The 224,280-nt window shown below is 71.1% G+C and carries 231 protein-coding genes and 2 riboswitches (2 of these 233 cut by a window edge); of the genes, 114 read left to right on the top strand and 117 right to left on the bottom strand.

Going from position 1 to position 224,280, the window contains the following annotated elements:
- Positions 1-237: the 3' portion of a benzoate-CoA ligase family protein gene (locus M8542_RS16365; RefSeq protein WP_257921009.1), read on the top strand. 1,308 nt of this gene lie to the left of the window's left edge; only the last 237 of its 1,545 coding nucleotides appear in the window; its start codon lies off the left edge, out of view; it ends in the stop codon at positions 235-237.
- Entirely contained in the window at positions 234-1,088 is an 855-nt protein-coding gene (locus M8542_RS16360) for an amidohydrolase family protein (protein WP_257921008.1), read from the top strand. Before M8542_RS16365 ends, M8542_RS16360 begins: the two co-directional genes overlap by 4 nt.
- Here M8542_RS16360 and M8542_RS16355 read toward each other — a convergent pair.
- Both M8542_RS16355 and M8542_RS16350 read right to left on the bottom strand, forming a co-directional pair.
- Positions 1,080-1,460: a VOC family protein gene (locus M8542_RS16355; protein ID WP_257921007.1), complete on the bottom strand. Its 381-nt coding sequence runs from the start codon at positions 1,458-1,460 to the stop codon at positions 1,080-1,082. The two genes, M8542_RS16360 and M8542_RS16355, sit on opposite strands and share 9 nt — an antisense overlap.
- Before the next feature lie 46 nt (positions 1,461-1,506).
- A complete protein-coding gene (locus tag M8542_RS16350) occupies positions 1,507-1,959 on the bottom strand; it encodes a MarR family winged helix-turn-helix transcriptional regulator (RefSeq protein WP_257921006.1) in 453 nt (150 codons plus the stop codon).
- 83 nt (positions 1,960-2,042) lie between these two features.
- Between M8542_RS16350 and M8542_RS16345 the strand changes: the two genes are divergently transcribed.
- From M8542_RS16345 to M8542_RS16330, 4 genes are read left to right on the top strand one after another with little or no spacing between them, the layout of a single operon-like run.
- Positions 2,043-3,008: a ring-cleaving dioxygenase gene (locus M8542_RS16345; RefSeq protein WP_257921005.1), complete on the top strand. Its 966-nt coding sequence runs from the start codon at positions 2,043-2,045 to the stop codon at positions 3,006-3,008.
- On the top strand, positions 3,005-3,607 hold the full coding sequence (locus M8542_RS16340) for an alpha/beta hydrolase (RefSeq protein WP_257921004.1): 603 nt from the start codon (positions 3,005-3,007) through the stop codon (positions 3,605-3,607). Before M8542_RS16345 ends, M8542_RS16340 begins: the two co-directional genes overlap by 4 nt.
- A 42-nt stretch (positions 3,608-3,649) precedes the next feature.
- Complete coding sequence (locus tag M8542_RS16335; RefSeq protein ID WP_257921003.1) at positions 3,650-4,789, top strand: dipeptidase; 1,140 nt, start codon at positions 3,650-3,652, stop codon at positions 4,787-4,789.
- A gap of 47 nt (positions 4,790-4,836) precedes the next feature.
- Positions 4,837-5,295 (top strand): LapA family protein, encoded by a 459-nt coding sequence (locus tag M8542_RS16330; RefSeq protein ID WP_257921002.1) that lies wholly within the window; start codon positions 4,837-4,839, stop codon positions 5,293-5,295.
- Between the two features lie 96 nt (positions 5,296-5,391).
- On the opposite strand, the gene M8542_RS16325 is transcribed toward M8542_RS16330, so the two are convergent.
- Entirely contained in the window at positions 5,392-6,213 is an 822-nt protein-coding gene (locus tag M8542_RS16325; protein WP_257921001.1) for a maleylpyruvate isomerase family mycothiol-dependent enzyme, read from the bottom strand.
- Positions 6,214-6,295: 82 nt separating this feature from the next.
- On the opposite strand from M8542_RS16325, the gene M8542_RS16320 reads away from it, so the two are divergent.
- Together M8542_RS16320 and M8542_RS16315 are read left to right on the top strand one after the other, a co-directional pair.
- Entirely contained in the window at positions 6,296-7,087 is a 792-nt protein-coding gene (locus M8542_RS16320; RefSeq protein WP_257921000.1) for an Abi-alpha family protein, read from the top strand.
- A 4-nt stretch (positions 7,088-7,091) separates the two neighbouring features.
- Complete coding sequence (locus M8542_RS16315) at positions 7,092-8,327, top strand: DUF445 domain-containing protein (RefSeq protein ID WP_257920999.1); 1,236 nt, start codon at positions 7,092-7,094, stop codon at positions 8,325-8,327.
- Here M8542_RS16315 and M8542_RS16310 read toward each other — a convergent pair.
- The gene (locus M8542_RS16310; RefSeq protein ID WP_257920998.1) at positions 8,324-8,683 is read right to left on the bottom strand and encodes a winged helix-turn-helix transcriptional regulator; all 360 of its coding nucleotides are present in this window, start codon (positions 8,681-8,683) and stop codon (positions 8,324-8,326) included. The genes M8542_RS16315 and M8542_RS16310 overlap by 4 nt on opposite strands.
- Before the next feature lie 115 nt (positions 8,684-8,798).
- Here M8542_RS16310 and M8542_RS16305 point away from each other — a divergent pair, with 115 nt between their 5' ends.
- The 7 genes from M8542_RS16305 (at position 8,799) to M8542_RS16275 (ending at position 19,626) form a co-directional block, all read left to right on the top strand.
- The gene (locus M8542_RS16305; protein ID WP_257920997.1) at positions 8,799-9,785 is read left to right on the top strand and encodes a zinc-dependent alcohol dehydrogenase family protein; all 987 of its coding nucleotides are present in this window, start codon (positions 8,799-8,801) and stop codon (positions 9,783-9,785) included.
- 109 nt (positions 9,786-9,894) lie between these two features.
- A complete protein-coding gene (locus M8542_RS16300; protein ID WP_257920996.1) occupies positions 9,895-13,038 on the top strand; it encodes a patatin-like protein in 3,144 nt (1,047 codons plus the stop codon).
- Between the two features lie 299 nt (positions 13,039-13,337).
- Positions 13,338-13,847, top strand: coding sequence for a diaminobutyrate acetyltransferase (ectA, locus tag M8542_RS16295; protein ID WP_257920995.1), 510 nt, complete (start codon positions 13,338-13,340; stop codon positions 13,845-13,847).
- Between the two features lie 15 nt (positions 13,848-13,862).
- Positions 13,863-15,116 (top strand): diaminobutyrate--2-oxoglutarate transaminase, encoded by a 1,254-nt coding sequence (gene ectB / locus M8542_RS16290; protein ID WP_257920994.1) that lies wholly within the window; start codon positions 13,863-13,865, stop codon positions 15,114-15,116.
- Positions 15,117-15,127: 11 nt separating this feature from the next.
- A complete protein-coding gene (locus M8542_RS16285) occupies positions 15,128-15,514 on the top strand; it encodes an ectoine synthase (protein ID WP_257920993.1) in 387 nt (128 codons plus the stop codon).
- 32 nt (positions 15,515-15,546) lie between these two features.
- Positions 15,547-16,449 (top strand): ectoine hydroxylase, encoded by a 903-nt coding sequence (gene thpD, locus M8542_RS16280; protein ID WP_257920992.1) that lies wholly within the window; start codon positions 15,547-15,549, stop codon positions 16,447-16,449.
- A gap of 411 nt (positions 16,450-16,860) precedes the next feature.
- A complete protein-coding gene (locus M8542_RS16275) occupies positions 16,861-19,626 on the top strand; it encodes an AfsR/SARP family transcriptional regulator (protein WP_257921067.1) in 2,766 nt (921 codons plus the stop codon).
- Between the two features lie 291 nt (positions 19,627-19,917).
- Here M8542_RS16275 and M8542_RS16270 read toward each other — a convergent pair whose 3' ends face one another.
- The 6 genes from M8542_RS16270 to M8542_RS16245 all read right to left on the bottom strand — a co-directional run bounded on the left by M8542_RS16270 (position 19,918) and on the right by M8542_RS16245 (position 24,393).
- The gene (locus tag M8542_RS16270; RefSeq protein ID WP_257920991.1) at positions 19,918-20,586 is read right to left on the bottom strand and encodes a DUF4190 domain-containing protein; all 669 of its coding nucleotides are present in this window, start codon (positions 20,584-20,586) and stop codon (positions 19,918-19,920) included.
- A gap of 250 nt (positions 20,587-20,836) precedes the next feature.
- Positions 20,837-21,721, bottom strand: coding sequence for a hypothetical protein (locus M8542_RS16265; protein ID WP_257920990.1), 885 nt, complete (start codon positions 21,719-21,721; stop codon positions 20,837-20,839).
- Positions 21,718-22,194, bottom strand: a complete 477-nt coding sequence (locus tag M8542_RS16260; RefSeq protein ID WP_257920989.1) for a DUF6932 family protein — start codon at positions 22,192-22,194, stop codon at positions 21,718-21,720. The genes M8542_RS16265 and M8542_RS16260 overlap by 4 nt, the downstream gene beginning before the upstream one ends.
- A 56-nt stretch (positions 22,195-22,250) precedes the next feature.
- On the bottom strand, positions 22,251-22,640 hold the full coding sequence (locus tag M8542_RS16255; RefSeq protein WP_257920988.1) for a hypothetical protein: 390 nt from the start codon (positions 22,638-22,640) through the stop codon (positions 22,251-22,253).
- Between the two features lie 17 nt (positions 22,641-22,657).
- Entirely contained in the window at positions 22,658-23,392 is a 735-nt protein-coding gene (locus tag M8542_RS16250; RefSeq protein WP_257920987.1) for an OmpA family protein, read from the bottom strand.
- Between the two features lie 179 nt (positions 23,393-23,571).
- Positions 23,572-24,393 (bottom strand): SGNH/GDSL hydrolase family protein, encoded by an 822-nt coding sequence (locus M8542_RS16245; RefSeq protein WP_257920986.1) that lies wholly within the window; start codon positions 24,391-24,393, stop codon positions 23,572-23,574.
- A gap of 269 nt (positions 24,394-24,662) precedes the next feature.
- Here M8542_RS16245 and M8542_RS16240 point away from each other — a divergent pair, with 269 nt between their 5' ends.
- Positions 24,663-25,325: a DUF3159 domain-containing protein gene (locus tag M8542_RS16240; RefSeq protein ID WP_257920985.1), complete on the top strand. Its 663-nt coding sequence runs from the start codon at positions 24,663-24,665 to the stop codon at positions 25,323-25,325.
- Between the two features lie 54 nt (positions 25,326-25,379).
- Here the strand turns inward: M8542_RS16240 and M8542_RS16235 are convergent, their stop codons facing one another.
- On the bottom strand, positions 25,380-26,378 hold the full coding sequence (locus M8542_RS16235) for an N-acetylglucosamine kinase (RefSeq protein ID WP_257920984.1): 999 nt from the start codon (positions 26,376-26,378) through the stop codon (positions 25,380-25,382).
- Positions 26,375-27,421 (bottom strand): SIS domain-containing protein, encoded by a 1,047-nt coding sequence (locus tag M8542_RS16230; RefSeq protein ID WP_257920983.1) that lies wholly within the window; start codon positions 27,419-27,421, stop codon positions 26,375-26,377. Before M8542_RS16230 ends, M8542_RS16235 begins: the two co-directional genes overlap by 4 nt.
- A 148-nt stretch (positions 27,422-27,569) precedes the next feature.
- Here M8542_RS16230 and M8542_RS16225 point away from each other — a divergent pair, with 148 nt between their 5' ends.
- Positions 27,570-28,325 (top strand): GntR family transcriptional regulator, encoded by a 756-nt coding sequence (locus M8542_RS16225; protein WP_257920982.1) that lies wholly within the window; start codon positions 27,570-27,572, stop codon positions 28,323-28,325.
- Positions 28,326-28,367: 42 nt separating this feature from the next.
- Positions 28,368-29,894, top strand: coding sequence for an MFS transporter (locus tag M8542_RS16220; protein ID WP_257920981.1), 1,527 nt, complete (start codon positions 28,368-28,370; stop codon positions 29,892-29,894).
- Between the two features lie 96 nt (positions 29,895-29,990).
- On the opposite strand, the gene M8542_RS16215 is transcribed toward M8542_RS16220, so the two are convergent.
- Positions 29,991-30,941, bottom strand: a complete 951-nt coding sequence (locus tag M8542_RS16215; protein ID WP_257920980.1) for a threonine ammonia-lyase — start codon at positions 30,939-30,941, stop codon at positions 29,991-29,993.
- A gap of 147 nt (positions 30,942-31,088) precedes the next feature.
- Here M8542_RS16215 and M8542_RS16210 point away from each other — a divergent pair, with 147 nt between their 5' ends.
- Positions 31,089-31,823: a hypothetical protein gene (locus M8542_RS16210; protein ID WP_257920979.1), complete on the top strand. Its 735-nt coding sequence runs from the start codon at positions 31,089-31,091 to the stop codon at positions 31,821-31,823.
- Positions 31,824-31,988: 165 nt separating this feature from the next.
- Here M8542_RS16210 and thiE read toward each other — a convergent pair whose 3' ends face one another.
- A complete protein-coding gene (gene thiE, locus M8542_RS16205; RefSeq protein WP_257920978.1) occupies positions 31,989-32,648 on the bottom strand; it encodes a thiamine phosphate synthase in 660 nt (219 codons plus the stop codon).
- 31 nt (positions 32,649-32,679) lie between these two features.
- Positions 32,680-32,785: riboswitch (TPP riboswitch) on the top strand.
- Between thiE and thiO the strand changes: the two genes are divergently transcribed.
- The 4 genes from thiO (at position 32,780) to M8542_RS16185 (ending at position 35,342) form a co-directional block, all read left to right on the top strand.
- Positions 32,780-33,856 (top strand): glycine oxidase ThiO, encoded by a 1,077-nt coding sequence (gene thiO, locus M8542_RS16200; protein WP_257920977.1) that lies wholly within the window; start codon positions 32,780-32,782, stop codon positions 33,854-33,856. It overlaps the preceding riboswitch by 6 nt.
- Entirely contained in the window at positions 33,856-34,056 is a 201-nt protein-coding gene (gene thiS / locus M8542_RS16195; RefSeq protein WP_257920976.1) for a sulfur carrier protein ThiS, read from the top strand. The genes thiO and thiS overlap by 1 nt, the downstream gene beginning before the upstream one ends.
- Position 34,057: 1 nt before the next feature.
- Complete coding sequence (locus tag M8542_RS16190; RefSeq protein WP_257920975.1) at positions 34,058-34,816, top strand: thiazole synthase; 759 nt, start codon at positions 34,058-34,060, stop codon at positions 34,814-34,816.
- A 97-nt stretch (positions 34,817-34,913) separates the two neighbouring features.
- Entirely contained in the window at positions 34,914-35,342 is a 429-nt protein-coding gene (locus tag M8542_RS16185) for a MarR family winged helix-turn-helix transcriptional regulator (protein ID WP_257920974.1), read from the top strand.
- Here M8542_RS16185 and M8542_RS16180 read toward each other — a convergent pair.
- From M8542_RS16180 to thiD (M8542_RS16170), 3 genes are read right to left on the bottom strand one after another with little or no spacing between them, the layout of a single operon-like run.
- Positions 35,339-35,884: a hypothetical protein gene (locus tag M8542_RS16180; RefSeq protein WP_257920973.1), complete on the bottom strand. Its 546-nt coding sequence runs from the start codon at positions 35,882-35,884 to the stop codon at positions 35,339-35,341. The genes M8542_RS16185 and M8542_RS16180 overlap by 4 nt on opposite strands.
- A gap of 9 nt (positions 35,885-35,893) precedes the next feature.
- Positions 35,894-36,697, bottom strand: coding sequence for an ion transporter (locus M8542_RS16175; protein WP_257920972.1), 804 nt, complete (start codon positions 36,695-36,697; stop codon positions 35,894-35,896).
- 59 nt (positions 36,698-36,756) lie between these two features.
- Complete coding sequence (gene thiD, locus M8542_RS16170) at positions 36,757-37,584, bottom strand: bifunctional hydroxymethylpyrimidine kinase/phosphomethylpyrimidine kinase (protein WP_257920971.1); 828 nt, start codon at positions 37,582-37,584, stop codon at positions 36,757-36,759.
- Positions 37,585-37,689: 105 nt separating this feature from the next.
- On the opposite strand from thiD (M8542_RS16170), the gene M8542_RS16165 reads away from it, so the two are divergent.
- A complete protein-coding gene (locus tag M8542_RS16165) occupies positions 37,690-38,700 on the top strand; it encodes a phosphatidylinositol-specific phospholipase C domain-containing protein (RefSeq protein WP_257920970.1) in 1,011 nt (336 codons plus the stop codon).
- On the opposite strand, the gene M8542_RS16160 is transcribed toward M8542_RS16165, so the two are convergent.
- A complete protein-coding gene (locus M8542_RS16160; RefSeq protein WP_257920969.1) occupies positions 38,697-39,620 on the bottom strand; it encodes an NADP-dependent oxidoreductase in 924 nt (307 codons plus the stop codon). The genes M8542_RS16165 and M8542_RS16160 overlap by 4 nt on opposite strands.
- 91 nt (positions 39,621-39,711) lie before the next feature.
- Here M8542_RS16160 and M8542_RS16155 point away from each other — a divergent pair, with 91 nt between their 5' ends.
- Both M8542_RS16155 and M8542_RS16150 read left to right on the top strand, forming a co-directional pair.
- Entirely contained in the window at positions 39,712-40,107 is a 396-nt protein-coding gene (locus M8542_RS16155) for a winged helix-turn-helix transcriptional regulator (protein ID WP_257920968.1), read from the top strand.
- Positions 40,108-40,179: 72 nt separating this feature from the next.
- Entirely contained in the window at positions 40,180-42,966 is a 2,787-nt protein-coding gene (locus M8542_RS16150) for an ABC transporter substrate-binding protein (protein WP_257920967.1), read from the top strand.
- Here M8542_RS16150 and M8542_RS16145 read toward each other — a convergent pair.
- The 4 genes from M8542_RS16145 to M8542_RS16130 form a co-directional block, all read right to left on the bottom strand.
- Positions 42,963-43,478: a hypothetical protein gene (locus M8542_RS16145; protein WP_257920966.1), complete on the bottom strand. Its 516-nt coding sequence runs from the start codon at positions 43,476-43,478 to the stop codon at positions 42,963-42,965. The two genes, M8542_RS16150 and M8542_RS16145, sit on opposite strands and share 4 nt — an antisense overlap.
- Before the next feature lie 19 nt (positions 43,479-43,497).
- Positions 43,498-44,295: a bifunctional hydroxymethylpyrimidine kinase/phosphomethylpyrimidine kinase gene (gene thiD / locus M8542_RS16140; RefSeq protein WP_257920965.1), complete on the bottom strand. Its 798-nt coding sequence runs from the start codon at positions 44,293-44,295 to the stop codon at positions 43,498-43,500.
- Positions 44,292-45,926, bottom strand: coding sequence for a phosphomethylpyrimidine synthase ThiC (thiC, locus tag M8542_RS16135; protein WP_276586518.1), 1,635 nt, complete (start codon positions 45,924-45,926; stop codon positions 44,292-44,294). The genes thiD (M8542_RS16140) and thiC overlap by 4 nt, the downstream gene beginning before the upstream one ends.
- A riboswitch (TPP riboswitch) is annotated at positions 45,920-46,041 on the bottom strand. Its footprint overlaps the gene before it by 7 nt.
- A 38-nt stretch (positions 46,042-46,079) precedes the next feature.
- Positions 46,080-46,991, bottom strand: coding sequence for a S1C family serine protease (locus M8542_RS16130; RefSeq protein ID WP_257920964.1), 912 nt, complete (start codon positions 46,989-46,991; stop codon positions 46,080-46,082).
- 202 nt (positions 46,992-47,193) lie between these two features.
- Here M8542_RS16130 and M8542_RS16125 point away from each other — a divergent pair, with 202 nt between their 5' ends.
- The gene (locus M8542_RS16125) at positions 47,194-49,359 is read left to right on the top strand and encodes a glycoside hydrolase family 15 protein (RefSeq protein WP_257920963.1); all 2,166 of its coding nucleotides are present in this window, start codon (positions 47,194-47,196) and stop codon (positions 49,357-49,359) included.
- Positions 49,360-49,429: 70 nt separating this feature from the next.
- On the opposite strand, the gene M8542_RS16120 is transcribed toward M8542_RS16125, so the two are convergent.
- Positions 49,430-50,008 carry a peptide deformylase gene (locus tag M8542_RS16120; RefSeq protein WP_257920962.1) on the bottom strand — a complete coding sequence of 193 codons (579 nt, stop codon included), beginning with the start codon at positions 50,006-50,008 and terminating at the stop codon, positions 49,430-49,432.
- Positions 50,009-50,163: 155 nt separating this feature from the next.
- On the opposite strand from M8542_RS16120, the gene M8542_RS16115 reads away from it, so the two are divergent.
- Entirely contained in the window at positions 50,164-50,472 is a 309-nt protein-coding gene (locus M8542_RS16115; protein WP_257920961.1) for a DUF3263 domain-containing protein, read from the top strand.
- A complete protein-coding gene (locus M8542_RS16110) occupies positions 50,469-51,092 on the top strand; it encodes a LytR C-terminal domain-containing protein (protein WP_257920960.1) in 624 nt (207 codons plus the stop codon). The genes M8542_RS16115 and M8542_RS16110 overlap by 4 nt, the downstream gene beginning before the upstream one ends.
- Before the next feature lie 24 nt (positions 51,093-51,116).
- Here the strand turns inward: M8542_RS16110 and M8542_RS16105 are convergent, their stop codons facing one another.
- From M8542_RS16105 to M8542_RS16095, 3 genes are all read right to left on the bottom strand, one after another.
- Entirely contained in the window at positions 51,117-53,384 is a 2,268-nt protein-coding gene (locus M8542_RS16105; protein WP_257920959.1) for an AAA family ATPase, read from the bottom strand.
- A gap of 88 nt (positions 53,385-53,472) precedes the next feature.
- Positions 53,473-54,420, bottom strand: coding sequence for a CDP-diacylglycerol--serine O-phosphatidyltransferase (pssA, locus tag M8542_RS16100; RefSeq protein WP_257920958.1), 948 nt, complete (start codon positions 54,418-54,420; stop codon positions 53,473-53,475).
- 4 nt (positions 54,421-54,424) lie between these two features.
- Positions 54,425-55,150, bottom strand: a complete 726-nt coding sequence (locus M8542_RS16095; RefSeq protein WP_257920957.1) for a phosphatidylserine decarboxylase — start codon at positions 55,148-55,150, stop codon at positions 54,425-54,427.
- A gap of 246 nt (positions 55,151-55,396) precedes the next feature.
- Here M8542_RS16095 and M8542_RS16090 point away from each other — a divergent pair, with 246 nt between their 5' ends.
- Positions 55,397-55,609 (top strand): hypothetical protein, encoded by a 213-nt coding sequence (locus M8542_RS16090; RefSeq protein WP_257920956.1) that lies wholly within the window; start codon positions 55,397-55,399, stop codon positions 55,607-55,609.
- A 39-nt stretch (positions 55,610-55,648) separates the two neighbouring features.
- Here the strand turns inward: M8542_RS16090 and M8542_RS16085 are convergent, their stop codons facing one another.
- Positions 55,649-55,933, bottom strand: coding sequence for a GlsB/YeaQ/YmgE family stress response membrane protein (locus tag M8542_RS16085; RefSeq protein WP_257920955.1), 285 nt, complete (start codon positions 55,931-55,933; stop codon positions 55,649-55,651).
- 72 nt (positions 55,934-56,005) lie between these two features.
- Here M8542_RS16085 and M8542_RS16080 point away from each other — a divergent pair, with 72 nt between their 5' ends.
- The gene (locus M8542_RS16080) at positions 56,006-56,569 is read left to right on the top strand and encodes a winged helix-turn-helix domain-containing protein (RefSeq protein ID WP_257920954.1); all 564 of its coding nucleotides are present in this window, start codon (positions 56,006-56,008) and stop codon (positions 56,567-56,569) included.
- Positions 56,566-57,819, top strand: coding sequence for an MFS transporter (locus M8542_RS16075; protein ID WP_257920953.1), 1,254 nt, complete (start codon positions 56,566-56,568; stop codon positions 57,817-57,819). The genes M8542_RS16080 and M8542_RS16075 overlap by 4 nt, the downstream gene beginning before the upstream one ends.
- Here the strand turns inward: M8542_RS16075 and moeA are convergent.
- Positions 57,773-58,966: a molybdopterin molybdotransferase MoeA gene (gene moeA / locus M8542_RS16070; RefSeq protein WP_257920952.1), complete on the bottom strand. Its 1,194-nt coding sequence runs from the start codon at positions 58,964-58,966 to the stop codon at positions 57,773-57,775. The two genes, M8542_RS16075 and moeA, sit on opposite strands and share 47 nt — an antisense overlap.
- Before the next feature lie 73 nt (positions 58,967-59,039).
- Here moeA and M8542_RS16065 point away from each other — a divergent pair, with 73 nt between their 5' ends.
- The 5 genes from M8542_RS16065 to groL all read left to right on the top strand — a co-directional run bounded on the left by M8542_RS16065 (position 59,040) and on the right by groL (position 64,057).
- Positions 59,040-59,717 carry a TIGR00266 family protein gene (locus tag M8542_RS16065; protein ID WP_257920951.1) on the top strand — a complete coding sequence of 226 codons (678 nt, stop codon included), beginning with the start codon at positions 59,040-59,042 and terminating at the stop codon, positions 59,715-59,717.
- Positions 59,717-60,340 (top strand): AIM24 family protein, encoded by a 624-nt coding sequence (locus M8542_RS16060; protein ID WP_257920950.1) that lies wholly within the window; start codon positions 59,717-59,719, stop codon positions 60,338-60,340. The genes M8542_RS16065 and M8542_RS16060 overlap by 1 nt, the downstream gene beginning before the upstream one ends.
- 112 nt (positions 60,341-60,452) lie before the next feature.
- Positions 60,453-60,656: a cold-shock protein gene (locus tag M8542_RS16055; protein WP_257920949.1), complete on the top strand. Its 204-nt coding sequence runs from the start codon at positions 60,453-60,455 to the stop codon at positions 60,654-60,656.
- A gap of 58 nt (positions 60,657-60,714) precedes the next feature.
- Positions 60,715-62,196 (top strand): serine/threonine-protein kinase, encoded by a 1,482-nt coding sequence (locus M8542_RS16050; protein ID WP_257920948.1) that lies wholly within the window; start codon positions 60,715-60,717, stop codon positions 62,194-62,196.
- Positions 62,197-62,428: 232 nt separating this feature from the next.
- The gene (gene groL / locus M8542_RS16045; RefSeq protein WP_003085442.1) at positions 62,429-64,057 is read left to right on the top strand and encodes a chaperonin GroEL; all 1,629 of its coding nucleotides are present in this window, start codon (positions 62,429-62,431) and stop codon (positions 64,055-64,057) included.
- 51 nt (positions 64,058-64,108) lie between these two features.
- Here the strand turns inward: groL and M8542_RS16040 are convergent, their stop codons facing one another.
- Both M8542_RS16040 and M8542_RS16035 read right to left on the bottom strand, forming a co-directional pair.
- Positions 64,109-64,543 (bottom strand): hypothetical protein, encoded by a 435-nt coding sequence (locus M8542_RS16040; RefSeq protein WP_257920947.1) that lies wholly within the window; start codon positions 64,541-64,543, stop codon positions 64,109-64,111.
- A 119-nt stretch (positions 64,544-64,662) separates the two neighbouring features.
- The gene (locus M8542_RS16035) at positions 64,663-64,881 is read right to left on the bottom strand and encodes a PspC domain-containing protein (RefSeq protein WP_257920946.1); all 219 of its coding nucleotides are present in this window, start codon (positions 64,879-64,881) and stop codon (positions 64,663-64,665) included.
- A 287-nt stretch (positions 64,882-65,168) separates the two neighbouring features.
- Here M8542_RS16035 and M8542_RS16030 point away from each other — a divergent pair, with 287 nt between their 5' ends.
- Positions 65,169-65,939 carry a nucleotidyltransferase domain-containing protein gene (locus tag M8542_RS16030; RefSeq protein ID WP_257920945.1) on the top strand — a complete coding sequence of 257 codons (771 nt, stop codon included), beginning with the start codon at positions 65,169-65,171 and terminating at the stop codon, positions 65,937-65,939.
- Positions 65,940-65,979: 40 nt separating this feature from the next.
- Here M8542_RS16030 and M8542_RS16025 read toward each other — a convergent pair whose 3' ends face one another.
- Entirely contained in the window at positions 65,980-66,909 is a 930-nt protein-coding gene (locus tag M8542_RS16025) for an o-succinylbenzoate synthase (RefSeq protein WP_257920944.1), read from the bottom strand.
- Positions 66,910-66,983: 74 nt separating this feature from the next.
- Here M8542_RS16025 and M8542_RS16020 point away from each other — a divergent pair, with 74 nt between their 5' ends.
- A complete protein-coding gene (locus tag M8542_RS16020) occupies positions 66,984-69,770 on the top strand; it encodes an AfsR/SARP family transcriptional regulator (RefSeq protein WP_257920943.1) in 2,787 nt (928 codons plus the stop codon).
- Between the two features lie 182 nt (positions 69,771-69,952).
- On the opposite strand, the gene M8542_RS16015 is transcribed toward M8542_RS16020, so the two are convergent.
- Positions 69,953-70,798, bottom strand: coding sequence for a DUF72 domain-containing protein (locus M8542_RS16015; RefSeq protein WP_257920942.1), 846 nt, complete (start codon positions 70,796-70,798; stop codon positions 69,953-69,955).
- A 149-nt stretch (positions 70,799-70,947) separates the two neighbouring features.
- The gene (locus M8542_RS16010) at positions 70,948-71,709 is read right to left on the bottom strand and encodes a DUF4253 domain-containing protein (RefSeq protein ID WP_257920941.1); all 762 of its coding nucleotides are present in this window, start codon (positions 71,707-71,709) and stop codon (positions 70,948-70,950) included.
- Positions 71,710-71,864: 155 nt separating this feature from the next.
- Between M8542_RS16010 and M8542_RS16005 the strand changes: the two genes are divergently transcribed.
- Complete coding sequence (locus M8542_RS16005; protein WP_257920940.1) at positions 71,865-72,479, top strand: hypothetical protein; 615 nt, start codon at positions 71,865-71,867, stop codon at positions 72,477-72,479.
- Here M8542_RS16005 and M8542_RS16000 read toward each other — a convergent pair.
- Positions 72,476-74,122, bottom strand: coding sequence for a DNA repair helicase XPB (locus M8542_RS16000; RefSeq protein WP_257920939.1), 1,647 nt, complete (start codon positions 74,120-74,122; stop codon positions 72,476-72,478). The genes M8542_RS16005 and M8542_RS16000 overlap by 4 nt on opposite strands.
- A gap of 62 nt (positions 74,123-74,184) precedes the next feature.
- On the opposite strand from M8542_RS16000, the gene M8542_RS15995 reads away from it, so the two are divergent.
- Positions 74,185-74,799, top strand: coding sequence for an LppU/SCO3897 family protein (locus tag M8542_RS15995; RefSeq protein WP_257920938.1), 615 nt, complete (start codon positions 74,185-74,187; stop codon positions 74,797-74,799).
- Here M8542_RS15995 and M8542_RS15990 read toward each other — a convergent pair.
- On the bottom strand, positions 74,796-76,175 hold the full coding sequence (locus tag M8542_RS15990) for an FAD-dependent monooxygenase (protein WP_257920937.1): 1,380 nt from the start codon (positions 76,173-76,175) through the stop codon (positions 74,796-74,798). The genes M8542_RS15995 and M8542_RS15990 overlap by 4 nt on opposite strands.
- A 184-nt stretch (positions 76,176-76,359) precedes the next feature.
- Positions 76,360-77,325 (bottom strand): ABC transporter substrate-binding protein, encoded by a 966-nt coding sequence (locus M8542_RS15985; protein WP_257920936.1) that lies wholly within the window; start codon positions 77,323-77,325, stop codon positions 76,360-76,362.
- Positions 77,326-77,512: 187 nt separating this feature from the next.
- Between M8542_RS15985 and M8542_RS15980 the strand changes: the two genes are divergently transcribed.
- From M8542_RS15980 to M8542_RS15940, 8 genes are all read left to right on the top strand, one after another.
- Positions 77,513-80,236, top strand: coding sequence for a sensor histidine kinase (locus M8542_RS15980; RefSeq protein WP_257920935.1), 2,724 nt, complete (start codon positions 77,513-77,515; stop codon positions 80,234-80,236).
- Between the two features lie 12 nt (positions 80,237-80,248).
- A complete protein-coding gene (locus M8542_RS15975; protein ID WP_257920934.1) occupies positions 80,249-80,926 on the top strand; it encodes a copper homeostasis protein CutC in 678 nt (225 codons plus the stop codon).
- Positions 80,927-81,176: 250 nt separating this feature from the next.
- Positions 81,177-82,565: a tetratricopeptide repeat protein gene (locus tag M8542_RS15965; protein WP_504970527.1), complete on the top strand. Its 1,389-nt coding sequence runs from the start codon at positions 81,177-81,179 to the stop codon at positions 82,563-82,565.
- Positions 82,566-82,732: 167 nt separating this feature from the next.
- Positions 82,733-84,382, top strand: a complete 1,650-nt coding sequence (locus tag M8542_RS15960) for a S53 family peptidase (RefSeq protein WP_257920931.1) — start codon at positions 82,733-82,735, stop codon at positions 84,380-84,382.
- Between the two features lie 83 nt (positions 84,383-84,465).
- A complete protein-coding gene (locus M8542_RS15955) occupies positions 84,466-85,305 on the top strand; it encodes a helix-turn-helix domain-containing protein (protein ID WP_257920930.1) in 840 nt (279 codons plus the stop codon).
- Entirely contained in the window at positions 85,302-85,463 is a 162-nt protein-coding gene (locus M8542_RS15950) for a DUF397 domain-containing protein (protein ID WP_257920929.1), read from the top strand. The genes M8542_RS15955 and M8542_RS15950 overlap by 4 nt, the downstream gene beginning before the upstream one ends.
- A 9-nt stretch (positions 85,464-85,472) precedes the next feature.
- Positions 85,473-87,059: a benzoylformate decarboxylase gene (gene mdlC / locus M8542_RS15945; RefSeq protein WP_257920928.1), complete on the top strand. Its 1,587-nt coding sequence runs from the start codon at positions 85,473-85,475 to the stop codon at positions 87,057-87,059.
- Between the two features lies 1 nt (position 87,060).
- Positions 87,061-87,528 carry a hypothetical protein gene (locus M8542_RS15940; protein WP_257920927.1) on the top strand — a complete coding sequence of 156 codons (468 nt, stop codon included), beginning with the start codon at positions 87,061-87,063 and terminating at the stop codon, positions 87,526-87,528.
- Here M8542_RS15940 and M8542_RS15935 read toward each other — a convergent pair.
- From M8542_RS15935 to M8542_RS15915, 5 genes are read right to left on the bottom strand one after another with little or no spacing between them, the layout of a single operon-like run.
- A complete protein-coding gene (locus tag M8542_RS15935; RefSeq protein ID WP_257920926.1) occupies positions 87,525-88,469 on the bottom strand; it encodes an ABC transporter substrate-binding protein in 945 nt (314 codons plus the stop codon). The genes M8542_RS15940 and M8542_RS15935 overlap by 4 nt on opposite strands.
- An 18-nt stretch (positions 88,470-88,487) precedes the next feature.
- Complete coding sequence (locus M8542_RS15930; RefSeq protein ID WP_257920925.1) at positions 88,488-89,348, bottom strand: ABC transporter ATP-binding protein; 861 nt, start codon at positions 89,346-89,348, stop codon at positions 88,488-88,490.
- Between the two features lie 19 nt (positions 89,349-89,367).
- Positions 89,368-90,201, bottom strand: a complete 834-nt coding sequence (locus M8542_RS15925) for an ABC transporter permease (protein WP_257920924.1) — start codon at positions 90,199-90,201, stop codon at positions 89,368-89,370.
- Positions 90,198-90,968 (bottom strand): ABC transporter permease, encoded by a 771-nt coding sequence (locus M8542_RS15920; protein ID WP_257920923.1) that lies wholly within the window; start codon positions 90,966-90,968, stop codon positions 90,198-90,200. Before M8542_RS15920 ends, M8542_RS15925 begins: the two co-directional genes overlap by 4 nt.
- 1 nt (position 90,969) lies before the next feature.
- Positions 90,970-91,977: an ABC transporter substrate-binding protein gene (locus M8542_RS15915; RefSeq protein ID WP_257921065.1), complete on the bottom strand. Its 1,008-nt coding sequence runs from the start codon at positions 91,975-91,977 to the stop codon at positions 90,970-90,972.
- A gap of 739 nt (positions 91,978-92,716) precedes the next feature.
- Here M8542_RS15915 and M8542_RS15910 point away from each other — a divergent pair.
- From M8542_RS15910 to M8542_RS50635, 6 genes are all read left to right on the top strand, one after another.
- A complete protein-coding gene (locus M8542_RS15910) occupies positions 92,717-95,896 on the top strand; it encodes a nitrate- and nitrite sensing domain-containing protein (RefSeq protein ID WP_257920922.1) in 3,180 nt (1,059 codons plus the stop codon).
- Between the two features lie 20 nt (positions 95,897-95,916).
- Positions 95,917-96,378, top strand: coding sequence for a roadblock/LC7 domain-containing protein (locus M8542_RS15905; RefSeq protein WP_257921064.1), 462 nt, complete (start codon positions 95,917-95,919; stop codon positions 96,376-96,378).
- 25 nt (positions 96,379-96,403) lie between these two features.
- Positions 96,404-97,186 (top strand): DUF742 domain-containing protein, encoded by a 783-nt coding sequence (locus M8542_RS15900; RefSeq protein WP_257920921.1) that lies wholly within the window; start codon positions 96,404-96,406, stop codon positions 97,184-97,186.
- Positions 97,167-97,775 (top strand): GTP-binding protein, encoded by a 609-nt coding sequence (locus tag M8542_RS15895; RefSeq protein WP_086861435.1) that lies wholly within the window; start codon positions 97,167-97,169, stop codon positions 97,773-97,775. The genes M8542_RS15900 and M8542_RS15895 overlap by 20 nt, the downstream gene beginning before the upstream one ends.
- A 394-nt stretch (positions 97,776-98,169) precedes the next feature.
- Positions 98,170-98,586 carry a roadblock/LC7 domain-containing protein gene (locus tag M8542_RS15890; RefSeq protein ID WP_257920920.1) on the top strand — a complete coding sequence of 139 codons (417 nt, stop codon included), beginning with the start codon at positions 98,170-98,172 and terminating at the stop codon, positions 98,584-98,586.
- Between the two features lie 6 nt (positions 98,587-98,592).
- Positions 98,593-99,480, top strand: a complete 888-nt coding sequence (locus tag M8542_RS50635; protein WP_372508533.1) for a DUF742 domain-containing protein — start codon at positions 98,593-98,595, stop codon at positions 99,478-99,480.
- Here the strand turns inward: M8542_RS50635 and M8542_RS15880 are convergent.
- A complete protein-coding gene (locus tag M8542_RS15880; RefSeq protein ID WP_257920919.1) occupies positions 99,477-101,714 on the bottom strand; it encodes a helicase-associated domain-containing protein in 2,238 nt (745 codons plus the stop codon). The genes M8542_RS50635 and M8542_RS15880 overlap by 4 nt on opposite strands.
- A 90-nt stretch (positions 101,715-101,804) precedes the next feature.
- Between M8542_RS15880 and M8542_RS15875 the strand changes: the two genes are divergently transcribed.
- From M8542_RS15875 to M8542_RS15850, 6 genes are all read left to right on the top strand, one after another.
- Positions 101,805-101,990: a hypothetical protein gene (locus tag M8542_RS15875; RefSeq protein ID WP_257920918.1), complete on the top strand. Its 186-nt coding sequence runs from the start codon at positions 101,805-101,807 to the stop codon at positions 101,988-101,990.
- Between the two features lie 99 nt (positions 101,991-102,089).
- On the top strand, positions 102,090-103,478 hold the full coding sequence (locus M8542_RS15870; protein WP_257920917.1) for an NAD-dependent malic enzyme: 1,389 nt from the start codon (positions 102,090-102,092) through the stop codon (positions 103,476-103,478).
- 97 nt (positions 103,479-103,575) lie between these two features.
- Positions 103,576-105,078: an alpha/beta hydrolase gene (locus M8542_RS15865; protein WP_257920916.1), complete on the top strand. Its 1,503-nt coding sequence runs from the start codon at positions 103,576-103,578 to the stop codon at positions 105,076-105,078.
- A 54-nt stretch (positions 105,079-105,132) separates the two neighbouring features.
- On the top strand, positions 105,133-105,726 hold the full coding sequence (locus M8542_RS15860) for a hypothetical protein (protein ID WP_257920915.1): 594 nt from the start codon (positions 105,133-105,135) through the stop codon (positions 105,724-105,726).
- A 9-nt stretch (positions 105,727-105,735) separates the two neighbouring features.
- Positions 105,736-106,206, top strand: coding sequence for a cyclic pyranopterin monophosphate synthase MoaC (gene moaC / locus M8542_RS15855; protein ID WP_155540659.1), 471 nt, complete (start codon positions 105,736-105,738; stop codon positions 106,204-106,206).
- Entirely contained in the window at positions 106,203-107,123 is a 921-nt protein-coding gene (locus tag M8542_RS15850; RefSeq protein WP_257920914.1) for a molybdenum cofactor biosynthesis protein MoaE, read from the top strand. Before moaC ends, M8542_RS15850 begins: the two co-directional genes overlap by 4 nt.
- Here M8542_RS15850 and M8542_RS15845 read toward each other — a convergent pair.
- Positions 107,110-107,547: a nitroreductase/quinone reductase family protein gene (locus M8542_RS15845; protein WP_257920913.1), complete on the bottom strand. Its 438-nt coding sequence runs from the start codon at positions 107,545-107,547 to the stop codon at positions 107,110-107,112. The genes M8542_RS15850 and M8542_RS15845 overlap by 14 nt on opposite strands.
- 59 nt (positions 107,548-107,606) lie before the next feature.
- On the opposite strand from M8542_RS15845, the gene M8542_RS15840 reads away from it, so the two are divergent.
- Positions 107,607-108,062, top strand: a complete 456-nt coding sequence (locus M8542_RS15840; RefSeq protein WP_257920912.1) for a MarR family winged helix-turn-helix transcriptional regulator — start codon at positions 107,607-107,609, stop codon at positions 108,060-108,062.
- A 111-nt stretch (positions 108,063-108,173) separates the two neighbouring features.
- Here the strand turns inward: M8542_RS15840 and M8542_RS15835 are convergent, their stop codons facing one another.
- From M8542_RS15835 to moaA, 3 genes are all read right to left on the bottom strand, one after another.
- Positions 108,174-108,800 (bottom strand): LysM peptidoglycan-binding domain-containing protein, encoded by a 627-nt coding sequence (locus M8542_RS15835; RefSeq protein ID WP_257920911.1) that lies wholly within the window; start codon positions 108,798-108,800, stop codon positions 108,174-108,176.
- 974 nt (positions 108,801-109,774) lie between these two features.
- Positions 109,775-110,035 carry a MoaD/ThiS family protein gene (locus tag M8542_RS15830; protein WP_257920910.1) on the bottom strand — a complete coding sequence of 87 codons (261 nt, stop codon included), beginning with the start codon at positions 110,033-110,035 and terminating at the stop codon, positions 109,775-109,777.
- Between the two features lies 1 nt (position 110,036).
- Positions 110,037-111,044: a GTP 3',8-cyclase MoaA gene (gene moaA, locus M8542_RS15825; protein ID WP_257920909.1), complete on the bottom strand. Its 1,008-nt coding sequence runs from the start codon at positions 111,042-111,044 to the stop codon at positions 110,037-110,039.
- A 160-nt stretch (positions 111,045-111,204) separates the two neighbouring features.
- Here moaA and M8542_RS15820 point away from each other — a divergent pair, with 160 nt between their 5' ends.
- The 5 genes from M8542_RS15820 to M8542_RS15800 are packed head-to-tail and all read left to right on the top strand — an operon-like array spanning position 111,205 to position 114,818.
- The gene (locus tag M8542_RS15820) at positions 111,205-111,684 is read left to right on the top strand and encodes a MarR family winged helix-turn-helix transcriptional regulator (protein WP_257920908.1); all 480 of its coding nucleotides are present in this window, start codon (positions 111,205-111,207) and stop codon (positions 111,682-111,684) included.
- A 33-nt stretch (positions 111,685-111,717) separates the two neighbouring features.
- Positions 111,718-112,122 (top strand): TOBE domain-containing protein, encoded by a 405-nt coding sequence (locus M8542_RS15815; RefSeq protein WP_257920907.1) that lies wholly within the window; start codon positions 111,718-111,720, stop codon positions 112,120-112,122.
- Positions 112,119-112,928: a molybdate ABC transporter substrate-binding protein gene (modA, locus tag M8542_RS15810; RefSeq protein ID WP_257920906.1), complete on the top strand. Its 810-nt coding sequence runs from the start codon at positions 112,119-112,121 to the stop codon at positions 112,926-112,928. Before M8542_RS15815 ends, modA begins: the two co-directional genes overlap by 4 nt.
- A 49-nt stretch (positions 112,929-112,977) precedes the next feature.
- Entirely contained in the window at positions 112,978-113,754 is a 777-nt protein-coding gene (locus M8542_RS15805; RefSeq protein WP_257920905.1) for an ABC transporter permease, read from the top strand.
- On the top strand, positions 113,751-114,818 hold the full coding sequence (locus M8542_RS15800; RefSeq protein WP_257920904.1) for a sulfate/molybdate ABC transporter ATP-binding protein: 1,068 nt from the start codon (positions 113,751-113,753) through the stop codon (positions 114,816-114,818). The genes M8542_RS15805 and M8542_RS15800 overlap by 4 nt, the downstream gene beginning before the upstream one ends.
- Positions 114,819-114,896: 78 nt before the next feature.
- On the opposite strand, the gene M8542_RS15795 is transcribed toward M8542_RS15800, so the two are convergent.
- Entirely contained in the window at positions 114,897-116,666 is a 1,770-nt protein-coding gene (locus M8542_RS15795; RefSeq protein ID WP_257920903.1) for a multicopper oxidase family protein, read from the bottom strand.
- Between the two features lie 192 nt (positions 116,667-116,858).
- Between M8542_RS15795 and M8542_RS15790 the strand changes: the two genes are divergently transcribed.
- The 3 genes from M8542_RS15790 to M8542_RS15780 are packed head-to-tail and all read left to right on the top strand — an operon-like array spanning position 116,859 to position 118,997.
- On the top strand, positions 116,859-117,653 hold the full coding sequence (locus M8542_RS15790) for an HAD-IIA family hydrolase (protein ID WP_257920902.1): 795 nt from the start codon (positions 116,859-116,861) through the stop codon (positions 117,651-117,653).
- Between the two features lie 37 nt (positions 117,654-117,690).
- The gene (locus M8542_RS15785) at positions 117,691-118,491 is read left to right on the top strand and encodes a metallophosphoesterase family protein (RefSeq protein ID WP_257920901.1); all 801 of its coding nucleotides are present in this window, start codon (positions 117,691-117,693) and stop codon (positions 118,489-118,491) included.
- Positions 118,488-118,997, top strand: coding sequence for a DUF4304 domain-containing protein (locus M8542_RS15780; protein WP_257920900.1), 510 nt, complete (start codon positions 118,488-118,490; stop codon positions 118,995-118,997). The genes M8542_RS15785 and M8542_RS15780 overlap by 4 nt, the downstream gene beginning before the upstream one ends.
- Here the strand turns inward: M8542_RS15780 and M8542_RS15775 are convergent.
- The 12 genes from M8542_RS15775 to M8542_RS15720 form a co-directional block, all read right to left on the bottom strand.
- Positions 118,994-119,368 (bottom strand): YccF domain-containing protein, encoded by a 375-nt coding sequence (locus M8542_RS15775; RefSeq protein WP_257920899.1) that lies wholly within the window; start codon positions 119,366-119,368, stop codon positions 118,994-118,996. The two genes, M8542_RS15780 and M8542_RS15775, sit on opposite strands and share 4 nt — an antisense overlap.
- On the bottom strand, positions 119,368-120,117 hold the full coding sequence (locus tag M8542_RS15770) for a PhzF family phenazine biosynthesis protein (RefSeq protein ID WP_257920898.1): 750 nt from the start codon (positions 120,115-120,117) through the stop codon (positions 119,368-119,370). Before M8542_RS15770 ends, M8542_RS15775 begins: the two co-directional genes overlap by 1 nt.
- 66 nt (positions 120,118-120,183) lie before the next feature.
- Positions 120,184-121,596, bottom strand: coding sequence for a hypothetical protein (locus M8542_RS15765; RefSeq protein WP_257920897.1), 1,413 nt, complete (start codon positions 121,594-121,596; stop codon positions 120,184-120,186).
- Positions 121,597-121,610: 14 nt separating this feature from the next.
- Entirely contained in the window at positions 121,611-122,162 is a 552-nt protein-coding gene (locus M8542_RS15760; protein ID WP_257920896.1) for a DUF3558 family protein, read from the bottom strand.
- Positions 122,162-122,572 carry a hypothetical protein gene (locus M8542_RS15755; protein WP_257920895.1) on the bottom strand — a complete coding sequence of 137 codons (411 nt, stop codon included), beginning with the start codon at positions 122,570-122,572 and terminating at the stop codon, positions 122,162-122,164. Before M8542_RS15755 ends, M8542_RS15760 begins: the two co-directional genes overlap by 1 nt.
- A 156-nt stretch (positions 122,573-122,728) precedes the next feature.
- Complete coding sequence (locus M8542_RS15750) at positions 122,729-123,421, bottom strand: ESX secretion-associated protein EspG (protein ID WP_257920894.1); 693 nt, start codon at positions 123,419-123,421, stop codon at positions 122,729-122,731.
- A gap of 33 nt (positions 123,422-123,454) precedes the next feature.
- The gene (locus M8542_RS15745; protein ID WP_257920893.1) at positions 123,455-124,648 is read right to left on the bottom strand and encodes a hypothetical protein; all 1,194 of its coding nucleotides are present in this window, start codon (positions 124,646-124,648) and stop codon (positions 123,455-123,457) included.
- Complete coding sequence (locus tag M8542_RS15740; protein ID WP_257920892.1) at positions 124,645-125,082, bottom strand: hypothetical protein; 438 nt, start codon at positions 125,080-125,082, stop codon at positions 124,645-124,647. Before M8542_RS15740 ends, M8542_RS15745 begins: the two co-directional genes overlap by 4 nt.
- The gene (locus M8542_RS15735) at positions 125,079-125,654 is read right to left on the bottom strand and encodes a 4Fe-4S single cluster domain-containing protein (protein ID WP_257920891.1); all 576 of its coding nucleotides are present in this window, start codon (positions 125,652-125,654) and stop codon (positions 125,079-125,081) included. The genes M8542_RS15740 and M8542_RS15735 overlap by 4 nt, the downstream gene beginning before the upstream one ends.
- Positions 125,642-125,857, bottom strand: coding sequence for a DUF2997 domain-containing protein (locus M8542_RS15730; RefSeq protein ID WP_257920890.1), 216 nt, complete (start codon positions 125,855-125,857; stop codon positions 125,642-125,644). The genes M8542_RS15735 and M8542_RS15730 overlap by 13 nt, the downstream gene beginning before the upstream one ends.
- Positions 125,854-127,470: a Ycf46 family AAA ATPase gene (locus M8542_RS15725; protein WP_257920889.1), complete on the bottom strand. Its 1,617-nt coding sequence runs from the start codon at positions 127,468-127,470 to the stop codon at positions 125,854-125,856. Before M8542_RS15725 ends, M8542_RS15730 begins: the two co-directional genes overlap by 4 nt.
- A 30-nt stretch (positions 127,471-127,500) precedes the next feature.
- Positions 127,501-128,400 (bottom strand): SMP-30/gluconolactonase/LRE family protein, encoded by a 900-nt coding sequence (locus tag M8542_RS15720; RefSeq protein WP_257920888.1) that lies wholly within the window; start codon positions 128,398-128,400, stop codon positions 127,501-127,503.
- Between the two features lie 103 nt (positions 128,401-128,503).
- Between M8542_RS15720 and M8542_RS15715 the strand changes: the two genes are divergently transcribed.
- Entirely contained in the window at positions 128,504-130,162 is a 1,659-nt protein-coding gene (locus M8542_RS15715) for an AMP-binding protein (RefSeq protein ID WP_257920887.1), read from the top strand.
- Between the two features lie 369 nt (positions 130,163-130,531).
- Positions 130,532-131,014, top strand: a complete 483-nt coding sequence (locus tag M8542_RS15710) for a hypothetical protein (protein ID WP_257920886.1) — start codon at positions 130,532-130,534, stop codon at positions 131,012-131,014.
- Positions 131,015-131,067: 53 nt separating this feature from the next.
- On the opposite strand, the gene M8542_RS15705 is transcribed toward M8542_RS15710, so the two are convergent.
- Positions 131,068-132,036 (bottom strand): R2-like ligand-binding oxidase, encoded by a 969-nt coding sequence (locus M8542_RS15705; protein ID WP_257920885.1) that lies wholly within the window; start codon positions 132,034-132,036, stop codon positions 131,068-131,070.
- 23 nt (positions 132,037-132,059) lie between these two features.
- Positions 132,060-132,644 (bottom strand): TetR/AcrR family transcriptional regulator, encoded by a 585-nt coding sequence (locus M8542_RS15700; RefSeq protein ID WP_257920884.1) that lies wholly within the window; start codon positions 132,642-132,644, stop codon positions 132,060-132,062.
- 145 nt (positions 132,645-132,789) lie between these two features.
- Here M8542_RS15700 and M8542_RS15695 point away from each other — a divergent pair, with 145 nt between their 5' ends.
- The gene (locus M8542_RS15695) at positions 132,790-133,416 is read left to right on the top strand and encodes an HAD family hydrolase (protein ID WP_257920883.1); all 627 of its coding nucleotides are present in this window, start codon (positions 132,790-132,792) and stop codon (positions 133,414-133,416) included.
- Here M8542_RS15695 and M8542_RS15690 read toward each other — a convergent pair.
- Positions 133,413-133,655: a hypothetical protein gene (locus M8542_RS15690; RefSeq protein WP_257920882.1), complete on the bottom strand. Its 243-nt coding sequence runs from the start codon at positions 133,653-133,655 to the stop codon at positions 133,413-133,415. The genes M8542_RS15695 and M8542_RS15690 overlap by 4 nt on opposite strands.
- Before the next feature lie 133 nt (positions 133,656-133,788).
- Here M8542_RS15690 and M8542_RS15685 point away from each other — a divergent pair, with 133 nt between their 5' ends.
- On the top strand, positions 133,789-134,175 hold the full coding sequence (locus M8542_RS15685; protein ID WP_013230216.1) for a cold-shock protein: 387 nt from the start codon (positions 133,789-133,791) through the stop codon (positions 134,173-134,175).
- On the opposite strand, the gene M8542_RS15680 is transcribed toward M8542_RS15685, so the two are convergent.
- The 3 genes from M8542_RS15680 to M8542_RS15670 are packed head-to-tail and all read right to left on the bottom strand — an operon-like array spanning position 134,172 to position 137,392.
- On the bottom strand, positions 134,172-134,648 hold the full coding sequence (locus M8542_RS15680) for a DUF2771 family protein (protein WP_257920881.1): 477 nt from the start codon (positions 134,646-134,648) through the stop codon (positions 134,172-134,174). The two genes, M8542_RS15685 and M8542_RS15680, sit on opposite strands and share 4 nt — an antisense overlap.
- Before the next feature lie 9 nt (positions 134,649-134,657).
- Positions 134,658-136,583, bottom strand: a complete 1,926-nt coding sequence (locus tag M8542_RS15675; protein ID WP_257920880.1) for an MFS transporter — start codon at positions 136,581-136,583, stop codon at positions 134,658-134,660.
- A 38-nt stretch (positions 136,584-136,621) separates the two neighbouring features.
- A complete protein-coding gene (locus tag M8542_RS15670; RefSeq protein ID WP_257920879.1) occupies positions 136,622-137,392 on the bottom strand; it encodes a glutaminyl-peptide cyclotransferase in 771 nt (256 codons plus the stop codon).
- A gap of 51 nt (positions 137,393-137,443) precedes the next feature.
- Here M8542_RS15670 and M8542_RS15665 point away from each other — a divergent pair, with 51 nt between their 5' ends.
- Positions 137,444-139,438, top strand: coding sequence for a DUF3027 domain-containing protein (locus M8542_RS15665; protein ID WP_257920878.1), 1,995 nt, complete (start codon positions 137,444-137,446; stop codon positions 139,436-139,438).
- Positions 139,419-142,238, top strand: coding sequence for a sacsin N-terminal ATP-binding-like domain-containing protein (locus M8542_RS15660; RefSeq protein ID WP_257920877.1), 2,820 nt, complete (start codon positions 139,419-139,421; stop codon positions 142,236-142,238). The genes M8542_RS15665 and M8542_RS15660 overlap by 20 nt, the downstream gene beginning before the upstream one ends.
- Here the strand turns inward: M8542_RS15660 and M8542_RS15655 are convergent.
- Positions 142,235-142,462, bottom strand: coding sequence for a DUF2530 domain-containing protein (locus tag M8542_RS15655; RefSeq protein ID WP_257921062.1), 228 nt, complete (start codon positions 142,460-142,462; stop codon positions 142,235-142,237). The two genes, M8542_RS15660 and M8542_RS15655, sit on opposite strands and share 4 nt — an antisense overlap.
- Positions 142,463-142,544: 82 nt before the next feature.
- Between M8542_RS15655 and M8542_RS15650 the strand changes: the two genes are divergently transcribed.
- Positions 142,545-144,017: an NCS2 family permease gene (locus M8542_RS15650; protein ID WP_257920876.1), complete on the top strand. Its 1,473-nt coding sequence runs from the start codon at positions 142,545-142,547 to the stop codon at positions 144,015-144,017.
- On the opposite strand, the gene M8542_RS15645 is transcribed toward M8542_RS15650, so the two are convergent.
- A complete protein-coding gene (locus M8542_RS15645) occupies positions 144,007-144,549 on the bottom strand; it encodes a hypothetical protein (RefSeq protein ID WP_257920875.1) in 543 nt (180 codons plus the stop codon). The two genes, M8542_RS15650 and M8542_RS15645, sit on opposite strands and share 11 nt — an antisense overlap.
- A 98-nt stretch (positions 144,550-144,647) precedes the next feature.
- On the opposite strand from M8542_RS15645, the gene M8542_RS15640 reads away from it, so the two are divergent.
- Positions 144,648-145,079, top strand: coding sequence for a MarR family winged helix-turn-helix transcriptional regulator (locus M8542_RS15640; protein ID WP_257920874.1), 432 nt, complete (start codon positions 144,648-144,650; stop codon positions 145,077-145,079).
- Positions 145,080-145,201: 122 nt separating this feature from the next.
- The gene (locus M8542_RS15635) at positions 145,202-146,458 is read left to right on the top strand and encodes an MFS transporter (protein WP_257920873.1); all 1,257 of its coding nucleotides are present in this window, start codon (positions 145,202-145,204) and stop codon (positions 146,456-146,458) included.
- On the opposite strand, the gene M8542_RS15630 is transcribed toward M8542_RS15635, so the two are convergent.
- The 6 genes from M8542_RS15630 to M8542_RS15605 all read right to left on the bottom strand — a co-directional run bounded on the left by M8542_RS15630 (position 146,455) and on the right by M8542_RS15605 (position 152,328).
- Positions 146,455-147,477, bottom strand: a complete 1,023-nt coding sequence (locus M8542_RS15630; protein WP_257920872.1) for a flagellar basal body-associated FliL family protein — start codon at positions 147,475-147,477, stop codon at positions 146,455-146,457. The two genes, M8542_RS15635 and M8542_RS15630, sit on opposite strands and share 4 nt — an antisense overlap.
- 277 nt (positions 147,478-147,754) lie before the next feature.
- Entirely contained in the window at positions 147,755-148,558 is an 804-nt protein-coding gene (locus M8542_RS15625; protein WP_257920871.1) for an arylamine N-acetyltransferase family protein, read from the bottom strand.
- Positions 148,559-148,661: 103 nt separating this feature from the next.
- The gene (locus M8542_RS15620; protein WP_003088226.1) at positions 148,662-149,285 is read right to left on the bottom strand and encodes a superoxide dismutase; all 624 of its coding nucleotides are present in this window, start codon (positions 149,283-149,285) and stop codon (positions 148,662-148,664) included.
- A gap of 197 nt (positions 149,286-149,482) precedes the next feature.
- The gene (locus M8542_RS15615) at positions 149,483-150,142 is read right to left on the bottom strand and encodes a biliverdin-producing heme oxygenase (RefSeq protein ID WP_257920870.1); all 660 of its coding nucleotides are present in this window, start codon (positions 150,140-150,142) and stop codon (positions 149,483-149,485) included.
- A 73-nt stretch (positions 150,143-150,215) separates the two neighbouring features.
- A complete protein-coding gene (locus tag M8542_RS15610; RefSeq protein ID WP_257920869.1) occupies positions 150,216-150,812 on the bottom strand; it encodes a TetR/AcrR family transcriptional regulator in 597 nt (198 codons plus the stop codon).
- Between the two features lie 16 nt (positions 150,813-150,828).
- Positions 150,829-152,328 (bottom strand): glutamate-cysteine ligase family protein, encoded by a 1,500-nt coding sequence (locus tag M8542_RS15605; RefSeq protein ID WP_257920868.1) that lies wholly within the window; start codon positions 152,326-152,328, stop codon positions 150,829-150,831.
- A 211-nt stretch (positions 152,329-152,539) separates the two neighbouring features.
- Between M8542_RS15605 and M8542_RS15600 the strand changes: the two genes are divergently transcribed.
- From M8542_RS15600 to M8542_RS15590, 3 genes are read left to right on the top strand one after another with little or no spacing between them, the layout of a single operon-like run.
- Positions 152,540-153,346: a TrmH family RNA methyltransferase gene (locus tag M8542_RS15600; RefSeq protein WP_257920867.1), complete on the top strand. Its 807-nt coding sequence runs from the start codon at positions 152,540-152,542 to the stop codon at positions 153,344-153,346.
- Between the two features lie 11 nt (positions 153,347-153,357).
- Positions 153,358-153,969, top strand: a complete 612-nt coding sequence (locus M8542_RS15595) for a DUF2537 domain-containing protein (RefSeq protein ID WP_257920866.1) — start codon at positions 153,358-153,360, stop codon at positions 153,967-153,969.
- A gap of 16 nt (positions 153,970-153,985) precedes the next feature.
- Positions 153,986-154,339: an MmcQ/YjbR family DNA-binding protein gene (locus M8542_RS15590; protein ID WP_257920865.1), complete on the top strand. Its 354-nt coding sequence runs from the start codon at positions 153,986-153,988 to the stop codon at positions 154,337-154,339.
- A gap of 91 nt (positions 154,340-154,430) precedes the next feature.
- Here M8542_RS15590 and sepH read toward each other — a convergent pair whose 3' ends face one another.
- The 3 genes from sepH to M8542_RS15575 form a co-directional block, all read right to left on the bottom strand.
- Positions 154,431-155,276: a septation protein SepH gene (gene sepH, locus M8542_RS15585; protein WP_257920864.1), complete on the bottom strand. Its 846-nt coding sequence runs from the start codon at positions 155,274-155,276 to the stop codon at positions 154,431-154,433.
- 189 nt (positions 155,277-155,465) lie between these two features.
- The gene (locus M8542_RS15580) at positions 155,466-156,608 is read right to left on the bottom strand and encodes a sensor histidine kinase (RefSeq protein WP_257920863.1); all 1,143 of its coding nucleotides are present in this window, start codon (positions 156,606-156,608) and stop codon (positions 155,466-155,468) included.
- Positions 156,605-157,267 carry a response regulator transcription factor gene (locus M8542_RS15575; RefSeq protein WP_257920862.1) on the bottom strand — a complete coding sequence of 221 codons (663 nt, stop codon included), beginning with the start codon at positions 157,265-157,267 and terminating at the stop codon, positions 156,605-156,607. Before M8542_RS15575 ends, M8542_RS15580 begins: the two co-directional genes overlap by 4 nt.
- Positions 157,268-157,377: 110 nt before the next feature.
- Here M8542_RS15575 and M8542_RS15570 point away from each other — a divergent pair, with 110 nt between their 5' ends.
- From M8542_RS15570 to M8542_RS15550, 5 genes are all read left to right on the top strand, one after another.
- Complete coding sequence (locus tag M8542_RS15570; protein ID WP_257920861.1) at positions 157,378-157,923, top strand: hypothetical protein; 546 nt, start codon at positions 157,378-157,380, stop codon at positions 157,921-157,923.
- A gap of 11 nt (positions 157,924-157,934) precedes the next feature.
- Complete coding sequence (locus M8542_RS15565; protein WP_257920860.1) at positions 157,935-159,029, top strand: peptidoglycan-binding protein; 1,095 nt, start codon at positions 157,935-157,937, stop codon at positions 159,027-159,029.
- A complete protein-coding gene (locus tag M8542_RS15560; RefSeq protein WP_257920859.1) occupies positions 159,026-159,712 on the top strand; it encodes an ABC transporter ATP-binding protein in 687 nt (228 codons plus the stop codon). Before M8542_RS15565 ends, M8542_RS15560 begins: the two co-directional genes overlap by 4 nt.
- Positions 159,709-160,914 (top strand): ABC transporter permease, encoded by a 1,206-nt coding sequence (locus M8542_RS15555; protein WP_257920858.1) that lies wholly within the window; start codon positions 159,709-159,711, stop codon positions 160,912-160,914. Before M8542_RS15560 ends, M8542_RS15555 begins: the two co-directional genes overlap by 4 nt.
- 176 nt (positions 160,915-161,090) lie before the next feature.
- The gene (locus tag M8542_RS15550) at positions 161,091-162,317 is read left to right on the top strand and encodes a glycosyltransferase 87 family protein (protein ID WP_257920857.1); all 1,227 of its coding nucleotides are present in this window, start codon (positions 161,091-161,093) and stop codon (positions 162,315-162,317) included.
- On the opposite strand, the gene serC is transcribed toward M8542_RS15550, so the two are convergent.
- A complete protein-coding gene (gene serC, locus M8542_RS15545; RefSeq protein ID WP_257920856.1) occupies positions 162,310-163,434 on the bottom strand; it encodes a phosphoserine transaminase in 1,125 nt (374 codons plus the stop codon). The two genes, M8542_RS15550 and serC, sit on opposite strands and share 8 nt — an antisense overlap.
- 130 nt (positions 163,435-163,564) lie before the next feature.
- Here serC and M8542_RS15540 point away from each other — a divergent pair, with 130 nt between their 5' ends.
- Both M8542_RS15540 and M8542_RS15535 read left to right on the top strand, forming a co-directional pair.
- Positions 163,565-164,440, top strand: coding sequence for a hypothetical protein (locus M8542_RS15540; RefSeq protein WP_257920855.1), 876 nt, complete (start codon positions 163,565-163,567; stop codon positions 164,438-164,440).
- A gap of 11 nt (positions 164,441-164,451) precedes the next feature.
- Positions 164,452-164,769, top strand: a complete 318-nt coding sequence (locus M8542_RS15535) for a hypothetical protein (protein ID WP_257920854.1) — start codon at positions 164,452-164,454, stop codon at positions 164,767-164,769.
- 48 nt (positions 164,770-164,817) lie between these two features.
- Here the strand turns inward: M8542_RS15535 and M8542_RS15530 are convergent, their stop codons facing one another.
- The 5 genes from M8542_RS15530 to M8542_RS15510 form a co-directional block, all read right to left on the bottom strand.
- Entirely contained in the window at positions 164,818-166,158 is a 1,341-nt protein-coding gene (locus M8542_RS15530; protein WP_257920853.1) for a serine hydrolase domain-containing protein, read from the bottom strand.
- Positions 166,159-166,390: 232 nt separating this feature from the next.
- On the bottom strand, positions 166,391-167,011 hold the full coding sequence (locus M8542_RS15525) for a response regulator (RefSeq protein ID WP_257920852.1): 621 nt from the start codon (positions 167,009-167,011) through the stop codon (positions 166,391-166,393).
- Positions 167,008-168,165, bottom strand: a complete 1,158-nt coding sequence (locus M8542_RS15520) for a sensor histidine kinase (RefSeq protein ID WP_257921061.1) — start codon at positions 168,163-168,165, stop codon at positions 167,008-167,010. The genes M8542_RS15525 and M8542_RS15520 overlap by 4 nt, the downstream gene beginning before the upstream one ends.
- On the bottom strand, positions 168,162-168,971 hold the full coding sequence (locus M8542_RS15515; RefSeq protein WP_257920851.1) for an ABC transporter permease: 810 nt from the start codon (positions 168,969-168,971) through the stop codon (positions 168,162-168,164). Before M8542_RS15515 ends, M8542_RS15520 begins: the two co-directional genes overlap by 4 nt.
- A complete protein-coding gene (locus tag M8542_RS15510) occupies positions 168,968-169,807 on the bottom strand; it encodes an ABC transporter ATP-binding protein (RefSeq protein ID WP_257920850.1) in 840 nt (279 codons plus the stop codon). The genes M8542_RS15515 and M8542_RS15510 overlap by 4 nt, the downstream gene beginning before the upstream one ends.
- 230 nt (positions 169,808-170,037) lie before the next feature.
- On the opposite strand from M8542_RS15510, the gene M8542_RS15505 reads away from it, so the two are divergent.
- Together M8542_RS15505 and M8542_RS15500 are read left to right on the top strand one after the other, a co-directional pair.
- Positions 170,038-171,732, top strand: a complete 1,695-nt coding sequence (locus tag M8542_RS15505) for an SDR family oxidoreductase (RefSeq protein WP_257921060.1) — start codon at positions 170,038-170,040, stop codon at positions 171,730-171,732.
- A gap of 14 nt (positions 171,733-171,746) precedes the next feature.
- The gene (locus M8542_RS15500) at positions 171,747-172,334 is read left to right on the top strand and encodes a TetR/AcrR family transcriptional regulator (protein WP_257921059.1); all 588 of its coding nucleotides are present in this window, start codon (positions 171,747-171,749) and stop codon (positions 172,332-172,334) included.
- A gap of 22 nt (positions 172,335-172,356) precedes the next feature.
- On the opposite strand, the gene M8542_RS15495 is transcribed toward M8542_RS15500, so the two are convergent.
- Positions 172,357-173,505, bottom strand: coding sequence for a citrate synthase 2 (locus M8542_RS15495; protein ID WP_257920849.1), 1,149 nt, complete (start codon positions 173,503-173,505; stop codon positions 172,357-172,359).
- Positions 173,506-173,793: 288 nt separating this feature from the next.
- On the opposite strand from M8542_RS15495, the gene M8542_RS15490 reads away from it, so the two are divergent.
- From M8542_RS15490 to M8542_RS15460, 7 genes are all read left to right on the top strand, one after another.
- The gene (locus M8542_RS15490; RefSeq protein WP_257920848.1) at positions 173,794-174,096 is read left to right on the top strand and encodes an urease subunit gamma; all 303 of its coding nucleotides are present in this window, start codon (positions 173,794-173,796) and stop codon (positions 174,094-174,096) included.
- Between the two features lie 12 nt (positions 174,097-174,108).
- Positions 174,109-174,414, top strand: a complete 306-nt coding sequence (locus M8542_RS15485) for an urease subunit beta (protein ID WP_257920847.1) — start codon at positions 174,109-174,111, stop codon at positions 174,412-174,414.
- A gap of 1 nt (position 174,415) precedes the next feature.
- Entirely contained in the window at positions 174,416-176,131 is a 1,716-nt protein-coding gene (locus M8542_RS15480; RefSeq protein WP_257920846.1) for an urease subunit alpha, read from the top strand.
- Positions 176,131-176,802: an urease accessory protein UreF gene (locus M8542_RS15475; RefSeq protein WP_257920845.1), complete on the top strand. Its 672-nt coding sequence runs from the start codon at positions 176,131-176,133 to the stop codon at positions 176,800-176,802. Before M8542_RS15480 ends, M8542_RS15475 begins: the two co-directional genes overlap by 1 nt.
- Complete coding sequence (ureG, locus tag M8542_RS15470; RefSeq protein WP_257920844.1) at positions 176,792-177,475, top strand: urease accessory protein UreG; 684 nt, start codon at positions 176,792-176,794, stop codon at positions 177,473-177,475. The genes M8542_RS15475 and ureG overlap by 11 nt, the downstream gene beginning before the upstream one ends.
- The gene (locus M8542_RS15465) at positions 177,472-178,176 is read left to right on the top strand and encodes an urease accessory protein UreD (protein WP_257920843.1); all 705 of its coding nucleotides are present in this window, start codon (positions 177,472-177,474) and stop codon (positions 178,174-178,176) included. The genes ureG and M8542_RS15465 overlap by 4 nt, the downstream gene beginning before the upstream one ends.
- 139 nt (positions 178,177-178,315) lie before the next feature.
- On the top strand, positions 178,316-179,026 hold the full coding sequence (locus M8542_RS15460; protein ID WP_257920842.1) for a TetR/AcrR family transcriptional regulator: 711 nt from the start codon (positions 178,316-178,318) through the stop codon (positions 179,024-179,026).
- 46 nt (positions 179,027-179,072) lie between these two features.
- Here M8542_RS15460 and M8542_RS15455 read toward each other — a convergent pair whose 3' ends face one another.
- Positions 179,073-180,734, bottom strand: coding sequence for a purine-cytosine permease family protein (locus tag M8542_RS15455; protein ID WP_257920841.1), 1,662 nt, complete (start codon positions 180,732-180,734; stop codon positions 179,073-179,075).
- Positions 180,735-180,951: 217 nt separating this feature from the next.
- Here M8542_RS15455 and pdxH point away from each other — a divergent pair, with 217 nt between their 5' ends.
- Entirely contained in the window at positions 180,952-181,629 is a 678-nt protein-coding gene (gene pdxH, locus M8542_RS15450; RefSeq protein WP_257920840.1) for a pyridoxamine 5'-phosphate oxidase, read from the top strand.
- 9 nt (positions 181,630-181,638) lie between these two features.
- On the opposite strand, the gene M8542_RS15445 is transcribed toward pdxH, so the two are convergent.
- Together M8542_RS15445 and M8542_RS15440 are read right to left on the bottom strand one after the other, a co-directional pair.
- Positions 181,639-181,941, bottom strand: a complete 303-nt coding sequence (locus tag M8542_RS15445) for a DUF1963 domain-containing protein (protein ID WP_257920839.1) — start codon at positions 181,939-181,941, stop codon at positions 181,639-181,641.
- A gap of 38 nt (positions 181,942-181,979) precedes the next feature.
- Positions 181,980-182,498 (bottom strand): DUF1963 domain-containing protein, encoded by a 519-nt coding sequence (locus M8542_RS15440; RefSeq protein ID WP_257920838.1) that lies wholly within the window; start codon positions 182,496-182,498, stop codon positions 181,980-181,982.
- Between the two features lie 127 nt (positions 182,499-182,625).
- Here M8542_RS15440 and M8542_RS15435 point away from each other — a divergent pair, with 127 nt between their 5' ends.
- Together M8542_RS15435 and M8542_RS15430 are read left to right on the top strand one after the other, a co-directional pair.
- Positions 182,626-183,891 (top strand): MFS transporter, encoded by a 1,266-nt coding sequence (locus M8542_RS15435; RefSeq protein WP_276586557.1) that lies wholly within the window; start codon positions 182,626-182,628, stop codon positions 183,889-183,891.
- A gap of 24 nt (positions 183,892-183,915) precedes the next feature.
- The gene (locus M8542_RS15430) at positions 183,916-184,470 is read left to right on the top strand and encodes a DUF3558 family protein (RefSeq protein ID WP_257920836.1); all 555 of its coding nucleotides are present in this window, start codon (positions 183,916-183,918) and stop codon (positions 184,468-184,470) included.
- Here M8542_RS15430 and M8542_RS15425 read toward each other — a convergent pair.
- Genes M8542_RS15425 through M8542_RS15410 form a run of 4 tightly spaced genes read right to left on the bottom strand, consistent with a single transcriptional unit; the run spans position 184,467 to position 187,076 of the window.
- Complete coding sequence (locus tag M8542_RS15425; protein ID WP_257920835.1) at positions 184,467-184,859, bottom strand: DUF5958 family protein; 393 nt, start codon at positions 184,857-184,859, stop codon at positions 184,467-184,469. The two genes, M8542_RS15430 and M8542_RS15425, sit on opposite strands and share 4 nt — an antisense overlap.
- Positions 184,856-185,680 (bottom strand): MBL fold metallo-hydrolase, encoded by an 825-nt coding sequence (locus tag M8542_RS15420; RefSeq protein ID WP_257920834.1) that lies wholly within the window; start codon positions 185,678-185,680, stop codon positions 184,856-184,858. The genes M8542_RS15425 and M8542_RS15420 overlap by 4 nt, the downstream gene beginning before the upstream one ends.
- Positions 185,677-186,498: an MBL fold metallo-hydrolase gene (locus tag M8542_RS15415; RefSeq protein WP_257920833.1), complete on the bottom strand. Its 822-nt coding sequence runs from the start codon at positions 186,496-186,498 to the stop codon at positions 185,677-185,679. Before M8542_RS15415 ends, M8542_RS15420 begins: the two co-directional genes overlap by 4 nt.
- Entirely contained in the window at positions 186,498-187,076 is a 579-nt protein-coding gene (locus tag M8542_RS15410; RefSeq protein WP_257920832.1) for a TetR/AcrR family transcriptional regulator, read from the bottom strand. The genes M8542_RS15415 and M8542_RS15410 overlap by 1 nt, the downstream gene beginning before the upstream one ends.
- Positions 187,077-187,143: 67 nt before the next feature.
- On the opposite strand from M8542_RS15410, the gene M8542_RS15405 reads away from it, so the two are divergent.
- The 3 genes from M8542_RS15405 to M8542_RS15395 are packed head-to-tail and all read left to right on the top strand — an operon-like array spanning position 187,144 to position 189,742.
- Positions 187,144-188,049 carry an aldose 1-epimerase family protein gene (locus M8542_RS15405; RefSeq protein WP_257920831.1) on the top strand — a complete coding sequence of 302 codons (906 nt, stop codon included), beginning with the start codon at positions 187,144-187,146 and terminating at the stop codon, positions 188,047-188,049.
- Entirely contained in the window at positions 188,016-188,504 is a 489-nt protein-coding gene (locus tag M8542_RS15400; RefSeq protein WP_257920830.1) for a GNAT family N-acetyltransferase, read from the top strand. The genes M8542_RS15405 and M8542_RS15400 overlap by 34 nt, the downstream gene beginning before the upstream one ends.
- A gap of 20 nt (positions 188,505-188,524) precedes the next feature.
- The gene (locus tag M8542_RS15395; RefSeq protein WP_257920829.1) at positions 188,525-189,742 is read left to right on the top strand and encodes an amidohydrolase; all 1,218 of its coding nucleotides are present in this window, start codon (positions 188,525-188,527) and stop codon (positions 189,740-189,742) included.
- A gap of 52 nt (positions 189,743-189,794) precedes the next feature.
- On the opposite strand, the gene M8542_RS15390 is transcribed toward M8542_RS15395, so the two are convergent.
- The 3 genes from M8542_RS15390 to M8542_RS15380 all read right to left on the bottom strand — a co-directional run bounded on the left by M8542_RS15390 (position 189,795) and on the right by M8542_RS15380 (position 191,989).
- Positions 189,795-190,400 carry a Uma2 family endonuclease gene (locus M8542_RS15390; protein ID WP_257920828.1) on the bottom strand — a complete coding sequence of 202 codons (606 nt, stop codon included), beginning with the start codon at positions 190,398-190,400 and terminating at the stop codon, positions 189,795-189,797.
- Positions 190,401-190,515: 115 nt separating this feature from the next.
- Positions 190,516-190,803 (bottom strand): PDDEXK family nuclease, encoded by a 288-nt coding sequence (locus M8542_RS15385; RefSeq protein ID WP_257920827.1) that lies wholly within the window; start codon positions 190,801-190,803, stop codon positions 190,516-190,518.
- 49 nt (positions 190,804-190,852) lie between these two features.
- A complete protein-coding gene (locus M8542_RS15380) occupies positions 190,853-191,989 on the bottom strand; it encodes an acyl-CoA dehydrogenase family protein (RefSeq protein ID WP_257920826.1) in 1,137 nt (378 codons plus the stop codon).
- Positions 191,990-192,089: 100 nt separating this feature from the next.
- Between M8542_RS15380 and M8542_RS15375 the strand changes: the two genes are divergently transcribed.
- The 4 genes from M8542_RS15375 to M8542_RS15360 all read left to right on the top strand — a co-directional run bounded on the left by M8542_RS15375 (position 192,090) and on the right by M8542_RS15360 (position 196,578).
- Entirely contained in the window at positions 192,090-192,671 is a 582-nt protein-coding gene (locus M8542_RS15375) for a TetR/AcrR family transcriptional regulator (RefSeq protein WP_257920825.1), read from the top strand.
- 41 nt (positions 192,672-192,712) lie between these two features.
- A complete protein-coding gene (locus M8542_RS15370) occupies positions 192,713-193,654 on the top strand; it encodes a carbohydrate kinase family protein (protein WP_257920824.1) in 942 nt (313 codons plus the stop codon).
- 197 nt (positions 193,655-193,851) lie between these two features.
- Complete coding sequence (locus M8542_RS15365) at positions 193,852-195,168, top strand: citrate synthase (protein ID WP_257920823.1); 1,317 nt, start codon at positions 193,852-193,854, stop codon at positions 195,166-195,168.
- A gap of 63 nt (positions 195,169-195,231) precedes the next feature.
- Entirely contained in the window at positions 195,232-196,578 is a 1,347-nt protein-coding gene (locus M8542_RS15360; RefSeq protein WP_257920822.1) for a cryptochrome/photolyase family protein, read from the top strand.
- On the opposite strand, the gene M8542_RS15355 is transcribed toward M8542_RS15360, so the two are convergent.
- The 6 genes from M8542_RS15355 to M8542_RS15330 all read right to left on the bottom strand — a co-directional run bounded on the left by M8542_RS15355 (position 196,579) and on the right by M8542_RS15330 (position 201,660).
- Positions 196,579-197,769 carry an ABC transporter permease gene (locus M8542_RS15355; protein WP_257920821.1) on the bottom strand — a complete coding sequence of 397 codons (1,191 nt, stop codon included), beginning with the start codon at positions 197,767-197,769 and terminating at the stop codon, positions 196,579-196,581.
- Entirely contained in the window at positions 197,766-198,680 is a 915-nt protein-coding gene (locus M8542_RS15350; protein ID WP_257920820.1) for an ABC transporter ATP-binding protein, read from the bottom strand. Before M8542_RS15350 ends, M8542_RS15355 begins: the two co-directional genes overlap by 4 nt.
- Positions 198,673-199,206, bottom strand: a complete 534-nt coding sequence (locus M8542_RS15345; RefSeq protein WP_257920819.1) for a hypothetical protein — start codon at positions 199,204-199,206, stop codon at positions 198,673-198,675. Before M8542_RS15345 ends, M8542_RS15350 begins: the two co-directional genes overlap by 8 nt.
- Positions 199,203-199,472 carry a helix-turn-helix transcriptional regulator gene (locus M8542_RS15340; RefSeq protein WP_257920818.1) on the bottom strand — a complete coding sequence of 90 codons (270 nt, stop codon included), beginning with the start codon at positions 199,470-199,472 and terminating at the stop codon, positions 199,203-199,205. Before M8542_RS15340 ends, M8542_RS15345 begins: the two co-directional genes overlap by 4 nt.
- An 89-nt stretch (positions 199,473-199,561) precedes the next feature.
- Complete coding sequence (locus M8542_RS15335) at positions 199,562-201,100, bottom strand: glycerol-3-phosphate dehydrogenase/oxidase (protein ID WP_257920817.1); 1,539 nt, start codon at positions 201,098-201,100, stop codon at positions 199,562-199,564.
- On the bottom strand, positions 201,097-201,660 hold the full coding sequence (locus M8542_RS15330) for a TetR/AcrR family transcriptional regulator (protein WP_257921058.1): 564 nt from the start codon (positions 201,658-201,660) through the stop codon (positions 201,097-201,099). The genes M8542_RS15335 and M8542_RS15330 overlap by 4 nt, the downstream gene beginning before the upstream one ends.
- 97 nt (positions 201,661-201,757) lie before the next feature.
- Here M8542_RS15330 and M8542_RS15325 point away from each other — a divergent pair, with 97 nt between their 5' ends.
- Positions 201,758-203,377 (top strand): FAD-binding oxidoreductase, encoded by a 1,620-nt coding sequence (locus M8542_RS15325; RefSeq protein ID WP_372508531.1) that lies wholly within the window; start codon positions 201,758-201,760, stop codon positions 203,375-203,377.
- Here M8542_RS15325 and M8542_RS15320 read toward each other — a convergent pair.
- From M8542_RS15320 to M8542_RS15305, 4 genes are all read right to left on the bottom strand, one after another.
- Positions 203,374-203,910, bottom strand: a complete 537-nt coding sequence (locus M8542_RS15320) for a gamma-glutamylcyclotransferase family protein (RefSeq protein ID WP_257921056.1) — start codon at positions 203,908-203,910, stop codon at positions 203,374-203,376. The two genes, M8542_RS15325 and M8542_RS15320, sit on opposite strands and share 4 nt — an antisense overlap.
- Positions 203,911-204,002: 92 nt before the next feature.
- On the bottom strand, positions 204,003-205,100 hold the full coding sequence (locus tag M8542_RS15315; protein ID WP_257920816.1) for an S-(hydroxymethyl)mycothiol dehydrogenase: 1,098 nt from the start codon (positions 205,098-205,100) through the stop codon (positions 204,003-204,005).
- Positions 205,101-205,212: 112 nt separating this feature from the next.
- Positions 205,213-205,683 (bottom strand): HAD domain-containing protein, encoded by a 471-nt coding sequence (locus tag M8542_RS15310; RefSeq protein ID WP_257920815.1) that lies wholly within the window; start codon positions 205,681-205,683, stop codon positions 205,213-205,215.
- A 59-nt stretch (positions 205,684-205,742) separates the two neighbouring features.
- The gene (locus M8542_RS15305; RefSeq protein WP_257920814.1) at positions 205,743-206,594 is read right to left on the bottom strand and encodes a sigma-70 family RNA polymerase sigma factor; all 852 of its coding nucleotides are present in this window, start codon (positions 206,592-206,594) and stop codon (positions 205,743-205,745) included.
- 78 nt (positions 206,595-206,672) lie between these two features.
- On the opposite strand from M8542_RS15305, the gene M8542_RS15300 reads away from it, so the two are divergent.
- Positions 206,673-207,122 (top strand): carboxymuconolactone decarboxylase family protein, encoded by a 450-nt coding sequence (locus M8542_RS15300; protein WP_257920813.1) that lies wholly within the window; start codon positions 206,673-206,675, stop codon positions 207,120-207,122.
- A 3-nt stretch (positions 207,123-207,125) separates the two neighbouring features.
- Here M8542_RS15300 and M8542_RS15295 read toward each other — a convergent pair whose 3' ends face one another.
- The 4 genes from M8542_RS15295 to M8542_RS15280 form a co-directional block, all read right to left on the bottom strand.
- The gene (locus tag M8542_RS15295; protein ID WP_257920812.1) at positions 207,126-208,388 is read right to left on the bottom strand and encodes a C39 family peptidase; all 1,263 of its coding nucleotides are present in this window, start codon (positions 208,386-208,388) and stop codon (positions 207,126-207,128) included.
- Positions 208,389-208,459: 71 nt separating this feature from the next.
- Positions 208,460-208,861 carry a PaaI family thioesterase gene (locus M8542_RS15290; RefSeq protein ID WP_257920811.1) on the bottom strand — a complete coding sequence of 134 codons (402 nt, stop codon included), beginning with the start codon at positions 208,859-208,861 and terminating at the stop codon, positions 208,460-208,462.
- A 97-nt stretch (positions 208,862-208,958) separates the two neighbouring features.
- Positions 208,959-210,680, bottom strand: coding sequence for a TIGR03767 family metallophosphoesterase (locus M8542_RS15285; RefSeq protein ID WP_257920810.1), 1,722 nt, complete (start codon positions 210,678-210,680; stop codon positions 208,959-208,961).
- Positions 210,681-210,807: 127 nt separating this feature from the next.
- On the bottom strand, positions 210,808-211,392 hold the full coding sequence (locus tag M8542_RS15280) for a TetR/AcrR family transcriptional regulator C-terminal domain-containing protein (protein ID WP_257920809.1): 585 nt from the start codon (positions 211,390-211,392) through the stop codon (positions 210,808-210,810).
- A 55-nt stretch (positions 211,393-211,447) separates the two neighbouring features.
- On the opposite strand from M8542_RS15280, the gene M8542_RS15275 reads away from it, so the two are divergent.
- Positions 211,448-211,879, top strand: coding sequence for a hypothetical protein (locus M8542_RS15275; protein WP_257920808.1), 432 nt, complete (start codon positions 211,448-211,450; stop codon positions 211,877-211,879).
- Here M8542_RS15275 and M8542_RS15270 read toward each other — a convergent pair.
- The 5 genes from M8542_RS15270 to M8542_RS15250 form a co-directional block, all read right to left on the bottom strand.
- Positions 211,821-212,246 (bottom strand): DUF4190 domain-containing protein, encoded by a 426-nt coding sequence (locus M8542_RS15270; RefSeq protein WP_257920807.1) that lies wholly within the window; start codon positions 212,244-212,246, stop codon positions 211,821-211,823. The genes M8542_RS15275 and M8542_RS15270 overlap by 59 nt on opposite strands.
- Positions 212,247-212,304: 58 nt before the next feature.
- Positions 212,305-213,120, bottom strand: coding sequence for a carbohydrate ABC transporter permease (locus tag M8542_RS15265; RefSeq protein WP_257920806.1), 816 nt, complete (start codon positions 213,118-213,120; stop codon positions 212,305-212,307).
- Positions 213,117-214,013 (bottom strand): carbohydrate ABC transporter permease, encoded by an 897-nt coding sequence (locus tag M8542_RS15260; protein ID WP_257920805.1) that lies wholly within the window; start codon positions 214,011-214,013, stop codon positions 213,117-213,119. Before M8542_RS15260 ends, M8542_RS15265 begins: the two co-directional genes overlap by 4 nt.
- On the bottom strand, positions 214,010-215,299 hold the full coding sequence (locus tag M8542_RS15255) for an ABC transporter substrate-binding protein (protein WP_257920804.1): 1,290 nt from the start codon (positions 215,297-215,299) through the stop codon (positions 214,010-214,012). Before M8542_RS15255 ends, M8542_RS15260 begins: the two co-directional genes overlap by 4 nt.
- A 100-nt stretch (positions 215,300-215,399) precedes the next feature.
- Positions 215,400-217,028 (bottom strand): long-chain fatty acid--CoA ligase, encoded by a 1,629-nt coding sequence (locus M8542_RS15250; RefSeq protein ID WP_257920803.1) that lies wholly within the window; start codon positions 217,026-217,028, stop codon positions 215,400-215,402.
- Between the two features lie 444 nt (positions 217,029-217,472).
- Between M8542_RS15250 and mihF the strand changes: the two genes are divergently transcribed.
- Both mihF and M8542_RS15240 read left to right on the top strand, forming a co-directional pair.
- Positions 217,473-217,784: an integration host factor, actinobacterial type gene (mihF, locus tag M8542_RS15245; RefSeq protein WP_051767699.1), complete on the top strand. Its 312-nt coding sequence runs from the start codon at positions 217,473-217,475 to the stop codon at positions 217,782-217,784.
- A gap of 82 nt (positions 217,785-217,866) precedes the next feature.
- A complete protein-coding gene (locus M8542_RS15240) occupies positions 217,867-219,018 on the top strand; it encodes an isochorismate synthase (RefSeq protein WP_257920802.1) in 1,152 nt (383 codons plus the stop codon).
- Positions 219,019-219,122: 104 nt separating this feature from the next.
- Here M8542_RS15240 and M8542_RS15235 read toward each other — a convergent pair whose 3' ends face one another.
- On the bottom strand, positions 219,123-219,809 hold the full coding sequence (locus M8542_RS15235; protein WP_276586510.1) for a 4'-phosphopantetheinyl transferase family protein: 687 nt from the start codon (positions 219,807-219,809) through the stop codon (positions 219,123-219,125).
- 128 nt (positions 219,810-219,937) lie between these two features.
- Here M8542_RS15235 and M8542_RS15230 point away from each other — a divergent pair, with 128 nt between their 5' ends.
- Positions 219,938-221,107, top strand: a complete 1,170-nt coding sequence (locus M8542_RS15230; RefSeq protein ID WP_086680388.1) for an acyl-CoA dehydrogenase family protein — start codon at positions 219,938-219,940, stop codon at positions 221,105-221,107.
- Positions 221,108-221,189: 82 nt separating this feature from the next.
- Here the strand turns inward: M8542_RS15230 and M8542_RS15225 are convergent, their stop codons facing one another.
- The 4 genes in view from M8542_RS15225 to M8542_RS15210 are tightly spaced (at most 58 nt apart) and all read right to left on the bottom strand, a layout consistent with a single transcriptional unit that may run on beyond the window.
- Positions 221,190-221,510: a hypothetical protein gene (locus M8542_RS15225; RefSeq protein ID WP_257920800.1), complete on the bottom strand. Its 321-nt coding sequence runs from the start codon at positions 221,508-221,510 to the stop codon at positions 221,190-221,192.
- Between the two features lie 58 nt (positions 221,511-221,568).
- Positions 221,569-222,210, bottom strand: coding sequence for a TetR/AcrR family transcriptional regulator (locus M8542_RS15220; RefSeq protein WP_276586509.1), 642 nt, complete (start codon positions 222,208-222,210; stop codon positions 221,569-221,571).
- Positions 222,201-223,751: an ATP-dependent acyl-CoA ligase gene (locus tag M8542_RS15215; RefSeq protein WP_257920799.1), complete on the bottom strand. Its 1,551-nt coding sequence runs from the start codon at positions 223,749-223,751 to the stop codon at positions 222,201-222,203. The genes M8542_RS15220 and M8542_RS15215 overlap by 10 nt, the downstream gene beginning before the upstream one ends.
- Positions 223,748-224,280, bottom strand: partial view of an enoyl-CoA hydratase/isomerase family protein gene (locus M8542_RS15210; RefSeq protein WP_257920798.1) — the 3' portion only. It continues 205 nt past the right edge of the window; 533 of the gene's 738 nt are visible here — the last part of the coding sequence; its start codon lies off the right edge, out of view; it ends in the stop codon at positions 223,748-223,750. Before M8542_RS15210 ends, M8542_RS15215 begins: the two co-directional genes overlap by 4 nt.

Below are 224,280 nucleotides of genomic sequence, written 5' to 3'. Positions count from 1 at the left end.
GCCGCGCCGGACGCCGACGGCCTCGACAAGCCCGTGGCGTGCGTGGTGGCCGCGCCCGGGGTTACCGTGGACGCGGACGAGCTGATCGAGTTCTGCCGCGAAGGTCTCGCGGCGTTCAAGCGTCCGCGGGGAGTGGTCGAGCTGGCCGAGCTGCCGAAGACGGCGACGGGCAAGATCCGCCGGAACGTGATCCGCGAGCAGGTCCGGGACGTCCTGCGGGTGGTGCCCAGCACGTGATCGACGGGCACTTCGTGGTGGACGCGCACGTCCACACCCCGCGGCTGTCAACGCTCAAACCCGCCTGGACGCAGTGGGCGCACGACTTCGCGGGCTCGTACCCGTGGCGTTCGGTGTACTCCCCTTCGGGGGAGGTGATCCCGGCGGCGATGGACGAGCTGATGGCGTCCGAGGGCGTCGACCGGGTGCTGCTGTTCTGCGAATACAGCCCGCGGGCGACCGGCATCCAGTCCATTGAGGACAACCTGCCGCTCGCGGAGCACAACCCCACGCGGTTCCGGCTGGTGGCGAACGTCAACCCGTACCTGCACCACCCGCCGGCGGCCGAGGTCGCACGGCAGCTGGACCTCGGCGCGGTGGCGCTGAAGATCCACCCCGTGCACGGTGCGTTTTCGCCGGCGGACAAGGAGCTGTACCCGGTCTACGCGTTGTGCGCCGAGCGTGGTGTGCCGGTGATCCTCCATTCGGGAACGTCGAGTTTCCCGGGCTCCCGCACGAGTTTCGGGAACCCCGAGCTGATGTCCGATGTGGTCGAGGACTTCCCGTCGCTGCAGTTCGTGTTCGCGCACGGCGGTCGCGGGTGGTGGTACGACGTCGCGGCGTTTCTGGCGCTGGCGCGCGAGAACGTCTGGCTGGACCTCGCCGGGCTGCCGCCGAAGAAGCTGCCGGAGTACTACCGGCGGTTCGACCTGGCTCGGCTGGCCGGGAAGTTCGTCTTCGGGACGGACTGGCCCGGCGTGCCGAGCGTGGCGAAGAACGTGCGGACGTTGCTTGGGCTGGGCTTGCCGGAGGACGTCCTGACCGGTGTGTTGTCGGGGAACGCGATCAAGCTGATGCCGAGCCTAGCCTAGGACCTGGTGCAGGCAGAGCACGTTGCCCTCGGAGTCGTTGAACCACGCCGCCCGCTCGGCGCCCAGCTCCGCGATGTGGGCGACCGTCTTCAGGCCTTCCATCTCGAAGTCCTGGAAGCGGACTCCGCGGTCCTCCAGGGCTTTGACCTCGGTGGAAAGGTCGGTGACTTCGAAGCTCAACGCCGTGTTTTCGCTCTGCGCGCCGGCCGGCATCAGCCTGAGGCCGATGGTGCCCGCACCGGCCGCGAAGTACAGCGTTCCGTCCTCGCCCTTCCCTGTTTGCTTCAGGCCCAGGGAGTCCGCGTAGAAGTGGCCGGCGCGTTCGCTGTCGGTCACCGGGAGCATCGTCGTGATGGTCGCGTCGGTCAGCATGCCTACATGGTGCGCTGGTTTGCGCAAGGCTGTGACCTCGACTTTTTCAACGATCGCCGTTGAACGCGCGGAGTGTCCGCATCGCTTCCGCGAGTGCCGGCGCGTCGTCGCCCAAGGGTGTCAGCACGATCCGGCGCAGGATGTCCGCGGCGGCGGCGCGCGCCTTGTTCGCGACTTCGAGTCCGTGGTCGGTGAGCGAGGCGAACGTGACGCGCCGGTCGTCCGGGCTCGGCACGCGGCAGATCAGGTCCGCTGCCACGAGGCGGTCGGCCACCTTCGTGAAGCCGCCGCTGGAGAGCGCGGCCTCGGTGGCCAGCCGGGTCATCGGCATCCGGTGGTCGGGCGAGCGGACGAGCCGCACGAGGATGTCGAAGGACGCGGGCGCGAGCCCGAACCGGTCGGCGATCTCGCCCATCAGCTTGTCCTGGGTGGCCAGGTAACCCTCGATGACCAGGCCCCACCAGGTGACGATCTCGTCGTCGTCGGTCTTCGGCTCCACGGGGGCAGCCTACCGGAAAGTCTGCTGGGAATATATCTTGCACGCAAGAGGTTCTGCGGTTACCTTGCGAAGAGGAGGCAACCATGTCGATCAGGACGTCCGGGCTGCACCACGTCACCGCCATCGGCGGGGACCCGCAGCGCAATGCCGACTTCTACCTGCGCACCCTGGGCCTGCGGCTGGTGAAGACCACCGTGAACTTCGACGACCCGGGCACCTACCACCTCTACTACGGCGACAGCGCCGGCAAGCCCGGCTCGCTGATGACCTTCTTCCCCTGGCCCGACGCGCCGAGCGGGCGCCGCGGCACCGGGCAGGCCACCACCACCTCGTTCTCCGTTCCCGAGGCCTCGATCGGCTGGTGGAAGCAGCACCTCGCCGCGCAGCAGATCGAGACCGGCGAGGTCCGCAACGCCGACGACGAGGACACGCTCACCTTCCGCGACCCCGACGGCCTGCAACTCGCGCTCGTCGCGCACCCGCAGGGGGACCCGCGTGACCCGTGGGACACCGAGCTCGTCCCGGCCGAGCACGCGATCCGGGGCCTGCACTCGGTGACGCTGTCGGTGTCCAAAGAGGACGCAACGGCCGGCATGCTCACCGACGGCCTCGGTCTCAGCTTCGCCAACCAGGACAGCAACCGCCTGCGCTTCGCCGCCGGTGAAGGCGGTCCGGGCGCGCTCGTCGACGTCCTCGTGACGCCGGACGCGCCGCGCGGGCTGGTCGCCGCCGGCACCGTGCACCACGTCGCCTGGCGGGCGCCCGACGAGGCCACCCAGAAGACCTGGCGCGAGGAGCTCGTCGACCAGGGGGTGCACGTCACTTCGATCCTGGACCGGCAGTACTTCCGCTCGATCTACTTCCGCGAACCGGGCGGCACGCTGCTCGAAGTCGCGACCGACGAGCCCGGGTTCGCCATCGACGAGCCGCTGCTGGAGCTCGGCCGCGCGCTCAAGCTGCCGCCGTGGCTGGAGCCGCGCCGCGACGAGATCGAGCACATGCTGCCCAAGCTGAACCTCCCCGCCGAGAACAACCCGGAGCTGTCATGACCCTGGCGCACAAGTACGTCGAGGGCTCGCCGGACGCGCCGGTGCTGCTCCTGCTGCACGGCACCGGCGGCAGCCCCGACGACCTGCTCGGCCTGGCGCGCGAGCTGAGCCCGGACGCCGCCGTGCTCGCCCCGGCCGGCCCGGTTTCGGAGCACGGCGCCGCGCGCTGGTTCCGGCGGCTCGCCGAGGGCGTCTTCGACCACGAGGACGTCGTGAAGCGCGCGAACGAGCTCGCGGACTTCGTCGTCGAAGCCCGCGAGAAGTACGGGCTGGGCGACCGGCGGCTCGTCGCCATCGGCTTCTCGAACGGCGCCAACATCGCCGCCGCCGTGGTGCTGCTGCGGCCGGAAGTCGTCCGCGAAGCCGCGCTCTTCGCGTCGATGTCGCCGGTCCCGCAGCCGCCTGACCACGACCTGAGTGCGACCCGGGTCTTCCTCGCCAACGGCGAACGCGACCCGATGGCGCCGCTGGCGTCGACCGAGGAGCTGATCGGGCTGCTGCGCGAGCGCGGTGCCGACGTCGTCACTCAGCGCCACCCCGGCGGGCACCAGATCACCGAGGACGGCGTGCGCGCCGCGGCCAGGTGGATCACGATCTAGCGTTTGTACGGAGCGTATACCGGCTCACCCTACGATCGGGCGATGACTAACGAGGCACTACAGCGTGCTACCAAACTGCTGGACGCCGCCATCCTCGCCGACGGGCACAACGACCTGCCGTGGGAGCTGCGGCAGCACGGCGGCCCCAACCCGGTCGAGGCCGCCGCTTCGCTCGACCTGACCGTCCGGCAGCCGGCCCTGCACACCGACTTCCCGAAGCTCGCCGACGGGAAGCTCGGGATGCAGTTCTGGTCGGTGTACGTGCCCTGTGAGTTCGAGGGCCACAGTGCCGTCACCGCCGTCCTGGAGCAGATCGAGGTCGTCTACCAGCTGGCCGAGCGCTACCCCGACCGGCTGCGGCTGGTCGACACCGCCGACGAGGCCGAAGCCGCGTTCGCCGACGGCCGGATCGCGTCGCTGCTCGGCGCCGAGGGCGGCCACAGCATCGCCGAGTCGCTCGGCGTGCTGCGGATCCTGCGCCGCCTCGGCGTCCGGTACATGACGCTGACGCACAACTTCAACACCACCTGGGCCGACTCCGGCACCGACGAGCCGGCGCACAACGGGCTCACCGAGTTCGGTCGCGACGTCGTGCGCGAGATGAACAAGATCGGGATGATGGTCGACCTCTCGCACGTCGCGCCCTCGACGATGCGGGCGGCGATCGAGGTCAGCTCGGTGCCGGTGATCTTCAGCCACTCCTCCTGCCTCGCGGTGAACGACCACCCGCGCAACATCCCCGACGACGTCCTGGCGATGTTGCCCGGCAACGGCGGGGTCGCCATGACGACCTTCGTGCCGGCGTTCATCTCCCCGAAGGTCAGCACGTGGGACCAGGAGCTGAAGGCCGCGATGGCGGCGGCCGGCAAGGAGTTCCGGAACCTGGCCCAGCGCGGCGAGTTCGTCAAGGAGTGGGACGGCCCGGTCAAGCCGAAGGCCACCGTCGAGGACGTCGTCGCGCACGTCGAGCACGCCCGCGAGGTCGCCGGCATCGACCACATCGGCCTCGGCGGCGACTACGACGGCGTCGGCACGCTGCCGGAGGGGCTGGAGGACACCTCCAAGTACCCGGTGTTGTTCGCCGCGCTGCTCGAGCGCGGGTGGAGTGAGGAAGACTGCGCGAAACTCGCGGGGAAGAACACGCTCCGCGTCCTGCGCGAGGTCGACGGCTTCGCCCGTTAGGGGGTTTGACACAGCGCTCCCCGCGCGCCGGACGGACACTGGACCACATGACGCACGCGCGCGGGGGCGCGGCCGACCGCCCCACCGGCCCCACCAGCCACGACCTGCCCGGGAGCGACGGTCCCGGCCGTCACCAGCTGGCCGAGAACGACGTGCCCGAGGGCGCGCTCGAACCCGCCGAGCAGCGGGCGGGCGACGTCCGGCCCGGCGCCGAGGAGGTCACGCCGGTGCGCCCGGCGCCGTCCCGGACCGCGCCCGCGAAGATCAAGCGGACGCGGATCAGCGGGACCTGGGTCGCGGTGATCGCCGGGCTGGTCGTGCTGGTCCTGTTGCTGATCTTCATCCTGCAGAACCTGGACTCGGTGACCGTGCACTTCTTCGGCGGCGAAGGCAGCCTGCCGCTGGCCATCGCGATGCTGTTCTCGGCCATCGGCGGCGCGGCGCTGGTCGCGCTGATCGGCGGCGCCCGCATCCTCCAGCTGCGCAAGCAAGCCCGCCGCCGCTGAAGCGGCACTTTCATAGGGAAAGTGCCGCCCCCGGGGTGGGAGCTTTCATAGGGAAAGTGCCGCCCCCGGGTGGAGCTTTCGTAGGGAAAGTGCCGGTCAGACGATGATCGAGGTCATGCCCAGGATGACCTCGCAAACGTTTGCGTCGCCGGTTGTGCGCACGCGGCCGACGTCCGCGGTGTTGCGGGTGCAGAGCCGCCAGAACGTGTCCAGGTCCGTCGTCACCGTGGCCAGCGGGGTGCGTGACGGCGGGGCGCCGCGGTCCAGCGTCCAGCCGTCGCGCTCGCGGCGGGCGTGCCACTTGCCCGCCCCGGTGACCGTGTAGCCGACCTGCTTGCCGACCCGGGCGTCGACGTCGCGCAGGGTGTGCGGCAGCGCGCGGACGAACGTGTCGGCGATCGGCTCGGCGTACTCCGCCTCCAGCGGCGTGTGCTCCAGGGCCTCGCGGATCTGCACGTGGTGGACCCAGAACTCCGAATAGTCGCGGGCCGCGTCGAGCCAGCGCGGCGCCGGCTCGGCGCCCGCCCAGCTCACCGGCTCGCCGAGGGCGTCGAGGTCCAGCTGCGCCCAGTACTCGGTGGTCTGGCCCATGAACTCGTACAGCATCGTCATCAGGACGTCGGTCGACAGCCGCCGGCACGCGACGACCCATTCGTCGTTGAGCCGGTCGATGAAGCGGGGGAACGACTCACCCGGGCGGGGGGCATCGGCGGTGTGCCCGTCGCGGCCGCGGGACAGCCGGCCGACCTTGTCTCCCAGCAGGTGGGCGGCGACGTCCTTGACCGTCCAGCCCGCGCACATGGTCGGCCGCTGCCAGTCTTCGTCGGTCAGCGCGCCGAGCAGCGTCATCAGCGCCTGCTCTTCTTTCGAGAAGTACGGGAGGACGTCGATCGGCGGACCCCAGCGCGTCGAACTCATGCTGCACATCATGCCGGTGCTCACACCACCATTCGGCCTACCCACAGGTAGCATCGGCCCGTACGCAGAGGGGAGTGGGCGCGTGAACGCAGAGCGACCGAACGGCCGGGGCACCGGCGACGAGGTGGCCGACCTGGCGCGGCGCGCCGGTCAGCTGGCGGGCTGGGCCGCGCGCACGAGCTTCGCGCTCGGCCGCAGGCTCCCCGGCGTCGAGACCGCCGAACGCACGGTGCGGCAGGTCGAGCACCAGCTGCTGGCCGAGCTGCGGCGGCGGCTCGACGAGGTCGACGACCCGTACCACGCGGCGCTCACCGCGGCCTCGGCGATGAACCGCCCGGCGGTGCCGGGGAAGGTGGAAGCCACCGTCACGCTCGTGCCGGCGCGCGACAACCACGCCGAGCCGCTGCGGGCCGCGATGGCCGAGCTGCTCAACCACTCCATCGGCTTCGGCCGCGAGCGCGCCCGCGAGTACTTCTACGCGATCATCCTGCGCCAGCTGACGCCGGACGAGGCGCGGATCCTGTCGGCGCTGTCGGACGGCTCGCCGTTCCCCGCGGTCGACGTCGTCGAGCGGACCGGGCTCGGCGGCACGGGCCGGGTGGCGCTGCGCAACGCGTCGACGGTCGGCAAGGCGGCCGGGGTGTCGCTGCCCGACCAGGTGCCCGGGTACGTCACGCGGCTGATCGGGCTCGGCCTGATCGACCTCGACGAAGAGGTGCCGTCGCTGGAGACGCAGTACGAGATCCTGCTGACCGACGAGACCGTGCGCGACGCCGAGAAGCACGTCAAACGCGCGAAGTTCGTCCGGCGGACGATCCACATCTCGCGCCTGGGGGCGCAGTTCTGGCAGGCCTGCGACCCGAGCTTCGCCTAGCCGGATGGGGGCCTTCCTCAGCGGCATCCTCGCCGACTTCGCCCAGCACTGGCCCCTCTACGTCTCGATCCCGATCGTCGCCGCGCTGATCGGCTACGGCACCAAGCTCGTCGCGATCCGGATGATGTTCCAGCCGGTCGAGTTCATCGGCGTCAAGCCGTTCCTCGGCTGGCAGGGCATCGTGCCCAAGCGCGCGGCCCGGATGGCGAGCATCGCCTGCGACACGATGACCGAACAGCTGATCAAGCCGGCCGAGGTGGTCGCCCGCCTCGACGCCGACCGCATCGCGAAGGAGATCGAGAAACCGCTGCTCGCGGGCGTCGAGGACATCGTGCGCGAGGTGGCCGGGCACTACCAGCCGGGGCTGTGGGAGTCGCTGCCGGTGCGCGTGCAGCGGCTGGTCATCGAGCGCGTCCAGCACGAGTCGCCGCGCATGGTCGCGGCGGTGCTCGACCTGATCAAGTCCGATGTGGACAGTGTGTTCGACCTGAAGGGCATGGTGGTCACCAGCCTGGTCAAGGACAAGCGCCTGCTGAACCGGATCTTCCAGGAGGCGGGCGCGAAGGAGTTCAAGTTCATCGCGCGCTCGGGCCTGGTGTTCGGCGGCGCGATCGGCGTGATCCAGATGGTGGCCTGGATCCTGTTCAAGTTCCCGCCGATCATGCCGGTCTTCGGCCTGTTCACCGGCTGGTTCACCGACTGGCTGGCGCTGCGGATGATCTTCTACCCGATCGAGCCGCGCAAGTACTTCGGCGTCACCTGGCAGGGGCTGTTCCTGAAGCGGCGCGCGGAGGTCGCGGAGGCGTACGGGTCGCTGATCGCCAAGGAGATCATCACGCCGCACAACGTGATCGAGGCGATCCTCAACGGGCCGCTGTCCGACCGGGTGCTCGCGCTGATCCAGCGTCAGCTGGATCGTGAACTGGGCAACGTGGCGCGGCCGGTGCTGGTGTTCGCGGTGGGCAGCCGGCGCTACCAGGACATGAAGCTGGCGATCGCGTCCCAGATCATGTCCCGGCTCCCGGAGACGATGCGCTACATCGAGGACTACGCGACGGACGCGATGGACATCCGCAACGTGCTGGTGTCCAAGATGAAGGAGCTGTCACCGCACGAGTTCGAGCGCCTGCTGCGGCCGGCTTTCGAGCAGGACGAGTGGATCCTGATCGCCACCGGGGCGGTGCTGGGGTTCGCGGTCGGTGAGGCGCAGGTGCTGGTTCTGGAGCACCTGGCGGCTTAGCCGACGTCGAACGCCTGCCGTGCCGCGCTCACCTTCGCCCGGTGCTTCGCCGCCCAAGCCGACAACGCGTGGAGCGGCTCGTCCAGTTCGGCCGCGTGCGGGGTCATCGTGTACTCGACCCGCGGCGGGACCTCCGGGTAGACCTTCCGCGTCACCAAGCTGTTGCGCTCCAGGCCGCGCAAGGTCAGCGAGAGCATCCGCCGGGACACCCCCGCCAGCGCCCGCTCCAGTTCGCTGAACCGGCGGGGGCCGTCGCCCAGCTGGATCAGGACCCGGATCGCCCACTTGTCGCCCACGAGGTCCAGGACCTCGCGCAGGGAGCACATCTCGGCCGGGAGAACTTCGCCGTCGTCCATCGCTGTGACCTCGTTCGTAACAGGCGTGTGCCGCCGTACCAGGAAAGTGCCGTCTTCCAGCGGGAACGCCAGTGGGTCACGATCGATTCCGGCCACCACCGGAAAGGAACCACGAATGACGAAGACCGTGCGGTTCGCCGCCGAAGGCGGACCGGAAGTGCTGGAGCTCGTCGACGTCGAACTCGGCGAGCCGGGCCCGGGCGAGCTGCGGCTGCGGGTCGAGGCGATCGGGCTCAACCGGGCGGAGGCGATGTTCCGCGCCGGCGCCTACTTCGAACGCCCCGGCGAGTTCCCCGCGAAGCTCGGCTACTCGGCCGCCGGGATCGTCGAGGCCGTCGGCGAAGGGGTCTCGGACTTCGCGGTCGGCGACGCCGTCAACACCGTCGCGGGCTTCTCGATGCGGAACTACGGCGTCTACGGCGAAGCGGCGATCGTGCCCGCGTCCGCCGTGCTCCGCCGCCCGGACGGCCTCGACGCCCTCGAAACCGTCGCGTTGTGGGGCCCGTTCCTGACCGCGTACGGCGCGATCGTCGACGAAGGACACGTCCGCCCGGGCGACTTCGTGCTGATCACCGCGGCGTCGAGCAGCGTCGGCCTGGCGACGATCGACGTCGTCAACCACATCGGCGCCGTCCCCATCGCCGCCACGCGCACCGCGGCGAAGAAGGAGCGGCTCCTCGACGCGGGCGCGGCACACGTGATCGTGACCGACGAGGAGGACATCGCGCTGCGGACCAAGGAAATCACCGGGAACCACGGCGCGGACTTCGTCTTCGACGCGGTGGCCGGGGAGGGCGTGCGCAAGCTGGCCGAAGCCACCGCGAAGGGCGGCGCGCTCGTCGTCTACGGCGCGCTCGACACGAAGGAGACGCCGTTCCCGCTGTGGTTCGTCCCGACCATGCGGCTGTTCAACGCGTTCGACCTGACGCTCGATCCGGACCGGCTGGCCCGGGCCGGGCACTTCGTCCGCGCCGGGGTGCGCGCGGGCACGTTCCGGCCTCGCGTGGACCGGAAGTTCGACCTCGCCGAGATCGTCGAGTCGCACCGGTACCTCGAAGCGAACGGCCAGTTCGGCAAGGTGGTGGTCACCGTGGGCGGGTGACCGTTCGGCCGAGCAAGTCCACCCGAACGGCCGTACACCTGGACGTATCCCCGCGCTCACCTTGCGCCTCTACTGTGCGACAGCGACCACGACCGGGCGGGGGAAGCCCATGGCTGAGCCGACGGACCCACCGGACGTCCTGCCCCGGCAGGAGATCCGGCTCGCGATGACCATGGTCGGCGGCGCCAGCCTCGCCGTCTGGATGGGTGGCGTCGCGAGTGAGACGTCCCAGCTGCTGCGCGAGGCCCGGGGCAGCGCGCCCGCCGGCCACTACCGGAAGCTCACCGGGCTGCTCCGGGCCGACGTCTCCGTCGACGTCCTGACCGGGACGAGCGCCGGGGGCATCAACGCCGCCTGCCTCGGGCTCGCCGAAGCTTTCGGTTCCACCCCCGAATGCCTGCGCGACACCTGGATCTCGACCGGCTCGCTGGACAACCTGACCCGCGACCCCGCCGAGCCCGACCCGCGATCGTTGCTCGACGGCGACCGGGTCCTGCTCGACGGTGTCCGCGGCGCGCTCGAACAGATCGTGCGGGGTGGGCAGCAGCCCGGCGCGGCCGACCTCACCGTGCTCCTCACCGGGACCATGATCGACGGGGAGAGCACCCGCTACGAAGACGCGCTGGGCAACCTCGTCCGCGACACCGAACACCGCATGCTCTTCCGCTTCCACGGTGACCACTGGCGCACGGCGAGCGTGGTCGGGCCGCTCGCCCTCGCCGCCCGCTCCACCGCCTCCTACCCGGGTGCGTTCGAGCTGTCCCGGGTGCCCGTCGGCGCGGAGCAGGCGGACGAGCAGCACCCGGACATGGGCCCGTACACCGCCCTCACCCGCTCGCACTGGGTCACCGACGGCGGGGTGCTGCTCAACAAGCCGCTCCGCCCGGCCCTGCAGGAGATCTTCGCCCGGCCGGCCGCCGCCGACGTCCGGCGGCTGCTGCTCTACGTCGTGCCCACCGGGGAACGGGAAGCCGAGGCACAACCCTGTGATCCCCAGAACTTCCCGTTGCTGACCAACACCATGGGCAAGGTCGTCACCGCGGTGATGAGCCAGTCCATCAGCTCCGAGCTGGAGGAGCTGTCCCGGCACAACGCCGGTGTCACGCGGACCAGGGACACCCGGGTCATCCTGGCCGGGCTCGGGCTGCGCGGCGGCGCGGAGTCGCTGATCGACCAGCGGCTGTCCGCGGCCTACCTCGAACGGCGGACGGCCGCGGACGCGGCCGAGCTCGTCGAGCTGGCCGCCCGGCGGTACGCGCAGTCCCGTGTGGACAGTCCGGAACTGCAGTGGTTCACCGGGTTGTCGCGGTCCCTGCACGAGTCGGTCGGGGCCGGACTGGCGCAGGGAGTGCCGAACGAGCCGCCGGCCACCCGGATGTCTTCGGCGGCGCTCGTCCCGTACCGCACCTCGGCCCTCGCCGACGCTGTCGCCACCGGTCTGCAGCTGATCAACACGGCCTTCCGCCTCGGCCCCGAAGCGGCCGACGCGGCGGTCCTCAACCAGGCCAGGGCCGAGCTGCACCGCGCGCGGGTGGCTTCCGCGCGCGAGGAGAAGCTGGACCAGTGGGTCATGGCCCACCCGGAACCGCAGCCGGCCGAGACCCTCGCGGCATGGGTCCGGGAGCTCGCCCAGGAATGGGCAGTGCTCGGCAAGACGGCGGGTCTCGCCGACGCCTGGTCCGCGGTCGTCGCGGCGCTGCGCACCACGGCACCCGCGTTGCGGCGCCTGGTCGCGGAGCAACCGGACGGGAGCGACAGCGTGCGCACGCTGCTGGACTGGCTCGCGCTCGACAGCGACCCCGACGACGACGTCGTGCGAGCGCGGCTGCTCGCGCTGCACGTCGCCGGCCGCGGGCTGCTGGCGGAGGCGCCGGCCGTCGACCAGCGGGCGGATCTCGTGCAGGTGAGCGCCGATTCGCGGTCGTTGCTCGACATGGCGCGCCGGCGCTCGTGGGACAAGCTGACCGGCATGCAGGCGGGCTACTTCGGCGCGTTCTACAAGGCGTCCTGGCGCGCCAACGACTGGATGTGGGGCCGGATCGACGGCGCCGGCTGGCTCATGCAGGTGCTCCTCGACCCGGTCCGGCTGGGCAACCTCCGGGACCTCGCCGGGCACGATGCGTTCCGCGACGAGGTCCGGGCCACGTTCCTGGCGATCGGCTGGTGCCCACCGCGGGCGGCCGACAACCTCGACCAGGCGGACGTCGACGTGCTGACCCGCCAGCTCGACCAGGAGCTGGGGTTCCTGGGCCTCGACGCCCGGCTGGAGCCGATCAAGGAGGAAGCCGACGTCCTGCCGCCCGCGAGCATGCCGGTGACCGCGCTCGTGCTCGCCCGGGCGCGGCAGCTGGAGATCGCGCGGGCCGAGCTGCCGGTCGTGCGCCGCCACGCGGACGACGACGTCGTCAAGGAGAAGGGCAGTGACAGGAAGTCGAAGGTCTTCCGCGGGCTGGCCAAGCCCGACCCGGCGACCGGCGCGCCGGAGCTGCCCCTCGACGGCGACGACCAGACGCAGCAGACGTTCCAGGCGTGCCGCGTCTCGGCCGAACGGATTTCCGACGAGCGCGGGTCGCCCCTGCTGGTCAAGACCATGATCAAGCTGGCGGCGGCCGGGGTCAACGCGGCGGCCGCGACGGTGCCGCCGTCGACGCCGAAGGCCGCGAAGTCGATGGTCACCGCCGTGCGGGCCACGGCCCGCAGCACCTGGCGGATCACCAAGGGCTCGATGGCGCTCAAGACACCGGGCACCATCGTCGCCGCGGCGCTGGCCCTGATCGCGGGCCTGCTGATGGGCGGCAACGGCAGCGTGGTCGTCGGCCTCATCGGCCTGCCGGTGCTGGCCGGCGGGGTGGTCTTCGTCGTCGTCAACGTGCTGCTGATGTCGAAGAAGTCGCCGCTGGTCTTCGCCTACCTGCTCGCCTTGCTGGCGGTCCTCGGCCTGCTGCTGGCGCCGTTCCTGCCGGTGCTTGCGAAGCCGTTCTTCGGCTGGCTGGGCTCGGTGGTCGCCGGCTGGGGCCGCGGTGACGCGCCGGTGTGGTGGGTTGTCGTCGTGGTCGTGCTGCTGCTGCCGTGGGTCGTGCCACCGCTGGGCGCGCTGTGGCGGCGGGTGCGCCGTGGTGACCGGCGGGCGAACAGCCGGCCGGCGGTGCCTTCGCGCGGGAAGCCGGTCACCTTGGCGACCTCAGCCAGCGTCCCCGGGCCGGACGCGGCGGTCGAGAAACCGGCCGCCGAAGCCGCACCCGAGCGCGGCTGACCGGACGGCTCGCCTCTCAGCGCGCCACCGACCGCCGAGCTGTCCGGTCACCGGCGCCGCTCGTGCGGATGCGTGCGGAATACGGCCCGTCGCCTTGCGGTCCCGCGCGTTTGGAGTCATCGTGCGGAGAGGTCGCGGGCCACGGGCGCGCGGCCCAGGCGCGCGTATGCCCAGCGACCGTCCACTTCAAACATGTTTGTGGGACTCCTCACCGGGTACTCCGCGTCGCCGCAGGTCATTGCGGGGGTCGTGAGCTGCGTCGCTGGCGGGGCGAAAATTCTCTGTTACGTTTCCTGAGTATGTCCGTAACGCACTTGATCGAATCCCCGACCAAGGCGGACGGCGCGGAGCTGTGGCGAATCGCGCGTGATTCCGCCAAGCTCGATCTCAACTCGCCGTACGCATACATGCTGTGGTGCCGCGATTTCGCCGAGTCTTCGGTCGTCGCGCGTGAAGACGGCAAGGCGGTCGGATTCGTCACCGGCTACCGCAGGTCGGCCGAACCCGACGTCGGGTTCGTCTGGCAGGTCGCGGTCGACGCGTCCCAGCGCGGGAAGGGCCTGGCCGGGGCCCTGCTCGACGCGCTCTACACGCGTCTGGTCGCCGACGGCGTGCGTTACCTCGAGACCACCATCACCCCGGACAACGAGGCGTCCATCCGGCTGTTCACGTCGTTCGCGAAGCGCTGGAACGCCTCGGTGGAAACCACGGTGCTGTTCGCCGGGGAAAATTTCCCCGAAGCCGGGCACCTGCCTGAAGAGCTTTACCGCATCGGTCCGCTCACGGCACGCAAAGATCCGGGCGAGTAGGAGAAAAGAAACGTCATGAGCATCTTCGAAGAGCTCGAATCAGAGGTCCGCAGCTACAGCCGCGGGTGGCCGGTCGTGTTCGACCGCGCCCAGGGCAGCTGGCTGTACGACGAGAGCGGAAAGCCCTATCTGGACTTCTTCGCCGGCGCCGGCGCGCTGAACTACGGGCACAACAACCCGCAGCTGAAGCAGGCGCTGATCGACTACATCCAGCGCGACGGCGTCACCCACGCCCTGGACATGTTCACCGTGGCCAAGCGCGACTTCCTGCAGTCCTTCCGCGACAAGATCCTCGACCCGCGCGGCCTGAACTACAAGGTCGTCTTCCCGGGTCCGGGTGGCGCGAACGCCGTCGAGGCCGCGCTGAAGCTGGCGCGCAAGGTGACCGGCAAGGAGTCGGTCATCAACTTCACCAACGCGTTCCACGGCATGACGCTGGGCGCGTTGTCGGTCACCGGGAACTCGATGAAGCGCGGCGGCGCCGGCGTCCCGCTGGTGCACGCCACCCCGATGCCGTACGACAAGTACTTCGACGGCGCGATGCCGGACTTCCTCTACTTCGAGAAGCTCCTCGAAGACTCCGGCAGCGGGCTCAACGAGCCGGCCGCGGTGATCGTCGAAGGCGTGCAGGGCGAGGGCGGCATCAACGCCGCCCGCCTCGAGTGGCTGAAGGGCCTCGACGACCTCTGCAAGCGCCACAACATCCTGCTGATCCTCGACGACGTCCAGATGGGCTGCGGCCGCACCGGGCCGTTCTTCAGCTTCGAGGACGCCGGGATCAAGCCGGACATCGTCTGCCTGTCGAAGTCCATCGGCGGCTACGGCATCCCGATGGCGCTCACGCTGATCAAGCCGGAGCTCGACGTCTGGGAGCCCGGCGAGCACAACGGCACCTTCCGCGGCATCAGCCCCGCGTTCGTCACCGCCAAGGAAGCGATCGACGTCTACTGGAGCGACGACGAGCTCGAGAAGTCGACCAAGGCGAAGGGCGAGCGCATCGCCGCGGCGTTCTCGGGCATCGTCGAGGCCTACCCGGAGGCGAACCTGTTCGCCAAGGGCCGTGGCCTCGCCCGCGGCATCGAGTTCGAGTCCGGCGACCTGGCCGGCCGGGTCTGCGCGGAAGCGTTCGCGCGTGGCCTGCTGATGGAAACCTCGGGCCCCGACGGCGAAGTCATGAAGCTGCTGCCGCCGCTGACCCTCACCGACGACGAGCTGACGCAGGGCCTGTCGATCATCGACGAGTCCGTCAAGGCCGTCCTGAAGAAGTAAAGGAGTACGACGTGCTCGTCCGCACCCTCGACGAGGTCACCGACACCGACGCCGACATCAAGACCCCGAACTGGCGCAGCAAGCGCATCATCCTGGCCAAGGAGGGCGTCGGCTTCTCGGTGCACGAGACCACGCTGTATGCGGGAACAGTCAACGACTTCTGGTACGCGAACCACATCGAGGCCGTGTTCATCACCTCCGGTGAGGGCGAGATCGAAGACCTCGCGACCGGCAAGGTGTACGAGCTCAAGCCCGGCACGCTCTACCTGCTCAACGACCACGACAAGCACCAGGTCCGGCCGCGGACCGAGATCAAGTGCGTGTGCGTGTTCAACCCGCCGGTGACCGGCCGCGAGGTGCACGACGAGAACGGCGTGTACCCGCTGGTCACCGAATAAGAGAACCGGAGAGAGGAAACAGGAGGAAGCCCGTGACGCTCACGGACACCCGGGTCGACGACGGTTACCCGACCCGGATCACCGGTACGCCGGAGCACCTGCCGCGCGTGCACCCCACCGTGTGGGGTACCGAAGCCGACGGCCCGATCGACGCCGCCACGCTGGCGAACCACGAGACCAAGGGTTACACCGTGGTCGAGGACACGCTCTCCGTCGGGGAGGTGCAGACGTACTGGCAGGAGCTGGTGCGGCTGTCCACCGACAAGGAGCTGGCCCGCGACGAGCGCGTCATCACCGAGGCGAAGACCGGTGAGGTCCGGTCGATCTTCGACGTCCACGAGCTCTCGGACCTGATCGCCGAGCTGGTGCGCGACCCGCGCGTGCTGGACCGGGCCCGCCAGATGCTCGGCTCCGAGGTGTACATCCACCAGAGCCGCGTCAACTACATGCCCGGTTTCAAGGGCAGTGGGTTCTACTGGCACTCGGACTTCGAAACCTGGCACGCGGAGGACGGCATGCCGGCACCGCGTGCGGTCAGCTGTTCCATCGCGCTGACCGACAACTACCCCTTCAACGGCGGGCTGATGATCATGCCGGGCTCGCACCGGACGTTCGTCCAGTGCGCCGGCGAGACACCCGACGAGAACTACAAGGCCTCGCTCAAGGACCAGCGGGTGGGCGTGCCGAACGAGGACGACATCACCAGGATGGCGGCCGAGCACGGCATCGACCAGTTCACCGGCCAGGCGGGTTCGGCCCTGTGGTTCGACTCGAACATCATGCACGGCTCCGGCAACAACATCACCCCGTACCCGCGCTCGAACATCTTCCTGGTGTTCAACAGCGTGGAGAACGCGTTGCAGGAGCCGTTCGCGGCGAGCGTGCCGCGACCGGCGTTCATCGCCGGCCGCGACTCGACACCGATCTCGCGTTAGGTAGCAGCCCGCGCGTGACCGACCCGGTGCGCTTTGTTACCGTGTCGCCACCGCGCGGGTGTGTGGCCCGCGCAACAGACGTCTTCGCGGACGATCGGCGGGTGCTTCGCTCGGGGTGAGCCCACCCGCCTGGTCGCCTGCGGTGACGGACGGGCGGACCGCGCCCCCTGGCGGCCCGGCTGTTTGCTCCAACACGACCCCGTACCACCGGATCGGGACCGGTGGTACGGGGTCGTGTCATGTCCGCTGGTGGATGTCGCACCGCTTCCCGCTGAGCGCTACGGAATCCGCAGAAGCGCCAAAACTCCTGGTGCCGGGCCTGCTCGACAGCCGGTGACCACGGTAGGTTGATTTTCCCGGCGAGGGAGACGCCGGGGAAGAACCGTGGACCCCGGGGAGGTGGGCGCGAGCATGGCCGAAACCCGGTTGCAGCTGCTCGGGCCCGTCCAGCTCTTCGACGGCGACGTCGCCATCCCGATCGGCGGGCCCGGCGTCCGTGGCCTGCTCGCCCTCCTCGCGCTCAAGCCCGGCAAGGTCGTCGGGCTCGACGAGATCATCGACGCCCTGTGGGGCCACGACCCGCCGGCGACCGCACGCACCATCGTCCACGGCAACGTGTCCCACCTGCGGCGCATCCTGCGTGAGATCGACGGCCCCAGCATCCTCACCACCCCGCCCGGCTACCGGCTGGCCGCCGAGCCCGACCGGATCGACGTCCACCGGGCGCGCACCCTGCTCGACCGCGCGTCGGCCGCCACCCCGGAGGCCGCCGCCGCGTTGCTCGCCGAGGCGCTCGCGCTGTGGCAGGGCCCGGCGCTGGGCGGGACGCCCGACTCGCTGGACGCCCCCGAGCTCGAAGACCTCCGCCTGGCCGTGCACGGCGCCCGCGTCGACGCCGACCTCGAGCTGGGCCGGCACGCCGAGCTGATCGTCGAGCTCAGCCCGATCGTGCGCGCCGACCCGCTGGCCGAGCGGACCGCGGGCCAGCTGATGCGGGCGCTCTACCACGCCGGGCGCCGTGGGGACGCGCTCGAGCTGTACCGGACCGTCTCCCGCGCCACGCTGGGCACCCTCGGCGTCGAGCCGGGCACCGAGCTGCGCTGGCTGCACGAGCGCGTCCTCAACGACGACCTCCCGGAGCCCTCTCGGGAAAGCCCGGGGGCGGAGCTTTCACGTGAAAGCTCCGTTCCGCGGCGGGAGCCGGTGTCGCAGCTGCCCGCGGCGGTGCCCAGCCTGGCCGGGCGCGCGGACGAGCTGGCCTGGCTCGACGGCCTCGTGACCCGCGCCGAGGCCGGCGAGACCACGATCGCGGTGGTCACCGGCACCGCCGGCGTCGGCAAGAGCACGCTGGTCGTCTGGTGGGCGCACCGGATCGCGACGCGGTTCCCGGACGGCGTCCTGTTCGCGTCGCTGCGCGGCTTCGACCCGCATCACCCGCCGCTGGAGCCGGCCGAGCTGCTCACGCAGTTCCTGCTCGGCCTCGGCGTCGACACCGCGAAGATCCCCGAGCTGCTCCACGAACGCGTCGCGCTCTACCGGTCGCTGATCGCCGGGCGCCGGATGCTCGTGCTGCTCGACGACGCCCGCACCGCCGAGCAGGTGCGCCCGCTGCTGCCGCCGAGCGCGCGGACCATGACCGTGGTGACGAGCCGGTCCCGCCTCGACGGGCTCGCGGTGTCCAACGCGGCCAAGCGGCGCGTCCTCGGCACGCTCGCGCCCGAGGACGCCGTCCGGCTCATCGAGGAGCTCGCCGGCCCGGCCGACCTGAACGCCGCGCTCGCGCGGCTCTGCGGCTACCTCCCGCTCGCCCTCCGGATCGCCGGCGCCCGGCTCTCGGCGAGCGCGCAGCGGACCGCGGAAGAGCTCGTCGACGAGCTGGGCAACGAGCGGACCAGGCTGGCCGGGCTGCAGGTCGACGGCGCCGACGACGGCGTGCGCGCGGCCTTCGACGTCTCCTTCCGCGGCCTGCCCGGCGAGATCGCCGAGACGTTCCTGCAGCTGGGCGCGGTGCCCGGGGTGGTGGTCGGGCCGCACCTGATGGCCGCGGTCGCGCAGATCCCGGTGACCGAGGCCCGGCGGCGGCTGCGCGCGCTGGCCGCGCACAACCTCATCGCCGAGACCGCGCGCGACGTCTTCGTCCCGCACGACCTCGTCTGGCTGTACCTGCGGGAGCTCGCGGAGCAGGAGCTCGGCGAGAAGGAGCGCGACGAGGCACTCGGCTGGACGGTCCGGTACTACCAGGCGGTCGCCGACCGCGCGCGGCGCCGCCTGGGCCGGGTCTCCGACCCGCTCGACTTCTCCGGCGTGCTCGCCGAGGAGGCGATGCCGCCGCTGGCGGGCTTCGCCGAGGCGCAGGACTGGTTCGCGGCGGAGTGGCCGAACCTCCTGGCGGTGGTGGACGCCGCGTACGCCGCGGGCCGCTACGACGACGTCTGGCCGCTGGCCCGGCTCGGGCACACCTACCGCGTCGCCTGCCCGCTGCCGGACGAGTGGCCGCGGCTGGCCGACCTCGGCGTCGCGGCCGCGGAAGCCGCCGGCGACGTCGCCGGGCAGTGCTGGCTGCGGCTCTCGCGGTGCGAGATCGCGCTGACCTTCGAGCTGCCCGGGGCCGGCCTCGCCGACGCCGAGCGGGCGCTGGAGCTGTCGGCCGGGTCCACCGACGCGCGCCTGGTCACCTCGGCCGACCTGCACCTCGGCCGCGCGCTGAGCCGGCTCGGCGAGCACGAGCGGGCCGTCGAGCGGCTGGCCAAGGCCGTCGCGGAAGCCCCGGACGACACGCTGCGCGGCCAGGCGCTCGGCAGCTGCGCGCAGGCGGAGAAGCGCGCCGGGCGGCTGTCCGACGCGATCGGGCACCAGCGCGCCGCGCTGCGGATCGACCGCGAGCTCGGCGACGACGACCAGGTCGTCGTGTCCCTCGACAAGCTGGCGGAGCTCAGCCGCCGCGCGGGCGACCTCGAAGCGGCCGAGCGGCACGTCTGGGAGGCGATCGACCTCGCGATCAGCCGCGAGTTCGTCGTCCGGGAGGGCGGCCTGCGGCTGACGCTGGGCCGGGTGCTGCGGGCGAAGGGCGATCTCGACGGCGCACGGGAGCAGCTGGCGTTGTCGGTGCGCATTTACGAACGGGTGCACCCGAAGCTCGTCGGTGAGGTCCGGACCGAGCTCGCCGAACTGCGGTGAACGTTTCGCGCGACAACTCTTCGCCGGTGATCGAGATTTGTGGCGAGAATGCCGGTTGCGAATGGGTCACGGCCCGGCGTCACCGGTCGATCCTTAGTGGATTCTTAGTGTCGCCGACCGGCGTCCGCGTAGGTTCGGCGGTGCCGGCTGAGCCCTAGGGGAGGGGCAGGCTGAGACGCCGGCGCCAGGCCCCGCGCGGGAAACCGCGGCGGGGCCGGGAGCCGCCAGGAGCGGCTCGTGGCGGCCCGGCCGGCCGAGATGGGGGTAGGCCGGCCGGTCGCCAGGCTCGGCTCAGTTCACGTTCGCCGTGCAGAGCGCGATCGTCGTGCCGCTGTTTTCCGCGACCTTCTTCCCGTCGACGAGAATCGCGCAGCTGATCAGGTTGTCCACGCCCGAATTGCGGGTGTCCGCGGTCAGCGTCAACAAGTACGAGCCATTGTTGTAGGACGCTTTGCCTTCCCACGCGTCGGTGCTGGCGGGCGCGTTTTCCGTCCGCTGGTCCGACAGGCTCCCGTAGCGCACGGTCGCGCCGCCCGCGGAGGTCACCTCGAACGACACGGCGTGCTTGTCGCCGGCCACCGATGGCATGTGCAGCCCGGCTTCGCCGGCGCCCAGGAAGGTCGAGTACAGCAGCATCCCGGCCGCCGAGAGCAGGGCCACGACCGAGACCGCGGTGGCCGTGATCGCCAGCCCGCGGCCGCCCACCGTGCCCTTCTTGACCTGGACCAGCCCGACGATCGCCAGGACCAGCCCGATCCCGGCCAGCGGCCAGGCGATGTACCCGTAGTCCGGGACGAACGTGACACCCAGCCCGGCCACGCCGAGCACCAGGCCGGCGATCGCGAGGAGGTTCCGGCCGGGTTTCGCGTTGGCTTGACGCCGCTCCGTAGCCGTCACCGGTGGTGCGGGCCTGCCGTGGCGCGCGGCGGTGGTCGGCGGGTACTGCGGGTCGGTCATCATGCGGACCCCTTCGGGTGGGAGTGCGACGACGTTAACCCATAAGAGTGCCCACGAGCGAAATTGTTACATTCTGGAAAAAGTCATTGTCCCACCATTTTGCGCGAGGTATCGGTATTTCCTGACATCACGCGCAGGGTGTGGCCATGTGATCAATGCGGAGAATATCGGGGGTCCCACTGTTTTCGCGGGCGGACGGCCCACGACGAGCGTCGGTTCCGGTGTTCAAGACCAAAGTCGCAAGCTGGACTTTTCAGTCGAAAAGGCTCACTTCGGGGGTGATTTCGAGGAGCTCGAACACCGGCCGGCCACGGCGGCCGTCGATCGTCGTCGTGCGCACGACGCGCAACCGGGCGGTCACCGGGCGGTCGAGGTTCTCCTTGATCTCGTCGAGCAGGTCCGGCGCCACCGCGCCCTGGATGGTCCCGCCCGACTCGCGGTCGAGGTAGAAGATCCGGCGGCGGGTGCGGACGCCGTCGAGCCGCCCGCGGACCGTCTCGTAGCCGACCGCCTCGCGGGACTCCCGGAGGCTGCCCTGGAGGATCCGGGCCTGCTCGGTGGTCATGCTGCGGGTGACCTGCTCGCCCGCGGTCGGGGTCAGCGCCATCCCGATGCCGGCGTTCTTCGCGACGGCGTTGACGATGTCGCTGACGGCGTTGCGGACCGTGTCGCGCTGCAGCAGCACGGCGTCGAGCGCGCCGTCGTCCGAGCCGTTCGCCGGCAGGAAGTCGCACAGCTCCTTGACCGCGCGCTCGGACAGCGTCTCGATGCCGTCGACGATCAGCGCGTCGTCGGTGACGTCGAGCTCGGGGAAGCCGAAGAAGATCGCGTTGCCCGCCTGGCCGCGCTGGATCAGCGGGGCCTTGTCGCGGTCGGCCTGCTGGACCTGGGTGACCTCGCCGGAAGGGTTCCGGATGATGTGCCCGATCTTGGCCGTCGCGTCCTGCAGCGCGCGGCTGATGTCCGAGAACGTGTACGCGTCGATGATCTGCTCGCCGATCACCGAGACGTGCAGCAGCGGCGAGCGGGACGTCCGCTCGAACTTGGCGTTCGCCGCCATGGCCGACGCGCGCGCGAGGTCGTCGAGCCACGTGCCGCCGGGGATCTCGTCGGCGATGCGCCGGAACTCGTTCCTCACCAGATCATCTCCGGGTAGCCCCTGCCGCCTTCGGCCCAGACCTCGGCCCAGACGTCTTCGTCGCCGGGACGGCACAGGAAGCCGTCGAGCATGCCCCCGACCGGCTGGACCTGGTCGAGGTACATCGCGGGCTGCCCGACGATCACGCCGCGCAGCGTCAGCAGGCCGTAGAGCGCCGAGCGGCCGGCGTCGTCGAGCCGCTTGAGCGCGCCCCACTCGTCCGGGACGAGGACGACGTCCAGGCCGCGGGGCGGGTGCGCGGTGCGCGTGATCAGCTCGCCGCCGATCCAGGCGCGGCCCGACGGCATGATCCGCCGGGCGACGCCGAGGTAGCTGTTGAGCGCGCTGAAGAGGATCTCGCGCTCGTTCTGGTGCGGGGCGTCGAAGACCAGGCGTTCGTAGACGTCGGCGAGGTCGCACGCGTGGCGGCCCGGGGGGAGGACCTGCTGCGGTGTCCAATGGGGGAGCGCCACGCCACCCCCTTCTCGGCTTCGCTCACAGTGCGTAGCCGAACTTACCAGGATGGGTGTCAGCCACCGCGCCCAGGCTGGTGCGGCCACTGCGGGGTGGCGTCCTCGGCTTCGGGCCACGCGGGTTCTTCCTCGGTGGGCCAGTCCTCGGCTTGCGGCCCGCGCTGCGGCGGCAGCGGCAGGTGTCCTTCGCGGTGCCCCTCGGGTTCGTGTTCGTCGTCGGGGAAGTGGCGTTCGACGGGGTGGTCCGGCTCGGGGTGGACCCAGGCGGCGGGGATGAACTGGGTCTGCTCGGCCGGCTCGGGCGCCGGCTCCGGTTCCGGTTCGTACACCGGGTGCGGTTCGGCCTTGGGGCGCTGGGTGGCGCGCAGGACGAGCCACGAGGTGAGCGCGCCGAGAGCGAAGGCGATGACCAGCCACAGCCAGATCTCCCCGAACAACCACAGCATCTGCTTCGCTCACCCCTTCAGACGACGGTGATTTCGACGCGCCGGTCCTCTTCGCCGCCGCCGGCGGGCCGGGTGTCGCCCAGGCCCCGGTAGGTCACGCGCTTGGTCGTCAGCCCGTTGGCCGTGAGGATCCGCGTGACGGCCCGGGCGCGGTCCCGGGACAGTTTCAGCGCACCGCCGGCACTGCCGGACCCGCGGGCGGCGTGCCCGGTGACGCGGTACCGGAAGGTGTCCGGCGACTTGGCGAGGGCGATCGCGACGGCCCGCGCGGCCTGCTCGCCATCGGGCGTGAGCCGGGCGGTGTCCGGCTCGAAGGCGATCGGCGTCTCGTCGAGGATCCGGTCGATCTCGGCCTGCACGCCGGCCTTGTCGGTGGGCGGCGGCGGCGCGGTGGCGGTGGTGGTGGGCGGCGGCGGGCTGGTGCTTTCGGGCGGCTTGGTCGTGGTGGTGCCGCTCGGCGGCGCCGGCGTGACATCGCCTTCGACCTGGGCGGCCCGGACACCGTCCACTTTTTGGACGACGTCGAGGGCTTTGAGGGCCTGATCGGGTGCGAAGCCGCTGAGGGTGGCGTCACGGCCGTCGAAGCGGACGGAGCCCTTGCCGATCCCGGCGGCGGCCAGCGCGGCCTGCGTGCGGGTGGTGAGGTCCTGCCGGATGTTCCCGGCCTGCGCCCAGGTCACGACCCCGGCGAGCAGGGCGGTGACCAGCACCGCGATCGGGATCACCAGGATCCAGCGACGCCCACCGGACATAAGGGGACTGTAAGCCGGGTGGAGCGGGTTGGCGAGCCGGGGAAGGGTGGTGGTCCACAAGTTGTCCCCAGGCGAGTCGACATGTGGACAACTGGCGGTGGGGTGATCGCTTGGGCACTGAACGTGCGAAGGCCACCACCCGATCGCGGATGGTGGCCTTCAAGGGGACCCGTGGAACCTCAGCTGGCCTGCTGCTGGGCGCTGTCCGGCACCTCGAGCACGTCCAGCGGCGCCAAGGGCACCAACGGCGACAGCTGCGGCCGCTTCGGGGACAACCCGTCACCCATCGACTCGCCGCGCAGCTGGCGGCGGATCCACGGCAGCAGGTGCACCTTCGTCCACGTCAGGTCCGACCGCCGGGAGTCGATCCACCTCGACGGTGCCGCCTCCGCCGGCCACGGCTCGCGCCAGTCTCCCTCGATGGGGATGCCGAGGACCTCCGCCGACTTCAGCGCGATCCTGCGGTGGGCCTCCGGGGAGAAGTGCAGCCGGTCGTCGCTCCAGGCTCGGCGGTCGTGGAGGGGGTTCATCGCCCACAGGTCCACCATGCGGGCTCCGTGGCGCTCCGCGATCGCCCACAGGTGCGTGTTGTAGATCGCCACCTTGCCGCGCAGCACCGACATCACCGAAAGGACCTTCGTGTCCGGGCCGTTGAAGATCAGCACCGGGATGCCCGCCTCGCGCAGCTTCGCCACGCCCTCTTCGAACCGCTCCGCCACCGCGTCCACGTCCGCGCCCGGCACGATGATGTCGTTGCCGCCCGCACAGAGCGTGACCAGGTCCGGCTTCAGCTCCAGCGCGATCGGGAGCTGCTCGTCCATGATCTCGGCGAGCATCTTGCCGCGCAGCGACAGGTTCGCGTACCGGAAGTCGGGCCGCCCGGCCGCCAGGATCTCCGCCAGCCGGTCGGCCCAGCCCCGGAAGGAGCCGTCCGGCAGTTCGTCGTTGAGCCCCTCGGTGAAGCTGTCACCGATCGCCACATAGCTGTCGAATCCGTACACGTTGGGTCCCCTTCCCCATCCTGCGACCGACACACCCCGACATGTAGTTGTACACCCCAACTAACGATCGAGCGTGCTCCCCCACCGCCACCCGGGGTTCAGCCCGCGGTAACAGTGTCTTATCTTGTCGGCCTTCTCCGCCTCTGTATTACGCGGTCTTCACCCTCCGCATGCCGTGAAACAGCACACTCGGCGGGAAACCCGGCGCCCGATGTGGCGAAGATCTCCCTGGTCGACGCGTCCCGCGCGCGATCCGGCAGGCTGGACACGTGTCCGGAGAACCCCGTGAGTCGCTCGCGCAGATCCTCGGTGGCCGCCGGGGCGCGCTCGACGCCAGCATCCCGCCCGTCGGCTTCGTCGTCGGCTGGCTCGCGGCCGGCCAGTCCATCGCCTGGGGCGCCGGCGCCGCCGTCGCGGTCGCGGTCGGGCTCGGGATCTACCGGATCGCGCGCGGCGGGAAGGTGCGGGCGCTGGTCGTCAGCCTCGCCGCCGTCGTCGCGGCCGCGCTGATCGCCCTGCACACCGGCCGCGCCCAGGACTTCTTCCTGCTGCAGCTGATGTCCAATGTGGCCAGCGCCCTGCTGTGGGCGGCGAGCATCGTGATCCGCTGGCCGCTGCTCGGCGTCGTCGTCGGCCTGGTGCTCGGCCAGAAGACGCGCTGGCGGCGCGACCCCGTGCTGCTCAAGGCCTACTCGCGAGCCAGCTGGGTGTGGGTGTTCGGCCAGTACACGCTGCGGGTGGTCGTCTACGGCCTGCTGTGGTGGTCCGGCCAGGTGCTCGCCCTCGGCGTGGCCCGCACCGTGCTGTCCTGGCCGCTGGTCGCGCTGACCGTGGCCGTGAGCGGCTGGGTGCTCTACCGGGCGTTGCCGCCGGAGCACCCCGGCCTGCGACTGACCCCCGAAACCCGGTCGGACGACGTACCCGGGACATAAGGCGGCCCCCGGCGAGGGGGGAGGGTCCGGGGGCCACTGCCTACGTTACCCGGACTACCCGGGTTCAGTCGACGTTTTCGCGTGTTCGCGCCGGATTTCCCGGGATACTGGTCTAACCACTCCTTCGCCGAACGCGTCGACCGCGGCGAGCCACGCCGCGCCCAGCACGCCATCGGAGCTGGTCAGCACCTCGATGCCGGCCAATCCCGCGCGCACGAGGCCGCCGACCGGGCTGGCCCCGGTCAGCACCGAGCCGACGAGCACGACCGGAGTCGACTCGCCGGGCTCGCGCGCGGCGAGGGCGTTCTCGACCAGGAGCCCGGCCGCGCGGGCGACGATTTCGCGTGCCGCGGCCTCACCCGCGTCGTGCGCGGCGCTCACCAAAGGGGCGAAGCGGGCGAGCCGCACCGGCGCTTCGGCGTTGGCGTTCGTGATCAGCGCGCGCGACGCGGCGAGCCGCTGGACGTCCGTCCGGACGTCCACAGCGGACAGATCGAGGGCCGCGGCGAGCACCGCCGACGGCAGCCCGTCGAGGGGCCGCCCGCGCCCGAGAGCCTCCAAAGTGGAGCGGACGGCTTCCCGGCCGAGCCAGAACGCCGACCCTTCGTCGCCGAGCAGCCAGCCGTAGCCCCCGGCGGTGCCGGCCAGCCGGCGGCCGCGGATCCGCCCCGCGATGGAACCGGTGCCGGCGACGAGCACCGTCCCGTCCGGCGCGGAAGTCGCCGACGCGTACGCCACTTCGGCGTCGGCCACGACCCGGACGGATGTGAGCCCGATGCGCGCCCACGCCGCGTCGAACACCGCCGCCACGCGCACGTCGCTGAGCTTGCTGACCCCCGCCATGCCGACGACGCACGCGCGCACGCCGGCGGGGTCGTGCGTGCCCAGCGCCCCGGTGATCGCGTCGGCGATCCGGCCCGCGGCGACCTCGGGGGCGTGCGCGTTCGGGTTGGCGCCCTCGCCGCGCCCGGTGCCCAGAACCGCGCCGGCGGCGTCGACCAGGGCGGCCCTGGTCGACGTCCCGCCGGCGTCGACGCCGATCGCGAAGCTCACCGCGTCTTGGTCACCTTCAGCAGGCCACGCGGGCTGTCCGGGTCGCCGCCGCGGGCGAGCGACAGGCCGAGCGCGATCCGCTGGATGGGCAGGATCTCCAGGATCGGCGCGAGCTCCTCGACCGTCGGCGCGACGTCGATGCGCAGCGCCGCGGGCACCTCGGCGGCGGCCGAGCCGACAGCGAGGACGTCCGCGCCGCGCTTGCCGACGGCCTCGAGGACTTCGTGCATGGCCTGCCCGCCCTGGCCCCGGCTGGTCACCGCGAGCACGGCCGTCTCGCCGTCGACGGCCGCGACCGGGCCGTGCAGCAGGTCCGCGCCGCTGTACGCGCGGGCGGCGAGGTAGCTGGTCTCCGCGAGCTTGAGCGAGCCCTCGAGCGCGGACGCGTAGGAGTAGCCGCGGCCGGTGGTGAGCACCCGGTCGACGAACCGGTAGCGGTCGACCGCGCGCTGCACGCCCTCGGCGGCGCCGTCGAGGGTCTGCTGCGCGAGTTCGCCGATCTTCTCGGCGTCCGCCGCCTTGCCGCCGCGGACGGCGTCGATCAGCAGGTAGAGCGCCATCAGCGTCGCGGAGTACGTCTTGGTCGCCGCGACGGCCTTCTCGACGCCCGCGCCGATGTCGACACCCAGTTCGGACGCCGCCCGCAGCGGCGAGTCCGGCGTGTTGGTGACCGACACCGTCAGCGCGCCCTGGCGGCGCGCCGTCTCGGTGACCTCGATCAGGTCTGGTGAACCACCGCTCTGGCTGACCGTGACGAACAGCACGTCCCGCAGATCGGGCCGCGCGCCGTACAGGGTCGCCGTGGACGGGGAGACAAGACCAGCCGGAAGGCCGAGCAGTACCTCGATCAGGTACTTCGCGTACAACGCTGCGTGGTCACTCGATCCACGCGCGGCGAGCAAAGCGAAGCGCGGGGGCCGTTGTGAGATCTTTTCCGCCACCCCGGCGATTTCCGCCTGACGCTCGACCAGTCCCGCCAGGACGTCCGGCTGCTGGGCGATCTCCGCGGCCATGTGCTCGCCGGGCCGTTGTTCGGTCATCATTTTCCTCTCCACCTCCGGCATTATGTACCGGACTCAGGCGGCGTCGGTCAGGTCTAGACCAATGTTAGTGGGGCGGCGCGTTTGGGGAAAAGGGTACGTTTCTTACGGGGACGTGGCGCGCAATGAGGGAAGACATAGGGAGTCGGGCATGTTGGAGACCACCACCACGGGCGAGGCGGGCGCCGTCGCCGGGATGCGCGGGCAGCGCGAGCCCAAGTACTGGGCACTGAAGCAGCACCTCCTCGACCTCCTGGACGTGCTGCCGCCCGGGTCACCGATCCCGACCGAGCGCGCGCTCGCCGGCGAGTTCACGGTCTCCCGCACCACCGTGCGCCAGGCGCTGGCCGACCTGACCGCCGAGGGCCGGCTGCACCGTGTGCAGGGGAAAGGCACCTTCGCGGCCGAGCCGAAGCTCGCGCAGCGGCTGCAGTTGTCGTCCTACACCGAGGACATGCGCAAGCAGGGCCTGAAGCCGTCGTCCAAGCTCCTCGAGCTCGACGAGCTGCCGGCCGAGGGCGACCTCGCGAAGCTGCTGGGAATCCGCACCGGCGCGAAAATTCTTCGCCTTCGACGGCTTCGACTGGCGGATTCGCAGCCGATGGCGCTGGAGACGTCGCACCTGCCGGCCGGCCGGTTCCGGGGGCTGCGCAAGCACATTTCGTCGGGCGGGTCGTTGTACGCCGTTCTACGCGAGCAGTACGGCGTCGAGCTCGAACGAGCGGAAGAGACGATCGAGACGTCGCTCGCCGGCCCGCAGGAAGCCGAGATGCTCGGCGCGGACGTCGGCATGCCGGTGCTGATGCTGACCCGGCACTCGTTCGCGACCGACGGCAAGCCGGTCGAGTTCGCGCGCTCGGTCTACCGCGGCGACCGCTACAAGTTCGTCACGACGCTGCTGCCGTGACCAGGTGTTGACGGCGATCACCCCGCGCGGTGAAGTGACGGGGTGACAGCCACCGAAGACACCGGTATCCGCTGGGGCACCGGCGCGGCGCGTGGCGTGCTCGCCACGACCATCCTCGGCTCGGGCATGGCGATGCTGGACGGCACGATCGTCAACGTCGCCCTGCCCCGCATCGGCGCCGAGCTCAACGCGTCCGTTGCCGGCCTCCAATGGATCCTCGACGGCTACCTGCTGGCCCTCGCGGCGCTCATCCTGGTCGCCGGTTCGCTCGGCGACCGCTACGGCCGCCGCCGCATGTACCTCATCGGCGTCGTCTGGTTCGGCGTCGCGTCCGGCCTGTGCGCCGCCGCGACGTCCACCGAGATGCTCGTCGCGATGCGGATCCTCCAAGGCGTCGGCGGCGCGCTCCTGACGCCCGGCTCGCTCGCCATCCTCCAATCGTCCTTCGCGCACGACGCGCGCGCCCGCGCGATCGGCGCCTGGTCCGGCCTCGGCGGCATCGCGGCCGCGGCGGGCCCGCTGCTCGGCGGCTTCCTCGTGCAGGTCTGGTCGTGGCGGCTGGCGTTCCTGATCAACGTGCCGATCGCCCTCGTCGTCGTGCTGATGGCGCGCAGGTTCGTCCCCGAGTCCCGCGACGAGGACGCGACCGGCCACCCCGACTTCGGCGCCGCGGCGCTGGGCGCGCTCGGCCTCGCCGGCGTCACCGGGGCGCTGGTGGAGGCGCCCGGACGCGGCATCGGCGACCCGGTCGTGCTGGTCGCGGGCCTGGTCGGGGTCGCCGGGCTGGCCGCGTTCGTCTTCGTCCAGCACCGGTCCCGGGAGCCGCTGGTGCCGCCGTCGCTGTTCCGCGACCGGACGTTCACGCTGGCCAACGCGCTGACCTTCGCCATGTACGCGGCGCTCGGCGGCGTGATGATGCTGCTGGTCATGCAGCTGCAGGTGTCGCTGCACTACTCGCCGACCGCGTCCGGCCTGGCCGGGCTGCCGCTGACGGTGATCATGCTCCTGCTGTCGGGCCGCTCCGGCGCGCTGGCCCAGCGCATCGGCCCGCGGCTCCAGCTGGTGGTCGGGCCGATCGTGGTCGGCGTCGGGATGCTGCTGATGCTGCGGATCGCGCCCGGCGCGTCCTACCTCGGCACGGTGCTGCCCGCGGTGGTGGTGTTCGGGCTCGGCCTGGCGACGGTGGTGGCCCCGGTGACCGCGACGGTGCTCGCGGCGGCCCCGGACCGCTACGCCGGCGTCGCGTCCGGGGTCAACAACGCGATCGCGCGCTCCGGAGGGCTCCTGGCGGTGGCGGTGCTGCCCGCGGCGGCCGGGTTGACCGGCGAGGCGTACGCGGACCCGGTGGCGCTGACCGCGGGCTGGCGGGTGGCGCTGGTGATCTGCGCGGCGCTGGCGATCGCGGGTGGGCTGATCGCGCTGGGCATCCACAACGGGGTGCTGGCACCGCCGTCACCTGCTCCTCCGCCCGCCGACGACGAGTGCCCCCACCTGGGCGAGTGCTACCACTGCGGCGTCGAGGGCCCGCCGACCCACATCCGCCGCGGCACCCCGGTGGCCGGCGACTAGCGCCCCAATGTGGCGTTGGGTGCGTTGGATGCACCGAACGCCACATTGGGCGCGTTGGGCGCACCCAACGCCACATTGGGGCGCTTGGGGCCTGGGTCAGCCGGCGAGGATTTCCGCGAACATTGCCGGGTCCGGGTTGCCGCCCGAGACGATCGCCACCGTTCGGCCCGGTGGCAGCTCGGCCGTGTGGGACAGGTAGGCCGCCGTTGTCACCGCGCCGCTCGGCTCCGCCACCAGGCGGGCCTTGCTGGCGAGGGTGCGCATGGCGGCGCGGATCTCGTCCTCGGTGACCGTCACCATCGCGTCGACGAACTTCCGCAGGTGCGCGAACGTCAGCTCGGACGGCTGCGCGCGCAGGCCGTCGGCGATCGTGCGGGCGCGGTCGGCCTGGGGCCAGTCGACCCGGTGGCCCAGGCGCAGGCCCTCGGCCGTGTCGCCGGCCAGGGCGGGCTCGACGCCGATCACCTTTGCGTGCGGGGCGCGGGCCTTGATCGCCGCGCCGACGCCGGCGGCCAGCCCGCCGCCGCTGACCGGCACCAGCACGACCTCGACGTCCGGGAGGTCCTCGGTGATCTCGAGGCCCGTGGTGCCCTGCCCGGCGATGACGGCCGCGTCGTCGAAGGGCGCGACGAGGGTCAGCCTGCGTTCGGCGGCCAGTTCGTGCGCTTTCGCCTCGTGCTCGCCGATCGGCACTTCGATCACCTCGGCACCGTAGGACCGAGTGGCCTCGACCTTGATCCGCGGCGCGATGTCCGGCACGACGATCACCGCGGGCACGCCGTACCGCTGCGCCGCGTAGGCGACCGCCTGCGCGTGGTTGCCGCTCGAGTACGCGATGACGCCGCGGGCGCGGCTTTCGTCGTCGAGGGTGGCGATCGCGTTGAACGCGCCGCGCACCTTGAACGCGCCGACCGGTTGCAGGCTTTCGGGTTTGAGCCACAGGGTCCCGCGCGGATCCCACGTCTGGAGCAACAAGGGCGTGCGCACGGCGACACCTCGGACGCGCTGCGCCGCGGCCTCGATGTCGGAGATCGTCACCAGTTCCATGTGCCGAGTATGTCAAGAAAGTGTTCGATCGCTACTGTCTATTGTGGACAGTCGGAGTGGTGCTGCTCACGCTCCGGCAACGCGGGGAGTTCCTCGCGCGCCTTACACGTTGGGAACGGGGAGAAGACTTTCTAGCGGATCGGGATCATGAGCAAGGAGAAAGCGGCAGCTTCCGAGTTGGACACGGCGAAGGAAGAGAAGCCGGGCCTGCGGATCGCGCAGGTGCTGGCGGCGGCGCTCGCGGCGGTGACCGCGGCGCTGCTCGGTTCGACACTGGGCGTGGCGGGCACGGTGGTCGGCGCGGGCGTGGCGAGCGTGATCACGACCGTCGGCGGCGAGGTGTACCTGCGGTCGCTGCAGCGCACGAAGGACGCGGCGCTGAAGGCCCGTCAGCTGGCGGCGTCCGGCATCCGGCGCCGGGGGCCGGTCATCGAGATCACCGAGCAGCCGACGGTCAGGCTGCCGAAGCCGGACGGCCCGCCACCCGAGGAGCCGTCCCGGCTGCGGAAACTGCGCTGGCCCTTGATCATCGGGTCGAGCGTGGTGGCGTTCGCGGTGGCGATCCTGGCGATCGTCGGCGTGGAGGCGGCCACGGGCGGCAAGGTGGCGAGCGGCACGGGCGCGAGCATCGGCAAGATCTTCGGCGGCGGCGCCGGGCACACCGACCCGACCCCGTCGACCACACCGACGACCCCGACGGACGACACGCAGGAGTCGCCGTCGAACACCCCGTCGACGACCACGGAGACGACCACCCCGCCGACGACGTCGACCACGCCTAGCAGCTCGGCGACGCCGACAACGCCGAGCACCACGGCCCAGCAGCCGACGACCTCGGCCCCACCGACCAGCCAGGGCGCGGCAACCACGCCGACGCCGTAGCGGCGGTCAGGGCAGGCGGGCGCCGGTTGCGTGCGGCGGCCGCGCTGAAGCCGCAGCGGTGCTGAGTGTCGGCGGGCGCGCCGGTTGCGTGGGGCGGCCGTGCTGATGCCGTGGCGGCGTTGAGGGCAGGCGGGTGTGGCACTCGCGCTGAAGCCGTAGCGGCGGTCAGGGCAACCGGGCCCGCAGCTCGCGCGCCGCGGCCTCCGGGTCCTCGGCTTCGGTGATCGCCCGGACCACCACGATCCGCGACGCGCCCGCCTCCAACACCGAAGGCAGCCGCGGCGTGTCGATGCCGCCGATTGCGAACCACGGCCGCTCCGGGGCCGAAGCCGCCGTTGCGCGGACCAGGTCCAGGCCCGGTGCCGAGCGGCCCGGCTTCGTCGGCGTCGGCCAGCAGGGGCCCGTGCAGAAGTAGTCCACGCCCGGCTCCGACGCCGCCGCCGCAGCCTGTGGCACCGAGTGCGTCGAACGGCCGATCACCACGTCGTCGCCCAGGATGCGGCGGGCCAACGGGACCGGGATGTCGTCCTGGCCCAGGTGGAGCACGTCCGCGCCGACCGCCAGGGCCACGTCCGCGCGGTCGTTCACCGACAGCAGCGCGCCGTGGCGCTCGCACGCCTCGGCCAGGACCTCCAGCGCCTCGATCTCGCCGGCGGCTTCCAACGCGCCGGTCTTGTCGCGCAGCTGGATGATGTCGACACCGCCGGCCAGGGCCGCGTCGGCGAAGGCCGCGAGGTCGCCACGGGCCGTGCGGGCGTCCGTGCACAGGTACAGGCGCGCGGCGTCGAGGCGGGCGCGGATCTTGTCACCGGAGAGGGCGGGCATAGCGGCGACCGTACCCCGCGAGCTAGGGTGGGGGAGTCCGCACGGGAGCCCGAGGCACGGGCTGAGAGGGAGCTGCCGCTCCGACCGTGGAACCTGATCCGGGTCATGCCGGCGCAGGGAGCGTGATTCCCATGACGAACACCTTGGCCGTGGTCGGCGGCGGCGTGATCGGCCTGTCCGCGGCCTGGCGCGCGGCCGCGAAGGGCCACGAGGTCACCCTCTACGACCCCGAACCCGTCCGCGGCGGCGCGTCCTGGCTGGCCGGCGGCATGCTCGCCCCGGTCACCGAGGCCTGGCCGGGCGAGGAAGACGTCCTCGCCCTCGGCGAGGAGTCCCTCCGCCGCTGGCCCGGCTTCGCGAGTGATCTGGCGCAGGAGGGCGTCGACCCCGGGCTGGCCGAGCACGGGACGCTCGTCGTCGCCTTCGACCGCGCCGACGCCGGTTACCTCGACATCCTCGCCGGCCACCTGCACGCCATCGGCCGCACGGCCGAGCGGCTCACCAGCCGCGAGGCCAAACGCCTCGAACCCGGCGTCGGCTCTGTCCGAAGTGGACTCCACGTGCCCGGTGACCTGGCTGTGGACAACCGGAAACTCCTCCAAGCCCTCTACTCGGCGGGACAGCGGCGAGACGTCCGGTTCGTCCGCGAACGCGTGGAACGGATCCCGGACGCCGACGCCGTCGTGCTCGCCGCCGGCGCCTGGACCGGGCGGCTGCACCCGCAGCTCGCCGACGCCGTCCGGCCGCTCAAGGGCGAGATCCTGCGCCTGAAACCCCGCCGCGGCTGCCTGCCGCCGCCGTCGCGCACCGTGCGGGCCGTGGTCGAAGGGCACCCGATCTACCTCGTCCCACGCGGCGACCAGGAGCTCGTCCTCGGCGCGACGCAGTACGAGGCGGGGTTCGACCGGGCCGTCACCGCGCGCGGCGTGCGCGAGCTGATCGAGGGCGCCGAACGCGTCTTCCCCGCGATCACCGAGTACGAGCTCGTCGAGACCGCCGCCGGCCTGCGGGCCGGCAGCCGGGACGTGCTGCCGTACATCGGCGCCCTGGACGACGGCGTCTTCGCCGCGACCGGGCACCACCGCAACGGCCTGCTGCTGGCGCCCGTGACCGCGGCCGCCGTCCTGGCCTGGCTCGAGGGGGAGAAGCCGCCCGAAGGCGTCGAAGCGGCTTCGCCCGCCCGCCTGCACCAGAAGGAGCACGTGTGATGGAGATCAAGCTCAACGGGAAGTGGACGGAGTTCCCGGACGGCGCGACCGTCGCCGACGTCCTCGACGCGGCGGGCGGGCAGCGGCCCGGCATCGCCGTCGCGGTCGACGGCGTCGTCGTCCGCCGCGGCGACTGGGCGGCCACCGCCGTGCCCAAGGGCGCGGGCGTCGACGTGCTCACCGCGGTCCAGGGAGGCTGAAATGGACGGAGAACCACTGGTCATCGGCACCGCCAAGCTGACGTCGCGGCTGATCATCGGCACCGGCGGCGCGGCGAACCTGGCGGTGCTCGAACGCGCGCTGGTCGCGTCCGGCACCGAGCTGACGACCGTCGCCATGCGCCGCGCCGACGCCGAAGGCGGCTCCGGCGTCCTCGAACTCCTCAAGCGGCTCGGCATCGAGCTGCTGCCGAACACCGCGGGCTGCCGCACGGCCGCCGAGGCCGTCCTCACCGCGCAGCTCGCGCGGGAGGCGCTCGGTACCGATCTGATCAAGCTCGAGGTGCACGCCGACGACCGCACGCTGCTGCCGGACCCGATCGAGACCCTCGACGCCGCCGAACGGCTGGCCGCCGACGGGTTCACCGTGTTCGCCTACACGAACGACGACCCGGTGCTCGCGCTGCGCCTGGAGGAGGCCGGCTGCGCCGCGGTGATGCCGCTGGGCGCCCCGATCGGCACCGGCCTCGGCATCCGGAATCCGCACAACATCGAGCTGATCGTTTCGCGGGCGGGCGTGCCGGTGATCCTGGACGCCGGAATCGGCACCGCGTCGGACGCGACGCTGGCGATGGAGCTGGGTTGCGACGCCGTCCTGCTGTCGACGGCCGTCACCCGGGCGGCTGATCCCGAACGGATGGCGGCGGCGATGCGGGCGGCCGTCACCGCCGGCCACCTGGCCCGGGGTGCGGGCCGGGTGCCGCAACGCTTCTGGGCGCAGGCTTCGAGTCCACCCCGGTGAACCAGGGTGCCTTAACGCCGAGTGTGCACCTCGAACCCGTAAGGTGGACGGCACTTTCCGGCGCACCCGCGGCGGGGCAGGGCAGAAGGAGCCAGCCGTGACCACATCGGTTCAGGACACCTCCGGCAGGCTGTACCTCGCTGTCGGCAGACTGTCCCGGTCATTGCGGCAGGCCGGCGTGCCGGGCCCGGGCCACGGCGCGATCTCGGCGCTGGCGACGCTGGTGCACGCGGGGCAGCTGCGGCTGGGCGACCTCGCGGCCAAGGAGGGCGTGGCCGCGGCGACGATGTCGCGGATCATCGCTTCCCTGGTCGAGGCGGGCTACGTGAGCCGCGAATCCGACCCGGTCGACCGCCGCGCCTGGCTGGCGACGGCGACGGAAGAGGGCGAGCGGCTGGTGTCCGGCGTCCGGTCGACGCGCGTCCAGGAGCTGAACCGGCGCCTGGACCGGCTCTCGCCGGAGCACCGCGAGGCGCTGACGGCGGCGATCCCGGCGCTGGAGGCGCTGATCGCCGACGAGGGTTAGTCCTCGGGTGGCAGGTCCCAGTCGCTCAGCAGGCGGTCGGCGTCGCGCCGCCCGCGGATCCGCCTGACCAGCCACAGCGGGACGAAGACGAGCAGGCCGGCCACCACCAGCCCGGCGGCGACCACACCCAAGACGGTCCACCACGCGATGTCCGGGTCGCTCTTGGTGAGTTCCTCGGTCCGTGAGTTGTCCGGCTTGTCCGGCAGGCCGGCCAGGACGGAGACCGTGTCGCCGGGCTTGAGCAGCTTCGTGTCGTCGACGAACTCCGCGAAGCTCGGGTAGCCGGCTCCGTCCGGCGCCACCAGAAGGCAGTCGCGGGTGCCGGGTTTGCAGGCGATGATCAGGTTCAAGAGGCTGACATCGCCGGATTCGGCCTGCTTCCACAGCGCGTTGACGTGGGAAACGTCGGCGCCTTCGCCCGCGAACGCGGTGACCGACCGGATCACCGCGTCGGCCGAAACCGTTCCGGTCGAGGCCGAATCCTGCCCGCAACCGGCCAGGGCCACGGCCACGAGCCCGAGAAACAGCAGTCTGATCCGCATTCCGCCCCCCTAGGCGGCATTCTGCCTGAGCGAGGCGATCTCCGCCCGCAGCGCACGCAGCTCCTCGAGGATCTCCTGGTTCGCCGCGGCCTGGGCTTCGGCCTGCTTGGCCTCCTCCTCGCGGATGTCCTGGCGCAGCTCGTCCTCCATACCGCTGACCACCACCGCGATGAACAGGTTCAGCACCGCGAAGCTCGACACCAGGATGTAGACGACGAAGAAGATCCAGGCCATCGGCGCCTGTTCCATGATCGTCTTCGCGATGTCCGGCCACGCTTCGCCGGTCATCACCTGGAACAGCGTGAACAGCGACGTCCCGAGGTCGCCGAAGTCGCCCGGGTCGATGGCGCCGAACAGCTTCGTCGCCATCACGCCGGCCACGAAGATGATCAGCGCCAGCAGCGCGGCGATCGACGCCATGCCGGGGATCGCCGCCAGCAGCCCGGAAACCACCTTGCGCATCGACGGCACCACCGAGATCAGCCGCAGGACGCGCAGCACCCGCAACGACCGCAGCACGGCGAACGGCCCGGTGGCCGGGATCACCGCGATGCCGACCACCAGCAGGTCGAAGACGTTCCAGTTGTCGCGGAAGAACCCGCCCCGGTAGGCGTAGAACTTCGCCAGCAGCTCGGTGACGAAGATGCCCAGCGCGATGTGGTCCAGGGCGTGCAGCAGCCCGCCGAAGCCGTTCATCAGCGACGTCGACGTCTCCATGCCGAGCGTGGTCGCGTTGAACACGATCACCGCGATGATGAAGTTCTGGAAGCGGCGGTCTTCGAGGACCTTCGCCACGCGCTCGCGTCCGGTCAAGGCCGCCCCCTGCTGAGTTCAAGGAAAAGTAAACGCAGGGATGGTAACCGGGCGGTCGCTCAGCGCTCTTCGGGTGCCAGCCGCCAGAAGGCCGAGACCGGGCCGACCTTCGCGCCCATCGGGTACGCGTGCTCGACCGCGTGCGACACGAACCACTTGCCGTAGCGCGCGGCCTCGACGACCGACATGCCCTTCGCGAGCCCCGCGGTCAGCGCCGACGCCATCGTGTCGCCCGCGCCGTGCGTGTGCGGGGTCGCGTACCGCTTGCCCGGCAGCTCCACGAACGTCGAGCCGTCGAACAGCAGGTCGACGCACTCCGGGTCGGCCTGCAGGTGGCCGCTCTTCACGAGCACGTAGCGAGGGCCCATTCGCTGGAGCACCACGGCCGCGGTGTGCATGCCCTCGCGGTCCTTCACCGTCATGCCGGTGAGCAGGCGGACCTCGTCGAGGTTCGGCGTCAGGACCGTCGCGCGCGGGAGCAGCTCGTCGCGCAGGGCCACCAGGCCGGCGTCGTCGAACAGCGGGTGGCCGTGCATCGACGCGGCGACCGGATCGACGACGAACGGGATCTTCGCGTCGCGCCCGATTTCCGCGCGGTCGCACGCGGCGGCGACGGCGTGGATGATCTCGGCCGACGCGAGCATGCCCGTCTTCGCCGCGCCGACGCCCATGTCCGCCGCGACGGCCTCGATCTGCCCGGCCACGATGTGCGGCGGCAGGTCGGCGCGGTCGTGCACGCCGAGGGTGTTCTGCACGGTGACGGCCGTGACCGCGACGAGCCCGTGCACACCGCAGGTCAGGAACGTACGCAGGTCGGCCTGGAGTCCCGCGGCGCCGCCGGAGTCCGACCCGGCGATGGTCAACGCGGTCGGAAGGCTCGTCGTCATGGTGGTTTCCCGACTTCTGGTCTAGGCCAATTAGCCTCTTTTGCTTCATCAACAGTCAACCACGATGAGACATTGTGAATGTTACTCACGTTCGAAGGAGCCTGGATGAAGCTCTTCTCGGTGGCACTCCTCACGGCCGCGCTCACGCTCTCCGGAGCGACCGCCGCCAACGCCGACAGTCCCAAGCTTTCCCACGTCACGACCGTCGGCGTGCACAACACGTACGACCCGGCGGCCTACGGCTACCTGGCCCAGGCGCTCGACGCCGGGTCGTCGCTGATCGAGCTGGACGTCTGGCCGGACTTCTTCACCCACGAGTGGAAGGTCAGCCACTCGAACCCGTTGGGGAACAACAACAACTGCGTCGCGGCGACGTCGGCGGCGCAGCTCTACACCGGTGGGAAGAACAAGAACCTCGAGTACTGCCTCGACGACATCCGGATCTGGCTGGCCGCGCACCCGGGCCACACGCCGATCACCCTCAAGCTGGAGATGAAGACCGGTTTCTCGGACAACACCGGCATGGGCCCGGACGAGCTGGACGCGACGTTCCGCGCGCACCTGGGCGGCGTCGCGTTCCGCCCGAGCGAGCTGCTCGGCGGCTACAGCACACTCGACGAGGCTTCGAAGGCCGACAACTGGCCGTCGGTCGACGCGTTGCGGGGCCGGGTGATCACCGAGATCATCCCGGGCACGGTGGAGGAGCAGAACCCGACCGACACGCTCAAGACCGACGTCGAGTACGCGCGGTACCTGGTCGGGCTCAAGAACGCCGGCAAGCTCGGCGACGCGAACATCTTCCCGACCGTGCACGGCGCGGCCGGCGGTGACCCGCGGGACAAGTACACCGCCGACCTCAAGCCGTGGTTCGTCGTGTTCGACGGCGACGCGAACGCGTGGGTCACGCAGACCGGGCCGTGGTGGTACGACGCCAACCACTACTACGTGGTGATGACCGACGGCCAGAACGTCGCGCCGGCCATCGACGCCCACAACCCGACGGTCGAGCAGGCCAACCAGCGCGTCGCCGACCTGGCGAAGCAGCACGCGTCGGTGGTCACCTCGGACTGGACCGGGCTCACCACGGTGCTGCCGCAGGTGCTCGCCCGCGGTTAGGGGATCAGCACGAGCTTTCCGGACACGCGCCCGGACTCACCCAGCTCGTGCGCCTTGGCGGCGTCCGCCAGCGGGAAGGTCTGCTCGACGCGGACCTTCAGCTGACCGGCCTCGATCAGCTCGACGAGGCCGGTCAGCCCGCCGCGGTCCGGCTCGACGAGGATCCGCTCGGTGCGTACTTTCCTCGCCTCGGCGGCCTTTTCGACCCGGTCGGCGACCCCGCTGGGGACACCGATCAGCAGCCCGCCTTCCTTGATCGCGGGCAACCAGCGCAGGTCGCTCTCCTCGCCGACCAGTCCGAAGTAGACGTCCACATCGGACGTTCGCGCCTCGGTGTCGTGGTAGTCGATCGGCTCGTCGACGCCGAGTTCGCGCAGGAAATCGTGCTTGCCCGCGCTCGCCGTGCCGATCACGTGCGCACCGCGTGCCTTGGCGATCTGGACGGCCAGGTGGCCGACGCCGCCCGCGGCCGCGTCGACGAAGACGCGCTGTCCTTCGTGGACATCGGCGACGTCGACAAGTCCTTGCCACGCCGTCAGTCCGGCCAGGGGGAGTGCGGCGGCTTCGGCGAACGAGAGCCCGGCCGGCTTGCGGACGAAGTGCCGCGAGGGCGCGGTGACGTACTCCGCGTAGGCGTTGCCCGGGCGCGGGAACCACGGCATGCCGAGGACTTCGTCGCCCTCCCGGACGCCGGTGGCGCCGAAGCCCACCTGCTCGACGACGCCGGCGACGTCCCAGCCGACGGTGAACGGCGGCTCGCCGAGGAACCCGCCGCCGGCCCGCACCTTCCAGTCGACGGGGTTGACGCCGGCGGCGTGCACCCGCACCAGGACCTCCGTCGGCCCGGGTTCCGGGCGCGATGCCTCGGTGACGCGGAGCACCTCCGGCCCGCCGAGCGTCTCCTGGGTCACGATGCGCATTGCTCCACTCCTTCGTATCGGGGTCGGTCCCTATACTCGGATCGTTCGTCACTTTTCGCTAGAAGGCACTTCGAAGTGAAGTAGGTACCTGATGGAAACCACCTGTGACCAGGACGGACCCTGGGACGTCTACCTCCGGAGCTGTCCCTGCCGCGATGTGCTGGACCTGCTGGCCAACAAGTGGACGGCGTTGATGCTGGGCGCGCTGGCCCGCGGCCCGCACCGCTTCGGCGAGCTGCGCCGCGCGGTCGACGGCATCAGCCAGAAGATGCTGACGCAGAACCTGCGCCAGCTGGAGCGCGACGGCTTCCTGACGCGCACGGTGTACCCGACGACCCCGCCGACGGTGGAGTACGCGCTGACGGACATGGGTGCGGAGGTCGGCGCGCACCTGGTCGCGCTCAGCGCGTGGTCCCAGGCGAACTTCGACCGCATCCGGACCGCGCGCGAGGACTACGACGGCCGGGAGCTGCAGCCGGTCCGTTAGCCCGCCCGATTCGGGGAAAATGCGGGTAAATTTGCGGAACCGGTTCCACCGGAAATGTGGGATTCTGTTCCGATGGGGAGAACGGGACCGCTCGGCTTTCTCGGCGCCGACGTGCTGGTGAAACTGCTCGGCGCATTGTGCTTGCGGCCACGGCTCGGCGACCGGCCGCGCAAGCTAGACGAACAGTGCGAGTGGACCGATTACCAGGACGAACGCTCGGAACGGCGTGGCCTGCCGATGGTCTGCCTGGTCCGGCCGCCGGAAAGCGCGGACGTCCTGGCGGCGGTCGCGGACCGGCTGCGGACCGCGAAACCGCAGGGCAGCATCCGGCACGCCCGCCCCGGGCTCACCGAGCACGAAGGCCGCGACGAAGCCGGACCGGCGACCGCCGACTCCGTCACCGTCGTCCGGGACATCCTGCGCGAGGCGCGGAAAGAACTCGGCGACAGCGCGACGGCGCGCACCAGCCGGGTGCCGTTCCCGCTGTTCGACCTCGTCTACTGGCTGATGCTGCAGGACTACGACGGCCGCGACGACCCCGACGGCGTGCTGCGCCGCGCCATCCGGCGGATCAGCCTCGCCGAGCGGTTCAGCTCCTCGGCCGAGGACGCCGTCAAGCAGCTGCCCGAGAACCAGGGCATCTGGAAGGTCTTCTCCCTGCTCGTGCGCGGGCTGACCCTGCTGACCTTCCGGGTCGCGGTCACCGGGCGGGTGCCGGTGCTGTCCGGCCGGTACCGCTGGTTCCTGCGGCAGCCCCACCTGGCCCCGGAGATGTCCGGCAGTTTCGTCCGGTTCGCCCGGCGGCTCACCGAGGGGCAGTGGCAGGAGGAGGCGCCTGAGTACGTCTGCCGCCTGCTGCTCAACGCCTTCCTCGAAGACCTGCGTCGCGCCTACCGGCTGCGGCCGTGGCGGGTGTGGCGGCGGCGCCGGATGACCTACCCGGTGCTGCTGCTCGACGAGGTGAGCGTCGGCAACGGCGGCTACCGGCTGCTGGAGCTGGTCAACTCCGTCCGCAACCAGGTCGGGCGGTTCGACCCGCTGCTGGTGGTCAGCGCGAGCCCCGCGCCGCCGCCGGACGCCGAGCCGACGTCGCGCCGCCCGCAGTTCCAGGCCGAGCAGGCGCGGGCCGCGTACGTGGCCTGGCAGAACCAGCTCGAGCGCGACCGGCGGGAGCGCCGGCCGACCGCCTGGTACCTGCCGATCGGCGTCCGCCCGCCGTCCGCCGCCGACGAGCCGCGCGTGCAGCAGATGCTGGACACCCTCGGCGGCGACTACCGGTTCCGCGGGCAGGTCCGGCCGCCGTGGTGGGCGAGCCGGTGGACGCGGATCGGCGTCCCGGTCGTGGTCGTGGCGCTGGTGGCCGCGTTCGTCGCCTACCGGAGCCACGACGTCTACGCCGCGCGGTGCGGCTCCGACAACCCGTGGCTGACCTGGACGGGCACCGAGTGCGTGGGCACCACGGACGGCGCCCAGGACGTCTTCCAGCCGTCGGACGCGACGATCCGGCAGGTCGAAGCGGTCGTGCTGGACCAGAACCACCGAGCGGAGCAGCTGCACCGGGACCACCCGGAACGGCCGTACATCACGCTGGTCGTGCTGGAGGCGCTGACGTCGTCCAACAACCTCGCCGAGGGGCTGACCAGCGAGCGCGAGTCCCTGGAGGGGTTCGCGGTCGCCCAGCTGCGGCAGCTGAACGCGCCGGGTTCGGCCGACCCGATCGTCCGGCTGCTCATCGCCAACGCGGGGCGCAACATGCGTGAGGGCGTGCGGGTGGCGAACCAGCTGCGGCAGCAGGCCGAGCAGGACAGCAGCATCGTCGGGGTGGTCGGGCTGGACATGAGCAGCACGCCGACCCAGCAGACCATCGCCGCGCTGACCAACGCCGGGCTGCCGATGGTCGCTTCGACGCTGTCGGCGGACCCGCTCGCCGACCTGAACCCGATGTACTTCCAGGTGACGCCGCAGAACCGGCGGGAAGCCGCGGTAGCCGCGGGCTTCGCCACCCAGCTGCCGGGCCCGCGGGTGGTGCGCGTCTACTACTCCGACGACGACGCCGACGTCTACAGCACCAACCTGCGCGACGACGTCGTGAAGTCGTTCCAGGACCAGGGTTTCCAGGTCGAAGCGCGGGCGTTCACCCCGGACGGCGGCCTCGGCGGCCCGGCTTCGCACCCGCGCTACGGCGAGACGCTGCTGGGCAACGCGGGTGCGGCGGGCCGCGACACGTGCTCGTACGAGGGGATCGCGTTCTTCGCCGGCCGGGGCGTGCCGGACTTCGGCCAGTTCCTCAGCAGCGCCGCGCAGTGCGGCAGCCGGGCCACGGTGATCGGCGACGACGACGTCACCCGGTTCGTCGCCGACCAGGGCGAACGCCAGCGCAACCGCGCGCTGCCCTACTACTACCTGTCGTTCGCCACCTCGCCGGTGACCGAGCCGAAGGGCGCGGCGCTGGACTTCTACACGACGTTGGACCAGACGCTGTTCCCGTTCGAGCAGACTCCGGAGGGCCGGTCGTACGACGGGCACGCCGCCCTGGCCTACGACGCGGCGCAGGTGATGATCGTCGCGGCCGCCTACCTGCGGGAGACCGCGGCCGAGATCCCGGTGACGCCCGGCGCGATCTGGCGCGAGATCACCGCCATCCACACGTCCCGCCCGGGAGCCAAGCAGGTCAACAAGTTCCTCGAAGGCGTCACCGGCACCATCGACTACGGCGGTGACATCGGCCGCAACGTGCCGCAGAACAAGCCGGTCGCGGTGATGGGCGTGGCGGGCGGCGAAGTCGACAAGTCCGTGCACGGCTTCTGCGGGGCCGCCGACGGCCCGGTTTCCGACACCTGGTGCCCGCCGGACTCCTAGCCGTGCTCCCACCAGTGCGGCTGGTCGGTGTCGGGGGCGTCCGGCAGCGGGAAGTGGAACGGGACGCCGAGCCGCTCGGCGAGGGCCCGGCCCTTCCGCATCGCTTCGTCGCGCACCGGCTCGGTCCGGGCCACGTGCGGGAAGAAGCGGCCCAGGGCGACCAGGTGGAACCGCGGCTGCGCCACGACGACGCACAGTTCCGTGTGCCAGCCTCGGGAATCGCCGTCCCAGGTGATCTCGACGGCGACGGCGTCCAGGCCCCGCTCGGCGAGGTCGGCGAGCATCCCGTCCACGGTCTGCTCCGGCGGTGGCTTCAGCAGCCCGCGTTCGTGGAGGACCGAGGTGCGGTACCCGACCAGTCCCTTGCCGTCGTTGATGCCCGGCGTCGGCGTGATTCCGGACTTCTCGCGCAGCGCCATGATCGCGCGCACGAAGTGACCTTCGACGAGCCACGCGTCGATCTCGTCGTGCAGCTCGCCGGGCAGGGCCGCCCACAGCTCCTCGGGTTCCACGGGCCCAGTCTGGCAGGCGCTACCGGTCCAGCACCCAGAACGGCGAAACCGGGCCGACCCCGGCGCCCAGCGAGTACCCCTCCGCGACACAGCGCTCGATGAACTTCTTCCCGGCCGCCACCGCGTCCGGGATCGAGGCGCCCTTCGCCAGCGACGACGTGATCGCCGACGCCATCGTGTCGCCGCCGCCGTGGGTGTTCTCCGTCTCGTATCGCGGGCCGCTCAGCTCGCGGTACTCGCGGCCGTCCGTCAGGAGGTCGACGCACTCCGGCGTGCCCACCAGGTGGCCACCCTTCACTAGCACCCACCGCGAACCGAACTCCAGCAGCGCCTCGGCCGCCGAGCGCTGGGAAGCCGCGTCGACGACGGAAATCCCGGTCAGCAGGCGGACTTCGTCCAGGTTCGGCGTGATCAGCGTCGCGCGGGGGAACAGCTCCGTGCGGATCGCTTCCAGGGCGTCCTCGCGCAGCAGCGCGTGCCCGGTCATCGACGCCGCCACCGGGTCGACCACCAGCGAGCCGACCTCGACCTCGTCCAGCGTCTTGGCCACCGCGCGGATGATCTCCGCCGTGGCGAGCATGCCGGTCTTCGCCGCGTTGACGCCCATGTCGGACGCCACCGCCTTGATCTGCGCGGTGACGACGTCGGCCGGGATCTCGGTGAACCCCTGCACGCCAAGGGAGTTCTGGACGGTGACCGCGGTCAGCGCGACCAGCCCGTGCACCCCGTGCGCGAAGAACGTCCGCAGGTCCGCCTGGATGCCCGCACCACCGCCGGAGTCGGACCCGGCGATGGTGAGGGCGGTGGGCGGTGTCACGGCTGCACCACGGGCAGGTAGACCTTGCCGCCGGACTCGGTGAACTCCGCGGACTTCGAGGCCATGCCGGCCTCGATCGCCTCCACAGTGGACAGACCGTGTTCCTCGGCGTACTTGCGGACGTCCTGCGTGATCCGCATCGAGCAGAACTTCGGGCCGCACATCGAGCAGAAGTGCGCGGTCTTGGCCGGCTCGGCGGGCAGCGTCTCGTCGTGGAACGACCGCGCGGTGTCCGGGTCCAGCGAGAGGTTGAACTGGTCGTTCCAGCGGAACTCGAAGCGGGCCTTCGACAGCTCGTCGTCCCACTCCTGCGCGTACTGGTGCCCCTTGGCCAGGTCCGCGGCGTGCGCGGCGATCTTGTACGTGATCACGCCGGTCTTGACGTCGTCGCGGTTCGGCAGGCCGAGGTGCTCCTTCGGCGTGACGTAGCACAGCATCGCCGTGCCGTACCAGCCGATCTGCGCCGCGCCGATGGCCGAGGTGATGTGGTCGTACGCCGGTGCGATGTCCGTCGCGAGTGGACCGAGGGTGTAGAACGGTGCCTCGCCGCAGAGCTTTTCCTCCAGCTCGACGTTCTCCTTGATCTTGTGCATCGGCACGTGGCCGGGGCCCTCGATCATCACCTGGACGTCGTGCGAGCGCGCGAGGTGCGTCAGCTCGCCCAGGGTTTCCAGCTCGGCGAACTGGGCGCGGTCGTTGGCGTCGGCGATCGAGCCGGGACGCAGGCCGTCGCCCAGGGAGAACGTGACGTCGTACTGCCGGAGGATCTCGCAGAGCTCCTCGAAGTGGGTGTACAAAAAGGACTCTTGGTGGTGCGCCAGGCACCACGCGGCCATGATCGACCCGCCGCGGCTGACGATCCCGGTGACGCGTCGCGCGGTCAGCGGGATGTAGCGCAGCAGCACGCCGGCGTGCACGGTGACGTAGTCGACGCCCTGCTCGCACTGCTCGATGATCGTGTCGCGGTAGATCTCCCACGACAGCTTTTCCGGTTCGCCGTCGACCTTTTCCAGCGCCTGGTAGATCGGCACGGTGCCGACCGGGACCGGCGAGTTGCGGATGATCCACTCTCGGGTCTCGTGGATCCGCTTGCCGGTGGAGAGATCCATGATCGTGTCGGCGCCCCAGCGGGTCGCCCACACCATCTTGTCGACCTCTTCCTCGACCGACGACCAGACGGCCGAGTTCCCCATGTTGGCGTTGATCTTCACCAGGAAGTTCTTGCCGATGATCATCGGCTCGGACTCGGGGTGCCTGCGGTTGACCGGGATCACCGCGCGGCCGCTGGCGACTTCGGCGCGCACGAACTCCGCGGAAACCCGTTCGCGGGCGGCGATGTACTCCATCTCCCGGGTGATCACGCCCTGTTTCGCCCAGCCGAGCTGGGTGTTGTGCTCGCGGCCGTCGGCCCAGCCGGCCCGCAGCCGGTGGAGTCCACTGTGGACATCAATCGTCGCTTCGGGGTCGGTGTACGGACCCGAAGTGTCGTAGACGTCGAAGTGCTCACCGTTCGAGAGGTCGATCCGGCGCGCGGGAACCCGCAGTCCGGATTCGGTCTGGTGATAGACCTTGTGCGAGCCCGTGATCGGGCCGGTTGTTACGGAGACGTCCTTATTTTCGAGCGTCGTCAACGACTTTCACTCCCTACGCCGGCATTACCCGGTCAGGTTCATGCGGTCGGTGACGCCTGCGAAACGCAAGTCACCCTCTCAGCCCGCCATGGCGCGAGCTCCCGCGTTGGTGTTGTGCCACCGACCATGCCACGCCGGAGCGCGATACTCAAGTCACCCGACCAACTCGGCCGGAGTGGCGTACACGTCGACCATGGCTCCGTTGCGCAGCACGGTGATCGGCAGTGCGGTGCCGATCACTTCCGCGAACAGCTGCCGCTGGATGCCTTGCGCGTCCGAAACACGCGTGCGCCCGACGGTCAGGACGAGGTCGCCCGCCTTGAGACCGGCGCGGTCCGCGGGGCCGCCGGCGACGACCTCGTGCACCCGCAGGCCCGCGCTCTGCCCGGTGCGCCCGGCGATGTCGTCGGGCAGCGGCGCGGGCACGCCGACGACGCCCAGGTACGCGCGCCGCACCCGGCCCTCGACGGCGAGCGTGTCGATGATCCGCCGGGTCGTCGCGTTGATCGGCACGGCGAGCCCGAGCCCGTACCCGGCGACGGCGGTGTTGACGCCGACGACCCGGCCGGCGGAGTCGGCGAGCGCGCCGCCGGAGTTGCCGGGGTTGAGCGCGGCGTCGGTCTGGATGACGTCCTCGATCACCCGGGTCGTGCGCCCTTGCCGGACCGGCAGCGCCCGGCCGAGCGCGCTGACGACGCCGGCGGTGACGGTGCCGGAGAACCCGAGCGGGCTGCCGATGGCCACGACGAGCTGGCCGACGACGAGCTGGTCGGCGTCGCCGAGGACCGCCGCGGACGGCGTCTCGCCGCGGGCCCGCAGCACGGCGAGATCGGACAGCGGATCGGCGCCGACGACGTCGAAGCGCACTTCACTGCCGTCGGCGAAGGTCGCGACGCCTTTTTGATGCCCGTCGACGACGTGGGCGTTGGTGAGCAGGAGGCCGTCTTCGGCGAAGACCACGGCCGAGCCGCTGCCCCGCGCGAGCTGTACCCCGGCGACGTGCGGGGTGACGGTCTTCGCGACCGTGCTGACCGCGCGGGAGTAGGCGTCCATCGCGTCTTCCATGAGGGCACCTCGATTACACCGTTGCAGGTACTACAAGCATGCGCTCGGACGGCGGCGATGTGGGTTCGCTTTCCGTGAACCGCCGACCGGACCAGTGACGGTCAGTGGTTCACCGGATCAGCCCATGCGCCGGTGAAGATTCGGCGGCAGACTCCCAAGGCGCTTCTGTAACGGTGCAGAAGCGATCTTCTGTGGGGTTGATATGCGCAAACTCATGTTCGGCGCCCTCGCCGGGCTGCTGGTCACCGGCCTGATCCCGGGGATCGCGGCGGCCCAGGGCGAGGCGCCCGGCGCCCCGGGCACCCATCCCAGCTGGCTGCCCGCGAACAAGACCGGCTTCGGCACCGCCCACAACCGGACGAGCAACGTCTGGTTCACCCTCCAGGGCGGGCAGATGTCCGAGGTCTACTACCCGGACCTCTCGACGCCGAGCGTCCGGTCGATGAACTTCGTCGTCACCGACGGCCGCAGCTTCGCGACGCTCGACTACGCGGCGAAGTCCCAGCAGGTCCGCCGCACCGACGACGACAGCCTGACCTACGAGCAGACCATCACCGACGACCAGCACCGCTGGCGCCTCCGCAAGACCTACGTCACCGACCCGGCCGCCACGACGGTGCTGGTGGACGTCGACTTCCAGTCGCTCACCGGGCGGCCCTACCAGCTCTTCGCGGTCGCCGACCCGGACCTGACCAACGACGGCTCCGACGACTCGGCCGCGCGCAAGGGCGACGCCGTCACCGCGCAGGACACGACGAACGCCGCCGCGCTCACCGCGAAACCCGCTTTCGTCAAGACGAGCGTCGGCTACGCGGGCAACTCCGACGGCACCGCGCAGCTCATGACCACCTTCAAGCTGAAGACCTACGACACCGCCGCCAAGGGCAACGTCGTGCTCACCGGGCAGACGACCGCCGACGGACTCCGGAACCGGCACGTCACCGTCGCCCTCGGCATGGGCGCGAAGGCCGGTGACGCGCTCGGCAGCGCGCAGGCGTCACAGCGACGCGGAGTCCGCGACATCACCCGCGCGTACGACCGCGGGTGGGCGGAGTACCTGCGCGGGGTGAGCAAGCCGCCGTCGTCGCTGAAGACCGACGCCGAGCGTGACCTCTACAAGGCGTCGATGCTGACGCTCGCCGCGAGCGAGGACAAGCACCACCCCGGCGCCTTCATCGCGTCGCCGAGCATGCCGTGGCGGTTCGGGAACAACGACCCGGAGTGGTCGCCGTCCGGCACCTACCACCTGGTCTGGCCGCGGGACCTCTACCAGATCGCCACCGGCCTGGCCGCGGGCGGCGACAAGGCGGCCGCCAACCGGTCCGTGTCCTACATGTTCGGCACGCAGCAGCAGCCCGACGGGCACATGCCGCAGAACAGCCGGGTCGACGGCGTGCCGTACTGGACGTCGATCCAGCTCGACGAAACCGCTTTCCCGATCGTGCTGGCCCAGCAGCTCGGGCGCACCGACCTGTGGCCCGGCGTTCGCAAAGCCGCGGACTTCATCCTCGGTTACCGGGGGCCGGACGGGCAGGCTTCGCCGTACACCCAGCAGGAGCGCTGGGAGGAGCAGGACGGCTGGTCCCCGTCGACCATCGCGTCGGTGATCGCCGGGCTCGTCTGCGCCGCGGACATCGCGTCGCACAGCGGCGCCCCCGCGGACGCCGCCCGGTACCTCGCGGCGGCCGACAAGATGAAGGCCGACCTGCCGAAGCAGACGATCACCACGAACGGGCCGCTGTCGAAGGACCCGTACTTCGTCCGCCTCACGAAGGACGCCAACGCGAACGCCGGCACGAAGTACAACCTCGGCAACTCGAGCGTGACGATGGACCAGCGCGCGGTCACCGACGCGGGCTTCCTCGACCTGGTCCGGCTCGGCGTCTACCGGGCGGACGACCCGGTGATCCGCAACAGCATCGCGGTGACCGACAAGGACATCGCGTTCACCACGCCGACCGGGCAGTTCTGGCACCGCTACACGAAGGACGGCTACGGCGAGCAGGCCGACGGCGCGCCGTGGGACTACACGTTCCCGGCGGAGAGCCGCACGACGTTCGGCCGGCTGTGGCCGCTGCTGGCCGGCGAGCGCGGCGAGTACGAGCTGACGCTGGGCGACCGGTCGTCGGCCGCGCGGCGGCTGCGGGACATGGGCCGGGTGAGCAGCTCGGCGGAGACCATGCCGGAGCAGGTGTGGGACGAGAACCCGCCGTCGGGCCAGACCGGCTTCCCGGCCGGTACGCCGAACGCGTCGGCGACCCCGCTGGCCTGGACGCACGCCCAGTACGTCCGGCTCGCGCAGGACGTCAAGGCGGGCTCGACCCTCGAAACGCCCCGCGTCGTCCGGTGCCACTTCCTCGGCTGCTGAGGTCTGCCGCGGCTTGTCGTGAGTGTTTAGGGCGGTTCTAACCGCCCTAAACACTCACGACCGGGTTGGGTCAGATGACGGCGCCGTCGTCCTCGGGGGTGCGGGGCGGGAGCCAGGAGTTGCCCGGGACGCCCCACTTGTTCGACTTCAGCATCTTCTTCGCCGCGCGCGCGTGGCGGCCGACCAGGCGGTCCAGGTAGATGTACCCGTCCAGGTGGTCGGTCTCGTGCTGCAGGCAGCGCGCGAAGTAGCCGGTGCCCTCGACCTCGATCGGGTTGCCCTCGACGTCGGAGCCGGTCACCTTCGCCCACTTCGCGCGGCCCGTCGGGTACGACTCGCCGGGCGCTGAGAGGCAGCCCTCCCAGTCGTCGTCCGGGTCCGGCATGGTCTCCGGGATCTCCGACGTCTCGAGCTTCGGGTTGACCACGACGCCCTTGTGCCGCACGCCTTCGTCGTCCGGGCAGTCGTAGACGAACACCCGCAGGCCGAGGCCGATCTGGTTGGCCGCGAGGCCGACTCCTTCGGCGGCGTACATCGTCTCGAACATGTCGTCGACGAGCGTGCTCAGCTCCGCGTCGAACTCGGTGATCTCCCGAGTCGGCTGGTGCAGCACGGGTTCGCCGGCGATCACGATGGGGTGGATGGTCACGACCACGCAGTTTAGTCGGACCCCTCTGGTAGACCTGCATCAGACCGTGACGCGCCGACGCGGATGCCCACGTCGGCGTGCGCTTCCGTGGTTGAATGGCGCCCGCGGAAGAGCTAGGTCTGATTCGCCATGACGCCCGATTGAGAGGGACTCGGATGGACGCCGCGGAGTCGATGGCTGGTCCGCAGCCGTCGCCGCCGAAGCCCGTGCCCGGCCTGACCGAACGCGAGGTCGAGATCCTCGCCTTCGAGCGCCAGTGGTGGCGACACGCCGGGGCGAAGGAGAACGCCATCCGCGAGCGCTTCGATCTGTCCGCCACGCGCTACTACCAGCTGCTCAACAAGCTGCTGGAGAAGCCGGAGGCGATCGAAGCCGACCCGATGCTGGTGAAGCGGCTGCAGAAGACGCGTGCCGCCCGCCAGCGCAAGCGTGGCGCCCGGCGACTGGGGATCGAGCTGAAATGAGCGTGTTTTCGGGTATGTCCCGGCCGATGAAGGCCGCGGGCGTCGCCCTGATCGGCGTGGCGATCATCGCCGCGGTCGTCGGCGGCATCTCCGCGCTGAGCGGCGACGGATCCAACGAAGCCGGCCCGAGCGGCACATCGTCGACGCCGCCGGGCACCTCCGGCGGAACATCGGCGCCGCCGACGAGCCCGTCTTCGCCGCCGCCGTCGTCGTCCACCACGAATCCGACGTCGCCCACCCCGCCGTCGCCGACCAGCCCGGCGCCTGGCCAGCCGACGCAGGGGCAGCCGGGCCAGCCCGGTGACCAGCAGGCGTCCAACAAGTGGGTGACCGTCCGGGTCTTCAACAACTCGACGATCAAGGGTCTGGCCGACCGCGCGGCGGAGGACTTCCGCGGTGGTGGCTGGAACGTCAACGAGATCAGCAACTACTCCCAGGGCATCATCCCGACGACCACGGCGTTCTACCGCCCGGGCACCGACGAGGAAGCCGCCGCCAAGCAGCTCGCCCAGGAGTTCGGCATCAAGGCCGAGCCGCGCTTCCCGGGCATCGAGAGCGCGAGCCCCGGCGTGATAGTGATCGTGACGAAGGAATACCAGTCCGGCCACAAGGGCAGCTGAGCGAAGGGGCCGTGGCCCCTTCGCTCATTCGCTGATCTGCGTCTTCGCGTACGCCTCCAGGGCCGCGAGCTGGGCCGGGTCGAGACTCGGGCGGACCGTCTTGCGAGCCGTGTCCAGGTGCGCCGCGGTGACTTCGCGCGCCTCCAGGGACTCACGCATCGCCGTCAGCGCCGCCTCGCGGATCAGCGCCGCGCAGTCGGCCGCCGAGTATCCGTCCAGAGTGGACGCCACCTCGGTGAGGTCCACATCGGAGGCCAGCGGCGTGTTCTTCGAGCTGGCCGCGAGGATCGCGGCGCGGGCCTCGGCGTCCGGCGGCGGCACGTAGACGCGGCGCTCGAGCCGGCCCGGCCGCAACAGCGCCGGGTCGACCAGTTCGGGCCGGTTCGTCGCGCCCAGCACGACGACCTCGCGCATCGGCTCGACACCGTCCAATTCGGTCAGCAGCGCGGCGACCACGCGGTCGGCGACGCCGGAGTCCGACGACTGACCGCGGCGCGGGGCGAGCGCGTCGATCTCGTCGAGGAAGATCAGCGACGGCGCGGCCTCGGCGGCCCGGCGGAACAGCTCGCGGACCGCGCGTTCGGACTCGCCGACCCACTTGTCCATCAGCTCGGCGCCCTTGACCGCGAAGACGTTCAGCGCGCCGGTGCCGGCCAGCGCCCGGACCAGGAACGTCTTGCCGCCGCCGGGCGGGCCGTAGAGCAGGACGCCGCGCGGCGGTTCGACGCCGAGGCGCGCGAACGAGTCCGGGTACCGCAGCGGCCACAGCACGGCCTCGGTGAGCGACTGCTTGACGTCGACCATGTTGCCGACGTCGTCGAGCGTCAGGCCGCCGGTGGCCAGGTTGTCCGAAGTGGACATCGAGACCGGGCGGACGGTGGCCAGCGCGTCGAGGAGGTCCTGCTGGGAGATGCGCGGCTCGTCGGCCTCACGCTGGCGCAGGGCGGCACGCAGGGCCGCGTCGCGACGCAGGGCGATGAGGTCGGCGGCGACGAAGCCCGGCGTCCGCTCGGCGAGGACGCCGCAGTCGATGCCCGTGTCGAGCGGGACGTCGCGGAGCAGGACGTTCAGCAGCTCGCGGCGGGTCTTCGCGTCCGGGAGGGCGAGGGACAGCTCGCGGTCCAGCAGGTCGGCGGCCCGCAGGCGCGGGTCGGCGGACTCGGCGCGGGCCGTGGTCGCGACGACGGCGAAGCGCTCTTGCCGCAGGGCCGTCCGGAGCTCTTCCAGCACGACGGTCGCCACCGGCGGTGGGGTGGCCGCCGGGAGCAGCGCGTCGACGTCGGTGAGCAGCAGCACCGCCGGACCTTCGGCCGAGCGGATGGCTTCGCGCAGGCGCGCGACGGCGACGTTCGGGTCCAGCACCGCGAGGTTCGGGGCGGCGACCGGCACCACGCGGATGTCGGCTTCGGTCGCGACCGAGCGCACGAGTGTCGCTTTGCCGACACCCTCGGGACCGGACAGCAGGACGCCGAGGTGGGCGGGCGCGCCGAGCCGGGCCAGCAGCTCGGGGCGGTGGAACGCCAGGTCGAACCACTCGGCGAGCTTGCGCGCGGCCGCTTCGGCGCCGATCAGGTCGGCCAGCGGCACTGCCGGCTCGACGACCTCCTCGACGGCGATCTCGTCTTCGACGATCTCCGCGTCGATCCACTCCTCGGCCGCGGTCACGGCGGAGGTGCGCACCAGCGCGGTCGCCGTCCGGGGCTGCGCGGGCTCCGGCGCCGGGCGCGCGCCGTCACGCCAGACGACCACAGTGGACGGTCCGACGGCGACCGGGCCGGCCGGCTCGGTCGCGGTGACGGTGAGCAGCTCGTTCGTCCAGGTCGCGCCGATCGCGCGGGACAGCTGGCCGCGCAGGCCGGCCGGGTCCGACCCCGGTGTCGGCGCGAGGTCCTGCGGCAGCAGCGAAACGGCGTCCCCGACGGTCAGGACCTTGCCGATCAGGGCGAGCCGCAGCATGTGCGGGCTGACCGAGACGCTGGCCAGCCGCGACCCGGCGACGGTGACCGTCTTCGCCGCGGCGACGTCGGCCGGCGCGACGACGATCTCGGAGCCCTCGGTGACGCCGAGGTTGGACATCGTGACGTCGTCGGTGAGGACGACCCCGGGCACGTCGGCCTCGTCGGTGGGCGCGGCGAGCGCGGCGCTGACCCGGGCGCCGGTGAGGTGCACGGCGTCCCAGGCCCGCAGGCCGAGCGCGTCGAGGACTTCGGGATGCAGCCGGACGACGCCGCGGCGGGTGTCCAGCGCGGAGGGGGTGTGCCGGACGGTCAGCGTGATCTGCGGGTGGCTCACCCCGTCAACCCTAGTGATCCGGGCCGGGTCCAGCGTGCTTCAAGCCGTAACTCGCGTGATTGAGGCGCGAGTTACGAGTTAGCGGGCATCACTTGCGGCGGAGGCCTATTTGGCGCCACGAACGGCGGCGCTGGCCGTTCTGGGAGGTGTCGCGGGGGGTTCGGACTGTTTCGCCGTTGCGGGGGAGGCGGACTGCGCGCATTGCCGCGCCCGCGACGCGGCGGCGCAGCGGGCGCCGCAGGCCCAAGCGGCGGGGGGAGGCGCGGCGGATCGCGCGGCGCTCGCGCGGCGGGACCGTCCAGGCCTCGGGGTGCGCGGCCAGCCAGCGGTTCCGGTAGACCGAGTACGGGATGTGCGCCAGGTACAGGATCATCGCCACGATCAGCGCGACCAGCGGGAACTGGATGATCGCCGCGGCCAGCAGGGCCACGCCGATCAGCAGCGGGGCGATCGCCTTGGCCGGGGCCTTGACCGTCTTCAGCGACAACGTCGGGATGCGGCTGATCAGCAGCGCCGCGATGGCGACCGTCCACGCCCACACGACGTACTGCGAGGACCACCAGCCCTCGCCCCACTGCAGGTACGCCACCAGCGGCAGCATCCCGAGCAGCCCGCCCGCGGGCGCCGGGACGCCGACGAAGAACTCGCTCGCGTACGCCGGCTGCTCGGTGTCGTCCAGCAGCGTGTTGAACCGGGCCAGCCGCAGGATCATGCAGACGGCGAAGATCAGCGACGCCACCCAGCCGATCCGGTCCGCGCCGGTCTGCCAGACGTAGATGACCAGCGCCGGCGCGACGCCGAACGAGATGCCGTCGGACAGCGAGTCCAGCTCCGCGCCCATCTTCGACGTCGCGTCGAGGAGGCGGGCGATCCGGCCGTCGAGGCTGTCGAGCACCGCCGCGATGCCGATCGCGGCGATCGCCATGGCGAAGTTCCTGGTCAGCGCGAACTGCACGGCCGAGAGGCCCGAGCACAGCGCCAGCACGGTGATGGCGTTCGGCAGCAGCCGGACGCCGGGGGTGGTCACGCGGACCATCGAATCAGCCCTTCGCAGGCGAGGCAGGGAGTTCCGCGATGACGGTCTCGCCGCCGATCGTGCGCTGGCCCTTGCTGACCAGCACGCGCGAGCCCGGCGGGAGGTAGAGGTCGACCCGCGAGCCGAAGCGGATGATGCCGTACGTCGAGGCGGCGCCGACCTTGTCGCCCTCGCGGATCTCGCAGAGGATGCGGCGCGCGACCAGCCCGGCGATCTGCACGACGACGAGCTCGTGGCCGTCTTCGGTGCGCATCAGCACGGAGTTGCGTTCGTTGTCGTCGCTGGCCTTGTCCAGGTCGGCGGAGAGGAACTTGCCCGGCCGGTAGGCGACGCGCTCGATCACGCCGTTCGCCGGCACGCGCTGGACGTGCACGTCGAACACCGAGAGGAACACCGACACGCGCATCCGCGGCTCGGCCGGCAGGCCCAGCTCGGCGGGCGGGACGGCTTCCTCGATCAGCGACACGAGACCGTCGGCCGAGGCCAGCGCGACGCCGTCACGCGGCGGCGGGACCCGCTTCGGCTCGCGGAAGAACGCGGCCATCGCCACGGTCGTCAGCGCGCCGAGGACGCCCAGGCGCTTGGAGAACCGGCGCGCGAGCAGCGTCGCGGCGACTCCGCCCGCCACGAACGGGCGGCCGGCCGGGTGCATCGGCGGCAACGTCTCGCGGGCGAGCTGGAGGGCGTGCGCGACGGGGTTGCCGGCGGAATCCGGCCGGGTGCCGCTCATGGTCGGGTCCCCTGGTTTCGTGTCGGAAGAACTGTCGGCGCCGGGGTCCGGCGACCGCGTACGGGCGCCACCACGCTACCGCTGCCCCAGGCGGGGCCCGGCGCGTGCCCCTGGTCGGCTCCCTCGTGAGGGTGTCCCCGCAGCGGGTGGGAGCGGCCACATCCCGGTAACACAAGGTCGAATTCGGCGACAACACTGAGTAGTCGACGCCGTTCGGGGCGCTGCCGAGACGTTTGTGAGGGGACGATGACCGATCACCACGATCCCGCCGACGCCCGCCTCGCCGAGCTCTTGGGCGCGTGGTGCCGGGAGATCGACGAGGTGCCGGTGCCGTCGCTCGTGGATCCGGTGCGCGCCGTGGACGTCGTCATCGCGGCGAAGAAGCGCGGCCGGGTGCCTGCGCCCCCCGACGGCGCAGGCACCCGGCCACCGGGCGATGCGCGTGAGGAAGCAGTTTAGCCGCCGGAGCCGCGTTGATCACGGTTCGTCCGGCAAAAGTTACCGGCGGTCATCCGGTCGACGGCCGAGACCGCTCACGAGCCGCAGGATCGCCAGCAGGACGACGGCGCCCAGGATGGCCACGCCGAAGCTGGGGAAGTCGAACTCGAACGACATCGACCGGCCCGACGCGAGCCGGTAGATCAGCCCGCCGAGCGCCGCGCCGACGACGCCGACGATCACGCTGACCAGGCAACCCTGCCGCTCGCGGCGCCGGCCGCCGACGACGAGGTTCGCGGCCCAGCCGACGATCGCGCCGAAGATCACCCACACGACGAAACCCATGGCGGGAGCTTACGCGAGCAGACGCACAAGAGGTATTGCACAAGAACTCTTGTACAACTACTCTTGTGCGTCATGGAAGAGAAGAACGTCCGCGAGATCCGGGACTCGAAGGCGCTGACCGCCATCGCGCACCCGCTGCGCCACCGCCTGCTGGACCTGCTGCACCTCGACGGCCCGGCGACGGCGTCGATGCTCGCCGAGAGGACGGGCCAGGCGGTGGGGAACATCAGCCACCACCTCAAGGTGCTCGCGGGCAGTGAGCTCATCGAGGAGGCGCCCGAGCTGGCCAGGGACCGCCGGGAACGGTGGTGGCGGCGGACGTCCAGCGCGATCAAGTGGGGCGCGCAGGACTTCCCCGACGACCCGATCGCCGAAGCGGCCGAGGTGCTGACGCTCGACCACCAGCACGCGATGGCCCGCGAGTGGCTGGCCAAGCGCGACACCTATCCCCAGGAGTGGCGGGGCGCGCTGTTCAGCATCGACGGCTGGACGCGGCTGTCCATCGCCGAGCTGGACGAGCTGAACGACCGGCTCGTCGCGATGCTCGCCGAATACCGGGACCGCCCACGGCCCGACGACGGCGCCGAGCGCCGTCCGGTGTTCTTCGCCGCGCGAGCGTCGCTGGGTCAGCCGTGAAGGGGCTCTGGGGGAACAGGGACTTCCGGCTGCTCTGGTCCGGCGAGACCACCAGCATGCTCGGCAGCATGGTCGCGAGCACGGCGTTGCCGCTGGTCGCGGTGGTCACGTTGCGGGCGAGCACCTTCGAGGTCGCCCTCCTGACCGCGGTGGCCTGGCTGCCGTGGCTGGTCGTCGGCCTGCCCGCGGGCGCCTGGGTCGACCGGCTGCCGAAGCGCCCGGTCATGCTGACCTGCAACGCGGCGTCGATGGCGGTGTTCGGGAGCGTCCCGGTCGCGGCCGCCTTCGGCGCGCTGTCCATGCCGTACCTGCTGGCCGCCGCGTTGCTGGGCGGGATCGCGAAGGTCTTCTTCAACCTCGCCTACCGCGCCTACCTGCCCCTCCTGGTCGGCGAGGACGCCCTGCTCGAGGCCAACGCGAAGGTGCAGGGCAGCGAATCGGCGACGCAGGTCGGCGGCCCCGGCCTCGCCGGGTTGCTGGCGCAGGCGTTCGGCCCGGTCAGCGGGATCCTCGCCGACGCCGTGAGCTTCGGCGTGTCCGTGCTGTGCGTGCGGGCGATCCGCGTGCGCGAGGCCGTGGTGCCCCGCGAACGGACGCCGTTGCGCAGCCAGATCGCCGAAGGGCTCCGGTTCGTCGGCCGCGACCGCTACCTGCGGACCCTGATGTGCTTCGGCGCCGCCTCGAACCTCGCGCTCACCGGGTACGCGTCGGTCCAGATCGTCTTCCTGTCCCGCACGCTCGGCGCCGCGCCCGGCCTGGTCGGCCTGGTCCTGGCGGTGGCCGCGGTGGGCGGGGTCCTCGGCGCGGGGCTCGCCGGCCGGCTGGCGGCGCGGTTCGGCGCCGCCCGGGCGTTCCTGCTGTGCGAGGTGTGCGCCGCGCCGATGATGGCGCTCGGCCCGCTGAGCCGACCCGGCTGGGGACTCGTCATGTTCGTGCTCGCCGACTTCGGCGTGTGCGCCGGCGTGGTCGGCTCGAACGTGCTGACCACGACGTTCCGCCAGCAGTACTGCCCGCCCGAGCTGTTCAGCCGGATCAACTCGAGCGCGGCGATCGTCAACTACGGGACCATCCCGCTGGCCGGCGTCCTCGGCGGCGCGCTGGGCGAGGTGCTCGGCGTCCGCGAGACGATGTGGGTGGCGAGCGTGGTGATGGTCGTCGCGCTGGTGGTGCTGGTGCCGTTCGCGCGGCTGCGGGAGTTCCCGGTCAGAGCAGCAGTACGTCCACCTCGTCGCCTTCCGCAGCCGATGTGACGTCCTCCGGCAGCACGATCAGGCAGTTGGCCTGGGTGAACGCGGCCAGCAGGTGCGAGCCCGGCCCGCCGCGCGGCCCGACGACCCCGGTGACCTCGCCCTCCGACGGGGTGAACACGCCCCGGCGGTACTGGCGGCGGCCGGCGGGCGAGGACATCGCCTCCAGCAGCCGGGCCCGCACGTGCCGCCGCGAGACGTCGGTGTGGCCCATTGCCGTCAGGATGGCCGGGCGCAGGAACGCCTCGAACGACACGAGCACGCTGACCGGGTTGCCGGGCAGCGTCACCACCGGGACGCCCTGCCAGCGCCCGCAGCCCTGCGGCCCGCCCGGCTGCATCGCGATTTTCGCGAACTCGACGCCCTGGCCGGACAACGCGTCCTTCACCACTTCGTACGCGCCCGCGCTGACCCCGCCGGAGGTGACCAGCAGGTCGGCGTCGGCCAGCTTCGGCTCGATGACCTTGCGGAACTCCTCGACGTCGTCGACGACGCTGCGGACCACCTCGACCTCGCAGCCGAGCTCGCGCAGGGCCGCGGCCAGCATCACGCTGTTGGACTCGTAGATCTGGCCGTGGCGCAGCGGCGCCGGCGCGTCGATCAGCTCGGTGCCGGTGGAGGCGACCAGCACCCGCAGCGGCCGGCGCACCCGCAGCTCGGCGAGCCCGACCGCGGCCGCCAGGCCCAGCTGGGCATGGCCCAGCACGGTTCCCGCGTGCAGCGCGACGGTCCCGGAGAGGACGTCCTCGCCGGAGCGCCGGATGTGCGCGCCTTCGGTGGCCGCGGCGGAGATCGTGACCGTCGAGGTGCCGCCGTCGGTGTCCTCGACCATCACGACGGCGTCCGCGCCGGGGGGCAGCGGCGCGCCGGTCATGATCCGGTGCGCGGTCCCGGCTTCGAGCGGCCGGACGTCGACGCGGCCCGCCGGGATGTCGTCGGCGACCGGCAGCGTCACCGGCGCCCGCCCGACGTCGGCGGCGCGGACCGCGTAACCGTCCATCGCGGAGTTGTCGAAGGGCGGGAGGGACACCCCGGCCCGCACGTCCTCGGCCAGGACGAGGCCGGCCGCGGCGGCGAGGGGCAGGGTGGTCGCGGGGGAGCTGCCCAGCAGCGCGGCAACGCGGTCGCGGTAGTCGTCGACGGAGATCACCGGACCATCCTCCCCGCCTCCGGCGCTCGTGCAAGACTCTGCCCCGTCACGAGCACGCCACCGGGGAGCACGCATGCAGGTTCAGGTCCGTCAACAGCCTTCGTTCGCCGTCGCGCGGCTCATGCTCGCGCCGGGCGAGCCGTGCCAGGTGGAGTCCGGCGCGATGATGGCCACCAGCTACGGCGTGCAGGTGCAGTCCCAGTCGCAAGGCGGGATCATGAAGGGCCTCGGCCGTGCCTTCCTCTCCGGCGAGTCCTTCTTCATCTCCACCTTCACCGCGCCGCAGAACGGCGGCTGGGTCGACGTCGCGGCCAACCTGCCGGGCGACATCCAGGTGATCCCCCTCGACGGCCGCACCGGCTGGGCCGTCACCCGCGGCTGCTGGCTCGCGTCGTCGCACGGCGTGCAGACCGAGACCAAGTGGGGCGGGATGAAGAACCTGATGGGCGGCGAGGGCGGCTTCCTCACCCACGCCACCGGCCAGGGCCAGCTGCTCGTCTCCTGCTACGGCGCGGTCGAGACGATGACGCTGCAGCAGGGCGAGATGGTCACCATCGACACCGGGCACGTCGTCGCCTACGCCGACACGGTGCAGTACCAGATCCGGAAGGTCGCGACGGGCATCATCCAGTCCATGAAGAGCGGCGAAGGGCTCGTCTTCGACTTCGTCGGCCCCGGCCAGATCATGACGCAGACGCGCAACCCGTCCGCGCTGGTCAGCTGGATCATCTCGCACGTCCCGTCCCGCTGATGCGCGTCCAGACCCGGCACACCCCCGGCTTCGGCGTCGCCCGCGTCCTGCTCGAACCGGGCGAGTCGGTGCAGGCCGCGCCCGAGACGTTGCTCGCCAGCCGGTTCGGGGTGACCGAGACCGCGGCCGGCCGCGGCGGCGTCCGCGCGGGCAAGACCACGACGGCGGTCTACACGGCCCCTTCGGACGGCGGCTGGATCGACTTCGCGCCACTGCGCCCCGGCGACGTCTACCCGCTGGAGCTCGGCGGCGGCACCGGCTGGTCGGTGCACCGCGACTCGGTGCTGGTGCGACCTTCGTCGGTTCGGCACGACCCCGGCTGGGCGCCGCTGCAGCAGCTCTTCGGCGCCGATTCGGGGTTCCTCGAGCACTACAGCGGGACCGGCCCGCTCGTGCTGGCCGCGCCCGGCCCGGTGGACGCGTTCGAACTGGGGCAGGGCGAGCTGGTCACGGTCCGGCCGGACTACCTGCTGGCCTACCCGGACTCCGTGCAGTGCCGGCTGCGGGCGCTCGACCCGGGCGGCGCGCAGTCGCTGCGCACGGGCGAAGGGCTCGCGGTCGACTTCGCGGGTCCCGGGACCGTGCTCGTGCAAGCGCGGAACCGGCGCCTTTCGCGCACGTGATCTTCGGACGAATTGCCCATTGCCGAGGGGAATAATTCCGGTAGCGTGATTGGCACTCGCACCGCTGGCATCCGCTCGGGCCAGCGGATCCTTTGTGCTGAGGGAGGGCGCCGTGGCTGTCGGCACCGTCAAATGGTTCAACTCGGAAAAGGGCTACGGGTTCATCGAATCCACCGAGGGGCCGGACGTGTTCGTGCACTATTCGGCCATTCAGGCCGAAGGATTCCGCACTTTGGACGAGGGGGACCGCGTCGAGTTCGAAGTGCAGTCCGGTCGTGACGGCCGAAGCCAGGCAGCCGACGTGCGCAAGGTCTAGATCACCCGATTGGCCAACCCCCGGCAGACCGTGAACCTGGGGCGTTAGGCTGCCGGGCGTGACAGGCGATGTGTCGGGGGACCTCACCGGTCGCCGGCTGGGCAACTACCGCATCGACGGGGTGCTCGGCAAGGGCGGCATGAGCGTGACCTACAAGGCCACGGACGTGCGTCTCGGCCGCAAGGTGGCGCTGAAGGTCATCGGTGACCACCTCGGGGCCGACGCCGAGTTCCGCGAGCGGTTCGTCGACGAGGCGCGCAACACGTCCGCGATCGACCACGCCAACGTCGTGCCGCTGTACGACTTCGGCGAGCTCGACGGCATGCTCTACATCGCCATGCGCATGGTCGACGGCGGCGATCTCGCCGGGTTGATCTCCGGTGGTCCCATCGCGCCCGCGCGCGCCCTGACCATGCTCGACCAGGTCGCGGACGCGCTCGACACACTGCACAACCGTGGTCTGGTCCACCTGGACGTCAAACCGGCCAACGTGCTGGTGACGAAGAAGGAGACCTCGCGCGAGCACGTCTACGTCGCCGACTTCGGGCTGACGCGCCGCGGCGCGACCGGGCACCGGACGCGCGGTGGCGACTTCCTCGGCTCGCCCACGTACGCGGCGCCGGAGCACCTGCGCGGCGAGCCGCTGGACGGGCGCACCGACCAGTACGCGCTCACGTGCGTCCTCTACGCCTGCCTCACCGGCAGCCCGCCGTTCAAGGGCGACGTGCCGACGGTGATCAAGGGCCACCTCAACGGCGACCCGCCGGCGATCTCGCGCGCGGTCGCGCTGCCGCCGGCGATCGACGAAGTCATCCGCAAGGGGATGGCGAAGAACCCCGCCGACCGCTACCCCAGCTGCGTCGAGATGGTCGCGGCCGCGCGCCGCGCGCTCGGTCCCCAGGCCGCCTCCGACACCCCGCCCGGTCCGCCGGGGACGAATTCGGGTGGAGTTCCCGCGCCGGCCCGCCCTGGTCAGGTACAACAAGGACCGCACCAGACCACGGCACCGCAGGGAGAGGGGGCCCCCGTGCACCCGTACGGAGGACAGCAGCAGCCGGGCTACGGCCAGCAGCCGGGGCCGCAGGGGCCGCCGCCCCAGGGGATGCCGCCGCAGGGCCCGCCGCCCGGCTACGGCTACCCGCCGCAGGGGATGCCGCCCCAGGGGATGCCCCCGCAGGGCCCGCCCCCGGGTTACGGCTACCCGCAGCAGCCGGGCATGCCGCCGCAGGGCCCGCCGCCCGGCTACGGCCAGGACCCGATGCGGTTGCGGCCCCCGATGCCCGCGGGCGGCGCGGGCGCGTTCCACCAGCCGAAGAGCGGCGGTGGCAAGAAGTGGATCTTCATCGCCCTCGGCGTCCTCGTGCTGGCCGGCCTGGTCGTCGGCGCGATCTTCCTGTTCTCCGACAGCGGCAGCGGCGGGGGTGGCGGCACCTCGACGGCGCCGAACATCCCGGTCGGCCCCGGCGGTGACTCCCAGGGCAACCCGACGTCGTCGCTCAACGCGCCCCCGACGTCGATCTCCATCAAGCCGAGCTCCTGAGATCGTGCGGCGCTGAGCAGGTCTTCTTGCACTCTCCCCCTGAGAGTGCTAAACACGGACTTGGCACTCGACGCCGTTGAGTGCCAAAGGTCGGGACGGTGAGGCTGACCCCCACCCGGGTGCAGTCGTCCGTCGCGGGCACCGAGCCTGGCCGAGGAACGAGTCCTGCTGCCGCCGCATGCTCAGAAGCACAGCGCGGCGGCGGCGCCCAATACCGGAGGACCACACCGCAATGGCCAAACTGATCGCGTTCGACGAGGACGCCCGCCGCGGTCTCGAGCGCGGCTTGAACACCCTCGCCGAAGCCGTCAAGGTGACCCTCGGCCCGCGGGGCCGGAACGTCGTGCTCGAAAAGAAGTGGGGCGCGCCGACCATCACCAACGACGGTGTCTCCATCGCCAAGGAGATCGAGCTCGAGGACCCGTGGGAGAAGATCGGGGCCGAGCTCGTCAAGGAGGTCGCCAAGAAGACCGACGACGTCGCGGGTGACGGCACCACCACCGCCACCGTGCTCGCCCAGGCCCTCGTCCGCGAGGGGCTGCGCAACGTCGCCGCCGGCGCCGACCCCATCTCCCTCAAGCGTGGCATCGAGGCGGCCGTCGAGGCTGTCACCGAGCAGCTGCACAAGGCCGCCGTCCAGATCGAGACCAAGGAGCAGATCGCTGCTACCGCCTCGATCTCGGCCGCTGACCGCACCATCGGCGAGCTGATCGCCGAGGCGCTGGACAAGGTCGGCAAGGAAGGCGTCGTCACCGTCGAGGAGAGCAACACCTTCGGGCTCGAGCTCGAGCTCACCGAGGGCATGCGCTTCGACAAGGGCTACATCTCGGGCTACTTCGTGACGGACCCGGAGCGTCAGGAAGCCGAGCTGGAGGACCCCTACATCCTCCTCTTCGGCTCCAAGATCTCCACCGTCAAGGACGTCCTGCCGCTGCTGGAGAAGGTCATCCAGTCCGGCAAGCCGCTGCTGATCATCGCCGAGGACGTCGAGGGCGAGGCCCTGGCCACCCTCATCGTCAACAAGATGCGCGGCACCTTCAAGTCCGTCGCCGTCAAGGCCCCGGGCTTCGGTGACCGCCGCAAGGCGATCCTGCAGGACATCGCGATCCTGACCGGTGGCCAGGTCATCAGCGAGGACGTCGGCCTCAAGCTGGAGAACGCCGACCTGTCCCTGCTGGGCAAGGCGCGCAAGGCCGTCATCACCAAGGACGAGACGACCATCGTCGAGGGTGCGGGCGACGCCGACCAGATCCAGGGTCGCGTCAACCAGATCCGCGCCGAGATCGACAACTCGGACTCGGACTACGACCGCGAGAAGCTGCAGGAGCGGCTCGCGAAGCTGGCCGGCGGCGTGGCCGTCATCAAGGCCGGCGCCGCGACCGAGGTCGAGCTCAAGGAGCGCAAGCACCGCATCGAGGACGCGGTGCGCAACGCCAAGGCCGCCGTCGAAGAGGGCATCGTCGCCGGTGGTGGCGTCGCTCTCATCCAGGCTGCCGAGGCTGCGTTCGCGGGCCTGAAGCTCGAGGGCGACGAGGCCACTGGCGCCAACATCGTCAAGGTGGCCGTCGAGGCCCCGCTCAAGCAGATCGCCATCAACGCCGGCCTCGAAGGTGGCGTTGTCGTGGAGAAGGTCAAGGGTCTGCCGCAGGGTCACGGCCTCAACGCCGCCACGGGTGTCTACGAGGACCTGCTCGCCGCCGGCGTGCCGGACCCGACGAAGGTCACCCGTTCCGCGCTGCAGAACGCCGCGTCCATCGCGGCGCTGTTCCTGACCACCGAGGCCGTCGTGGCGGACAAGCCGGAGAAGGCTTCGGCCGCTCCCGCCGACCCGTCCGGTGGCATGGGTGGCATGGACTTCTGAGTTCGCTGCTTTGCCGGGAAGCCCGGTCCGCTTCGGCGGGCCGGGCTTTTCTTATGGCTTGGTGAAGAACCACACGGCGTAGGCGCCGAGGATGACGACGCCGAGCGCGAGCACGCCGAGGCCCCCGAGCCAGGCGGTGCTGGCCTCTTCGGCTTCCATCGCGACGACGATGGCGCCGATCCCGGTGAGCAGGATCCAGATGGCCAGCGCGGCGGCGGTGTAGAGCACGGTCTTGGTGACGGTGGTGCTGCCGGTATCGTTGAAGGCGAGCGCGAAGAAGGCGGCGAAAGCGGTGAGGCCGAGCCCGGCGATCAGGTACAGGCCGCCCAAGATCCCGACGACGACCTTGGCGGCCGTCCTGCTCCCTTGATCCACGAGCGCGAACCCTAGCTCGTTTTCCGGCGTAGGTGTTCGGCTTTTGCGCTGGTCGGCGCAGGCCACTACGCCGAACGGCCCGGACGTCCCCTTGGCGTCCGGGCCGTTCACACCGGTTCCCCCGAGAACCGGCCACCGGCCCGGCGTCCCCCGACGCCCGGACCGGTCCTGCGGCACACCCCGTCATCCGGCGGGCGTCGGCTCCCCCTGCGAGCCGGCGCCCGCCCGGGTCAGGAGTCCTCTTCGGGAGTCAGGATCGCGGCGGCGACGTAGACCGGAATGGCAATCCCGACGGAGAGAAAGACGGCGGCGACCATGCCGATGCGGAGCACGTTGGCGTCGATGCCGAGGTAGGTGGCCCAGCCACCGCAGACACCGGTGAGCATCTTGTCGGACTGGCTGCGGCGGAGCTTCTTGGTGGTTTCCGGGGTGTACACGCTGTTCGTCATGGCTCAATAGTGGCTCCGGGCGGGGTGCGGCCACATCGGGAAGGGCCCGGAGCCGGACCCTGAAGTTGTCCTCGGGGAAGTGCCCGGGGGCCGGCTTCCGCCGGTGGTCGACCGCATCCGGAAACCGGCGCAGAATGACTCGGTGTCGCAGCCACTCCTGGAAACGACCGAGCAGCGGGGTTCCGTTGCCGGGCGAGGCAAGTGTCCGTGCGCAGCCGTTCCGGCCGAGAGCGCGCGCCCGAAAACCAGGTGCTGTCCCCAGCGCCCGGCCGGTACAACTTTCGACCATGAAGCACGACAATCCCGAGTTCGCCGCGATCGCCGAGCGGGGCACCATCCTGCGTTGCCAGGTCGGGTCCGGGCTGCACGGTACCGCCGTCGATGGTCAGGATGACCGTGACGAAATGGGGCTGTGCGTGGAGCCGGCCGAGTACGTCAGCGGGCTTCGGCGCTTCGAGCAGTACATCTTCCGCACCCAGCCCGAAGGCGTGCGGTCCGGGCCCGGGGATCTCGACCTCATCGTCTACTCGCTGCGCAAGTGGATGCGCCTCGCGCTGACCGGGAACCCCACGATCCTGCTGCCGCTGTTCGTGCCGGATCACGAGATCGTGCGGATCAGCGAGCTCGGCCACGAGCTGCGCGCGAACGCCGAGCGGATCCTGTCGCGCCAGGCCGGGCTGCGGTTCGCCGGGTACCTGCGTACCCAGCGGCAGCGGATGCTCGACGGCGCGATCAAGGTCAACCGGCCGGAGCTGATCGAGAAGTACGGCTTCGACACCAAGTACGCCATGCACATGGTGCGGCTCGGCGTGCAGGGCGTCGAGCTGCTCGAGACCGGCCGGATGACACTGCCGATCGCCGAGCCGTGGCTTGGCTGGCTGCGGGACCTGCGCCGCGGGAAGCACACGCAGCAGGAGGCCATCGACGTCGCGGCCGAGCTGGAAGACCGGCTCGAGCGGCTGGTCCTGGACACGTCACCGCTGCCGGAGCAGCCGGACCACGCCTGGGCCGACCAGTGGCTGGTGCGCGCCTACGGCCAGACCTGGCAAGCAGCCTGAGGTCGTGAGTGGTTAGGGCGGTTCTAACCGCCCTAACCACTCACGAGAAGCCGCGCACCCTCTGAAGTCTGGCTTGCCACGCGGCCTGCACCTCGGCCGAGGCCGGGTAGGCGTCCGTCGGCTCCGGTGCCTGGTGGAGCACCGGGAGATATCCGTCCACAGGGGACAGTGACGGCACGCAGACGTCGCCTTCCAGCAACGAAATCGTCCCCAGTCCACATGCGAACTCCAGGGAAGGCAACGCCCCCGCCAGAGCGAGGCCGGCGGCCAGGCCGACGCTCGTCTCCACCGCCGACGACACCACGCACGGCAGGCCGCACGCCTCCGCGACCTCCAGCGCGCGCCGCACGCCGCCCAGGGGGGCCACCTTCAGGACCGCGATGTCCGCCGCGCCCGCCACCGCCACCTTCAGCGGGTCCTCCGCGCGCCGGATCGACTCGTCGGCCGCGATGCGCACCGGCACCCGGCGCCGGACCGCCGCCAGATCCTCGATCGACGGGACCGGCTGCTCCGCGTACTCCAGCCCACCCGCCGCCTTGTCGAGGTCGGTGATCGCGCGGACCGCCGTGTCGACGTCCCAGGCCGTGTTCGCGTCGACGCGGATCGCGCCCGCCGGGCCCAGCGCGTCGCGGACCGCCGCCACCCGGTCGCAGTCGTCCGTCAGCGACGAGCGCGGGTCCGCGACCTTCACCTTGGCCGTGCGGCAGCCGGACGCGCGGACCAGGTCGTACGCCTTCTCCGGCGTGACCACCGGCACGGTCGTGTTCACCTCGACCCGGTCACGCACCGGCGTCGGCCAGCCGGCTTCGGTCGCTTCGACCGCCGCCCGCAGCCACGGCACGCTCTCGGCGTCCGAATAGTCGGCGAACGGGCAGAACTCACCCCAGCCCGCCGGACCGCGCAGCAGCATGCCCTCACGGACCGTGATGCCGCGGAAGCGGTTGCGCAGGGGGATCGCGTACACGTTCATCAGCGTCGATCATGCCACCGTCCCGGGTTTCGCAAACAGGTGCCGAACTCCGCGTAACCGGTCAGAATGACGTCGTGGTCCTCGATTTCCGCGTGCTGGGTCCGGCCGAGGTCACGGCCGACGGCCGCCCGGTACCGCTCGGGGGCAGCCGGCCGTTGATCGTGCTGGCCGGGCTTCTGCTGCGCGCGAACCGGGTCGTGCCGGTCGACGAGCTCGGCCGTTGGCTGTGGGCCGACGACCGCCGCCGCTCGAAGGGCGCGCTCCAGACGTACGTGCTGCGCCTGCGCCGGGCGCTCGGCGACCAGGTCGCCATCCGCACCGAAAGCGGCGGCTACCTGATCGAGCTCGAGGACGGCCTGCTCGACCTCTCCCGGTTTCGCGCCCTCGCCGCCCGGGGCAAGGCCGCGAAGGACCGCGGCGAGAGCCGCGAGGCGGCCGGGCACTTCGCCGACGCGCTCGCGCAGTGGCGCGGCCCGGCGCTGCTGAACGTCGAGTCGGACGCGCTGCACCGCGACGAGGCCGGCCAGCTGGCCGAGGAACGGCTGCGCGTGCGCGAGCAGTGGGCCGACGCGCTGCTCGACGTCGGCGAGTACGGCACGGTCGTCCCCGAACTGACCCGGCTGGCCAGGGAAAACCCGCTGCGGGAGCGGCTGCACGAACAGCTGATGGTCGCCCTCTACCGGTCGGGGCGCCAGGCCGAGGCGCTCGAGGTCCACCGCCGGATCAGCGCCGTGCTGGCCGAGGAGCTCGGGCTCGACCCCGGGCCGTCGCTGCAGCACACCCGCCAGGCGATCCTCACCGGCGCCGCCGACGACGGGGCCACGGCGCGCTACCGGCTCGGCGCCGAACCGCAGGTGCCGCACCAGCTGCCCGCCGACCTGCCGAACTTCTCCGGCCGCGAGTGCGACCTCAAGGCGTTGCACGCGCTGCTGCCCGAGGCGATCGACGCCGGGACGTCGACGACGATCGCGTCGGTCGAGGGCATGGCCGGCGTCGGCAAGACGACGCTGGCCGTGCACTTCGCGCACGAGATCGCCGACCGGTTCCCCGGCGGCGAGGTCTACCTCAACCTGCGTGGCTACGGGCCCGGCGAGCCGGTCGAGCCGTTGGCGGCGCTCGACGCGATGCTCACCGCGCTCGGCGTGCCGTGCGACGCCATCCCGGACGACCTCGACGGCCGCGCGGCGAGCTGGCGCACGCACAGCGCCGGGCGGCGGCTGCTGATCCTGCTCGACAACGCCAACCGCACCGAGCAGGTCGTCCCGCTGCTGCCCGGGCCGGGCTGCCTGGTCGTGCTCACCAGCCGCTGGCAGCTGCGGGCGCTCGTCGCGACGCACGACGCGCGGCGGGTGGCGCTGGAGGAGCTCGGCGAAGAAGACGCCGTCGAGCTGCTCGCGGCGACGATCGGCCTCGACCGCGTCGCACGCGACCCGGCCGCGACCGAGCGGTTCGTGCGCTACTGCGGTGGGTTGCCGCTGGCGATCCGGATCCTCGCCGTGCGGGCGGCGCAGTTCCCGGACCTGGCGCTCGACGAGTTCGTCGACTCGCTCGAGACCGACCTGCTCGGCTCGTTCGACCTCGCCGACGGCGAAGGCACGAACATCCGCTCGGTGTTTTCGTACTCCTACCAGGCGCTGGAGCCGTCGACGGCGCGGTTGCTGCGGCTGCTCGGGCTGCCCACCGGCCTCGACTTCACCGCGCCGGCGGCGGCCGCGGTCGCCGGTCTCGACGTCGCGGCGACCCGGCCGATGCTGGAAACCCTGGCCACCGCGCACTTGCTCGCCCAGCCGCGGCCGGGGCGTTACCAGTTCCATGACTTGATCCGGGCGTACGCGGGCGAAGTCGCTTCGCAGGTTGATTCGGCTTCGCAGCGCGAAGCGGCTTTGGACCGGCTGCTGGACTGGTACCTGGCCTCGGCGCTGAGCGCGTCGCGGCGGATGCGGCCCGAGCGCTACTACCGGCTGCTGGAGCTCGACTCGGTCGAAGGTGGCCTGTCGTTCGCCGGCCACCACGACGCGTTGGACTGGTTCGACGAGGAGTCCGGCAACCTGATCGCGGCGGTGCACCTGGCGCGGCGGCGCCGGGACGACGTCTGCTGGAAGCTGGCGTGGCTGCTGCAGAGCTACTTCGTGACGCGCTCGCGGCTCGCCGACTGGCGTGCGGTGTTCGAGGTGGCGCTCGAAGCCGCGCGGGCGAGCGGGCACCGGCCGGGTGAGGCGGGCATCCTCAGCGGGCTCGGGGTGGTCAACGGGGTGGCCCGGGACTACGAGGAGTCGCGGCGGTACCTGGAGCAGGTGCTGGCGATCCAGCGCGAGCTCGGCGCGCGCGAGGGCGAGGCGCGGGCGCAGTACAACCTGGCGATGGCGGCGCACAACCTCGACGACTACGCCTGGGCGTACGAGCACGGGATGCAGGCGCTGGAGATCGTGCGGTCGCTGGGGTTGGGGGCGTTCGAAGCGAGTGTGCTGCGGGCGCTGGGGGACATCTGCACGTCGATGGGCGACCACGAGCAGGCCCTGCGGCTGGCCGACGCGGCGCTGGCGATCCTCGGCCCCGACGGCCGGCCGGTGGACACCCGGTTCACGCAGCACACGCGCGGCTTGGCCCTGGTCGGCTTGGGCCGCCTCGACGAGGGGATCGCCTGCATCCGCGAGTCGGTGGAGATGTTCTTCGCGATGGACGAGCAGTACGAGGCGGCGGACGTCCTGGCCCAGCTGGGGACGATCCACGTGCGGTACGGGGAGCCGGCGCTGGCCCGGGAGTGCTGGCTCCGCTCGGTGCGGTTGCTGACGGAGCTGGGCCACCCGGACGCGGACGACGTGCGGGCGAAACTGGCGGCGTTGGTGGGCGCGGCGGGCTGAGTTCCGGCTTCAATCACGTGAGTGCGTGATTCAAGCCGGAACTCGCGTGATCGGAGCCGGAAGTCGTCGGGCGCGGGCACCGGAAAGAGGTGGGCGGACCGCTCGCGTGCCGACCCCCAGCGACAGCACGCAAGCCGGTCCGGCCCGCTTGTTCACTCTGGTCGATGGCGCTCACTGTCCGCTCACTGTCTCGTTCGCGAAGCCACACCCAGCAGCTTCGCGAGCGTCTCGGCGTTGCGGGGCGCCTCGACCTTCACGTCGTTGTCGAAGTAGACGTGCACGTCCCGGCGGCCGTCTTCGTGCCAGGTGTGGATCTTCTCCGCCCACCTCCGCAGCGCCCGGTCCGAATAGCCGCTCACGTACAGCTCTTCGTCGCCGTGGAGGCGGAGGTACGCGAAATCCGCGGTCTGGTCCTCCAGGAACGGCCACTTGCCCGCGGTGTCGGCCACGACGAGCGCGATCCCGTGCTCGCGCAGCAAATCCCGGGCGGCGGGCGCCGCGAACGACGGGTGCCGCACCTCGAGCGCGTGCCGCAGCGGCCGCCGCGGCCCGGGTTCGAGGTGGGCGGCGCCCTTCAGCTTGTCGTCGTGCTTCGCGGCCAGCTGTGCGGCCTCGGTCGTCGTGCGCGGCAGGAGCGCGAAGAAGTTCGCGAGCCGATCCGGGTCGAACGTCAGCCGTGGTGGGAGCTGCCAGAGGAACGGGCCGAGCTTCGCGCCGAGCGCCAGGACGCCGGACGCGTAGAAGTTGGCCAACGCCGTCTCGACGTCGCGCAGCTGCTTCAGGTGGGTGATGAAACGGCCGCCCTTCACGGCGAAGAGGAAGTCCGCCGGGGTCTCTTCGAACCACGCGCGGAAGCGCTCGGGCCGCTGCAGCGAGTAGAACGAGCCGTTGATCTCGACCGCGTTCAGCCGCCGCGACAGGTACTCGAGCTCTCGCCGCTGCACGAGACCTTCGGGGTAGAAGACCCCGCGCCACGGCGGATAGCGCCAGCCCGACGTGCCGATCCGGATTTCGGCGATCGCTCTCACCGCCTTCCCGCGCTCGGTGATGCCCGCTCGACCCGGCGGCCAAACGCCGGAACGGAGGCGCCATCCGGACCGGTGGACCGCGGGTCGGGACAGCTGACCCGACTTCACGGACGGCCGTCTCACCGGCCCGTTCGCCCACCCGCGCCGCTTCAAGCCCAAGAGAACCGCCACATCCGCGACTGGACCAACCCGGACGCGTACTCCCGCAGATTTCCCGGCTGCCCGGCGAAGGTCGGCAGGCTGAACGCGCGGTGCTCCGCCGCGACGCTCAACGCCCGCGCCTGGTTCCTCGGCGGCGCCGACACCGACAGCTCGAGCGTGTCGAACCCCAGCACCACCAGCGTCGCGCCGAAGCGCTCCTCCCAGCTACGCAACACCGCCGACAGCTCCGCCACCTGGTCGGTGCACTTGATCATGCCCGTCCAGCCCAGCAGGGCCGGGATGTCCGCCGGGCGCTCGGTCTGGACCAGCCCGAGCCGGTGCGGGCCACGCGCGGCCAGGATCGAGCCCGTGTTGCCCGCCTCCGCCAGCGGATCGGACCTGCGCGGGCTGCGCTTGGCCAGCCCGGGGAAGCGGGCACCGAACGGGCGCAGGCACGCGCCATCGCAGCAGGACGCGTCCCACCAGCGGTCCAGCGCCTGCGCCGGGTCGACCCCCGCCACCCGGTGCCCGGCCGGGGACAGGCGGCCCCGGTCGTCGATCCAGTCCTCGCCGTTCGCCGCGAAGCGCTGGTCGTGCGGGATCAGCACCGGCCACAGCCCCGACCGCTCGAACTCGGCCACGCAGCCGAGATACCGCTCGGGCCGGGTCAGCGGCAGGTCGGACACCCACAGCCGGCCATGCCACGACCCCGGTGGCAGGGTCTGGACCGGCGGCGCGGGTGTACCGGGGCGGAGCGGTGCGATCGTCATGACGTCCCCTCGAACTTGTGTTCGGCTGGTGCATGTCGAACAGTAGTTCGAGGGTCCGACAATTTCCAGCGTTCTACCCGCTCATCCGTTCGAGTGAATCGGAGAAACCGCAGGTCGGGGCGTTGAAAGAGAAGCAAGTGGCGGAAGTTGCTCCTGTGACGATTCGCTGGGCCGAAGGAGTGGCCGGCTTGCTCGCCGAGACAACGCACGGCGAAGGCGGCGAAGACGTCCAGCGCGGCCTTGAGCACTTCGCACCCGGAGCGAAGGTGTGGGTGCTGCCGCCCCAGTGGGGCGACGGCGGGGACAGCGTGGTCGTCCTCGGACACCACCGCGGCGGCCGGGGGTGCGAGCGGCTCGCCCGGCTGGTCGTCGGGCGCCACCACCTCACGGGCTTCCGGGTGCGCGGCGTCTACAGCCCGGCCGTCCTGCGCGAGCTCGGTCTGCCGCTGGCCGACCGGGCGGTGCGGCTGTGGGAGTCCGAGGACGAAGCCCGGCAGGCGGCCGAGCGGTGGAACCGGATGCGGGCCGCCCAGTCGGGCGTGCGACGGCCGCAGGCCCGGGGACGGCTGGTCGAGCTCCTCACGGAACTCGCGAAGCCGGACCGGAGCATGCCGTGGGCGGTGCACGAGCTGGCCGACGTGGCCGATGGCGTGCTTCGCGACGAGCGCGAAGCCGCCGCGATCGAGCGGGTCCTGGCGCAGCTGAACGCCGACGGGACCGCCGTCGAGGCGGCCGCCGAAGCGAAGGTGCTTCTCGAGAAGCCCGCCTAGAGCGGCCGAAGCAGGTCGTCGGCGTCCACGATGTGGTACGCGTAGCCCTGCTCCGCCAGGAACCGCTGCCGGTGGGCCGCGTACTCCGTGTCGACCGTGTCACGCGAGACGATCGAGTAGAAGTGGGCTTGGCGGCCGTCGCCCTTCGGGCGCAGCAGCCGGCCCAGGCGCTGGGCTTCCTCCTGGCGCGAGCCGAACGTGCCCGAAATCTGGATCGCCACCGACGCTTCCGGCAGGTCGATCGAGAAGTTCGCCACCTTCGACACCACCAGCGTCCGGATCTCGCCCCGGCGGAACTTGTCGAAGAGCTCCTCGCGCTCCTTGTTCTTCGTCGCGCCCTGGATGACCGGGGCGTCGAGCTCGTCGCCGAGCATCTCGAGCTGGTCGAGGTACGCGCCGATCACCAGGGTCGGCTCGCCGGCGTGCTTCTCGACGATCGACTTGATCACCGGCGTCTTCGTCTGCGCGGTCGCGGCCAGCTTGTAGCGCTCGTCGGCCTCCGCCGTCGCGTACTCGAGCCGCTCCGCGTCCGTCAGCGTGACGCGGACTTCGGTGCACTCCGCCGGCGCGATCCAGCCCTGCGCCTCGATGTCGCGCCACGGCACGTCGTAGCGCTTCGGGCCGATCAGCGAGAAGACGTCGCCCTCGCGGCCGTCCTCGCGCACCAGCGTCGCGGTCAGGCCGAGGCGGCGGCGCGACTGCAGGTCCGCCGTCATCCGGAACACCGGCGCCGGCAGCAGGTGGACCTCGTCGTAGACGACCAGGCCCCAGTCGCGCGAGTCGAACAGCTCCAGGTGCCGGTACTCGCCCTTGGTCTTGCGGGTGATCACCTGGTAGGTGGCGATGGTGACCGGCCGGATCTCCTTCTTCTCACCGGAGTACTCGCCGATCTCCTCCTCGGTCAGCGACGTCCGCGCGATCAGCTCGCGCTTCCACTGCCGGCCGGCGACGGTGTTCGTCACCAGGATCAGCGTCGTCGCCTGGGCCTTCGCCATGGCCGCCGCGCCGACCAGCGTCTTGCCCGCGCCGCACGGCAGCACGACGACGCCGGAGCCGCCCGCCCAGAACGCTTCCGCGGCCATCCGCTGGTAGTCGCGCAGGTGCCAGTCCTGCTCGTCGAGTGCGATCGGGTGCGCTTCGCCGTCGACGTAGCCGGCGAGGTCCTCGGCCGGCCAGCCGACCTTCAGCAGCGCCTGCTTCAGCCGCCCGCGCTCGCTCGGGTGCACGATGACGGTGTCTTCGTCGATCTTCGCGCCCAGCATCGGGCTGATCTTCTTGTTGCGGGCGACCTCGGTCAGCACCGCGCGGTCGGTGGTCGACATGACCAGCCCGTGCGCCGGGTGGTTGGCGATCTGCAGCCGGCCGAACCGGCCCATCACGTCGACGACGTCGATCAGCAGCGGCTGCGGCACCGGGAAGCGCGAGTACGTCGTCAGCGCGTCGACGACCTGCTCGGCGTCGTGCCCCGCGGCACGCGCGTTCCACAACGCCAGCGGCGTGATCCGGTAGGTGTGCACGTGCTCCGGCGCGCGTTCGAGCTCGGCGAACGGCGCGATCGCGACGCGCGCGTCGCCGGCCTGGGGGTGGTCGACCTCCAGCAGCACGGTCTTGTCGGACTGGACGATCAGCGGGCCATCAGTCACAACTACTGTTATACGTGCCTCGCCGGTGGGACGAGGTGCCGAGGGGAGCACTGGAGGGCACGTTGACCACACCACCGTCCGACGACAACCCGTTCCGGACGCCGGAGTACGCGGCGCCGTCGGCGATGCCCGCGGCGCCGGGCCCGGCCCCGATCCCGCACTGGTTCAGCGTGAAGGTGCGGATCACGCTCGTCGCGTGCGTCGTCGCCGCCCTCGGCCTCGGGTCGCTCGGCGCGATGGGCATCTACTGGCTCGACAGCGCCGGCCCGCCGTCCGACGGCGACTGCCTGTACCTGACGCGCGAGGGTGGCGGCAAGCTCGCCTACCACCGCGTGAGCTGCGGCTCGGACGCAGCGACCTACAAGGTCGAGGACAGCTACCGCACGGCCACCCGGTGCAGCCTCGGCGACTACGTGCGGTTCCAGACCACGGGCAGCTCCGCGCGGACGCTCTGCCTGGCGTTGAACGTCAGCACCGGCGACTGCCTGCGCGACGTCGAGGACGAGGCGACGATCGGCAAGGTCGGCTGCGGCGACCCGGCGGCGCAGGAGCGCGCGGAGGTCTTCGCCGCCAGTTTCGGCAGCGAAGACGTCTGCGAGGACGCCGACAAGGTGCTGATGTACGGCGGGTCACCGCGCCGGACGGTGTGCCTGCGCCCGGTCGGCGAGAACATCTAGCCGAACCACCGGCCCGGGTCGGCGGGGTCGACGGCGTACCCGTCCGGGCGGATCAGCAGCAGCCGGCCGCGGTACGCGTCGTCGGTGGTGGCCGCCCGCACGTGGTCGACGGTGTCGCGCACGGGCGCCGGGTGGTCGCCGAGGTCGAGGAGCAGCCCGCGGCCGGCGCGCAGCAGCCGGAAGAGCCGCGTCGGCCCGGCGGCGGTCGTCAGGTCGAGGTCGGGGACGCGCTCCGCGCCGGGGTAGCCGAGGGCGAGCCCGGACAGCAGGCCGCTGAAGTAGCGGTTGCCGTCCGGCTGCCGCATCAGGTCGATGACGATCTCGCGCAGCGCCTCGACGTTCTCGTCGCGGTTCGGCGCGGTGAACACGCGCTGGGCCGCGGTGTGCCGCAGCACGCGCGCGGCGGCCGGGTGCCGTTCGGTGTGGTAGCTGTCGAGCAGACCGGCCGGCGCGGTGCCGCGGCACTCGGCGGCGAGCTTCCAGCCGAGGTTCATCGCGTCCTGGACGCCGAGGTTGAGCCCCTGCCCGCCCAGCGGCGGGTGGATGTGCGCGGCGTCGCCGGCGAAGAGCACGCGGCCGTGCCGGTACTGCGCCAGCTGCCGCGTCGCGTCGTTGAACCGCGAAGCGCCGTACAGCTCGCCGAGGCGCGTCTCGGCGCCGTACAGGGCCGTCAGCGCTTCGGTCACTTCGGTGTCCGACACCGGCGCGTCGCGGCCCGGCTGCGCCGCTGTGGCGCCGAAGACGAACCGGTGGCCGCCGTCGCCGAGCGGGGTGAGCATCGACCAGTAGCCGTTCGCCTGCCGCGTCACCTGGCTGAAGTGCGTCGCGCGGGGCGGGACGAGCGCGGACGCGGCGGCGAGCCGGATGTGCGCGAGCGTGGCGACGTAGGTCTCGGTGCGGCCGGGGAACGGCAGCCCGAGCAGCCGCCGGACCGTGCTGTGCGCGCCGTCGCAGGCCACGAGCCAGCGCGCGCGGCGTCCGTCGACGGTGACACCGTCGGCGTCGGCGTCGACGGTCCGTATGTCGTGGCCGCGTTCGATGACGGCGCCGTGCTTGACGGCGTGTTCGGCCAGCATCGCCTCGACGTCGTCCTGGGTGCGGTTCAGGACGCGGGGGTGGCGGGTCCGCCAGGCGCCGTAGTCGAAGGGCACCGGCAGCCCCGCGAAGTGCCCGCTGGGGCCGTCCTGCTCCGCCTCGGCGGGGTCGAGGCCACGCATGTCCAGGAGTTCGGCGGTGCGGGGCTGCAGGCCGACGGGCCGCGGCAGGCCGGGCCCGTCACGGCGGTCGAGGACGGTCACGTCGACGCCGGCGAGCGCGAGTTCGGCGGCGGTCATCAGGCCGGTCGGCCCGGCTCCGGCGATCAGGACGGTGGTCATCGAGCACTCCTCAAGTAGACTGAGTGCAAAAGTAGACCAAGTGCAAGTTTGGCGACAGCGAATATGGAGGTCGGCAGGCGAGCGCCCCAATGTGGCCTTCGGTGCGTCAGACGCACCGAAGGCCACATTGGGTGCGTCAGACGCAACCAAGGCCACATTGGGGCGCTCGGGCGGAGGGTGGTAGCTAGTTGCTGTTCTGGTCCGGCAGCAGCGCCTGGACGTCGAGGCGGTTGGCCAGCTGGCCCGAGTTGTGCATCAGGTCCGCGACCCGCTGCAGCCGGATCCCGTTGAGCGACGCCGGGTACGAGCCGAGTGAGATCAACGCCGCCGTCGTCGAGTCGATGTCCGAGAACTTCGGCAGCGAATCTCGCACCACCGCCGGGTCCGTCGCGCTCTGCTGGGCCGCGCCCAACGCCGTGCGGAACGCCGCCAGCGTGCGCGGGTTGGCCTGCGCGAACGGCTTCGCGGACGCGTAAGCCGACAACGGGAAGTCCAATGTCGAGCCGCGGGCGCCGTCGGCCAGGATGTGGGCGCCCAGGTCCTTCTCGGCCCGGGTGATGTACGGCTCGATCATCAACGCCGCGTCCGCGTCGCCCGCCTGCAGGGCTTGGGGCATCGCGTCGAACGCCACCTGCTTGAACTTGATCTTCGTCTCGTCGACGCCCGCGGTGCCCAGCACCGACCGCGCGGCGAGCGCGCCGACGTCGTCGAGCATGTTCACCGCGATCTCCGGCGACTTCTTCTTCGTCGGCTCGGTGTAGTCGGAGCCGGGCAGTGTGACCAGCGCCATCGTGTTCGGGCCGGACGTGTAGGCCTCGCCCTGCAGCTGCAGGGCCGCACCGCCCGCCGCGGCGCGGAACACCGCGATGTCGGAGGCGAACGTGACGTCGAGGTCGCCGGCGGCCAGCTTGGCCAGCCCGTCCGCGCCGCCCAGCTCGACGAGCTGCACGTTCAGCCCCGCCGAGCCGAACTTCCCGGCGGCGACGGCGATGCGCAGGGGCGCGGTGTCGATGGCGTTGCCCACACCCACGCGCAGAGTGGTCCGTTCCAATGGCGGCGGGGCCGCCGTCGAACCGGAAGAGAACACACTGCAGCCCGCGGTGGCCAGCAACGCCACTACCAGCGGAATCGTCCGTCCGCGTCTGATCATGAACCTTCACCTACCGCGAGAATCTGGTTCTCGTGCTGGATCGTATGGTCCGCGCCCCATACGATCGCGGGCAGGGCCGTATCGCGCCAGCACGGCTTTCGGATCTTCATGGGGCGGGCTACCGTTCAGTAGGTTCGAGATGTCGTCGGATCCGCGGGTTCCCTCCCGCGGCGGAAAAGGAAACCAGGTGACCCGTCGCGACAAGCGTCCCCGCAAGGGCGGCGACGCGGCGGACCCGCGTCCGGCCGGTGGCCGGTGGCGGCTGCGGAACTGGCGTCTGGGCACCAAGCTCTTCGCGGTCCTCCTCATCCCCGCACTCGCCGTGATCGCGCTCGTCGGCCTGCGGATCAGCTCGGACCTGCGCGACGCGCGGCAGCTCGCGGAGTTCGCCACGCGCGGCCGCGTCGACAACACGGTCGCCGAAGCCTTGCACGAGCTGCAGCGCGAGCGCGACCTCACCGTGCGCTTCGTCGCCCAGAACCGCCAGGGCGACACCGCCGACCTCGCCGGTCAGCGCAAGCGCGTCGACCAGGCCATCGGCACGTTCGAGCGGACGCTGGGGGAGAGCAAGCCGCGGCTCGACGCCAAGGCCGCGGAAAGCCTGCAGCAGACCGACGACCGGCTGCGCGTCCTCGGCGGCCTCCGGTTCTCCGCCGAGCACTCGGCGTTCCCCGCCGACGCCGTCCTGCGCTCCTACAGCGAGCTGATCTCCGGCCTGCTCGACATCAGCGACTCGGCCGCCGCCGACGTCTCCGACCCCGAGCTGGCGCGGCTGCGCCTGGCGGGCAACGCGCTGGCGCGGATCAAGGACCAGATGTCGGTCAAGCGGGCGGTGATGGCCGAGGCGCTCGCCGAGGGCACGCTCAGCCGTGATCGCACGCGCGCGCTGCTCGGCGCGGAAGCCGAGCTCGACGCCGCCCACAACGACTACCGCACTTTTGCCACGCCCGAGCAGCAGCGGATGTTCGACGACACGGTGATCGGCCTGGTCGTCGACATCGGCAACGACATGGTCGAATCCGCGCTCACCCGCACCGAAAACGGCCAGGACCTCTCGGGCCTCGACCCGAACCAGTGGGACGCCTCGGCGACCCACACGGTCAACCTGACCCACCAGGTGCAGCAGGCGCTGCTGGTCCAGTTGCAGGAGCGCACGGACACGCTCGCCGCGCAGGCCCGCACGGCGGCGATCTGGGACGGCGGGGTCGTCCTCGGCGTCCTGCTCGTCGCCGGCGTGCTGTCGGTGGTCATCGCGCGGTCCCTGTTGCGGCCCTTGCGGATCCTGCGCCGGACGGCGCTGGAGGTGGCCGAGCACCGGCTGCCCGCGGCCGTGCAGGGCCTGCTCACCGATCCCGAGCCGGCCCCGGAGAACCTGCGCAAGCGCCTCGCCGTCGCGCCGGTGCCGGTGTTCACCCGCGAGGAAGTCGGTCAGGTGGCCCGCGCGTTCGACGCGGTGCACGGCGAAGCCGTCCGCCTCGCCGGCGAACAGGCGCTGCTGCGCGAGAACGTCAACGCGATGTTCGTCAACCTCTCGCAGCGCAGCCAGGACCTCGTCGAGCGGCAGCTGTCGGTGCTCGACCGGATGGAGGCCGACGAGCAGGACCCGGACACCCTCGCCGGGCTGTTCGAGCTCGACCACCTCGCGACGCGGATGCGGCGCAACAGCGAGAACCTGCTGGTCCTGTCCGGGCACGACGCCGCGCGCGAGGACGCCGGCGCGGTCTCGGCCGACGAGATCATCGGCGCCGCTCTCTCGGAGGTCGAGCACTACCAGCGGATCGAGCTCGGCCCGGCGCCGCACGTGGCCGTGCGCGGCGAAGTCGTCAACGACCTCGTGCACGTCGTGTCGGAGCTGCTGGAGAACGCGACGCGCTATTCCGGCGGCGAGACGGTCACCGTCGCCAGCGCCGAAACCCACGACGGCGACTGGCAGATCGAGATCATCGACCATGGCGCCGGCATGCCGCAGGCGGAGATCGACCGCACCAACGCGCGGCTGGCGCACCCGCCGGACGTCGACGTCGAGGTCTCGCGCCGGATGGGCCTGTTCGTGGTCGCGACGCTGGCCACGCGCCACCACATCGACGTCAGCCTCGGCTCGGGCCGCGACGGCGGGCTGGTCGCGACCGTGCTCGTGCCGTCGGCGCTGATCGTCGAGCTGCCGCCGATGCCCGCGCCGCCCCCGCCCGCCGAGCCCGCCGCGGCCCCGGAGCCCGAGCTGCTCGCGCCGCTGGCCCCGCTCACGCCGGAACCCGAGCCGGAGCCCGAGGAGCTGACCCCGCCGTCGATCGAAGCCGGCCCGCCGCGCCGGGCGCCGGTGGTGGCCCGCGAGCACGCGCCGGAGTGGCCGGCCGCCGACGACGACTCGCACCACCTCGACCTCGACGCGCCGACCGAGCGGATGCCCGCCTACCGCGACGTCCTGTCGCGCTGGTTCGACGCGTCCGCGCTGGCCACGCCCGAGCCGCCGCAGCGGGCCGCGGAGCCGCTCCCGGTGGCGGAGGAGCCGCGTCCGGTCACCCCGGAGCCCCGGCACGCCCTGGCGGCCCCGCCCCCGCCGCCCCCACCCCCGCCCGCACTTTCACGTGAAAGTGCGGCCGTCGAGGCGAACCCGGACGACGAGGACACCGAGCCGCAGTTCCCGCCCGTCGCGCCGCCGGTTGCGCCGCCCGCCGCGATCGAGCCCGAGTACCAGTGGCCGACGCCGGCCGAGCTGGAGCAGGAAGACGGCGCGGAGGACACCTGGCCGTTCCTGCAGCCCGCCGATTCGGCGGCGAGCCCCGGAGCGGTGCCGGAGCAGCGGCCGATACTCTCTCTTTCCCCGGAAGCGGTGCGCGAGCGGATGACAAGCCTTCAAGGCGGCTTCCGGCGAGGGCGTCATGCGAGGGGAGACGACACCCGGAACCAGTGAAACGGATGAGGCATGAGCTCGAAGACGCCCCTGCTGGAAGTGATCGCGCTGGACGCGGCGGACGCCGAAGGCGCGCAGGCGGGCGGGGCCGACCGCCTCGAACTGGTCGCGGACATGGCGCAGGACGGCCTGACGCCGTCGCTGGAGACGGTGCGTGACGTGCTGTCGGCGACCGACCTCCCGGTCCGGGTCATGCTGCGGGACAACGGTTCCTTCGCCGTCGGTGACCTCGAGGGGCTGCGCGCGGACACCGCGCGGCTGATCGACGCGGGCGCACGCGAGTTCGTCTTCGGGTTCCTGAACATCGACAGCGAGATCGACCTGGACGCGTGCGAGGCGCTGATCAAGGAGGTCGACGGTCTGCCGTGGACGTTCCACCGCGCCATCGACCGCACGCGGGATCCGTTGCGCGCCTACGACCAGCTCGCGTCTCTCGGCTGCGACACCGTGCTCGCGGCGGGTCACCCGAACGGCGTCGCGAGTGGTCTTTCGGTGCTGCAACGGCTCGCGCAGCGTGAGAGCGGACCGGAGCTGCTCGTCGGTGGCGGCCTGCGCGCGCAGCAGGTGCACCTCTTGCGCGCGGGCGGGGTGCGCGGGTTCCATGTCGGTAGCGCGGTCCGGCCCGGCGGCTGGCAGTCGCCGGTCGACGCCGAAACGGTGCGCACCTGGGTGGATCTCGTCAAATCCTGATCGACTTCCGGAAACGGGCGAAGCATCGGCGGGATAAAACGATTTCCGCCGATGTTCTGACGTGCCGGGCAATTCTGAGCGTGGCGATGAAATTGCATTCGTCACGTGCAGCGGGCGAGCCGGGGCTGCGCGTGCCGCTGCACGAGCGCTCCGGGTTTTGACCTGGTTGGCGGCTGATTTCGGGGCGATCGGCTGGCTACTGTGATCCCGCATTTCACGATCCGGACGACCTTCGTCGAATCGATCGGCAGTGCGGGAGGCGGCGCCGTGTGCGCGCGTATTCAGTTCGAGAGCTCGCTGCGCGGGCAACCGGAAACCAAGAGTTCCGCCATGCGGTGGATTTCCATCACCTGGGCTCGGTGGATTCCCCGCGGATATCGCCCGAGTGCGTCCGGAACAAGCCGGAAGGCCGAATCGTGACCAGCGCGATACCGCGTCAACGCGGAACCGAAACCTCCGAAGACGAGTTCGCGAAACTGGGGCTCGGCGGCTCGCTCGCCCTCACCGGCCTGCTGGCCGCCGTCAAGATCGCGGAAACCGCCACGGGTGTGGTGCTGACCGCCGCCGGGGTACTGCCCGGCGCCAGTCCCTCGAGGGACCGGCCACCGGCCTGGCCCGGCGGGGAATGAACGGGAGCTGCCCGGCATCGGCAGCTCTCTACGGACGGAGGGCTGCCATGACCGGCAGTGAAGGACGGGACGAACCGCGCGGCACCCGCGTGGGTCTCGCCGACGTGCAGCGGCTCGAGGACACCGTCGCGGAGCTCAGGGCGCTGGACTACCGCTACGGCGGCGGCGCGTGCCGGGTCGCCGTCGAGGCGCGGCTGCCCGCGGCCGTGGGGCTCATCGACGGCGCGGCCAGACCCGTCGTCAAGGCGAAGCTCTGCACCGCCGTCGCCGACCTGTACAACCTGGCCGGTTGGACCAACTTCGACCAGGACCGGCCGGCGGCCGCGCTGGAAGCGTTCAAACGGGCGCTGCAGTTCGCCGTCGAAGCCGGGAACGACGACCTCCAGGCCAACATCCGGTACCGCATCGGCCGGCTGCACCTGCACTACGGCGTCGTCGACGCGGCGCTGGAAGAGTTCGCGCGCGGCCGGGAGGCGGCGCTGCAGGCGCATTCCAAGCTCGCGCTGGCGATCCTGTCGGCCAACCAGGCGTGGGCGCACGCCAAGAAGGCCGACGTCACCGGCGCGCTGACCTACCTGCGCCGGGCCCGCGAGGAGTTCTCGGAGGCCGAGGGGCGCGAACCCTCGCCGTGGGACGCGTTCTTCGGGCCCACCGACATGGCGGCGATGATCGGGACGGTGCACGGCGAGCTGGCGCAGGTGGTCGACATCCGGCACGGCCGCGACGGCATCCCCGCGCTCACCGAGGCGATCGAGGGCTACCGGCGGCGCATGACGCGCAGCCGGTCGCTGACCCTGATCTGGCTGGCCACCGTGCACGCGCTGGACGGCGACCTCGACGTCGCCACCGCCGTCGGCGAGGAGGCGATCGAGCTGGCGGCCGCGCTGCGGTCGCCGCGGACGCGGCAGCGGCTGCACTCGCTCTCGGCCGCGGCCCGCCGGTTCTCGGGCAACTCCGACGCCCGGGAGATCGTGGACCGCATCGACGATCTCGGGCATTCCGGACGATAATCGAATGTACATGAAAAGGTAAACCCCTCGGAAAATGAAAATGGGAACCGCGAAACGGCAGCCAAAAGTAGGTTCCTTGCCGACTCGGCGGCTTCTTATGCTGCTCGGCAGCCTGCGGTGAGAATTTCCGCGCAGGCCCGGTCCCCACCGCCGAGAGGAAATTCCCCATGCGCTTGCGCAAGCTCGTCGCGGCCGCCGTGCCGCTGCCGGCGTTGCTCGGCCTCGCCGTGGTCGTCCCCGCCGCCGCGGCGTCGGAACCCCTGGTCACGCTGGCCGACAGCGCGGCTCCGCTGGTCAACAGCGCCCGCACCGGCGACGTCGCCGGCGGGCAGCCGATCACCGCGGCCCTCGCCCTGAAACTGCACAACCAGCAGGCGCTGGAAAAGTTCCTCGCCGACGTCCAGAACCCGGTGTCGCCGGAATACCACCACTTCCTGACCCCGGCGCAGTTCAATGCCGAGTTCGGCCCGACCCAGGCCGACGTCGACAAAGCCGTCTCGTTCCTCGGGAAATCCGGCGCCACCGGGATCGAGGTTTCCGGCAACCGCCAGGCCATCACGTTCAGCGGTTCGGCGGCGCAGCTGGAATCGGCGTTCCACACCCGGATCGGGACCTACCACGACCAGGCCTCCGGGCGTGACTTCTTCGCCAACGACGCCGCGCCGACCGTGCCGGCGGACGTCTCGTCGGTGGTCGGCAACGTCGTCGGCCTCGACAACCACGCCGTGCGGAAGCACGAGTCGGCGGCGGCGAAGCAGCCCAACGTCGTCACGGCCGTCACCCCGCCGATCCTCAAGACCGCCTACGGCACCAGCGGTCTCTCGGCGACCGGCAGCGGCGTGAAGGTCGGCTTCGTCGAGTTCGACGGCTACCAGAAGTCGAACATCACCAAGTACGACAGCACGTACGGCCTTTCGGCGGGCACGGTTACCACAGTCCCGGTGAGCGGCGCGAACTACGACTCCTCGCCCGGCGACGGCCAGATCGAGGTCGAGCTGGACATCGAGGTCGTGCACGCGCTGGCCGCCAAGGCCAACGACTACGTGTACGAAGCGCCGAACACCAACGCCGGCGAACTGGCGATGTACCAGAAGATCGCGTCCGACCACACGGTGAACGTCGTCTCGATCTCCTGGGGCGCCTGCGAATCCGCGGAGGGCACGAGCGGCGCGAACAGCGTCAGCAACGCGATCGCGACCGGCACCGCGGAGGGCATCTCGTACTTCGCGGCGGCGGGCGACGACGGCACGACCGACTGCTACCGCCAGACGGGTTCGACGGCGAAGGCCGTGGACTTCCCGGCGTCGAGCCCGAACGTGACCGGCGTCGGCGGCACGCAGCTGACGATCACCTCCTCGAACGCCTACAGCAGTGAGAAGGCGTGGAACGACGGCGCGTCCAACGGTTCCACCGGCGGCGGCATCTCGACGGTGTTCACCGCGCCTTCGTGGCAGTCCGCGCAGAGCACGACCAAGCGCAAGGTCCCGGACGTCTCGGCGGACGCGGCGAGCGGTTCGGGTTACCGCATCTTCACCGCGGGCGCGTGGGAGACGGTCTGGGGCACCTCGGGCGCGGCCCCGCTGTGGGCGGCCTTCGCGACGCTGCAGAACCAGGTCCACGGCGGCGGGCTGGGCAACCTGAACCCGAAGTTCTACTCGATCGGCAACGGTTCCTCGTACGGCACCGGCTTCCACGACGTGACGACGGGCAACAACACGCTGCACGGCACGACGGGCTTCAGTGCGGGCACCGGCTACGACCAGGTGACCGGCTGGGGTTCCTTCAAGGGCACCGGGCTCTCGGGCCTGATCGGCTGATTTTCGACGCCGCCGGGGCTGTCGCGGATTCGCGACGGCCCCGGCGGCCGTTTTCTGTAGGTGGGCAGTGACAGACTGCGCACATGGCATCACGACTGGCGACACCTCGGGCCCGCGCGCTGGGCTTCGGCCTCCGGGCGGCGCGCGACACGCGCGGGTTCGGCCTGCGCCAGCTGGCGCGGATGGTGGGGGTGACCCCGCAGGAGCTGTCCCACTGGGAGGTCGGCACGAGGATCCCGACGGTCGCCCAGGTGGGGTTGCTGCTCGGGGCGATGCGGGTCGAACCGGTGGAGCGGAAGCGGTTGCTGAGCCTGGCGGAGAACGCGCGCGAGCCCAACTGGGTGGAGCTGGCCAGAGCGCCCGAAGTGGCGGCGTTCGTCGAATACGAGCGGGCCGCCAGCACGGTGATCAACTGGGAACCGCTGCTGGTGCCGGGGATCCTGCAGACGGGTGAGTACACCGAGGCACTCTTCGCGGAGGCCGATGGACTTAATCCGGGAACCGTCGAGGATTGCGTGGCGATCCGGGCCCGCCGCCGCGAACTCCTCCGCGGCCAGGATCCGCTGAACTACATCGTTTTCGTCGGCGAAGGCGCCTTGCGCGGCGGGCTTGCCAGGCCGCGACCGATGAGCGGCCAGCTCACGCACCTGGTGTCGATGTCGGAGTGGACCAACGTGAGCATCCGCGTACTGCCGATGTCGCTCGGCTTCCACCCCGGGCTGTTCGGCCCGTTCGCGATCCTCGACTTCTGGAACCTGCCCTCCATCGTGCATTTGGAGGGTTACTGCGGGAGTTCCTACCTTTATGATGATCGAGAGGTGGCCGCCTACCGCGCTGCCGCCGGGCGGATGCGGAAACTGGCGCTGAGCGAAGACGAATCGCGGGCGTTCATCCAGGGGGTGATCGCCGACCTGGAGGCATGATGTGGCGAAAGTCGAGTTACAGCGGTATCCAGACCAACTGTGTCGAGGTGGCGCTCGGCAAGGTGTCGCGCGTCCGGGACACCAAGGACCGCGCCGGCGGGACGCTCGCGCTGGATGCGGCCGCTTGGGGGGCTTTCCTTCGCAAGACTAAGCATTAGTCTGGGGGCATGATCAAGCGCACGGTCCTGGACGCCACTCGCGAACTCCTCCGCGACCTCGGCCTCACCACGGTGTTCGGCAACCCCGGCACCACCGAAGTCCCGTTCCTCACCGACTGGCCGGACGACTTCGACTACGTCCTGGGCCTGCAGGAGTCCGCCGTCGTGGCGATGGCCGACGCCTACGCCCAGGCGACGCGGCAGGCCGTGCTCGTCAACCTGCACTCCGCCGGCGGTGTCGGGCACGGGCTCGGCAGCCTCTTCAACGCCTACCGCAACCGGACGCCCCTGATCATCGTCGCCGGGCAGCAGAACCGGGCGCTCATCCCGCACGACCCCTTCCTCGGCGCGATGGAAGCCCCGAACTTCCCGAAGCCGTACGTGAAGTGGTCCGTCGAGCCCGCCACGGCCGAGGACGTCCCGGCCGCGCTGGCCCGGGCCTACCACGTCGCGACGCAGGCGCCGGCCGGGCCGGTCTTCGTGTCCGTGCCGGCCGACGACTGGACCGTCACGACCGAGCGGCCCGTCATCTCCCGGCCCCGCATCCGCGGCTTCGCGCCGGATCCCGAAACCGTCACCGAGCTGGCCGCCGCGCTCGCCGCCGCCGAGCGGCCCGCGCTCGTCGTCGGAGGCGCGGTCGACCACGACGGCGCGGTCGAGGAGACCGTCGCGCTGGCCGAGAAGCTCAACGCCGGCGTGTGGGTCGCGCCGATGTCCTACCGCTGCTCGTTCCCGGAGGACCACCCGCTGTTCCAAGGGTTCCTGGACCCCGAACGCGGCGCGGTCTCGGACCGGCTCGCGGCGTACGACCTGGTCGTTGTGCTCGGGGCGCCCGCCTTCACCTACCACGTCGACCGCGGGCGCGGCGAAGCTCCGCTGCCGCCGCTGTTCATCGTCAGCGACGACGAGCAGATCCTCGCGCGCGCCTTCGAAGGCACCGGCGTCCGCGCGACACCGAAGCTCGGCATCACCGCGCTCCTCGCCGCGGTCGGCGAGACCACCCGGTCCGCGCCGGCGCCGCGCACGCGCCCGGCGAAGCCGGCCGGCGACAAGCTCACCGGCGAGTTCGTCTACTCGACGCTCGCGGACCTGTTGCCGGACAACGCGATCGTCGTCGAGGAGACGCCCAGCCACCGCGGCATCCTGCACGAGCACCTGCCGATCACCGCGACCGACACGGGCTTCCTGACGATGGCGAGCGGCACGCTGGGCTACGGCGTCCCGGGCACGGTCGGCGCGGCGCTCGCCCGGCCGGACCGCCCGGTGGTCGGCGTGGTCGGCGACGGCTCGAGCATGTACGGCATCCAGGCCCTCTGGACGGCGGCGCGCCAGGAGCTGCCGGTGACGATCCTGATCATGGACAACACCGAGTACGCGGCGGTTCGCATCCTCGGCGACGCGATCGGCGGCGCGAAGCTCCCGGGCACGGAGCTGGGCGGCATCGACTTCGCGGCGCTGGCGGCGAGCATGGGCTGCCAGGGCGTGACGATCACCGAGCCGGCGGGGTTGGCACCGGGTCTGACGGCGGCCTTCGCCGACCCGCGTCCGACGCTGGTGCACATCCGGGTCGCGCCCTCGGACCGGGCGCTGTACTGACTTGTCGACAACGGAAGAGCTGCGGGAGGCGGTGGTCGAGCTCGTCGGTTGCCAGGTCGTCGAGTTCAGCCGGACGGTGAACATCGCGATCGTCGGGTTCCGGAACGACACCGTCGAGAAGCGGCTGCACGCTCAGTGCCCGTTCCGGGTCACCCACCGCGACCAGCTGCTGTTCGGCTCGGCCGACATGCGGTACCGGGACACCGGCGACGCGGAGACGGCGTTCGACGAATACCGGACGAAGTACGACCGCCAGGCCCGGCAGCTGACCGGGATGGTGACGGCGCACGAGTGCTTCGTCACCTCGGCGGACCTCGGGCCCGCCGGGCTGCTGTCGCTCGGGCTCGACGGCCCGCTCACGGTGACGGTGCTCCCGGCGTGCGCGGGGCCGAACATCGAGCAGTGGCGGCTGTTCGACTGGCACGACACGGACCGGCACTACGTCTACCCGGACACCGCGGACCGCTAGCGGACCACCATCGCCGAGACGTCCACCGGTTTCGCCAGCACGCCTGTCTTCAGCAGCAGGTCCGGCACCCGCTGCAGCCGCCGGACGTCCACAGTGGACTGGAAGGTCAGCAGCTTCGTGCGGCCGGCGGTGTCCGCGTCGATCTTCGCGTACTTCACCATCAGCGGCTCGATCTTCGTGCGGTCCGCCGCCGCGTCACGGGTCGCCGCCGCCATCGCCCGCTGGAAGGCCGCCACCGCCTTCGGCGCTGCCGACGTGAACGAGCCCAGTGCGCCGTAGCCCGCCGTCGGGAAGTCCACTGTGGACCCCGTGCCGGTGTCGGCGACCAGGACCGCGCCCGCCGTGCGCGCGGCCGCCGTGATGAACGGCTCGGTGAGGAAGCCCGCGTCGATGTCGCCGTTCTTCAGGGCGGCCACCGTGTTCGGCAGCGGGATCGGGACCCACTTGACACCCGACGCGTCGACGTGGTTGTCCGCCAGCACCGACTTCGTCAGCGTGTCGGCGATCGTGTTGGGCGCCGAGATGCCGATGCGCTTGCCCGCGAGGTCGGCGACCGAGCGGATCCCGGACGACGGCAGCGCGACCACGCCGGTGGAGCCGGGCCCGGCCGACGACGCGTCCGCGACCAGCCGGATGTCCGCGCTGCCCTTGCTCCGCGCCACGAAGAACGGCGTGTAGCTGGAATACGCGATGTCGGCTTCGCCGCCGATCAGCTTCGTCAGCGACGCCTGCCCGGTCGCGGCCTCGGTCGTCGAGACGTCGAGGCCTTCGCGCTGGAAGTAGCCGCCGTCCTTCGCCAGCCAGAAGGGGGCGGTGTCGATGGTCGACATCATCGACACCCGCAGCTTCAGCGGCGCCGACGGCGCCGAAGCCGAGCCGCCCAGCGCCGAACACCCCGTCACCAGCAGCGCCAGCAACCCGGCCAGTACCGCCCTCTTCATGATCCCCCCTGCGGTCGGCTAACTCCCGGTCTTGCTCTCCGTCACGTCCTTGGCCCGCTCGGCCAGCTCCCACTCCGCGGCGTCCGACGCGGCCGTGGCCGCTTCCTCCGGGCTGCCGCCGTGCAGCAGCCGGGCGACCTCGCCGCGCAGCGTCACGAACTCCGCCGACTCGCGCGTGGTGATCTGGTCCCGGTCGGCCGGCAGGCCAACGGGCAGGTCCGCCACGATCGACGCCGGCGACTTCGACAGCACCAGCACCCGGTCGGACAGGTAGACGCTCTCGTCGATGTCGTGCGTGACGACCAGGATCGTGCTGCCCTGCTCGCGCTGCACGCGCCGGGTCAGGTCCTCGAGCTCGAACCGCGTCTGCGCGTCGACCGACGCGAACGGCTCGTCCATCAGCAGCAGCGCCGGGCGGCTGGCCAGCGCGCGGGCGATCGACACCCGCTGCTGCATGCCGCCGGAGAGCTGCCAGGGGTACTTGCCGCCGACGGCGGACAGCCCGACCTGCTCCAGCGCTTCCGCTGCCCGCCGGCGCCGTTCCGTGCGGGAGATCGGCCGCCAGCGCAGCGGGAACTCGACGTTCTTCTGCACCGAGAGCCACGGGAACAGCGAACGGCTGTAGTCCTGGAACACGACGGCGAGGTCGTCCGGCACGCCGCTGACGCGGTCGCCGTGCAGGCTCACCGTGCCCTCGGTCGGCGGGGTCAGCCCGGCGACGCAGCGCAGCAGCGTCGACTTCCCGCAGCCCGACGGGCCGACGATGCTGGCCAGCTGCCCGGTTTCGACGGTGAACGAAAGGTCGTTCACCGCGGTGTGTGCCTTGGCGCCCGAGCCGTAGCGGTGGCTGAGGCCGGACACTTCGAGCATGGTTGACATGGGAGAGGCCTTTCCAGCGTCAGTCGCGGCCGAGGCGGGTCGGCTGCCAGGCCAGCACCCGCCGTTCCGCGGCCAGGAAGATCGTGTTGAAGACGTAGCCGAGGATGCCCAGCAGCACCAGCCACGACCACATGATCGGGAAGTCGAAGTTCTGCTGGGCGTTCAGCAGCGACCGCCCGATTCCGTTGTACGCCCCGACCAGCTCGGAGACGACCATCAGCAGCAGCGAGATGGACAGGCTCACCCGCAGCCCGGCGAAGATCTTCGGCGCGGCGGCCGGCAGGACGACCATGCCGAGCCAGTACGCCTTGGGCGTGCGGAACGACCGCGCCGTCGCCACCTTGACCTGGTCGACCGCGCGGGCGCCGTCGACGGCGTTGAGCAGCACCGGCCACACCGCGCCGAAGATGATCGACCCGGTCTGCATGCCCGAGCTCAGCCCGAACAGCACCGCGAACACCGGGATCAGCGTGGGCGGCGGGATCGAGCGGAAGAACGCGAACAGCGGGCCGAGGTAGTCCATCGCCGTGGCGGACCGGCCGACGGCCACGCCCAGCGCGATGCCGACGACCGCGGCCAGCGCCCAGCCGCCGAGCATCCGGCCGAGGCTGGGGAACACGTTGTCGAACACCGCGTCGGTGAGGAACAGGTGCGACGCGGGCCCGGTGAACCACAGCTTCGCGGCCGCGACCGCGATCTCGGTCGGCGGCGGGAAGAACGCGCTGCCGCCGGCCCGGGCGGCGAACTCCCAGCCGACCACGAGGATCGCGAAGAGCAGCCAGTTGCGGACGACGGTGGCGGCGCCGCGGGCGGCGCGGCGGCCCACCCGGCCGGACAGGGTTGCCGCGGTCACGCGATCGCCTCCCGGTCGACGCTGCTCCAGCGGAACAGCCGCTTGCCGATCTGTTCGAGCCCCTCGTTGATCAGGTAGCCCAGCACGCCGGCCACCACGGTGCCGGCGAGCACCAGGTCGAACCGGATGGAACCGGTGCTGGCGACGAGGATGAAGCTGCCGAGGCCGACCTGGGAGCCGGCCAGGAACTCGACGCTGACGACGGCGATCAGCGAGATGGTCGCCGACAGCCGCACGCCGGTGAAGACGAACGGCGCGGTCTGTGGCAGCGCGACCGACGACAGGATCCGGAACCGGCTGGTGCCGCACGCGCGGGCGGTCTCCATCAGCACCGGGTCGATCTCACCCATGCCGTAGATCGTGTTGAACATGATCGGCCACAGCGACGCGTACACCGCGAGGGAGATCTTGGCGTCCGGGCCGGACCCGATCACCAGCAGCACCAGCGGCACGAGCGCGGTGACCGGGATCGGGCGGAGGAACTCGACGATCGCGGCGGTGGCGGTGCGCAGCACCGGGACGCTGCCCAGCAGCAGCCCGGCGGGCACGCCGATGGCGATGGCGATCACGACGGCGATCAGCCAGGCCAGCATCGTCGCGACGATGTCGCGGAGGAACTCGGGGTCGCCCAGCAGGTCGCCCACGGTGACCAGGACGACACTCGGCGGCGGGATGAACGTCTTACTGACCAGGCCGACCTGGTCGACGACCTCCCAGAGCAGGAGGAAGCCGACCAGGCCGGCCAGGCCGCGGAGCAGCTTTGTCACGTCAGTTTGTCGCCTGCGGGGCGATCATCGGCGCGGCCTCGACCTTGCTGGTGATGACCCCCATCTGCAGCATCAGGTCGGGCACCCGCTGAATGCGGCGGGCATCCAAGGTGGAGCCGTAACCGGGCAGGGTGAGCAGCTTGGCCGTGTCCGCGTCGATCTTCGCGTACTTGACCAGCAGCGGCTCGACCTTCGAGCGGTCGTTGAGCGCGTCGCTGGTGGCCTTCTTCATCGCACGCTGGAACGCCGCGAGGGTCTTCGGGTTCTGCTGCACCCACTTCGTCGCCGCGCCGAAGCCGGTGAGCGGGAAGTCCTGGCTGGCACCGGTGTTGATGTCGATGACCGGGATCGCGCCGGCGGTCTTGGCCGCCTGCGTGAGCATCGGCTCCGGCATGTAGGCCGCGTCGACCTGGTTCTGCTGGAGCGCGGCCGCCATGTTCGGCAGCGGCATCAGCGTCCACTTGACCTGGCTGAAGTCGACGCCGTGGTCTTTCATGACCGACTTCGTGAGGATGTCGGACGCGGTGTTCATGGCCGTGATCGCGATGCGCTTGCCGGCCAGGTCGTTGACGGTTTTGACGTTCGAAGAAGGCACCGTGACGATCGCGTTGCTCTTCGCGTTCACCGACGTGGCGTCGGCGACCAGGGTCACGTCGGCGGTGCCCTTGCTCTTGGCGACGAAGAACGGCGTGTAGGTCGAGAGCGCGATGTCCGCTTCGCCGGAAATCGCCTTCGTCATCGACGCCTGGCCGCTGTTGGCGACGATCTGCTCGACGTCGAGACCCTCGGCCTTGAAGTAGCCGCCGTCCAGGGCGAGCCAGAACGGCCCGAGGTCCGTGGTCGGCATGATCGAGACCTTGATCTTCGACTTCTCCAGGCCGCCCCCGTTCGACGAGGCGCTCGAGTCGTCCGAGCCGAGCGCGCTGCAGCCGGTGAGGGCTGTCGCTGCTGCGACGGTGAGGGCGAGCCCGAGCGCGGCGCGGCGAGTGCGAACCCGGCCACTGCTCATGGCGTTTCCAAGCAAGGCCTGCTCCTTGAAGAAAGTGACGGTTGGTGAACCGAATCCAATGGAAGTGTGTGACTCGATCTCCGGAGCCACGCGGGTCACTGTAGAGAAGGTGACCGCTCGCTCACAACGGGTGGAATCAACACCCAGGAGGGTGGCGCATGTCACTCTTTCGGCCTCTGGTCTAGACCCACTGCTCCACTCGCCGTAGCCGTTCACCCAGCGTAGGGCCTAGATCTTGAATAAGGGATCACCAGCTGTGCGTCTACTGAGCGAACGCTGTGCAACATCCAGCGCGTCCTGTCGGGAGGGTTACATCTTCTCCGGGCGTTCGCTACCCTCTGCACCTGCGGGGAGGTATCAACCTCCGATGTAGTGAGAGAGAGTGCCTGGATGGCCGATCAAGACGATCCACTTCGGTTTACCAGCACACGCTGTGCTTTTCCTGAGAGGTTCTTCCCCGCTGAGACCACAGCCGTACTGACCACTGCCTGGCCGGGCACACCCACCGCGCCGGTGGGCTAGGCCGAACAACTGACGATGCGAGACCAGCGCAGGGACCAGACCGTGATGCTCGAGCTGAACCGATTCCGTCCGGCCGGACGGGGTTCAGGAACCCCCAAGACGCACGCTGAAGACGATCTTTTCACCCGTACGGGTAGCGTCTCGCGCTGGGTTCCTGCCGACCGGCCGCTGCGCCGGAGCGTCGGGAGCGTGCAGACGAGTGGCTGAGGAGAACGTGATGCGCCCTGGCGGGCGCTGGACCGACCAGGGCTTTACGAGCACGAACGATGGTGGTGCGGCGGTGTCGAACGAAGACGCCGCGGGGGTGGGAGGGGCCCCCGCGCAGCTGCCCGGAGCTGATCCGGGCCGGAAGGCCGGGTTCTTTTCCGGCATGCGCGACTGGCGGCTGCGGTCCAAGCTGGCCGCGGTCCTGATCATCCCGACCCTCACCGCGCTGGCGCTGGGGGCGCTGCGCGTGGTCGACGACGCCCAGCAGGCCGCCGAGTTCCAGCGGACGGCCGACCAGGTCGCGTTCGCCGTCAAGGTCACCACGGTGGTCCACGAGCTGCAGAACGAGCGCTCGCTGGCCGTCGCGCGGATCTCGTCGAACAACCAGCTCCTGCAGACCGGGCTGGACTCGCAGATCGCCAAGGTCGACCGCGAGGTCGCCAACCTGTCCGCGGCCGCGGACACGCTGAACTACGACGACCAGGCCACCAAGGACCGCTACCGCCGCGGCATCCAGCGCCTCGACGCGCTGCGTCCGCTGCGCGCCGCGTTCAACGCCCAGAACGGCCTGCCCGACATCACGGTGATGACGGCCTACTCGGGCATCCTCGACTCGCTCATCGAGCTCGGCCGCGAGGTGACCACCGCGGTCACCGACCGGGACGTGCTGCGCCTGGGCACGAGCACGCAGGCGATCAGCGAGGCCAAGGAGTTCACCACCCGCTCCGACGCCCAGCTGCAGATCGCCGCGTTCCGCGGCAGCTTCCCCGGCGACCTCCTGGACCAGACGCGCGCGTCGGCGTCCAGTGCGGACGCCTCGGTCCAGGCGTTCCTCGCGAACGCCGACGACGACCAGCGCCAGCTCTACAACGACACCTACTCCGGCCCGGAGGTCGACGACCGCCGCCGGATCCAGACCTCGGCGTTCTCCCTCGCCCAGGGGGGTGAGGCGCCGAACATCGACACGACGGCGCTCGGCAAGGACAGCACCGTGTCGGCCGACAAGCTGCACGCGGTCGAGTCGAACCTGCTGGCCCAGCTCAAGACCCGGGCCGACGACCTCGCCACGGCGGCGGTCAACTCGGCGTGGGTCGGCGGTGCCGTGGTGCTGCTCGCGCTGGCCCTGGCGGTCGCGCTGATGCTCGTCGTCGCCCGCCTGATGCTGCGCCCGCTGCGGGTGCTGCGGAAGAGCGCGCTGGACGTCGCGTACACGCGGCTGCCGGAGACGGTGCAGTCCATCCTGGACGACCCGGACCCGGTCGGCGCCTCCAAGAAGGCCGTCATGCCGGTGCCCGTCACCTCCCGCGACGAGATCGGCGAGGTCGCGCGGTCGTTCGACATCGTCCACGAACAGGCCGTCAAGATGGCCGCCGAGCAGGCCCTCCTGCGCGAGAACGTCAACGGCATCTTCGTGAACCTCTCCCGCCGGTCGCAGCGGCTGGTGGAACGCCAGCTCGGCGTCATCGACCGGCTCGAGGCCGACGAGCAGGACCCGGACCACTTGGCCAGCCTGTTCGAGCTCGACCACCTGGCCACCCGGCTGCGGCGCAACGGTGAGTCCCTGCTGGTGCTCTCGGGCGCCGGCCTGGCGAAGTCCGTGCCCAAGCCGGTGCCGGCCGCCGACGTCATCGGCGCCGCGGTGTCCGAGATCGAGCAGTACGCCCGGATCGAGGTCGGCATCGTGCCCGACGTCGCGGTCCAAGGCCTCGCGATCCACGACCTCGTGCACGTCCTTGCCGAGCTGCTCGACAACGCGACCTACTTCTCCGAGCCGGAGACGAAGGTCATCGTCCGGGCCGTGGTGACCCGCCGCAAGGCGCTCGCCATCCAGGTCACCGACCACGGTGTCGGCATGACCGAGGACCGGCTGGCCGAGGTCAACGCGCGCCTGGCGGAACCGCCGGACCTGGACGTGTCGGTGACCCGCCGGATGGGTCTGTACGTGGTCTCGCGCCTGGCCAAGCGCCACGGCATCGAGGTGCGGCTGCGCGAGAACGAGGACATCGAGGGTGGCGTGATCGCCCGCGTCGTCGTCCCGGCCGAGCTGCTCACCCAGCTCCGCCCGGGCATGGCGCGGCAGACCCCGCCGCCGGTGAACCGCTCCGAGACGTCGATGTCGCTGCCGAGCATCCCGATGCCGTCGATGCCCTCGGACTTCGAGCAGACGCGGTCGCACACCCCCGTGCCGCCCTCGGCCCCGCCACCACCGCCGCCGCCGCCGGCCCCGCCGGTGCACGAGCCGGTGGCGAACCAGGGTGGGCTGGTCCCGCTCGACCAGCCGATCAGCCTCGACGACCTGGTCAGCGGCGGCCGCGCGGCGGGCCCGTTCCTGTCGCCGGAGCTGCCGAAGCCGGAGACGCCGGCCTGGCCGACCGCCGAGGACCTGGCGCCGCTGACGCCGTCGACGAACGGGGAAGGCGCCAGCTCCCGCGCCGGCGACACGCAGTTCGCGCCGCTGGTGCTGCCCAAGCGGGAGCCGAAGTTCGTCCCGCCGGAGACGCCCGCGGCCCAGCCGCCCGCCGACCGCGCGGAGCCGGCCCCGTCGGCGCTCGAAGATGATGTACCCACCCGGCGGCTGCCCATCTACCAGTCGGTGCTGTCACGCTGGTTCAGTGAGGGCGACGACTCGGCTGCCGACCCGGTGCCGCCGCAGGGCGAGGGCGACGACCCGAACCTGCCGCCGCTCACCGGCTCCGACGGCCCGGCCGCGCCGGCCCCGGCGCGCATGGAGCGCACGGAGTACGTCGAGCCCGTGGAGCACGTCGAGCACGTGGACGAGCTGCAGCCGACCGCGGCGACCCGGCACCCGCTCCTCCCGCCCGACGACGGCTGGCACAGCGCCTCCGACGACGGCTGGCAGGCGGCGCAGTCGCTGCTGGAGTCCAAGAACGAGGAGATCACCCCGGCCGGGCTGCCCAAGCGCGTCCCGAACGCCTACCTGGTGCCGGGCTCGATCAACAGCCCTTCGGCCGACGCGCCGGCGCAGAACAGCTTCGCGGACAACACCGCGGGCATGCCCGGAACGGGTGCGATCACCCGCTCGGCGTCCGCGGCGCGGAACCGGATGGCAAGCTTCCAACGGGGCTACACCTCGGGACGGCACGCGTTGAAGGAGCTCCCGGCCGAAGAACAGCTGGAAAGCAGCAGAGTTCCGGGGCGTGGCAACACCACAGACAGCAGTGAGGAGTGAAAGTGACACGGGCGGGTGCAATGCAGCCGGGTGGCTCCGCGCAGCCGAACGGGCAGGCGCAGGCCAAGGCGAACAATGCCGGCAGCTTCGCTTGGCTGATCACGGATTTCGTGCACCGGGTGCCCGGCGCGGCCCACGCGGTCGTGGTGTCGGCCGACGGCCTGCTCCTGGCGGCTTCGCGGGGCTTGCCGAAGGACCGGGCGGACCAGCTGGCGGCGGTGGCGTCGGGGCTCACGAGCCTCGCGCGCGGCGCGGCGAAGGTGTTCGAAGGCGGCACGGTGGCGCAGACCGTGGTCGAGATGGCCAACGGTTTCCTCTTCCTCATGTCGGTTTCCGACGGTTCCTGTCTGGCGGTGCTGGGCTCGCCGGAAAGTGACATCGGCCTGGTCGTCTACGAGATGACCCTGCTGGTGGAACGGGTCGGCCAGCAGCTGACCCCGGAGATGCGGGCGCAACTGCAGGGCGCGGCCGTCCGCCGCTGAGGACCTGGGAACCGAGGAGAGAGCCGTGGACGACGGGCGCTTGAGGGGCGATGGCCGGCTCGGTGACGACTTCTCCGGCGGGTGGTCCGAGCAGCCGGACGACGGCCGGGAGGACTGGCAGTCGTTCCGGGAGCGGGTCGACCGTGAATGGCGGACGCGCCGGGTGCAGGCGTCCGACAACGACCCCGTCCGGGAACCACCGAACTGGCTGACCGACAGCAACGCCGGGCAGGAGCCGATCCGGCCGATCCAGCCCGGCAGCGGCGAGTACCGCGACCGCCTGCTGGGCGGTCCGGGCGCGGAGCTGTTCGGCGGGTCGAGCGGGCCGCTGTACGACGCACGCGACTTCGCCGCGTACAGCACCGAGCGCGACTTCTCGTCGGGCCCGGACTCCGGTGAGCTGGCCGCGGCGCTGCCGCAGCAGGCCCACCAGGAATACGTCGACGCGCCGGCGCCGACGGAGATGGAGACCTCGGGCCTGGTCCGGCCGTACTTCCGGACCCGCGGCCGGACGAAGGCGACGCTCGACCTGGCCATCGAGGCGTTGATCTCGACCAGCGAGCAGGGCCGGATGCTCGACCGGGTCCGGGTGCCCGAGCACCGGTCGATCTGCGACCTGTGCCTCGACACCCGGTCGGTGGCCGAGGTGGCGGCGCTGCTGCGGCTGCCGCTCGGCGTGGTGCGGGTGTTGATTGGTGACGTGGCGGGCCTCGGCCTGGTGCTGGTGCACTCCAGCAGCCAGACCGTGGGCGACCGCCCGAGTATCGAGTTCATGGAAAGGGTGCTCAGTGGGCTTCGGAGAATTTGACTCCGACGCGAACGCGCCGCAGGTGACGGGTCCGACCTCGTCGGCCAAGATCGTGGTCGCCGGCGGGTTCGGTTCGGGGAAGACAACGCTGGTCGGGGCGATCTCCGAGATCGACCCGCTGACCACCGAGGCCATGATGACCGAGGCGAGCGTCGGGCACGACGACACCTCGGCCACGCCCAACAAGACCACCACCACCGTGGCGATGGACTTCGGGCGCATCTCGCTGGACTCGGACCTGGTGCTGTACGTCTTCGGCACCCCCGGTCAGCACCGGTTCTGGTTCATGTGGGACGACCTCGCGGTCGGCGCCATCGGGGCGGTCGTGCTGGTGGACACGCGGCGGCTCGCCGACGCGTTCCCCTCGATCGACTTCTTCGAGAACCGGAAGCTGCCCTACGTCGTGGCCATCAACTGCTTCGACCGGCTGCTGCACCACCAGATCGAGGACGTCCGGCACGCGCTGACCATCGCGCCGTCGGTCCCGATCATGGCGTGCGACGCGCGTGAGCGCGACTCCGCCAAGCAGGTGCTGATCTCGGTCGTCCAGCACGCGATCGCGCACGATTCGGCGTTGCGCGCGGGATAACTGGATGACGCCCCGAACCGGATGCGGCCGTTGGAGTGAACTCCGCGCGCTTCACCCACTTCGGGGAGCGTGTCGGCCGTCCGTGACGGCTACCCGTCCGTCAGGGGCGGCAGCGCCCGGCGCGGGGTCGCTCGGCGGACCCCGCCGGACCGGCGCTGACCTGCGCGGACGCCGATCGGCGGCCGGGCCCGGCACACCTCACCGGGTGACCCACGAACGCGTGGACCGGCGCAGGTCGGTGCGGTGCGCGCTCGCGCGCACACGTAGGGTGCGCAGCGGCCTGCCGGTGGTGGACTCGACACCACCGGCGGTGCGAATACGCTTTATCGTGGCGTCGTCGACCGGCCACTCCGGTGTGCGGCGCGTGGCGCCGCACGAGCAAGGAGGGGCAGTAGTGACGGCATCCGGCCAGGGCACATTCGGCTGGCTCATCACGGATTTCGTGCGCCGGGTACCCGGCGCCGCGCACGCCGTTCTGGTGTCCGCCGACGGGTTGCTGCTCGCGCCGTCCGAAGGGTTGCCCCAGGAGCGCGCCGAGCAGCTTTCGGCCGTCGCGTCCGGGCTGATCAGCCTGACGCACGGCGCCGCACGCTGTTTCGAAGCGGGCGGCGTCAACCAGACCGTGGTGGAGATGGAGCGCGGCTACTTGTTCCTCATGTCCGTTTCGGACGGCTCGTCGCTGGCGGTGCTGGCCGCGCCGACGTGCGACATCGGCACGGTCGCGTACGAGATGACCCTGCTCGTCGAGCGGGTCGGCCAGCAGATCACCCCCGAGCTGCGCGCGCAGCTGCAGGGCGGCGTGCGTGGGTAGGACACGATGAGGATTTCGGGATTCGACGATCCGGACTCCAGCGGCTGGGACGCACTGCACCGCGGCACCGAGCGCGAGGGTTTCGATTCGCCCAGCAAGTTCGACATGTCGACGCTGTCGATGATCATGCCGAAGCGCAAGCCCGCGCGGCCCAAGCCGGATCCGCAGGGCTACACCGACGAGGACACCCGCGAGTGGGGACCGTCGTCGTCTTCGCCGGCTGAACCCGACGGCTACGACCCCGTCGAGCCGGAGTGGCAAGACGAGGAGCGCTACGAGCCGGAGCCCCCGCCGCTGGAGCCGGCCTGGACGCCGCCGCGCGGCGCGCGTCAGCCGGCCCCGCCGCGGCCCCCGGCGCCCCGGCCGCCGGCGCGCCCGCCGCTGTCCAGACCCCAGGCGGCGCCTCCGCCTTCGTGGGCTCCGCCGATCGAACCGCAGTCCGGCTGGACGCCCCCGCCGGACCCGGAGACCCGCTGGGTCCCCCAGCCGGAGCCGTGGGAAGAGCCGGCCTGGGCCGAGCCGGCCCGGGTGGTGAGCCCGGCGCCGGTGGCGTCGGCGGGCTCCCGCGTCCGGCCGTACACGCGAACGGGCGGCCGCACCCGCTCCGACCACAACCTGGCCCTGGAGGCCCTGGTCTCGACGTCCGACGACGGCCGCCGCTACCGCGGGGTCCGCTCGGTCGAGCACCGCCGCATCTGCGACCTGTGCCTGGACACGCGCTCGGTGGCCGAGATCGCCGCGCACCTGCGCCTGCCGCTGGGCGTGGTGAAGGTGCTGGTGGGCGACATGGCCGACATCGGCCTGGTGCTGATCCACCAGACGGAGCTGATCCTCGGCGACCGGTCGTCGCGGGAGTTCATGGAACGCGTCCTGGCGGGCCTGCGGGCGCTCTAGTCCTCGACCAGCGCGGCCGAGGTGATGCGGTGCAGTGAGTACCGCTCGTTGTTCTCGCCTTCGAGGATCCCACCGCCGACCCGCACGGGCCGGATCACGCGCTGGCTGGCCGTGCCGCGGGAGTCGACGAACCCGATCCACACCTCACGGCGTTCCAGCGTCGCCCGGGACAGCAGCTCCAGCGTCGCCGACGTGTCCGCGCCGCCGCCGACCGGCGCCCGGACCGCCGAACCCCGTCGGCGCGCCGAAGCCGCGTCACCGGCTCGCAGGTTGGACACGATCCGCTCGGCCTGGTCCGGCGTCAGCACCGCCTGCTCACCGGGGCCGCGGCGGGCCGCGCGGGCCTTCGCGGGCAGCCGGCGCCCACCCGGGCGGATGTCGACCACGCGGCCGTCCGGGCCCTCGGCCGCCGGAGCGAAGCCGGCCGCGCGCAGCCCGGCCAGCACCTCGTGCAGCGGGTCCGGGCTGATCACGACCGTCGGCGCGATCAGCCGCAGGTCGTGCTCCGCGGCGACCGGGTGGGCCAGCACCTCGGTCAGCAACGCCTCGTCGTCGCAGCGCAGGAACGACGCCGCGACCCCGCCGCGCAGCCGGCCGTGGCGGCGGGCGACGTCGTCGACCAGGTAGCTCAGCCCCTGCGGGACCGGGGTCGCGGACTTCTTCTTGAACAGCGCGTGCAGCTCGTCGGCCGTGCGCCCGGTGTCCAGCGCCCGCCGGACCGAGGCCTCGGTGATCCGGTAGACCGTCGCGTGCCCGGCCGACTCGACGTCGGCGACCGCGGCCATCTCCGCCGCCAGCTCCGGCTCCAGCGGACCCGGCGCGACGACCGTCAGGTCGGCCTGCAGCAGCACGTGGTCCACCGGCGCGGGCAGCGCGTCCAGGATCGCCTCGACCGCGCCCGGACGGTCTTCGGCCAGCAGCGCCCGCGTCGCCGTCGTGACGCCGCCGAGCCCGACCAGCCCGAGCGCGCTCGCCTCGGCCATCGTCCAGCGGACCGTCTCGTCGCGCAGCCGCCCGCCGCGCCGGGGCGCCCGCCAGGCCAGCACCGCGACGAGCTCGTCGACGCTCTTCACCCCGGCACCCTCGGGCAGGTCGGCCAGCGCGGCCAGCACCCGACGGCGCGAAACCGGCGCCAGCGGGCGGCGAAGCTCCTCCGACAGCGGCGCGATCGGCTTGTCCTTGGCGTCGCGGCCGCCGGCCATCCCCGGCAGCCGGGGCAGCTCCAGCCACGCCTGGGCGAGCGTCATCCAGCGCTGCGCGGTCGGCGACGCGAGCCACGAGTCGGTCAGCGTCGTCGGCACCCACTCGGGCGCGGTCGTCTCGCTGTCGGCGACCAGCCCGGCGCCGACGGCCAGCTCGGCCAGCAGCACCGCCTGCGTCTCGTCGATCTCCAGGTCCTTGGCGAGCTTCTTCAGCTCGCGCACGCCGAGGCCACCGGACTTGAGCACCGGCGGCGGCGCGGCCGACCACGCGCGCAGCAGAGCTTCCGTGTGGCGCAGGAACTCCATCGCCTCACCGGCCGCCGCCGCGTCCGAGGTGGACGTCTGGTGGGGATGGACGGGCAGCTCGGGCTCGGTGAGCGCGCCCGGCGCGAAGACACCGCCGCGCACGGCGATGCCCAGCTCGCGCGGCAGCTCGACGGTCTGGTCGTCGCGGCGCAGCAGCAGCCCGCGGGCGAGCAGCTTCTGCACCGGCGTCCCGGCCCTTTCGAGGGTCTGCTCGACGCCGGCGTCGCGGGTGCGGCCGATCGGCGGGCCGGCGGCGAGGGCGGTCAGCACGGCGCGTTCGTCTTCGCTCAGCTCGGCCAGCCGGGCTTCGAGGTCCTCGCCGGCGAGCGCCGGGGACGACGCGCCCAGCCCGGCCGGGAACGGCCCGAGCGCCTCGCGGACCGCGGGCGGCACGCGCAGGGCGTCGTCCGGGCCCCAGGCGAGCGCGCGGGCGCGCAGGCGGGCCAGCGGGGTGGCGATGTCGGCGCCGACGAGCTTCGCGACGTCCTCGACCGGCGCCGGATCGCGGTCCGCGCCCGCCAGCAGGCACGCCTCGAGCACGGCGAGGGTGAAGGAGTCGAGGTCTTCGCAGGCGCGCGCGACCGAGCCCGGCGTGCCGGCCCGGGTGGCCAGCACCGTGCTGTCGGAGGGCGGGGGCGTGGACAGGTCGCGCCGCGTGCGGAGCAACTCGGTGAGTGCGCCGTCGGACTCCGCGCGCAGCCAGTCCGCCAAAGAGGTCGCGGGCATAGAAGGCCAGGATACCGGGCGGTTGCGCCGCGCCGCCCGGGCTCAGGCAGACTGTTCCCCGTACGACCGATCACGGCTGTGGAGGACGTTGTGGCCAAGGGTGAGAAGAAGCACAAGGGCGTCGACCCGACCTGGCCGGGCGAGGCGGGCGAGCACCCCGTGACCGAGCTCGCGTCCGACCGCCAGGGCGCGCTGTCGCCGTTCGGCGACCTGACCTTCCCGCTCGACTCGGTGCCCTACGTGCACCCCGAGATCGAGATCAACACGCGCCCCTGAAGTTACTGGTCAGTACCGGTATCGGGGCCTCGTGAGGGCCATCACGGGAGTAGGTTCGCACCCGTCCTGCCCGACCTTTCCCATGCGGGGGTAAGTGCCATGCCGGTTCCCGGTCCCGGATACTCGATCACCGTCCGGGTCGAGGCCCCGGCCTCGTCCAGCGCGGCCGGTGACCTCACCACCGCGGTCGGGCGCGTCGGCGGCGTCCTGACCGCGTTCGACGTCGTCGAGTCCCACTCCGACTCGATCGTGGTCGACATCAGCGCCAACGCGCTGTCGGAGAACCACGCGAACGACATCACCCAGACGCTGGACTCGCTGCCCGGCGTCAAGGTCCGCAAGGTCTCCGACCGGACGTTCCTGATCCACCTCGGCGGCAAGATCGAGGTCACCCCCAAGGTCGCGCTCCGCAACCGTGACGACCTCTCCCGCGCCTACACCCCGGGTGTCGCGCGCGTCTGCCAGGCGATCGCGAACAACCCCGAGGACGCGCGCCGGCTGACCATCAAGCGCAACACCGTCGCGGTGCTCACCGACGGCTCCGCGGTGCTCGGCCTCGGCAACATCGGCCCGGCCGCCGCGCTGCCGGTGATGGAGGGCAAGGCGGCGCTGTTCAAGAAGTTCGCCGACGTCGACGCGTGGCCGGTCTGCCTGGACACCCAGGACACCGAAGAGATCATCCTGATCGCGAAGGCGCTGGCGCCGGTGTACGCGGGCATCAACCTCGAGGACATCGCCGCGCCGCGCTGCTTCGAGATCGAGAAGCGGCTTCGCGAGCAGCTCGACATCCCGGTGTTCCACGACGACCAGCACGGCACCGCGATCGTCGTCGTCGCCGCGCTGCGCAACGCCCTGCGCGTGGTCGGGAAGAACATCGAGGACTGCAAGATCGTGGTCAGCGGCGTCGGCGCGGCCGGCTCGGCGATCATCCGGCTGCTGCTGCGCAAGAACCCGGGCGACATCGTCGCCGCGGACATCGACGGCATCGTGCACTCCGCGCGCGGCAACCTCGACGACAACCTGACGTGGATCGCGTCGCACACCAACAAGCAGCAGGTCAGTGGCACCTTGCACAAGGCCCTGTCCGGTGCGGACGTGTTCATCGGCGTCTCGGCGCCCAACCTGTTCGGCGCCGAGCAGGTGGCGACGATGAAGTCCGACGCGGTGGTCTTCGCGCTGGCCAACCCGGACCCGGAGATCGACCCGCTGGAGGCGCAGAAGCACGCGGCCGTCGTCGCGACCGGCCGCAGCGACTTCCCGAACCAGATCAACAACGTGCTGGCGTTCCCGGGCGTCTTCCGCGGCCTGCTGGACGCGAACGCGCACAACATCGACGACACCATGCTGCTCGCGGCGGCCGACGCGATCGCGGACGTGGTGGACAACGGCAAGCTCAACGCGTCGTTCATCGTGCCCAGCGTGTTCGACAGCGCGGTGGCGCCGGCAGTGGCCGAGGCTGTGCGGAAGGCCGTGCGCGCCGAGCGCTGAGTCGTCGGTTCGGCGGACCCCGGAATCGTTCTTTCGATGGACGACCGGGGTCCATCGCCGTCCTAGGCTGGTCCCCGAGACGTTTGGGGGGAGCCGAATGTTCAGGACCTTGCTGGTCGCGGCGATGGCCGCGGTGGCGTGCGTGGTGCCCGGGGTGGCGCAGGCGGCGCCGGGCGGGCCGGAGTGGGGCGCGTGCCCGGCGGACGTGGTGGCGCCGGGCCTGGAGTGCACGACGCTCGAGGTCCCGCTGGACTACCGGAAACCGGACGGGCGGCAGATCGAGGTCGCCGTCTCGCGCCGGAAGAGCACCAACCCCGCGGCGCGGCGCGGGATCCTGCTGACGAACCCGGGTGGCCCCGGCGGCCCGGGCCTGGACCTGCCGGGGCAGCTGAAGCTGCTCGGGTGGCCGCAGAGCGTGCTGGAAACCTACGACGTGATCGGGTTCGACCCGCGCGGCGTCGGCCACAGCACACCGGTGACGTGCGGCCTGATGCCGGCGCAGCTGCGCAGCAACGTCCCGCCGTACGCACTCGGCCCGGCGGACGTCACGGCCCAGGCCGAGTACGCGAAAGGTGTTGCGCGCCAGTGCGGCGCGTCGCGGACGGCGTCGATGCTGCCGTACATCACCACGGCGAACACGGCCCGCGACATGGACCGGATCCGCGCGGCGCTGGGCGAGCCGAAGCTGTCGTACTACGGGGTTTCCTACGGCACGTACCTCGGCGCGGTGTACACGACGCTGTTCCCGTGGCGCAGCGACCGGATCGTGCTGGACAGCAACCTGGCCCCGGGCGGCCTCGACGTCACGGGATCGCGGTTGCTGGCCCAGGGATTCGACGACCGCTTCCCGGACTTCGCGGCGTTCGCGGTCGCGCACCCGGAGTACGACTTGGGTGCGACCCCGGCCGCGGTGCGGGCGAAGTACTTCGACCTGGCCCGCCGGCTCGACGCCCGGCCGAACTCCCAGGGCGTCGACGGAAAGCTGTTCCGCCAGATCACGTTCGGGATGTTCTACTACAACGCGACGCTGCCGTACCTGGCATCGGCGTGGCACGCACTCGACACCGGGGCGCCGATCGGGCCGCCGCCGGGCGGCTCGGTCCCGGACCTGGAGAACTTGCTGTCAAGCCAGCTGTACGTGGTGTGCGGAGACGTGAACTGGCCGGAATCGGTGCGGACGTACCAGCAAAACGTGGCAGTAGACCGTTTCCGCCACCCGATGTTCGGCCCGGCGGCGGCGAACATCTGGCCGTGTGCGTTCTGGCCGTCGGAGCCGGCGGAGCCCCAGGTCCGCATCGGCGACCGAGGCCCTTCGGACGTGTTGATGGTCCAGAACCTCCGCGACCCGGCGACGCCGCTGAAGGGGGCGCTTTCACTGCGCCGGGCGTTCGGTGACCGGGCCCGTTTGGTGACGGCGGACCAGGGCGGCCATGGCGCATATGTGTTCGGAGCCAACGGCTGCGCGAACAACACGACGACGGCGTTCCTGGTGACGGGGGTACGGCCGGCGAGGGATTTGGCTTGCGCGGCGGAGCCGGCTGACCAGGCCCCGGCGGCAGCGGCAGTGGCGGCGGAGGTGTTGCCGGTTCGGTTGTTCTGAGCCGCGTTCAACGAGGGGCCGCCGCCGCGGCGGTCCAGCCACGAGAATCAGCCCATGGAAACCACCGAACTTCTCCGGCGCGCCACCGACCTGATCCCGGACGACGCCAGAAGCGACGCTGGTCTCACCGCCGCCGACGTCCACGACTACCTCCGCGAAGACGAATGGGAAGTCGCACTCAGCATTCTCGAGGACTTCGACGGCATCGAGTGGCAGACCGTCGAATACTGGAACCTCCTCGCCGAGGCCGCCAACCAAATGTTCCTCGCCCGCAGGACCGCCTGGTGCCAGTGGCGAGGATGGGAAACCCGCCACGGCATCATCAGAGCCGACCTCCAGCTGGTCGCCCCCGAAGCAGGCGGCCGTCTCCTGCCGATTCCGGGCGAAGGGGTTCTGCGGCCGATGTGGGCCTTCGGCGGGCCCGGGGTCTTGCACATCGCGAAGATCTGGGTCGAGTCCGCTCCCGAGATCGAGCCCGGCGGCCGAGGTTCCGTCCGGCTCGCCCCGCTCACACCCCCGAACTGGCGCCACCTCACCCCCGGGGACTCGATCACCATGCACGAACGACCGCCGGTCGCCGGAACCGCGACCATCGTCGAGGTTCGGCACCCCCGGACTGCCGACACCCGCCGGCGGCTCCGGAAGTAGCCTCGGCGTGTGAGTGAACTCAGCCACGTCGACGAAACCGGCGCCGCCCGGATGGTCGATGTCTCCGGCAAGACCGCCACCGCGCGCACCGCGCTCGCGGCCGGCACCGTGCGGACCACCGCCGAGGTGCTCCGGCTGCTGGCCACCGACGGCCTCCCCAAGGGTGACGCCCTGGCCACCGCCCGGATCGCCGGGATCATGGGCGCCAAGCGCGTGCCCGAGCTGATCCCGCTGTGCCACCAGATCGCGCTGTCCGGGGTCAAGGTCGAGTTCACCCTCGGCGACGCCGAGGTCGGCATTCGCGCGACCGCGAAGACCACCGACGTCACCGGCGTCGAGATGGAGGCGCTGACCGCCGTCGCCGTGGCCGGGCTGACCCTGCACGACATGATCAAGGCCGTCGACCCGGCGGCCACGCTGGACGACGTCCGCCTGCTCCGCAAGGACGGCGGCAAGACCGGGACCTGGGAGCGGCCGTGAAGCGCAGCGCACGCGTGATCGTGGCGTCCAACCGCGCCGCGAAGGGCGTCTACGAGGACAAGACCGGCCCGGTGATCGTCGCCTGGCTGGCCGGGCGGGGGTACGACGTGCCGGCGCCGGTCGTCGTCGAGGACGGCGATCCCGTGGGCGTCGCGCTGCGGGCCGCGCTCGCCGACGAGGTGGCCGTCGTGCTCACCACCGGCGGCACCGGGATCTCGCCGACCGACCGCACCCCGGACGTCACGCGCGCGGTCCTCGACCACGAGCTGCCGGGCGTCGCCGACGCGATCCGCGCCGCCGGGCTGCCGAAGGTGCCCACAGCGGTGCTCTCGCGCGGTCTCGCGGGCGTGGCGGGGCGGACCCTCGTCGTCAACCTCCCGGGCTCCAGCGGCGGCGTGAAGGACGGCCTGGGCGTCCTCGACGGCATCCTCGACCACGCGGTCGACCAGCTGGCCGGCGGGGACCACCCGCGGTCCGCGACGCAGGCGCCCGAAGTGCGTGTCGCGCGGGCGCTGGTGACCGAGGAGACGCTCTCGGTCGAGGAGCACGCGCGGCTGGTCGAAGACGACGCCGCGGGCGCGGTCGTGACGTTCGCCGGGGTCGTCCGCGACCACGACGGCGGCAGGGGCGTGCGCGACCTGACCTACGAAGGCCACCCGAGCGCGGGTGACGTGATCGCCGACGTGGTGGCGGAGCTGTCGGCCCGCTGGGTCGGCGTGCGGGCGGTGGCCGTGAGCCACCGCGTCGGGCACCTGACGATCGGGGACGTCGCGCTGGCGTGCGCCGTCGCGGCCGAGCACCGCGGCCAGGCGTTCTCGGCCTGCTCGGACCTCGTCGACGAGGTCAAGGCGCGGCTGCCGGTCTGGAAGCACCAGCACTTCACCGACGGCACCGACGAGTGGGTCAACTCGCCGTGATCCGGAAGACGGCGACCTGGTCCGCGGCCGCGGCGAACGCGGCCGGATCGGCGCCGTCGACCAGCCCGAGCCGGACGAACATCGGCACCCCGTGCGGCACCTCGCGCGGGAAGGCCCGCATGACGTCGCGGCGGACGTCCGGATCGGTGACTTCGTCGAGCGTCACGGCCTGAGTGCGGCGGCCGTGGGCGAGCTCGCCGCGGCCGGCGGCGCGGACGTTGCGCGCCCAGTCGCCCCGCGGGACGCCGGCGATGACGTAGCGCCGGCCGTCGACGGTGAGCGGAGAGACCGGCGTGGGGCGCGGCGCGCCGGTGCGGCGGCCGGGGACGGTCAGGACGTGGATCGTGCCCAGGCGCAGGCCCAGGCGCGTCAGCAGGCGGACGAGCCGGTTGGCGGGACGGAGCCAGCGGGGCAGGGAGGTCACCACGGCGGCCAAACCTTTCGACGATCGAAGGAGTTGCCCGCCAAGGTAGACTCTTTCGAGTGTCGAAGCAATCTCTGGTCACGGACGCGACCCACGCGGCGGCGGACTTCGGCGCCGCGAACGACGTGGTGGACGAAGCGGCGGCCGCGGCGTTCGGGGTGAACCGCACGGACCTGCGGATCATCGGCCTGGTCGCGGCGGCGGGCACGCTGACGGCCGGCCGCCTGGCCACCGAGGCGCACCTGAGCCCGGCGGCCACGACAACGGCGATCCAGCGCCTGACGCATGCGGGGCACCTGACCCGCCGCACGGACGCCCACGACCGTCGTAAGGCGGTGGTGGAGCTGACTCCGGCCGCGGCGGAGCTGCTGGCGGAGATCTACACGCCGATCGAGCGCGCCGGACGGGCGCTGCTGGAAGAGTACACAGCGGGGCAGCTGGAGTTCGTGATCGAGTTCCTGCGCAAGGGTGAGCGGATGCAGCTCGCCGAGGCGGCACGCATCCGCGAGCGCTGAGCGCTCCGGAGCACCCGGCACATGCGCGAGCCCTCCACCGCCCGGGGGATTGGCGGTGGAGGGCTCGTGTGTCACGGCTCGAGGCCGGACCTGCGCATCACTGCGCGATCGTCACTTGGTGGCGATCTTCTGGCCGACGAGGATCATGTCCGCGTTCGGGATGTACTTCGCGTTCAGGTCCTGCAGCTTCTGGTAGCCGCCCTGGACGTTGAACTGCTTGGCGATCTTCGACAGGGTGTCGCCCGCCACGACGGTGTAGTCACCGGCCGGGTTGGAGCTGGCCACGCCGGTCGCCGCCGGGGCCGCCGCCTTCTTCGGGGCGGTCGTGGTCTTCTTCGGCGTCGACTGCTTGGTGGTGGTCTTGTGGGTGGCCTTGGGGGCCGACGAACCGCCGCCGCCCTTCTTGCCACAGACCGGCCAGGCGCCGATGCCCTGGCCCTGCAGGACGCGCTCGGCCACGGCGATCTGCTGCTCGCGGGACGCGCCCGACGCACTGCCGGTGCCGCCGTAGGCCTTCCACGTGCTCTGCGAGAACTGCAGGCCGCCGTAGTAGCCGTTGCCGGTGTTGGTGTTCCAGTTGCCGCTGCTCTCACACTGCGCGATGGCGTCCCAGTTGGTCGCCGACGCGGGGGTCGCGGCGATAGCGAGGGGCGCGCCGACCGCAATGCCCGCGATGGCGACGCGAGCGACGGTGCGGGTGGCAGCGGACATCTTGCGGTGCTTGCCTCGGTAAGACATTTGAATGCTTCTCGGTTTCCCAGCGCCTACGAACCTGTGTTGAGGGTCAGGATCGGGGTCCTGGCGCCGGCCGTCTCAGACCGGCAGACGAGTCCGACGCACGGCGCGTCTTCGTCGTCCCCTCGTCCCTGTCCGGAAATGCTTTCGCTCGGGGTATGGGTCCGGGATCCGTCGGACAGGGCTAGGCGCTACGGATTCCCGGTCGTGCTGGTTGGTCGGGGCCAACCGAAAAGCGACGGTACGTAACGAGAGCCGTGATCGGAAATTATTCGGGGCGTGACCTACGTCACAGTAACAGCACGCAACCCCTGTCGATACGCCAGTTTTCGCAGGTCAGCGGGCCGTTATCTGCCCGTTTCCTAGCCGAGATAAAACACGGATCGTGAGGCTTGCATCACGTGTTTTGCGTAGCGAATGGCCCATTCGCGACGCCCGGTCGGCGATTGAAGCGCGCATCTTATGACTGCCGGCGGGACAGCGCCAGACTTGACAAGAGTGCCTCATGTGCCCCTTGAGTCACACCAGTCCCACCTCTTCGTGGGGTTTGTGACCACTGCCGCCACCGTGTGGGTTCGTACGGCTACCCGGTGGGGGCCACGCACCGCGACGGACCAGGCGAAACGTGTCACCGGAAGGGTGGTGGCGGACCGCCGTCAGCTTGCCGCGAACAGCCGGAATTGATGACGCGCCACGCCGAGCGGCGGCAAGGAGGTTCGCCGAGCGGTCGGCGGCGACACGCGAGCGGTCGCCCGCCTATAGAGAGGACGAACCCGCGCCCGAGGACGGGCGGCAGGCGTGATCAGCAGGTCGGCTCGCGTGTCGGAAGGGTCGGCTCGCGTGTCTGAAGGGTCGACACGCGTGATCGGAGGGTCGACACCCGCACATGAGGCGGTCGAAGCCGTGTCGACCCCTCAATCACGCGTGTCGACCCCCTGATCACGCGTGTCGGCCTCAGGAGCACGGCGTGGGTGGGGTCAGCCGCCCGCGAAGGGCGGCAGGACGTCCAGCTCCGCGCCGTCGGTCAGCGGGCGGGTCAGGTCCCGCACCGCGATGCCGTCCAGCAGGTAGCTGACCGCGTCCAGGATGCGGGGCAGGCCCTCGGGGTGGAGCTGCCGCAGCTCGGCGACCGCGTCCGACACGCGGGCGCCCGCCGGCAGCTGCACCTTCTCTTCCTCCGCGCCCGCCGCGGCCCGCGCCGCGGCGAAGTAGCGCACCACGATGGTCAAAGTGGTCATCTCAGCCGCCGATCGCGCTCATCGGCCGGATCGGCTGCGCGAACCCGGCGTCGTTGATCTCGTGTCCCGCGAGCTTGCCCCACATCGTCGCGCGCCAGGCGTCGGCAATCTCTTCATCGCGCGCGCCCGCGCGCGCGAGGGAGCGCAGATCCGTCTCGTCGTTACTGAAGAGGCAGGAGCGCACCGCGCCGTCGGCGGTCAGGCGCGTCCGCTCGCACGCCGCGCAGAACGGCCGGGTCACCGACGCGATCACGCCGACGTCGCCCGGTCCGCCGTCGACCAGCCAGCGCTCCGCCGGCGCGCCGCCCCGGGCCGCCGGGAACGGCGTCAGCTCGAACGACGCTTCCAGCTTCGCGAGGATCTCCGCCGCGGTGATCATCTCGCCGCGGTTCCAGCCGTGCTGGGCGTCGAGCGGCATCTGCTCGATGAACCGCAGGTGGTAGCCCTCGGCCAGGCAGAACTTCAACAGCGGCACGGCTTCGGCCTCGTTGACGCCCCGCATCAGCACCGCGTTGACCTTCACCGGCGCCATCCCGGCGTCCCGCGCGGCGGCCAGGCCGGCGAGCACGTGCGAGAGCCGGTCGCGGCGGGTGATCTTGACGAACGTCTCGGGGTCGATCGTGTCGAGCGAGACGTTGATCCGGTTCAACCCGGCTTCGGCGAGCCCGGCGGCCCGGCGGGCCAGCCCGATCCCGTTGGTGGTCATGGACAGCTTGGGCCGCGGCGACAGCGCCGTGATCCGCGCGACGATCTCCTCGAGCCCGGCCCGCAGCAGCGGTTCGCCGCCGGTGAGCCGGATGTCGGTGACGCCGAGCCGCTCGACGGCGATCCGCACCAGCCGGACCAGCTCGTCGTCGCTCAGGACCTGCTCGCCCGGCATCCAGTCGAGGCCTTCCGCGGGCATGCAGTACGTACAACGGAGATTGCACCGATCCGTCAGGGAAACCCGCAGATCGGTGGCCACCCGGCCGAAGGTGTCGATGAGTGCGGGGTTCTCGGGCCTGGGCACGCGAGATGACCCTCGTGTACCGGGGACGCGAGGAAACCCGAGATCCACTGCCGTCATTACGCCCAGAGTAGCTCTGGAACGCGCGAAGTGAGCGACTCGCTAGGATACTTTGCGGAGTGAGTGGTTCAGTAGCCGAACTATCGTGCCGGGAGCAGGGACTGTGACGGAAAAGACTTACCCGGTCCCCGAAGAGGAGCTCTTCCGCTTCGCGGAATTGGGTCGCGCGAGCAGCACGCTGACCGTCCTCCGGCACGCGCGGATCGCCGAGCGGATGGGTCTGTCCGGCACCGACCACAAGACGTTCGACCTGGTCATCCAATCGGGCGGACCGTTGACCGCTGGGCGGATCGCCGAGCTGACGAGCCTGTCCACGGGCGCGGTGACCGGCGTCATAGACCGGCTCGAGAAGGTCGGGCTCGCGCGCCGGGTCCGCGATCCGGAGGACCGGCGCAAGGTGCTCGTCGAGGTCGTGCCGGGGGCCGCGCAACGCTTCGCCCCGCTCTTCGAGTCGGCCTTCGACGCCCTGCGTGACACGTTGGCGCAGTTCTCCCCGGTCGAGCGAAAAGCCATCGAGCGTTATCAGAATGTCATGCTCGAACAGCTGCGTGCCGAGATCATGCACAATTCGCGCCCCGCGTAGCTTTTCCTCAACTGCGGAGATAATGTCTGCGGCATGCCGCAATTTCGGTTGTCCGAGGCCGCCCGCCTGCTCGGAGTCAGTGACGACACCGTCCGGCGGTGGGTGCGCGCGGGGCAGCTGACCGCCACCGACGACGCCGCCGGCCGCAAGGTCGTCGACGGCGCGCAGCTGGCGGGCTTCGCCCGGGCGCAGGCCTCCGGCCCGGAGGACCCCTCGGCCGTCGGCCGCTCCGCCCGCAACAGGTTCGTCGGGCTGGTCACCGAGGTCGTCGCCGACAAGGTGATGGCGCAGGTGGAGATGCAGTGCGGGGCACACCGGGTGGTGTCCCTGATGAGTACGGAAGCCGTTCGCGAGCTGGGCCTGCGCCCGGGGGTGCTCGCGGTCGCGGTGGTCAAGGCGACCACCGTCGTGGTGGAGACACCGGAAGGAAGTCGATGAAGAAGCTTGCTCTCGCTGTGGCGGCCGTCGCCCTGTTCGCCGGCGCGTGCAGCAGTTCGGACCAGCCCAGCACGCAGACCGGCGGCTCGTCGGCCAGCGCTCCCGCGCCGAAGGGCAGTGGCGACGCCGGCACCGGCACGCTCACCGTGTTCGCCGCCGCGTCCCTCACCGAGTCGTTCACCGCGCTCGGCAAGGAGTTCGAAGCCGCGCACCCCGGCGTCACCGTGAAGTTCAGCTTCGCGGGCTCGTCCGGCCTGGTCCAGCAGCTGACCAACGGCGCGAAGGCCGACGTCTTCGCCTCGGCCGACCAGGCCAACATGGACAAAGCGGTCCAGGGCGGCGTGATCGACGGCCAGCCGACCGTCTTCGCCACCAACAAGCTCGCCATCGCGGTCGCGAAGGGCAATCCAAAGGGCATCAAGTCCTTCGCGGACCTGAACAAGGCCGGCCTGACCGTGGTCACCTGCGCCCCGCAGGTGCCGTGCGGTTCGGCGACCAAGAAGGTCGAGACCGCCACCGGCGTCACGCTCAAGCCGAAGAGCGAAGAGCAGGACGTCAAGCAGGTGCTGAACAAGGTCGCCACCGGCGACGCCGACGCGGGCCTGGTCTACGTCACCGACGCCACCTCGGCCGCGGACAAGGTCGACAAGGTCGACTTCCCCGAGGCGAGCGGCGCCATCAACAACTACCCGATCGCCGTGGTCAAGGGCGGGCAGACCGCGCTGGCCAAGGAGTTCGACGAGTTCGTCCTCGGCAACGAGGGCAAGACCGAGCTGAGCAAGGTCGGGTTCGGCCCTGCGCAGTAAGCGTCTCGCGAACGGCCGGCCGGGATCCGTCCCGGCCGGCCGTTCGCGCGTGCCGTGGGTCCTGGGCATCCCCGCCACCTTCGCGCTGGCGCTCGTCGTCCTCCCGGTCGTCGGGCTGCTGGTGCGTTCGGACCTGACGCGGCTGCCGTCGCTGATCGTCACGCCGTCGTCGTGGCACGCGCTGCGGCTGTCGCTGATCACGGCCGCGCTGTCCACTTCGGCCTGTGTGCTGCTCGGGGTGCCGCTGGCCGTCGTGCTCGCCCGCGCCCGGTTCCGCGGGGTGCGGCTGCTGCGCTCGATCGTGCTGCTGCCGCTGGTGCTGCCTCCGGTCGTCGGCGGCCTGGCGCTGCTCTACCTGCTCGGCCGTAAAGGCTTCCTCGGCATCCTGATCACCACGCTGACCGGCGAGTCCGTGCCGTTCACCACGACGGCGGTGGTGATCGCGCAGACGTTCGTCGCGATGCCGTTCCTCGTCGTCAGCCTCGAAGGCGCGCTGCGCGGCTCCGGCGACCGCTACGAACAGGTCGCCGCGACGCTCGGCGCGCGCCCCTGGACCGTCTTCCGGCGGGTCACCCTGCCGCTGCTGCTGCCTTCGCTCGGCTCCGGCGTCGTGCTCAGCTTCGCCCGCGCGCTCGGCGAGTTCGGCGCGACGATCACCTTCGCCGGCAGCCTCGAAGACGTCACGCGCACGCTGCCGCTCGAGGTCTACACCCAGGCCGAAGTGGACATCGACAGCGCCGTCGCGCTCTCGCTGCTGCTCATCGTCGTGGCGGTCCTGGTCATCGCCGTCGCGCGGCCGCGCTCGTGGGAAGGCGGCCTGCGGTGAGCCTGACCGCGCGGATCTCCGCCGTGCGCGGGTCGTTCCAGCTCGAAGTGGACTTCGCCGTGCCCACCGGGACGGTGCTCGCGCTGCTCGGCCCGAACGGCTCGGGCAAGTCGACGGTGCTCGGCTGCCTCTCCGGGCTGATCACGCCGGCGTCGGCGGAGATCACGGTGGCCGGGCGCGCGCTGGCGGCCGTGCCGCCACACCGGCGCGGGATCGGCCTGCTCTCCCAGGACGCACTGCTCTTCCCGCACCTGTCCGCGGCGGACAACGTCGCGTTCTCGCCGCGCTCGACCGGCGCCGGCCGCCGGGTGGCGCGGGAACGCGCCTTCTACTGGCTGGCCGAAGTGGACGCCGTCGCGCTGGCGGACCGGCGGCCCGGGCAGCTGTCCGGCGGCCAGGCCCAGCGCGTCGCGATCGCGCGGGCGCTGGCCGCGGAACCGGACCTGCTGCTGCTCGACGAGCCGTTCGCCGCGCTCGACGTCGACGCCGCGCCGGCGATCCGCGGCCTGCTGCGGCGCGTGCTGAAGACCGGGCCGACGACCGTGCTCGTCACGCACGACCCCCTGGACGCGCTCGCGCTGGCGGACCACGTCGCGGTGATGAACGGCGGCCGCATCGTCGAACGCGGCCCGACCCGCGAAGTGCTTTCCGCGCCGCGGACGGCGTTCACCGCGCGGATCGCCGGCCTCAACCTGGTGGCGGGCACGGCGCTCTCCGACGGCCTTCGGACCGCCTCGGGCGAGGTGATCGCCGGTCTGCCCGCGGCGGACGTGGTCGTGGGGGAGCCCGCGGTGGCGGTGTTCCCGCCGAACGCGGTCGCGGTCTACCCGCACGACGGCGACCACCGCGGCAGCCCGCGCAACACGGCCGAGGCCGTCGTCGCGGCCCTGGAGCCGCACGGGCCGGTGATCCGCGTCCGCGCCGAAGCCGAGGGCTGGGCCCACGGCCTGACGGCCGACCTGACCCCGGCCGCGGTGGCCGAGCTCGCGCTGGAGCCCGGCTCGGCGGTGACGCTGTCGGTGAAGGCCGCAACCGTGACTGTGCACCCGGCCGCGGCCCCCTGAGTCTCCCGCGGCTTGTCGTGAGTGTTTAGGGCGGTTAGAACCGCCCTAAACACTCACGACCGAGTTGCGGCAGGGTGCTCAGCCCTCGTGGTGGTGGCCGCCGCCCGGGTGGACGTGGAACTTCGCCACCTCCGGCGGGTGCACCACGAACGGCCGCATCATGCCCTCGTCCTCGTGGTCGAGGATGTGGCAGTGGTACATGAACTCGCCCGTGCCACCGCCGAACTGCCCGGCCACGCTCACCCACTGGCCGGGGTTCACGATGATCGTGTCCTTCCAGCCCTCCTCGTACTTCTCCAGCGGGACGTCGGTGAAGCCGTCGATCGGCTTCGTCGTCCGCTCGGTGGCCTGGTCGAACGTCGTGGTGAACGCCCGCCGGAAGAGCGCCTGGAACTCCGTCAGGTGAATGTGGATCGGGTGCGCCGGGCCGCCGTTCGCGACGTGCACGATGTTCCACACCGCCCACCGGTCGTGGTCGATGAAGATGCCGGTGGTGTCGTCGAAGAGCCGCCCGATCATCCGGAACGTCTTCAGCCCGCCGGCCGGGTCCTGCAGCTGGATGATCCCGGCGCCGCCCGGATCGGCGTCGACCTGCTCGAGGTCCCACATCTCCGGGTGGCCGTCGGAGTTCAGCAGCAGCGCGATCCACACGTGGTCGTGGTCCTCCGGCAGCGTCGAACCGTGCTGCAGCCGGACATAGGACGTCGAGACCTTTTCGGGCAGCGTGAACGAGTCGTGCTTCGCGCGGCCGTCCACCCGGAACTCCATGAGGTCCGGCTCGACACCGCCGAGGCGCGGGTCCGCGTTGCGCAGCTTGAGCTTCTGCCCCTTGAAGCGGCTGAAGTCGATCAGTACGTCGAACCGCTCGGCCGGGGCGACGGTCAGACCCGCGCGCGGCAGCTCGGCCGGCACCGGCAGCAGGCCGCCGTCGGTGCCGATCAGGCGGACCGCGTCGTTGACCGGGTTGTTGTCCTCGTCGACCAGGTTGAGCGTGTAGAACCGCGAGTTGGCCGCGTTGAGCAGCCGGAAGCGGTACCACTTCGCGTCGACGTCCAGGTGCGGCCAGATCACGCCGTTGACCAGGTTGAACGGGCCGGAGAACGGGATCATCGGGCCGTTCGGGACGTACGGGAACTTGAACAGCAGCTGCCCGGTGAGCGCGCCGGTCGCGTCGGTGTCGAGGTTGCGGTCGGTGATGATGAGCGGGATTTCGCGGTCGCCGTGCGGCAGGGCGAGCGCGTCCTCCTCGTCGTCGCGGACCAGGTACATCCCGGCCAGGCCCGTGTGGACGTTGAAGCGCGTGATCGCCATCGCGTGGTCGTGGTACCAGAGCGGCATCGCCGGCTGGCGGTTCTGGTACTCGGTCAGCTGCGACGTGCCCTTGAGACCCGCGTTGTGCGCCCAGCCGTCGTTGCCCGCGTTGGTGCGCGCGCCGTGCAGGTGGACGACCGTCCACGCCGGCAGGTCGGCGACGCCCTCGACGACCGAGTAGCCCGGCTTGGCCAGCTCGCTGCCCGGGCGGCTCGTCGGCGCGTCCGTCACCGGCCCCTGAACGGCGACCAGCGGGAACTCGCCGTCGATTTCGTTCGACCACGAAATCCGCAGTTGTTTGCCGCTGCGCACTTCGATCGTCGGACCCGGGAAATGTCCAGCATACGTCCACAATGTACTCGGCGGCAATTGTGAGTGCAGCCGCTGCTGCTTCGCCACCATCGGAATGGTGATCATTTCCCGGCCGCGGGACCGGAACACCGGCGGAACCGGTAGTGGGTCGAGGAACTTGGTGAGTCCCCAGTTCGGCCCGGTGATCGGCCCGGCGGCGGCCGGACGCTCGATGATTTCGGTCATTCGGTTCTCCCCCTTCGCGGACGGGGGCAGGAAGAATTGCGCCACGGCGGCACGCGCCGACGACGTCGAAAAGTATTCCCCCGAACCCCCTCGGTGGCCGGCGCGCGACTCCCCTCGCGATACCGGCAATTCCCACTGTAGCGTTTTTCGGCGTGGGCCGCAGGTGCCTCGCGCGCGTGATAGGTTCCGCGCATGAACGAACGCCGGTGGACGTATCTCTCCGACATGGACGGCGTCCTGGTCAAGGAAGAGCACCTCGTCCCCGGGGCCGACGAGTTCCTCGCCGAGCTGAAGGCCAACGGCATCGACTTCCTGGTGCTGACCAACAACTCGATCTACACCCCGCGTGACCTGCGGGCCCGGCTGGAGCGCACCGGGCTCGACATCCCGGAGGAGTCGATCTGGACCTCGGCGCTGGCGACCGCGAAGTTCCTCTCGTCGCAGCGGCCGAACGGCTCGGCGTACGTCATCGGCGAAGCGGGCCTGACGACGGCGCTGCACGAGGTCGGCTACGTGCTGACCGAGCGTGACCCGGACTACGTCGTGCTGGGCGAGACGCGCACGTACAGCTTCAGCGCGATCACCCGCGCGATCCGGCTGATCGAAGGCGGCGCCAAGTTCATCGCGACCAACCCCGACGCGACCGGGCCGAGCCTGGAGGGCTCGATGCCGGCCACCGGGTCCGTCGCGGCGCTGATCGAGAAGGCCACCGGGCGTTCGCCGTACTACGTCGGCAAGCCGAACCCGCTGATGATGCGCTCGGCGTTGCGGCGGCTGGGCGCGCACTCGGAGTCGACGCTGATGATCGGCGACCGCATGGACACCGACGTGCATTCGGGCATCGAAGCCGGGCTGCAGACCATCCTGGTGCTCACCGGCATATCCACCCGGGAGTCGGCCGAACGCTATCCGTATCGGCCCACCCTGGTGCTCGACTCGATCGCCGACCTGATCGGGCGAACCGGCGACCCGTTCGGCGAAGGCTGACGGTGGCGCGGGTGCCAGCAGGGCTTATCGTCACCGGATGAGCAACTCCACGTACGTTGTCGGCGACGTGCACGGCCACCGCGACGAACTGGCCGAAGCACTGCGCGCCGAGGGGTTGGTGGACGACGAAGACACCTGGTCCGGGGGCGAGGACCAGCTGTGGTTCCTGGGGGACTTCGTCGACCGCGGCCCGGACGGCGTCGGCGCGATCGACCTGGTCATGCGGCTCGAGGAGCAGGCGGCCGAGGCCGGTGGCCAGGTCCAGACGCTGCTGGGCAACCACGAGATCCTGGCGCTGGGCATGTACCACTTCGGCGACGAGCAGGTGCCGTCCGACTTCGGCCCCCGCAGCTTCGCCCGCAGCTGGGAGATCAACGGCGGCCTGCTGTCGGACCAGGACCGCCTGACGCCGGAGCACATCGAGTGGTTGTCGGCGCGTCCGCTGGCGGCGGTGGCGGCGGACCACCTCCTGCTGCACTCGGACACCCTGGAGTACCTCGACTGGGGCACGTCGGTTTCGGAGATCAACGAAACGGCAACGGAGATCCTGACGGGCTCGGACATCGAGGCCTGGTGGGACGTCTGGCGCCGCATGACGACGCGCTACGCGTTCCGCGGCCCGGGCGGCGAGGAGAACGCCCAGAAGCTGATGGACGCGCTGGGTGGGTCCCGGATCGTGCACGGGCACAGCGTGATCGCGGACCAGCTGGGAATCCACCCGACGCTGATCGAGGGGCCGTTCCTGTACGCGGGCGGGAAGGCGTTGGGCGTGGACGGGGGACTGTTCGTCGGGGGGCCTTGCCTGGTGGTGGAGCTGCCGTACGAGCCGGAGTCTTGATCGGCGAGTTCCGCGCCATGCTGCGGGACCGGATCGGCCCGGCGTTGCGCGCCGAGGGGTTCACGGGAACGGCGCCGACCTGGCGGCTGACCGCGCCGACCGGCGACTGCGCGATCGTCAACGTGCAGAGTTCCTCGATGACCTCGGCGACGGCCGTGCGGTTCGTCGTGAACATGGCCGTCGTGCCGGAGCCGTGGTGGAACCGGCCCGGCCGCCCGGGCAGCGGTGTGCGGCCTGGTGAGGCCGACGGACTCTGGCGGGATCGCCTGCACCCCACGCCCGGCGTGCCCCAGCACGGCCCGGAGCCCTGGTGGCTCGTCCGGCGCGAAGCCGATCTGGAGCAGTGCGGCGACGACGTCCTGCGGCAGTTGGCTTCGCGTGGCGTCCCGCGGCTGCGCGAGCTGCTCGACCGCGAGCGGTTGGTCGCCACGATCCGGACCGGCGACTTCGGCTTCACCAAGAGCCCGGACCCGGCGTACGCCCTCGCCATCCTCGGCGCGCGTTAAGCGATCTCGACGATCTCCTTGCCCAGCGGCATCAGGGACACCGGGATCATCTTGAAGTTCGCCACGCCCAGCGGGATGCCGATGATCGTCAGGCACAGGGCGATGCCCGTCAGCACGTGCCCGACCGCCAGCCACAGCCCGGCGAACACGAACCAGATGACGTTGCCCAGGCAGGACGCCGCACCCGCGTCGCGGCGGTCGACCACCGTGCGGCCGAACGGCCAGAGCGCGTAGTGCGCGATCCGGAACGACGCCAGCCCGAACGGGATCGTCACGATCAGGATGCAGCAGATGATGCCCGCGACCAGGTAACCGAGGGCCATCCAGAAGCCGCACAGGACGAGCCAGATGAGGTTCAGCAGCGTGCGCATCAGACGTGCAGCTCCCCGCTCACGACCGTCACGGCCTGGCCGGCGAGGTGGACGCGGTCGCCGTCCTGGCGGGTGCGGACGATCCCGCCGCGCGCCGAGACCTGGTGGCCCGTGAGCTCGTCGCGCCCCAGCTTCTCAGACCAGTACGGCGAGAGGATGCAGTGCGCCGAGCCGGTGACCGGGTCCTCGTCGATGCCGACACCCGGCGCGAAGAAGCGGCTGACGTAGTCGTCGCCCTTCGCCGTCACCAGCAGGCGGCCCTTCCAGGTCGTCTTGAGCCGGGCGAGGTCGGGCTCGAGGGTTCTCACCGTTTCGGCGTCGGGCAGGACGGCGAAGAGGTTCTCGACGCCGCGGCCGGTGTACTCGATCTCGACACCGGGGAGGATTTCGGACAGATCGTCGTCGGTCGGCGAGGGCGGGTCGGACGGGAAGTCCAGCTCGACCCAGCCGTCCTGCGCGTGCGCGCGCAGTTCGCCGCTTTTCGTGGTGTAGACCTGCGAGCCCCCGAGGACGTGCGTGGCGGCGACGGTGGCGTGCCCGCACAGCGCGACCTCGACGGCGGGCGTGAACCACCGGAGCGACTTCGGGCCGCTCGGCGAGGTGACGACGAAGGCGGTCTCGGCGTGCTTCATCTCGGCGGCGACGGCCTGCATCCAGGTCGCGTCGGCGGGCTCGTCCAGGAGGACGACGCCGGCGGAGTTCCCGGCGAAGGCCTGGTCGGTGAAGGCGTCGACGATGAAGAAGCGCATGCACCCCAATCTAGCCAGGGGCCGGGGTGCGCGGCCTTCGTCTAGGGGAGATTTAGGGGTCTTCCCTTACGACTCCCCGATGATGGGCTTGACGATCTTCTCGCCGTCGGGCCCGCGTTCCGGCTTGAGGTCGAAGACGTCTTCCTCGAGCCCGTACTTGTTCTTGTGCTCTTTGTCGTCTTCCTTCTTCTTGCCGGCCCCGGCGGCGCCCGCGGCACCGTTGGCCCCGGCCTTGCCCTTCGCGGCCGCGGCGGCCGTGGCCCCGCGTTCGAGCCGCTCGCCGGGGGCCTTCCCGCCGCCGGTCTTGGCGCCCTCGCCGCCTTCCTTCGGACCACCGGTGTAGCCACCACCGGACACGCGCGACCCGGCGAACCCGCTCCCGGCGCGTCCCGCGCCGGTTTTGCCTCGGGTGATGTCACCGCCGCCGGAGGTGCCGGTGCCACCGGGCGTCCCGGTCATGGCGAGGCCGTCGGGGGTCATCCGCGGGAAGCCACCGGCCGCGGGCGCGCCGCGGAAGCTGGTGTTGCCGCCGCCGAAGGTCCCGGTGCCACTGGTGACACCGGGCGGCACGTAGGACGGCGGAGTCGCACCGGGCGGCGTCACCCCGGGCGCGGTGGTGGTGCCGCCGCCGGGGACGAAGCTGCCGCTGGTCCCGCCGGGCCCGGTGGTCGTCCCGCCGATGGTCGGCGTGCCGGTGAAGCTGGTGCTGCTGGTCCCGTGGAAGCCGGAGACGGAGGTGGAGTCCCCCTGCCCCAGCTGCGGCGGCGGCGCGTAGGTGGGCTGGGAGCTGGCGGTCTCGTGGTAGGTGCCGTCGAGGTTCTGCAGGACCTGAACGGCCTGCTGGTGGGCGGCGTCGGCCTGCTGCTGCTTGAGCTGGATGTCGGCCATGGTGCCGCTCATGCCGATGAGATCGCCGGAGTTGTACTGCTGCTTGGCCTTGTCGAGCTCGGCTTGCTGGTTGAAGCCGGTGGGCTCGGGCATGTTGGTCTTGGCGTAGTGCGCGGCCGCGGACTGCTGCGAGTAGTGGTTCGACGCCAGCTGCATCGCGTTGCCGGTTTGCTCGGTGTGGCCGGCCGTGCTTTGGAAGAAGCCGTTCGCCTGGTCGGCTGCCGGGCCCTGCCAGGAGCCGCCTGCTGCGGTGGCCGCGTCGCGGAATTGGTTGGAGGCGTCGGCGAGCCAGTTGCCGTACACGTTCGCGACCCGGCTGCGGTCGTTGAGGTCTTCGAGGTTCATGTTCGTGTGAACCATGTCGTAGAGCTCTTCGTGCGGCTTGTTGGCGTAGTTTTCGCCGGGTTCGGGCGCGCCGCCCCGAAGGGTTTGGCCTTCCTGCAGTTGCTTTCCCTGAGCAACCGAATAGTCGGAGGCGGCTTTTTGGGTCATCCGCTGTCCGTCGGGGCCGAGGCCTTGGGCCTTCTGGGCGGTCTCCGCGTAGTAGTCACCCTCGGACTGGCGATGCTGCGCCCGGTGTGGCTGACTCATGGCTGGACTCCGTCTCAGTTGTTCTTCGGCAGCAGTGGCTCGACTTTCGGAGCGAGTTCTTCGATTTTCTTGCAGGCGGTGGCGGTGTCCGATCCGTAGGTGAGCGAGAACAGGGCTCGCGAGTTCCGCACCTGGAACCGGATGGCGCACTGACCCTTGGCGCGCAAAGGTTCCTGCTCCTCGATCGCCGGGCGGCCGTTCACTTTCCCGTCGCTGGCCTTGTCGGGGTTGTTCACGTTGTCCCGGTAGTTCCCGCCGGCCTGGAGGACTAGCCCGAGATCGATACCCGGAGTGTCGCCGGACGTGGGCTTGCTGGTGCGGCAGCTGTGCTCCGGAGCCGCGACACCCGGCACGGCCTGGGGAAAGCCTTGTCCGGCAAGGGCCTGGTCGAGGATCGTGCACGCACTCAACCCCGCGAACGGGTCAGCTGGATCAGCCGTGGTGCTGGTCGGAGTGGAACCCGTCGAACTCGGATTCGCCTGCCCGCCGACCGTGCTCGTGCAGGCGGTGAGGCAGAAGCCCAGTGCGAGGGTCGCGAGCGCGACTGGGGCGCGTCGTGCGGTCACTACTCGTGCAGCCCCTTGTCCAGGTTGGCGAACGTCATGCTGTGGGCGGCCTCGGTCTCGCGGTAGTTCTTCCGCGCGATCACCATCGCTTCGCGAGCTTGCTCCACGCCGTCGCGCATTTTTTCGAGGTTCGGGATCAACGATTCCGGGTCGCCGTTCGCGGCCTCAACGTTGAAGCTGGCGACCTTCTTGGCGTAGTCGCTGCCGCCCATCTGGGCCGGGTTCGCCAAGGTGTTGACGTCGAGGAGCATTTTGCCGAAGCCATCGAGGAAGAAGTCGCAGGCTTTGATGTACGCCTGGAACCCCTCTTCGTTCACGGCGAACTGACCGCTCTCCGCGAGCGACTTCAGATGCCGGCCGCCTTCGCCGATCTGCTCCGCGGCCTTCGTGTCCGTCGGGTCGGCGAACACGCCCGAAAGGAACTTCGACCCCGCGTCCCCCTCGCCGGCCGGTGGTGTGAACGACCCCGGTGCGCCGAACTGTGATCCGCCCATGACGCCCTCCCAGTCGTCTCGGCACCACCCTGCGTGGTCCCTCTGCACTGTACTAGTGACGAACCCGTGGTGTCAGTGGCTCGTGCCACGCTCGTGGAGCCAGGTGCGCAGGTGGGAACCATCCGAAGGGATGAACCGGACGCGGGTTTCGTCGCCCGGGAGGGTGTCCGTGATCATCAGGAACCGGCCGCCGTCGTTGTCGACGAACGAAACCGTTCCCATCGGGCGCAGGGAGCCGCCGTGGCGGGCCGACAGCTCGAACGTTCCGTAGCGGTGCAGCGGCCACCTGGAGAACTCCGCCGCCGCCTCGACGTCCTGGCGCGGTGCGCCGCGGGTGATCGTCAGCTCCGGCAGTGGCACCGGGCGGTACGCCGGGAGCATGCCGACCACCATGTCCACCAGGCGGTCCGGGCGGGTCTGGGCGAACAGGATCTCCTCGCCCGCCAGCTCCGAGAACACCCCCAGGCCGTGGCCGATCGCCGCGCGGTAGAACACCTCGCGGCCCTCCTCCGCCGCGCGGACGATGATCAGCACGTCCGGCTGGGTCCACGCCCGCAGCGTCTGCTCCACCTCGATGTCCAGTTTGTCCGGACCCGCCAGGCGGCGCGCCCGCATCGACTCCCACGAAGCCGCCGCGATGCGTTCGTTTTCCGCCAGCGTCTCGCCCGGGCTGCGGATTTCGAACGGGTGCCAGCTCGCCGGAAGACCGGTACGCCGGACCGCCGCGTCGACCTCAGCCAGGCCCAGTGAGAATTCCTCCGGCACGTCCCCGAGCGTAGCGGACCCGCCACCCCGCGCTCAGATGTCGAGCTGCCGCACACCCGTCTCGCGCAACGTCACCCGTCCGGCCGTCGCCTGTCTGCGCAGCCGGACGATCTCGTGCGGCTGCAACCCGATCGCGACGCCGAACGCCTCGACGTCCGGGAACCCGCCCTGCCGCCGGCGCACCTCGAGTGCCGTCGTCACCTGCGATGGCGAAAGCAGCCGGGCCAGCTCGGGCCCCGAAGCCGAATTGACGTCCAGCAGAGGTGCGACCAAAGGTGCGGGTGGCGGCGCCAGCTCCACCGCGTCCGACGGCACGAATGCCTCGATCGTGTCGTTCTGCCGCAGATCGCGGAACGCCAGCCCGACGGTGAACGTCCGCGCCCCGCCGTTCGTCCGCGTCGCCACGCCGTCCCGGGCCAGCGACAGGATCCGCAGCTCCGGCGCGACGACCGTGCTCTGCTCGTTGAACGTCGTCCCCTTCGGCCGCAGCACCCGCGCCCGCGTGCCGACCGTGAACACGCCGCCGCGGCCCTCCGGCACCTCGACCGCCGCCACCACCGAACCGTTGCCCAGGTCCTGGACGCCGTGCACGACCGCGACCCCCTCGCGGCGCTCCACGTCGACCGGCGAGTCGAACGCCGTCAGCACGTCGCCCGCCAGCGGCGGCACGTCGCACTGGAAGCCGAGCAGCACCGTGCCCGGCTGCCCGGGCGGCAGCTCGTCCAAAGGCCCGGTCGGCCCGAACAGGCCCAGCACCCGCATCGGCGAGCCGCCGCGCGCCAGGACCGTCAACGCCCCGAAGCGCAGCACGCCGTCCCGGACCAGCACCTGCGCGTGGAACCCGGTCAGCTGGTCGTACCCCGGCGCGGCCACCGTCGCGGAAGCGATGGGGCGGCTGAGGTCCGGCCCGGCGACGTCGTCGGTGTACAGCTCCAGCGCGTCGCCGTGCCCGAGGTCGCGCCACCCGACGGCGACGAACACGTCCTTCAGGAACCCGGCGTCGGTCACCGGCTCGACGTCGCTGGAAAAGAACTTCTTCCGCACCATGATCCCGAGGCGCAGGTTGTCCGCGAGCACGCGATCACCACGGCGGAGCCGGGCCCGCGCGCCGCGGACCGCGCGCCCGAGGCTCACCTGCGCGCCGGGCAGCTCGCCGAGGCCGGGCAGGGTGACCGAGTCGTTGAGCGCCTTGCCGAACTCGAGCAGCCCGACCCTGACCTCGGTCACGACGTGGCGGCCAGGGTGACGCTGATCGACTGGTCGGCGTTGACCCGCTCGGACTCGACGACCATCCCGTTCGACGCCGCGCGCTGCTTCAGCCGCGCGAGCACTGCCTGCTGCACCTGAGCCGCGTAGGCCTCGTCGACCGACAGCACCAGCCGCGAAGCCTCGGCTTCGGCGAGCCCCGGCCCGTCGACGTGCGCGAGCTGGACGCCGTCGGGGCCGTAAACGAACGTGACGCGGCGGCCCTCCCACGCGGCGACGACGGCGGTGCCGTCGTCGGTCACCTGCGCCCGCAGGCCGGTCAACGCGCGGGCGAGCAGGTCGCGGTGGCGCATCCGGGTCCGCACGGTGACGACGCCGGCCTGCGTGTGCGCGGCGATCGTGGCCGCGTTGAGCTGCGCGAGCGCCTCGCTGCGCAGCTTGAGCGTGACGCTCATCGGTGGTCCCCTTCGAGCAGCGCTTCGAGCACTTCGGTGGTGGCGAACCCGTTCAGCTCGATCCCGCCGTCCGGCGCGATCGTGAGCTCCAGGCGGTTCGGGGTGGTGAAGATCGACTCGTCGTAGCGGTCGGTCAGGAAGTGGAACCGCTGGTTCGCCGAGCCCACCCACGGCCGCGACGGCTCCGGCTCCTCGGCCAGGAACGGCCCGTCCACCAGCAGGTCCGTCGAGTCCAGCAGCTGCGACGGCGGCAGCTCTTCCAGGACGTGCCCGGTGAACGTCATCACCGAGAGGCCCGCCGAGCGCACCGCGGCGGCGAAGCACCCGAGCGGCCCAGGCTGGTCGAACGGCTCGCCGCCGAGCAGCGTGACGCCCTCGATGCCGTCGATCGCCAGGACGCGCGAAACCAGGTCCGGCCACGCCAGGCGAAAACCGCCGCGGGTCGTCCACGTCTGCGGGTTGAAGCACCCGGGGCAGCGCACCGAACACCCCTGCGTCCACACCGCGCACCGCAGGCCGGGCCCTTCGGCCGCGGTGACGTCGACGATCCGGTGGAGGTTCAGGAGTTCCATTGCGACTGCTGCTGCGACGCCGTGTTTTCGGCGGAAGCCGACGTCCGCCGGTAGTCCTCGGTGAACTCCGACGTCTCGGTCTCCGCGCCGAGCAGGTCCTCGAGCAGCGGGATGTAGTCGAGGCACTTCGACCCGGTCACGCCGTGGGTCTCGGCGCTGATCGAGCCGTCCTTGCCGATGGTGACGGTCACGCGGTGCGTCATACGTCGATCGTCCTTCCCCTCGGGGACTCCGGCGCGGGCGTGGCGACCCGCTCGGCGACCGCTTCGCCGGCGGTGTCCGTGGCTGCGACGGCCCGGGTCTCCGCCCAGTTCCGGATGGCCAGGATCTCGTCGGCCTGGGTGACCGACAACGGCACGGTCGACTTCACCGCGCGCACCAGGTCGTCCCGGCGCAGCGGCCGCTTCTCGGCGAACGCGTCGACCAGCCCGGACAGCACGGCCTGCTCGATCTCGGCGCCGCTGTAACCCGCGCTGACGTCGGCGAGCTCGGCGAACAGCGCGTCGTCCACGGGCAGTTCGCTCGCGACGAACGCGTCGGTGACGCGCTTGGCCAGGTGGATCCGCCAGATCGCGGCACGCTCGGGCGCCGAGGGCAGGTCGACGAAGAAGATCTCGTCGAAGCGGCCCTTGCGGAGGAACTCCGGCGGCAGCGAGCCGACCTGGTTCGCGGTGGCCATCACGAACACCGGCGCCGACTTCTCCTGCATCCAGGACAGGAAGGTGCCGAAGACGCGCCGCGCGGTGCCGCCGTCACCGCCGCCACCCGCGCCCGCGAGGCCCTTCTCGATCTCGTCGACCCACAACACGCACGGCGCGATGCCTTCCGCGGTGCGGATGACCGTGCGGATGTTCTTCTCGCTCGAGCCCACGAGCCCGGCGAAGACCCGGCCCAGGTCGAGACGCAGCAGCGGCAGGCGCCACATGTTCGCGACGCACACCGCGGACAGGCTCTTGCCGCAGCCGGGGACGCCGGTGAGCAGCAGGCCCTTCGGCGCGGCGAGGTTGTACGCCGACGCCGCTGGTGTCCAGGTGCCGGTGCGCTTGGTGAGCCAGCGCTTGAGCCGGTCGAGGCCGCCGACGGCGTCGAAGCTCGTCTCCGCCGGGACGATGTCGAGCATCCCGGACCGGCGGACGGCCTGGCGCTTCTCGGCGAGGATCAGCTCCAGGTCGCTGGGATCGAGCCCGCCGCCCTCGACGAGCGCCCTGGCGAAGGCGTTCTCGGCTTCGGGCAGCGTGAGGCCGCGTGCGGCGGCGACGATCATGTCGCGGTCGTCGCGGTCGATGCTGATCCGGACGTTCTGCCGGTGCGCGGCGACCATGCCGTCGAGCAGCTCGCCGATCTGGCGCTGGTCGGGCAGCGGGAAGTCGAGGACGGTGGCGTCGTGCTCCAGCTCCGGCGGCACCGGCAATGACGGCGACACGAGGATCAGGCTCAGCGGCACCGGCCGGTTCTTGAACGCGGCGGCCAGCTCCCGCAGCCGGCGGACGACGTCCGGATCGGGCCGGTGCCCGCCCTCGGAGACCAGCGACGGGTGCAGGTCGGCGAAGACGAACACGGCGGGCTCGCCCCAGCCGTAGATCCGCTCGAGCGCGGCGGCCGCGGCCCGGGTCTCGCTGATCGGCGGGCCGCCGGCGGGGGCGAGGCCGGTGGTGGAGGACCAGACGTAGACGCGGCGCGGCGTGCGAAGGCGCTGCTGGTCCTCGGCGACCGCGCGGATCTCCCGCAGCACCCGCTGCTCCTCGTGCGTTTCGACGACCAGCAGCGGGTAACGCGCCTGCAGCAGCTGAGTCAGCTCGTCACGGAACCCGGACATCCATCGCCCCCTGAAAAGTCCGTTCGCACCTTACGCGCCGACGACGAGGACCTCGTAGGTCGGACTGGTGGGCGGGAGGCCGCTGAAGATGTGGGAGTTGACGACGGCGAGGTGGTTGCCCACCTTGATCGCCGAGACCGGCTGGTCGAACAGCGGGTCGGTGATCGTGCCGGCCGCGGTGCCGTGGCTCAGGTCGCCGTCGAGACACCACCGGGTGATCTTGTCGTCGAGCTGGACCGCCCACAGCCGGTGTCCTTCGAGCACGAGGCTGACGACGCTGGGCGCGTTCACCCCGGCGAGCTCCGCGCTGACCCCGGTGCGCGGGTCGATCTTGTAGACCTTGCCCGGCGTCGTGGCGGCCACCAGCAGGGTGTCGCCGGACGGCGTGGCGATGATGTCGTTCATGAAGAAGTCGCCGGGGGAGCCGCCCGCCCCGGGCCCGGTCAGCGGCAGGGTGCGCGGGGTGCCGAGCCGCCCGGCCACGACCGGCACGAAGAACAGCTGCGGGTGATAGGAGTCGGTGAACCAGGCGCCCTGCGGCGTCACCACCACGTCGTTGACGTAGGAGGTCTGCGGGTCGCCGAAGGTGAAGTCCGCGACCTTCGCCTTGCTCCGGACGTCGTAGACGTAGGCCTTGCCGCCGGCCGCACCGGCGACGAACAGCAGGTCGTGGCGCCGGTCGAAGTCCAGCCCGGCCGCCCAGGTGCCGGGCGGCGCCTCGATGAAGCGCTCGGCCGTGCCGCGGCCGAGGTTCTCGCGGAAGATCGTGCCGGTGACGAGGTCGCCGGTGTAGTAGTCGCCGCCGCCGGCCGCGGTGATGCCTTCGGCGGACTTGGCGCCGGGCAGCACGATCACCTTCGTCGCCGCGGCCGCCGGCATGGCCGGCACGAGCAGCAGAAGCGCCGCCGTCAGAGCCAGGATTCTTCGCATCGGGTCCCCTCCCTTGTCCCAGGTGGATCCTGCCACCGAGCTGGCTGACCCGGTACCGGGTTCTTAGACTCGGCGGCAGTCACCGTCGACTTCAGGAGGCACCATGCCTGACGCGCCCGCCCTGCCGAGTTACGCCTCGGGGATTTCCGAGGTCCCGCTGCTCGGCGACACCATCGGGGACAACTTCGACCGGACGGTGGCCGCGTTCGGGGACCGGGACGCCCTCGTCGACCGGACCGCCGGGCGCCGCTGGACCTACCGCGAGCTCGCCGCCGAGGTGAACGCGCTGGCGCTGGGGCTGGTCGCGCGGGGCATCGGCAAGGGGGACCGGGTCGGCATCTGGTCGCCCAACCGCGCCGAGTGGACGTTCCTGCAGTACGCGACCGCGAAGATCGGCGCGATCCTGGTCAACATCAACCCCGCGTACCGCTCGCACGAGCTGGAGTACGTGCTCAACCAGGCCGGCATCCGGCTGCTGGTGGCGTCGGACGCGTTCAAGACGTCCGACTATCCCGCAATGGTCGAGGAGGTGCGCGAGAAGTGCGCCGCGCTCGAACACGTCGTGATCCTCGGCGGCGACGACTGGCAGGGCCTGATGGACGCGGGCTGGCAGGGTGACCCGGCCCAGCTGACGCACCTGCAGGCCGGGCTTTCGGCCGACGACCCGATCAACATCCAGTACACCTCGGGCACGACCGGCTTCCCCAAGGGCGCCACCCTGTCGCACCACAACATCCTCAACAACGGCTACTTCGTCGGCGAGCTGTGCAACTACACCGAACACGACAAGGTGTGCATCCCGGTGCCCTTCTACCACTGCTTCGGCATGGTGATGGGCAACCTCGCGTGCACCACCCACGGCTCGTGCATGGTGATCCCGGCGCCGGCGTTCGACCCACGCGCCACGCTGGAAGCCGTCGCCGCCGAGCAGTGCACCTCGCTCTACGGCGTGCCGACCATGTTCATCGCCGAGCTGAACCACCCGGACTTCGCGAGCTTCGACCTGTCGTCGCTGCGGACCGGGATCATGGCGGGCTCGCCGTGCCCGGTCGAGGTGATGAAGCAGGTCATCGACCGGATGGGGATGGCGGAGGTGTCGATCTGCTACGGCATGACCGAGACGTCCCCGGTGTCGACGCAGACCCGCGCGGACGACTCGATCGAGCGTCGCGTGTCGACGGTCGGGCGGGTCGGGCCGCACCTGGAGGTCAAGGTCGTCGACCCGGAAACCGGGCTGACGGTGCCGCGCGGCGAGCCGGGCGAGCTGTGCACACGCGGGTATTCGGTGATGCTCGGCTACTGGGAGCAGGCGGACAAGACGGCCGAAGCGATCGACGCGGCCCGCTGGATGCACACCGGCGACCTGGCCGTCATGGACGGCGACGGCTACGTCAACATCACCGGCCGCATCAAGGACATGGTCATCCGCGGCGGCGAGAACCTCTACCCGCGCGAGATCGAGGAGTTCCTCTACACGCACCCGGACATCCTCGACGCGCAGGTCATCGGCGTCCCGGACGAGAAGTACGGCGAAGAGCTGATGGCGTGGGTGCGGATGCGCGAAGGCGCTTCGCCGTTGACCGCCGAGAAGGTGCGCGAGTTCTGCGAAGGCAAGCTCGCGCGCTACAAGATCCCGCGGTACGTGCACGTCGTCGAGGAGTTCCCGATGACCGTCACCGGCAAGGTCCGCAAGGTCGAGATGCGCGAGAAGTCGATCAGCCTCCTCGGGTTGGAGCAGGCAGCCGCGACGAAGCACGCCTAAACCAGGGCGCGCGGTCGGGCGTTACGCCTTCGCAAGATGTGTCTCGCGAAGGGAGACCGACGTGACCCGAGCTTGGGAGTGGTGACCGATGCGCAGTTGGGACTGGTGAAGCGATGACCCGTCAATGGGAATGGTGAAGCGATGACTCGCGTATGGGACTGGTGATCTCGTGATGCGCAACAACGAATGGTGAAGTCCTGAACCACGCCGTTTCGGTGGCCTGTCCGAGCCGGATTGGTCACCGGAGCGGTGGGGTGGGACACAGGTTTTCGCACGCATGATCTTCGTGGCGACGGGCAACCGGGCTCCGGGACGGTGAGAGCGTTCCGGACCGAAACCCCGTATCCGTCAACGAAAAGGGGAAGATTCATGCGTATGATCCGCCGCACCATGGCCGCCGGGGCCCTCGCCCTGCCGCTCACCTTGGGCGTCGCCGGAATCGCTTCGGCCGACAGCTACGGCGGCACCGAGGTCCAGGCGGGCCCGGACGGCGCGGCGACGCACGCCGTGCAAGCCGACACCCACCGCGGCGGGAGCAGCTTCCACGAGAGCTCCACGGCCGCTGGTCCGGACGGCGCTGCCACCAGCGGGACATCCGCGTCGGCGAACCGCCACGGCGACAGCCAGTACCGGCAGCACCAGGGCGCCGCCTCGAAGGACGGCGCGGCCACCTGGGACACGTCGGCCGAGAACAGCCGCGACGGCGGCTCGCAGTACCGCCAGCACACCGGCTGGGCGGGCCAGGACGGCGCCGGCTCGAGTGACACCCACGCGAGCACCGGCAGCGACGGCGGCCACGACCGTGGCGGCGACGGCGTCCTGACCGGGACCCTCGGCGCGATCGGCCTCTGAGCGAAAACCACGAGGGGCACCTCCACCTCGGAGGTGCCCCTCGATGGTGCGCCTCAGGAAACCGCCGCGGCCGCTTCCGCGATCGCCTTCGCGTCTTCCTCGCCGAAGGTCTCTTCGAGGTGCTCGGGTGAGTAGTCGAGGTCGATCTGCTCCACCGGCATTCCGCGCGCCGACTCGATCGCGCCCAGGCGGCGCTGGGCGCGGTCCGCCGCGTACTGGATGATCTCCTCGGGGTCGTTATCGAACGGCACTTCCTCGAACTGGTCCTGCACCCACTGGATCATGCTGAGCGCGTGCGGCAGCAGCTCACCCATCCGCTGCTGCACCGCGTCCCACAGCGAGTCGTCCGCGGCGACGTGGCGGCGGCAGGTGAACGTGCCCCACGCCATGTGGCGGCGCTCGTCGTCGCCGATGCGGCGGACCAGCTCCTGCATGCCCGGCAGGATGTCGTTCTGCGTGCAGATCAGCTGCCACGAGTAGTAACCCGTCAGCGCCAGGCTGCCCTCGATCACGTGGTTGTAGGTCACGCTCGCGCGGATCTGGTTGAGCGGGCTGGGATCTTCCTCCAGCGCACGCAGCGACCGGGGTAGTTCTTCGTAGAACAGCTTGCGGTAGTGCGGGTTTTCGGCGACGTACGGGTGCAGGTCCTCGGTCAGCCCGACCGCGTCCATCCAGCGCCGGAACACTTCCGTGTGCTTGGCTTCCTCGAAGCAGAACTGCGTCAGGTACATCTCGTCGCCGAACCGGCCGGTCGCCGACATCGCCCGCATGAACGGCTGGATGTCCTCGGTGACGGCTTCTTCCCCGGCGATGAACTGCGCGACGAGGTACGTCGTGCTGCGCTTCTGCTCGTCGTTCAGCGTGTCCCAGCCGTCGCGCTCACGGCTGAAGTCGATGTCGGCCGGGTTCCAGAACTTCTTGTTGCCCTTGACGAACAGCCGCAGCGGGAACGAGTCCCAGTTCAGGCCGCCCTTGCGCAGCGAGGAGAAACCGGTTCGCAGTTCGGAGAGCGTGTCGGTCATCGTGTCACTCCATTGTGGACGAATCAGTGGACGAATCGGCGAATCGCGGGCGCCAGCACCGCGGTGACGGAGTCGGCGGCCTCGGTCGCCGAATGCGTGGGCAGCACCAGGTGGGACAGGGAAAGCCGCACGACGGTCTCCGCGAGCAGAGCCGCGGACTCCGCCGAGAGCCCGGGCTCGAACTCCCGGTACTGCTCGGCGGCGAGAGCGGCGGCCGCGGTGAGGATGGGTTCGCCCTTGGTGGTGAGCAGGGGCAGCAGGTCCTCGCCCGCCTCGGTGCCGAGCGCGGCCGCGACCAGGCGGTTCTCGCGCGCGTGCTCGATCGTGTAGACGACGGCGTGGTGGATGCCGGCCAGGAGGCCGTCCGCCGTCTCGAACCGCTGCCGGATCCCGTCGAGGAACTCCGACGCGGTGCGCAGCGCCACCGCCTGGGTCAGCGCCGCCTTGTTGCCGAACTCGTTGTAGACGGTCTGCCTGCTCACCCCGGCCCCGGCGGCGACGTCGGCCATCCGCAGGCCCGCGTAACCGGCCTCCGGCAACAGGTCCGCGGCCGCGTCGAGCAGGGCTTCCCGGAGGGACGCCTTCGTCCGGTCAGTGAAGCTGGTCACACCCCCACCTTGACACGGATTGCTCTGCTGTCAAGACGCTGTACATGATCGGTTGACGTGTAAAACTGTCGGTGGTGGCGGCTAACGTGTCGGTTGTATCAATACAGCGGCGCGAAGCGCCTCGGTTGAGGGTGGTGGCGGGGGCATGGATGGAATCACGGTGGGGTTCGACCTCGACATGACACTGATCGACGCGCGGCCGGGCATGGCCGCGGCGATGAACGCGCTCGGCGTCGAATCCGGCCTGCCGCTGGACGGCGACGCGTTCGCGGCCAACCTCGGGCCGCCGCTCGACGACATCCTGCGCGGCTTCGAGGCGCCGGAGGAACGCATCCCGGGTCTCGTCGACCGGTTCCGCGCGCTGTACCCCGAGATGGTCGTGCCGAGCACGGTTGCGCTGCCGGGCGCGGTCGAGTCGCTCCGGGCGGTGCGCGCCGCGGGCGGGCGCACGCTGGTCGTCACCGGGAAGTACGGGCCCAACGCGCAACTGCACGTCGACGCGCTCGGCCTCGACGTCGACGAGGTCGTGGGCGAGCTGTGGTCGACGCGGAAGGCCGAGGCGCTCCGGGCGCACGACGCGCGCGTGTATGTCGGAGATCACGCCGGCGACATCCGCGGCGCGCTGGCCGCCAACGCGATCGCGGTCGGCGTCACGACCGGGCCGTGCGATCGCGCGCTCCTGCTGAGCGAAGGCGCCGAAGTGGTGTTCGACTCGCTGACGGAGTTCCCGGGCTGGTTCGAGCGGACCTTCGCGGGGAGCGTGGTGCCTTAGCTCGTTTTCTTGCCCCGCGCCTCGAAGACCAGCGCGAGCAGGCCGAGCAGCAGGCCCAGCGGGGTGACGACACCGGCGCCGACGGACAGCCAGATCGGCAGGTTCTCCAGGCCGGCGGCGAACATGATGAACACCGTCAGCACGGCGAGCATGCCGAGGGCGAACAGGCCGATGCCGATCCGCATCAGGAACGGTTTGCCGGGGGCGGCCACGGTGGCCTCCTTCGTCGCGGTCGTCATGACGGAGAGGGTATCCGCCGGTATCGACTTCTCCCCAGGGCATGTGGCGAGATACCCTTTACCCCAGCGCGCCCTGGGTACGCCCCCGGGCGCGTTCGTCGTGAGCAGGACAGCAGAAGGATTGGTGAGGGAAGTGCCGACCGGCAAGGTCAAGTGGTACGACGCGGAGAAGGGGTTCGGGTTCGTCACGCAGGACGGTGGCGCCGACGTCTACATCCGCAAGGCCGCGCTGCCGCAGGGCGTCGAGGGGCTCAAGGCCGGCCAGCGGCTGGAGTTCGGCGTCGCCGACGGCCGCCGTGGGCCGCAAGCGCTCTCCGTCCGGCTGCTCGACCCGCCGCCGTCCGTCGCCGAGGCCCGCCGTCGTCCGGCCGAGGAGCTGCACGGCCTGATCGAGGACATGATCAAGCTGCTCGAGCTCAAGGTGCAGCCGGACCTGCGGCGCAACCGCTACCCGGACCGCAAGCACACCAAGCAGATCGCCGAGATCATGCGCGCGGTCGCCAGGGACATCGATCCCTAAGCCTCCAGCCGGAGACCCCACACGTCGCTGGGCAGCAGGCCCGACTCGCCGGTGCCCGCGTTCAGCACGGCGGTGTACTTCTGCACGTCGACGGCCGAGATGCGGTCGGCGGGCGTCGGCGGCGTCACGGTGTACGCGTAGCGGTCCAGTGACGTGAACGGGATCGGGTCGCTCTGCTTGAACTCGCCCTGCGGGGTCACGTACTCGTAGACGATCTGCCACGGCGCGTCGGCGACCTCGCCGGGCACCGAGATCTGCACGGGCTTGCCCGGGCGGACCTTCAACGTCTTCGTGTCGCCCTTGGCGCTGCACGGCTGCGCGAGCTGCTGGGAGTAGTCACACGTCAGCACCGGCGTGGTGTTGATCGTGTGGCCGTCGGCGTAGAACGTGACCTCGGCCGGGCCGGGCGCCGAGCAGCCGGCCACCGCGAACCCACCGGCCGCAAGCAGGGCCACCACCCGGGAACGTCGCATGGCCGGAGCCTACCGGCGGGGCGCCGGGTCCCTGGGCAGGCCCTGGGCCGGGAAGCTGCCGGTCGGCTCGGGGCGCAGCGGCCGGTCGCCGCCGAGGCCCGGCACCAGCGAACCGCCGCGGCGCACCAGGTACGTCTGGGTCAGGCCGACCGCCAGCACGACGGTGATGACCAGGAAGCCGATCCAGTACGTCGGCGGCAGCAGCAGGCCCGCGCCGCCGCCGAGGCACCACGCCAGCTGCAGCACGGTCTCCGAGCGGCCGAACGCCGACGCGCGTGACTCCTCGGGCAGGTCTTCCTGGATGACGGCGTCGAGGCTGATCTTGGCCAGCGCGCTCGCGGTCGCGCCGACCAGGCCGACGATCGCGGCCGTGGCCAGGCCGGGCAGCAACGTCGCGACCAACGCGGCCAGCACACAGCCGGCGACGCAGCCGACGATCACCTGGTCCGGGCTGCCGAACTGCAGGCGCGAGCCCAGCGCGTTGCCGAGGAAGCCACCGGCGCCGGCCGCGGCGCCGATCACGCCGAGCAGCAGCAGCTGCATGAACGGCGTCTGGCCGCTGCCCTCGGTCTGGGCCTTGACCGCGAACGCGGCGAACATCATCAGGAAGCCGGTGAGCACACGCACCGAGCCGTTGCCCCACAGCGCGACGACGATGTGGCGCCCCAGCGGCTGGCGGCGCTTCTTCTCGGTCGGGTGCGCCGAAAGCGACGTCGGGACTTCGCCCTCGGTCGCCTCGACCCAGGACGGGATCCGCATCGACTGCACCGCCGCCGCGACGCAGATCAGCGCCGTGAACCACAGCGCGCCGGACGACCCGGCGATCGCGTTGACCCCGCTGGCGAGCGCGCCGAACACACCCGCGGCGAGCAGGCCGAACGTCGTCAGCCGGGCGTTGGTCTTGGAGAGCGTGATCTCCGAGGGCAGCACGCGGGGTGTCACCGCGGCCTTGAGCACGGTGAAGGACTTCGAGAGCACCATCATCCCGAGCGCGGCGGGGTAGAGCAGCCAGTCGTCGAAGTGCAGCGCCATCACGACGGCCATCAGGCCCTGGCCGACCGAAGACGCGCACATCGCCAGGCGGCGGCCGCGCTGCACCTTGTCGAGCGCGGGCCCGATCACCGGCGCGACCAGCGCGAACGGCGCGATCGTGATGAGCAGGTAGAGCGCCACCTTGCCCTTGCTCTCGCCGCTGGTCGCGGCGAAGAACAGCGTGTTGGCCAGCGCGATCGCCATCGCGGCGTCGCTGGCGTAGTTCAGCATCACGGCGTAGGTCAGCGAGGTGAGGCCCGATTTTTCGGCGCCGTCGGCCTTCGTCGCGCGCTGGAAGGCGCCGACGGCCTGGCCGGTCAGCTGCCGGCCGCGCATCGCCGCCACGCGCGTGACGGTGATCTTCTTCGGCAGCTTCGGCGTGCCACCCGGCGTGCGCGGCTCTTCGCGCGGCTGCTGGGGCTCCGGCTCGGGCGGCCGCGGCTCACCCGCGTAGCCGCCGGTGTCGTAGTGCTCGTACTCACCGCTGCCGGGCCGGCGTTCCCCCTGGTAGAAGCCTTGTGGTGGCTCGCGGTGGATGCGGTCGGTGCGGTTCGGGTCGTGCGGCGGCGGGTACGGCCGGGCACCGCGCGGCGGTGGTGGCTGCGGCGATGGTGGCTGAGGCGGCGGCCGGTGGCCCATCGGGGCGGCGGCGGTCGGGGCCTGGTTCGCGTCCGGCCCGCGGTCGTCGTAGTAGCCGCCGCGCGGGGCCGGCGGCGGCACCGGGCGTTCGACGCGGGTGGGCGGCGGCGCGCTCTGGTGCTCGACGCGCGTCGGCGGCGGGGCGACGGCTTCCCGCCAGGGCTTGGCCTGGGTGGCGCGCGGCTCCGGCGTCCAGCGTCGCTTCGACTTCCGGCCGCGCGGCGGCGAGCCGGAGCCGTCGGAGCGGGAGCCGAAGAGTGCCACGCCTCAATCCTGCCTTACCGGGGGTCGGTTCCGCCTGCTCATCCCGGCTTTACCGGGACGAACCTCACTCGGAACGTCGTCGGCCACTGCTTCCCGGCGAGCAGGAACTCATCGGTCCCGGGGACGGCGGCGATACCGTTGAGCACGTCTTCGGCGCCGGTTTCGTTCAGCTGCGCGCGCAGCTGACCTGCGTCGATCGTCGCGGTGACGTGCCCGCTGGCGGCGTCGACACGCAGGATCGTGTCGGTGTGCCAAACGTTTGCGTAGACGTCACCGCCGACGCACTCGAGCTCGTTGAGCTGGTCGCGGCCGACGTCGACGCTGCCGGTGACGGCGAAGGTCTTCGGGTCGCGGAAGGTCAGCCAGGACGAGCCGTTGCTCATGACGAGCCGGCCGTCGGCCTGGTGGCACAGTCCCCAGCCTTCGCCCTGGTACTGGACCCGTCGCAGCTCGGCGAGGGTTCCGGCGTCGCGTTCGATGGCGACGCCGTCCTGCCAGGTGAGCTGCCAGAGCGTCGGCCCGAGGACGGTGACGCCCTCGCCGAAGAGCGGCGAGGGGAGGGTGACGGTTCTTTCGGGTGAACCGCCGGCCGGGCCCGCGGTGAGTTTCGACTGCCCGGCGAGGCCGGTGCTCTCGTAGAGGGTGCCGCCGGCGAACTCGAGGCCTTCGGTGAAGGCGGCGGGGTCGTGCGGCAGCGTCGAGAGGACGTCGACGGTGAGCTGTTCCGGGCCGCTTTCCTGGGCGGGCGCACTGGCGCAGCCGCCGAGGGCGGCGGCGAGCAGCAGCGTGGTGAGGATCGGCGTGCGCACGAGGAACAGCCTGGCACGGGCGCCGAGGATGCGTGCGGCACAATTGGCCGCATGACGCTGCTGCTGACCCTCGATGACGGTTCCGTGCAGCGCAAGCTCGCCGATGCGGTGGAGTTCGCGCGCGCGGCGGTGCTCGACGAAACGCCCGGGGAGCAGATCGGCGCCCATGTGGGCGTAACGCGTGAGGACGCGGTCACGGCGAGTCACCTGTTCGAGGCCCAGGTCCCGGGCTACCGCGGCTGGCGCTGGTGCGTGACGGTGGCCCTGGCGGGCGACGACGAGCCGGTGACGGTCAGCGAGGTCGTCCTGGTGCCGGGCCCGTCGGCGTTGATCGCGCCGGCGTGGGTGCCGTGGGAGCGCCGGGTCCGCGCGGGCGACCTGGGCGTGGGCGACATCTTCCCGACGGACGAGAACGACCCCCGCCTGGCCCCGGCGTACCTGCAGTCGGACGACCCGGCGGTGGAGGAGGTCTCGCGCGAAGCGGGCCTGGGCCGGGTCCACGTGCTGTCCAGGTACGGCCGCACGGAGGCGGCGTCCCGCTGGCACGGCGGCGAGTTCGGGCCGCGGTCGGACATGGCGCGGAGTGCGCCGGACGTGTGCGGGACGTGTGGGTTCTTCGTGCCGTTGGCGGGGTCGCTGCGCGGGGTGTTCGGGGTGTGCAGCAACGACATCGCACCGGCGGACGGGCATGTCGTGGACGTGCAGTACGGGTGTGGGGCGCACTCGGAGGTAGAGGTCGAGGTGACTTCGTCGGTCCCGGTGGCGGAGCTGGTGTACGACGATTCTTTGTTGGACTTCGCGCCGGCGCCGGATGAGGTGGCTGCGGAGGCGGAGGCCACGCCCGAGGCTGCGGCGGCCGAGGTGGAGGCCAAGCCGGAGGCTGCGGACACGGCGGTTGCGGAGCCGGAGGCTGCTGCGGCTGCGGCCGAGGTGGTTGCGGAGCCGGAGGCTGCTGCGGCTGCGGCCGAGGTGGTTGCGGAGCCGGAGGTCCCTGCGGACGCGAAGCCGGAGGCGGTTGCGCCCGCCACGGAGGCTGCGGTCGAGGTGACTCCGGCGGGGGCTGCCGCGCCGGAGATCTCTGCGGACGCGAAGCCGGAGGAAACGGCTGCGACAGCCGAGGTGGTTGCGGAGCCCGAGGTCGCTGCGGCGGCGGAGCCGCAGACGGTGGCCAAGGAGGTGCCGGCCGAGGCGGAAGCGGCAACCAAGCCGGCGGCAGCCGAGGCACCTGCGGCGGCGGAGCCGGCGGCCGAGATGGCAGCCGCGGAGGTGGAGACGGCCGCGGCCGAGCCGGCGACGGGCATGGCAGAGGCAGATCTGTCCCCGGCGGAGGTGGAGCCGGAGATCGCAGCGGCGGCAGAGCCCGAACTGGCGACGAGCCCGGCTGAGGCCGCGTCGGCGGCTGGCGAGGTGGCTGATGTTGCGGCCGAGCCGGAAGCGGCGGGTCCGGTTGAGGCTGAGCCGGCTGTTGCCGAGGCGACTGATGTTGTGGCGGAGCCGGTGGCGGCGGAGTCAGCTCCGGCGGAGGCGGCGAGCCCTGCCGTGGCCGAGCCGGTGGTGGCGGAAGCGGCGGGTCCGGTTGAGGCTGAGTCGGCGGCGGCGGAGTCAGCTCCGGCGGAGGCGGCGAGCCCTGCCGAGGCCGAGCCCGTGGTGGCGGAAGCGGCGGGTCCGGTTGAGGCTGAGCCGGTCGCTGCCGAGGCGGCGGAGGGCGCAGCCGAGCAGCCTGCGGCCGATGTGGTTGTGGATCCGGCTGAGGCAACTGCCGTCGAGACGGCGATCGGGGCCGAGCCCGCCGAGGCGAGTGCTGCGGAGCCCGCCCAGGCTGATGCGCCCGAGGTTGAGCGCGCTGCCGCGGAACCGCAAGCCGCCGGGCCGGTTGTTGCCGACGTGCCCGAGCCCGCCGAGGCGGAGCCGACTCAGGCTGAGGTGACCGATGCGGTTGCCGAACCCGAAGCGGCCGTCACCGAGGAAGCCGAGCCAGTGACCCCGCAGGACGAAACCAACCAGAGCGACGGCGCCGAAACCTCCAGTGACCACCGCGACGCCTGAGCCCACCGCAGCCGACCCCTTCGGGACCGCGCGGCTTCGGGACTCCACCCTGCGCTCCTGGCAGGACTCGCCCACCCGGCTCATCGAGGACACCAACGTCGAGCGGGATCTGCGGGTTGGGGCCTATCGGGATCGGCTCTTCGTCGAACTCGCCCAGAACGCCGCCGATGCCGCCATGGCCGGCGGGACTCCCGGGCGGGTTCGGGTGTCCCTTGTGGACCGTGAACTTCGGTTCGCCAACACCGGGGCGCCGCTTGACGCCCGGGGTGTTGCCTCGCTCGCCTCGCTGCGGGCTTCCGGCAAGGGTGAAGGCGCCGTCGGGCGCTTCGGTGTCGGGTTTGCCGCCGTGCGTACCGTTTCCGATCGGCCCTCCGTGGTCTCCACCACCGGCGGCGTCGCCTTCTCCGCCGAACGGACCCGGGAAGCCGCCGGCATCGCCGGTGACGTTCCGGTTCTGCGACTTCCTTGGCCTGTGGTCAACGATGTCCCCGAGGGCTTCGACACCGAGGTCCGCCTTCCATTGCGGGACGACATCGACGGGGCCGCCCTCCTCGACGACCTGAAAGGCGACATCGCCGATCTGCTCCTCGCCCTGCCGTGGCTGGCCGAGGCCGAAGTGGACGGTCGCGTTTGGACTCGGGCCGTCGATGGCCACACCGTTCAGATCCGGGGACCCGAAAAGGAAACCCGGTGGCTGACGCATCGTGGTGACGTCGTGTGGGCGGTTCCCGTCACCGACGAAGGAACTCCCGAGCCGCTCGGAGAAGACGTCCTGCATGCGCCGACGCCGACCGATGACGGGCTGTCGCTGCCGGCAAGGCTTCTCGCGTCCCTGCCGGTCGAGCCGTCGCGACGTCGGGCGCTGCCCGGGGCCGAACTCGACCGGGCGCTCGAGGCCGCGGCTGCCGAGTACGTGCAGCTCGTTCGCCTGCTGCCCGCCGAACAGCGGTTCGCGCTCGTTCCCGTGCCCGGGTTTCCGAAGTCCACTGTGGATGCCAAGCTGCGCGACGAAGTGCTCGCCCGGCTCGGCAGTGAGCCGTGGCTGTCCACTCAGGATGGTGGCGAGGTCGCCGGGCGGCAAGCGAAGGTGCTCGACGTCGACGTGCCCGGGCTGCCGAAGCTTTTGGCCGACGTCGTGCCGAACATGCTCAAGGGTGCCGCTCCCGCGCAGGTGTTGAAAGCCGTTTCGGTGCAGGTGATCAGCATCGAAGAGGTGCTGGAAACGCTCACCGGGGCCACGCGGGAACCCGGCTGGTGGCACGACGTCTACGACGCGCTCGCCAAGGCCGTCGAGTCCCATGCGCTGGCCGCGGAACGGCTGGACGGCCTGCCCGTCCCGCTCTCCGACGGCCGGACGTTGCCCGGCGCGCGGGGCTGCCTGCTCGTCGAAGGCTCGGCCGAACTGCTCGAACTGCTGTCCGATGTGGACATCCCGGGGCTGCGGCTCGTGCACCCCGCCGCGTCGCACCCGCTGCTGGAACGCCTGGGCGCCAAGCAAGCCGACGCTCGGGAACTGCTCAACGCCGACCAGCTGCGCGACGCCGTCGAGCGCAGTGTCGAGGACGTCCGCTCCGGATTGGACGGTACGACGCTCGCCGGCGCCGTACTGCGGCTCGTCGCCGACTGCGGGGACGACGCGCCCGGCTGGGTCGGCGCGCTCGCCCTGCCCGCCACCGAATCCTGGCGCCGGGCCGACGAGCTCGTGCTCCCGGCGTCGCCGCTGCTGGACGTCTTCGACGAAGAGGTCTTCGAGGAGGACGGCGCGCTCGACGTCCTCGACGAGGACTTCGCCGAAGACTGGCCCGCCGGCACGCTCAAGGCCGCCGGGGTGCTCGACTCCTTCGCGCTCGTCACCGACGACGAGCCGCACGAGCCCGACCACGACCTCCCCGACGAGGAAGCCTGGTGGGACTCGCTGCCGGAACCGCCGTCGACGCTGCTCGCCGTCCGGGACCTCGACCTCGTCGCCGACGACGCCTGGCCCGCCGCGCTGCGGCTGCTCGCCGCGCGGCCCGAGACCTGGCACGCCTTGCGGGCGCCACACGGACATGCGCGCTGGTGGATCGCGCAGTACGCCGTGCTCGGCGGCCTCGCGCCCAACGAGTGGCGGCTACCGGACGCGGACCTGGCCGGGCTCTACGACGAAGTTCCCGATCTCGGGCTGAGTGAACAGCTCCTCGCGGCCGCCGGGGTGCGCGCCGACCTCACCTTGTCCACTGTGGAGGAAGCCGGCGACCTGCTGAACCGGCTCGCCGATCCGGAACGCGCCGTCTCGGCCGGGTTGACCACGCGTGCCCACGACGCCGTCGTCGAGTCCGGGCTGGCGCCGCGCCCGCCGCGGGCCGTCCGGGCGGCGGACGGGTCCGTTGTCGACGACGCGCTGGTCCTGGACGTGCCGTGGGGGGCCGGGGCGCTCGCGGCCGACCAGTACGTGGTCGCCCCGGAGGAGCCGGAGCGGCTCGCCGAGCTGCTCGACCTGCCGCTCGCGAGCACCACGCCCGCCGAGGTCACCAGCGAAGGCGAGTACGCGCCCTGGGCAGACCTCCCCGCGCTGAAGCTCGTCGCGGACCAGCTCGGCATCCGGCTGCCCGAGGGCGGTGTCCTCGTGCACGACCCGCTGACCGTGTCGATCGAGGGCGCCGCGCACGACGTCCAGTGGTGGTCCGACGACCGGCTGCACGCGGCCGACACCTCGGAAGGCCTGGCCCGCGCGTTCGCCTGGGCGGCCGGCCGCTGGCCCGACCGGCACCTGATCACGGCGCTGCTCGACGACCCATCGCCGAGGACGTTGCTGGCCTAAAGCCGCTGGGCCGACTTCGACCCGCGCCGGGCGGCGGCGCGCTGCCAGGTGATGATCGCCATGCCGATGAACCCGAGCGCGAACCCGGACAGCGCCGTCTGCACCCACAGCCCCGAAGTCGTGAAGAACAGCACCACCAGCGCGACAGCCCAGATCGAGGTGCCTACGATCACCACCGGCGTCAGGTCGGTCAGCTTCTTGGGCAGCTCCGGCGTGTGCCGCAACGAGCCCGTAACCTCCGGTGGATTGATCGGTTCACTCACGAGGTGCAGGGTACTCCGCAGCAGCGACAGAATGGGCAGGCCAATGGCGGAGCAGGAGACGACCCGCGCGGGGACGTCCACACTGGACCGGTTCTTCAAGATCACCGAGCGGGGTTCGACCGTGCCGCGCGAGCTGCGCGGTGGCCTGGTCACTTTCGTCACGATGGCCTACATCGTGGTGCTGAACCCGCTGATCATCGGCAGTTTCTCGGCCGACGACGCGGGTGCGCACAAGGACCTCCTCGGCGGCATCCTCCCGGTGTCGAACGTCGCCGCGGTGACCGCCCTGGTCGCCGGCGTCATGACGATCCTGATGGGCCTGGTGGCGAACTACCCGTTCGCCATCGCGACCGGCCTGGGCATCAACAGCCTGGTCGCGGTCACCATCGCCCCGCAGATGACCTGGCCCGAGGCGATGGGCCTGGTCGTCATCGAGGGCGTGATCATCGTCCTGCTCGTGCTCACCGGCTTCCGCACCGCGGTGTTCCGGGCCGTGCCGCCCGCGCTCAAGTCGGCGATCGCCGTCGGCATCGGCGTGTTCATCTGCCTGATCGGCCTGGTCGACGCCGGGTTCGTGCGCCGGCTGCCGGACGACGCGCACACGACCGTGCCGGTGGGCTTGGGCATCAACGGCTCGATCGCGTCCTGGCCGACCGCCGTGTTCGTCGTCGGCCTGCTGATCACCGGCGTCCTCGTCGTCCGCAAGGTCAAGGGCGCCATCCTGATCGGCGTGCTGTCCTCGACGGTGCTGGCGATCGTCGTCGAAGCGATCGTCAAGGCCGGGCCGTCGCAGGGCACGAACCCGAAGGGCTGGAACCTCGGCTACCCGGCGCTGCCGGACCAGGTCGTCGGCCTGCCGAACCTCTCCCTGGTCGGCGACGTCTCCTTCGGCGCCTGGACGCGGCTGCCGATCATCACCGTCGTGCTGCTGGTGTTCACCCTGGTGCTCGCCGACTTCTTCGACGCGATGGGCACGATGACCGGTCTCGCGAAGGAAGCCGACCTGCTGCCGAAGGACGGCCAGCTGCCCAACGTCGGCAAGGCGCTGTTCGTCGAGGGCCTCGCCGGCGCGGCCGGCGGGTTCGGCTCGGCCAGCTCGAACACGGTGTTCGTCGAGTCGGCGTCCGGCATCGCGGAGGGCGCGCGGACCGGGCTGGCGAACATCGTCACCGGCGTGCTGTTCCTCGCCGCGATGTTCCTGACGCCGCTCTACCAGGTGGTGCCGGTCGAAGCGGCCGCGCCGGCGCTGGTCGTGGTCGGCGCGATGCTGATGGCGCAGGTGCGCGACATCGACTTCACCGACTTCTCGATCGCCCTGCCGGCGTTCCTGACCATCGTCGTCATGCCGTTCACGTACTCGATCGCCAACGGCATCGGCGCCGGCTTCGTCAGCTACGTCGTGATCCGCGCGGCCACCGGCAAGGCCCGCCAGGTCCACCCGCTCATGTGGGTGATCGCGGTGGCCTTCGTCGCCTACTTCGCGGTCGGGCCGCTGCAGGCGGCGTTCAGCTCCTGATCATCAGAGCCGCGTCGAGAACGCCCCGGTTGCGCTCGAACTCCGTGGCCGGGGCCTCGAACCGCACGGTCACCAGCGCGTCGCCGGCGCCGACGCCGACCACGCTCACCCGGCGCGGCACGCCGCCGCGTTCGTAGGTGTAGTCCCATTCCGCGGCGTCGCGGTCGCCGATCGGGGCGTGCTCGGCGACGGTGCCACCCTGCCCGGCGGCCACCGCCCGCAGGCCGCCGACGGCGTCCTCCTGCGTGATCGGCACGCGGTCGGTCTCGAGCAGGAGGTCACCCCGGCGGTAGCTCGCGCGCTCCTTGTCTCGGCTCACGGCCCAAGTGGCAGGCACCGGGATCTCGATCGCCGGACCCTCCGCGAGCCGGTAGACCTCCAGCTGCCCTCGGGTGGGCACCGTGGTGGTGGTCGGGGCGACCAGTGGTGGTGGCGCCGCCGGGGGAGCGTCTTCACCGGGCCAGAACTGCGCCACCACGATCGCCAGGACCGCCGCGCCGACCACGGCCCCGCCCACCACCTGCTTCTTCACGCTTCCCCCGTCCGTCCGCAGTGAGGACGCCTGAGGTCGCGGCGGGTTGCGGCGGAGATCACCCGTTCGCCCGAAGTTTCGTAAGGTATGCTAACTATATGTCCGGCGACACGCACGACCGTTCCTTGGCGAGCCGGTTGCGTCTCGCGGTGGTCCGGCTCAACCGCCGGCTGCGGGCACAGCGCGTCGGGGACGACCTCACACTCACGCAGGTCGCCGCGCTGTCCACCTTGCACAAGTGCGGTGCGCTGACCCCCGGTCAGCTCGCCGCGAAGGAAGGCGTCCAGCCGCCCTCGATGACGAGGGTGATCGCCGCGCTCGAGGAGATGAAGTTCGTCGAGCGGCGCCCGCACCCGACCGATGGCAGGCAAGCCATCGTCGAGCTGTCCGAGAGCGGGCTGGCCTACGTGCAGAAGGCCATCTCCGTGCGGGAGGCGTGGCTGGACCGGCAATTGGCGGAACTCGGCGACGAAGAGCGTGAAGTGCTCTCCAAAGCCGCCGAAATCATCGACAGGATGGCGGGGAACTAACCACGGTGACGGCCACGGGTAGCGAAACGAAGCGTTCGATCGAGACCACTGCTACCCGGGACACGGCGCCACCGCCGTCCTCATCGCCGCCGTCGCCGCCTTCGAAGGCACAGCGCGGCAGCATGTTCGCCTCCCTGCGGATCCGCAACTACCGGCTGTTCTTCACCGGCCAGGTCATCTCGAACATCGGCACCTGGATGCAGCGCATCGCCCAGGACTGGCTGGTGTTCACCCTCAGCGGCAACAACCCGATCGCCCTCGGCGTCGCGGTGGCACTGCAGTTCGCGCCGACGCTGTTCCTCTCGCTGTGGGCCGGCGTCCTCGCCGACCGCGTCGACAAGCGGCGGCTGCTGACCTGGATCCAGGCCGCGGCGTGCGTGCAGGCCGTCGTGCTGGGGCTGCTGGACCTGTCCGGGATCGTGACGCTGTGGCAGGTCTACGTCCTGTGCTTCACCCTCGGCGTGACGGCGTCGCTCGAAGTGCCGACGCGGCAGTCGTTCGTCGCCGAGATGGTCGGGCGGGACCAGATCGCGAACGCGGTCGCGCTGAACTCGTCGATCTTCAACATGGCGCGCATCGTCGGGCCGGCGATCGCCGGGTTCGCGATCACCTGGATCGGCACCGGCTGGCTGTTCATCGCGAACGCGGCCAGCACGATCGCGGTGATCGCCGGGCTGATCCTGATGAACCCGGACAAGCTGTTCCGCGTCGCGGCGGTGCCGCGCGAGAAGGGGCAGCTGGCCGAGGGCCTGCGCTACGTCCGGCGGCGCTCCGACCTGATGACGGTGATGGTGCTGGTGCTGTTCGTCAGCACGTTCGGCATCACCTACTTCAGCTCGCTGCCGATCGTGGCGGCGAACGTCTTCCACACCGCGGCCGACGGCTACGGGCTGCTCTCGACACTCGTCGCGGTCGGCACGTTCACCGGGGCGATCATGTCGGCGCGCCGCGGCACGAAGGGACGGCCGCGGGTCCGGCTGATGCTGGTCTCGGCGTTCTTCCTGGGCGTGTTCGAGCTGATCACGGCCTTCATGCCGACGTACCTGACCTTCGGCATCGGCCTGATCCCGCTGGGCTTCGCCACGATGACGTTCCTCAACACGGCGAACGCGCTGGTGCAGACGTCGGTCAGCCCGGAGATGCGGGGCCGCGTGATGGGCCTGTACGTGCTGGTGCTCATCGGCGGCAACCCGATCGGCGGGCCGATGGTCGGGTGGATGGCCGACGCGTTCGGCGGACGGTCTCCCTTCTACATCGGCGGGGCGGTTTCGGCGGTCGCCGCGGTCGTGTGCGCGGTGGTGCTGATCCGGCGGGGTGGGGTTTCGTGGCCGGTGCAGCGCGGGTTCGGGCTCCGGGTGCTGAAGCGGGCGAAGGTCTAACGGCCGAGTAGCGGTGGCACCACCTTCTCGGCCAAGTCGCGGAGGGCGTCGCGGGGTTGGGTGGCGTCGATCCAGCTGATCTCCAGTGTCTGGCGTGAGTCGTCCAGCAGCTGGACCACCACGTTGCTGCCCGACGCGTTGTCGTGGGCCGGGCGGCCCGCGACGCGGTCGGGGAAGTAGTCCTCGCCTTCGCTGTGGTAGGTCAGGGAAACCGCGGTGCCGTCGTTCTCCCGCGCGCACGAGCCGAACGGGCCCGGCTTCAGCTGGTCGAGCGGGGCGCCGAGGGCCTTGGCCAGCTGGGTGCACAGCTGCCACGAGATGAACGGGTAGGGCGCGTCCACGATCCCCGACCCGGGGACCGGGGTCATCTCGCGAGATTCGCCGGTGCGGGGCAGGGCCGGGCCGGGCGTGGTGATCGCGCCGATCATCGGGCCGGCCAGGGACAGCGCCATGCTGCGGAAGTCGTGCTCGTCCCGGGCGCCCGGCACCCGGTTGACGATGAGCTGGAGGCTCGAACGCGTCCACTTCTCCGTGGCGTCGCTCAGCCTGGCCGTGAGGATCTCGCCGTAGCCGTTCAGGCCGAACGGGCCCACGGTGGCTTGGCGGCCGGAGACCGTCACGGGCTCCGGGGCCGTCCCCCGCATCGGCACCGGGTCGGCCCACAGGGTCGCCGAGGCGTCGACGGTGGCGGTGACGACGTGGCACTGGCCGTTCTTGTCGACCTCTTGCCGCACCGGACCGCCCAGCACGCTCGCCCACGTCTGCTCCGGCACCGCGGCGCAGAGCACCTGACCGCTCGTGCCGGACGGCAGTGCTGCGGCCATTTCCCCGGTCGGCATCGGCACCGGCCGGAGCGGCTCACCGCCGGGCGTGGGCCACTGCGCCGGCAGCTCGAGCGGCGCAGCCCTCGGCTCCGCCGATCCGGGTTCCAGGAACCAGGCGGCCGCGCCGCCCAGCACGATCACCACAGCCAGGACCGACAGCGCGATCAGCACCGTGTGGTCTTTCGGTGGATACATCCCCCTCGTGTTCACGGAGTGACCGTAGCGCCACGCACCGACAGTTTTCGGCGGTTTCGCACAGCTGAAGCCACTCGAACGAGTGAGATCGGGGTCTCCGCGAGGAGGCTCTTGCCCGGGAGATGAGGTTAGGCTAACCTCATACATGTCCGCTTCGTGGTGGGAGCGGCAGTCAGTTCGGGAACGGACAGAGCCCCGGCCTGGGAACCCCAGGCCGGGGCTCTGTTCATTGCAGGGCAGCGGCGGGGTTCATTACAGGGCAGCGGCGGGGTTCACTTCACGGCAGTGTCGGGCTGAGCGCGCCGCTCGTCAAGGGACTCTCACCCGGCGGAGTCGGCAGCCGCGTCAGCGGGAGGTCGAAGTAGACCCGGTACGCCAGCCGGACCGCCGCTTCCGTCCCCAGGACGACCTCGTGCCGGACGCCGTCGACCGTCTCGATCAGCCGGTCTCCCGAGAGCGTCACGCGGCCCTGGGACGTCGGCCGCGAGCACGTCAGCGACTTCGTGAAGTGCGACGCCGGGGACGTCGCCTGCCACCACGCCATCGGGACGAAGTCCGCCAGCGGGCGCGGCCGGCGCTCCAAGCGGTACTGCGGGACGCCGTCCAGCAGCACGTCGACGTCGCCGTGCGGGGCGTCCAGCAGGAGGAAGTCGCCGCCGGGGTCGGGCTGGGCGTCCACGCCGGACAGTCGCAGCGGGAGCCGCGAGAACTTGCCGAACCCGACGTCGACCAGCCACGGCTCGGCCAGTGAGACGACGATCGCCGCGTGGTCCAGCGGCGGGCCGGGCGTGCCGTCCGGGTGGAAGACCTGTGCCGCGTGCAGTTCCGCGTCGTACCCCAGTGCGCGCAGCAGTGCGGCGAACAAGCCGTTGAGCTCGTAGCAGAACCCGCCCCGGTGGCGGCGGACGATCTTGTCGAAGAGCGCGTCTTCGGTCAGCTCGACCGGCTCGCCCAGGTGGATGCTCAGGTTCTCGAAGGGGACCGCCAGCAGGTGGCGTTCCTGCAGGAGGCGCAGGGTCGCGAGGTCGGCCGCGGCGGGCCGATCCACGCCGAGCCGGGCCAGATACGCGTCGACGTCCATGCGTCCAGCGAAACACCTCGACCGCACTCGAGGTCAAGGGATTTTCACCCGGCGACGAAAAACGGGGCCCTCCCCGCAGGAAGGACCCCGTTGGCGCCGGTGCTCAGCCGAGCAGCAGGCCGTTGCCGCCGGCGACGGCGTTGTCGAACCGCTTGGAGATCTCGGCCCAGTTGAAGATGTTCCACAGAGCCTTGACGTAGTCCGGCTTCACGTTCTTGTAGTCCAGGTAGAACGCGTGCTCCCAGACGTCGACCAGCAGGATCGGCACGGTCGGCAGGATCAGGTTGTTGTGGTGGTCGCGCAGCTGCTGGGTGATCAGCGTCTTGCCGATCGGGTCCCAGGAGAGCGCGCCCCAGCCGTTGCCCTGGATCGTGGTCGAGACGGCGGTGAACTGCGCCTTGAACTTGTCGAAGGAGCCGAACGCCTCGTCGATCGCCGCGGCCAGCTCGCCGGTCGGCTTGTCGCCGCCTTCCGGCGACAGGATCTTCCACCACACGACGTGGTTGGCGTGGCCGGCCAGGTTGAAGGCCAGCGTGGTCTCCAGGCCGACGATCGAGCCGAAGTCGTTCGCTTCGCGGGCGGCTTCGAGCTTGTCGAGCGTGTCGTTCGCGCCCTTGACGTAGGTCGCGTGGTGCTTGCTGTGGTGCAGCTCGTTGATCTCGCCGGAGATGTGCGGCGCGAGGGCGCCGTAGTCGTAGTCGAGATCGGGCAGCTCGTAGCGGGCCATTGGCCCTCCTTCTGTCTTCGACACAAGTTTCCGGTATCGAACCTAGTAGCACACACCGCACCGCGGCGAGCGGGGGCGCGTGGCCGTCACACACTGGGACGGCGGCTCCTCGGGTGGCGTACCCGAAGGTCCGCCACCCGAAACCGAGCCTGCTACCTGGACCTAACTGGAGGTCAACGAGCTGTGACGACGATCATTCAGGCGCGGAACTCGTCGAGCCGCGAAGCCAGTTCGTCGAAGACGGCGACGTTGCATTCGAACGCCACCACCGTCTCCTCGATCACCCGCGCGCGCTCGGCCTCGTCCCACGGCGCGTTGTCGAGCTTCGCCCGGTACTGGTCCCGGAAGCGGGGCGCGCTGCCGATCTCGTCGAAGTGGTAGAAGAGCGTACCCGCTTCGGCGACGTCGTAGGTGCGCTCCAGCAGCCGCCGGATGGCCTGGCCGCCGGCGATGTCGCCGAGGTAGCGCGTGTAGTGGTGGGCCACGTACCCGCCGGCCCACGCCGACGCCTCCTCGATCCGGGCGACGTACGCCCGCGTCGAGGCGAGGGGCGAGATCGTCGAGCGCCAGTCCGGGCCGACGAGGTGGGCGAGGTCGCGCTCCAGGCTGGGCAGCCGCCGCAGCTCGTCGAAGACGAACTCGCCCCCGACCGGGTGACCCGCCATCGTGTCGCTCGCCGCTTCGATCGCGCTGTAGACGAAGTAGTACTGGATGGCCAGCTGCGTGTAGCCCTCCTGGGTCAGCTCACCGCCGAGCAGGGCACGCATGTACGTCGAGTAGTTCGCCTTCTCGTGCACCTCGAGCGTGGACGCGCGCAGCGTCGCGGAGAAGGGGCGAGCCTCTGTGGTCACCGACATGGGCAGGCCTCCCGGCGATCGATCTGACACGCTGTCAGAAAGATCGTAGGCCATATTTCCGGGTTAGGCTACCCTAAATCACAGCTCCGATGGCCCGGAGCACGAACCGGACGGCCGCCTCGATGACGTCGTCCAGCTGTTCGGGGGGCCCGTCGACCAGCGTCCGGTTGCCCAGTGCGGCGGTGATCATCGGGATCAGGACGTCCGGGTCCTCGGCCGGCCAGCGGTCCAGGTCGACCCCGCCGGCCAGGATCGCGCGCAGCCGGTCGGTGATCGGGTCGGCGTGCGCGCTGATCCGCCGGTACGCCGCGGGCGCCAGCGCCGACGCGAGCGCGGTGCCCGGCGGCATGTGGTACTCGGCCAGCACACGCAGCTGCAGCCGGACGAACGTGGCCAGCTGGTCGACCGGGTCCGCCTGCGCTTCGACCGCTTCGGTCAGCCGTGTGACGTACCGGGCCGCCTCGTCTTCGACGAAGGCGACGAGCAGGCTTTCCTTGTCGGGGAAGTGGTTGTAGAGCGCGGTCCGCCCGACACCGGCCGCCGCGGCGACGCCGGCGAGGGTGATCGCGTCGAAGCCGCGTTCGTAGAGCTGGGCGCGCAGGACGTCGAAGACCCGGGCGCGGACCTCGCGGCGGTGCGCTTCCAGCGACTCACCGAGAATCTTCGGCATCGACCCAGATTAGCGGTCAATCCGCCAACGGCCAGGTGTGCACCGGCTCGCCGGACTCCGACAGCTCCAGGTAGCGCCCCAGCATCCGGGTCAGCGCCGTCTCGCGGTCCATCCCGCGGTCCTGCGCGCGGACGACGAAGTCGCGCTGCCAGGTCGCGCCGGTGCGCCGCGCGAGGCACCGGCGCTCGATGATCCCGAGGTAGCGCTCACGGGCCTCGTCGGAGACGTCGGAGCGGCGCAGTCCTTCGTGGGCCAGCGGCAGCAGGACGCGCAGCGCCAGCTCGTCCGGCGGGATCCAGCCGATGCCCGGCCAGTACAGCTGCGCCTCGAAGCCACGGCGCGCGCCGGCGTAGAGGTTTTCCTCGGCGGCCTGGAACGACATCTGGCTCCACACCGGGCGTTCCGCCTCGGCGAGCGCGCGCTGGGCGCCGTAGAAGAACGCCGCGTTCGCCACCGTGTCGACGACCGTCGGCCCGGCCGGCAGCACGCGGTTCTCCACGCGCAGGTGCGGCAGGCCGTCGACGACGTCGTACACCGGCCGGTTCCAGCGCCAGATGGTGCCGTTGTGCATGCGCAGCTCGGTGAGCTTCGGCGCCTGGCCCGCGTCGAGTGCCTCGATCGGGTCTTCGGCGTCGGTTTCCGGGAGCAGGCCGGGGAAGTAGCGGACGTTCTCCTCGAACAGGTCGAAGATCGACGTGATCCAGCGCTCGCCGAACCACACGCGCGGCCGCACGCCCTGGTTCTTCAGCTCCTCGGGCCGGGTGTCGGTCGCCTGCAGGAACAACGGGATGCGCGTCTCGTGCCACAGCGCCTTGCCGAGCAGGAACGGCGAGTTCGACGCGAGCGCGATCTGCAGCCCGGCCAGGCACTGCGCCGCGTTCCAGTGCGCCGCGAACTCCTCGGGCGCGACCTGGAGGTGCAGCTGCACGCTGGTGCACGCGGCTTCCGGCAGGATCGACTCCGCGTAGCTGCGCAGGCGTTCGGGCTGCTGACCCGGCAGCGGCGCGCCTTCCATGGCGAGCACCGTGCGTTCCCCGCGCGCGGCGAAGATCTGGTCGTTCAACGTCGAGTACCGGGTCTTGTTGGTCAGCCACTTCTGGTCGAAGTGCTCGTGCTTCAACGTCGGCAGGATGCCGATCATGGCCAGCGACGACCCGGTGTCGCGGGCCTTCGACGCCGCCGTGCCGAGGTACGCGCGGAGGTCGTCTTCGAGCTGCAGGGCCGAATCGCCGGCCAGCGGCCGCGGCGGCACGTTCAGCTCGATGTTGTGCTGGCCCAGCTCGGTGGTGAACGACGGGTCGTCGAGCGCCTCCAGCACGGCGGTGTTCGTCATCGACGGACGCAGCTCGCGGTCGACCAGGTTCAGCTCGACTTCGAGGCCGATGTTCTTGCGGGGGAACGAAAAGCTGCCGTCGGTGAGCATGCGGGCCAACGTGTCCAGGCAACGCTGCACCTTGCGGCGGTACCGTCCGCGGTCCAGCGTGTTGAACGGCTGCGCCGCGAGGTCCATCCCCATGACCATCCCTGCTTTGCGTCGTCGTGGAACTAGGACGTGTTTCAGGTCCCGGCGGACAACCGTTACACAGCCGATGCAACCGGGCTAGCGGCCAAACTGGTGCTCTCCGTCACGACGAGTTAACTGACAGCAAAATGACCCCGTTCGTACCACTCGCGGTTCGACGTTCGGACCAGTGCCGCGCCCGGCAGGCGGGTGACAGACTGGGCGGATGGGCGTGATCCACATCGACGACTCCGGCGACCCCAGGGTCGACGATTTCCGCGACCTGTCCACAGCGGACCGGCGGCCGGACCGCCCGGGTGGCAAGGGACTCGTGATCGCCGAAGGCACTGTCGTGGTGTCCCGGCTGCTGACGTCCCGCTACCCGGTGCGGGCGTTGCTGGGCGTCGAACGGCGGTTCGCCGAGCTGGCCGCCGAGCTCGCCGGGACGGATGTGCCCCAATACGTCACATCCGCCGAGACGATGGCCGACGTCGTCGGCTTCCACCTCAACCGCGGCATCCTCGCGGTCGCGGACCGGCCGGCCCCGCTGACGATCCCGGAAGTCGTCGGCGGCGCGGACACGATCGCCGTGCTGGAAGGCGTGGGGGACCACGAAAACCTCGGTGCGCTCTTCCGCAACGCGGCCGCGCTCGGCGTCGGCGGCGTGCTGCTCGGGCCGGGCTGTTCCGACCCGCTGTACCGGCGCAGCGTACGCGTGTCGATGGGCCACGTCCTGCGCGTGCCGTTCGGGCACCTCACGGACTGGCCGGGCGGGCTCGACGACCTGCGGGCACGCGGGTTCGCCGTCGCCGCGTTCACCCCGCGGCCGGGCTCGGTCCCGCTGCGCGAGCTGCGCAAGCACGCGCCCGGACCGGTGGCTCTGCTGTTCGGCGCCGAAGGTCCCGGGCTGACCGGTGCGGCGCTGGCGGCGGCTGATCACGCGGTGCGGATACCCATGCCGGCCGGAGTCGACTCACTGAACATCGCCACGGCCGCCGCCGTCGCCTTCTACGAACTGGCCTCGGGTGACTAAGGTTCAGGTCCATGGAGCTGCGGATCCGCGGTGAGCGCGCCGTGCTGGCCGGACCTGGCGGGGACCACGCGCGCGAAGTGGACCCGCACAAGCTCGCGATCGGTGCCGACCTGGCGCAGGCCCTGCACGAGTGGGCGCGCGTGGCGGCCGCGGTCTCGGCGGAGTCCGGCGGCGAAGCGGGCGCGGTCGTTTCCCAGCGCGGCCGCCAGCTGGCCGGCCGGCTCGCCGCGGTGATGGGCACGAGCGTGCGGTTCGTGGACCCGGTGACGGGCGCGGACACGGTCGTCGACCCGCCCCCGCGGGCCGAAGCACCCGGCCGGAAGTTCGTGCGGACCCTGCTCGGCCCGCCCGGCCCGCCGGGGGAACCGACGCCGTGGCTGACCGGGCTGACGGTGTCGGCGTTCATCGCGGCCGTGGTGGTGGTGGCGATGCTGGCACTGGCGTCGACGCTGGCGCGCGAGACGAGCGGCTGGCTGGCGCTGGTGGCGTCGGTCGTGGTGACGGCGGGGATCGCACCGTCGCTGTGGCTGATCCGCCGCACGCCGATCCTGCGCTGGGCAGCGTACGGCGCGGCGGGCGGCGTGGTGATCGCGTGGATCGGTGTGCTGGTGATCGCCTTCTAGCTCGTAGTCTTGCGGGATGGAGCAGCTCGACGCGTTGCGGAAGTTGTGTCTGGCCCTGCCCGAGGCGACCGAACGGCTCAGCCACGGGACGCCCACGTGGTTCGTGCGCGGCAAGAAGTCGTTCGTCATGTTCCACGACGACCACCACGGCGACGGCCGGCTCGCGTTCTGGTGCCCGGCGCCGCCCGGTGCGCAGGAAGAGCTGGTGCGCACCGAGCCGGAGCGGTTCTTCCGGCCCGCGTACGTCGGGCACCGCGGCTGGCTGGGCGTACGGCTGGACGTCGACGTCGACTGGGGTGAGATCGACCGGATCGTGCGCGAGGCGTACCGCCAGGTGGCGCCTAAGACACTCGCGGCCCGGCTGGACTAGCGCCCCAATGTGGCCTTCGGTGCGTCAGACGCACCGAAGGCCACATTGGGTGCGTCAGACGCAACCAAGGCCACATTGGGGCGCTTGGGGCTTAGCCGCGCTGCGAGCGGACCCCGAGCAGCACGTCCTCCCAGGACGGCACGATCGGGTGGCTCTTCTTGGCCTTCGGCCGCGGCTGGTCGGCGGTGTCCTCTTCCGGGTCCGCCGGGACGCGGGGGATCTCGCGGGTGTCGTCGTCCGGGTCCGGCTCGGCGGCCGGCAGCTCGGCGTGGTCCTGCGGCGGCACCGAGTCCAGCGTCGGCTGGAACTCCGCGTCGCGGGCCGGGTCCAGGGCGCGGACCGTGCGGGGGGCGCGGTAGGCGTTCGGGTCCAGCAGGACCTCGGCGTTCTCGTCGAGCGCCATGACCGTGCCGCCGTGCGCCCCAGGCGCGAACGCCCAGTGCGCGCGGTTGTCCGAGCGCCCGGCCTTCCACTGCAGCACGACGACCCAGCGGCCGTCGTCGCCCTTCCAGGCGTCCCAGGTGGCCTTCGAGTAGTCGTGCCCGCGGACGCCGAAGCCGTACGCGACGACCTCGCCGAGCGTCTGCACGTCGGGGCCGTCCTCGCGGACCGGGTGGGCGCTCTGCGCGAGCTCGGCGGTGCGCGACCGCTCGAGCAGGACGGGGTAGGCGTAGCGCTCGACGCGCTGCTCCGAAATCCCGGCGCCGCTCGCGACTTGCTGGACTGATTCGCCGGCGCGGATTCGCGCCTGGATCTCGCGTGGCCGCATCTGGCTCTCCAACTCGATTTCGATCTGGCCGAGGCGGGTGATGTCCCCCCGCGCCGCCGCGCGCAGTCTCTCATCGGCCGGGAGGAGGAAACGCGTACGGCTCGCCGGGTCTTCGCACACGATGGACTTACCGTCCTCGTGCAGCCCGACCACTCGTAGCGTGCGCATTGTTCGCCTTCCCCGATGCTTCACCGTTGTGGGTGCCCACGTTAGAACGGCGCGTCGGCTTGACGTGCGAGGCGCGCCGAGTCCGTGCCGAACTGCCCACTGTTCATTTCGCGACGCTCGCATCATGGATCACCCAGGTCGGCGGCGGCCGGGTGACACGCTGGACACGGTCAGTCACGATCGAGTGGATCAAGAAGGCGGCAACCGGACCGTGACGGTGAGGCCGCCGCGACGGCCGGGCTGGGCTTCGGCGTACCCGCCGTGCGCCTGGGCGACCGACCGCACGATCGAGAGCCCGAGCCCCGCGTTGCGCGAGTCGCCGGTCCGCTCGGACCCGACCCGGCGGAACGGCTCGAACAACGTCGGCACGGCCTCGGGCGGCACCACCGGCCCCGAGTTCCGCACCTCCAGCGCCGGATCACCGCGGACTTCGACGTACACCCAGCCACTCGAGGCGTTGTACGTGATCGCGTTGACCACCAGGTTCGTCACCAGCCGCTCCAGCAGCACCGGGTCGCCCGCCACCACGCGCGGCCGCAGCCTCGTCTCCACCGTCACCCCGGCCGCCTTCGCCGAAGCCGACGTCGCCCGGACCACCGACGCGACGACCTCGTCCAGCCGGACCGGCGTCCGCGCGTGCAGGCCGCGGTCGCTGCGGGCCAGGACCAGCAGCCCTTCGATCATCCGCTCGCTGCGCTCGTTGGTGAGCAGCAGGTGGGTACCGAGCTTCCGCAGCTCCGGCGTCACTTCCGGGTCGGCCATCGCGACCTCGACCAGCGTCCGCTGCACGGCCAGCGGCGTCCGCAGCTCGTGCGACGCGTTGGCGACGAACCGCTTCTGGCTGTCGAACGACTCCGCGAGCCGGTCGAGCATGCCGTCGAAGGTGTCCGCCAGCTCCTTCAGCTCGTCGGGCGGGCCTTCGAGGTTGATCCGCCGGTCGAGCTTGCCCGCCTCCAGCCGGCGCGCGGTCGAGGTGATGTCGTGCAGGGGCCGCAGCGCCCGGCCGGCCATCAGCCAGCCGAACAGCACGGCCAGCGCGGCCGTCGCGACCAGCGCGATGGCCGAGCCGACGAGCAGGGTGGACAGCGTCGAGGAGCGGTAGTCCTCCAGCGAGCCGCTGAGCAGCCGCACCGCGACCCCCGCCGGCGCCGTCTCCGCCGGGACGCCGTAGGTCAGGTCGGCCGAGCCGATCGTCGTCGACGCGACCCGGGCCGGGTCCGGCAGCGTGCTCTGGACCAGCAGGTAGTTGATGACGACCAGGACCAGCCCAGCCAGCAGGAACAGGCCGCCGTACCAGGCGGTCAGCTTCGTCCGGACGGAAATGCCGTTCACGGCGTGCCGAACCGGTAGCCGGCGCCGGGCACGGTCTCGATCACCGGCGGGTCGCCGAGCTTGCGCCGCAACGTCATCACCGCGACGCGCACCGCGTTGGTGAACGGGTCGGCGTGCTCGTCCCACGCCTTCTCCAGCAGGTCTTCGGCGCTGACCACCGCCCCTTCGGCTCGCATGAGCACCTCCAGCACGGCGAACTCCTTCGGCGAGAGCAGCAGGAACCGGCCGTCACGCGACGCCTGGTGCCGCGGCAGGTCGAGCACGACGCCGTCGCGCTCCAGCACCGGCGGCAACGCGGGCCGCGCGCGCCGCGAGAGCGCCTGGACCCGCGCGACGAGCTCGGCGAAGGCGAACGGCTTGGTCAGGTAGTCGTCGGCGCCGAGGCCCAGGCCCGCGACGCGGTCGGTGACGTCGGCGGCCGCGGTCAGCATCAGCACCCGCGCCTCGCCGCCCGACCGGACCACCGCGGCGCAGACGGCGTCGCCGGGCACCTTCGGCAGGTCGCGATCCAGCACCACGACGTCGTAGCCGTGCACACCGACGCGTTCCAGGGCCTGCTCGCCGTCGTAGCAGACGTCGACGGCCATCGAAAACCGCCGGAGTCCCTCCGCGACCGAGTCGGCCAGCAGCCGTTCGTCCTCCACCACCAGCACCCGCACCCGCCCAGTCTGCGCAGGGAGGCCATAAGGACCGCATAAGCGACGTCGCTTAGCGCGCCCGAATCCCCCGATCCGTAGACCTGGCACCCATCGGACGAAAGGAGCGGGCCATGCGGACACGGATCGTCGTCGCGGCGCTCGGGGCGGCGTTGCTGCTCGGGGGCTGCGGCGCGAAGGGGGACGGCGGCGACAAGGTCGCGTCGATCTCGACGCCGCCGAAGTCGGGCGGTCCCACGGCCGCCGACAACAGCGGCAAGAGCGACGAGGACAAGATGCGCGACTTCGCCAAGTGCATGCGCGAGCACGGGGTCGACATGCCGGACCCGAAGCCGGCCGGCGACGGCGGTGGCATGGCCATCACGCTCGACGGCGACGGTGCGGACAAGGGGAAGATCGACACCGCGCAGAAAGCGTGCAAGCACCTCATGCCCAACGGCGGCGAGATGAAGCCGCCGAGCGCCGAGGAGCTCGACAAGATGCGCAAGGACGCGAAGTGCATGCGTGACCACGGCATCGACATGCCCGACCCCGATCCGAGCGGCAAGGGGATGACGCGGGCCGGCAGCGTCGGCGACGACCCGAAGAAGTTCGAAGAAGCCGCCAAGGCGTGCGGGCTCGGCTTCGCTTCCAGCAGCCGCGCGGAGGGCGGGAAGTGACTGTCCGAGAAGTGAACGAGGTGACCCACCTGAAGCCGCGCCGCCGCGGCCGGACGCGCTGGTTCGTCGCCGGGGCGGTCCTCGTCGTCGTGCTGGGCACCGGCTCGGTCGTGATCCTGACGCGCGTCTCGAACGCGACGACCGTCAAGGAGGCCGCGCCACCCGCGGTCGAGACGGCCGAGGTCGTCAAGACGGACCTCAGCGAAGAAGAGGAAGCCGACGGCACGCTCGGCTACGGCGACGAGGAGTCCGTCCAGGGCCGCAAGCCCGGCACGATCACGTCGCTGCCCGCCGCCGGCGCCAAGCTCACCCGCTGCCAGGCGGTGTACGGCGTCGACGCCAAGCCGGTGCCGCTGTTCTACGGCACGCTGCCCTTCTACCGCGACCTCGCCGCGGGCGCGGAGGACGGCGCCGACGTCAAGCAGCTGGAGGAGAACCTCAAGGCGTGCGGCTTCGGCGGGTTCGGCACGCCGGACAAGAAGTTCACCTCGGCGACGGCGGCCGCGCTGAAGAAGTGGCAGAAGTCGCTGGGGCTGGAGCAGACCGGCGCGTTCGGCCAGGGTGACGTCGTGCTCGCGGCGGGCGAGGTCCGCGTTTCGGCGGTGGCGGCCAAGCCCGGCTCGCCGGCGCAGGGCGAGATCCTCAAGACGACCGGCACGGTCCGCTCGGTGCAGGTGAAGCTCGACGCGGCCAAGCAGGATCTCGCGCAGCAGGGCGCGAAGGCGTCGGTGACGATCAACGGCAAGACGACGCAGGGCACGATCACCGACGTCGGGCGCACCGCCGTCGAGGGCAAGGACGCGGCAGGCCAGGACGACGGCAAGCCCAAGATCACCGTGACCGTCAAGCTCGACGACCCGGCAGCCGGCGGCACGCTCGACTCGGCGCCGGCGAGCGTCCGGTTTACCAAGGACGTCCACGAGGGCGTGCTCGCGGTGCCGGTCGGCGCGCTGCTCGCGCTCGCCGAGGGCGGGTACGCCGTCGAGGTCGACGAAAACGGGCAGCGGCGGCTCATCGGTGTCCAAACGGGACTGTTCAGCGGCGGCAAGGTCGAGGTCACCGGCAGCGGCCTGACCGCCGGCATGCGGGTGGTGACGACGTCGTGACGCCCGTGCTGCGCGTCCACGAGGTCACGCGCACCTACCCCGGCGGGGTCAACGCGCTCGACGGCGTTTCGCTGACCCTGGCGGACGGCGAGATGGTGGCGATCGTCGGGCCGTCCGGCTCCGGGAAGTCCACGCTGCTGCACCTGATGGGCACCCTCGACCGGCCATCGTCGGGGCGCGTCGAACTGCACGGCCACGACGTCGCCGCGCTGCCGGACCGGAAGGTCTCCGCGCTGCGCTCGCGCTGGATCGGGTTCGTGTTCCAGCAGTTCTTCCTCGACGAGGGGATGAGCGCGGTGGACAACGTCTGCACCGGCCTGCTCTACGCCGGGGTCCCGCGGCGACGGCGGCGCGAGCGCGCGCTGGCCGCGCTCGACCGCGTCAAGCTGGGGCACCGCGCGTGGCACCGGCCCGGCGAGCTGTCCGGCGGGGAACGCCAGCGCGTCGCGATCGCGCGGGCGGTGGTCAACGAGCCGTCGATCCTGCTGGCCGACGAGCCGACCGGCAACCTCGACACCGGCACCGGCGCGTCCGTGCTCGGGCTGCTGGGCGAGCTGTCCACCGGCGGCACCACGATCGTCGTGATCACCCACGACCGCGAGATCGCGGCGGGCATGCCGCGCCGGATCGAGCTGCTCGACGGGCACCTGCGCCTCGACACCGGATTGGTGGGTGCGCGATGACCGCGGTGCTGCTGCCGGAGCCGGCCCGGCTCAAGCCGCCGGACGTCGTCGCGCTCGGCGCGCACGGGATGCGGACGCGGCCGGTCCGCGCGGTGCTGTCCGCGCTGGGCATCGCGATCGGCGTCGCGGCGATGGTCGCCGTGCTCGCGATCCCGGCGTCCGGCGCGCAGGCTCTGCACGACCGGCTCGCCGCGCTCGGCACGAACCTGCTCACCGCCGGGCCGGGCCAGACGCTGTTCGGGCAGGACGCGGTGCTGCCCGACGACGCCGTCCCGATGGCCAAGCGGATCGGGCCGGTCCAGGCGGCCAGCGGCACGGGGAACACGTCGGCGAGCGTGCGGCGCAGTGACAAGATCGCGCCGGACGACACGTCCGGGCTCGCGGTGTACGCGGCGAAACCGGACCTGCTGGCCGTGCTCGGCGGCAAGGTGCGTCTGGGATCGTTCCTCGGGGCGGGCAACCAGGACTACCCGGTGACGGTGCTCGGCGCACAGGCCGCGGCCCGGCTCGGCATCGACCGGATCGACCCGGCGCGGCCGCCGCAGGTGCTGATCGGGTCGCAGTGGTTCACCGTGGTCGGGATCCTCTCGCCGATGCCGCTCGCGCCGGAGGTCGAGCGGTCGGTGCTGGTCGGCTGGGACGTCGCGAAGCGGCTGCTCGGCTTCGACGGCCACCCGTCCACCGTGTACGTCCGCGCCGAAGAGTCCGAAGTGGACAGTGTGCGGACGGTGCTGGGCGCGACGCTGAACCCGCAGGCGCCCAACGAGGTCGAGGTGCGCCGGCCGTCCGACGCGCTCGCCGCGCAGAAGCTCACGGACACGACGTACAGCGCGTTGTTCCTCGGGCTGGGCGGGGTCGCGCTGCTGGTCGGCGGGGTCGGGGTGGCCAACACGATGGTCATCTCGGTGCTGGAACGGCGCCGCGAGATCGGCCTGCGCCGCGCGCTCGGCGCGACGAAACGCCAGGTGCGCGGGCAGTTCCTGGCCGAGTCGGTGCTGCTGTCCGGACTCGGCGGGCTGGCCGGGGTCCTGGTCGGAGTGCTGGTGACGGCCGGGTACGCGCTGAGCCAGGGCTGGCCCGCGGTGCTCCCATGGGGCGCGCTGGCCGGCGGCGTCGGCGTGGCGGCGCTGGTCGGAGCCATCGCGGGGGCCTACCCGGCGGTCCGCGCCGCCCGGTTGGCGCCCACCCAGGCCCTCGCCTGAGCCGCGAAGCGGCACTTTCACGACGAAAGTGCCGCTTTGCGCCGCAAAGCGTAGCTTTCACGTGAAAGTGACCCGGAGGGAGCCTCCAGGTCGCTTTCACGTGAAAGCGGCGGTCTGGGGAGGGGGTCGGTGCGTGCCGGGTAATCTCGGCCGGTCAGGAGACCTGAGGGGGACGCGTGGTGCTGTCGGGGCGGAAGCTTGTGGCGGCGCTGGTCGTCCTCGAGGTCGTGGCCGTCGTGCTGGTGCTTCTCCTGAAGCGGTTCGACGGGCTTGACCTGGAGGTCTACCTCGGCGGCGCGAAGGCGCTGGCCGAGCAGGGCTCGCCGTACGACGCCTGGGTGCCGACCACGCACCAGATCCTGCTGCCCTTCACCTACACGCCGTTCGCCGCGGCCGCGTTCTGGCCCGGCACGCTGCTGCCCTTCGCGGTGACGATGAAGCTGGTCAGCATCGCCTCGATCCTCGCGACCGGCGTCTGCGCGTACCTCTACATCGCGACGCTCAACGGCTCGCTCACCGACCCCACGAAGGTCACCGGCCGCGTGGTCGCCGCCCTGGTCGCGATCGGCGCGCAGCTCGCCGGGGCGCTCCTGGAACCGGTGCGCTCGACACTCGGCTTCGGCCAGATCAACGCACTGCTGATGGTGCTGGTCGTGCTAGACGTCCTGCTCCCCGGTGAGCGGAAGCGCACGAAAGGCCTGCTCATCGGCGTGGCCGCGGCGATCAAGCTGACACCGGCCGTCTTCGTCGTCTACTTCCTGTTCCGCCGCGACTTCCGCTCGGCCGCGCGAGTGGTCGTGGGGTTCGTGGCCGCCGGGGCGCTGCTGTGGGTGATCCGGCCGTCGGCGTCGTTCACGTACTGGACGAAGCTCGTTTTCGACGCGGGCCGCATCGGCGGCGTCGACTACGTCGGCAACCAGTCGCTGCACGGGCTGACCGTGCGCGCCGGCCTGGCGGACTTCGTCTGGGTGCTGGCCGCGCTGGCCGTGATGGCCCTGGTCGCGGTGATCGTCGTGCGCAGCGCCGAGCCGGTGCTCGGGCTCACCGCCTGTGCGCTCGGCGGGCTGCTGGTTTCGCCGATCTCGTGGACGCACCACTGGACGTGGTGCGTGCCGATCCTCGTCCTCGCCGGGTGGTACGCGTGGCGCTTCGACCGGGCGGTCCGGTGGGCGGCGGCCGCGGTCGTCGTCGCCGGGCTGGTGTTGTTCATCTGGGGCCCGATGTGGTTCGCCCCGCGCCCGGCGTCGTCGGTGGGCTGGTGGCTGGCGACGGAGTCCTACGAGCTGTTCGGCCTGCTCCTGCTGGTCCTCGCCGCGTTCGCCGCCCGCCGCGTGGCCACGAAGAAGGGGGCCCTCCCCGCCGTGGCGGAAAAGGCCCCCTCCGAAGCACCTCAGGTCAGCTGAGCCGCTCGACGACGTACTCGATGCTCTGCGTGAGCTTCGTGATGTCGTCCGGGTCGATGGCCGGGAACAGGCCGACGCGCAGCTGGTTGCGGCCCAGCTTGCGGTACGGCTCGGTGTCGACGATCCCGTTGGCGCGCAGCACCTTCGCCACCGCGGCGGCGTCGACCTCGTCGGCGAAGTCGACCGTGCCGACGACCTGCGAGCGCAGCTCCGGGTCCTTCACGAACGGCGTCGTGTAGCTCGTCTTCTCGGCCCACTCGTACAGCCGCGAGGACGAGTCCTTCGTGCGCGAGGTCGTCCACTCGAGGCCGCCCTGGCCGTTCATCCACTCGATCTGCTCGGCGAGCAGGAACAGCGTGGCCACGGCCGGGGTGTTGTACGTCTGGTCCTTGCGGGAGTTGTCCAGCGCGGTGGTCAGCGACAGGAACTCCGGGATCCAGCGGTCGCCGCCGCCGATCTCGCCGATCCGCTCGACCGCGGCCGGCGAGGCCAGCGCGATCCACAGGCCACCGTCGGCGGCGAACGACTTCTGCGGCGCGAAGTAGTAGACGTCGAAGTCCTCGGCCTTGACCGGGAGACCGCCGGCGCCGGAGGTGGCGTCGATCGCGACCAGCGCGTCACCAGAGCCCTCGGGGCGGCGGACCGGCACGGCCACACCGGTGGACGTCTCGTTGTGCGCCCAGCCGACCAGGTCGGCGCCGGCTTCGTAGACGATTTCGGGCGCGCTGCCCGGCTCGGCCTTGGTGACGATCGGGTCGGCCAGGAACGGCGCGCCCTTGGTCACGGTGGCGAACTTCGAGGAGAACTCGCCGTAGGTGAAGTGCTGGGCGCGCTCGCGGACCAGGCCGAACGCGGCCGCGTCCCAGAACGCCGTGGTGCCGCCGTTGCCCAGGATCACCTCGTAGCCCTCGGGCAGGGAGAACAGCTCGGACAACCCGGCCCGGACGCGTCCGACGAGGGACTTGACCGGCTTCTGCCGGTGCGACGTGCCGAGGTAGGTGGAGCCGGACTCCGCCAGGGCGCTCAGCTGCTCGGCGCGGACCTTCGACGGTCCGCAGCCGAAGCGGCCGTCGGCCGGCTTGAGGTCTGCGGGGATGGTCAACTCAGCGTCGGTCATGTGGCCAGTCTCTCAGGTCGGGACGCGGCTGGTGAAGGCGGTGCGCAGGTGTCCGGTATGTGGAATCGGCCACTCCGGCCACCGGGAAATCCGCTGTTCGCGTGGCCGGGGCGGCGGCTATTTTCACGCGGTGGTGGACGAAGAGCGGTGGCGGCCGCGGTGGTGGTTGTGCTGGAACCTGGGCGGGATCTTGGCCGTCCACCTGGTCGCGAGCGGCGGTTGGACGGCGACCACCACGGTGCTGGCCCCGATCGCGCTGGCCGTGACCCTCGTCTTCGTGTTCGTCCGGCGGCTGCCGTGGTGGCTCACCGGTGAGCTGCCCGCGGGCCGCCAGGTCCTCGTCGTCGCCGGCGCCGCGGGCCTGCTCCTGCTGGACGCGGTCGTCGTCTTCGCGCTGGTGCTGTACCCGCCGCACGGCGCCGACATCGTCAACGCGGGTGTCTTCGCCGCCATCTTCCTGGGCGGGTCGGCGGTCGGCTGGTACCACCTCGTGCCGAAGGCACCGGTGACGCGGCGGGCCGTCCTGCGGCGACGGTTCCGGTTCGCCACCGCGGCGGTGTGGACGGCCGCGGCGGTCGTGCTCACGACCGAAGTGGCGGCCGTCGCCGTGGTCGGCGGGTGGCTGCCGTGGTTCGTGCCGGTGGCGGGCGGGGTTGCGGTGGCGGCGCTCGCGGGGTGGCGGTCGGACCTCGCCGGACCGGCGCGGTGCCTGGCGAGCGGCAGCTGGACGCCGATCGCGGCCGCGGCGTTCGACGTCCGCGCGAGCGAGCCGGTCGACGGCTGGGCGGTGTTGCCGGGCGACGTGCGGATTCGGTTCCACCTGCCCGTCGCACTCCCGGACGTCGCCGCCGAGCTCGCGGACCGGCGCCGGCTGTGGCTCGCCGGCTGGCCGTCCGAAGCCCTCGTGGTGGGTCTTCCGGACGGCGACAGCTACGCCGTCGGCAGCATCGGCGGGCACCGCGGTGGGGGTAAAAACACGGTTACCGCGGGCGTGGCCCACCGGTAGCGTGCCCGGCCATGACGACTGTGCAGCTGAGCTACCCGGCGCCACCCGAGGTGCTGTGGAACGCGCTCCCCGCCGGAGTCGCGGCCCTCGGCGCCCAGGCTCCGTTCTACGACCCCCAGCGCGGGGTCCTGTCCTTCATGACCGGGATGACCTTCACCAGCTGGGGGCAGAACGTCCACGTGTCGGTCTCGCACGCGCCGACCGGCTCGGCGCTCACGGTGACTACGAACCTCAAGTTCGGCCTGTTCGACTGGGGTGAGGGCAAGCGGCTCGCGAACATGTTCGCGTCGGCCGTCGGCCAAGCCGCGGGCGTCACCGCACTGGCCTGAGGGCCCCGCTCACCGCCCTGGGGGTGTGAGCGGGGCCCCGCTCCGGGCTCAGCGCCAGCCGTCGACGCCGCCCGGCACCGGTGCGGCCGGGTCGTACGGCGTGCGGGTGAAGAGGAACGTCGCGAGGTCGAGGTGGGTGGCGACGCCCTCGGCGTCCCGGCCCACGACGAGCGTCTCGCCGGTGTAGTAGCCGTCCAGACCGACGTAGGTGTCCCGGCCGGTCGCGCGGAAGCGGGAGCTGCGCCCGGCGCCCTCGACCGGCGCCAGCAGGAGCAGCCCGTCACCCTGGATCCGCAGGTGGTACGGCGTCGGACCCCAGTGCCAGAGCCCGGTCAGGGCGAGCAGCGCGGGGTCGACCGCGGTCGGCTCCCACTCGGTGGGCAGCCGCGGCTCGAGCTCGTCGGTCATCGTGATCAGGTCCAGGCAGAGCTGGGTGATGCCGACCCCGGCGGTCGAGTTGGCGAGGACCAGCGCGCCGGTCTGCGCGACGGGGTCGATGAGCGAGGCGGCGAGGAAGCCGGGCATCGAGCCGGTGTGCCCGGCGATCCGGCGGCCCTGGTAGCGCACGAGCATCACGCCGAGGCCGAAGCCGGTCGTCCAGGTTTCGGTGTCGTCGACGGTGTTCATGACGCGCATCTCTTCGATGGTCTCCGGCGCGAGCACCCCGCCGCCGTGGCCGCCGAGGAACGCCGTCCAGCGGCCGAGGTCGGTGATCGTCGACCACAGCTGCCCGGCGGGCGCCATCGCGCCGGCGTCGGGGCTCGGCTCCGGCAGCAGGACGTCGGCGAAGGGGTGCACGGCGAAGCCGTCGGCGTGCGCGCCGACCGGGTGCGGGGTCGTGCGGGTCATCCCGAGCGGGCCGAGGATCTCCTCGTCGAGCACCGACAGCCAGCCCTTGCCGCGGTGGCGCGAGACGAGCTCGCCGAGCACGCCGTAGCCGACGTTCGAGTAGTGGAACCGCGAGCCGGGCCGGAGCTTGGTCGCGCCCTCGGCGAGGCTGCCGGCCAGCGCGTCCCAGTCGGCGCCCGGCGTGCGCTCCCACCACAGGCCGGGCGATTCGGAGGTCAGGCCGGAGGTGTGCGAGAGCAGCTGCGCGACGGTGGCGGTGCCGAAGGGCGTGCCGGGGACGTGCTTTTCGAGCGGGTCGGTGAGGTCGAGCAGGCCTTCGTCGCGCAACCGCAGGACGGCGGTGGCGACGAGGGTCTTGGTGATCGAGCCCAGCCGGTACTGCGTGTCGGCGCCGGGCTGTTCGCCGCCGACGCGCCCACGCCCACCGGACCAGACGATCTCCCCATCCCGCACCACGGCGGCGACGAGCGAGGGAGCCCGGCAGACCGCCTGCTCGTGGGCGATCCGGCGGAGGAGAGCGTGTTCGGTCGAGGGAAGCATGCAGGCATTCTGCCGCGCCCCGCGCGCCGAAGCAGGTCGCGGTGTGCGGGAAGGGTCAACTCGCGTGATCGAAGGGTCGACACGCGTGATTGGAGGGTCGACACGCGTGTTTGAAGGGTCGACACGGCGCCGGAGCCGGGTCGTGCCGTGTCGGCTTCACAATCACGCGTGTCGACCCTCCAGACACGCGTGTCGACCTCCGGATCACGCGTGTCGGCTTCTCGATCACGGGTCAGCTCAGGAGGTTGCGGGACATGGCCGTCGTCACCGCGGCTGTCCGGTCCGAAACGCCCAGCTTGCCGAACACCCGCAGCAGGTGGGTCTTCACCGTCGCCTCGCTGATGTGCAACGCCCGGCCGATGTCCGCGTTCGTGCCGCCCTTCGCGACCAGGCGCAGGACCTCCACCTCGCGGGCCGACAACGGCTGCGGCTCCGGGTTGCGGACCCGGTTGACCAGCTTGCCCGCCACCGACGGCGCCAGCACCGTCTCCCCGCGCGACGCCGCCCGGATCGCGTTCGCCAGCTCCGTGCGGGACGCGTCCTTCAGCAGGTAACCCGACGCGCCGGCCTCGACCGCGCGCAGGATGTCCGCGTCCGTTTCGTACGTCGTCAGCACGACGATCCGGCGGCCCGGCTGGTCGCGCAGGATCCGCTTCGTCGCGCCGACGCCGTCGAGGCCCGGCATCCGCAGGTCCATCAGCACGACGTCGGGCTGGGCGACGCGGTCGAGCGCGACGGCTTCGTCGCCCGAGCCCGCCTCGCCGACCACCGTGAGGTCGGCTTCGGCTTCGAGCATGCCGCGGAGCCCTTCCCGGACCACCGGGTGGTCGTCGACGAGCATGATGCGGATCAAGCCGGCACCTCCAGGGTGAGTTCGGTGCCGCTGGGGCCACTCCGGACGCTCAGTCTGCCACCGACCTGCTCGGCCCGGGACCGCATGCCGCGCAGGCCGAAACCGCTGACCGAGTCCGGGTCGAAGCCGCCGCCGTCGTCGCGGACGAAGAGCCGGACCGCGTCGTCCACAACGGACAGCCGCACCGACACCGACGACGCCGCGGCGTGCCGCCGGATGTTGTTCAACGCCTCCTGCGCGCCGCGCAGCAGGACCACCTCGCCGGCCATGGCCAGCGCCGGCAGCGCGTCGTCCACTTCGTACCGGACGGCGAGTCCGGTCTCGTCGGCGAGCCGGTCGGCCTGCCGGCGGACGGCGTCCACAAGGGACCCCGAGGTCAGGTCCGCCGGCGCCAGCGCGGCGACCATCGCGCGGGCTTCGGTGAGGTTGTCCCGGGCCGTCCGGGCGGCCAGCTCCGCGTGCCGGCGCGCGGCCGCCGGGTCGGTGTCCACTTCGGACTCGATGGCCTGGGCGAGGGTGACGATGCTGGTGAAGCCCTGGGCCAGCGTGTCGTGGATCTCGCGGGCGAGCCGTTCGCGCTCGGCCGCCGTGCCCGCCTCGCGGGAAAGCCGGGCGACCTCGGCCTGGCTCGCTTCGAGCTGCGTGATGAGCTCCGCCCGCGCCCGGCTTTCCTCGATGACGTGCAGGATGAACTTGCCGGACAGGATGCCGAACACGATGAGGATCGCGGTCATCGGCAGCAGGATGTGCAGGGTCGGACCGGCCAGCCCGTCGTTGACGACCGCCGACAGCGGGCTCAGCAGGATGACCACCGTGGTGACCACCGCGGCCGGGCGGAACTCGAGCGTGGTGAACAGCAGCGGGCACACCATGAACAGGATGAAGCTGGCCGTGGTGTTGGCGAAGATCGCGACGCCGACGAGCACCACGACCACGGCGGCCAGCGCCCACCGCTGCGGCAGGTGCCCGTCGTCGCGCACGACCCGGCGGCCCCAGGCGAGGTAGGTCAGCGCGAGCGCGGTGAGCGCCCCGACCGCGACGCCCGTGCGCACCGGATCGGTTTCGTCCAGCACCACCAGCGTGGTCGTGGCCAGGTACGCCACCGCGAAGAGGATCTCCCAGAGCCAGTTGAACCGGTCCCAGGCGTCCTTCACTTCGCGTCGGTCCACCGGAAGCTCAGCCGCGCGAGCACCGCGCCCACCACGCACCAGATCCCCAGCACCAGCGCCACCCGCGGGAGTTCCCATGAGCCAGCCATCTCCATTCCGACCGCGCCGTCCGGCAGGAACACCGACCGGAACCCCTGGCAGATCCACTTCAACGGGAAGAACGACGCGATGTCAACCATGATCTTCGGCAGGTTCGTGATCGGCGTGACGAACACGCCGGAGATGAACTGCAGCACCAGGTACAGCATCTGCACGACGGCGACCGCGCCGGTGGTGGACTTCGCGAGCGAGCTGAGCGCGATGCCCAGCAGCGTGCACGACACGATCCCCAGCGCGAACACCCACAGCAGCGTCAGCCACTTCGCCGGCTCGGTGGGCAGCTTCAGCCCGAAGAGCAGCACGGCGACCGCGGCCATCAGCACGGTCTGGGCCAGGCTGGACACCGCGACGAGCACCATCTTGCCGATGAAGTACGACGACGACGGCATCGGCGTGCCGCGAAGCCGTTTCAGCGCCCCGGTTTCCCGGTCGGCCGAGACGCCGGTGGCGATGCTGTTGAACGACGTCGAGACGATCCCGGAGCCGATCATCCCGGCCGCGAGCAGCTGCCCGGAGGTGACGCCGGCGAGCGCGGTCGGACCGTCCAGGATGGACCCGAGCAGGATCATCAGCACCGCGGGCAGGGAGAAGGTGAAGACCACCTGCTCCTTGTGCCGGAAGAACTGCCGCAGCTCCGTGCCGCCGCGGGCGAGTCCAAGCGACAGCGGGCCGGGGAGGGCGAGCGTGGTCATGCCTTGTCTCCGATCAGGTCCAGGTAGATGTCCTCCAGGCTCGGCCTGGTCACGGTCAGCTCGGCGAGCTCCCTACCGCCGGCAGAGAGCTCGTTGACGAGCTTGGTCGGGTACGCGGTGCGCTCGGCGTGCGCGCCGCGCTCGTCGACCCACCGCACGGTGGCCTCGGCGGCGGCGCGGCCCCCGAGGTTCTGCGGTGTGTCCTGCGCGACGATCTCGCCGCGTGCGATCACGGCGACGCGGTCGGCCAGCGCCTCGGCCTCGTCGAGGTAGTGGGTCGTGAGCAGGATCGTGGTGCCCTCGGCGGCGAGGTCGCTGATCAGCGTCCAGAACTGCCGGCGCGCCTCGGGGTCGAAGCCGGTGGTCGGCTCGTCGAGGAAGAGCAGCTCGGGCCGGCCGATGATGCCGAGCGCGACGTCGACGCGCCGCCGCTGCCCACCCGAGAGCGACTTGACCCGCGCCTTGGCCTTCGCGGTGAGCCCGACCTTCTCGATGACTTCGTCGGGGTCGCGCGGGTCCGGGTAGTACTTCGCGAAGTGCCGCACGGTCTCGGCGACGCTCAGCTCGGCGGCGTCGTTCGCCGTCTGCAGGACGACGCCGATGCGGGCGCGCCACGCGCGGCCCGCCTTGCCGGGGTCCTCGCCGAGCACGCGGACTTCGCCGTCGGTGCGCTGCCGGTGGCCTTCGAGGATCTCGACGGTCGTGGTCTTCCCGGCGCCGTTCGGGCCGAGCAGGGAGAAGACCTCACCCTGGGCGATGTCCAGGTCCAGGCCGGCCACCGCCAGGTGACCGGGGTACTGCTTGCGCAAGCCGCGCACGCTCACTGCTGTGGTCATGGGATACAGCCTGGCCGCTTGGGGGCCCGATGAGGAGCAACGCTCAGCTGAATCCCGGTGTCCACCGTTCGGTGGACAGAGTCGTCAGCCCGGCCGGCTTGGTTCCACGGGAAACCTCGAAAACGCTGTCATACAAGCAAAAACCTGAACTTCCGAGGACGCGTAACCGCCGTGAGGGTGAACAGAGCTATTGACAACTTGTCTAACATGACAGAATGTCTCACACGTGGGTGACCGCCAGTGACGGTGTCCGCCTCTCCGTCGACGTCGACGGCCGGGAAGACGGACCCACGGTCGTGCTGGTGCACGGCTATCCCGACAACCGCTCGATGTGGGCCGGCGTGGTCGCCGAGCTGCGCGGCGAGCACCGGGTCGTCACCTACGACGTCCGCGGGGCCGGACAGTCGGACAAGCCGCCGGGACGCACGTCCTACCGGCTGGACCAGCTGGCCGACGACCTCCGGGCGGTCGTCGACGAGGTCCAGCCGACCGGCAAGGTCCACCTCGTCGCCCACGACTGGGGCTCCATCCAGACCTGGCACGCCGTCACCGGCGAAGGCCTGCGCGGGCGCGTCGCGTCCTACACGTCGCTGTCCGGGCCGAGCCTCGACCACGCCGGCGCGTGGTTCCGCGCCCAGCTGACCCGCCCGACGCCGAAGCGGCTCAAGAACGCCCTGAACCAGTTCCTGCACTCCTGGTACATCCTCGCGTTCCAGCTTCCGCTCATCCCGGACCTGCTGTGGCGCACAGGCTTGCTGGGCAAGCAGATCCAGCGCATGGAACCGGACGCGGCGCCCCCGGTGAAGTCCGACGGGCTGCACGGCCTCGAGCTCTACCGCGCCAACATGTTCACCCGGCTCTCGCGGCCGGCGCCGCGACCCGCCGACGTCCCGGTGCAGGTGCTGGCCCCGACCGGCGACGCCTACGTCACGACGCCGCTGCAGACCGAGGTCACGCGCTGGGTGCCCGACCTGCGGATCCGCCGGATCGTCGGCACGCACTGGGTCACCCGCGCCAAGCCGGCGGTGGTCGCGCGAGCCGCCGCGGAGCTGATCGAGTACGTCGAGTCCGGCGTCGAGAGCCGCGGCCTGCGCAAGGCGCGGGTGGACGCGGGGCGGTTCGAGCACAAGCTGGTCGTCGTCACCGGCGCCGGCAGCGGGATCGGCCGGGCCACCGCGCTGGCCTTCGCGGCCGAGGGCGCCGACGTCGTCATCACCGACATCGACCCGGCCGCGGCCGCGGAAACGCTGAAGCTCCTGGAAGAGCACGGTGTCGCGGAGTACACAGTGGACTCTTCGGACGGCGAGGCCGTGCACCGCTTCGCTCGCGATGTGCGCAAGAACCACGGCGTCCCGGACATCGTGGTGAACAACGCCGGCATCGGCATGTCCGGCCCGTTCCTCGACACGTCCGTCGAGGACTGGGAACGCGTCATCGACGTCAACCTCTGGGGCGTCATCCACGGCTGCCGCGCGTTCGCGCCGATGCTCGCCGAACGCGCCGAGGGCGGCCAGATCGTCAACCTCGCGTCGGCGGCCGCGTACCTGCCGTCGAAGATCCTCACCGCCTACGCGACGACGAAGTCCGCGGTGCTGACCTTGAGCGTCTGCCTGCGGGCCGAGCTGGCCGCGCACCACGTCGGCGTCACGGCGGTGTGCCCGGGCATCGTGAAGACCAACATCACCAACACGACCAAGTTCGTCGGAGTGTCCGAAGAGGAGCAGAAGCGGCGTCAGAAGGAAAGCTCGAAGCTCTACGCCCGGCGCGGGTTCGGGCCCGAGGGAGTCGCGCGCGACATCCTGCGAGCCGTGGAGAGGGACACCGCGATCGCACCGTCCACACCGGAGGCGAAGGCCGCGTTGGTCCTTTCGCGACTGACGCCCGGATTGCTGCGTGCGGCGGCGAAGCTGGATCTGACGCCGTGAGCCGGCCGCGGCGGATGTCGCCGCAGGCCCGTCGCGACGACCTGATCCGCGCCGCGCTCGACCTGTTCGGGTCACGGGCGCCCGAACTGGTCACGGTGGATGACATCGTCGCGCGTGCCGAGGTGTCGCGGCCGTTGTTCTACCGGTACTTCTCGAGCCTGCGCGAGCTGCAGGTCGAGGCGCTGCGCACGGTCACCGACGGGCTCATCGACGGCCTCGCCGGCCTGGAGGAGGGCCCACCCGAGACCCGCCTGCGGGCCGCCGTCCGCGGCCTGATCGACGTCGCCGACCACTACCGCGCGGGCTACATCGCGTTGCTGCGCAGTGGTTCGGTGATCGCGACGTCCGAAACGGACGCCGCGGTCGACGAGGTCCGCAACCGCGCGGTGGAACTGATCCTGGACGCCCTCGGCGTCCAGGACCCCTCACCGTTGCTGCTGCTCACCTTGCGCTGCTGGACGGCCGTCGTCGAAGGCGCGCTCTTGTCGTGGCTCCAGGAACGCACGGTCCCGCGCGAATCCCTGGACACGTGGCTGGTCGACCAGCTCACCGCGATGCTCGGCGCCACCGCCGCCCACGACCGAAGCGGCACTTTCACGTGAAAGTGCCGCTTCGGTCGTAGCGTCAGTGCTTGGTGACCAGTTCCCAGCCCTCGACGTCCTCGGGCGTGCGCGGCTCCGGGCCGACGTACTTGGCCGACGGCCGCACCAGGCGTCCGGTCTTCTTCTGCTCCAGGATGTGCGCGGCCCAGCCGGCGGTGCGGGCCGAGCTGAACATCGCGGGCATCATGTGCGGCGGCACCTGGGCGAAGTCCAGGATGACCGCGGCCCAGAACTCGACGTTGGTCTCGATCGGGTGATCCGGGCGCCGCTCGCGCAGCTCCTTCAACGCCGCCTGCTCGAGCGCCGCGGCCGCCTCGAACCGGGTCGCGCCCAGTTCCTGGCAGGTGCGGCGCAGCACGCGCGCCCGCGGGTCCTCGGCGCGGTAGACGCGGTGGCCGAAGCCCATCAGGCGTTCCTTGCGGTCGAGGATGCCCTTGACCAGACCCGCCGGGTCGCCGGTGCGCTCGACCTCTTCGATCATCGGCAGCACGCGGGCGGGCGCACCACCGTGCAGCGGGCCCGACATCGCGCCGATCGCGCCCGACATGGCCGCCGCGACGTCGGCGCCGGTGGAGGCGATGACGCGGGCGGTGAAGGTCGACGCGTTGAGGCCGTGCTCGGCGGCCGACACCCAGTAGGCGTCCAGCGCCTTGACGTGCGCCGGGTCCGGCTCGCCGCGCCAGCGGATCAGGAAGCGCTCGGTGATCGAGTGGGCCTCGTCGACGCGGGTCTGCGGGACGGCGGGCTGGCCGATGCCGCGCGCCGACTGCGCGACGTAGGACAGCGCCATCACCGAGGCGCGGGCCAGCTGCTCGCGGGCCTCTTCGTCGGTGATGTCGAGCAGCGGGCGGTAGCCCCAGATCGGCGCGAGCATGGCCAGCGCGGCCTGGACGTCCACCCGGACGTCGCCGGTGTGCACCGGCAGCGGGAACGGCTCGGCCGGCGGGAGGCCGTGGCCGAACCTGCCGTCCACGAGAAGGCCCCATACGTCGCCGAAGGTCACCTTGCCGGCGAGGTCTTCGATGTCGACGCCGCGGTAGCGCAGGGCACCGCCGTCCCGGTCGGGCTCGGCGATCTCGGTGTGGAAGGCGATGACGCCTTCCAGACCCGGTCGGAAGCCGTCGTCGGGTTGGCCGGACGGCTGTGGCTTGCTGATCGTGGAGGTAGTCACTGTTTCGCGGAACCTTTCGGTGCGCTTTTTCCCCGTCTTGGTGGTGGAGCTCGCGCGGACGGAAATGCGCACGGAACGCGCGCGCCATCGCACGGATGGATAGACCTTGCTCCCTCGATCGCCGGGGGGCAATCGAAAGAAGCGGTGGTTTCGGTCACGATTACGAGAACGATTCAGTCACCGAAGCTGTCCGGCAGGAGAATTTTCACCACGGACGGTGACGAACGCCAGGTTAAAGGTATGTTTCCGAACCAGGCGACGCGCTGGTCCGGGTGGTAGACCTACCGGATGCACCTCAGCCCGCAGGAGCGCGACAAGCTGCTGGTCCACGTGGCGGCCGACGTCGCCCGCAAGCGGCTGGCGCGCGGCGTGCTCCTCAACTACCCGGAAGCGGTCGCGCTGATCACCGACCACGTCCTGGAGGGGGCCCGCGACGGGCGCACGGTCAGCGAGCTGGTCGCGAGCGGGCGGACCGTGCTCTCCCGTGCGCAGGTGCTGGACGGCGTGCCCGAGATGGTGGACTCCGTGCAGGTCGAGGCCACTTTCCCGGACGGCACCAAGCTCGTCACCGTGCATGACCCGATCGTGTGAAGGGGTAGCTGGATGCATCCAGGCGAGATCCTCCCCGGCGCCGAGCCGGTCGAGCTGAACCCCGGCCGCGCGCGGGTCCGGCTCCTGGTCCGCAACCTCGGCGACCGGCCGGTGCAGGTCGGCTCGCACTACCACTTCGCCGCGGTCAACCCGGGCCTCGAATTCGACCGCGACGCCGCCCGCGGCCACCGCCTCGACGTCCCGGCCGGCACGTCGGTGCGGTTCGAGCCCGGTGTCGAACGCGAGGTCGACCTCGTTCCGCTGGCCGGCGCTCGCCGAGTTCCCGGTCTTCGGTCCGAATTCTCAGGAGAGTTCTGAAATGCCGCACATCGATCGCGAGCGGTACGCGGAACTGTTCGGCCCGACCACCGGCGACCGGATCCGGCTCGCCGACACCGACCTGCTGATCGAGGTCACCGAGGACCGCTCGATGGGCCCCGGCGGCTCGGGCGACGAGGTGCTCTTCGGCGGCGGCAAGGTCATCCGCGAGTCCATGGGCCAGAGCACGGCGACCCGCGCCGAGGGCACGCCCGACCTGATCATCACCGGCGCGGTGATCCTCGACCACTGGGGCGTCGTCAAGGCCGACGTCGGCGTGCGCGACGGCCGGATCGTCGGCATCGGCAAAGCGGGCAACCCGGACACGATGGACGGCGTCGACCCCGCGCTCGTCATCGGGCCGTCGACGGAAGTGCTGGCCGGCAACGGGAAGATCCTCACCGCGGGCGGCATCGACTGCCACGTCCACTTCATCTGCCCGCAGCTGGTCGACACGGCGCTCGCCGCCGGACTGACCACTTTGGTCGGCGGCGGCACCGGTCCGAACGAGGGCACCAAGGCCACCACCGTCACGCCCGGCGCGTGGAACCTCGGCCGCATGCTGTCCGCCATGGACGGTTACCCCGTCAACGTCCTGTTGCTGGGCAAGGGGAACACCGTCCGGCCCGAGGCGCTGCGTGAGCAGCTGGCCGCGGGCGCGGGTGGGTTCAAGCTCCACGAGGACTGGGGCACGACCCCCGCGGCGATCGACGCCTGCCTGACGGTGGCCGACGAAGCCGGCGTCCAGGTGGCGATCCACACCGACACGCTGAACGAGGCCGGGTTCCTCGAATCCACTGTGGACGCCATCGGTGGCCGGTCGATCAACGCGTACCACACCGAAGGCGCCGGCGGCGGGCACGCGCCGGACATCATCGAAGTCGTCTCGCTGCCGAACATCCTGCCGTCGTCGACCAACCCGACGCGCCCGCACACGGCCAACACCCTCGACGAGCACCTCGACATGCTGGTGGTCTGCCACCACCTCAACCCGTCGGTGCCCGAGGACCTCGCGTTCGCCGAAAGCCGGATCCGGCCGACGACGATCGCAGCCGAAGACGTCCTGCACGACCTGGGCGCCATCTCGATGATGAGCTCGGACGCCCAAGCCATGGGCCGGATCGGCGAGGTGATCATCCGGACCTGGCAGACCGCGCACGTGATGAAACGCCGCCGCGGCGCGCTGCCCGGCGACGGCGCGGCCGACAACCTGCGCGCGCGTCGCTACGTCGCCAAGTACACGATCAACCCGGCCATCGCGCACGGCATGGAGACCGAGATCGGCTCGGTCGAGGTCGGCAAGCTCGCGGACCTCGTCCTGTGGGAGCCGAAGTTCTTCGGCGTCCGCCCGCACGTCGTGCTGAAGGGCGGCTTCCCGGCGTGGGCGGCGATGGGTGACGCGAACGCGTCCATCCCGACCCCGCAGCCGGTGCTGGCGCGGCCGATGTTCGGCGCTTCGATCGGCGCGGCGCTCAGCCTGCACTTCGTCGCGCCGTCCGCGTTGGACAGTGGCCTGCGGGAGACGTTCGGCATCACGCGGCCGCTGGTCGCGGTGGCGAACACACGCGCGCGGACCAAGGCGGACATGGTGCTCAACGACGCCACGCCGGACGTCCGCGTCGAGCCGGACAGCTTCGCGGTGCACGTCGACGGCGAGCTGGTCGAGCCGCAGCCGGTGACCGAACTGCCCATGGCCCAGCGGTACTTCTTGTTCTGATGGACCTTTCGGCGCTGATCCTCGCGGACTCCCGCTTCCCCGGAGGGGGACACGTCCACAGTGGCGGGATGGAAGAAGTCGTTTCCCGACGGTTGGTCACTTCGGTGCGCGATCTGCCGGGATTCCTTTCCGGACGGTTGCGGACGGCGGGCTTCCTGACGGCCGTCTTCGCCGCCGCTTCGGCGCATGCGGCCGTCACCGGCGGGAACTGGTCCATCTTGGACAGTGAGCTGGATGCGCGCACTCCGTCGCTCGCGCAGCGCGAGGCATCCCGCGCTCAGGGGCGCGGCACCGCCCGGGCCGGGCGGATCGCGTGGCCGTCTCCGGTGCTCGACACGCTGCTCGCCGAGACTCCGCGGCCGCACCACCCGGTGATCGTGGGGGCTTTGGTCGGTGTCGCGGGCGGGTCTCCGTACGACGCCGCGATGGCGGCCGCGTACCTGGCGGTGAGCGGGCCGGCGAGCGCGGTCGTGCGGCTGCTGGGGCTGGATCCCTTTGCCGTCAACGCGGTCGTGGCCCGGTTGGATCTCGGGACGGTCGCTTCGGAGGCGGCGGCCGTGGCGGGGGACGACCCGGCATCGCTGCCGTCGCCGGGCTCGCCCGCGTTGGATCTGTTCGCCGAGGCGCACGCCCGGCACCACCAGGAAGAGGTGCGTCTCTTTGCCAGCTAAGGGCCACGGGCACTTTCACGAGGTCAACTTCGACCCGACGGCGTCGGAGCCGGATCACTACGACGCGGCGCCCACCGCGGGCCGCGCGTACCGGATCGGCATCGGCGGCCCGGTCGGGTCGGGCAAGACGGCGCTGACCGCGGCCCTGTGCCGCGCGCTCGGTGACGAGATCAACCTCGCGGTCGTCACGAACGACATCTACACGACCGAGGACGCGGACTTCCTGCGTCGCGCGGGAGTGCTGGACCCGGCCCGGATCGAGGCGGTCCAAACAGGAGCGTGCCCGCACACCGCGATCCGCGACGACATCACCGCGAACCTCGACGCGGTCGAGCGCCTGGAGGAGAAGTTCCCCGGCCTGGACCTGGTGATCATCGAAAGCGGCGGCGACAACCTGACGGCGGTGTTCAGCCGCGGCCTGGCCGACAGCCAGATCTTCGTAGTGGACGTGGCGGGCGGCGACAAGGTGCCGCGCAAGGGCGGCCCCGGCGTGACGACGGCGGACCTGCTGGTGATCAACAAGATCGACATCGCGCACCTGGTGAACGCGGACATGGCGGTGATGACGTCGGACGCGCACCGGATGCGCGGCGAGCTGCCGGTGATCACCCAGTCCCTTGTGGACACTCCGGACGCGCCGGACGTGGCCGCCTGGGTCCGTTCCCTGCTGTGAAGGCACATGCTCGGCTGACGGCGTGCTTCGACGGCACGCGCACAGTGCTGCGCGAGCTGCGGTCGATGGCGCCGTTGACGTTGTTCCCCCGCCGCCGATCCGGCCCGGCAGCGGTCGTGCACCTGGTCAACTCGGCGACCTCGCCGCTGGGCGGGGACGACCTGCTGCTGTCGATCCACGTCGGCCCCGGCGCGTCACTGCGGCTTTCCGGTGTCGCGGCGACCCTGGCCCTGCCGGGTCTGCACGACGAGGGCTCGATTTCCACGGTTTCCGTCGTCGTCGAAGAGGGTGGCTCGTTGGAGTTCCTGCCGGAGCCGACGGTGATCACCGCGCGCGCCCGGCACACCGCGGAGTTCCTGGCTTCGCTGGCACCCGACGCTTACCTGCACACGCGAGAGGTCCTGGTGCTGGGGCGGGCCGGGGAACGTCCGGGGTCGCTGACGACCTCGTCGCACGTCACGCGGGGTTCGGTGCCGGTGCTGCGGCAGACGCTGACGATCGGTGACTCCACTTCGGACGAGAGCCTGGCGGTGCTGGCGGGCCGCCGGGTGCTGGCGACGGACCTGGTGGTGGGTGGTCCGGACCGGCCGGCGGCCTCGGGCGAGTGGTGGTCCCGCAGCCCCCTCGCCGCGGGCGGCACGCTCACGACGTCGCTCGCGCCGGACGCGGTCACGGCCCTGAAGGGGCTTGCCGAGGGGTGAACCGCTCGCCGGAGAAGCCCCCCTGCGGCTTCTCCGGCGAGTGGCGTCCGGTGCCGCCGAAAGCCTTTGGTAATCAAGATTTTCACAAAGTAGCCAGCCGGGTAGGATCTGGCAATCCCTCAGAAGGAGGAGAGAACCGGTGGCTCGCACCTACGGCGGCGTCGCACCCGAGCAACGCCGCGCCGACCGCCGTGAGCGCCTGCTCACGGCCGGGCTCGAGCTCTTCACCTCCGCCGGCTTCCGGCACACGAAGATCACCGAAGTGTGCGCCCGCGCCGGCGTTTCGACACGCAACTTCTACGAGGAGTTCACCGGCAAGGAGGACGTCCTCCGCACCCTCCACGACCGGATCAACAGCCTGGCGCTCGAGCACGTCACCGCGGAGCTCGACAAGGTCGCCGACGCCGACGCGCTCACCCGCATCTCGACGTTGCTGGACGTCTTCATCGCCACGGTCACCGCGGACCCCCGGATGCCGCGCCTCACCTACGTCGAAGCCGTCGGCGTCAGCGCCGAGCTGGAGGCGCAGCACCAGGTGTGGGTCGACCGCTGGGCGAACTTCATCGCCGCCGAGGCGAGCCGCGCGGCCGAACACGGCGTCGCGCCGGCGCGGGACTACCGGCTGACGGCGATCGCGCTGGTCGGCGCGGGCACCGGGCTGCTGCGCGAGTGGCAGGCGCACGACCCGCCGCTGCCGGTCGAGGACGTCGGCGGGGAGCTGCGCGCCATGATGCTGGCGGCCATCATGCGGCCGGAAAAGATTTCGGACTTGGCGGGCAACCGCGGCGGCACCACCGGCGTGGAAGAGTCGAGCCGGGAGGGGGCGCAGGGGGGACCCCGGCGAACGTGAAGGCCCTTTCCCGGCATCGGACGCCGGGAAAGGGCCTTCACGGATATTACGCCTGGCGCGGTGTCGGCAACCCCAGCGAAACCGGGCCGGTCGTGCGGCAGACGTCGTGGCAGCTGCTGTCGAGCGTGCAGCACAACGAGCAGATCGGGCCGTCCTGCTGCACGCAGTCGGCGACGTCCGGCAGTTCGTACGGGTCGCCGCAGGCCGAGCAGGTGTGGGTCGCCCGGAGGTCGGCACCCGGGCCCGCGACGGTGTTCTCCCGCACCAGGTAGTACTTCCCGCGCGTCACCACGGCGAGCACCGGCACCCCCGCGACGGCGATGACCAGCGCGAGCAGCGGGCTGAACGCCGCGACGAACGCCCCGAACGCGCCGAAGTAGGCCGCGATCGACACTGCCGACGCGACGACCATCGAGCCGAACCCCACCGGGTTGATCTTGTGCAGGTAGGCCCGCTTGAACTCGATGTGGCGCGGCGACAGCCCGAGGGGCTTCGCGATCACCAGGTCGGCGCACACCGCGCCGATCCACGCGATGGCGACGTTCGAGTAGAAGCCCAGGATCTTGTTCAGGAAGCCGAACGCGCCGAACTCCATCAGCGCGAGCGCGATCCCGCAGTTGACCAGCACGTACCAGACCCGCCCGGGGTGGCGGTGCAGCACGCGGGAGAAGAAGTTCGCGAACGACAGCGAGCCCGAGTACGCGTTCGTCGTGTTGATCTTGATCTGCGAGACGACGACGAACAACGCGGCGAACGTCAGCGCCACCGGGCCGAGCGCGGGCTTCACCGCCTCGAGGTACGGCGCGATCGGCTCCAGCGCGTGCGTCTTCCCGACGACGCCGAGCGCGAGGAACGCCAGCAGCGCGCCACCGATCTGCTTCGCGGCCCCGAGGATCACCCAGCCGGGGCCGGCTGCGAGCACCGCGGCCCACCACGACCGCTTGTTCTCCGCTGTCTTCTCCGGCATGAACCGCAGGTAGTCGGCCTGTTCGCCGATCTGCCCGATCAGCGACAGCGCGACGCCCATGCCGAGGCCGAACCCGATCGCGGAGAACCCGGAACCGGCGCCCTCGGTACCCCCGAACCGGGTGAACTCGGCGAACTTGCCGGGCTCGCGGACCAGCACGACGACGAACGGCAGCACCAGGCCGGCGATCCAGAGCGGCTGCGTCCAGGTCTGCATCTTCGCCACCGCGCCCATGCCGTAGAGCGCGAAGGGCAGCACGATCAGCGTCGCCAGCAGGTAGCCGATCGGCAACGGGATGCCGAGCGCCAGTTCGAACGCCTGGCCCATGATCGAGCCTTCGAGCGAGAAGAAGATGACGGTGAAGCTCGCGTACACGAGCGACGTCAGCGTCGACCCGAAGTAGCCGAAGCCGGCGCCGCGGGTCAGCAGGTCCATGTCCACTCCGGACTTCGCGCAGGCGGCCGCGATGGGCACGCCGGTCACGAAGATGACGACGGCCGCGGCGAGGATCGCGAGGACCCCGGACGTGAAGCCGTAGGAGAGGACGATGCTGGCGCCGATCGCGAAGTCGGCCAGGTAGGCGATGCCGCCCAGCGCCGTCGTCGCGACCACGAACGGTGACCATTTCCGGAACGAATGAGCGGCGAAGCGCAGTGAGTAGTCCTCGCGGTTCTCGTTGGCCGCGAGCGGGGAGTACCGGCGTTTCGAGGTTTCTTCGGCGTTCGACAGGGTCTCGGTCATGCCTGCCTCCGGTGTGGTGGGGAACGGGCCGAAGGTAGGGCGCAGCTGTATCGATCCTGGTCCGGCAGGTGACGTGCGGGTTACGGCTTGTTGTCCAGCGGTTACGTCCCGGGGTGTCGGGTCTCACCGTTCAGTGGGTTCCGCCGCAGCTCGGAAGGCCCTAACGTGCCTAGAGCCGAAGTCGACTGATGCCCCGACCGGGCGTGGAGGTTTGGCCATGATGCCGGAGATCGAGGACCAGGTGGAAGACGCCGTAGTTCGCCTGCCCGGGATGCGCGTGGCCTACGACGGCGCCGCGTTCGACGAATCCGCGCTGGCGGCCACCTGGACCGATCAGCTGCAGGGCTGGCTGAACCAGGCGGTGGCGGCCGGCATCGCCGAGCCGAACGCGATGGTCCTCGCGACGGCCGACGCGGAGGGCCGCCCCTCGTCCCGCACCGTGTTGTGCAAGGGCCTCGACGACCGCGGCGTGGTGTTCTACACGAACTACACGTCGTCGAAGAGCCACGACCTGACGGCGACGCGCTACGCGTCGGTGACGTTCCCCTGGTACGCCCTGCACCGCCAGGTCCACGTGCGCGGCGAGGTCGAGAAGGTCGGCGTCAAGGAGACGGCGGAGTACTGGGCCCAGCGCCCCCGCGGCTCGCAGCTGGGGGCGTGGGCGTCCCCGCAGTCCCGGGTGGTCGACGGCCGCCGGGCGCTGGACAACGCGTTGAACGGGATCGAGCGCCGGTTCGCGGACGTGGAGCAGATCCCGGCGCCGCCGCACTGGGGCGGCTGGCGGATCCGGCCCGACCTGGTCGAGTTCTGGCAGGGCCGCGAGGACCGCATGCACGACCGGCTGCGGTTCGTCCGCAACGACGACGGCTGGCGGATCGAGCGCGTCGCGCCCTGAGCCGGGACCTCAGCCGCACTGCATCGTGCACCTCGCTTCCGCGAAGCGCCCGGCTTCAAGGTCTTCGGTCCGGATGAGCCAGTAGAGCGAGCCGACGTCGCCCCACAGCATTTCGCTGGTTTCGTCGCTCGCGATCTCCGCGAGCAGCACCCAGCGGGCGGCTTCGTCGGCCAGCCGGGGATCGGCCCAGGAGCCTTCGAGCAGCGTGGCGGCGACCTCGACCTCCACCGCGCCCTGAACCGGACTGGCGAAGCCGCCGACGTGGTGGCCGACGCCGTCCCCGGCCGCGTCGTAGACGAGGTCGCCGAACACGTCGGTGCCCCCTTCGTCGAGCTCCTCGGCCGCCTCGGTCAGGGTGGCGCCGCTCGCGGTCCTGGTGCGGTCCAGCAGAACGTGCTCCGCTCGGGAGCGGTGGCCACGATCTCGGCGTACTGCTCCTGAGCGGGATAGGGGACGACACCTTCGGGCGCGCGCCGCGCGGTGACCGGCACCTCCGCCGGGACGAAGAGCACCCGGCTGCCCTCGGCGTCCTCGACCGCCGCCGAATCGGCCTGGACGGACCGCCGATCGCCGTCGAAGTAGAAGAACAGCAGCGTGCCCGCGGCCGGCAGCGGGATGCTCAGGTACTCCCGCGGCAGCGCGGCGCAGTCGAGCGCCGCGACGAAGTTGAGCGGTCCCTCGCCCGGCCAGGTGGGCCACTCCGCCTCCGCGGGCAGCTCCGGATCACCGCCGAGCCGCGCCACGCGCGGCCCTTCCCCGGCCGGGGTCAGCCGGATCCCCGGCCGCATCAGCCCGGTCCACGCCGTCGCCAGGTCGGTGGGCAGCCGGTCGTGGGCCAGGGTGCTGAGCTGGTCTCGCCAAGACGTCATGGGCTGATCATGGCCGAGGGGTACGACAAGAACGCCGCGTCCGCCGCCGGCCGGGCGACGAAAATCACGCGACCGGAGATAGTTAGCCGAGCTAAGCTCGACAGTCGTGAGTGGTGAACCGGGGACCTTGCCGCCCCGCTCGGGCGTCCGCAAGCTCCTCAGTCGCATCATCGTCGACACCCGGCCGCTGAAGATCCCCGCTTTCCGGCGGCTCTGGCTGTCCACTGTGGTCACCGCCGTCGGCACGCAGCTGACCGCCGTCGCCGTGCCGAAGCAGGTCTTCGACCTCACCGGGTCCTCCGCCTACGTCGGCCTCACCGGGCTCGTCGCCCTGATCCCGCTGCTCGTCTTCGGCCTCTGGGGCGGCGCCGTCGCCGATGCCGTCGACCGGCGGAAGCTGCTGTTCGTCACCAACGTCGGCGTCGCGATCACCTCCGCGCTCCTCTGGCTGCAGGCCTTCGCGAACTTCGGCTCGGTGTGGCTGGTCCTCGGCCTGCTGGCGCTCAACCAGGCGTTCTTCGCGATCAACATGCCGACGCGCGGCGCGGTCGTCGCCCGGCTCGTGCCCGCCGAACTGCTGCCGTCGGCCAACGCGCTCAACACCACCATGTCGACCTTCGGCGCCGTCTTCGGGCCGCTCATGGCCGGGGCGCTGATCCCCGTCCTCGGCTTGTCGACGCTCTACCTGATCGACGTCGTCGCCCTGGCGATCACGCTCATCGCCGTCTGGCGGCTGCCGCCGATCCCGCCGCTCAACGGCCCGTCGCGCCGGGCCGGCCTCGGGGACGTCATCGACGGCTTCAAGTACCTCGCGACGCAGAAGGTGCTGCTCGCCTCCTTCGTCGCCGACATCATCGCGATGGTCTTCGGCATGCCACGGGCGCTGATCCCGGAGATGGCCGAGCGGACGTTCGGCGACCCACCCGGCGGCGGCCCCGCCCTGGGCTGGCTCTACGCCGCGCTGCCGCTGGGCGCGATGCTGATCGGGTTGTTCTCGGGCTGGCTGACGCGGATCCACCGCCAGGGTGTCGCGGTCGTCGTGTCGATCTGCGCGTGGGGCGCGGCGGTCGCCGCCTTCGGCCTGACGCACTCGCTGTGGCTCGCGGTCGTCTTCATGGCCGCCGCCGGCGCCGCCGACATGGTCAGCGCGGTCTACCGGATGGCGATCCTGCAGGTCGCGACCACCGACGAGATGCGCGGCCGGCTCCAGGGCGTGTTCACGGTCGTGGTCGCCGGCGGCCCGCGCATCGCCGACCTCACACACGGCTGGGGCGCGGCGGCGTTCGGCACGAGCACGGCGGCGACCGTCGGCGGGCTGCTCGTGATCGTGCTGGTCCTGGCCTCGATGTTCGTGCTCCCGGCGTTCTGGCGGTACCGGGCTCCCACCGCTTAGGCCGTTCGGGCTAGGGTGCCGGGCATGCGTACCCTCGCCGTCGTTTTGGTCGCTTTTGCCGCTTTGACCGCTTGCTCTTCGGGGGACGAGCCGTCTTCGGCGCCCGCTTCGTCGGCGCCGAAGCCGAGTTCGAGCGCCGCCAACCCGGCGGCGGCGGCCGCGCTCGACCCGTGCGCGCTGCTGCCGGCGGACGCGGTCTCGAAGGCGCTGTTCCTGGACAACCTCAAGGCGGTCCCGGGCCCGTCCCGCGACACCGCGACCAACGGCGGCAAGTCCCGCAGCTGCGAGTACCAGCTCGACGGCAAGGCGGCCGGCGCGCTGGCCGTGACCCGCTACGAAGGCCGCCAGGGCAAGCCGCAGGAGATGGTGGCATCGATCAAGAAGGGCAAGCCGGGCGCGACCGACGTCCAGGGCTTCCCGAACGGCGCGGTCTACTACGTCGACGACCAGAAGACGGCGACCCTGGCCTCGGCGGAGCTGGTGTCGGGCACGCCGGTGCTGGTCAACTACACCGGCCCGGCGAAGATGACCGCCGAGCAGATGTCGCCGCTGCTGAAGAAGGCCCTCGAGGCGAGCTAACGGCGCAGCTGGTGCCAGGCGTGCGTGCACTGCCCGGCGCACGACACGCGCCGCCGGTCGTCCGCGACGCCGAGCAGGGAGACCAGCACCCGGAACGCCGGCACCTGCTGGTAGCCGGGGAGCCCGCAGATCTTCCGCAGCTGAAGGCGCGGCTCGCCGACCCGGAGCAGCACCGCGGCGGTGTCACCCTCCTTGACGCCGGCGCGGGTGATCGCTTCGTCCCGGTCCTGTTCGTCCGCCCTGGCCTGGATCACGTACTCGGCCAGCATGTCGAGGATCGCCCGGCGGCCCGCCTGGTCGTGCCGCTCGAACCAGTGGGCCCCTTCGTCCAGCGGTCTGATGCGCTGCGCGAGCCGGTTCAGGAGGTCCGACCGCTCGCCCGGCGTCACCGGCGCAACGCCGCCAGCTCGACCGGGCTGTGCGCCGAGAAGACCTTGACGTCATCGGCGTGTTCGCGGACCAGCTCCCGCAGCCTCGCCAGGTTCTCCAGGCGGGGCTTGCGCAGGGTCTGGACGATGTTCTGGAACGCCGTCAGGCCCGGTGGGCACGACGGCGCGACCGGGTCCAGCTGGCCGTGGAAGAAGTACGCGTCGCCGGCGTGCAGGAGCCAGCCGTCGCCGGTGTCGACCGCTACTCCCGTGTGGCCGCGCGTGTGGCCCGGGAGCGGGACCAGCAGGATCTCCTCCGGCAGGCCCTTCAACGACCGGACCGCGTCGAAGCCGAACCACGGCTCGCCGGTCTCGTCGTAGGTGCTCCACAGCGGGCTGTGCGTGAACTGGGCCGCGCGGTAGCGGTTCTTCTCGGCCGCGTTCGCCGGGGCCGTCGCCGCCTGGTGCTCTTCGGCTCGCACGTGCACGACCGCGTTCGGGAAGTCCGCGAGCCCGCCCGCGTGGTCGACGTCGAGGTGAGTCATCACGATGTGCCGGACGTCGGCCGGGTCGAGGCCGAGTGCCTTGATCTGCGCGACGGCCGTCTCGGCAGCCTCCACCCGCGCGCCGACCATCGCCATGAACGGGCGGCCCAGCCACTCGCCGGGGCGGGCCACGGCCTGGGCGCCGAACCCGGTGTCGACCAGCGCCAGGCTGTCGCCGGTTTCGACCAGCAGGCAGTGCGCGACCAGCTCGGACCGCCGCAGCAGGCCGGGCTCGCCGTCGAGCAGCTTGCCGCCCGCCGGGCGCATCGATCCGCAGTTCAGGTGGTGCACCTTCATACCCTGCTCCTGCTCAGCCGGACGAACTCGGTCTCGTCGTGCGCGGCGAAGACGGTCACCTCGTCGCCGTGCTCCTGAACAAGCTGGCGCAGGCGGCGGTGATTGTCCAGCCGGGCGCCCTTGATCGTCTCCATGTGGCCCTCGAACCACTTCAGGCCCGGCGGGCAGTTCGGATCGGCGGCGACCTGGCCGTGGAAGAAGTACGAGTCGCCCGCGTTCAGCAGCCACCCGTTGCCCGTGTCGACGGCGACCCCGGCGTGCCCGCGCGTGTGCCCGGACAACGGGACGAGCAGGATCTCCCGCGGCAGCCCGTCGAGCTGCCGGACGGCGTCGAAGCCGAACCACGGCTCACCGGTGTCCGCATAGGACGTCCACTGTGGACCATGCGCGAACTGGATCGCCCGGTAACGCCCGTTTTCCGCGGGATTGTCGAACGCGCGCAGCTCTTCGGCGTAGACGTGCACGCGCGCCCACGGGAAGTCGATGAGCCCGCCGGCGTGGTCGAGGTCGAGGTGGGTCAAGACGATGTCGCGGACGTCCGCCGGGTCGAAGCCGAGCGCGCGGATCTGCGCGATCGCGGTCTGCGCGGGATCGGCGACCGGGTTGGACTGCCGGACGAATCCCGCGCCCAGCCAGGCGTTCCGGTCGACCGCGGCGGGCGTGCCCATACCCGTTTCGACGAGCACGAGCCCGGTGTCGGTTTCGAGCAGCAGGCAGTGACAGACCATCGTGGCGCGCCGGAACAGGCCCGGCCGGCCGTCGATCAGCTTCCCGCCGAGCGGCCGCATCGTGCCGCAGTTCAGGTGGTGGACACGCATCAGGAGAACTCCCGGTCGAGGGTGGTGCGCAGGTGGGCGGCGACGGCACGCAGCGGCGCGGCGTCCCGGCGGGTGCGGGCCAGCAGCAGCCCGCCTTCGATCGTGGCGAGCACGACGGTGGCCAGCTCGTCCGCGCGTCCGGCGGGAAGCCCTTGCCCGGCAAGGTGCGCCCGCAGGATTTCGTGCCACGACGAGTAACCGTCCACACAGGCCTCGCGGATGGGCTCGCTCGCCGCGGCGGCGTCCAGCGCGACCGTCGCGAGTGGACAGCCGCGCTGGAAGTCCGACTCGGTCAGGAATGCCGCCAGCGCGTCGACGGCGCGGTCGATCGCGGTCGGCGCGTCGGGCGCGTCCCGCAGGATCGCTTCGAGCAGCGCGCCGGTGCGCTCGCCGGAAAGCCGGACGGCTTCGGCGGCGAGCTGTTCCTTGCCGCCGGGGAAGTGGAAGTAGAGCGACCCCTTCGGCGCGCCGCCCGCCGTCGTCAGCTGGGTGAGGCCGGTGGCGTGGTAGCCCTGGGTCTGGAACAGGTCGGCGGCGGTGTCGAGCATGCGCTGCCGGGTGTCGGTGCGACGGACCATGGCGCCGACTGTAACTCAAACTATGACGACCGGTCTAGTGAGTTCGCCGCTCGGTAAGGTCGTGCGCATGGGCAACCCGACCGGTCAGCAGTTCGAGATCACCCGAGGCAACGCGCGTGCCGTCGTCACCGAAATCGGCGCCGGGCTGCGCGCGTTCGAGGTCGGCGGGGTGCCGTACGTCGAGGAGTTCCCCGAAGACGCGAAGCCGCCGAAGGGCGCCGGGCAGGTGCTGCTGCCCTGGCCGAACCGGACCAAGGCCGGCAAGTGGCCGTTCCGGGGCGAGGAGCAGCAGCTCGAGATCACCGAGGAGGCACGCGGCAACGCCATCCACGGCCTGACCCGCCACCTCGAGTGGGAGCTGCTGGAGCACGCCGAGTCGTCGATCACGCTGGCCGTCGACGTCGAGGTGCAGCCCGGCTGGCCGGTGCCGCTGCGGGCGACGGTGACCTACGAGGTCGCGCCGCGCGAGCTGACCATCACCCACGAAATTCGCAACGAGGGCGAGCAGTCGATCGGCGTCGGCGTCGGCACCCACCCGTACTTCCGGATCGGCGACGTCCCGACCGACGAGCTGACGCTCACCCTGCCCGCGAGCCGCGTCCGGCCGTACCTCGGTGACGAGCAACTGCCGTACGCGCCGGAGCAGGACGTCGAGGGCACCGAGTACGACTTCCGCGCCGGGCAGGTGCTGGCCGGCGTCGACCTGGACACCGCGTTCGGCGCGCTCTCGGCGGAGCCGGACGGCACGCACCACTTCAAGCTGGGGCACGGGGACCGGCAGCTGCTGGTCTGGACCGGCCCCGACTTCCACTGGGCGCAGGTGTTCACCCCGGACGACCTCGTCGGGCGCGGCCGCGCGGTCGCGATCGAGCCGATGACCTGCCCGGCCGACGCGCTCAACACGGGCACCGACCTGATCGAGCTGGAGCCGGCGACGTCGTGGTCGGGCAGCTGGGGCATCCGCGTCCCGTGATCCGGCTGGGCGCCGAAGACGCGGGCGAGGTGCTGACGCTGCAGCGCGCGGCGTACGTCACCGAAGCCCGCGCGCACGACGACTGGGACCTGCCGCCGCTGCTGGAGACGCTCGACCAGACGCGAGCCGCGCTGGTGGGCCTCAGCTGGGGCGTCCGGGAGAACGGCCGGCTGGTGGCGTCGGTGCGGCTGACGGTGGCCGGCGAGGTCGGCGTGATCGGCCGGCTGGTCGTGGCGCCGGACCGGCAGGGCGCCGGGGTGGGTGGTTCGCTGCTGGCCGCCGTCGAGGCGGCGGCCCCGTCCGAAGTGACGGTGTTCCGGCTCTTCACCGGGTCGAAAAGCGCAGGGCCACTGCACTTGTACGCGAAGCACGGCTACCGCGAGACGCACCGGACGCCGGAGAACAACCACGAACTGGTGCACTTGGAGAAGGCCCGCGTGCGGCCGCCCGAGTGAGTTCGTTAGCGTGGCAAACTATGGCGAAGGCAATTGTCGGGGGCTACGTCCTCCCCATCGACGGTGATCCCATCGAAGGCGGCACGGTCCTGATCGACGACGGGAAGATCGTCGCGGTCGGCGCCGAGGCCGACGTCGACATCCCGGAGGATGCCGAACTGGTCGACGCGGCCGGCACCTGGGTGCTGCCCGGCTTCATCGACGCCCACGCCCACCTCGGCGTCCATGAGGACGGCGAAGGATGGGCCGGTAATGACACGAACGAGATGACCGACCCGAACGGCGCCCGCTTCCGCGCCGTCGACGGCATCGACCCGTACGAGCCCGGCTTCGACGACGCCCTGGCCGGTGGCGTCACGAGCGTCGTCATCAAGCCGGGGTCGGGCAACCCGATCGGCGGCCAGACGATCGGCGTCAAGACCTGGGGCCGCAGCATCCTCGACATGATCTTCGCGGAGCACGTCAGCGTGAAGAGCGCGCTCGGCGAGAACCCGAAGCGCGTGTACGGCGAGAAGAAGCAGACGCCGTCGACGCGGCTGGGTGTCGCGGCGATCCTGCGCGAGGCGTTCACGAAGGCCCGCAACTACCAGGCGAAGCGCGCGCACGCGGAGTCCGAGGGCAAGCCGCACGACGTCGACCTGACGCTGGAGACGCTGTCGAAGGTCCTCGACGGCGAGCTGTACTGGGACCAGCACGTCCACCGCGCGGACGACATGGTGACGGCGATCCGGCTGGCCGACGAGTTCGGCTACAAGCTGGTGATCAACCACGGCACCGAGGGGCACCTGATCGCGGACCTGCTGGCCGAGCGGGACGTGCCGGTGATCCTCGGCCCGCTGTTCACCACGAAGTCCAAGGTGGAGCTGCGCAACCGGACGCTGCGGTCGGCGGGCATCCTGGCCCGCGCGGGCGTGCGGATCGCGATCACGACGGACCACCCGGTGATCCCGATCAACTTCCTGGTCTACCAGGCGGCGCTGGCGGTGAAGGACGGCCTCGACCCGGCGACGGCGCTGCGTTCGCTGACGATCAACCCGGCGTCGATGCTGGGCCTGGACCAGCAGATCGGCTCGCTTGCGCCGGGGCTGGACGCCGATGTGGTGCTGTGGTCGGGTGACCCGCTGGACGTGATGAACCGCGCGCTGCGCGTGTTCGTCCGCGGCGACGAGGTGTACCACTTCGACGAGTCGCTGGGCGAGGGCGTGTCGAAGGACCGCCGGTACCGCGAGGCCCGCTGAGTTTCGGACGACACGCCGGTTACCGGGCGGTTCCGGCGTGTCGTCCGATTGTTCACGCGAGGAGTGCGTTCAGGTCGAGCTTGACCGGGAACGGGACGTCGTTGGTGAAGACCCCGGTGACCGCGGCGGCGTCCTGGTAGCCGAACTCACCGGCTTGGTGGCACGCGACGAGTGACACCGGCTCGGTGATGTCGACGATCCAGTAGTGCGGGATGCCCGCATCGGCGTACTCGTCGTGTTTCACCTGGTAATCGGTTCGCTTCGACCCCGGGGACACGATTTCGACAATCACGAGCGCGTCCTCTGCGCGGTACATGCCGTCCTCGTCGTCCACTCGGAGATTTGCCTCGCGGTAGGCGATCAGCAGGTCGGGGCGTCGTGAAAATCCCGCTTCGCCGCGCGGCGCCAGGCCGAGGTCTACGTCGATGTCCAGGGTGAAATCGAGTTCTGGCGGCAATTGGGATTCCAGTTGCCGGCCCAGCAGGTAAGCGGCTTTGTTGTGCCGTCTGCTGGGGCTTGGTGACATCACGACGCGACCCTCCACGAGTTCGGTGAAACCGGTGTCGGTTTCACCGAGTGCCGCGTACTCCTCGATCGTCAGCAGATGATCGGGGATCTCCCACCGGCGAGCAGGGCTCGGCTTGGGATGTGCGATCACAGCCCCTCCTCACGTCGTCGGAATTCTCTCACGGGTCAGGTGCAACCATGAGTAACCGTAGATGTACCACGCGTGAGACACCGCTAGCTCGATAGGAGTGCGTTCAGCTCGATCGTCACCGGGAACGGCACCTCGGTGCTGAAGGTGCCGGTGACCGGCGAAGCATCCTCATACCTTCGGCACCTTCCGGCGCCAGGCCGAGGTCCAGGTCGGCGCCGAGGACGAACGCGAGGCGGTGGGGAAGCTGCCGGTCCAGCTGCCCGGCCGGCCGGCACGCGGCCAGGTTGTGCGCGCGGCCGGCGCCGGGGGAGGGCACTACGCGGCCTTCCACCAGTTCGGTGAAGCCGCGGTCGGTCTCCCCGAGCGCTCGGTACTCCTCCGTGGACAGCAGCTGATCGGGCATGCGGAAAACGGTATCTGTCGCATTAATGGTTCAGGCTTCGCTCGACCGGTCAGGCCTTCTTCAGCTCCCGCGCGATGACCATCCGCTGGATCTGGTTCGTCCCCTCGAAGATCTGCGGCACCTTCGCCTCCCGCATGTATCGCTCCACCGGGAAGTCCCGCGTGTACCCGGCCCCGCCGAGCACCTGGACCGCGTCCGTCGTCACCTTCATCGCCCCATCGGTCGCCACCAGCTTGGCGATCGACGCCTGGCGCTGGAACGGCAAGCCGCGGTCGCGCCGGCGGGCCGCCTCCAGGTAGCACGCGCGGGACGACTCCACCGCCGCCGCCATGTCGGCCAGGAGGAACTCCATCCCCTGGAAGTCGATGATCGGACGGCCGAACTGCGAGCGGCCCTTCGCGTACGCCACCGCCTCGTCCAGCGCCGCCTGGGCCAGGCCCACCGCGCACGCCGCGATCCCGAGCCGGCCCGAGCTCAGCGACGACAGCGCGATCCGGAGCCCGTCGCCGGGGGAGCCCAGCAGCCGCGAAGCCGGGACGCGGGCGCCGTCGAAGATCAGCTGAGCCGTCGGGGAGCCCGTGAGGCCCATCTTGCGCTCGCGGGGCGCCGCCGACAGGCCTTCGGTCGCTCCCGGCACCAGCAGGCACGAGATCTCGTCGGCGCCGGTGCGGACCATTGTCGTGTAGAAGTCCGCGACCCCCGCGTGGGTGATCCACGCCTTCGTGCCGTTGACGACGTAGTCCGTGCCGTCCAGGCGCGCGCGGGTCGACAACGCCGCCGCGTCCGAGCCCGCCTGCGTCTCCGACAGCGCGTACGCCCCCAGCAGCGAGCCCTCGAGCATCTCCGGGAGCCACTCGGCGCGCTGCGCGTCCGTGCCCCACTCGGCCAGGCCGTAGCAGGACATCGTGTGCACCGACAGCCCGACGCCGACCGTCATCCACGCCGTCGCGATCTCCTCCAGGACCTGCAGGTAGACCTCGTACGACACCTCGCCACCGCCCCAGCGCTCCGCGTACGGCAGCCCCAGCAGGCCGGACTTGCCGAGCAGGCGGAACTGCTCGCGCGGGAACTGCTCGGCCTCCTCGGCCGCCGCCGCGCGCGGGGCCAGCTCGTCGCGGGCGATCTCCCGGGCCAGGGCGACCAGGTCCTCGGCGTCCGAGTCGGGCAGCAAGCGTTCGGCGGGCATCAGTGTCCTCCAAAGCGGTACTGAAAACAGTACTGTGGGCTCCACTAGAGTACTATACGGAGGACTGGGGCGGTCCGAACACGTAGGAGATAGTGAGCCGATGCGCCCCGAACCCCGCCGACGGCCGACCGCCCGCCAGCGTGCGCTGCTCACCGACCTCGAGACGCTCTTCCTCGCCGAGGGCTTCGCCGAGTTCACCCTGGACGACCTCGCCGCCCGCCTCCGCTGCTCGAAGTCGACGCTCTACGCGCTCGCGCCCAGCAAGGAGCAGCTCGCGGTCAAGGTCGTCACCCAGTTCTTCCGGGGCGCCGCCGAGCGGATCGAGGAGCGCGTCGCCGGCATCGACGACGCCCGCAAGCTCATCGGCGAGTACCTGGCCGGCGTCTCCGAGCACCTGAACCGGGCGTCGGCGGCCTTCATGCACGACCTCGCCGACTTCGGCCCGGCCCGCGAGGCCTACCAGCTCAACAGCCGGTTCGCGGCGCAGCGGCTCCGGCAGTACATCGACCGGGGCGTCGCCGACGGCGTCTTCCGCGACGTCCACGCCCGGCTCGTCGCCGAGATGACCAACCTGATCATCGAAGGCATCCAGACCGGCGTGCTCGCCCAGCGCACCGACGTGTCCGACGCCGAAGCGTTCACCGCGCTCGGCGAACTGCTGCTCGGCGGGCTCGACAAATAGCGGACAGGAATTGTCAGGCCGAACTCCACTAAACTCCCGGCGTGATCGTCGTAGGCGGAGAAGCTCTGGTCGACCTGGTTCCCGGCGACCCCCTGGATTCCACTGTGGACGGTGGGCTGCGCGCGCTGCTGCCGCGGCTCGGCGGCGGCCCGTACAACGTCGCGCTGGCCGCCGGCCGGCTCGGCGTGCCCACGGCGTTCCTCTCCCGCGTGTCCACCGACCGCTTCGGCGCCGCGATGGTCGAGCGCCTGCACGCGTCCGACGTGGACACCGCGCTGCTGCAGCGCGGCGACGAGCCGACGACGCTCGCGGTCGTCGCGCTCGACGCGAAGGGTGCCGCGCACTACACCTTCTACGTCGAAGGCACCGCCGACCGGCTCGTCGCGGACCCCGGACCGCTGCCCGAAAACGTGACCGCGCTCTCACTCGGCACGCTCGGCATGGTGCTCGAGCCCGGCGCTTCGGCGTACGAGGCGATGCTGCGGCGCGAGGCCGCGCGCGGCGTGCTGACCGTCCTCGACCCGAACATCCGCGAGGCGCTGATCACCGACCCGGCCGCGTACCGGGCCCGGTTCACCTCGTGGCTCCCGGACGTCCGGCTGCTCAAGATCTCCGACGACGACGCCGCGTGGCTCACCGAAGGCGCCGACCCGGTCGCCGCGGCGAAGACGTGGATCGAGTCCGGTGTGGACGCCGTGGTGCTGACCCGGGGCGCCGACGGCGTCGCGGTGATCACCGCCGCGGGTGAGCTGGCCCACGTGCCGTCGCGGAAGGTGACCGTCGTCGACACCATCGGCGCGGGGGACACCGTGCAGGGCGCGTTGCTGGCGTGGCTGCACACCCACGAGGTCACCGACCTGGCTTCCCTCGACGCCGGCGCGTGGCGCGAAGCGCTGGGATTCGCGGCGAAAGCGGCGTCCATCACGGTGTCGCGCAGTGGCGCCGAGCCGCCCACGTCACACGACATGGCATCCACCGTGTGAACCTGGTCCCAAAGGGGGCCCCAGGAGCAACGTCACCGCTGCGCGAACACAGGTTTCTCGACTAGCGTAGAGGGGCATTCTTCATACCCCAGCGGGGCGGTGTGCAGCGAGGCGCCAGTGTTTCCTCGCGTGAACACGTGGCTACCTGTGGAACGTACAGGCGCCGCCGGCCCGTGCCCAACGTGAGAGGGACTTGCATGTCCGACGCGACGACTGCGGGGCAGTCCGGCGGCGAAACCGCGAAGCTGACCCTGCCGAGTGGCGAGCACGAGTTCAAGATCGTCCACCCGGTCGAGGGCGCGCCCGGGATCGAACTCGGGAAGCTGCTGGCGCAGACGGGGTACATCACCTACGACCCCGGTTTCGTCAACACCGGGGCCGCGTCGTCGGCCATCGCCTACATCGACGGCGACGCCGGCATCCTCCGCTACCGCGGTTACCCGATCGAGCAGCTCGCCGAGAAGTCGACCTTCGTCGAGGTCTCCTACCTGCTGATCTACGGTGAGCTGCCGACCGAGACGCAGCTGGCGGACTTCACCGAGAAGATCCAGCGGCACACGCTGCTGCACGAGGACCTCAAGGCGTTCTTCAGCGGCTTCCCGCGCGACGCGCACCCGATGCCGGTCCTGTCCAGCGCGGTGTCGGCGCTGTCGACCTTCTACCAGGACTCGCTCGACCCGTTCGACGAGCCGAACGTGGAGCTGTCCACGATCCGCCTGCTCGCCAAGGTGCCGACCCTGGCCGCGTACGCGTACAAGAAGTCCGTGGGCCAGCCGCTGCTGTACCCGGACAACTCGCTCGGCCTGGTCGAGAACTTCCTGCGGATGACCTTCGGCTTCCCGGCCGAGCCCTACGACGTCGACCCGGACGTCGTGAAGGCGCTCGACCTGCTGTTCATCCTGCACGCCGACCACGAGCAGAACTGCTCGACCTCGACCGTGCGCCTGGTCGGCTCGTCCGAGGCGAACCTGTTCGCCTCGATTTCGGCCGGCATCAACGCGCTGTTCGGCCCGCTGCACGGCGGCGCGAACGCGGCGGTCCTCGACATGCTCGAGGGCATCCAGGCGGACGGCGGCGACGTCGCCAAGTTCGTCGAGCGCGTGAAGAACAAGGAAAAGGGCGTGAAGCTGATGGGCTTCGGGCACCGGGTCTACAAGAACTACGACCCGCGCGCGAAGATCATCAAGAACACCGCCGACGAGATCCTCGGCAAGCTGAAGGGCGGCGACCAGCTGCTCGACATCGCCAAGAAGCTCGAAGAGACGGCGCTTTCCGACGACTACTTCGTCGAGCGGAAGCTGTACCCGAACGTGGACTTCTACACCGGCCTGATCTACCGGGCGCTGGGCTTCCCGACGAAGTTCTTCACGGTGCTGTTCGCGCTCGGCCGCCTGCCGGGCTGGATCGCGCACTGGCGCGAGATGATCAACGACCCGGCCACCAAGATCGGCCGCCCGCGGCAGATCTACACCGGCTACGCGTCGCGGGACTACATCCCCATGTCGGACCGCTGAGTTTTCACCCGGGTAAACGCCCCGTCGTGCACTGGCACGGCGGGGCGCTTATCGTTGGGCCGCGTGACCAAAGAAGCACCCGTCGTCCTGTGGTTCCGCCGCGACCTGCGGCTCGGTGACCACGCCGCGCTGCTGGAAGCCTCGAAGCACAGCAAGCACGTCCTGGCGCTGTACGTCCTCGACGAGGCGCTGCTGAAGCCGGGTGGCGCGCCGCGGGAGGCGTTCCTCTACGGGTGCCTGGAGAAGCTGAACGAGCAGCTCGGCGGCCGGCTGATGCTGGTGCGCGGCGAACCGGCGGCCGAGGTCGTCCGCGCGGCGCGCAAGATCGGCGCGGCCGCGGTGCACGTCAGCACGGACACCGGCCCGTACGGCCGCCGCCGGGACGCCGCTGTGGCGAAAGCGTTGGCGGAGCACGACATCGAGTGGGTCGAGACCGGCTCGTCGTACGCCGTGACGCCCGGCCGCGTCACCAAGCCGGACGGCGACCCGTACCGCGTCTTCACGCCGTTCTACCGGGCTTGGACCGCGCACGGCTGGCATTCGCCCGCGGACACCGGAGCGTCCCTTGTGGACTGGGTGGAGCCGCCGAAGTCGCTGAAGATCCCCAAGCCGCCCAAGGTGTCCGCGACGCTGCCCGAGCCGGGTGAGGGGGCAGCGCTGGACCTCTGGCACGCGTTCCTGGACGACGGCATCGAGAGCTACGACTCCGATCGCGACCGGCCGGACCGCGAAGGCACGACGCGGCTTTCGCCGTACCTGCGCTGGGGGTGCGTCCACCCGCGAACGCTGCTGGCGGACCTGGCCGGCGACGACCGCGTCGGCGCGAAGTCGGTGCGCAGCGAGTTCTGCTGGCGCGAGTTCCACGCCGACGTCCTGTGGCACCGCCCGGAAACCGCGCGCAAGAACTACGACAAACGCTTCGACGGCATGAAGCACGACGACGACCACGAGGCCTTCGAGCGGTGGTGCGCTGGCAAGACCGGCTACCCGATCGTCGACGCCGGGATGCGGCAGCTGCTGGCCGAGGGCTGGATCCACAACCGGGTGCGGATGGTCGTCGCGAGCTTCCTGGTGAAGGACCTGCACCTCCCGTGGTGGCTCGGCGCCCGCCACTTCATGAAGTACCTGGTGGACGGCGATCTCGCGTCGAACCAGCTGAACTGGCAGTGGGTCGCGGGCTCCGGCACGGACGCGGCGCCGTACTTCCGCATCTTCAACCCGACGACGCAGGGGGAGAAGTTCGACCCGAACGGCGACTACGTGCGCAAGTACGTGCCGGAGCTGCGGTCGGTGCCCGGCAAGGCGGTCCACAAGCTGAAGGAGCGCCCCAAGGAGTACCCGGAGCCCATGGTCGACCATGCCCATGAGCGCCAGGTGTCCTTGGAGCGCTACGGGAAGATCACGTCGTGATCAGCCGCGCAGGGCCTCCGACAGCTTGATGCGGCTGCCGATCCGCAGCACGCTGTTGCCGTAGATCTTGCCGCCCAGCCAGGTGAGCAGCGCGACGAGCGCGACCGTCAAGCCGAGTGACAGCGCGATCTCCCAGCCCGCCGCCGCACCCGTCGAAATCCGGGCCGGCATCAGGATCGGGGACAGCAGCGGGATCAGCGAGAGCACCTTCGTCCCGGTGCCCGAAGGGTCCTGCAGCAGCAGGTTGATCCCGGCGATGAACCCGACGATGAGGATGATGTTGAGCGGCGAGACCACCGACTGCGTGTCCTCCTGCCGCGACACCAGCGATCCGAGCGCGCCGTAGATCGTGGCGTACAACAGGAATCCGAGCAGGTACCAGAGCAGGCCCCACAGCAGCGTGCCGGTCGCGAAGCCGGACAACGAGAACACACCCGTCGCCGACGCCGCGACCAGGCCGGCCGCGCCGAGGATCACCAGCTGCGTCAGCCCGACCAGGCCGAGCCCGATCACCTTGCCCAGCAGCAACTGCCACGGCCGGACGCTGGCGAGCAGGATCTCCACGACCCGGCTCGACTTCTCCTCGACGACCCCCTGGGCCACCATCATCCCGTAGGTGATGATGCTGATGTAGAGCAGGAACGCCACGATCAGGCCGACGACCAGCCGTTGCGTGTGGTCGGCGGGCTCCGGCGAGATCGGGTCGTCCTGCACGTGGGTGCCGTTGACCTGCGCCATCACCTCGGCCGGCTCGAGCTGCGCCGACGACAGCACGCCGTCGAGGACCTGCTGCTGCGCGACCTGGTCGAGCACCTTGCGGAGCTGGTCGTCCAAAGAGGACTTGTAGGTGGCGGTCAGCTTCGCCGCGCTGCCGGAGACGAGCGCGTCGAGATCGCCGTTTTCGACCTTATCGCGGCCCTGCGCCGGGTCGGTGACGGTGACCGTGTCGACCTGCCGCCCAGCCTGGGCCGCCGCGACCTGCAGCTGCCGGGCGATCCCGGTGGCCTGGCCGGTCAGGCCGACGGTGCTCTTGTCCGCCGACCCGGCCAGCGCCGTCTGGAACCCGACGTAGCCGAGCAGCAGCACCAGCAGCACGACGGTGCCGACGACGAACGAGCGGGTGCGCAGCCGCGTGTTCAGCTCGCGCTTCAGCACGAGCCAGACGGCTCGCCGGGCACTCAGCTTCCTCATCGGTGGTCCCCCTTGTCCGAGACGGCGTCGCGGAACAGCTCGGTCAGCGACCGCCGCCGGCGGCTGAACTCGGTGACCGGCCCGGTCGCCAGCGCGGCGGCGAGCACGGCCTGGTCGTCGGCGCCCGGGTCGAGGTCGAGGACCGCGGTGGCGCCGTGGTTTTCCAGCACGCGCACGCCGGGCAGGCCCGCGGCCCAGCCGGCGGGCGCGGCGGGCGCGGTGACGACGAGCTTGCTGCTCGCGCCCGCGGTCAGCTCGTCGACGGTGCCGACGGCGACCATCCGGCCGGCGCGGATGATCCCGACCCGGTCGCACAGCCGCTCGACGAGGTCGAGCTGGTGGCTGGAGAACACGACCGGCACCCCGGCGGCGGCCTTCTCCCGCAGGACGGCGCTCATCACGTCGACGGCGAGCGGGTCGAGGCCGGAGAACGGCTCGTCGAGCACCAGCACGGCCGGGTCGTGCACGAGCGCGGCGGCGAGCTGGACGCGCTGCTGGTTGCCGAGGCTGAGCTTCTGCACCTCGTCCTTGCGGCGCTCGGCGAGCCCGAGCCTGCCGATCCAGTTCTCGGCGTTGCGGTGGGCTTCGTTGGCGCTCAGCCCGTGCAGCTCGGCGAGGTAGACCAGCTGTTCCAGCACCTTCATCTTCGGGTACAGCCCGCGTTCCTCGGGCATGTAACCGATGTGGGTGCGCGTCTCGTGGGTGACCTTCTCGTCCTTGAAGCGGACTTCGCCGGCGTCGGCGGCGAGCACCCCCAGGATGATCCGCATGGTGGTGGTCTTGCCGGCGCCGTTGCTGCCGACGAAGCCGAACAGCTCCCCGGCCCGGACGTCGAAGGTGACGCCGTCGAGCGCGACCTTCGCGCCGTAGCGCTTGGAGATCCCGTCGATCTCCAGTGTCCCCTCAGTCATTCCCCATCCCCTCTTCGAAATCTTCGGGGTCGTCGTCCGGCAGCGCCCACCCGAGGATGATCGACGGGACGGTGGTGCCGGTGATCAGCAGCGCGGACAGCATCATCGCGCCGCGCGCGCCGCCTTCTTCGGTGTGCGAGACGAGCAGGAGGTAGATCAGCGCGGCGACCATCAGGTAGCTGAGCACCTGGTAGCCGACGTAGGTGACGCGGTGGCGCCACTCGCGCTCGCGCTCGTCGAGCAGCCGCGAGAAGCCGGCGGTCATCCGGCCGGTGAGGACCCGCAGCAGGAAGAACGCCGCGCCGCCGGCCAGGAGGCTGCCCGCCCACAGGCCGAAGTAGACCCAGGTGTCCACTTTGGTGAAGATGGTGGCGCTCCCGATGAGCACGACGTCGGCGCCGGCGAGGACGCCGGCCAGAGTCCGCCGGTGCTTCCGGTCGCGCCAGCCGGGAAGCTGCCGTGACTTCTGCTCCTCCCAGCTGTCCAGCTTGTCGAGCTGGCGTTCCCAGTAGGCCGTGAGCTTCATGCTCCCCCCTCGCGGTAGACCTGGGTGGACAAGGGCGTGAACGGCTCGCGGCTGAACACCGCTTCGACCGGCAGGTCGAACACCGCGCAGATCCGGAACGCCAGGTCCAGGCTCGGATAGTGGTCACCCCGCTCGAGCGCCCCGATGGTCTGCGGGTTGACCTCGACGGCGACGGCGAGCGCGGCCCGGCTCAGCCCGCGCTCGGCACGGAGCACGGCAAGCCGGTTGTGGATCGGCAGCTCTTTGCCGCGTCTGACCGGGCTCATGGAACGTACTGTTGCAAAAACCCAACGAGACGTCAACTCAAGAGAACATCAAGGCGGAGCTTTCACTATGAAAGCTCCGCTTTGGCGGTCTAGGTGAGACCGGCTAGCGACTTGTCGACAAGCTCTGCCACGCGGGCTCGTGCGGCTTCCGCGTCCGCCGGGATCAGCGACAGGCGGGTCCGGCGCTCCAGCACGTCCTCGACGTCGAGCGCTCCCTCGTTCCGGACCGCCCACACGACCTCCGCGGCCGTGATCTCCGTGCCCGGGAACACCGGCGCCGCGAACTCCGTGTCCAGCTGTCCCAAGGCCGCCACGCGCGGCGCCTCCGTGCCGTAACGCGCCACCAGCCGCGGCGGAGCGTCCACAAGGGACAACTCGGACCGCGGGGCCGCGCCGAGCAGCGGCAAACGCGCGGTGCGGCACGGCGAAGCGGGGAATCCCGCCAGTCGCACAGCGGCATCGACGGCGTCCTCGGCCATCCGGCGGTAGGTGGTGAGCTTCCCGCCGACCACGGTCAAGAGGCCGTCCGAACCCGCCAGCACCGCGTGCTTGCGGGAAAGATCCGCCGAACGTCCGCCGCCTTCGACCAACGGCCGCAAGCCCGCGTAGGAACCCGCGACGTCGTCGCGGGTCAGCGGGCGGGAAAGCACGGAAGAGGCGAGCGAAAGCAGGAAGTCCACATCGGACTCGGGAACCGCGGGAACCGAAGGGATTTCCCCGGACACCGGCTCGTCGGTCAGTCCCAAGTAGACCCGGCCGTCCGGTTGGGGGAGCAGGAACACGAAGCGGTTCGTCTCACCCGGCACGCCGATGTTCACCGACGTCGTGCCCATCGGCACCGTCCCCGGCGCCAGCACCAGGTGTGAGCCCAGCGACGGCCGCAGCCGGACTGAGCCCGTCAGCGTCCCCGCCCACACGCCCGTCGCGTTGATCACCTGGCGGGCGTGGATGTCGAACGAGTCGCCCGAAACGCCGTCGCGGACGTGAGCCCGGTCCGAGGACAGCGACGACGCCGACAGCCGCGTCAAGATCCGCGCGCCGAACGAAGCCGCCGTGCGGGCCAGGGAAACCACCAGCCGGGCGTCGTCCACCAGTGCGCCGTCGTACGACAGGAGCGCGCCGCGCAGGCCGGCCGGGGCCAGGCCGGGGGCCAGGGCCAGCGCCTCGGCGGCGGGGATCGTGCGCGGCCGGGGCAGCACCGACGACGGCGTGCGCGCCGCCCGGCGGAGGCCGTCGCCCGCCCGCAAGCCCGCCGCGACGATCGCTTGCTGCAGCCGGGAAGTGCTGGGGTACATGGGGAACAGCTGTGGCATGGCGCGCGTGAGGTGCGGCGCCGTGCGCGTCATCATGATGCCGCGCTCGACGGCGCTCTCGTGCGCCAGGCCAAGCTCGCCGTGCGCCAGGTACCGCAGGCCGCCGTGCACGAGCTTCGACGACCAGCGCGACGTCCCAAACGCCAGGTCACGGGCTTCGACCAGCGCCACCGACAACCCGCGGGAGGCTGCGTCGAGGGCGATCCCCGCGCCGGTGACCCCGCCGCCGACCACGACGACGTCCACGCGCTCGCCCGCCGCCAGCTCCGCGAGCTCGCGTTCGCGGCGCCGCGCGTTGAGCGAGCCGGACGTCACGGCTTGAGGCCCGCGTCGAGCACGTGCGTGAACTCCGCCAGCAGCGCGGCCTCGTCGACGTCCGCCGTGGCCGGGCGCAGCGAGAACGCGAAGGACTGGACCACCAGCAGCACCGACCGCGACTGCGCGGCGACCGGCGCGCGCCGGATCGAGCCGTCCCGGTGGCCGGCCTCCAGCAGCTGGTGCAGGGCCTGCTCGGCGAACTTCTGGGTCGCGCCGAGCCGCTCCACGATGTAGGGCAGCACCAGCTCGGGGTCGACGTCGAGCAGTGTGCGGAACAGCGGGTCGGCCGACAGCGCGCGCACGCCGGCCGAAGCGATGAGCACGAGCCGCTCGCGGCTGTGCGCGGCGTCGGCGCCGCGCTCGCTCGCGGTGCGCAGCAGTCCGCTGAACTCCCTGGTCATCAGGGCCGCGAGCACGCTGCGGACGTCGGGGAAGCGGCGGTAGACCGTCATCCGGCTGACCCGCGCGGTGCGGGCGATCTCGGCGAGTGTGGTGCGGCGCACACCGACGGCCAGCACGCAGCTGCGCGCGGCGTCGAGCAGCACGTCATCGGCCACCCGGGTGGCCGTCTGGCGGTTGCGGGTGTCCGCGAGCGCGGAGGAACTCGCCGTCTGCGTGGTGTGACGTTTCACGTCCATATGTCACACTGTAGTCGTGAACGCGCTCATTGACCACCGTCTCCGACGGTCCTGGACCCCGGAAGCCGCCGACGCCGCCCAGCTGCCCGCGCGAGCGGCCAGGTGGCTTGAACAGCGTATAGGCCGGACGGCTCCCGGCGCTGCCCCGGCGACGGAAATGTCGGTGAAAATACCGTCACCGGAGCTGGCCGAATCTGCCCTGGAAGCGCTTGCTGAAGTGGTCGGCGCGGAGAACGTGCTGGTGGACGCCGAGGCTCGGCTCGCCAGGGCGACCGGGCTGTCCTACCTCGACCTGCTGCGCCGCCGGTCGGCGTCCGCGGACTTCCCGGTGCCCGACGCGGTCGTGCTGCCCGCCGGGCCCGACGAGGTCCAAGCGGTCCTCGACGCGTGCGTGCGGCACGACGTCGGCGTGGTGCCCTTCGGCGGCGGCACGTCCGTGGTCGGCGGGGTTTCGGCGCTGCGCGGGGACAAGACGGCGGTGATCGCGCTCGACCTCGTCCGGCTCGACGCGCTGGTGTCGGTCGACGAGGAGTCGCGCATCGCGGTGCTGCAGGCCGGGGTCCGTGGTCCCGAAGCCGAGCGGCTGCTCGGCGAGCGTGGCCTGACGCTCGGCCACATCCCGCAGTCCTTCGAGCGGGCCACGATCGGCGGTTTCGCCGCGACCCGCTCGGCCGGGCAGGCTTCGTCGGGCTACGGGCGGTTCGAAGACATGGTCACCGGCGTGCGGCTGGCGACGCCGCGCGGCGAGTGGAAGCTCGGCGTGGCGCCGGCGTCCGCGGCCGGGCCGGACCTGCGGCAGCTCGCGGTCGGGAGCGAGGGCGCGCTCGGCGTGATCACCGAGGTCTCCCTGCGGGTGCGGCCGGCCCCGCCGGTCAAGCGGTACGAGGGGTACGCGCTGCCGGGCTGGGCGGCCGGCGCCGAAGCGGTGCGCGACCTCGCGCAGAACCACGCGCTCGCCGATATCACCCGGTTGTCCGATGTGGACGAAACCGAGGTCTCACTGGCGCTGAACGCGAGCTTCAAGACGGCGGCGCTGCGCCGCTACCTCGCCGCCCGCGGCGTGCGGCGGCCGTGTTTCCTCATCGTCGGCTGGGAAGGCACCGCGCACGACGTGGCACTGCGCCGCCGCGAAACCACCCGCCGGCTCAAGGCGCTGGGCGCGGTGCGCGTCGGCAAGGCACTCGGCGAGTCGTGGCGGCACGGCCGGTTCGCCGGGCCACGGCAGCGAGATGCCCTGATGGACAACGGCATCTGCGTCGAGACGCTGGAGACGGCGACCTATTGGTCCACTGTGGACGAACTACGCGACGACGTCCGGGCGGCGCTGACGGCGTCACTGGGCCGCGCGATCGTCATGTGCCACATCTCGCACGCCTACGAAACGGGCGCGTCGCTGTACTTCACCGTCCTGACCGCTCGCGACGAGGCCGACCCGGTCGGCCAGTGGCAGCGCGCGAAAGCCGCGGCGTGCGAAGCGATCAGCGGGCTCGGCACGATCTCGCACCACCACGCCGTCGGCGTCGACCACGCGCCCTACCTCCAGGCGGAGATCGGCAAGCTGGGCGTGGAAGTGTTGCGTGCGGCCAAGTCCGCGGTCGACCCGACCGGCATCCTCAACCCCGGCAAACTGGTTTAGGGAAAAGTGCGCCCGTCCGGCGGCTCGACGACCTCGCAGGCGACACCCGGGCCGTCGGCGGGCACGCCCCGCAGTTCCACGGCCTGCGCCTGCGGGACGTCGGCGGTGCGCACCGGCTTGCCGTCGACCAGCAGCGGGTACCGGATCGGCACCGCGCCGATGTAGGCGAGCACGTCGGTCACCTTGCCGCCGTCTTCGAGCGTGATGTCCGGGCCGGTCAGCCGCACCAGGTGGTAGCGGTTGCCGCGGCCCTCGCAGACGTCCAGCACCGCGAGCTGGTCCGGCGTCACGAACCAGACGGCGTGCTCCTCGACGCCCGGCAACGCGGTGAGCGTCGCCGGGCGCTGGCCGTCGCGGAACCGCAGGCCGGACGCCCACACCGCGGCGAGGCCGTCGCAGCGCGCGTGCGCCACGACGACCGGGCCTTCGAGCCCGAGTTCGGCACGCATCCAGCTGATCTTCGACGGGTTCGCGTTCGAGCCGTAGGCCAGCACGGCCTGCCGATCCCGCCAGCCATCGGGCGCGGTGTCCAGCGGCCGGCCGACGCCGTTTTCGTGGACGAAGGAGAAACCCGGCCGGGTCCCCGGGTAGGGGTCGGCCGGGTAGTCCGCGTCGGCGAAGAGGCTCAGAACGTCACCACGCTGCGCAGGACGTCACCGTGGTGCATGCGCTCGAAGGCCTGCTCGACGCCGTCGACGCCGATCCGCTCGGTGACGAACTTGTCGAGCGGCAGCCGGCCCTGCAGGTACAGGTCCACGAGCATCGGGAAGTCCCGGCTCGGCAGGCAGTCGCCGTACCAGGACGACTTCAGCGAGCCACCGCGCGAGAAGAAGTCGATCAGCGGCAGGTCGTTCAGGCGCATCTCCGGTGTCGGGACGCCGACCAGCACGACCGTGCCGGCCAGGTCGCGGCCGTAGAAGGCCTGCCGCCAGGTTTCCGGGCGGCCGACGGCGTCGATCACGACGTCGGGACCGAAGCTGTTCGTGGCGTCCTGCATGGCCTCGACGACGGCTTCTTCGCTGAGCCCCTTGCTGTTGAGGGTGTGCGTGGCGCCGAAGTCCTTGGCCCACTCGAGCTTCCGGTCGTCCATGTCGATCGCGACGATCGTGGTCGCGCCGGCCAGCTTCGCGCCCGCGATGGCGGCGTCGCCGACGCCACCGCAGCCGATGACCGCGACCGAGTCGCCACGGGTGACGGCGCCGGTGTTGATCGCCGCGCCGAGCCCGGCCATCACCCCGCAGCCGAGCAGCCCGGCGACCGCGGGTTCGGCCTCGCGGTTCACCTTCGTGCACTGTCCGCTGTGGACGAGCGTCTTCTCGAGGAACGCGCCGACGCCGAGCGCGGGCGAGAGCTTGGTGCCGTCGGCGAGCGTCATCGGCTGGGCGGCGTTGAACGTCGAGAAGCAGTACCACGGCTTGCCGCGCTTGCAGGCCCGGCAGGTGCCGCAGACCGCGCGCCAGTTGAGGATGACGTAGTCGCCCGGCTCGAGGTCGGTGACGCCCTCGCCGACCGCCTCGACGACGCCCGCGGCCTCGTGGCCGAGCAGGAACGGGAACTCGTCGTTGATCCCGCCTTCGCGGTAGTGGAGGTCGGTGTGGCAGACCCCGCAGGCCTGCACGTTCACGACGGCCTCGCCGGGCCCGGGATCAGGGACGACCACGGTCTCCAGCGAGACCGGCTCACCCTTGGCCCGCGAAACGACCCCCTGAACCTCGTACGGCATGCGAATCCACCTTCCGGCTTGCTGGTTCTGCCCGCAGCTAATCACGGATCACGCACGGATGGCGACATCCGCATGAGTGAGAGTCGGTGATTCCTGCGCAACCTGTTGCGGTTTACGCAACTGTGGCGCGCCAGGCGGCGATGGTGGCCAGGTCGGCGGCGGTGAGTCCTTCGCTCGCCGTGACGGTGTGGAGCAGCGCCGGCCCCGGGTGGTGCGCGGCGACCCAGGAGCGATCGGCGGCGGTCGTCTCGTCGTCGATCCAGACGAAGGGGCGGCCGGCCGCCCGCTCGACGATGCGGTGTGTCTTCCAGTGCCGCCTGGGTGGCGTGGGCTCGTCGGGAAAGTCGAGCACGGGGAGCGGCGGCAGGCCCAGCAGCGGGGCGACGCACTCGTTGGCCTCCTCGAACCACGTGGTGGCCCAGACGAGGTCGCAGCCGAGGGCCAGCAGCAGTGGGCCGAGGCTCGGGTCGACCCGGCTCAGTAGCGGGTTTCCTAGGTCGGCGGTGGTGAAGGTTTCGTGCTTGCCGCCGCCGAAGGGGATCAGGGGGCCGTCGACGTCGAGGAACAGCAGTGGTTGGTTCATGTGCATGCCTCCGGCCCCCGGTCTCCAGCTTATCGGGAGCCACCGACAGTTCCGGGGGCTCAGCGGCTCCCGCCGGGCGGCTCCGGCAGAGCCATCGACGCCAGCTTCACCGGGTCGGCCACCGCGGCGATCCGCGCGATCCGCCCGTCGACCACCGTGAACGCCACCACCGACAGCGGTGACCCGTCCGGGCGCCACGCCACCACCCCCGGCAAGCCGCCGACCAGTACCTTCCGGCCGGCCGACGCCGCGCCGAAGCGGGCTCCCGCTGCCACGTTCGTCGCGCCCAGGACCACCACCACGCCGTCCGGGGTGTCCACCGTCAGGCGGACCTCCGGGTCGAGGACGCGCAGCAGCTCCTCGAAGTCGCCGTCGCGGGCCGCCGTCAGGAACGCCTGGACCACCTCGCGCTGCGAACGCCCTGACGACAAACTGGCCGGTGGGGTCCGCACCTTGCGGCGGGCGCGGCTGGCCAGCATCTTGGCCGCCGCCGTCGACTTGCCGAGGATGCGGGCGATCTCCTCGAACGGCACCGCGAACAGATCGTGCAGCACGAACGCCAGCCGCTCGCCCGGCCCGAGCGACTCCAGGACCACCAGCAGCGCGAGCCCGACCGAATCCGCCAGCGCGACGTCCTCCTCCGGACCCTCCGCCACTGTCACGACGACCTCGTCGTACGGCGCCTCGGGCCGGGCGCGGCGGGCACGCAGGACGTCGAGGCTGATGCGGCCGACCACCGTCGTCAGCCAGCCGTCGAGGTTGTCGATCGTCGCAGCGTCCTGGCGGGACAGCCGCAGCCAGGCCTCCTGGACCACGTCCTCGGCGTCGGAGTGCGAGCCGAGCACGCGGTGGGCCACCGCGCGCAGCCGGTCGCGCTGGGCTTCGAACGCCTCGGCCACCGTTTCGGACATGTCGTTACCTTCCTCGATCCCGCGCCGTCATGGGGGATGACGGGCCCGGAGGGGCACAGGTAACAACCGGAGGAAACGATGGAAGCACGGCTCAAGGGCGCGGGGAACCCCGAGGTGTTCGGCGCGATCCAGCAGATCGTCAAGGCGGTGCACGCCGGCGGTGTCGACCCGCTGGTGCTGGAGCTGGTCCACCTGCGGGCCAGCCAGATCAACGGCTGCAGCCCGTGCGTGTACGGCGGCGTCCACTCGGCGAAGAAGCACGGCGAGACCGAGGAGCGGCTGCACAACGTCGTCGCGTGGCGGGAGACGCCGTTCTACACCGAGCCGGAGCGGGCGGCGCTCGCGCTGGCCGAGGCCGCCACCCGGCTCCAGGACGGCGAACCCGGCGTGACGGACGAGATCTGGGCGACCGCCGCGCAGCACTTCGACGAGCAGCAGCTGTCGGCGATCACCCTGAACATCGCCCTCACGAACTTCTTCAACCGGATCAACCGCACGACCCGGCAGCAGGCCGGCGCGACCTGGTGACCCTCACGCCGGGGTGATGATGTACGCGACGCCGCCGGGGCCACTGGCCACGGTCCCGTCGGCGCGGTACCGCTTCGTCCGCTGCCAGATCTTCTCGAACTGGTCGCGCTTGTACACGTTGCGCACCCGGTCGTTGCTGCTCGACGCCGGGTCGTTCGCGATCACGTCGCCGTCCTTCGTGAAGCCGACGACGACCATGATGTGGCCGGACGTCCCGTAACCCGCGCCGTCGAGCTCCTCGGAGAGGAACGACTGCGACGTGATCACCGGGATGCCGCGCGCGATGTAGGTCTCCAGCTCGTTCAGCGAGTGCAGCCGCGTGATGTGCCCGCGCAGCCCGCGCGACGCCGCGTACGCCGTGTTGAACGGCCAGTTGCCGGTGCCGTCGTAGGCGTGGTCGTAGGTGTAGCGCGCCGCGAACGCCACCGACGGGTCGACGTAGTCCGAAGGGATCCAGGACATCTCGGCCGCCGACGGCTTCTTGCCCCAGTACTCGGCCACCATCTCCGTCGACGTCGGGCTGCACCAGGCTTCCCCGCCGCCGCCGTACTGCGGGAACTGTCCCTTGTGGAGGTTCTGGGCGTACGCGGGCACCTTCAGCTCGATCCCGGTGGCGCGCCCCGGCTTCGTGGTCTGGACGTCGAAGCGGTCCGGCACCGCGGAGGTCATCGCGCCCAGCGACGTCACCGACGGGGTCGCGTGTGAGCCCTTTTCCCGGTAGAGGCTGATCCGCAGCTTGTACGACTTCAGCGTGACGCCGGCCTTGAGCACCAGCGTGTCGACGTCGACCGCGGCGTTCGCGTCGTCCTGGCCGTCGACGCTGGTGCGCAGGATGTCGGCGTCCCCGCTGGCCCAGCGGCCCATCACGTACCACGCGGTTTCGGCGCCCGCCGACGTCCGGCCCTGCGCCTCGACCTGCAGCCAGGTCTTCGCCGGCGTCAGCGCGTTCCAGGACGCGACCAGCTGCGTCGCGCCGAAGCCCCCGCGGTACTCCGGCGACGTCCACTGGCCGTACTCGTACGTTCTCGTCGTGCCCAGCTCCGGCTCGGTGTGCTCCACCGTGCCCACCGGGCGCGTGACGCGCAGGCCGTCGCGGGTCAGCGCGAGCCCGGCGAAGTGGCCTTCGTGGAAGCGGCCACCGGACCACTCGTGGTAGTTGATCGCCTCGTCTTCACCGGGCCGGGCGGGCGAGGCCTCGGCGGCTTGCGCGGTTACGGCTGTCAACACGACTACCGACAATAAGGTGAACAACTTGCGTACGCGCATCCCGGCTCCCTGTTCGACCCACCCAGTAGCCAGGGATTTTCGCCGGTTCGGCCGGGTATGTAAACAGGTACCTACAGCACGGCCTGCGTCTGTGTCACTTTCGCGACCAACTTGCCGCCGTCGTCGTGGATCTCCGTCTCCACCACGACGAACTTGCGGCCGGCGTGCAGTGGTCTGGACGACGCAACGGCGTAGCCCGAACGCACGCCGCGCAGGAAGTTCGTCTTCGACTCGACGGTCGTCGTGCCCTGCGCGCCCTCGGGCAGGTTGAGGAACGCGCAGACGGCGCCGGTCGAGTCGGCCAGCGCCATCAGCGCGCCGCCGTGCAGCACACCGCCGAGCGTGCACAGGCTTTCGTCCCACTTCAGCCGGCTGCGGACCAGCTCGCGGCCGTGCGCCAGCACCTCGACGCCGAGGCGCTCGGAGAACGGCATGGTGCGGTGGAACAGCTGGGTGCCCTCGGGATCGGTCATGCCCGCAGCGTGCCGCACCTCCCACGCCGAGTCGATTACCTCCCGGGTAGTCGTGAGTGTTTAGGGCGGTTAGAACCGCCCTAAACACTCACGAGGGTCAGGCCAGCGGGTTGACCAGCAGCAGCTCGGTGTTGTGGTCGGTGGCGTCCCCGACGCGGCCGAGGTCGACGTGGATGTCGTTGTAGGACAGTTCGCGGTAGAGCGACGCAAGCGCTTGCGGCGTCCGGGCGTCGTAGTCGACGGCGTACGGCGCTTCCGCCTCGATCAGCGTCGTGAACAGCGACAACGTGCCGTCCGCGTTGTCGGCGACCTCGACGATCCGGGCGTGCTGCGGGAAGTCGACGTGCGACGCGGTGTTGATCTCCCAGAAGCCCTGCTGGGGCGTGTTCCCGGCGTGCGGCGTGATCTTGTTGAGGTGCGTGTGGCCGTTGACCCACGCGAGCACGTTCGGGAACCGCTTGAGCAGCGCGACGAACGCGTTGCCGTCCAGGCGCGGGTCGAGCAGGTGGCGCGAGTCCGGCAGCAGGTTCCCCATCGAGCCGCTCGTGTGGTGGCTGAACAGGACGAACAGCTCGTCGGTGACGCCGTGGGTGACCTTGCGGCCGAAGAAGTCGTAGTAGGTCGAGCTGTTCCGCTTGAGCGTCGACTCGACCCAGCTGTACTGCGCGAGCCCGATCGAGCCGTCGGCGAACCCGGCGTCGGTCGTGGTGTCGAGGCTGATCCCGGTGATGCCCGGGGCGATCCGGAACGTGTAGTAGACGTTCTTGCCGTCGGCGTTGGCGCTGGTGAAGCCGTGTCCGACCGGGCCGGGGCCGGTGTTGGCGGAGTCGAGGTGCGCGCGGACGAACTCGGCTGTCGAGAACGGGCGGCGCCGCGCGTCCGGGGTGATTTCGCGGATGGTGCCGCCGCCTCCGAACAGCTCGGCGACGGGCACGCTCGCGCCCTTCTTGATGGCGTCGGCGAGCTTCTTCGACGTGCTCTCGTCCTTGCCGATGACCTTGTACTTGCTCGTGTACCAGGCGTCGATGCCGGGGATCTGCGCCGGCAGCGAGCCGACGATGCTGTCGTCGTGGTTGCCGAAGGTGCAGAACCACGGGACGTCGAGGCCGGGTGCGGTGAACGCCTTGAGGCCGGCTTCCAGGAGGCCGGGAAGCTGTGGGAAGCCCTTGGCGGAGTAGTCGTCGGCGCCCGGCTTGCCGGGGTTCCAGAACTCGTGGTTGCCCGAGTTCTGGACGCCTTCGTAGGCGTCGGTGGCGCCGGAGTTCGGCGTGACGCTGCCGCCGTTGAGGACCTTGAGGAACCAGTCGAGCTCGATCAGCTCGTGGTTGTCGGTGTTGTCGCCGGTGGTGACCATGAGGTCGAACGGCCGCCCGGTGAACGGGCCCTGGCGCACGCTGTTGACGCGCTCGACGAGCGCGCTGGTCGCGACGGTGCCGAGGGCTTCCTGCGGCCGGTGCGCGGAGCCGATGAAGGGGTGCAGGTACTCGAAGCGCGCGGGGCTCTCGGTGTCGGTGATGTGCAGGTCGGTGAACTGCACGAACGCGCTGAGCGCGCGGCGCCGGTCGTCGCGGCCGCTCTGCGGCGTGGCGAGATCACTGCGGACGACCAGCGGCCAGCCGGGGCCGGCGCCGAGGCGGCTGTAGGTCGCGGTGCCGCCGCCGGTGGCGACCTGTTCGAGGGTGGTGCCGGCGGTGCTGACCGAGCGGGTGCCGGTGAGGCGCAGGGCGCGGTCGAGGGCGTTCGCGGTGGGCGTGCACAGCAGGAGTCCGAGACCGGCGGCGCCCGCGGTGGCGAAGGTGCGCCGGGTGAGTTCGGCCATGGTGTTTCGCTCCCCAGTCTCTCGGTTGCCCAGCACCGTGCCGGACGCCGGTGTCCGGGTGGTGAACGTGACATTTCGAGCTACCTTGTCACAGGTGTCGGGGTGGGTGTACCGCCGAAGGTCGTGGTCATTTCCGCCGCTGGGCGAGGCCGTCGAGGATCACTTCGGTGCCGAGCACGAAGAGGTCGTCGGCGGTGAGCGTGGTGAGCGCGAGTTCTCGGGCGGCCGGGTAGCCCTCGAGCTTTTCCCGGACGGCCTTGGCTGCTTCGGCGTTCGGTGGCTCGTCGACGGAGGCGAGGACGTGGGCGGTGAGCAGCCGCGCGATGCCCGCGGTGTCCTCGTTCGTGAAGCCGGCGTCCTTGAGGATCCGGGCCGTGGATTCGATGTGCGCGAGCCGGTTCGGGCCCAGCGGCGGACGTTGCCGCAGCAGGGTGGCGGCGTCGCGGTGCTTCAGGAGGATCGCGCGGAACTGGTGCAGGCCCTGTTCGAGCTGCCCACGCCAGTCGCGGGTCTCGTCGATTTCGAAGGCGTCTTCGCAGACGGCCTCGGCGAGGAGGTCGAGGAGCTGGGCCTTGTCCTTGACGTGCCAGTAGAGGGTTGGCGAGCTGACGCCGAGCCGCGCGGCGAGCCGCCGGGTGCTCAGCTCGCCGAGCCCGACCTCGTCGAGCAGGTCAAGGGCGGCTTCGGTGATCTGACGGCGATCGAGCGGCACCCGGCGGACTCTATCAGTGGTAGATTGGTCTCTATCACTGATAGAGGGGGTCTTGATGCGGTGGTGGATAGCGGGCTGTTCGCTGCTTTTCGCGATCGGCACGGCAGTGCAGAACTTCGTGGTGATTTCGCCGGACCTGGTGGCGCGGGCGGCTTTCCTCGCCGGGTCGCCGCTGTCGGACGGGTTTCTGACGGGGTTGCGCTTGGTCGGGGACGTCTACCTGGTGGGGAACCTGCTGGGGCTGCTGGCGCTTTCCGGGCGCGCGTGGGTGGTGTGGCTGGTGCTGGCGGTCAATGCGACGCAGGCGGCGGGGGTGTTCGCGATCCCGCCCGCGGTGTGGCGGGCGACGGTGGATTTGCACGGGTGGGTGGGGTTGCTGCCGTCGGTGGTGACGGACGGCGGTGCGCTGGTGCTGACGGTGGTGCTCGTCAGCAGGCTATGCCGCACGTACCGAGCGCGGCGAACGCTCCGAAGAAGAACAGCATGATCACGATCGCCGGGAGGACGCCCAGGATTCCGCACACCAGGCCCGCGATCGCCATGCCCTTGCCGGAGTACCCCGGCCGGCCACACTGGACGATCCCGGCCCACGACAGGCCGATCGCCAGGAAGCCCAGCAGCAGGTCCGCGACCGGGATCCAGAAGCCGATCAGCGCCAGGATGCCGATGATCATCCCCGCCACCGCGAGGCCGCTCGTGCGGAGCATCGGGTACATCGGGTACGGCTGCGGTGCGTACACCGGGTACGGCTGGCTCACGTAGGGCTGCACCGCGTACTGCGGGCCCGACGGCGGGTAGTACGGCGACTCGGCCGGCAGCTGCCGCTCCGGCTGGTAAGGATCGAAATTCGTCACGTCGCACCCACTTCTGTCCGTACCTCCGCAGAATCGTCGCCGCTGCTCCGGGTGTTACTCAGCCCCGCAAGCCGGACTCCGTCACCCCGCGCACCAGGTACCGCTGCAGGAACGCGAACAACAACACGATCGGCAGAATCGACACCGCGGCAGCAAGGAACAGCAGGTTCAACTGAGGGTTCTGCGCCGTCAGCAACCCCGACAACGCCACCTGCACCGTCCAGGAATCCGGCGACTGGGCGATGATCAGCGGCCACAGGAACGCGTTCCAGCTGCCGATCACCGTGATCACCGCGATCGCCGCGAAGAAGCCCTTCGAGTTCGGCACCACCACACGCCAGAACACGCCCCAGCGCGACAGCCCGTCCACCCGGCCCGCCTCCTCCAGTTCGCGGGGGAAGTCCAAAAAATACTGCCGGAACAGGAACACGCTGAACGCGCTGAACAGCCCCGGGATCACCAGGCCGCGGAAGTCCGACAGCCAGCCCAGCGACGACACCACCACGAAACTCGGCACGAACGTCACCGACGTCGGGATCATCAACGTCGCGAGCACCGCGTAGAACACCGCGCGCGAGTGCCGGTACGGGATGCGCGCCAAGCCGTAGCCCGCCAGGGAGCAGATCACCAGCAGGCCGACCGTCTGCAAGGTCGCGACCACCGCCGAATTCAGCAGGCTTCGCGCGAAGGGGACGTCGGTCGAGGAGAACAGCCGGGGGAAGTTCTCCCAGTGCACTGTGGACGGGAAGAACGTCCACTGTGGAGCGGTGATCTCCGCGCGCGAGGCCAGGCCGTTGCGCACCAGCAGGTAGAACGGCAGCAGGAACAGCACGGCCGCGACCAGCAACGCCGCCCAGCGGAAGAAAGCCCTCATGACGCCCGTCCGAACCGCAGGACCCGGCCCTGCAGGAGGGTGACCAGGGCGATGATCAGCGCCAGGATCACCGCGCCGGCACTGCCGCGGCCGAGGTCCTGGCCACCCGAGCCCAGCGACGTGTAGTACAGGTACACCAACGGCGGCCGCGCGAACGGCGGGTAGCCGCGGGAGTCGCCCATGATGTTGTAGAACTCGTCGAACGCCTGGTACGCGTTGATCAGGTTGAGCAGCAGCACCGCCACCGCCGTCGCGCGCAGCTGCGGCAGCGTGATGTGGCGGAACACCTGCCAGCCCGGCTTCGCGCCGTCCAGCCACGCCGCTTCGTACAACTGGACCGGGATCCGCTGCAGTGCCGCGATGAACAGGATCATGTAGAACCCGAGCTGCAGCCACAGCCGCGCGGTCACCAGCACGACCCAGTACAGCGGCGGGTGCACGGTACCGGTCCACGCCACCGGGTCGACGCCGAACAACGCCAGCACCGAGTTCGCCAGTCCATAGCGGACACCCGAGAACAACGACGTCTTCCAGATCAGCGACGCCACGACGTAGGAACACGCGAACGGCAGGAAGAACACCGACCGGAAGAACGCCCGCGCGAACCGCAGCTGGTTGACGCCCAGCGCCAGCGCCAGCGAAAGCACGAACGTCAGCGGCACGATGAACACCGCGAACACGCTGAACGTCCCCAGGCTCGACAGGAACGGCTCGTCGGTGAGCATGTGCCCGTAGTTGTCCAGCCCGACGAACTCGGTCGGCGTCACCGTGTTGCGCGCGTCGAAGAACGACAGGTACGCGCTCCAGCCGATCGGCAGGTACGCGAAGACCGCCAGCCCGATCAGGAACGGCCCGACGAACAGCCAGAACGCGCGCGCGTCGCGCCGCTTCATCCGAAGAGGCGCTTGAGCTCGGCCTGGGCCACGCCGACCGCGGTCTTGACCTGCGCCGCCGGGTCCGCTCCCTCCTTGGCGATCTTCGCGACCGCGTCCGACAGCGCTGTGTTCGCCTGCTGTGTCCACACCGGACCGCCGACCAGGTGGCTGTTCTCCTTGACGAACTTCGCGGCGTCGGCCGCCGGGCCCGACTTGAGGTTGTCCGCGCGGTCGATCAGGCTCTGGCGGGCCGGCACGTGGAAGCCGAACTTCGTCGCGAACTCCAGCTGGTCGTCGGTCTTGTCGACCCACAGCCACTTCACGAACGCCTTGGCCTCGGCCACGTGCTCGCTCTTGGCGTTCACCATCGCGCCGTACGCGCCGACCGGCACCGACGGCGCGCCGCTGCCGTCCAGCTTCGGGAACGGCAGCACGCCGAAGTCGTCGTCGAAGGCCTGGCGGATCTTCGGCACGTTCCACAGCCCGGTCCACTGCATGGCCGTGAGCCCGTCGATGAACGCACCCGGGTCCGACCAGTCCGACGGCGCGCCGAGCAGCAGGGAGCCGTTGGTGTTGAGCGTGTGCAGCTTGCCCAGCGCGGTCGCCGCGCGCGGGTCGTCGAAGCCGACCTCGCGGTTGCCGCTCTTCAGGTAGTCGAGCCCGGCCGACCACAGCAGCGGCCCGGTGAGCACGCCGACGCCGCCGTCGTTGCCCGCGAAGAAGCCCTTGACGCCGTCCTTCGTCAGTTTCGACGCCGCGTCGATCAGCTCGTCGACCGTCTGCGGCGGCTGGACGCCGGCGGCCTGCAGCAGGCTCTTGCGGTAGAAGAGCACCTGCGTGTCGGTGGCCTGCGGGACGCCGTAGACCTTGCCCTCGACGGTCTGCGCGGCCAGCACGGCCGGGCTGAAGTCGGCCTTGACCGGCGCGACGACGTCGTCGAGCGAGACGACCTGGTTCTGCCGCACCCAGTCGATCTTGACCTGCGCCTCGAAGACGTCCGGGACCTTGCTGTTCTGCAGCGCGGTGACGATCTTCGAGTCGTAGTCACCCGGGTTCCACTGCACGTTGACGGTCGCGCCCGGGTAGCTCCCGGCGTACCGCTTGACCGCTTCCTGGACGCCGTCCTCGCCGTAGGCGTGGTACCACTGCTGGAGCGTGACCTTCGGCGTGTCCGACGGCGGCGGGCCCGCCGAATAAGCCGTCGACGGCGGCGGGTCGCCCTGCCGGCCGGTGTTCGACCCGCAGGCCGTGACCAGGGCGCCCAGCCCCGCGAGCGCGAGAAAACTCCGCCTGTTCCGCTGCATCCCCAGAACCCCTCCGACGTGCTCCGAAGGCCACCATGAGGGACGTAGGTTCCCCCATGGCGGCCCGCGGAGGCATGAAGACTCGCCGGAGATTTACCCGTTAGAGCTGTGCGATGTCGAGCTTTCCCTCGGAGTAGGACGCGCGGATGCGCTTCTTGTCGAACTTGCCGACGCTCGTCTTGGGCACTTCGTCCACGAACGTCCAGTTCTCCGGCAGCTGCCACTTCGCGACCTTGTCGCTCAGGAACTCGCGCAGCTCCTCGGGTGTGACGCTCTGACCCTCCTTGAGCACGACCGCGACCAGCGGCCGCTCGTCCCACTTCTCGTCGGGGATGCCGACGACCGCGGCCTCGGCCACCGCCGGGTGGCCCATGACCTGGTTCTCCAGGTCGACCGAGGAGATCCACTCGCCGCCGGACTTGATGACGTCCTTGGCGCGGTCGGTCAGCGTGAGGTAGCCGTCGGCGCTGACCTTGCCGACGTCGCCGGTGCGCAGCCAGCCGTCGTGGAACTTGTCCGGGTCGACGTCGGAGCCGCCGTAGTACGCGCCGGCGATCCACGGGCCCTGGACCTCGAGCTCGCCGACCGCCTCGTTGTCCCACGGCAGCACGGCGCCGTCGTCGTCGATCAGCCGGGCGCGCACGGACGCCGGGAAGCGACCCTGCGTGTAGCGGTAGCGCCAGGCCTCGTCGCCGGTCACGCCGGCCGGCGGGCGCGCGACGCTGCCCAGCGGCGACGTCTCGGTCATGCCCCAGGCGTGCAGGATCGAGACCTTGTGCTTCTCCTCGAAGGCGTGCATCAGCGACGGCGGCACGGCCGACCCGCCGACGACGACTTCGCGCAGGTGGGAGATGTCCTGCGGGTTCGCGTCGAGGTGGGCGAGCAGGCCCTGCCAGACGGTCGGGACCGCGCCGGCGAACGTCGGCTTCTCGGCGGCCAGCATCGCCGCGATCGGCGCCGGCTGGAGGAACCGGTCCGGCATCAGCAGCGACGCGCCCACCATCAGTGCCGCGTACGGCAGGCCCCAGGCCATGGCGTGGAACTGCGGCACGATCGCCAGTGCCTTGTCGCTCTGCGCGAGGTTCATGCTGTCGCTCATGCAGACCTGCATCGAGTGCAGCCAGATCGAGCGGTGCGAGTAGGCGACGCCCTTGGGGTCACCCGTCGTGCCCGAGGTGTAACACATCGCGGCGGCGGAGCGCTCGTCGATCTCCGGCCAGTCGAAGGTGTCGGGCTGGGCGGCCAGCAGCTCGGCGTAGGCGTGCACCTCGACGCCGGCTGGAGCCTCGAGCGCCGCGGCGTCGCCGTTGGCCACGATGACGTGCCGGACCGTCTTGAACTCCGGCAGCTGCTTCGCCAGCAGCGGGACGAGCGTGCCGTCGACGATGACGACCTGGTCCTCGGCGTGGTTGGCGACGAAGGTCAGCTGCTCCGGGAACAGCCGGATGTTCAGGGTGTGCAGCACGGCGCCCATGGCCGGGACGGCCAGGTAGGCGGCCAGGTGCTCGGCGTTGTTCCACATGAACGTGCCGACGCGCTGGTCACCCGTCACGCCGAGGCTCCGGAGCGCATTCGCGAGGCGCGCGGCGTTGCGGCCGAGTTCGCCGTAGCTCTCGCGACGGGCTTCTGAACCGGTCCAGGTGATGACTTCGCTCGCCGAGTGCACCGACGTGCCGTGGCGGAGCAGGTTCGCCAGCGACAGCTGGCCGTCCTGCATGGTGCTCAACATGGTCGCTCCCGGGGGTCGTTCGCCGGCGGACGGGGTTGCGCCGACTCTAGTGCGGATCGGGTGAAGCGGGCATGGTCAACAACGGCTCCGTTCGGTCACGGTCGTCCCGCGATCGGGCGACGACCGGACGATGATCAAGATCATCAATTTTTACGCTTTTCCTTATGGGCAAGGAAATACGTGTGGAGACAGCGTGTAGTGGAGGCTTCACTTCCGGGTGAGTGAGGCCACTTGGGCCGGTTCTTGGGAGCGTTTCCGCAGGCCGGAGCGGGTTGCCCGGTATCACCTCCGGGGGTAATAAGTGCGTGTCGGTTGCACGGCCGTGAACCCGGTGGCGTTTACTGGGGCCGTGGTAAGAGACGGCTGAGCAGCGCTTGCAGCAGCAAGCACTCACAAATGTCGTCGGCCGCGAAAGCGGAGACCTGAGAGGAAAGGACTACTACGTTGGCTCTGCCTACGTTGACTCCGGAGCAGCGCGCCGAGGCCCTGGCCAAGGCCGCCGAGGCTCGCAAGGCGCGTTCGGAGCTGCTCGCGTCGATCAAGTCCGGCAAGGAGAGCATCGAAAAGGTGCTCAAGCAGGCCAAGGAGAACAAGACCATCGGGAAGACGAAGGTCACCCAGCTGCTGAAGGCCGTCCCCGGCCTCGGCGCGGTGAAGGTCGCCGCCCTGCTCGAGCAGGCCGGCATCGACCCGGACCGGCGTGCCGCCGGCCTGGGCGAGCGCCAGCGCGAGGCGCTCATCGACGCGCTCAAGTAGCCGTCACCGGAGCTCCCGCGAGGGGAGTGTCGCTCGTGACACTCCCCTCGCGGATCTCCCGAAGCCTGGGACGCTAGGTCTTGTGAGTTCTCCTGACCCGGCGACCCCGGTTGACCTCGCCGCCCGCTACCAGCGTGGCGACTTCCTGTTCACGACGGCCTCGCGCGCACTCCTCGCGCAGGGCACGCTCCGGACCGTGACCGAAACGGACCCACGGCGGCTCGCCTCGGCGGTCCCGGGTGTCCTGGCCGGGACCGGCGCCCCGCTGGCCGTCGGCGTCCTGCCGTTCGACACCGGGCCCGACACCAAGGTGCCGGGTCACCTCGTCGTGCCCCGGACCGTCCACCGCGCCGAGGGCGCGCCTTCGCTCGCGCGCGAGATCCTGCCGGCGCCCGTGCGGGTGCGTGCGGTGCCTTCGCCCGAGCGGCACCTGGCCGCCGTCCGGGCCACGGTCCTCGCCCTCGGCGAGCGTGACCTGCGGAAAGCCGTCCTGGCCCGCGCCCTGGACCTCGAGTTCTCGGTGCCGGTGTCCGCCGAGCGCGTCGTGCGCAACCTGGCGGTCGGCAACCCCCGGCACTTCACCTACGCGGCCGAGCTGCCCGGCGGGCGCACGCTCGTCGGCGCGACGCCCGAGCTGCTGCTGCGCCGCACCGGCCGCACCGTCTTCTCGTCCCCGCACGCCGGCTCGATGCCGCGCTCGGCCGACCCGGCGACCGACCGGGCCAACGGCGAGGCGCTGCGGACGTCGCGCAAGGACCGGCTCGAGCACGCGGTGGTGGTCGACTACGTCGTCGAGGCACTGCGGCCGTTCTGCCGGACGCTTGACGTCCCGGCCGGGCCGGAGCTGGTCACGACACCCGCGATCTGGCACCTGCGCACCCCGATCACCGGCGAGCTGGCCGACCCGGACGTGACGGCGCTGGACCTGGCGGCGGCCCTGCACCCGACCCCGGCGATCTGCGGCACCCCGACCGAGGGCGCGCGCGAGCTGGTCAAGGAGCTGGAGCCGTTCGACCGCGACTACTACGCGGGCGCGGTCGGCTGGGTCGACGCGGCGGGCGACGGCGAGTGGGCGGTGGCGATCCGCTGCGCGGAGATCGCGTCGACGTCGATGCGGCTGTACGCGGGCGGCGGGATCGTCCCGGCATCGGACCCGCAGGCGGAGTTCGACGAGACGACGGCGAAGTTCCGGACGCTGCTGACGGCGATGGGCCTGGAGGACTCGCCCAGCTAGCCCAGGCCCCCAAGCGCCCCAATGTGGCCTTCGGTGCGTCAGACGCACCCAATGTGGCCTTCGGTGCGCAAGACGCAACCAAGGCCACATTGGGGCGCTTGGGCTCAGGGGGTCCAGTGCTCCTCGGTCACCGACAGCTCGTCGGTGGTCAGCACGGCGATGGCCGCGCGGTAGCCGTCCGCGGCCTTCAGGTCCACCAGCCGGGTGCGGGCCGGGTCCAGGGCCGGGTCGTCCGACGACGCCAGGCGCGCCGGTTCGTCGTAGCGGGAGAACGTGATGCTCTGCAGTGGGATGCGCAAACCCTTGCCGGTGGCCTTCATCACCGCTTCCTTGCGCGTCCAGTAGACGAAGAAGGCCCGCGAGCGCTCGTCGTCCGCGAGGCCGGTCAGGGACGCCACCTCGGCCGGGCTCAGCGCGTAGTCGATCAGGCCGTCGTCCGCGCGCCGGTTGGCCGTCTCGACGTCCAGGCCCACCGGGACCGACGGGGTCGCCGCCACGCCGATCAGGTCGCCCGAATGCGAGATCGACAGCGTCAGGTCCGCGCCCGGGACCGTCGGCCGCCCGTGGGGCTTGCCGCAGTCTTCGCAGGTCGCGTCGAACTTCACGGTGTCCACGGCCACGCCGAGCCACTCCGCGGCGACCGTCTTCGCCAGCACGCGGCCGGTGAGGAAGCGCCGCTTGTCCGCGTCTTGCCGGTAGTTCTCGAACCGGCCTTGCTCGACGTCATCCAGCAGGCGCAGGAAGCGTTCTTCGGCGGGCAGGGGGGACGACCAGCGGACCACGATCTCCATCACCCCTCCGATCCTTCCCGGCCGCGCGGTGGTTGTCACGAATTCGAGGGGAGGTCTGGGGTAATCCGGGTCTCGCGGGGTACCCTGGACTAAGCAAGCGCTTAGCCAGTGTCGGAGGAGCAGCTCGGATGGATTTCTCACTCAGCACCGAAGAACGTGAAGTGCGCGACTGGGTCCGCACGTTCGTCCAGCGGGAGCTGATCCCGCTCGAGCAGGAAGTCCTCCGCCGCGAGCGTGCGCACCAGCCCGGCCTGACCGGCGAGGAGCTGAAGGACCTCCAGCTGAAGGCGAAGGAGTCCGGCTTCTGGGGCGTCTTCACGCCGGAGGAGTACGGCGGCATGGGCCTGTCCGCGGTGATGGCCGCGCTGCTCGAAGCCGAGCTCGGCCGCACCTTCGTGCCGTTCCGCTTCGGCGGCGCCGCGGACAACATCCTGTTCCACGCCAACGAAGAGCAGAAGCAGACCTATCTGCTGCCGACCATCTCGGGCGAGCGCAAGTCCTGCTTCGCGATCACCGAGCCGGGCGCCGGGTCGGACGCCAAGGCCATCCGGACCACCGCCCGCAAGGACGGCACCGACTGGATCATCAACGGCGAGAAGACCTTCATCACCGGCGGCAACGAAGCCGACTTCACGATGGTCTTCGCCATCACCGACCCCGAAAAGGGGGCGAACGGCGGTGTCACGTGCTTCCTCGTCGACCGCGAGGCCGGCTGGAAGTCCGAGTACATCGACACCATGGGCGAGTGGGGCCCGGCTTCGCTGATCTTCCAGGACGTCCGCGTCCCGGAAACGCAGATCCTCGGCGAGGAAGGCCGCGGCTTCGAGCTCGCCATGCAGTGGATCGGCCAGGGCCGCTACCTGCTGCCGGCACGCGCGATCGGTTCGTGCGAACGGCTGATCTCGATGGCCATCGAGCACGCCAACACGCGGGAGACGTTCGGGCAGAAAATCGCCGAACGCCAGGCCATCCAGTGGATGATCGCCGACTCCGGCGTCGAGCTCGAAGCGCTGCGGTGGCTGGTGCTCAACGCGGCCTGGCAGGTCGACCAGGGTGTCGACTCGCGGCACGCGCAGTCGATGGCGAAGCTCTACGGTGGCCAGAAGGCCAACGAGATCGTCGACCGCGTCCTGCAGATCCACGGCGGCATGGGCTACACGCGGGAGCTGCCGGTCGAGCGGTGGTACCGCGAGCTGCGGCTGCTGCGCATCTACGAAGGCACCGACGAGATCCAGCGCCGCACCATCGCGCGCAACCTGCTCAAGGGGCACGTGAAGGTCGGTGGCGTCCTGGGCTGAGCCGCCCGAGAACGCGTGAAGCCGTCAAGGCCGCCGATTCCCGGCGGCCTTGACGGCTGTTCGGCTGCGTGCTGCGTGCTGCTTACTGCTTGTTGCGAATGGCGATCGGGACGCCGGCGAGGTCCTCTTCGTTGCACAGGAGCTTCACGTCGTAGTACGGCGAACCCTTGCGGTCGTCGTAGTCGAGGTGGATGGCCAGGACGTCGAGCGGCTCGCCCAGCCATTCCTGCGCCTGGCGTAGCCACGCGGAGCACCGCTCCAAGGCGGTGGGGAGATCGTCATCACGGAACTCGACCGGGCGATAGGGGACATCCTGCACCTGATCGCGGGGGTGTGCCGGCGCCGGGAGGCCCGGCGCGAGACCCGAGTCGTCCAGTTCCAGTTGGATCGTTTCCTCAGTCACCCTTCGAGCGTCCCCCACGCACGCCGTCTGGGCAAGGCGTACACAGGTAAAAGCGCCGCTAAACGGACTCCCCCCACTCTTTCGCGACGATTTCACGACAGCGTCGCAAGTCGGCGACGCCGGGCGGGGACGTGCAGCCCAGCGCCCGCGAGACCAGCTCCGCGTAGTGCTCGGCGAGCTGGTCCAGCGCCAGCGGCCCGCGTGGCGAATACCACCTGGCCACGCCGCTGCACATTTCCAGCAGGGCGAGCCGGGTCACCGCCGGGTGTTCGCTGTGGAACACCCCGGCCGCGACACCTTCCTCGATCGCCGCCGCCCACAGGTGTTCGTACGCGTCCCGCAACGCCACCACCGGCTCGCGCGCGGCCGGGGACAGGACGTCGACCTCGTTGTCCACCACGCGGGTTTCCGCCGGTCCCACGGCGTGGGCGAGCACGTGCAGCACCACCAGCGTCCGCAGCCGGGCCACCGGGTCGGCGCTGCCGGCCGTCGCTTCGCGGGCGGCGTCCAGCAACCGGTTCAGCGCGGTGTGCATGATCTCCGCGAGCAGATCCTCCTTGGTGCCCATGTAGTGGTACAGGCTCGCCGACGAGAGTTCCGCCTCCTGCGCCAGATCCCGGATCCCGGTGCCGTGGAAACCCTTGGCGGCGAACAGTTTCACGGCCGCCGCGCGGACCCGCTCCCGGCTCGTCACAGCCATGCTTCCGCCTTCGCGTCCCACGACCCGGCCCGCGGGTCGGCCACCTTCCGCAGCTCGCCCTTGGCCACGCGCTCCGACGGCGTCATCGGGAGCGCGTCGGCGAACGCCCAGAACCGCGGAACCTTGAAGTAGGCGAGCTTTCCGGCGCAGAACCCGGCCAGCGCGGCCGGCTCGGGACGGTCGCCGTCGCACACGACGTAGGCCTTGATCTCCTCGCCGCGCAGTTCGTCGGGCACCGCGACGACGGCCGCCAGCTTCACCGCCGGGTGCAGCAGCAGCGCGCGTTCGACCTCGTCGGCGGACACGTTTTCGCCGCTGCGGCGGATCATGTCCTTCGTGCGCCCGACGTAGTAGACGCGGCCGGCGTCGTCCATCCGGGCCAGGTCGCCGGTGTGGAACCAGCCGCCCGCGAACGCCTTCGCCGTCGCTTCGGGGTCTTCGTGGTAGCCGTGCATCAGCCCGATCCCGCGGATCAGCAGCTCGCCGGTTTCCCCACGGGGCAACGGTTTCCCGTCGTCGCCGGCGATCATCGCCTCGCGGTCGCGGCTCGGCCGCCCGATGCAGCCGGTGCCGACGGTCTCGTCGTGATCCGCCGCGCCGACCCGGATGTCGCCGCCGGTCTCGGTCATCCCGAACGCCTCGTACCACGGCACACCCCAGCGCGCCTCGAGCTCGGCGTGCAGTTCGTGCGGGATCGCGGACGCGCAGATCGCGCGGACGCGGTGGTCGCGGTCGGCTGCCGACGGCTCCTGCCGCAGCAGCAGCGTCGGCATCAGGCCGAGGCAGTAGAACCAGGTGACACCGTGCTCGCGGACCTTCGCCCAGAACGTGCTGGGGTGGAAGCGGTCCAGCACGACGAGGGTGGCGCCGCCGGCCAGCCCGAGCGCGACGTTCCACTGTGGATCGATGTAGTGGAACGGCTGCGCGGTCAGGATGACGTCGTCCTCGCCGACGGCGGGGAAGTCGGTGGCCAGGCTGATCGCGAGGGTCGTCCAGTACCGGTTCGGCAGGACGCAGCCCTTGGGCGCGCCGGTGGTGCCGGACGTGTACTGGATGTTCACCGGAAGTTCAGGCACCGGCTCGAAAGCCGCACTTTCATGTGAAAGTGCGGCCCCCAGGTGGTCGCTTTCACGTGAAAGTGCCGCTGGGGTGATGACTTCGGTGAGGCCGATGCGGGTCAGGAGGGCGGTGAACTCCTCGGCGGCGACCACCAGTTTCGCGCCCGAGTGGCGAAGCACGTGGGCGCCGTCGAACTCCTGGTAGTTCGTGTTGACCGGCACCAGCTGCGCGCCGATCTTCGCCAGTGCCAGCCAGACCAGCGGGAACTCGGGCTGGTTGCGCAGCATCACCGCGACCCGGTCGCCGGGGCCGATGCCGCGCTCGGCCAGCGCCGCGGCCGTTTCGGAACTGCGCCGGTCGACGTCGGCGAAGGTGAAGCGCTCGCCGGTCTCGTCGAAGACCCAGGCCGTGCGCTCCGGCCACAGCTGCGCGGCCCGCGTGACGAGCTGCGCCAGCGTGCCGATGCCGGCGAGCGGGGTCACGTCCGGCTCCGGAAGGCCTCCGTGGACGCGGCGACCGCGGCCGAGGTTTCGGTGATCAGGGCGTGGCTGACTTCGAGTTCGAGGGCCGGCTCGACGTCGATCGGCGCGTCGAGCACGCGCTTGGCCATCGCCGCGGCCGTCGGCGGGTGCTCGGCGATCCGCTTGGCCCAGCTCAGTGCTTCCGCCTGGAGCTGCTCGGCCGGGACGGCGGCGTTGACCATGCCCAGCTCCGCGGCCTTCCGGCCGTCGAAGCGCTCGCCGAGCAGCAGCAGTTCCTTCGCCTTGAGCGGCCCGACGAGCAGCGGCAGCAGCCGCGACGCCGCACCGGTGACGCTCAGCCCCAGCGAGACTTCGGGGAACGCGAAGACGGCGTCTTCGGCGGCGAGGATCAGGTCGCAGCCGAGCGCGAACTCCGCGCCGGCGCCGATCGCGTAGCCGTGCACCGCCGCGATCACCGGCTGGCGCAGCCCGCGCAGCCGCCGCGTGACGTCCTGGAGCCGGTCCAGCCGCGCCCGCGAATCCCCCTCGG

This window comes from Amycolatopsis iheyensis, assembly GCF_024703995.1.
GTDB classification, from domain to species: Bacteria; Actinomycetota; Actinomycetes; order Mycobacteriales; family Pseudonocardiaceae; genus Amycolatopsis; species Amycolatopsis iheyensis.
This window is presented reverse-complemented; position numbering and strand designations above follow the sequence as displayed.

Bases quoted from the DNA above. Each gene is read 5' to 3' on its own strand.
- M8542_RS16355 (WP_257921007.1), bottom strand. From the start codon at position 1,460: ATGCTGACCGACGCGACCATCACGACGATGCTCCCGGTGACCGACAGC.
- M8542_RS16345 (WP_257921005.1), top strand. From the start codon at position 2,043: ATGTCGATCAGGACGTCCGGGCTGCACCACGTCACCGCCATCGGCGGG.
- M8542_RS16340 (WP_257921004.1), top strand. From the start codon at position 3,005: ATGACCCTGGCGCACAAGTACGTCGAGGGCTCGCCGGACGCGCCGGTG.
- M8542_RS16335 (WP_257921003.1), top strand. From the start codon at position 3,650: ATGACTAACGAGGCACTACAGCGTGCTACCAAACTGCTGGACGCCGCC.
- M8542_RS16330 (WP_257921002.1), top strand. From the start codon at position 4,837: ATGACGCACGCGCGCGGGGGCGCGGCCGACCGCCCCACCGGCCCCACC.
- M8542_RS16325 (WP_257921001.1), bottom strand. From the start codon at position 6,213: ATGAGTTCGACGCGCTGGGGTCCGCCGATCGACGTCCTCCCGTACTTC.
- M8542_RS16315 (WP_257920999.1), top strand. From the start codon at position 7,092: ATGGGGGCCTTCCTCAGCGGCATCCTCGCCGACTTCGCCCAGCACTGG.
- M8542_RS16310 (WP_257920998.1), bottom strand. From the start codon at position 8,683: ATGGACGACGGCGAAGTTCTCCCGGCCGAGATGTGCTCCCTGCGCGAG.
- M8542_RS16305 (WP_257920997.1), top strand. From the start codon at position 8,799: ATGACGAAGACCGTGCGGTTCGCCGCCGAAGGCGGACCGGAAGTGCTG.
- M8542_RS16300 (WP_257920996.1), top strand. From the start codon at position 9,895: ATGGCTGAGCCGACGGACCCACCGGACGTCCTGCCCCGGCAGGAGATC.
- ectA (WP_257920995.1), top strand. From the start codon at position 13,338: ATGTCCGTAACGCACTTGATCGAATCCCCGACCAAGGCGGACGGCGCG.
- ectB (WP_257920994.1), top strand. From the start codon at position 13,863: ATGAGCATCTTCGAAGAGCTCGAATCAGAGGTCCGCAGCTACAGCCGC.
- M8542_RS16275 (WP_257921067.1), top strand. From the start codon at position 16,861: ATGGCCGAAACCCGGTTGCAGCTGCTCGGGCCCGTCCAGCTCTTCGAC.
- M8542_RS16270 (WP_257920991.1), bottom strand. From the start codon at position 20,586: ATGATGACCGACCCGCAGTACCCGCCGACCACCGCCGCGCGCCACGGC.
- M8542_RS16255 (WP_257920988.1), bottom strand. From the start codon at position 22,640: ATGCTGTGGTTGTTCGGGGAGATCTGGCTGTGGCTGGTCATCGCCTTC.
- M8542_RS16250 (WP_257920987.1), bottom strand. From the start codon at position 23,392: ATGTCCGGTGGGCGTCGCTGGATCCTGGTGATCCCGATCGCGGTGCTG.
- M8542_RS16230 (WP_257920983.1), bottom strand. From the start codon at position 27,421: ATGATGACCGAACAACGGCCCGGCGAGCACATGGCCGCGGAGATCGCC.
- M8542_RS16225 (WP_257920982.1), top strand. From the start codon at position 27,570: ATGTTGGAGACCACCACCACGGGCGAGGCGGGCGCCGTCGCCGGGATG.
- M8542_RS16215 (WP_257920980.1), bottom strand. From the start codon at position 30,941: ATGGAACTGGTGACGATCTCCGACATCGAGGCCGCGGCGCAGCGCGTC.
- M8542_RS16210 (WP_257920979.1), top strand. From the start codon at position 31,089: ATGAGCAAGGAGAAAGCGGCAGCTTCCGAGTTGGACACGGCGAAGGAA.
- thiE (WP_257920978.1), bottom strand. From the start codon at position 32,648: ATGCCCGCCCTCTCCGGTGACAAGATCCGCGCCCGCCTCGACGCCGCG.
- thiO (WP_257920977.1), top strand. From the start codon at position 32,780: ATGACGAACACCTTGGCCGTGGTCGGCGGCGGCGTGATCGGCCTGTCC.
- thiS (WP_257920976.1), top strand. From the start codon at position 33,856: ATGGAGATCAAGCTCAACGGGAAGTGGACGGAGTTCCCGGACGGCGCG.
- M8542_RS16190 (WP_257920975.1), top strand. From the start codon at position 34,058: ATGGACGGAGAACCACTGGTCATCGGCACCGCCAAGCTGACGTCGCGG.
- M8542_RS16180 (WP_257920973.1), bottom strand. From the start codon at position 35,884: ATGCGGATCAGACTGCTGTTTCTCGGGCTCGTGGCCGTGGCCCTGGCC.
- thiD (WP_257920971.1), bottom strand. From the start codon at position 37,584: ATGACGACGAGCCTTCCGACCGCGTTGACCATCGCCGGGTCGGACTCC.
- M8542_RS16165 (WP_257920970.1), top strand. From the start codon at position 37,690: ATGAAGCTCTTCTCGGTGGCACTCCTCACGGCCGCGCTCACGCTCTCC.
- M8542_RS16160 (WP_257920969.1), bottom strand. From the start codon at position 39,620: ATGCGCATCGTGACCCAGGAGACGCTCGGCGGGCCGGAGGTGCTCCGC.
- M8542_RS16155 (WP_257920968.1), top strand. From the start codon at position 39,712: ATGGAAACCACCTGTGACCAGGACGGACCCTGGGACGTCTACCTCCGG.
- M8542_RS16150 (WP_257920967.1), top strand. From the start codon at position 40,180: ATGGGGAGAACGGGACCGCTCGGCTTTCTCGGCGCCGACGTGCTGGTG.
- M8542_RS16130 (WP_257920964.1), bottom strand. From the start codon at position 46,991: ATGGAAGACGCGATGGACGCCTACTCCCGCGCGGTCAGCACGGTCGCG.
- M8542_RS16125 (WP_257920963.1), top strand. From the start codon at position 47,194: ATGCGCAAACTCATGTTCGGCGCCCTCGCCGGGCTGCTGGTCACCGGC.
- M8542_RS16115 (WP_257920961.1), top strand. From the start codon at position 50,164: ATGGACGCCGCGGAGTCGATGGCTGGTCCGCAGCCGTCGCCGCCGAAG.
- M8542_RS16110 (WP_257920960.1), top strand. From the start codon at position 50,469: ATGAGCGTGTTTTCGGGTATGTCCCGGCCGATGAAGGCCGCGGGCGTC.
- pssA (WP_257920958.1), bottom strand. From the start codon at position 54,420: ATGGTCCGCGTGACCACCCCCGGCGTCCGGCTGCTGCCGAACGCCATC.
- M8542_RS16095 (WP_257920957.1), bottom strand. From the start codon at position 55,150: ATGAGCGGCACCCGGCCGGATTCCGCCGGCAACCCCGTCGCGCACGCC.
- M8542_RS16090 (WP_257920956.1), top strand. From the start codon at position 55,397: ATGACCGATCACCACGATCCCGCCGACGCCCGCCTCGCCGAGCTCTTG.
- M8542_RS16085 (WP_257920955.1), bottom strand. From the start codon at position 55,933: ATGGGTTTCGTCGTGTGGGTGATCTTCGGCGCGATCGTCGGCTGGGCC.
- M8542_RS16080 (WP_257920954.1), top strand. From the start codon at position 56,006: ATGGAAGAGAAGAACGTCCGCGAGATCCGGGACTCGAAGGCGCTGACC.
- M8542_RS16065 (WP_257920951.1), top strand. From the start codon at position 59,040: ATGCAGGTTCAGGTCCGTCAACAGCCTTCGTTCGCCGTCGCGCGGCTC.
- M8542_RS16060 (WP_257920950.1), top strand. From the start codon at position 59,717: ATGCGCGTCCAGACCCGGCACACCCCCGGCTTCGGCGTCGCCCGCGTC.
- groL (WP_003085442.1), top strand. From the start codon at position 62,429: ATGGCCAAACTGATCGCGTTCGACGAGGACGCCCGCCGCGGTCTCGAG.
- M8542_RS16035 (WP_257920946.1), bottom strand. From the start codon at position 64,881: ATGACGAACAGCGTGTACACCCCGGAAACCACCAAGAAGCTCCGCCGC.
- M8542_RS16030 (WP_257920945.1), top strand. From the start codon at position 65,169: ATGAAGCACGACAATCCCGAGTTCGCCGCGATCGCCGAGCGGGGCACC.
- M8542_RS16025 (WP_257920944.1), bottom strand. From the start codon at position 66,909: ATGAACGTGTACGCGATCCCCCTGCGCAACCGCTTCCGCGGCATCACG.
- M8542_RS16010 (WP_257920941.1), bottom strand. From the start codon at position 71,709: ATGACGATCGCACCGCTCCGCCCCGGTACACCCGCGCCGCCGGTCCAG.
- M8542_RS15990 (WP_257920937.1), bottom strand. From the start codon at position 76,175: ATGACCACCGTCCTGATCGCCGGAGCCGGGCCGACCGGCCTGATGACC.
- M8542_RS15985 (WP_257920936.1), bottom strand. From the start codon at position 77,325: ATGATCAGACGCGGACGGACGATTCCGCTGGTAGTGGCGTTGCTGGCC.
- M8542_RS15975 (WP_257920934.1), top strand. From the start codon at position 80,249: ATGAGCTCGAAGACGCCCCTGCTGGAAGTGATCGCGCTGGACGCGGCG.
- M8542_RS15960 (WP_257920931.1), top strand. From the start codon at position 82,733: ATGCGCTTGCGCAAGCTCGTCGCGGCCGCCGTGCCGCTGCCGGCGTTG.
- M8542_RS15955 (WP_257920930.1), top strand. From the start codon at position 84,466: ATGGCATCACGACTGGCGACACCTCGGGCCCGCGCGCTGGGCTTCGGC.
- M8542_RS15950 (WP_257920929.1), top strand. From the start codon at position 85,302: ATGATGTGGCGAAAGTCGAGTTACAGCGGTATCCAGACCAACTGTGTC.
- mdlC (WP_257920928.1), top strand. From the start codon at position 85,473: ATGATCAAGCGCACGGTCCTGGACGCCACTCGCGAACTCCTCCGCGAC.
- M8542_RS15935 (WP_257920926.1), bottom strand. From the start codon at position 88,469: ATGAAGAGGGCGGTACTGGCCGGGTTGCTGGCGCTGCTGGTGACGGGG.
- M8542_RS15930 (WP_257920925.1), bottom strand. From the start codon at position 89,348: ATGTCAACCATGCTCGAAGTGTCCGGCCTCAGCCACCGCTACGGCTCG.
- M8542_RS15915 (WP_257921065.1), bottom strand. From the start codon at position 91,977: ATGAGCAGTGGCCGGGTTCGCACTCGCCGCGCCGCGCTCGGGCTCGCC.
- M8542_RS15910 (WP_257920922.1), top strand. From the start codon at position 92,717: ATGCGCCCTGGCGGGCGCTGGACCGACCAGGGCTTTACGAGCACGAAC.
- M8542_RS15905 (WP_257921064.1), top strand. From the start codon at position 95,917: ATGCAGCCGGGTGGCTCCGCGCAGCCGAACGGGCAGGCGCAGGCCAAG.
- M8542_RS50635 (WP_372508533.1), top strand. From the start codon at position 98,593: ATGAGGATTTCGGGATTCGACGATCCGGACTCCAGCGGCTGGGACGCA.
- M8542_RS15880 (WP_257920919.1), bottom strand. From the start codon at position 101,714: ATGCCCGCGACCTCTTTGGCGGACTGGCTGCGCGCGGAGTCCGACGGC.
- M8542_RS15870 (WP_257920917.1), top strand. From the start codon at position 102,090: ATGCCGGTTCCCGGTCCCGGATACTCGATCACCGTCCGGGTCGAGGCC.
- M8542_RS15865 (WP_257920916.1), top strand. From the start codon at position 103,576: ATGTTCAGGACCTTGCTGGTCGCGGCGATGGCCGCGGTGGCGTGCGTG.
- M8542_RS15860 (WP_257920915.1), top strand. From the start codon at position 105,133: ATGGAAACCACCGAACTTCTCCGGCGCGCCACCGACCTGATCCCGGAC.
- M8542_RS15835 (WP_257920911.1), bottom strand. From the start codon at position 108,800: ATGTCTTACCGAGGCAAGCACCGCAAGATGTCCGCTGCCACCCGCACC.
- M8542_RS15830 (WP_257920910.1), bottom strand. From the start codon at position 110,035: ATGACCACTTTGACCATCGTGGTGCGCTACTTCGCCGCGGCGCGGGCC.
- M8542_RS15815 (WP_257920907.1), top strand. From the start codon at position 111,718: ATGCCGCAATTTCGGTTGTCCGAGGCCGCCCGCCTGCTCGGAGTCAGT.
- modA (WP_257920906.1), top strand. From the start codon at position 112,119: ATGAAGAAGCTTGCTCTCGCTGTGGCGGCCGTCGCCCTGTTCGCCGGC.
- M8542_RS15795 (WP_257920903.1), bottom strand. From the start codon at position 116,666: ATGACCGAAATCATCGAGCGTCCGGCCGCCGCCGGGCCGATCACCGGG.
- M8542_RS15790 (WP_257920902.1), top strand. From the start codon at position 116,859: ATGAACGAACGCCGGTGGACGTATCTCTCCGACATGGACGGCGTCCTG.
- M8542_RS15785 (WP_257920901.1), top strand. From the start codon at position 117,691: ATGAGCAACTCCACGTACGTTGTCGGCGACGTGCACGGCCACCGCGAC.
- M8542_RS15775 (WP_257920899.1), bottom strand. From the start codon at position 119,368: ATGCGCACGCTGCTGAACCTCATCTGGCTCGTCCTGTGCGGCTTCTGG.
- M8542_RS15770 (WP_257920898.1), bottom strand. From the start codon at position 120,117: ATGCGCTTCTTCATCGTCGACGCCTTCACCGACCAGGCCTTCGCCGGG.
- M8542_RS15765 (WP_257920897.1), bottom strand. From the start codon at position 121,596: ATGAGTCAGCCACACCGGGCGCAGCATCGCCAGTCCGAGGGTGACTAC.
- M8542_RS15740 (WP_257920892.1), bottom strand. From the start codon at position 125,082: ATGAGCGTCACGCTCAAGCTGCGCAGCGAGGCGCTCGCGCAGCTCAAC.
- M8542_RS15735 (WP_257920891.1), bottom strand. From the start codon at position 125,654: ATGGAACTCCTGAACCTCCACCGGATCGTCGACGTCACCGCGGCCGAA.
- M8542_RS15730 (WP_257920890.1), bottom strand. From the start codon at position 125,857: ATGACGCACCGCGTGACCGTCACCATCGGCAAGGACGGCTCGATCAGC.
- M8542_RS15725 (WP_257920889.1), bottom strand. From the start codon at position 127,470: ATGTCCGGGTTCCGTGACGAGCTGACTCAGCTGCTGCAGGCGCGTTAC.
- M8542_RS15720 (WP_257920888.1), bottom strand. From the start codon at position 128,400: ATGCGAAGAATCCTGGCTCTGACGGCGGCGCTTCTGCTGCTCGTGCCG.
- M8542_RS15715 (WP_257920887.1), top strand. From the start codon at position 128,504: ATGCCTGACGCGCCCGCCCTGCCGAGTTACGCCTCGGGGATTTCCGAG.
- M8542_RS15710 (WP_257920886.1), top strand. From the start codon at position 130,532: ATGCGTATGATCCGCCGCACCATGGCCGCCGGGGCCCTCGCCCTGCCG.
- M8542_RS15705 (WP_257920885.1), bottom strand. From the start codon at position 132,036: ATGACCGACACGCTCTCCGAACTGCGAACCGGTTTCTCCTCGCTGCGC.
- M8542_RS15695 (WP_257920883.1), top strand. From the start codon at position 132,790: ATGGATGGAATCACGGTGGGGTTCGACCTCGACATGACACTGATCGAC.
- M8542_RS15690 (WP_257920882.1), bottom strand. From the start codon at position 133,655: ATGACGACCGCGACGAAGGAGGCCACCGTGGCCGCCCCCGGCAAACCG.
- M8542_RS15680 (WP_257920881.1), bottom strand. From the start codon at position 134,648: ATGCGACGTTCCCGGGTGGTGGCCCTGCTTGCGGCCGGTGGGTTCGCG.
- M8542_RS15665 (WP_257920878.1), top strand. From the start codon at position 137,444: ATGACGCTGCTGCTGACCCTCGATGACGGTTCCGTGCAGCGCAAGCTC.
- M8542_RS15650 (WP_257920876.1), top strand. From the start codon at position 142,545: ATGGCGGAGCAGGAGACGACCCGCGCGGGGACGTCCACACTGGACCGG.
- M8542_RS15640 (WP_257920874.1), top strand. From the start codon at position 144,648: ATGTCCGGCGACACGCACGACCGTTCCTTGGCGAGCCGGTTGCGTCTC.
- M8542_RS15635 (WP_257920873.1), top strand. From the start codon at position 145,202: ATGTTCGCCTCCCTGCGGATCCGCAACTACCGGCTGTTCTTCACCGGC.
- M8542_RS15630 (WP_257920872.1), bottom strand. From the start codon at position 147,477: ATGTATCCACCGAAAGACCACACGGTGCTGATCGCGCTGTCGGTCCTG.
- M8542_RS15625 (WP_257920871.1), bottom strand. From the start codon at position 148,558: ATGGACGTCGACGCGTATCTGGCCCGGCTCGGCGTGGATCGGCCCGCC.
- M8542_RS15620 (WP_003088226.1), bottom strand. From the start codon at position 149,285: ATGGCCCGCTACGAGCTGCCCGATCTCGACTACGACTACGGCGCCCTC.
- M8542_RS15615 (WP_257920870.1), bottom strand. From the start codon at position 150,142: ATGTCGGTGACCACAGAGGCTCGCCCCTTCTCCGCGACGCTGCGCGCG.
- M8542_RS15610 (WP_257920869.1), bottom strand. From the start codon at position 150,812: ATGCCGAAGATTCTCGGTGAGTCGCTGGAAGCGCACCGCCGCGAGGTC.
- M8542_RS15605 (WP_257920868.1), bottom strand. From the start codon at position 152,328: ATGGGGATGGACCTCGCGGCGCAGCCGTTCAACACGCTGGACCGCGGA.
- M8542_RS15600 (WP_257920867.1), top strand. From the start codon at position 152,540: ATGGGCGTGATCCACATCGACGACTCCGGCGACCCCAGGGTCGACGAT.
- M8542_RS15595 (WP_257920866.1), top strand. From the start codon at position 153,358: ATGGAGCTGCGGATCCGCGGTGAGCGCGCCGTGCTGGCCGGACCTGGC.
- M8542_RS15590 (WP_257920865.1), top strand. From the start codon at position 153,986: ATGGAGCAGCTCGACGCGTTGCGGAAGTTGTGTCTGGCCCTGCCCGAG.
- sepH (WP_257920864.1), bottom strand. From the start codon at position 155,276: ATGCGCACGCTACGAGTGGTCGGGCTGCACGAGGACGGTAAGTCCATC.
- M8542_RS15570 (WP_257920861.1), top strand. From the start codon at position 157,378: ATGCGGACACGGATCGTCGTCGCGGCGCTCGGGGCGGCGTTGCTGCTC.
- M8542_RS15555 (WP_257920858.1), top strand. From the start codon at position 159,709: ATGACCGCGGTGCTGCTGCCGGAGCCGGCCCGGCTCAAGCCGCCGGAC.
- serC (WP_257920856.1), bottom strand. From the start codon at position 163,434: ATGACCGACGCTGAGTTGACCATCCCCGCAGACCTCAAGCCGGCCGAC.
- M8542_RS15535 (WP_257920854.1), top strand. From the start codon at position 164,452: ATGACGACTGTGCAGCTGAGCTACCCGGCGCCACCCGAGGTGCTGTGG.
- M8542_RS15530 (WP_257920853.1), bottom strand. From the start codon at position 166,158: ATGCTTCCCTCGACCGAACACGCTCTCCTCCGCCGGATCGCCCACGAG.
- M8542_RS15515 (WP_257920851.1), bottom strand. From the start codon at position 168,971: ATGACCACGCTCGCCCTCCCCGGCCCGCTGTCGCTTGGACTCGCCCGC.
- M8542_RS15510 (WP_257920850.1), bottom strand. From the start codon at position 169,807: ATGACCACAGCAGTGAGCGTGCGCGGCTTGCGCAAGCAGTACCCCGGT.
- M8542_RS15500 (WP_257921059.1), top strand. From the start codon at position 171,747: ATGTCGCCGCAGGCCCGTCGCGACGACCTGATCCGCGCCGCGCTCGAC.
- M8542_RS15490 (WP_257920848.1), top strand. From the start codon at position 173,794: ATGCACCTCAGCCCGCAGGAGCGCGACAAGCTGCTGGTCCACGTGGCG.
- M8542_RS15485 (WP_257920847.1), top strand. From the start codon at position 174,109: ATGCATCCAGGCGAGATCCTCCCCGGCGCCGAGCCGGTCGAGCTGAAC.
- M8542_RS15480 (WP_257920846.1), top strand. From the start codon at position 174,416: ATGCCGCACATCGATCGCGAGCGGTACGCGGAACTGTTCGGCCCGACC.
- M8542_RS15475 (WP_257920845.1), top strand. From the start codon at position 176,131: ATGGACCTTTCGGCGCTGATCCTCGCGGACTCCCGCTTCCCCGGAGGG.
- M8542_RS15455 (WP_257920841.1), bottom strand. From the start codon at position 180,734: ATGACCGAGACCCTGTCGAACGCCGAAGAAACCTCGAAACGCCGGTAC.
- pdxH (WP_257920840.1), top strand. From the start codon at position 180,952: ATGATGCCGGAGATCGAGGACCAGGTGGAAGACGCCGTAGTTCGCCTG.
- M8542_RS15440 (WP_257920838.1), bottom strand. From the start codon at position 182,498: ATGACGTCTTGGCGAGACCAGCTCAGCACCCTGGCCCACGACCGGCTG.
- M8542_RS15430 (WP_257920836.1), top strand. From the start codon at position 183,916: ATGCGTACCCTCGCCGTCGTTTTGGTCGCTTTTGCCGCTTTGACCGCT.
- M8542_RS15420 (WP_257920834.1), bottom strand. From the start codon at position 185,680: ATGAAGGTGCACCACCTGAACTGCGGATCGATGCGCCCGGCGGGCGGC.
- M8542_RS15415 (WP_257920833.1), bottom strand. From the start codon at position 186,498: ATGCGTGTCCACCACCTGAACTGCGGCACGATGCGGCCGCTCGGCGGG.
- M8542_RS15410 (WP_257920832.1), bottom strand. From the start codon at position 187,076: ATGGTCCGTCGCACCGACACCCGGCAGCGCATGCTCGACACCGCCGCC.
- M8542_RS15405 (WP_257920831.1), top strand. From the start codon at position 187,144: ATGGGCAACCCGACCGGTCAGCAGTTCGAGATCACCCGAGGCAACGCG.
- M8542_RS15395 (WP_257920829.1), top strand. From the start codon at position 188,525: ATGGCGAAGGCAATTGTCGGGGGCTACGTCCTCCCCATCGACGGTGAT.
- M8542_RS15385 (WP_257920827.1), bottom strand. From the start codon at position 190,803: ATGCCCGATCAGCTGCTGTCCACGGAGGAGTACCGAGCGCTCGGGGAG.
- M8542_RS15380 (WP_257920826.1), bottom strand. From the start codon at position 191,989: ATGCCCGCCGAACGCTTGCTGCCCGACTCGGACGCCGAGGACCTGGTC.
- M8542_RS15375 (WP_257920825.1), top strand. From the start codon at position 192,090: ATGCGCCCCGAACCCCGCCGACGGCCGACCGCCCGCCAGCGTGCGCTG.
- M8542_RS15365 (WP_257920823.1), top strand. From the start codon at position 193,852: ATGTCCGACGCGACGACTGCGGGGCAGTCCGGCGGCGAAACCGCGAAG.
- M8542_RS15355 (WP_257920821.1), bottom strand. From the start codon at position 197,769: ATGAGGAAGCTGAGTGCCCGGCGAGCCGTCTGGCTCGTGCTGAAGCGC.
- M8542_RS15350 (WP_257920820.1), bottom strand. From the start codon at position 198,680: ATGACTGAGGGGACACTGGAGATCGACGGGATCTCCAAGCGCTACGGC.
- M8542_RS15345 (WP_257920819.1), bottom strand. From the start codon at position 199,206: ATGAAGCTCACGGCCTACTGGGAACGCCAGCTCGACAAGCTGGACAGC.
- M8542_RS15340 (WP_257920818.1), bottom strand. From the start codon at position 199,472: ATGAGCCCGGTCAGACGCGGCAAAGAGCTGCCGATCCACAACCGGCTT.
- M8542_RS15315 (WP_257920816.1), bottom strand. From the start codon at position 205,100: ATGCCGTACGAGGTTCAGGGGGTCGTTTCGCGGGCCAAGGGTGAGCCG.
- M8542_RS15310 (WP_257920815.1), bottom strand. From the start codon at position 205,683: ATGAACCAACCACTGCTGTTCCTCGACGTCGACGGCCCCCTGATCCCC.
- M8542_RS15305 (WP_257920814.1), bottom strand. From the start codon at position 206,594: ATGTCCGAAACGGTGGCCGAGGCGTTCGAAGCCCAGCGCGACCGGCTG.
- M8542_RS15300 (WP_257920813.1), top strand. From the start codon at position 206,673: ATGGAAGCACGGCTCAAGGGCGCGGGGAACCCCGAGGTGTTCGGCGCG.
- M8542_RS15295 (WP_257920812.1), bottom strand. From the start codon at position 208,388: ATGCGCGTACGCAAGTTGTTCACCTTATTGTCGGTAGTCGTGTTGACA.
- M8542_RS15290 (WP_257920811.1), bottom strand. From the start codon at position 208,861: ATGACCGATCCCGAGGGCACCCAGCTGTTCCACCGCACCATGCCGTTC.
- M8542_RS15285 (WP_257920810.1), bottom strand. From the start codon at position 210,680: ATGGCCGAACTCACCCGGCGCACCTTCGCCACCGCGGGCGCCGCCGGT.
- M8542_RS15275 (WP_257920808.1), top strand. From the start codon at position 211,448: ATGCGGTGGTGGATAGCGGGCTGTTCGCTGCTTTTCGCGATCGGCACG.
- M8542_RS15265 (WP_257920806.1), bottom strand. From the start codon at position 213,120: ATGAGGGCTTTCTTCCGCTGGGCGGCGTTGCTGGTCGCGGCCGTGCTG.
- M8542_RS15260 (WP_257920805.1), bottom strand. From the start codon at position 214,013: ATGAAGCGGCGCGACGCGCGCGCGTTCTGGCTGTTCGTCGGGCCGTTC.
- M8542_RS15255 (WP_257920804.1), bottom strand. From the start codon at position 215,299: ATGCAGCGGAACAGGCGGAGTTTTCTCGCGCTCGCGGGGCTGGGCGCC.
- M8542_RS15250 (WP_257920803.1), bottom strand. From the start codon at position 217,028: ATGTTGAGCACCATGCAGGACGGCCAGCTGTCGCTGGCGAACCTGCTC.
- M8542_RS15235 (WP_276586510.1), bottom strand. From the start codon at position 219,809: ATGGAGATCGTGGTCCGCTGGTCGTCCCCCCTGCCCGCCGAAGAACGC.
- M8542_RS15230 (WP_086680388.1), top strand. From the start codon at position 219,938: ATGGATTTCTCACTCAGCACCGAAGAACGTGAAGTGCGCGACTGGGTC.
- M8542_RS15220 (WP_276586509.1), bottom strand. From the start codon at position 222,210: ATGGCTGTGACGAGCCGGGAGCGGGTCCGCGCGGCGGCCGTGAAACTG.